Source organism: Streptomyces sp. NPDC058576 (genome assembly GCF_042718715.1).
Lineage (GTDB): Bacteria > Actinomycetota > Actinomycetes > Streptomycetales > Streptomycetaceae > Streptomyces.
This window is the reverse complement of the sequence record NZ_JBHXPF010000001.1, coordinates 111991-342676: the sequence shown is the minus strand read 5'-3', so window position 1 is coordinate 342676 and position 230686 is coordinate 111991. Positions and strand designations below refer to the sequence as shown.

The window sequence follows — 230686 nt, the reverse complement described above, 5'->3', positions numbered from 1 at the left end:
CGCCGCCCGGCAGCCGCCAGGCAGGTACGATTTCGCAGCAACGCCACAATCCCCTGTAGCTCAATTGGCAGAGCAGCCGGCTGTTAACCGGCAGGTTACTGGTTCGAGTCCAGTCGGGGGAGCGCGATCCCCTGTAGCTCAATTGGCAGAGCATTCGGCTGTTAACCGGAGGGTTACTGGTTCGAGTCCAGTCGGGGGAGCCAAACGAAAGAGGACCCCTCGGGGTCCTCTTTCGCGTACCCGACCGATCCCTTTCCGGGACCTCGGGCGGGCCTCCGGAGCGACTCTTTCGGGTCTCCTCGATCTTCCCTGCAACCGGGCAGCACGCAGCGACGTCCTCAAGATCAGGTGAAGTCGGCCAACCGAAGCGAGAGATCGTATGACCGGCTATGCTGCGGCAGACGGTGCGCACACTTGTACGCGCCACGCCGAAACGGGGCGGTAGCTCAGCCGGTTAGAGCAGCGGACTCATAATCCGTCGGCCGTGGGTTCGAGTCCCACCCGCCCCACCGAGCGTCCCCAGGCAGAATCGTTCTGACCTGGGGAGACGTACTGCTCGTGAGCTTCGGGTGCCGGTCTCGACGGCGAAGCGTCGACCGAAGGGACCCGCCGATTCGGGGTGTCAGTCCCCCTCGGCCTCGAAGCCGCGCAGGAGATCGGCGGCGACACTCACAGCAATCGTCGCGGGGTCCTTGCCGGTGATGTCGGCCAGCCCGATCGGGGTCTTGATCCGGTCGACGGCGGCCTCGTCGTGACCGCCTTCCGAGAGGAGGCGTTTGCGGAACCGGCTCCACTTGGCCGCCGACCCGATCAGCCCGATGGAACCGAGGTGGGCGGCACGCAGGGCGGCGTCGCACAGAGCGGCGTCCTCGGCGTGATCATGCGTCATGATCAGGACATGCGTGCCGCGCGGCAGCTTGTCGAGGACCTCCTCGGGCAGCAGCGGAGTGTGGTGGACCCGCACCCCCGCCACCGCGTCCGCGAGGACGGCGAGCCGCTCGTCGGCGAGGAGGTCCGACCGGCTGTCGATCAGATGGAGCTCGAGGTCCTGGCGTGCCAGGACGCGCGCCAGTTCCCATCCGACGTGTCCGACGCCGAAGATCGCCACCGCCCGTACCACCGGAAGCGGTTCGAGCAGCACCGAGACCGTGCCGCCGCAGCACTGGACTCCGTGCCGGTTGGTCACCTTGTCGTTCAGGGCGAAATCCATCAGCTCCGGTCCGGCCGCGGACGCGGCGATCAGCTCCCGGGCCCGGTCGATCGTGACCGCCTCGACGTTGCCGCCACCGATCGAGCCCCAGGTCTCGCTCCGCCCCACGACGAGTTTCGCACCGGCGTTACGAGGGGCGTGGCCGCGCACGGTCGCGACGGTCACCAGCACGCCGGCCTCCCGTCGTGCTCGCAGCCGTGCGACCGCGGCGAACCAGGTCATGTCAGGCACCGCTCAGCGCTTCCGCCTCGGTTCGCGCCCCGGCCTCGGCGGCCGGCCCGTCGCCGTGGTGACCGTTCGGGGAGGAGGCGGCCCGACGGGTCGCCTCGATCGCCCAGTACACCGCTTCCGGTGTGGCGGGCGAGGCGAGTTCCACGCTCACTCCGGCGGGCCCGAACGCCGCGGCGGCCTGCCGCAGCGCCTCTCGTACCGAGAAGGCCAGCATCAGCGGAGGCTCACCCACGGCCTTGGACCCGTAGACGGCGCCCTCCTCGGTGGCGTTCTCCAGCAGCCGGACGTGGAACTCCTGCGGCATCTCCGAGAAGCTGGGCAACTTGTACGTGCTCGCTGCCTGGGTCAGCAGCCGGCCGCGGCCCGGCCCGTCACCGGTGTCCCAGCGCATGTCCTCCAGCGTCAGCCAGCCCGCCCCCTGCACGAAACCGCCCTCGACCTGACCGATGTCGATCATCGGGGAGAGGCTGTCGCCGACGTCGTGCACGATGTCCACCCGCCGGATGCGGTATGCGCCGGTGAAGCCGTCCACCTCTACCTCGGCCGCGGCGGCGCCGTAGGAGAAGTACTTGAACGGAGAGCCCTGGAACGCCTTCGCGTCCCAGTGCAGACCCTCGGTCCGGTAGAAGCCCGACGCCGACAACTGGACGCGCTGGAAGTACGCGGAGCGCACCAGGTCGTCCCAGGCCAGTTCCTCGTCGCTGCCGAGGGCACGCGCGACGCCCTCGACGATGCGCACGTCCGAGGCGTTCGTCCCCAGCCGGCCGCCGGCCACCTGGAGCAGCCGCTCGCGGATCTGCTCGCAGGCGTTCTTCACCGCCGCGCCGTTGAGGTCCGCCCCCGCGCTGGCCGCGGTGGCGGAGGTGTTGGGCACCTTGTCGGTACGCGTCGGGGCCAGCCGCACCTTGTGCAGCGGGATGCCCAGCGTCGTCGCGGCGACCTGCAGCATCTTGGTGTGCAGGCCCTGGCCCATCTCCGTGCCGCCGTGGTTGATGAGGACGGAGCCGTCCTTGTAGACCAGCACCAGCGCGCCGCCCTGGTTGAAGGCGGTGAGGTTGAACGAGATGCCGAACTTGACCCCGGTGATCGCCAGCCCGCGCTTGGTGTTCGGGTGTGCGGCGTTGAACGCCGCGATCTCGCGCCGCCGGTCGGCGAGGTGGCCGTCCGCGCGTACCTGCTGCCAGACGGCGGAGATGCGTTCGGGGTGCGTGACCGGCTGCCCGTACGGTGTCGTCTGGCCCTGCCCCCGCCGGTAGAAGTTGCGCTCCCGCAGTTCCATCGGGTCCAGGCCGAGCAGCGGCGCGCACCTGCCCATGATGTCCTCGATCACCAGCATGCCCTGCGGTCCGCCGAAGCCCCGGAAGGCGGTGTTGGAGACCTTGTTGGTCTTGGCGATACGGCCCGCGACGCGCGCGTTGGGGATCCAGTAGGTGTTGTCGATGTGGCACAGCGCACGGGCGACCACCGGCTCGGACAGGTCCAGGCTCCAGCCGCCGTCCGCGGTCAGGGTGGCCTCCAGGGCCTGGATGCGTCCTTCGGCGTCGAAGCCGATCCTCCACTCCGCGTGGAACCCGTGGCGCTTGCCGGACATGGTCAGGTCCTGGGTGCGGTTGAGCCGGACCCGGACCGGTCGGCCGGTCAGCCTGGCGCCGAGCGCGGCGACGGCCGCGAAGCCGTGCGGCTGCATCTCCTTGCCGCCGAAGCCGCCGCCCATCCGCAGACACTGCACGGTCACCTCGTGACTGTGCAGGCCGAGCACGTGCGCGACAATTTCCTGTGTCTCGGAGGGATGCTGGGTACTGCTCTGGACGAACATCTGCCCGTTCTCGTCGACCAGGGCCAGCGCGGCGTGCGTCTCCAGATAGAAGTGCTCCTGGTCGGAGAACTGGAACTCGCCCGAGAACACGTGCGCGGAGTCGGCGAAGCCGGCGTCGACGTCGCCGGTGAGCATCACGGGCCGGGCGCCGTGGAAGCTCCCGGCCGCGATGGCGTCCCGCAGGGCGATCAGGGAGGGCTGTTCGTCGAGGTCCACCTCGACGGCCGCCGCCCCGAGCCGGGCCGCCTCCAGCGTCTCACCGAGCACCCAGGCGACCGCGTGACCGTGGAACATGACTGTGTCGGGGAACAGCGGTTCGTCGTGCTTCATGCCGGCGTCGTTGACGCCGGGTACGTCGGCGCCGGTCAGCACGCGGACCACACCGGGCACCGCGAGCGCGGGCCCGGTGTGCAGCCGGGTGATCCTGCCGTGGGCCTTCATGACCTGGACGGGGTAGGCGTGCAGAACGTCCTTGGTGCGATGGACCAGGTCGTCGGTGTAGAGCGCGGCGCCGGTGACGTGCTGGACGGCACTCTCGTGCGGCATCGACACGCCGACGGCCGGCTTCTCGGGGCGCTGGGACAGATGGCTCATGAGGAAACCGCCTCGGTCGTCTGTGCGTACAGCTTCAGCAGGCTCTGGCCCAGCATCGCGGAGCGGTACGCGGCGCTGGCACGCTGATCGTTGAGCGGGGTGCCCTCCGCCCGCAGTACCCGCGCCGCGGCTTCGACGGTCTCCGCCGTCCACGGCCTGCCCTCCAGGGACGCCTCGGTGGAGAGGGCGCGGATCGGGGTGGCGGCGACACCGCCCAGACCGATGCGGGCCTTGCCGACGAGCCCGTCCTCGATCTCGATCGCGAAGGCGACCGCCACGCTGGAGATGTCGTCGAAGCGCCGCTTGGCGATCTTGTGGAAGCCCACGACCGGCGACAGCGGCAACGGGACGCGTACCGCGCGGATCAGCTCGCCGGGGCGGCGCACGCTCTGCCGGTAGCCGGTGAAGTACTCCGCGAGGGGAACCAGGCGTTCACCGTCGGCGTCGGCGAGCACCACCGACGCCTCCAGGGCGAGCAGGACCGGCGGGCTGTCGCCGATGGGGGAACGGGTGCCCAGATTGCCGCCGAGCGTCGCACCGTTGCGGATGAGCCGCGACGCGAACTGCGGGAACAGCTCTGCCAGCAGCGGGACCCGGCCGTCGAGGCGGCGCTCGATCTCGGTGAGCGTCAGCGCCGCCCCGATCTCGACGGAGTCGGATCCGACGCGCAGCTCCCGCAGTTCGGGCAGCCGGTCGACGGCGATCACGCAATCCGCCCGGCGGGCGCGGATGTTCACCTCCACGCCCCAGTCGGTGGAACCGGCCACCACCACCGCGTCGGGCCGCTCCCGCAGCAGCCGCAAGGTCTCGCCCAGGGTGTTCCTCCGCAGGAACGCGCTACCGCCCTGGACGTACTCGGTGGCGACCGGCACGGGCGGGGACTGCTCACGACGCTGTGCGAGGGGGTCCTCGTCGGTGGGCGCGCCGACGGCGAACGCGGCATCGCGAATCGGGCGGTACCCGGTGCAGCGGCACAGGTTTCCGCTCAGCGCGTGCAGATCGAAGCCGTTCGGTCCGTGCTCCGGGTCGGTGCCGTCGGCCGGGTCCGCGTGCGCGCAGCGGTCGGGCCGGTAGTACTCGGCGGCCATGCTGCAGACGAACCCCGGTGTGCAGTAACCGCATTGGGAGCCGCCTCGGACCGCCATCTCCTCCTGCACCGGGTGCAGCGTGCCCGGCCCGCCGGACGCACCGACGGTGGCGAGCCCCTCGGAGGTGACCACTTCCTGTCCGTCGAGCGCCGCGGCCGGCAGCAGACAGGCGTTCACCGCCACCCAGTCGGTGGGCTCGTCCGTCCCGGGACGGGCGACCAGGACCGCGCAGGCGCCGCACTCACCCTCGGCGCAGCCCTCCTTGGTCCCGGTGAGGCCGCGCTCGCGCAGAAAGTCCAGCACCGTGGTGTGGGGCGCGGCCGGCGAGATCGGTGCTTCGGTCCCGTTGACCGTGATGCGTGGCGCCGTCACGACAGGCCTGCGTTCCGGTGCGCGCTCGGTCGATTCATCATCTTCGTCACTTTCGGACAGCCCTCTTGATTCGTGCGCACCACAGGGGATGAGCGGGCGCGAGACGGCGCGCGACAGCGAGGCGCCGCGAAGAAGGGTGAGGGGAAAAGGGGAGAACAGGGAAGCCGGAATGTGCCGCGGAAGGGCACAGGAGAAGGCGCGCGCTCAGCAGCCGTGCGCGATGCGCCCCGGAACCCAGGCGGTGCACTCGGCGAGGCGACCGAGGTCGGAGTAGGTGAACATCAGCTGGTCGCCTCCTTTCGAGGCTGAGGGTCGGCGTTTACGGAAAATTAGTGGTTGCCACCATGGAGGTCAAGGGGCCGCCCGGCGCCGAAGCCCGTCCGAGCGCCTTCCACGACCGCCGCCGCACCGTCGCCTTCCGCGCGCCTGCCGTCCGGTCCGCGAGCGCCCCGCACCCCGGTTGCCGCACCCCGGAGCCCGCACTCAGAGGCCGTGTCCCGGAGGTCGCACCCCGGGCGTCACAGCTCTTGACGACGCTCGCGAGGCCTCCCCATACTGGCGGCCAAATCGATTTGGCCACATCGCTTTGGTCCTCCGTCCGGGGCCGGATCGCGGCTGATGTCCGAGCGTTCCCCACGCCCGAATGGGAGCACCGACGTGTCCATTCATCGCCAGCCCGCACCCGGAGCTGAACAACAACCAAGGACGCCGGAGGCGGTCACGCACGACTCCGCGCACAACGCCCCGAACGACACCGCGCATGACACCCCGGCCGTGCACCCCGTCGACGAGTCCCGCCCCCTCGGGCGGATCGTCCTCTTCGGGATCCAGCACGTCCTCGTCATGGCCGCCACCCCCATCTCGGCGATCTTCCTGATGAGCGCCACCCTCCGGCTCGACGCCGGCCTGACCGTCAACCTGCTCTCCGCAGCGTTCGTGCTCTCCGGAGTCGGGTCGCTGATCCAGTCGCTCGGGCCATGGAAGTTCGGCCCCCGGCTGCCGTTCGTGATGCTGCCCGGCGGCGCGCCGCTCATCCTGTTCATCGCCATCGCCGAGCAGCACGGTCTGCGCACCGCCACCGGCGCGGTCATTCTCACCGCGGCCTTCTACTTCGTCGTCCTGCCGGTCTTCTCGCGGTTGCTCAGGTTCTTCCCCGCCCTGGTCATCGGCACCATGATCGTCATCGTCGGGGTCAACCTGGTGAAGGTCGGCGCGGTCCTCGTCACCGGCAGGCCCGGCGAGCCGGGGTTCGCCGACCCGACGAACCTCGGGCTCGGTATGGCGACGATCGGCTTCACCGTCGTCTTCTACCTGCTGTTCACCGGCATCCTGCGGCAACTCGCCGTCATGCTCGGCCTGGTCGCCGGCACGGTACTGGCCGGGCTCCTCGGCAGCATCGACCTGGGCAGCGCCGCCGAAGGCGGTCTGGTCAGCGTGCCGGAGCTGATGCCGTTCGGATCGCCCCAGTTCAGCCTGATCGCCGCCCTGCCGCTGATGCTCTACAGCCTCGCCTCCATGGCGGAGGCCACCGGCCAGACGGTCATCAACGCCGAGGCCGTGGGCAAGAAGATCGACACCCGCACCGACGTGCCCAAGACGGTCCGCGGTGATGCGCTGACCTCCCTCTTCGGCGGGTTCTTCGGACTGCCCCTGATGGTGACCAGCGGCGAGAACATCGGGATCGTCCGTGTCACCGGCGTCCGCAGCCGCTACGTCACCGCCGCCGCCGGTGTGGTCCTCATCGTCATCGGGTTCCTCGCGCCGGTGACCCGCGCGATCAGTGTCGTCCCGTCCGCCGTGGTCGGAGGAACGGCCATGGTCGTCTTCGCGGTGATCACCGTGCTCGGCGTGCAGATGCTCGGCCGGTCCGACCTCGACCAGCACACCTCCACGTTCATCTGCGCCGTCGCCCTCGCGCTGGGACTGCTGCCGATCCTCATCCCCGGCGTGTACGCCGGCTTCCCGCCGAACGTCCGCATCCTCCTCGAAAGCGGCGTCGCCGTCGGCGCGTTCGTCGCCGCCGTGCTCAACATCCTGTTCCACCACGTCAGGCCGCGCGTCGCCGCCCGGCTGTCCGCCTCCCGCACGGAAAGCGACCGATGAACCAGCTCACCCGCGACCTCCTCGACTCCTCGGGCCCGCTCCTCCTGGTACCCGATGCCGTACTGCTGCCGGAAGGGCCCATCGACGGATACGCGGTCGTCGTCGCCGACGGCTGCTTCCGCGCCGTCGGACCCGCCGGGGAGCTGGCGCGCACGCATCCGGGGCTCGACGCCGTAACGCTGCCCGGCCATCTCCTGATGCCCGGCTTCGTCGACGCCCACCACCATCTGACCCAGAGCTTCGGCTCCGCGCTCGCCTTCGGGGAGCCGTCGGAGATCTTCCGCAGGGTCTGGGTTCCGCTGGAAGGGGCGCTGGACGAGGAATCGGCCTACGCCGCGGCCAAACTGGCGGCGTTGGAGGCCCTGCGCGGCGGCTTCACCACCGTCGCCGACGCCGGTACGCGTGCCGATGTGGACGTCGACGTCGTCGCGTCGGCCGCTCGTGACGCCGGAATCCGCTGCGTACTCGGCCTGGTGTGCAACGACGTCGCCGACGTCGCCGCGACCGCTGCCGAGGACTCCGCGAGCACCACCGCCGTCCTCGAAAGCGCCGAGAAGCACCTCGCCCGGTACGACGGTGATCCGCTGGTCCACGCCTCCCTCGCCGTGTCGATCCCCGAGGCGGCCACTTCGGCGACCCTGCACCGCACCGCACGTCTCGCCGAGGAAGCCGGTGCGATCGTGCAGATCCACGTCAACGAGCACCTGGCCGGTGTCGAACGCTCCCTCGTACGCCACGGACTGCGCCCCCTCGAACACCTGCACAGGATCGGCGCGCTCGGTCCCCAACTGCTCGCCGCCCATGCCACTTTGCTCACCCCCCGCGAACTGACCCTGCTCGCCGACACCGGGACCGCCGTCAGTTACAACCCGGTGGCCAGCGCCTGGAAGGGCAACGCCGTCGCCCCGGCCACCGCCATGGCCGAGCGCGGCATCCGCTTCGGGCTCGGCACGGACGGCACCCGCGGCGACGGGTTCCGGCTCGCGGACGCGGCCGAGTTCGCCCAGCGGATCGTCTACGGGCTGGCCACCGGGGACGCGTCGTGCGGCGCCGGCTGGACCTGGCTCGAACACGCCACCGCCGGCGGCGCCGACGCGGTCGGCCTCGGTGCGCGCACCGGCACCGTCGCCGAGGGGCTGGCCGCCGACTTCCTGCTCGTCGACATCACCAATCCCGAGCTCGCGCTCTCCTGGGACGTGCCGTGGGAGCTGGTACGCCGGGGCAACCGCGACCAGATCACCGCCGTGTTCGTCGCCGGACACCTGCGGCTGTGGCGCGGCGCGCCCACCGGCTGGGACGGTCCCGCCTTCGTGCGGCAGGCGGCCGAACTGGCCGGTGCCGCCGTCGAAAGGGCACCCATCAGCCGCGTGCACCCCACGTCCACGGCGGCACGGCAGGGGAGTGCCGCACGGTGAGTACGGAAGCACTCGCGGTCCTCGCCGCCACGGTGGCCGTCGCCGCCTTCGTCCAGGGCAGCAGCGGCCTGGGCTTCGCCCTGATCGTCGCGCCCGTGGCCGGGATGCTCGACCCCGGTCTGCTCCCGGTGTTCGTCCTGGCGGCCATGATCCCGCTCAACCTGTACGTCGCCTGGCGCGAACGCGCCTCGATCGACCTGCGCGGCGCGGGCTGGATCACCGGGGCACGGCTGGCCGCCACGCCCGCCGGACTCGCGCTGCTCTGGCTGATCCCGGACCGCAGCATCGGCCTGTTCGTCGGCATCGCGACCGTACTGGCGGCGGTCGTGAGCCTGGTCGCACCCGCCTTCACCCCCGGCCGGGCGGCCTACCTTGGAGCGGGCGTGGTGACCGGACTCACGGAGACCGCGACCGGCGTCGGCGGCCCCCCGCTCGCGCTCGTCTACCAGCACCGGCCGCCGGCCGAACTGCGCTCGACCGTCGCCGCCTGCTTCCTCGTCGGGGAAGTGGCCTCACTGGGCCTGCTGTTCGCGACCGGGGAGGGCGAGCCCGGACACCTGGTTCTCGCGGTGGCGCTGCTGCCGGTGATCGCCGCGGGGGCGTGGCTGAGCCGGCTGGTGCACCACCGGCTGGACGCGCGCAGCATGCGACTGTGCGTCCTCGTCTTCGCCCTGGTCTCCGGTCTTGTGCTCATGCTCGGGCTGTGACCCGTAGCGACGAGGCACGCGGAACGACCCGCGGCTCGGGCGCCGTCGCCACCCGGGCGGCGTCGTCGTCGCCGCGCAGCCGGCCGAGCAGCAGCTCCACCGCGGCGGCCGCCGCACGGTCCAGATGAAGGTCCACGGCGGTCAGCGGCGGCTCGCAGGTGCGCGCACGCAGCCCGTCGTACCGGGTGACGACCATGACATCGCCCGGTACGGACCGCCCGCTGTCCTGGACCGCCCGCACCGCGCCCACCGCGAACGCGTCCACCAGCGCGCAGACCGCGTCGGTCTCGGGGTGCTCGGCCAGCAGGGCGGCACAGCTGTCGTACCCGGCCTGCTCGCCGCCCGCCTCCGGGGCGCTCGCCACGACGGGCGTCCAGCCGTACCGCTCGGCGACCCGCTCGTACGCGGCGAGCGCGTCGACCGACGAGTGGCGCGATCCGGAGCCGACAATCAGCGCCGGCCGCCTGGCACCCTGCTCCCGCAGATGCGCGAACAGCAACTCGGCGACCGGCCCGCCCCGCAGATCGACGTACGGCGACGTGTCGTCCGGCGACACCGGCCGCCCGAGGGACACATAGGGCAGGCCCCGCTCCCTCAACTGCGCCGCGGCGGCGTCGTTCACGTCCGGCTCGACGACGATGGCGCCGTCGATGTCGACGGAGTACAGCGCGGACCCGGACTGCACCGGCGGTACGAGGACCAGCGCGTAGCCGTGCAGCAACGCGCTCTCCGCGGCGGCGGCGGCGATCTCCATGTAGAACCCGAGCCGCGACGGCCCCCCGGCCACCGCGAACGGCATCGAGGAGGCGAGCGCGATGGCCTTCGCCTCTCCCCGGCGCAGCCGCTGCGCCCGCAGATTGGGCCGGTATCCGAGCTCGGCGGCGACCTGCTTGATGCGTTCCCTGGTCCGCGGATCGACCTTGCCGATCCCGTTGAGGGCGTGGGAGACCGTCGTACGCGAAACCTCGGCGAGCCGTGCGACGTCGGCGATCGTCGGTGGACGCGAGCCGGAACCGGAGGTTCGCATCGACGGGCACTCCTTGCGGGCTGAGGACGGGGCACCCCATCTTCGCCCACCGGCCTCCCCGGGCGGCGTTCCCCCGTGACACCCACGGCGAGGAAGCCCGCGGGGCCGCCGTCCGCCGGGCCTCACGCACCACGCTCACCCGTGACGGCGACGAGGCAGGGGCAGGGGCAGCCAGGAGGTTCCGCGACGGGCGCGGCTACCATCCCCTGTGACCGAAACCGCCGAACCGCGTGCACGACGCACCCACATACTCGCCGACCTCACACCCCTGCGGACCTCGCCCGACTACCGGCGGCTCTGGGTCGGGAACACCGTCTCCTGGATCGGCCAGGGCATGACGGCGCTGGCGGTGTCGCTCCAGGTCTACGACATCACCGGCTCCGCGTTCTCCGTCGGGCTCATCGGGTTCTGCTCGCTCGTGCCGCTCGTCGTCTTCGGGCTCTACGGCGGGGCCGTCGCCGACACCGTCGACCGGCGCAAGCTCGGGCTCTTCAGCGCCGCCGGGTCGTTCGTGCTCTCCCTCGCCCTGGTGGCGGCGACCGTCGCCGGCATCGAGCAGGTCGGACTGCTGTACGCGGTCGTCGCCCTCCAGGCCGTCTGCTTCGCCCTCAACGCACCGGCCCGCTCCTCGATGATCGCCCGGCTCCTTCCGGCCGAACAGCTGCCCGCCGCAAACGCGTTGACGACCATGACCAGCACGACGGGCACGCTCGTCGGGCCGATGCTGGGCGGCCTGATCGTCGGCTGGTGGGGCTACCGGGCCGCGTACACCGTCGACGCCGTCTGCTTCACCGCCTCCCTGTACGCGATGTGGCGGCTGCCCTCGATGCTGCCCGACCGGAAGGCCGACGAGACGGGCAAGCGGGCCTCCGTCCTGGACGGGCTGCGGTTCCTCGGGACCCGGCCGAACCTGCGGATGACCTTCTTCACCGACCTGTGCGCGATGGTCCTCGCCCACCCCCGTGCCCTCTTCCCGGTCGTCGCCGTCCTCTGGTACGGGGGTGACGCGCGGACCACCGGCCTGCTCGTCGCCGCCCCGGCCCTCGGCGCACTGCTCGGCGGGGTGTTCTCCGGCTGGCTCGGCCGGATCCGGCGGCACGGACTCGCGATCCTGCTGGCCGTCGGCTCCTGGGGCACCGCCATCGCCGTCTTCGGACTCACCCGCAACCTCTGGCTCGGGCTGCTGTTCCTGGCCCTCGCCGGCTGCGCCGACACCGTCTCCATGGTCTTCCGCAACACGATGCTCCAGGCGGCCGTGCCCGACGAGATGCGCGGCCGGCTCCAAGGTGTCTTCATCGTCGTCGTGGCGGGCGGCCCCCGCCTCGGCGACTTCCTGGCCGGCTCCGTCGCCGACCTCGCCTCGCCCACCGTCGCCGTCACCGGCGGCGGCATCCTGTGCGTGACCGGCGTGGCCCTGCTCGCGCTGAAGTGGCGCGCCTTCGCCCGTTACGACGCCCGCGACCCGCAGCCGTGAGCGGACTCACCCCACGATCGAGCGGGCGATCCCCAGCTCCAGGAGGTCCTGCGGGCGCAGCCGCAACTGGTCGGCGGTGGCGCCGGTCTCCGCCGCCGGCCGCTTGAGGATCGCGGCGGCCAGTTCCGGGGCGATCACGGAGAAGTAGCTGTCCACCGTGACATGGGTGTTGTCCGGTGCGGCGAGCGCCAGCGCCCCGCCCGAGCCGCCCTCGCCGATCACCAGCGTCGTCACCGGCACCCGGGCCGCCGCGATCGCCGCGAAGGCGTCCGCGATGGCGGCGCCCGCGCCCGCCCGCTCCGCCTCGGCGTCGTTGGCCGCTCCCGGGGTGTCGACGAGGGTCAGGACCGGCACGCCGAGCCGGTCGGCGAGCCGGATGGTCCGGGCGGCCGTGCGGTATCCGGCCGGGCGGGTCGGCGTCCCGCACTGGGCGACGTACGCCACGGGCGAGCCGTCCGCCCGCAGCCCGAAGCCGCACAGCAGCCCCGGGTCCGCGCCGCCGGAGCGGTCCCCGTGGAGGGGGAGGCGTACGGCGAAGTAGTCGGCCAGGTACGCCTCGGCGCGCGGCCGCCGCGGGTCGCGGGCCCGCGCCACCGCCTCCCGCCCGGTCTCCGGAAGCCCGGCCGCCGAGAGGGGGCGGGGGAGCGGGGCGGCGGTGGGCCCGCAGGAGGGGAGCGGCGCGTGCGGGCCGGTGCCGGGCGCTGGCGGGGCGCCGGGTACGTCGTGCGGGCCGAGCGCGGTCAGCCAGTGCGTCACCGTGGCGGCCAGCTCGTCGGGCGGGACGACCGCGTCCACCTGGCCCGCCGCGAACTGGCCCTCGGCGCTGTACGCGGACGGGTCGGCGTCCGGCGGCCGAACCCGGGAACCGGCGAAGCCGATCTGCGCGCCGGGCAGCGCCAGCACCACATCCGCGCCCGCCCCCACCGTGGCCCAGCCGCCGCCGGTCGTCGGGTCGCGGACCACCGCGATCTGCGGGAGCCCGGCCGCGCGCAGCCGGACGGAGGCGGCGGCCACCCGCTGGAGCTGGGTGAGCGCGACCATGCCCTCCTGCATCCGGCTGCCCCCGGTGGCGACGAGCGCGAGCAGGGGCAGTCGCCGGGTCAGGGCCAACGCGTACGCGGCCGCCAGCCGGTCTCCCGTCTGACGTCCCAACGAGCCGCCCAGAAAGCCGAATTCGAAGGAGAGCAGCACGCACGCGCGGTCGCCGACGACCCCGGTGCCGTACACCACGGACTCTTCCTCGCCGGTCCGGGCCGAGGCACGTTCCCGGGCCGCGTCGTACCCCGCCCAGCCGAGCGGACCGTCCGGCGGCAGGAGGCGCGGCGGCGGGCGGTGCTCGGTGAAGCCCGTCGCACCGGTGAGCAGGGCGATCGCCTCCCGGGCCGTCGCGCGGGCGGGGTTCTCGTCAGGCACGGAGCGACCTCTTCATGATCTTGCCCAGGTCGTTGCGGGGCAGGGCGTCCAGATAGCGCACGGTGCGCGGGCGCTTGTGCGGGGCCAGTTCGGCCGCGACCCGGTCCGCCAACTCTTCGGGGGAGGGCGGAGAGCCGGGGTCCGCCGCGACCACCCAGGCCACGACCCGCTCACCGAGGTCCGGATCCTCCTCGCCCGTCACCGCTGCCTCCCGGACCCCGGGGTGCGCGAGCAGTACGTTCTCGATCTCGCCCGCGCCGATCTTGTAGCCGCCGCTCTTGATCAGGTCGGTGGCCTTGCGGCCGACGATCGTCACATACCCGTCCGCGCCGACCGTGCCGACGTCTCCCGTGCGGAACCAGCCGTCCGCCGTGTGCGCGGCGGCGGTGGCGTCGGGCCGGTTGAGGTAGCCGGTGAACAGGTTCGGGCCGCGCACCTGGATCTCGCCGATCGCCCCGGGCTCGTCGAGCACCGCGCCGTCGTCCTCCGCGAGGCGCAGCTCCACCCCGGCGAGCGGCGGGCCCACCGTGCCGGGGCGCGGCGCGCCGTCCGCCCGGATTCCCGTGTTCATCAGGGTCTCCGTCATGCCGTACCGCTCGATGACCCGCCGCCCGGTCGCCGCCGCGATGCGTTCGTGGTCGTGCACGGGCAGCGCCGCCGACCCGGAGACCAGCAGCCGCGCCCCGCTCAGCGAAGCTGCCAGCGAGTCCCGTTCGGCAACGCCCGCCGGGCCGTCCAGCACCCGCGCCAGCCGGTGGTACATCGTCGGCACGCCGAAGAGCATCGTGCCGCCGGAGCCCAGCTCACGGGCCACGCCATCGGGCGAGAACGTCCCCAGGTGGCGCACCGAGCCGCCCCGGCGCAGCGGGCCCAGGACGCCCAGGATCAGTCCGTGGACGTGGAACAGCGGCAGCGCGTGGACCAGGACGTCCTCGCCGGTCCACCCCCAGGCGTCCTCCAGCGCGTCCAGGGACGCGGCGAGGGCCCGGCGGGGCAGGACGGCCCCCTTGGGCGGCCCGGTGGTGCCGGAGGTGTAGACGATCAGGGCGGGGGCCTCGGGGTCCCGGGGGTCCGCCCCGCCTGCCGCGTACGCCTCCGGCTCCTCCGGGGCCGCCTTCTCCGTGGCGTACCCGCTCGGGGCCTTCGCCGCCTCCCGCGCGTCCACCGTCACGCGCCGCAGCTGCTCCAGCGCGGGCGGCAGCGTGTCGTCCGGCCCCGTCAGCACCACCGTCGGTTCGCTGTCGGCCAGGATGTGCGCCAACTCGCTCTCGCCGGTACGGGGGTTGAGCGGCACCGCCGAGACCCCGGCCCGCAGTGCCGCCACCACCGCGATCACCGTCTCCGGCGTCGGGGTGGACCAGACGGCGACCCGGCCCGCGTCCGCGATACGGGCCGCGAGCGTGGCGGAGGCCCCGGCGAGCCCGCCGTAGGTGAGGGAGAGGTCACCGAAGCGGACGGCCTCCCGGGAGGCCGCCGGGCCGGTGGGGGACTGGAGCGCGGGAAGAAGGTCGGTCACGCCGGGAAGCCTAGGGCTTCGGATCGGATCCCGGCGGGATGCGGATGCCGATGAGGGGAGCGTCACCCCGGGCCCGACTCCGCAGGGCTTGTCCCGCCCGTCACGTTGCTGCACGGGGCACTCAACCGCAATTTTGACACGACCTTGACAAATTAATTTCACGTTGCCAGCATGCAAAAAGCCTCCCTGGCCGATGCGTTGGAGCGCTCTCCGGGAGAAAGAAGCTGCCTGTGCCCGTGCACCGGCGCAGTCACCGCACGCCGCATGCCGCACGCCCGTACACCGCAGGTCTGCACGCCGCACGCCCGTACACCGCAGGTCTGCACACCGCACGTCCGCACACCGAACGCCGCACGCCGTACGCCCCGCCACCGGGGCCCGTACGTCGCAAAGCGCGACAGCGCCTTGCCTGAGGGACCCCACGTACCGTCAGGAAGGAACGACCATGTCACCCGCACCCCCACGGTGGTCCAGATACGCCACCGCGCTCGCCGCACTCCTCGCGGCCGCGCTCGCCGTCCCCACCGCCGGCCCGGCCCTCGCCGCCGACCCCGAGGCGCGTGCCTCACGCGTCGCGGCCGACATCCCCGCCGCCGACTACCAGCAGGTCCAACTCGCGCTCGGCGCGGCCGAACTGGGCGAGGCCATGTCGCTCGCCGTGCTGCCCGACCGGTCCGTGCTGCACACCGCCCGCGACGGCACGGTCCGGCTGACCGACGCCGCCGGGTCCACGAAGACAGCGGGGAAGCTCGACGTCTACACCCACGACGAGGAGGGCCTCCAAGGCATCGCGGCCGACCCGGACTTCGCGGCCAACCGCCATGTCTACCTCTACTACTCGCCGCTCCTGAACACCCCGCCCGGCGACGCCCCCACCACCGGCTCGGCCGCCGACTTCGAGCCGTGGAAGGGGCACCTCAACCTCTCCCGCTTCGTCCTCAAGACCGACGGCACGCTCGACCTCGGCAGCGAGAAGGTCGTCCTCGAAGTCGAGAGCGACCGGGGACAGTGCTGCCACGTCGGCGGGGACATCGACTTCGACGCCGCCGGGAACCTCTACCTCACCACCGGGGACGACACCAACCCCTTCGAGTCGAGCGGCTACGCGCCCATCGACGAACGCGCTGACCGCAACCCGCAGTTCGACGCCCAGCGGTCCTCCGGCAACACCGACGACCTGCGCGGCAAGCTGCTGCGGATCAAGCCCACGGCCGACGGCGGTTACACCGTCCCGGCGGGCAACCTCTTCGCCCCCGGCACCGCGAACACCCGCCCCGAGATCTACGCGATGGGCTTCCGCAACCCGTTCCGGATGTCCGTCGACCAGAAGTCCGGAGCCGTCTACATCGGCGACTACGGCCCCGACGCCGGAACCACCGACCCGGGCCGGGGCCCCAGCGGCCAGGTCGAGTTCAACCGCGTCACCGAGCCCGGCAACTTCGGCTGGCCTTACTGCACGGGCGCCAACACGCCCACCGAGACGTACGGCGAGTACGCCTTCCCCTCCGGCCCGTCCGGAGCGAAGTACGACTGCGCGGGCGGCCCGGCCAACAACTCCTTCCGCAACACCGGACTCGCCACCCTGCCGCCCGCCCAGCCCGCCTGGATCCGGTACGCCGGTGACGCGGGCTCCCCGCCGGAGTTCGGCGGCGGCTCCGAGTCCCCGATGGCCGGACCCGTATACAACTTCGACGCCGGTCTCGACTCGGCCGTGAAGTTCCCCGCCTCCCTGGACGGCCGCTTCTTCGCCACCGAGTACGGCCGCAAGTGGATCAAGCCGGTCGAGGTCGAGGCCGACGGATCGCCCGGGACCATCGAGACCTTCCCGTGGACCGGCACCCAGGTGATGGACTCCGCGTTCGGACCCGACGGCGCGCTCTACGTCCTCGACTACGGCACCGGCGCGAACAACCAGGCCCTGTACCGCGTCGAATACCTCGCCGGCAGCAACCGCTCCCCGGTCGCCAGGGCCGCCGCCGACACGACCTCCGGGCCCACTCCGCTCGCGGTCTCCTTCTCCTCGGCCGGCAGCGCCGACCCCGAGGGCGGAAACCTCAGCTACGCCTGGGACTTCGGCGACGGAACCACCTCCACCGACGCCGACCCCAGCCACACCTACACCACGGCCGGGACCTTCAACCCGACCCTGACCGTCACCGACCCCGAAGGGCTCACCGGATCCGCCAGCCTGGTCGTGACGGCGGGCAACACCGCGCCCACGGTCACCCTCACCACCCCGGCGGACGGCAGCCTCTTCTCCTTCGGCGACTCCGTTCCCTTCACCGTGAGCGTCAGCGACCCCGAGGACGGCACGATCGACTGCTCCAAGGTCAAGGTCACCTACCTCCTCGGCCACGACAGCCACCGCCACCAGATCACCTCGAAGAACGGCTGCTCCGGCACCATCGACGTACCCGTCGACGGGGAGCACGACAGCGCCGCCAACATCTACGGGGTCTTCGACGCCGAGTACACCGACGCGGGCGGGCTCACCACGCACAGCGACTCCATCCTCCAGCCCCGCCACCGCCAGGGCGAGCACTTCGCCGCCCAGAACGGCGTCGAGGTCGCCCCGCACGGCCCGGCCGAGGGCGGCGCGACGGTCGGCTACGCGGACGACGGCGACTGGGTCTCCTTCAAGCCGTACGTGCTCTCCAACGCCACCTCCATCACGGCCCGGGTCGCCTCGGGCGGCGCGGGCGGCACCCTGGAGGTACGGGCCGGCTCCCCGACGGGCACGCTGCTCTCCTCCCTGCCCGTCGCCCCGACCGGCGGCTGGGAGAACTTCGTGGACGTCACGGCGGAGGTGAACAACGCCCCCGCCGGATCGACCGAGTTGTTCTTCGTCTTCACCGGCCCGACGGGGCAGGGCAGCCTGTTCGACCTGGACGCCTTCACCTTCAGCACCCAGGGAGCGCAGGTGAACGACCGATGAGACGATCCCGTACCCGCCGACTCGCCTGCGCGGTCACCCTCGCCCTCGGGGCCGCCTTCCTGAGCCCCGGCGTCCAGAGCGCGGCAGCCGCCGACCCGTACCAGGTCCTGGTCTTCTCCAAGACCGCCGGATTCCGCCACGACTCGATCCCGGCGGGCATCGCCGCCCTCCAACAACTGGGAGAGACGAACGACTTCACCGTCACCGCCACCGAGGACGCGACCGCCTTCACCCCGGCGAACCTCGCCGACTACGAGGCCGTCGTCTTCCTCTCCACCACCGGCGACGTCCTGAACGACACCCAACAGAGCGCCCTCAAGGGGTACGTGGACGGCGGCGGCGGGTTCGTCGGCGTGCACGCGGCCGCCGACACCGAGTACGACTGGCCGGAGTACGAGGACCTCGTCGGGGCGTGGTTCCAGAGCCACCCGGCGATCCAGGAGGCCCGCCTCACCACCGAGGACCACGCCCACCCGGCGACCGCGCACCTGGACGACACCTGGACGCGGACCGACGAGTGGTACAACTACCGGTCCAATCCCCGCGACAGCGTCCACGTCCTCCAGTCCCTGGACGAATCCAGTTACAGCGGCGGCGAGATGGGCGGCGACCACCCCATCACCTGGTGTCACGAGCAGCAGGAAGGGCGCTCCTTCTACACCGGGCTCGGCCACACCATCGAGTCCTTCGCCGACCCGGATTTCCGTCAACTCCTGCTCGGCGGCGTCCAGTACGCGGCCGGGGCCGTCGAGGCGGACTGCTCCGCCGGCGACCCGGGACCGGACCCGGGCGGCGACAGCGCGGAGGCGGAGGCGTACACCTCCTCCTCCGGCGTCCAGAGCGCCGCCCACGGACCGGCGAGCGGCGGAGCCACCCTCGGCTACATCGACGCCGGCGACTGGGCGGGCTTCTCCTCGCTCGACACCGCCGGGGCAACCGCCTTCACCGCCACCGTCTCCTCGGCCGGCGCGGGCGGCACGATCGAGGTCCGCTCGGGCTCCGCCACCGGTCCGCTCCTCGGCTCCGTGGACGTCGCCCCGACCGGCGGCTGGGAGACCTTCACCGAGGTCACCACCACCCTGACGGCCGCCGGAACGGGCCCGCTGTTCCTGCGGTTCACCGGGGGAGCGGGCGCGCTCTTCGACGTCGACCGCTTCACCCTGACCCGCGCCCCGGTCACCGAGGACGAGGGCTCGTCCAACGTGCACCTCTTCTATTACCCGTGGTACGGCACCCCGGACGGTCCGGCGGGCACCTGGCGGCACTGGCAGCAGGGCGGCCACACCCCGCCCGAATCCGTCGGGGCCGACCTCTACCCGAAGCTCGGCCCGTACGACTCCGGGGACATCGCCGGAGCCGTCGACCAGCACATGGAGTGGGTGAAGCGGTCCGGCGCGGGCGTCATCGTCTCCAGCTGGTGGGGGCAGGGCAGTTACGAGGACGGCCTAGCCGCCGGCCTCCTGGACGCCGCCGCCCGCCACGGCATCGAGGTCGCCTGGCACATCGAGCCGTACGGCGGCCGCACCGCCGAGTCCGTCGTGGACGACATCGCCTATCTGGAGGGGAAGTTCGGCGACCACCCGGCGTTCTACCGGGACGCGGCGAACGGCGACCGCAACGCCTACTACGTCTTCGAGAGCCTGAGGACCCAGGACTGGTCGGCGCTGGAGGCCGTCAAGGACACCGCCATCGTCCTCGCCCAGACCACCGACACCAGCAAGGTCGACCACTTCGGCGGGATCTACACCTACGACGGCATCGCCGGGGCGACCGCCCCGGGCTGGAAGAACGCGGGGGACTACGCCAAGGCCAACGGCCTGGTCTGGGCCCCCTCGGTCGCCCCCGGCTACCTCGACGACCGGGCCGTCCCCGGCAACACCACCCCCACCCTGGACCGCGAGGACGGGGCCTCCTACGACCTGGAGTGGAACAACGCCCTCGACCCGGCCATCGGCGGCGACCCCACCTGGGTCTCCGTCACCTCGTTCAACGAGTGGCACGAGGGCAGCTCCATCGAACCCGCCGCCTCCCATCCGCCCCCGGGCCACGGCTACGAGACCTTCGAGGGGGCCTACGGCACGACCGGGGAGGCCGCCGAGACGGCCTACCTGGACCGGACCGCGTACTGGGCGGACCGGTTCGAACAGCAACTGAGGCAGCGGCTCCGGCAGCGCGGATAGCCCCGCCGGGCCCACGGACGAACGGCCGCGTTCCGGCGGGAACGCGGCCGTTCTCACTTCCCTCCCCGCCGGATCACTCGTCGCGTCGGACGGTCCGCATCCGGCCGTACGCGTACACACACCCCGCCAGCGCCAGATCGGACAGCAGCATGAAGCCGATCGCGTAACTGTCCTTGGCGCTGTAGATCGCGCCCATCACCAGCGGCGGCACGAACCCGCCTAGCCCGCCCATCGCCCCGACGATGCCCGTCACACTCCCCACCTTCGGCTGCGGGGTCACCTGCGAGACCAGGGCGAACACACTGCCGCTCGCGGTGCCGAGCCCGGCCGCCATGGCCAGCAGCGCGATCGTGCCGATCGGATTCAGCGGCGGCTCGAAGGCCTGGACGATCGCCATCAGCGCGGCCAGCAGCAGCGCCACCGAGGTCACCACCGCCGGGTGGATCCGGTCCGAGAGCCAGCCGCCGACCGGCCGGAAGACGACCGTGACCAGGGCGAACCCGGCCGCCTTGGTGCCCGCCTCGGTCGGCGACATCTCGTACCAGGTCTTCAGATACGTCGGCAGATAGACCCCGAACGCCACGATGCCGCCGAAGCCGATCGCGTACAGCGCCGACAGCTCCCAGGTCACCCGCAGCCTCCCGGCCTCGCCGAGCCGGTGGACCAGGGTGTCGGTCGGGACCTTCCGGTCGGGATGGTCGCTGATCAGGACGGCGGCGAGCAGGGCGAACGCCACCAGCGCCCCCGCGACCACGAGGAACGGCAGGTTGTCGCCGTGCTTCGCGATGCGCGGGGTGAAGAAGCCCGACAGGGCCACCCCGCCCATGCCCATCCCGAACACGCCCAGCGCGAAGCCCCGTTTGTGCGGCGGGAACCACGAGTTGACCAGCGGAACGCCGATCGCGAACGTCGTCCCGCCGAGCCCCAGCAGGAAGCCGACCGCGAGCATCGCCCCGTACGAGTTCTTCGCCGGGATCAGCAGCAGCACCGGCACGATCGTCAGCGCCGAGACCAGCGGGAACATCAGCTTCGCGCCGTACTTGTCCGTCAGCGCCCCCACCGGGATCCGGCCGAGCGACCCGACCAGCACCGGCACCGCCACCAGGAACGACTGCTGGAACGAGCTGAGCCCCAGCCGGTCCTTGTAGTCCCCGGACATCGGCGCGATCAGGTTCCACGCCCAGAAGGTCAGAGCGAAGCCGACCGTCGCCAGGACGAGATTGCGGTACGCGGCCGGGGGCGGCGCGGCTGCCGCTTGGGCGGGAGGCTCGGGGGACTGCTTGACGGAGGTGTCCACGGAGACAAGTCAAGGGCGCGGGGCACCGCACGGCCCGCCGGACTCCGCCGACCGGGGGACAGTGGGTCCCCTCGGGTTCCCTCAGCCGATATCGCCGCAAGCTGGGACAATCTCCCTATGGATCGGCTGGACAGGGAAATCCTCGGCATTCTCCAGGAGGACGCCCGGATCTCGTACCGGGATCTGGGCGTACGCGTGGGCCTCAGCGCCAACGCGGCGGGCGACCGGGTCCGCCGGATGCGCCGTGACGGGGTCATCCGCGGCTTCACCGTCATCGTCGACCCGGCCGCCGACACCCGTTCGGGCCTGGTCGTCTTCATCGACGTGACGCTGCGCCTCGACACGACGAACGAGGAGTTCGAGCGCTCGGTGCTGATGCTGCCCGGGATCACGGAGGTGGTGCACGTGACCGGCGGCCACGACTACCTCCTGCGGGCCACCGCCGCCGACCCGGGGGCGCTGGACACCCTGCTGCGCCGGCTGAAACGGGAGGCGGGCATCGCCCACTCCAACACCCGGATCGCACTGCGGGCGGCCCCGAAACACTGAGGGCCGCATGTCGGGATCTCCCGGGCCGGAACGCCGGCGCCCCGCGAGGTCGCCCCTGGCCTCAGACCGGGGCCTGCCAGGTCACCGTCGTCGGCCGGCCGTCCTCGCCGCGCCCGTCGTCGGCGACCACCAGCCGCACCCCGCTTTGCCCGTCGGGCAGCCGGACCGTGGCGTCCACCTCCACCTCGATGGCCGACACCCCGGGCCTGCGGTGCGCCGCGGCCAGCGCCCCGCGCAGGGCGGCCAGCAGCTCCCGGCCCGTCTCCTCGCCCACCAGCGCGTCCACCGCCCCGGTGAACTGCACCGACGGCGGAAAGCCCAGCAGCGCCGCCGCGCCCCCGGTCTCCCGCAGCACCCGGCCCCGGAAGGTGCTCGGGGCGTCGGCGGGCGGCTGCTGGAGGGCGAAGATCGCGGTGCGGACCTCCTGGATGGTCGAGTCCAGCTCGTCCACGGCCCGCCCCAGCAGCACCCCGGCCTTCGCCTCCCCGCCGTCCCCGGTGCCTTCTCGGGGTTCCTCCGACGCGGCACGGCGGCGGGTCGACTCCAGCATCATCTCGGTGGCGAAGAGCCGCTGGACCACCAGATCGTGCAGGTCACGGGCGATCCGGTCGCGGTCCTCGTACACCGCGAGCTGCTCCCGGTCGGCCTGCGCGTCCGCCAGCACCAGGGCCAGGGCCGCCTGCGAGGCGAACTGGGTCGCCAGCAGCCGGTCCACATCCGTGTAGGGGCGCTCGCCGCGCCGCCGGGGCAGCGCGAGGGTGCCGATGAGCCGCCCGCCGCTCTGCAGCGGCAGCATCATGCTCGGCCCGAAGCGGGAGCGTACGCCGGTGGTCATCCGGGGATCGGTGGCCGAGTCGTCGATGAAGACCGGTTCGCCGCCGAGCAGCTGCACCAGCACGGCGGAGCCGGGCTCGATCAGTGTGCCGACGATGCCCGCCGGATCGTCCCGCGTGGAGGCGGTGACGATCTCCATGCCCCCCGCCTCCGTCGGCTGGAGGATCACCCCGGCCGACGCGCCCGCCAGCACCCGGGCCTGCTCGGCCACCGTCATCAGCGCGTCGGCCGCGTCGGTTCCGGTCAGCAGGACCGTGGTGACGGCCGCCGCTCCGGCGATCCAGCGCTCGCGCTGCCGGGCCGTCCCGTACAGCCGGGCGTTGCCGATGGCGATGCCCGCCTGGGCGGCCAGCACCCGCAGCAGGCCCAGGTCCGTGTCGGTGAACGGCTCAGGCCGCTTCCCGCCGAGGTAGAGGTGGCCGAACACCTCGGTGTGCACCACGATCGGCGCCCGGAGGAAGCTGCGCACCGGCGGGCCGCCCGCCGGTGCGTCCGCCGGGCCGCCCGGCCGGGTCAGCGCGGTCGGCTCTCCGGACGCGTCGTCAGGGAAGAGGTCGAGGCGCTGCCGCTCCGCCTCCGTCATCCCGGCGGTGTACAGCGTCTCGATCCGGTCCCGGTCCGGGTCCAGCACCCCGAGCGCACCGTGGCGGGCCCCGGTGAGGGCGGCGGCGGTCTCCACGATCTGCTGGAGGGTGGAGCCCAGCTCCAGGTCGCTGCCGACGTTGAGGACCGCCTCCAGGAGCATCGGCAGCCGCCCGAGAGCCGACCCGGACTCGGCGGGACCGGACTCCGCCGGCCGGCCGGACTCCACGCGACCGGGCGTCCGCGCCGACGGGCTCACCCCGCCAGCGGGTTGAGGACCATCGGCTGGATCTTGCCGTCCAGCATCGCGCCCAGGCCGAGCACCGAGCAGACGTCGGGGCGCTCCGCGATGTGCACCGGCATCCCGGTCGCGTCACGCAGCATCTGGTCGAGGCCCGGGAGCAGCGCGGTGCCGCCCACCATCATGATCCCGCGGTCCGCGAGGTCGGCCACCAGGTCCGGCGGGCAGTCGCGGAGCACCTTGCCGACCCCGTCCAGCACCGCGGTGAGCGGGGTGTTGATGGCCTGCCGTACGGCGGCGGTGTCGACCTGCACCGTACGGGCCAGGCCGGTCGCCACGTCGCGGCCGTGGATGTCGGTGAGGGCGGGGCCGGTGAGCTGGAGCCCGTTGCCGTGCAGCGCCAGCTGGAGCGGGCGCACGGACTGGCTCGGCAGCAGCAGCTCGTGGCGCTGGCGCAGGTACTGGATGATCGCCTCGTCGATCGCGTTGCCGCCGACCGGGATGCGTACGGCGGTCACGATCGAGCCGAGCGAGAGCACCGCGATCTGGGTGGTGGCGGCCCCGCACGCCATGATCATGGTGGCGGTCGGCTGCTCGACCGGCAGCCCGCAGCCCACCGCCGCCGCGATCAGCGTGTCCACCAGCTCGACCCGGCGGGCGCCGAGCCCGACCAGGGTCTCCACCGTCGCGCGCTGGGCCAGCGGATCGGCCTCGTGCGGAGTGCAGGCGGCGGCCCGCAGCCGGGGCTTGCGGCGCAACTGGCGGCGGAGCTTGTCACCCAGCAGGTGGCGCAGCATCCGCTGGGCCATCTCGATGTCGACGACGGTGCCGCCGGAGACCGGGCGGGCCACCCGGATGTACTCGGGGGTGCGGCCGGTCATCTGCTCGGCGAGTGCGCCGACGGCGATGAGGGAGCCGGTACGGGTGTTGACGGCGGCGACGCTCGGTTCGTCGACGACGAGCCCGAGCCCCTTCACGTACACCCGGGTCCTCGCGGCCCCGAGGTCGACGGCGACATGGCAACGCTGCAACTGCTCAAGGCTGACGGTCACGGCGAGTTCTCCCGAGAGCGCGGATGGGGGGCACCGGCGGCAGCCGGTCTCTCCTTGCATGGTCGCGCTGTCCGGCCCGTCGCGCGCGTTGAGCTGCGCCGTAAGGGGGCAGGAGCTGACGGATCCTCAGCTCACCCGGCGGGCAGCAGCCGCTGGAACAGACCCCAGGTGAACTCGGCGACCCGCTCCCGGCCGGAGGCGGGGTCGGTGACGGCCAGCGACCACCGGGTCGGGGCGCTGCCTTCCATCGGCCGGGCCGGAGGAAAGGCGCGGGCCGCCTCGTCCACGGTGCACGACCAGGGGAGCAGGTCCGTCACGGAGGTGAGGTCCGGGCCCGCCGCGCCCGGGGCCCGGACCAGCCACTCGTTCCAGACGGCCCCGCCGGGCCCGGCCATCACCTCGAACCGCAGGTCGGGCCAGAGCGGCACCGGCCACAGCAGCGCCTCGCACTCCAGGTCCCCGATACGGCGCGGCAGGGTCAGCTCCGGTTCGCCGAGCACCGAGCGATAGCGCCGCAGGGATCCCCGTCCCCGGGGCGCGCGCACCATGGCCTGCCAGCGGCGGTTGGCCTCCCGGAGGTCGGCGAGGGAGGCGCTCAGCTCCTGCCGGGCCTCCTCCACCAGGCCGGGCTGGAAATCGGCCATCCGGCGCAGCAGGACGAGTTGGAACTGGAGGGGGCCGAAGGGGGCGGGAGTGCTCATGCCGCCCATCCTCCCGCGTGTCAGGCGTATCGGACCGGCTGTCACCGGAATCCGGGCTTCCTCACAAGATCCTCACCTGTGCGGCTTCCCTGGTTGTTCTGTGCACGCCTAACCTGCGGGCGCCATGGATTACTGCCACCCGTGCCGACGGCATCTCAACGGAGCCCTGGCCTGCGCCGGGTGCGGTACGCCCGCCGAGGCGCTGGGCCCCTACCCCGTGCCCGCGCCCGCCGGCTTCGCACCGGACGGAGCGGCCGCGCCCGACGGGAGAGCCGCCCCGGCCGACGAGCCCGACGCCCGCCGTCGCACCCGGCGCGACGCCCGGCGGGCGGCCCCGCGCACCACCCGCCCCGGTGCGCGGCGCCGGGCCCGCGGCAGTCACCGCCGCCGCGGCCGGACCGTCCTGCTCGGGGCCCTCGGGCTGCTCCTCGCGGCGGGCGCCCTGAGCCTGGCGGAACTGGCCCTGGAGCCCGGGCGGGACGACACCGCCGCCGACTTCGTCCGTGAGGAGCCGGGCGGTCCGACCGAGGCCGCGCCGCAGGAGTCGTCCGCCGACGCGCCCCGCGATCCCGGCCCGGTCGACTCCCCCGCTGGGGCGACCACGGACCCCGGGACGGACGCCTCACCGGCGGACGCCCGCAGCGGTGCCCCGGCGGATCCGACCGGGTCTCCGAGCCCCGGCCCCTCCGCCCCGGAGGAACCCACCACCTCCCCGGACCCCGACGACGCGGACCCCTCCGACGCCCCCGACAGCCCGCCCGCCGACCCGCAGGGACCGGGCGATCCCCAGGAGCCGACGACCGCGCCCGCGCCCCCGCCGCCCCCGGCCGAGCCGACGCCCACCCCGACCCCGTCCCCGACCTGCACCCGCTTCCTGTGGTGGTGCACGTGAGCACCGACCGGGGCACGTCCTAGGCGGGCGTCTCGCCCAGCATCCGGCGCAGCAGGTCCCGCAGGACCGTGCGCTCGGCGTCGGAGAGTCCGGCCAGCGGCTCCCGGGCGAAGTCCAGCGCGTCCCGCAGCTCGCGGGCCGTGCGCCTGCCCTTCTCCGTCGCGGCGGCCAGCTTCACCCGCCGGTCGGCCGGATCGGGCCTGCGCTCGACCAGTTCCCGGGTCTCCAGGCGGTCGACGATCCCGGTGATGTTCGACGGCTCGCACTTCAGCCTGAGGGCGATCTTCCGCATCGGCAGGGGCTCCAGGGAGAGCAGCCCGAGCACCCGTGCCTGCGCGCCCGTGAGGGAGTGCTCGGCGGCGGCCCGGTCGTACTCCTCGTGGTAGCGCGCCACGACGGTGCCGATGAGCTCGACGACCTCAAGGGTCAGGGGGTCTGTGCGAGTGGCCATGGACGACAGCGTACCGATTTACTTGACATCATGAAATATTCAGGAGCATGGTTGTTTCATGTAATGAAGCTTTTCGCGCCATCGGGCGCGGAGGCTCACCCCCCGTAGGACATTGAGGAGAACCCGAGCCCATGTCTGCAGCACTTCCCACGTCCAGCCGCGAATGGCACCTGGTCGCCCGCCCCCACGGCTGGCCCAAGGCCGAGGACTTCGCGCTGCGTGAGGCCGCGGTGGCCGCTCCGGCCGAAGGCCGCATCCTCGTCCGCAACACGCACTTCTCGGTCGACCCGTACATGCGCGGCCGGATGAACGACGTGAAGTCGTACACCCCGCCCTTCAAGCTCGACCACCCCATGGACGGCGGCGCGGTCGGCGAGGTCATCGCCTCGAACGCCGAGGGGATCGCTGTCGGCGACCACGTCCTGCACGGCCTCGGCTGGCGCGAGATCGCCGACCTGCCCGCCAAGCACGCGGTCAAGGTCGACCCCGACCTCGCCCCGCTCTCCGCCTACCTCGGCGTGCTCGGCATGACCGGACTCACCGCCTACGCGGGCCTGTTCGACGTGGCCTCCTTCAAGGAGGGCGACGCGGTCTTCGTCTCCGGCGCGGCCGGGGCCGTCGGCAGCCAGGTCGGCCAGATGGCGAAGCTCAAGGGCGCCTCGCGGGTCATCGGCTCCGCCGGCTCCGACGAGAAGGTCAAGCTCCTCACCGAGGAGTACGGATTCGACGCCGCGTTCAACTACAAGAACGGGCCGGTCCGCGACCAGCTCAAGGAAGCCGCCCCCGACGGCATCGACGTCTACTTCGACAACGTCGGCGGCGAGCACCTCGAAGCCGCGATCTCCTCGCTCAACCTGCACGGCCGCGCCACCATCTGCGGCATGATCGCCCAGTACAACTCCACCGAGCCGACCCCCGGCCCGAAGAACATGGCGATGATCATCGGCAAGCGGCTGCGCCTCCAGGGCATGCTCGTCGGCGACCACGCCGACCTTCAGCAGCAGTTCGTCCAGGAGGTCGCCGGCTGGCTGGCCTCGGGCGAGCTGAAGTACCGGGAGACGACGGTCGAGGGCATCGAGCACGGCTACGACGCGTTCGTCGGCCTGCTGCGCGGCGAGAACACCGGCAAGATGATCGTTTCCCTGGTCTGACCCCGGTCCCGTCGCGGCCACCCGTTAGGCTCATCCCAGGCCGTCGCGATCGTGGGCGCGAGTCGCGGCGCACCAACAGGAGGAATCCTCACACCATGACCATTCAGAAGATCGACGTCGCCTACACCGCCGTCGCCACCGCCGAGAACGGCCGCGACGGCCGGGTCTCCTCCGACGACGGTCAGCTCGACGTCGTCGTGAACCCGCCGAAGGCCATGGGCGGCAGCGGCGCGGGCACCAACCCCGAGCAGCTCTTCGCGGCCGGCTACAGCGCCTGCTTCCAGGGTGCGCTGGGCGTCGTGGCCCGCCAGGAGAAGGCCGACATCTCCGGCTCCACCGTGACCGCCTCGGTCTCCATCGGCAAGACCGAGGCCGGCGGCTTCGGCCTGGAGGTCGCGATCAGCGCCTCCATCCCGAACGTCGACGCCGCCACCGCGCAGGCGCTCATCGAGAAGGCCCACCAGGTCTGCCCGTACTCGAACGCCACCCGCGGCAACATCAACGTCGCGCTCTCGGTCGCCTGACCCGTCCAGGCCCCGCGCGAGGACCGCACCCCACCCCGGGGTGCGGTCCTCGCTGTTCGCGTACGCCAGTACGCTGACGCCCATGAGTGATCTCGGGGCGGGTTTCGGTTACTTGATGAAGGGGCAGCGCTGGGTTGCCCAACACGGGCGATGGTTCGGATTCGGGCTGCTGCCCGGACTGGTCACCCTCGTCGTCTACGCCGGGGCGCTGATCGGACTCGGCTACGGAGCCGACGACTTCGTCGGCTGGGCGACCCCGTTCGCCGACGACTGGTCCTCACCCTGGCAGGGCCTGCTGCGCACCGGGCTGACCGCGCTCGTCTTCGTCTTCGGCCTGTTCCTCGCGGTCATCACCTTCACCGCCGTCACCCTGCTGGTCGGCCAGCCCTTCTACGAGTCGCTCTCCGAGGAGGTCGACCGCAGCGAGGGCGGCGAGGTCCCCGAGTCCGGACTGCCGCTCTGGCGGGAACTGTGGATCTCCGCCCGCGACTCCCTGCGCATCCTGCTGCGCGTCGCCCTGTACGGGATCGTCCTCTTCGCCTGCGGTTTCATCCCCGTCGTCGGGCAGACCGTGGTCCCCGCGATCGGCTTCTGCGTCTCCGGCTACTTCCTGGCCGAGGAGCTGACCGCCGTCGCCCTCCAGCGCCGGGGCATGGTCCTCAAGGACCGCCTCGTCCTGCTGCGCGGCCGCCGGCTGCTGGTGCTCGGCTTCGGCGTCCCGCTGACCCTGGCGTTCCTGATCCCGTTCGTCGCCGTGTTCCTGATGCCGGGAGCCGTCGCCGGGGCCACCCTGCTCGCCCGCGACCTGGTGGACCCGGACCAGGCCCGGGCCCCGGAACCCGGTCCCGGCACCGCCGACAGCGGTGACGCACCGGCCCCCCGGGCGTGGTCCGCGTGACCGAGCTGCTGGCGGTCGCCGCCATCACCGTCCTCGCGGTCATCTCCCCGGGCGCCGACTTCGCCATGGTCGTCCGCAACAGCTATCTGTACGGGCGCACCACCGGCGTCCTCGCGGCCACCGGGGTCGCCGCGGGCGTCCTGGTCCACGTCACGTACACGATGCTCGGCGTCGGGCTGCTCATCGCCTCCTCGACCGCCCTGTTCACCGCGGTCAAACTGGCCGGCGCCGCCTACCTGATCTACATCGGGGTGCGCACCTTCCTGGCCCGCGCCGACCTCGACGTCGACCTGGCGGACCGGCCGGGGCTCTCCCCGTTCGGGGCGCTGCGCAGCGGCTTCCTGACCAACGCCCTCAACCCGAAGACGACCCTGTTCGTCGTCGCGACCTTCACGCAGGTCGTCGGCCCCGAGACCGCCCTGTGGGCACAGGCGGGGTACGGCCTGTTCATGTCGGCCGCCCACCTCGGCTGGTTCGCCCTGGTCGCGCTGTTCTTCTCGCACTCCCGGCTGCGCGGCGCGATGCTGCGCCGCCAGAAGGCGCTGAACCGCTCGATCGGCTCGGTCCTGGTCGGCCTCGGCGTCACCCTGGGCCTGGCCCGCTGAGCGGAGAGCGGCGGGAGGAGGGCCTCAGCGCACCGAGAAGGCGTACGCGGTGCGCGAGGTGAACTCCTCGCCCGGCCGGAGGACCGTCGAGGGGAACTCCGGCCGGTTCGGCGAGTCCGGGAAGTGCTGGGTCTCCAGCGCGATCCCGCCGCACGGCCCGAACGGCCGCCCGTCGAAGTGGTCGGCCGTGTACAGCTGGAGCCCCGGCTCGGTGGTCCGTACGGTCAGCACCCGCCCGGACCAGGCGTCGTACAGTTCGGCGGCGACGGCGTCCACGCCCCGGGCCGCCGCCTCCAGCACGAAGTTCTGGTCGTACCCCGCACCCACCGCCCGCGTCCGACGGAAGTCGAACCGGGTCCCGGCCACCGGCGACAGCTCACCGGTCGGCACCGACGCCGCGTCCACCGGCGTGAAGTGACCCGCCGCGATCCGCAACTGCTGCCCCAGCGCGCTCCCGCTCTCCGCGCCCGCCAGATTCCAGTACAGGTGGCTGGTCGGGTTCAGCACGGTCGGGGCGTCGGTCACCGCCCGGTGGTCGAGCAGCAGCGCCCCGCCCGGCCCCAGGGTGTACGTCACCGAGAAGTCGAGCCGCCCCGGATACCCCTCGTCCCCGTCCGCCGAGACCAGGGACATCCGCACCCCGCCCGGCACCGCCACCGCGTCCCACACGCGCTTGTCGAAGCCCCTGGCGCCGCCGTGCAGATGGTTGCCGCCCTCGTTGGGCGTGAGCCGGTGCCTGCGCCCGTCCAGGACGAACGACGCGCCCCCGATCCGGTTCGCGTACCGCCCGACCACCGCGCCGAAGTAGGGGGCGGGGAACCGCTCGTAGTCCGCGACCTCCGGCAGCCCGAGCGCCACCGGGGCGGACGAGCCGTCCCGGCCGGGCGCCTCCACCGACTGCACGATCGCCCCGTAGGTCAGGACCCGCACCCGGACCCCGTCCCGCTCCAGCGTCCACCGGCGGACGGGCGACCCGTCCGCGAGGGCGCCGAAGTCCTCCGCGCGTACCGCCGTGTCCGTGGCCGTGCCCGTCTCCGTACCCGAGGTCATGGTCACCGACCCTACGCGGGCGGCTCCGCGGCCGTGACGTTGCGGTAGGCGATCTCCGCCAGCCGGGCCTGGCCGTCCCGGCTCGGGTGGAACCAGTCCCACGGGCTGAGCTGCGTCCCGGTGAAGCGGAAGTCGTACACCGCCCCGCCGTCGTACCGGCAGTGACGGTCCTTCGCACACACGTCCCGCAGCACCTCGTTGTACGCCACCACCCGGTCCTGCACCGCGTCCCGCCGGGCCACGGCCGCGGGCCCCAGGTCGTCCGCGTCGGCCAGCATCGACTGACAGATCCCGAGCTGCCAGATCTTCTTGCCCAGCTCGTTCACCCGCCCCGTCGACCAGAGTCGCTTCAGGTCCGGCACGCTGGAGACGTACACCTGCGCCTTCGGCGCCCCGGCCCGCAGCTGCCGCATCGACGCCTCGAACGAGGCCCGGAAGTCCGCCACCGGCGTCATCAGCCGCACCGAGTCCCGGCACGCGTCGTTCGCGCCCGTCATCACCGTCACCAGCTCCGGCCGCTCCTTCGCCGCCAGCGCCATCTGCTCGGGCAACTGCACCATCCGGGACCCCGACACCGCGTGGTTCCAGCTGCGGTCCGCCGCCTTCGCCGGGCCGAGCAGCCGGACCGCGAGGCTGCGCACCGCGTCGTCCGTCCCGGTCGCCCACGACGCCTCGGGGCAGTCGGCCAGCACCGAACACGCGTCGAACCCCCGGGTGATCGAGTCCCCGACCGCGGCGATCGACCCGGGCCGGGGGTTCCAGTCCGGGGTGCGGGAGGGGGACGGCGACGCGCTGCGCGAGGAGTCCGGCGCGCTCCGCGACACGCCGCCCTCCGAGCCGCCGCCACCGCATCCGGCCAGCGCGGCGACGCCGAGAGCCGAGAGCGCGCTCAGCGCGGCGGTGGCGGTACGCATTCGTGGGCGTGTCACACGCTCCGGCATCAGTCGGATCCCCTCCGGTCAACCCTTGGCGTATGCCTCTGGACATGCCCCCGGCACGCACACGATCCCCAGGTCGGGGCTCTGCGCGCCCTGCCGGGTGAAAGCCGGCGAATCAGAGGCCTGAGACCGACGGTACGTCACACGGACGGCCCCGGCGCACGGTAGCTTTTCCCCGTCGAACCAGTGGCGTCCCGCCCGCCCGCGCACACACGGACGGCTCCGGTACATTACGTCACGTCACATACTGTCCCTTTTCTGGAGATTAACTCCCGATGCTGTTTACTGATGACAACCTCGGGCTCTGGCCGGAAAAAGGCGGTACGGGCGCGAGGCCGCTGGGGAAGGCGTACCTCGTCCCACACGGGAGGTTCCGGTGACGACACGTGGAGTCCTGTACGTTCACTCCGCACCGCGCGCGCTGTGCCCACATGTCGAGTGGGCCGTGGCGGGCGTCCTCGGTGTGCGGGTCCAGCTGGACTGGATCAGACAGCCGGCCGCCCCCGGCACCTGGCGGTCCGAATTCTCCTGGAAGGGCCGCGCCGGCACCGCCTCGCAGCTCGCCTCCGCCCTGCGCGGCTGGGACCTGCTGCGCTTCGAGGTGACCGCCGAGCCGTGCCCCACCGCCGAGGGCGAGCGCTACAGCTCCACCCCCGGCCTCGGCATCTTCCACGCCGTCACCGGCATGCACGGCGACATCCTGATCCCCGAGGACCGGCTGCGGGCCGCGCTGGCGCGCTCGGTGCGCGGCGAGAGCGATCTGGAGGCCGAGATCGCCTCCCTGCTCGGCAAGCCCTGGGACGACGAGCTGGAGTCCTTCCGCCACGCGGGCGAGGGCGCGCCTGTTCGCTGGCTGCACCAGGTGGTCTAGCTGCCGGGGCGCAACATCGAGCCCCGCCGGGCCATTCAAGCCCCTTGGGCCCCGTTCACCCAGCGGGGATCGGCGAGCAATTCAAGCCCCTCCGGCGATTGCGGAGCGGGGTCCGGGCGGAGCCCCGAAGAACGACGAAGCCCGCCTCCCAGGACCCGGGAAGCGGGCTTCACACGTACAGGCGCCCGGAGGGCCTGGCGTCACACGGACCGGAACGCCAGCACCACGTTGTGCCCGCCGAACCCGAACGAGTTGTTGATCGCAGCGATCGGCCCCTCGGGCAGCACCCGGGGCTCACCGCGCACGATGTCCGCGTCGATCGCCTCGTCGAGCTCGTCGACGTTGATGGTGGGCGGAGCGATGCGGTGGTGCAGCGCGAGAACGGTGGCCACCGTCTCGATACCGCCCGCGCCGCCCAGCAGGTGACCCGTCATCGACTTCGTCGCGGAGATCGCGACATGGTCCAGGTCGTCGCCCAGCACCTTGCGCAGCGCCTTGATCTCCGCGAGGTCGCCCTGCGGCGTCGACGTGGCGTGCGCGTTGAGGTGGACCACCTCGGACGGCTTGAGGTCGCTGGAGTCCAGCAGGTTCTGCATCGCGGCGGCGATGCCCCGCCCGGTGGGCTCGGGCTGCGCGATGTGGTGGGCGTCGGCCGACAGGCCCTGGCCCAGTGCCTCGCAGTAGACCTTCGCGCCACGCTTCGCGGCGTGCTCGGCGGACTCCAGGATGACGACGCCCGCACCCTCGCCGAGGACGAAGCCGTCCCGGCCGGTGTCGTACGGGCGCGAGGCCTTCTCGGGCTCGTCGTTGCTCTTGGACATCGCCATCATGTTGGCGAAGGCCGCGATCGGCAGCGGGTGGATCGCCGCCTCGGTGCCACCGGCGACGACCACGTCGGCACGTCCGGTACGGATCATCTCGACGGCGTACCCGATCGCCTCCGCGCCGGACGCGCAGGCGGAGACGGGCGTGTGGACACCGGCCTGGGCGTTGACCTCCAGGCCGACGTTGGCCGCCGGGCCGTTGGGCATGAGCATGGGAACGGTGTGCGGGGAGACGCGGCGTACGCCCTTCTCCTTCAGCACGTCGTACTGGTCGAGCAGGGTGATCACGCCGCCGATGCCGGAGGCGATGACCGAACCCAGACGCTCGGGAACGATGGTCTCGTCCTCACCGGCCTTGGCGGTGAAGCCCGCGTCCGCCCAGGCCTCGCGGGCCGCGATCAGCGCGAACTGCGCGGAGCGGTCCAGCTTGCGGGCCAGCGGGCGAGGAAGGACGTCGCCCGGGTCGACGGCCGCGAGGGCGGCGATCCGGACGGGCAGTTCGGCGAAGCGCTCGCCTTCGAGAGGCTTGACGCCGGACCGGCCGGCCATCAGACCTTCCCAGGTCGATGCGGAGTCGCCACCCAGCGGAGTGGTTGCGCCGATACCGGTGACGACCACGGTGCGATTGGTCGAGTTCACTGGAAAATCTTCTCCACGTGTAGAGGGTCGTGAATCAGCGGCGCCACCGCCGGGTGGCGACACAGCCGGGCTGGGATCAGCCCTGGTGCTTCAGGATGTAGTCGGCGGCGTCGCCGACCGTCTTGAGGTTCTTGACGTCCTCGTCGGGGATCTTGACGTCGAAGCGCTCCTCGGCGGCGACGACGACCTCGACCATGGACAGCGAGTCGACGTCCAGGTCGTCGGTGAAGGACTTGTCCAGCTGGACGTCCTCGACCGGGATACCGGCGATCTCGTTGACGATCTCGGCGAGACCGGTGACGATCTCTTCCTGCGTGGCGGCCATCTTGGCGCTCCTTCGGTGGGTTTCTTCAGTGTTCGTAGCTACGGACCAAAAGGTCCGGTGTGCCTAGGGGAGGGTAACGACCGTCGCGGCGTAGACGAGACCCGCCCCGAAGCCGATGACGAGCGCGGTGTCGCCGCTCTTCGCCTGACCGGTCGCCAGAAGCCGCTCCATCGCGAGCGGGATCGAGGCGGCGGACGTGTTGCCGGTGGACTCGATGTCACGGGCGACCGTGACGTGCTCCGGCAGCTTCAGGGTCTTCACCATCGAATCGATGATCCGCATGTTGGCCTGGTGCGGGATGAAGACGTCCAGGTCTTCCGGGGCGATCCCGGCCGCGTCCAGCGCCTGCTGGGCGACCTTCGCCATCTCGAAGACGGCCCAGCGGAACACCGCCTGGCCCTCCTGCGTGATGGCCGGGAACTTGACCTCGCCCTTGGAGTCGAGGGGCAGTTGGGAGACGTCGCCGAGGCGGAACTCGTTCCAGCCGACCGTCTGCTTGATGGTCTCGGACTTGTCGCCCTCGGAGCCCCACACGGTCGGGCCGATGGCCGGTTCCGGGGAGGGGCCCACGACGACCGCGCCCGCACCGTCACCGAACAGGAAGGCCGTCGCGCGGTCCTCCAGGTCGGTCAGGTCGCTGAGCCGCTCCACGCCGATCACCAGGACGTACTCCGCCGAGCCCTCGACCACCATGCCCTTGGCGAGGGTGAGGCCGTAGCCGAAGCCCGCGCAGCCGGCCGAGATGTCGAAGGCGGCGGGCTTGCCCGAGCCGATCTTGTGGGCGATCTCGGTGGCGACGGCCGGGGTCTGCTTGAAGTGCGAGACGGTCGAGACGACGACCGCGCCGATCTGCTCGGGGTCGATCCCGGCGTCGGCGATGGCCTTGCCGGACGCCTCGATCGACATCGCGGCCACGGTCTCCTCCTCGGAGGCCCAGTGGCGGGTCACGATGCCGGAGCGGGAGCGGATCCACTCGTCGGACGAGTCGATCGTCTCGAGGATCACCTCGTTCGGCACGACCCGGGTCGGGCGGTAGCCGCCGACCCCGAGGATCCGTGCGTACGGGGCGCCCTTGCTGGGCTTGATCTTCGACATGCTCGCTCCTTAGACGCCTGCGTGCTCGGACATGAGCGCGCGGGCCGCGTCGAGGTCGTCGGGGGTCTTGAGGGCGAGCGTCCGGACGCCGGGCAGCGCGCGCTTGGCGAGCCCGGTCAGCGTGCCGCCGGGGCTCAGCTCGACGAGTGCGGTGACGCCCAGGGACTGGAAGGTCTCCATGCACAGGTCCCAGCGGACCGGGTTGGCGACCTGCCCGACCAGCCGGGCGACGACCTCGGTGCCGGTGGCCACGGTGTGGCCGTCGGCGTTGGAAACGTAGCGCACGGTCGGGTCGGAGACCGTGAGGTCGCCGACCGCCGCGCGCAGCTTCTCCACGGCCGGGGCCATGTGGTGCGTGTGGAACGCGCCGGCCACCTTCAGCGGGACGACCCGGCGCACGCCTTCGGGCTTGTCGGCCTCCAGGGCGGCGATCTGTGCCGCCGTTCCGGCGGCGACGATCTGCCCGCCGCCGTTGACGTTGGCCGGGGTCAGCCCGAGCTTCTCCAGGTGCGGCACCGTGACGGCGGGGTCGCCGCCGAGGAGGGCCGCCATCCCGGTCTCGGTGACCGCGGCGGCCGCGGCCATGCCGAGGCCCCGGGTACGGACGAAGCGCAGCGCGGCCTCGTCCTCGATGACGCCGGCCAGCGTGGCGGCGGTGATCTCACCGACGCTGTGGCCCGCGACGACATCGGGGGACGCGGCGTCCAGGGCGGTGGCCGAGAGCAGTCCGGCGGCCACCAGGAGCGGCTGGGCCACGGCCGTGTCGCGGATCTCGTCCGCGTCGGCCTTCGTGCCGTAGTGGGCAAGGTCGAGCCCGATGGCGTCGGACCAGCCCGCGATGCGGTCGGCGGCACCGGGGAGGTCGAGCCAGGGAGTCAGGAAGCCGGGCGTCTGAGCGCCTTGGCCGGGAGCGACGAGTACGAGCACCCTCACACTCTCTCTTGTGGACGGCTCCGCACGCCCGTGGGGACAGGGACGAAGAACCGTCGGGGGAATTGTTGGAGTCCAACAAAAGTCTAGGACTGGGGATCCGCTGCGGCCAAGCGCCCCAGGATCAGGGCGATCCGCAGCGTGAACGCGGAGCGCACATCAGAGGGTGACCATCCGGTGACGTCGGTCACACGTCGCAGCCGGTAGCGCACGGTGTTGGGGTGCACAAACAGCATCCGTGCGGCGCCTTCCAGACTGCTCGCCTGCTCCAGATAGACACTCAGCGTTTCCAGGAGAGCCGAACCGGCCTCCTCCAGCGGTCTGTAGATCTCCTCCACCAACTGGTCCCGCGCGGCCGGGTCTCCGGCCATCGCGCGCTCCGGGAGGAGATCGTCCGCCAGGACCGGCCGCGGCGCGTCCTGCCACGCCAGGCACGCCTTCAGTCCGGCGGCCGCCGCCTGCGCGGACCGGGTGGCCGCCAGCAGGTCCGGCACCACGGGACCGGCGACGACCGGCCCGGCCGCGTACGGCCCGATCAGGCCTTTCGCGACCTGGAGCGGGTTGTCGCTGCCGCCCGCGATGACGACGAGCCGGTTGCCGAGGACCCCCGTGAGGACCTGGAGCTTGGCGTGCCGGGCAGCGCGCCGGATCGCCTCCACGGTCAGCTCGCTGTCCCCGTCGGGCGCGGTGCCGAGGATGACGCAGACGTGCTCGGGGGAGTTCCAGCCGAGCGCGGCGGCCCGGGACACCGCCCCCTCGTCGGCCTCGCCGGAGAGCACCGCGTTCACCACCAGCGACTCCAGCCGGGCGTCCCAGGCGCCCCGGGCCTCGGCGGCCTGGGCGTAGACCTGGGCGGTGGCGAAGGCGATCTCGCGCGCGTAGACGAGCAGCGCCTCCCGCAGCACCGACTCGTCACCCGGGGCGGCGACCTCGTCGATCGCGGCCTCCATGACCTCGATCGTGGTACGCACCATCTCCACGGTCTGCCGCAGGGTGATGGCCCGGGTCAGTTCGCGCGGCGCGGTGCCGAACACATCGGTCGAGATGGCCTGCGGGGTCTCGGGATGCCGGAACCACTCGGTGAACGCGGCGATACCGGCCTGGGCGACCAGGCCGATCCAGGACCGGTTCTCCGGCGGCATCGCCCGGTACCACGGCAGCGATTCGTCCATGCGGGCAATCGCGTTCGCGGCCAGCCGGCCGGAGGACTGCTCCAGCCGTTTCAGGGTCGCGGCGTGCAGGTGGGCGTCGTGGGCGGGGGGCTGCTCAGGATCGGGTCGGGGCACGAGGACAAGACTGCCTTATCGGGCCGGTGGATCGGTGGGGCGGGGCGACGGTGCTCCGTACCGGCGGGTAGCGGAACACCTCGCGGAGCACCCGGTTACCGTGGCCGGGTGATATCCGTGCACCGGTCCGAGAACCGCTACCGGGGCGGGGACGAGGCCGCCGGGATCGACACCCGGCACGCCCTGTCCTTCGGCCCCTTCTACGACCCGGACAACCTCCGCTTCGGCCCGGTCCTGGCCTGCAACGAGGAGCGCCTCGAACGGGGCTCGGGCTTCGATGAGCATCCGCACAGCCATACGGAGATCGTCACCTGGGTCGTCGAGGGCGAGCTGACCCACCGCGATTCGGCCGGCCACTCCACCGTCGTCCGCCCCGGGGACGTCGCCCACCTCAGCGCGGCCTCCGGGGTCCGCCACGTCGAACGCAACGACGGCTCCGCCCCGTTGACCTTCCTCCAGATGTGGCTGGCCCCCCTGGAGCCCGGCGGCGAGCCCTCGTACACGGTCGTGCCCGGCATCGCCGACTCCACCCCGTACGCCCTGCCCGACGCGGGCGCGATGCTCCACGTCCGCCGCCTGGCCGAGAACGAACGCACAGCGGTTCCGGACGCGGTGCGCCTGTACGTGCATGTGGTGCGGGGGACGGTCGCCCTGGACGGCGAGGAGCTGGGCCCCGGCGACGCCGCCCGGATCACCGATGCGGAGGGCCTGTCGGCGGTCGCGGTGGCGGGGCCGGCGGAGCTGCTGGTGTGGGAGCTGGCGGGCTGAGGGCGCCCGCCTGTCCTATCCGGCCCGGCGAGCCCGCCACAGGTCGCGGAGCAGGGCGATCTCGGCCATGTGGTGGATGAGTTCGAGATTGGCGTTGGCCAGGACGCTGATGTACGCGTCGTCGGGGTCGGAGCCGTACGGATACCGCGAGAGGCCCACGGTGTCGAGCTGCTCCTCGGTGAGGGTGTCCAGGCTCGTCCGGTGGCGGTCGAGCGCCGCCCGGAAGCGGTCCTGCGCGAGCGAGGCGGACGGCGTGAAGTCGACCAGCAGATGCGGGTCCTGCCGCCGCTCGCCGAAGGTCCACTCCCACCGGCCCGCGAAGTCGGAGTGCAGATGCCCCAGCCGCCACGCGATGGTGGTGATCGGTACGACGTCGGGCTCCGGCTCACCGGTGAACGCCAGGACCTCCTCGACCCGTTCGACGCTCACGCTCCAGTCCTCGGCGATCTTCGCCACGGACATCCCGTCCGCCGCCTGCCGCGCGACCTCCGCGTACTCGCTCGCCGGAATCTCCGGCGCCCCCTTGTCGAGCACCCAGGCGCCGGGACCGTACGCCCGAGGCGTCACCGCCTCCTCCCGCCGCCGGATCGACCAGCTGCCGGGGGCGGGCTCCCACAGATACTCCTCGTCCCCGAGTCCGTGCAGGCGGACCTCGGCCATCTCCCGTGCCTGATCGAACTGTTCGAGCAGAATGCCCAGTCGGTCGGTCCGCTGACCCTGGCCGCTCATACGCAGCTCCCTCGTCGTAGAGCCCCGGGCGAACCCCGGCGTCCGGAGGGAAGCTAACGGCTCACCCGGCCGGGCGCGACCGAATTCCCGGAGGGCTGCCGGAGCCTCGGATCACCCCGGGGACCGCTCGGACGCCTGGCGGACGAATCCAGCAGCGCACCCCGTGGCGAACGCGAGGACGACGCCCTCGTCCCCGGCCGCGGCGTACGGCCGAAAGAAGGCTCCGCCCGGCGCGCGAGCGATGACGGAAGCGGGCGGCCAGGTCAGTGCTGCACCGCCGCCACCTCCGGTGGCAGATCGTCCGGGAGCAGCAGGCGCAGATCGTCCAGGCTCGGTGCGGACATCGCACCGAGGCGCCCCGCCTGGCGCGTCATCATCGCCTCCAGGATCTGGCGGGCCGCCCGCGCGTTGCCGAAGGCGTGGTCGCGCGGCAGGGAATCCACGTAGGCGTACAGCGCGGCGATCGTCTCCGTGGAGCAGTCGTACCCGTAGCCGGTGGCCTGCTGGGTGAGGATCTCCAGCAGGTCGTCCGTGGAGTAGCTCTCGAACTCCACCGTGCGCGAGAAGCGCGAGGCCAGACCCGGGTTGGAATCGAGGAAGCGGCGCATCTCGCGGGTGTACCCGGCGGCGATGACCACGACCTCGTCGCGGTGGTCCTCCATCAGCTTCAGCAGCGTGTCGACCGCCTCCCGGCCGAAGTCGGAGGTCGCGCCCTCCGGCGTGAGCGTGTACGCCTCGTCGACGAACAGCACGCCACCCAGGGCGCGTTCGAAGGCGTCCTTGGTCAACTGCGCGGTGTGGCCCACGTACCGGCCGACCAGGTCGGCGCGCGCCACCTCGACCAACTGCCCCTTGGGCAGCACTCCGAGGGAGCGCAGCAGGTCCGCGTACAGCCGCGCGATGGTGGTCTTACCCGTACCGGGCGGCCCGGAGAAGATGAGGTGGTTGCTGATCTTCGGGGTGGGGAGTCCGGCGGCCTTGCGCTGCTTCGTCGCGGTGAGGAGGTTGACCAGCGCGGTCACCTCGTTCTTCACCGCCGTGAGGCCGATCATGGAGTGCAGCTGGGCGAGGAGTTCCTCGGAGCCCGGGCCGTCGTCCGCCGGTGTGCCCGTGTCGGGTGCGACGTCCTCGGGCAGGAGGAGGGCCAGGTCGCTCTCGGCGGGATTCTTCATCGAGGCGAACCGGGACGCCTGGCGGTCCACCATCTCCTCGAACACCCGGCGTGCCGCGCGGCCGTTGCCGAACGTGGCGTCGCGCGGCATGCGTTCGTAGTGCCGGGCGAGGGCCTCCCGGGTCTCTGCGGCCAGCTCGTAGCGGTGGCCCAGGCACATGTTCTCGGTGATGGTCACCAGCTCGTCCACCGAGTAGTTGGCGAAGTCGATGGTCCGGGTGAACCGGGAAGCCAGACCCGGGTTGGAGGAGAGGAAGCTCTCCATCTCGCCGGTGTAGCCGGCGGCGATCACGGCGACGTCGTCGCGGTGGTCCTCCATCAGCTTCAGCAGCGTGTCGACCGCCTCGCGGCCGAAGTCGGCGCCGGAGCCCTTGCTGTCGGAGAGCAGGGTGTACGCCTCGTCGATGAACAGCACCCCGCCCAAGGCCTCGTTGAACGCCTCGGTGGTCTTGATGGCCGTGCCGCCGATCACCTGCGCGACCAGGTCGGCGCGGGAGACCTCCACGAGGTGCCCCGACCTGAGGACGCCGAGATCGGCCAGGATGCCGCCGTACAGCCTGGCGACCGTCGTCTTGCCGGTGCCGGGCGGGCCGGAGAAGACCAGGTGGCGGCTGACCTGGGCGACGGGCATGCCGAGCTGGGCACGGCGCTGGTTGAGCTGGTTCAGGTTGACCAGGTTGCGCACCTGGCTCTTGACCTCGGCGAGGCCGACGAGGGACTCCAGCTCCTCCAGCGGACCCTCGGGCCCCTTCTTCGCGGCGTCGGGGCCGCCGCCCGCGACGTCCGGAGGAAGGGTGTCGCCCCAGGCGTCCGGGACCGCGTTTCCGGCGCTGTTGAGGCCCTCGATCGTGAGGCGTTCGTTGACCCGGGTCTGCCGCAGGCCCGCACCGCGGTTGTCGCGGACGGTGCAGTCGGCGACGGTGATGGGTTCCCCGCTGTCGATCCGGATGCCGTCGCCGACGCTGCCGATGACCTGCGAGGAGGTGAGCGTGGCGCGGGAGCCGTTGGCGAGGAGGATGCCGTGGGCGCCGGAGTCGGTGATGTGGACCCGCAGGACGGAGAGTTCACCGCCGTTGTCCACCGTGATGCCGCCCGCCGCCGCGAACTCGACGGCGCAGTCCCGGACGGTGCCCCGCCCCTCCGTGCCGACGGAGATCGTGGTGTCCTCGGCCGCTCTCATGACCGTGTCGCGGATGTCGGGGTTGCCGCCCGAGGCGATGCGCACCGCCGATCCGCCCGCGCGGTCGATCTCGCAGTGCTCCAGCCGGCCGCGCCCGTCCTCTGCCACCTCGACACCGTTGCCACCCGGCGAGGTGATCCGAACGCGGCGCAGCAGCGGGTCGGCCCCGGTGCGGATACGGACGGCGACCCCGGCCGCGTCGCTGACGAGCAGTTCGTCGAACTCGGCGGTCGAGTCCTCCTCCAGCAGGACGGCACCGTTCGCGTCCGCGCAGTCGCGCACCGCGCAGCCGATCAGGGTGGGCGAGCTGGAGTCGATCACCCGGACGGCCGGGGCGGCGGCGGTGTCGAACTCGCAGTGCTGGAAGGTGCCCCGGGAGCGCTCGCTGACCACCAGGCCGCTGCCCTTGGTGCGGGAGGTCCGGCAGTCGAGGAACTCCGGGTCGGCGCTCACGGCCAGCATGATGCCGGGGCCGGAGGTGTCGCTGACGGAGACGCTCTCCAGCGACGGGCGGGCGGAGCTGGTGATGTAGACGCCGACGGAGGTGTCGTGCACGGTGGTGCGCAGGACCCGGGTGCCGCTGCGGCCCTCCAGGGCGATGGACGGCTTGTCCGTGCCGGAGATGTCGCAGTCCTCCACCAGGCCCTGTGCCTCGTCCGAGGTCAGCACGCCGTTGGCCCGCGCGTCGAGGATGCGGCAGTCCCGTACCGTCGTCCGGGCCTCCGCGCCGATGACGACGCCGGAGGTTCCGAGGTTCGATATGCGGCAGCCGGCTATGACGCTGCCCGTGGGGGCGGAGTCCACGATCCCGGCGCCCTTGGGGTTGCTGACCCGGCAGTCGCGCATGGCGACCGAGCCCGACTCCCGGGCCAGCACGGCCGTCCAGCCGGAGCCGACGATCGTGCAACCGTCCATCGCTACCTGGCCGCGCGGGGCGTCGACCACCGGCAGGTCCTCGCTCCCGCCGCGCAGGGTGAGGTCGGTGAGCATGACGGCGTCGGCGACCAGGATGACGGCGGTGCCCCGGCGCGGGCAGATCTCGGCGCTGCCCGGCTCCCCGTCCGCGACGATGGTGACCCGCGTCCGCACCGTCAGGTTCTCCGGGTAGCGGCCGGGGCTCACCCGGATCACCGCACCCGTGCGTGCCTTGTCCAGGGCTTCACCGATCGTCCGGAAGCTGTCCGGTTGGTCCGACCCGACCCTGAGCAATTGCCGTGACACGCCCGATCCTCCTCCTAGTGGTGCCGCTGCCCGCCTCTCCCGCCGGGGACCGGAAGGAAAAGGAGGTGACTGCTTCTCCCGCCGGACCGGAAGGAAACCGGATCGCGTCGGGTCCGTGCAGCTGTGCGCACGCGAGGAAGGCTACGGGACCGGCACCGCGATGTTCCAGGTGGGACAGGACAGTTCAGGCCGGAACCGAGAAGCGCCTGCCGCATCCCGTGCGACGTGCCGTCATCCGTTCGGCCTATCATGCGCGCCATGCCCCCTGCCCGATTTCGCCGCCGCCCACGGGCCACGGCCGTCGCCGCCGCTCTGTCGCTCATCGTGCTCCCGACCGGGCTGGCCGCCGCGGGCACCACGCCCGCCGCGGCCGACTCCGTGGGACTCCCCGTCGTACGTTCCGTACTGGCGGAGGACGACACCTGCGTCGAGGCCTCTGAGGTGAAGGCCCGGTCCGAGCCCTGGACCATGGGCGCGCTCGGGGCGGCCCGCGCCCGGCCGCTCTCCCAGGGCGCCGGGCAGACCGTCGCCGTCGTGGACACCGGGGTCGGGGAGTCGGCCCCGGCGCTCTCCGGCCGGGTGACCGCGATCGGGGACGCGGGCAAGGACTGCGTCGGGCACGGCACCTTCGCGGCCGGTCTGATAGCGGCGACCCCGGGCGCCTCCGGAGGGCCGGCCGGACTGGCCCCCGAGGCCCGCATCCTGGCCGTACGGGGCGCGGACGAGCGCGGCGGGTCCACGGTCGCCCAGGTCGCCGCCGGCATCCGCGAGGCGGCCGACGAGGGCGCCTCCGTCATCTACGTCGCCGCCGCCCTGGCCGGCGGCAAGGCGGAGCTGACCAACGCCGTCGCCTACGCGAGCGACAAGGACGCGCTGGTCGTGGCCCCCCTCGCCCCGGACGCGCTGCCGAGGGACGCGAAGCCCGCCGCCTGGTACTGGCCCGCCGCCGCCCCGGGGGCGATCGGTGTGACGGACTACGGCCCGGACGGACAGCGCCCCGCCAACGCGCCCGTGGTGGGCGGGGCGGACCTGGCCGCGCCCGGGGACGCGGTGGTGAGCATCGGCCCCGAGGGCGCGGGCCACTTCATCGGCTACGGGGCCTCGTTCGCCGCCGCGCACGTCGCGGGGGCGGCGGCGCAGGTACGAGCGCGCCACCCGAAGCTGTCGGCGGCCGACACGGCACGCCGCCTCACCGAGGCGGCCTACCCGGCGAGCCCGCCGCGCCTGGACCCGTACGCCGCCCTGACCGCCGTCCTGACGGACGAGAAGGGGGCGGTGCCCCGGACCGAGCGGGCCGAGGTCCCGCCGCCGCCCGCGGCGGAGCCCCGTACCCGCGCGCTGATCGCGGCGGGCGTGGGCGGCGGCGTGGTGCTGCTGGTCGCCGCGGGCGCGGTGGTGATCCCGCGCGGGCGGGCCCGCAACTGGCGTCCTGCGGGGAGCTGAGGGCGCCCGGGGGGTGGCTGACCGTGCCGCGTGGGCGGAGCGGTTCCGGCACCCCCCCAGGGCGCCGCTGAGGCCGGGGCCCTGGTCTCCCCGTCCTGCCCTCGGACCGGGGAGACTCGTGCGGCCCGCGGCTCAGGACTGCTCGTCCTCCAGCACCGCCGTCTGCACCTGGATCTGCTTGCGGCGCGTCACCCGCGTGCCTCGGCCCGGCGGCAGGTTGCGGCCCTTGACGTTGCCCAGGATGAAGCCCTCCGACGGCGGGCACGACAGCAGCAGCGTCGGGGTGTTGACCTCCTGCATCCGCCGCAGCATGGGCTCGCCCAGGCCCCGGCCCGCACCGGCGGCGGAGCGGGCGACGACCAGGTGCAGGCCGACCTCGTAGCCGAGCGCGAGGTGGTTCAGCAGCGGGTCGAACGGCGCGTTCATCGCACTGGTGCCGAGCATGTCGTAGTCGTCCACGAGGATGAACAGCCGCGGCCCGTCCCACCAGTCGCAGGTGCGCATCCGGGCCGGGGTGATCTCCGGACCCGGTACGCGCGCCGCCACCGCCCGCGCCGCGCCGCCGATCAGCTCCTTGAGGGCGTCCATCGCCACCGCGTGGCCGAGCCGGTACGCGTCCGGGATGGCCTCCACCAGGGCGCGGCGGTAGTCCACGACCATGATCCGCGCCTCGGCCGGGGTGTACCGGTCCATGATGGCCTTGGCCGTCATCCGCAGCATGTTGGTCTTGCCGCTCTCCGTGTCCCCGACCACGATCATGTGGGGGGTCTCGGAGAAGTCGTGCCAGACCGTCGACAGGCGCTCCTCCTCCAGGCCGATGGGCATCTTGAAATCGCCCTTGGGAGCCGGGAGTTCCGACAGCTTGAGCCGGGTCGGCAGCATCCGTACCTGCGGCGCGGGCGGGCCCTGCCAGCTCTCGCGGACCGCCGCCACCAGACCGGCCACCCCGTCGGAGAGGTCGTCGGCGGACTCGACGCCGTCGATGCGCGGCAGCGCCGTGAGGTAGTGCAGCTTGGCGTCCCGGGTCAGGCCGCGCCCCGGGAGCCGGGGCACGGTCGCGGCACGTCGGTTGTCGATCTCGGAGTCCATCGGGTCACCCATCCGCAGCTCCAGGTGGGTCGCGGCCTGGTCCCGGATCGCGGACGTCACCTCCACCCAGCGCGCGGTGGTGACGATCAGGTGGATGCCGTAGTTCAGACCGCGCGCGGCGATCGCGCCGAACGTCTGGATGTACCGGTCGAAGTCCTGGCGCACCGTCGACCAGCCGTCGATCACCAGGAACACGTCGCCGTGGTGGTGCTCCGGGAACTCCCCGGCGGCCAGCCGGCGGCGGAACGTCGCCATCGAGTCGATGCCGTTGTCCAGGAAGAACCGCTCGCGCTCCGCCAGCAGGGTCGTGACCTCGGAGATCGTACGGCCCACCCGCTCGGCGTCCAGCCGTGCCGCGACCCCGCTGACGTGCGGCAGCCCGGACAGCCCGGCGAGCGCGCCGCCGCCGAAGTCGAGGCAGTAGAACTGGACCTCGCGCGGGGTGTGGGTGAGCGCCAGCGCGGTGATGATCGTCCGGACCATCGTGCTCTTGCCGCTCTGCGGGCCGCCCGCGATGGCGATGTGCCCGCCCGCGCCCGAGAGATCGACGGTCAGCAGGTCGCGCAGCTGGTCGAAGGGGCGGTCGATGATGCCGAGCGGGATGGTGAGCCGCCCGCGATGCGACGCGTCGGTCGTCAGTCCGTACTCGGGGTGCGGGGTGAGCGGCGGCAGCACCTGGTCGAGCGTGGCGGGGAGGTCCAGCGGCGGCAGCCACACCTGGTGGGCCGGCGGCCCCGCGGTCAGCAGCCGGTCCACGGCGACGGAGAGCAGAGTTTCGCCGGTCTCCTCCTGCTGCTCGGGCTCGGGCTCCGGGGTGTCGGGGAGCTGGCGCGGTACGACGTAACTGCTGGTCCACGGCACGGTCTGACTGGCCACCCGCGCCTGGTTCGCGCTGCCCCGGCGCTGCTGGTAGGGGCCGGAGACGTAGGCGGCGCGGAACCGGGTCAGCGCCTCCACGCCCGACTTGAGGAAGCCGCTCCCGGGGGCCGACGGCAACTGGTAGGCGTCGGGCACGCCGAGCACGCCGCGGCTCTCCATCGCGGAGAACGTCCGCAGACCGACCCGGTAGGAGAGGTGGCTCTCCAGCTGGTGCATGCGGCCCTCGTCCAGGCGCTGCGAGGCGAGCAGCAGGTGCACGCCGAGGGACCGGCCCAGACGGCCGATCATCACGAACAGCTCCATGAACTCGCGGTGCGCCGCCAGCAGTTCGCTGAACTCGTCGACGACGACGAACAGGCTGGGCAGCGGCTCCAGCGGGACGCCGGACGCGCGGGCCTTCTCGTAGTCCAGCGCGGAGGTGTAGTTGCCCGCCGACCGCAGCAGCTCCTGCCGGCGCATCAGCTCGCCGTGCAGGGCGTCCTGCATACGGCCGACCAGCGCCGCCTCGCCCGCCAGGTTGGTGATGACGGCGGAGGTGTGCGGGAGGTCCTCGAGACCCAGGAAGGTGGCACCGCCCTTGAAGTCGACCAGGACGAAGTTGAGCGTCTCCGAGGAGTTCGTCAGGGCGAGCGAGAGGACCAGGGTGCGCAGCAGCTCGCTCTTGCCGGAGCCGGTGGCGCCGATCAGCATGCCGTGCGGCCCGGTGCCGCCCTGGGCGGACTCCTTGATGTCCAGCTCGACCGGCTCGCCGTCCGCGCCGACCGCGATCGGCACCTTGAGCCGGTTGGGGCCGGTGTGCTGCTGCCACAGGGTGTTCGGGTCGTGGCGGTGCAGGTCGGGTATGCCCAGCAGCGTGGTCAGTTCCACGTTGGCGGAGAGCGGCTCGGAGGAGTCCGACGCCGAGCCCAGGCCCATGCGGTACGGGGCGAGCCGCCGCGCGAGCGACACCGCGCCCGTGAGCCCGAAGGTGTCGGGCCGGCCGAGCCGGGTGATCTGCTCCTTGCGCTCGCGGTCGGTGCGCACCAGACCGAGTTCGTCATCGTCGACCGTGAAGCGCAGAGTGATGCGGCCGGGGCGCCAGGAGAGCGCGCCGCTGAGGTCCAGGACGACCGTGTTGCGGAAGCCGGGACCGTCGAGCCGGTGGCCCGCCGGAATGACCCCGCCGTCCACGACGATCACGGTGAACGGCTCCTCGCGCCCGGGCACCGCGTCCGGGTCGAACTGCGGCCGCTCCATGAACTCGGCGCCGAGCAGATTCTCCAGCTCGCCCCAGGCGGAGACGGTCATCCGGGTCGGACCCGCGCCGTCGGTGTCGTGCGGGTGCAGGCTGTGGGGGAGCCACTTCGTCCACTCCCAGTCCGCTCGCCGCTCGTCGGAGACGCAGAACGCGATCCACACGTCGTCCGGCGAGTGGAAGGTGGCCAACTGGCCGAGCAGTGCCCGCGCCAGGGAACGTATCCGCTCCTCGTCGCCCTGGAACAGCACGCGGGCCCAGGCGCGCAGGTAGATCGCGATGGGCTGGTCCGGAACCGTCGAGTAGGCGCGGATGAAGCTGCGCAACGCGTGGGCGCTGAGCGGCTCCAGGTCCTCCACGGGGTTGGTCGAGCTCGACGCCAGCTTCAGGCCCAGCTTCTGTTCGCCGACGGCCATCCGGATCTCGCCGAAGTCCTCGTCCCGGGGGCGCCGCTCCCACAGCCGGGTGGTGCCGGTCATCGACCACAGGGCTGCGGGCTCCGGGTGCCGCCATGCCAGGGCCAGTTGCTGGTCCACGACCGCGCCGCGCACCTTGCGCCGGATCTGGGTGAGATAGCGCAGATAGTCCCGGCGCTCGCCCTTGAGCTTCTGCTTGCGCTCCGCCGCCCGGCGCATGAACTGGCCGATGAACATGGCGGCGGCACCGAGCACCATCAGCCCCAGGGCGATGTAGATGAAGCCGCCGGAGCCCCGCGTCATACCGGGCCGCATGAACATGAACATCATCGAGACCGACATCAGCGCCATCGGCAGGTACGTCCACACGGCGGAGGTGTCGGGCACCGTCTCGGGGAGGACCGGCGGCTCCTGGAGATTCAGCTCCCCGTCGGGCATCTCCGGGCCACGGCGTCGGGCCGGGCGGCGGAACAGGATCACACTCAAGGAACCGTCTCCTTCGGGGACATGGGGGAGAGCGGGCGGAACGGCGTCGCAGGGCACGCCGCCCGCCGTCGACCGGGGGCCGGGACGCGGACAGGCCTTCGCCGTGCACGCACCCTACGCCGCGCCCCGGCCGAAGCCGAAAGCCCGCCCGGGGGCTCCCGCGGTGGGCGGGAGGGGGCCGAACCGCGGTGTCACAGTTCTGCTACATCACGGCTTCGGGGCAGGCCCCGCGCGGTCGTCGGCCCCGCCGGAAGAGCGCAAACGGAAGCACTTCCCGGCCGAACGGGCGCCTGCGGAGCCTTTTCCCTGCCCGGACGGGCAGACGCGGAACGGCTTTTTTGGCCGGACGGGCACACGCGGAGCTATTTCCCGGCCGAAACCGCGCATGCCGAACCGCCCTTCGTGCCCGTACGGCCGACCGTGCCGCAATTCGCCGGACGCGGAAGGCCGTTTCGTATTCCGTGGCGCGGGCCACGTGGCCCAGACTAGGCCGCTGATATTACGATCGCCGTATCGGTCGTCAACAACCGTCGCCGTCACACGGTTTGGAACCGCCCACCGAAGCAGGGTGTTCACCGGTCCGCCGGCCCCTGTTCCCCCGCCCGTTCTCAGCCGTAACCGGAGAAGCGTGAGCCATCCCGATGACTGACACTCAGGTGGCCGAGCTGTGCCGTCTGACGGTACGAGCTCCTGCCAAGAGCATCGATCTCGCCGTGCCCGCCGACGTCCCCGTGGCGGACCTGCTGCCCGCCGTGCTCGGCTACGCGGGCGACAACCTCGAAGAAGCCGGTATCGACCACGGCGGCTGGGTCCTCCAGCGGCTCGGCGGCGAGCCCCTGGACGAGGAACTCACCCTCGATTCCTACGGGCTGCGGGACGGCGACACCCTCTACCTCCGGCCGCGCGCCGAGGCTCTGCCCGAGGTGCACCTCGACGACCTGGTCGACGGCATCGCCACCACGATGCGCGACCACCCCTTCGGCTGGACCCCCAAGGTGAGCCGCTGGGTGCTCCTCGGCATCGTTGTCGCGGTCCTCGCCGGCGGCGTTCTGGTGATCGCCTGGCCCGGCGGCTCCTCGCTGTCCCGGTCCGTCTTCGCCACCGCGGCCGGCCTCCTCCTGCTCGCGGGTGCGGGCGCGGCGAGCAGGGCGGTCGGGGACGCGGGCGCCGGAGCCGCGCTCGGCTTCATGGTCGGGCCCTACCTGGCGCTGGCCGGCTGGCTGCTGCCCGGCGGGGAACTCGCTGGGCCGCACGCCTACGAGACCCTGGGGGCCCGGCTGCTCGCGGCCAGTGCGGCGATGGCCGGCGGGGCGGTCCTCGCGCTTGCCGTCGTGGCCGCGTTCGCCGCCCTCTTCCTGAGCGTCGCCGTCGTCTCGCTGTTCGCCGCCATCGCCGCCGTCCTGCTCCTCACCACGGACCTGGCGCCGGTGCACGCCGCCGGGATCCTCGCCGTCCTCGCGGTGATCCTGGGGGCCTTCGTCCCCTCGCTCGCCTTCCGGATGTCCGGGATGCGGATGCCTCCGCTGCCGACCAACGCCCAGCAGTTGCAGGAGGGCATCGAGCCGCACGCCGCCTCCGCGGTCTCGGCCCGCGCCATCCTCGCCGACGGCTGGATGACGTCGCTCTACGGAGCGGTGGGCCTGGTCGGCGCCGCGTGCGTGGCCATCCTGGCCCGGGAGCGTGAGCTGGCCGAGATCATCATGACGGTGGCGCTGTGCCTGCTGCTCGTCCTGCACGCCCGAGGCCTCGGCAACATCTGGCAGCGCATGTCCCTGGTGGTCCCGGGCGTTTTCGGGCTGCTCATGCTGGTGCTGGTCGCCGCCCCCGCCGCGTCCCCGGGCAGCCGTCTGGTCACGGCCGCGGGGCTGCTCGCGGCTGCCGCCGCGGTCGCCATCGCCGCCTGGACCGTGCCCGGCCGCCGGCTCGTCCCGTACTGGGGCCGCGCGGGCGAAGTGCTCCACTCGGCCCTCGCGATCGCCGTGCTCCCGCTCGCCCTGTGGGTGCTCGGCGTGTACGGCGCCCTGCGGGCCATCAACGCCTGACCTGAAGGGAGAACCGCTGCCGTGCAGTCGAAACGCGACCAGGTCCAGGCCCACATGTTCGTCATGGGCCGGCTGACCTCCGGCATGCTTCGCGCCGACCCCGACGCCCCGGAGAGCCCGCAGGGGCGCACCAACCGGGGGGTGGTGATCGGCATCGTGATCGCCGTCCTGCTGTCGGCCGGCTCCTTCGTCCTCGGCCTCCTCAAGCCCGGTACCAAGGACTCCTGGCGGGCCGCCGGAACCCTCGTCGTCAACAAGGACACCGGGTCCCGCTACCTCTACCTGGACGGGCGGCTGCGTCCGGTGCGCAACTACGCGTCGGCGCGGCTGCTCGCGGGCGCCGACATGAAGGCGGTCGCGGTCGGCTCGAAGTCCCTGAGCGGTACGCCGCACGGGGCGCCCATCGGCATCAGCGGCGCCCCGGACGCCCTGCCCGGGAGCGCGGACCTGGACACAGGCCCCTGGCAGGTCTGTTCGGGCAGCGGAACCGGAAGGACCGGCACCGCCGTCGCGGTGGGCCTGCCGGCGGACGCCACCGGGCTGCCCACCGACCAGGCCATGCTCGTCACCGGGCCGGACAAGGCCGACTACCTGGTCTGGCGCGGCAGCAAGCTGCTGATCGACGAGGACACCCGCGCCCGCGAGGCCCTCGGCTACGCCTCCACCTCCCGGCTGCCCGTCTCCGCCGCCTTCCTGAACGCCCTGCCCTCGGGACCCGACCTGCGCCCGCCGAACGTACCGGGCAAGGGCGAGAAGCGCCCCGCGCTCGGCGGCGGGGAGTCCCGGATCGGCCAGGTCTTCCGGGTCACCGTCCCGGGCTCCGCCGACCGCTACTACCTGCTGCGCCAGGAGGGCCTGACCCCGCTCACCGCGACCGGGGCCGCGCTGGTGCTCGGCGACCCGGAGACCCGCGAGAAGGTGTACGGGGGAGGCGCGGCGAAGGTCGTGACGCTGGGCGCGGACGCGTTGAGCGGCCGGCTGGCCCCCGGCGCGGGGACCGGTGCGGAGGAGGCGAACCTGCCCCCGGAGCCGCCGGAGGCGGTGGCCCTCGGCGAGGACCGCACGGTATGCATCCGGGTCCAGCCGAGTGAGCGCGGACCGCGCATCAGCGTGGCGCTGACCGGGACGGGCACCCTGGGTCCCGCCGCCCAGGCGCCGCCCGAGGGCCTCACCCCGGCCTGCATGCCGGTCGGCTCGATCAGCGTGCGGCCGGGCGGCGGATCCCTGGTGCGGGCGCTCGGGGCGAGCGGGAGCACGGTCGGCACCACCGTCTACCTGGTGACCGACACCGGGATGAAGTACCGGGTCGGCACCGCCGACGGCCTCGCCGCCCTCGGCTACAGCGAGGGCCAGGCGCGAGGGCTCCCGGCACCGCTGCTGGCCATGCTGCCGACGGGGCCGGACCTCACCAAGGACGCTGCCGCCCTGGGCCGGAACACGAACACGACCCCACGCTGCAACCGGACGTGAGGGCACGGCGGATGGTTGTACCGGAGGAGGTGAAATTCTTGTGACCCGGCTGATAAACGCTCGTGTCGTGACAACCGGAGGAGGTGATCCACCGTCCTCCTCCCCGAAGGGATCCGCCAATACCGTTTCCGACGGCGGGCATTGCCCGTTCGGGCGCGGGGAAACAGATCCATTCGGAAGGTGATTCCGCAAGGGGCTCACCTCAGATCCAGATCAAATCTCCTTCGCGAATCACCCCAAAAGCGGGGCCGGGGTCGAGAAGATGACGCAAGGCATTGAATCCTCAACACCCCTTTCCTTAGGCTCCGTTCGTCCAGACCATTCGGGCGCCGGTCTTCCGGCCGCGTCCGGCCAGGCACCGCGCCACGCGGGAACCGGAACCCGGCGGCGCGACACATCAGGAGGCGCAGCAACATGGCAGGTACGGGCGCACAGCAGTCACTGGCGTCATCCACCCAGAACGGTGTCACCGCACTGGAGATGGCTTTCACCGGCGTGCAGAGCAGCCGCCAGGACGTCGAGAACATGAAGCACAACCTCGCCTCCGGCTACGCCGGCAGCGACGGTGGCGCGTTCCAGAAGCTGCTGGACCGCTGGGACCAGCAGGCGGAGATCATCTCCAGCAACCTCCGCGACATGATCACGACGCTGGAGGAGACCATGCGCGCGCAGGGCATCCAGCAGAACAACTCGAACGACTCGATCCAGCAGGCGTTCAACCGCTCCGAGGAGATCTTCAACGCGCTCGCCGGATCCACCGCGGGCCGCTGACCGCTCCTTGAGCACCCGGAGCCCTGATGGGTGAACGGGCCCCGCACGCCACTGTCCCTGACGCACCTGCCGCGAGACGAGGAAGACCATGACCCCCCCGCTTGACTTCACCGACGGCCAGATCTACGTCGACTACTCCCACATGGAGAACGCCGCCGACGACATGGTCCAGCAGACCAAGGCGATCGACAGCATCCTCACCAACCTGGAAGCCGAACTCCAGGAGCTCCAGCGCAGCTGGGAGGGTGAGGACAAGGCTGTGTACGCCGAGAAGCAGGCCTCCTGGAACAACGCGGTCGAGGAGATGAAGCGCATTCTCACCGAGCACTCGGCGCTGCTGACCGACGTCTCGGGCAGCTACAAGTACAGCGAGAACTCCCTGAAGTCGCTCTGGGAGAGCGTGCGCATCGGCAGCTGACCCGGGGCGGCACGCCCCGGGTCCCTCCCGGGCGGCCGTTCGCGTGTGTCCCTCGCGCGCCCGGCCGCCCGCCGCAGTCGGGGCGGTGCGCCCTCCGCAGCGGCCCCAGCGGGCCGCGGGCGGACGGCGCACCGGCCCCGTGAGCCCCTGGACATCCCGGAAGACTGGAGAAGTGCGACATGGCGGAAGCACCCGCACTCAATCTCAACAAGGCGTGGTTGCAGAGCTTCCTCGACAACGACCTCGTCCCGTTCCTCGCCGAGGTCAAGAAGATGCGGGAGGACGGCACGACGACCGACGGGAAGACCGTGCCCGGGATCCCCATGCTGCAGGGCGGTGAGGACGGGTCCGCGACCGCGGCCGGATTCCACGACGGGCAGGCGAAGCCGCTCGCGATCGGGAGCATGGCGAGGGACGAAGCGGGCCGCACCAACGGCGGCTACCTGGTCAAGAGCCTGAACGGGCTGATCGATCAGCTCGACGACATCCTCAAGCTCCAGGTCGAACTCTTCGAGCAGATCGAGGAGGACCTGGAGGCCACCATCGAGGAGCTCTTCAAGACCCAGGACGGCAACCTGGACAAGATCGACGGCAAGGACATGATCGACTTCTTCGAAGGCGTGGACGAGGTGCTCTCCGAATCCGCCGGCGGCTCGAACAACGACGAGGACGAGGACGAATGACCTTCGTCGCGGCCGGCCGGTAGCCCCGGCCGGCGCTCCTCCGCACGCCCGCGGTCCGGCGGACCGTACCCCCGCCCGTCCTCCTGTCTCCCCTGACGAAAAGGCATCCCGGCATGGCCCTCGACTCCAGCAAGGTCCCCGAAGATCTCGGCGGTTCCAACGACCAGTGGGCCGAGGCGGTCGGCTTCTTCACGGGCTACAAGGCGCCGGACCGTAACACCGTGTTCGACACGCTCGTCGGCAACGAGGGCATCCCCCTGATGAAGGTGGAGATCTCCGACGTGGGCTATGTCGACTACGTCGACACCGAGGACATGAACTGGCTGCACGAGAACGCCGGTTCGGACATCACGAACACCGACTTCGTCATCCCCTTCTACCACTCCCAGGGTGGCGTGGGCTCCGACGTGTCGATGTACAAGGCGCGCATCACCCTGCTCGGCAGCAAGGGCGACGGCCGGATACCGAGTCAGGGGTACCAGGAGGGCGGTCAGTTCTCCAGCTCCATGGACGGTCACCTGGGCATGGAAGGCAAGCCGACCTGGGACACCACGTTCACCTCGCGCTACGCCTACGGCACGGGGCTCGCGCTGGAGCAGCTGCTCAACAACGCGTCGCAGGGTACCTACGGGTTCAGCTGGAACACCCTTCCCGTGAAGGACCCCGACTCCGTGACCCTCGACAACTTCGACACGGTGGCCGGGGCGTTCGACCGGGTCGCCGCGTTCTTCTCGTCCCAGCAGAAGGTCGTGGAGGAGTGGCAGAGCAGGCTCGGCACGGAGAAGGACAAGGCGTGGCGGGGCAAGGCCGCCGGTGTCTTCTGGGACCTCATCAACAAGATCAACGAGCAGTACTCGGACTACGCCGACGACATGAAGCCCGGCGGGGGCGGCACCGTCGGCTCCAAGCAGGGCGACGAGATCCGACAGGCGAAGGAGGACTTCCGGGAAGCGGTCTCGGATCTCCACAGCGTGTGGGCGAAGTGGCAGTGGCAGTACGGCAACCCGCTCGTGGTGCTGCACACCCTGCTCTCCGCGATCATGGATCACACCTGGCGCAACAACATCGCGAAGATCACGTACGAGATCGAGACCTACGGGACGTACGGCGGCGGCTACGGCACCACCACGAACTACATCTCGGAAGATGGCTTCAGCAACGAGGCCGCGATCGACGAGATCACCGGCACGGGCGACATGGCGCTGACCGTCAAACCCGAGGAATTCGGTGAGCTCAAGGAGCTCGACACCTGGGTGAAGATCGGCAACAAGGCCCTTCTCATGTGGAAGCAGACCGTCGAGGACAACCTCGACGCTGCGGCGGTCGCGGCCATGACGAAGGTGCGCGACAGCTGGAGCAACAACCAGTTCGAGCTGGGAACGGTGAAGTCGCGGGGGACCAGCGGCACGCTGGAGTCCGACTACAAGGAGGAGAAGACCGAACTCGACGAGGAGAAGGCCGCGGCCGACGCCGCCGCGGCCAAGGCCGCCGCCGAGGAAGCCGCGCGGAAGCAGGAAGAGTTCATCCAGTGGCAGAAGGACCAGGCCGCCAAGGCCGCGGAGGAGCGGAAGAAGGAGAAGGAGGAGGCGGAGCGTAAGGAGAGGGAAGCCAAGGAGGAGGCGGAGCGCAAGGAGAGGGAAGCCAAGGAGGAAGCCGAGCGCAAGGAGAGGGAAGCCAAGGCAGAGGCCGAGGCCAAGGAGAAGGAGGCTGAGGCCAAGGCAGCCGCCAAGGAGGCCGAGCAGGAGGCGAAGCAGGAGGCCAAGGAGAAGGAGGCCGAGGCCAAGGCGGCGGAGCAGGAGGCCAAGGCGGAGGCGAAGGAGGCCGAGGCCAAGGCCGAGCAGGAGGCCAAGGAGAAGGAGGCCGAGCAGAAGCAGGCCGAGCAGGAGGCCAAGCAGGAACAGCTCCGGGCCGAGCAGGAGGCCAAGCAGGAGCAGATCCGCAAGGAGCAGGAGGCCAAGCAGGCCGAAGCCCAGAACATGCAGATGATGCAGATGAACCAGGCGAAGAAGGAGCAGGAGGAGGCGAAGAAGGAGCAGGAGGCCAAGGAGGCCCAGGCCAGGGCCGAGCAGGAGGCGAAGGAGGCCGAGGCCAAGGCCGAGCAGGAGGCCAAGGAGAAGGAGGCCGAACAGAAGCAGGCCGAGCAGGAGGCCAAGCAGGAGGCGAAGGAGGCCGAGGCCAAGGCCGAGCAGGAGGCCAAGGAGAAGGAGGCGGAGCAGAAGCAGGCCGAGGCCGAGCAGAAGCAGGACCGCATCCGCACCGAGCAGGAAGAGCGCCAGGAGCAGCAGCAGGCCGAGCAGGAGCAGAAGCAGGCCGAGGCCGAGGCGAAGGCGGAGCAGAAGCAGGCGGAGCAGGAGGCCAAGCAGGAGGCGAAGGAGGCCGAGGCCAAGGCCGAGCAGGAGGCCATGCGGAAGGAGGCGGAGCAGAAGCAGGCCGAGGCCGAGCAGAAGCAGGACCGCATCCGCGAGGAGCAGGAAGCCAAGCAGGACCGGCTCCGCGAGGAGCAGGAAGCCAAGCAGAACGAGGTCCGGTCCGAGCAGGAGGCCAGGCAGAAGGAAGCCGAGGCCAAGCAGGACGAAGTCCGGCAGGAGCAGGAGCGCAGGCAGGCCGAGGCGGAGTCCAGGCTCGACAGCTCCCAGCGGGACCTCTTCGGCAACGGAGACATCCCCGACCTGTCGTCCACCACCATCAGCGGCCCCGTCAACGACGGTCCGCTCGAACTCCCCGGCGGCGGCGAGTCGCGGATCGACACGGACGGCCGCGTGATCACCGAATACCCCGACGGCTCCAAGGTCACGATCGACCCGGACACCCACTCCTCGACCATCACCCGGCCCGACGGCTCCGTCATCTCCGGTCCGCTCAACACCGGGGACCTCCTGTCCAACCCCGGCGGCAGCGTCACGCACCTGGACCCCGGCGGCAACGTGGTCACGGAGTTCCCGGACGGCTCCACCCAGACGATCAACCCGGACACCGGCACCACCACCGTCACCCGGCCCGACGGCTCGACCGTCTCCGGCTACCTGGACGAGTCCGGCCCGTCCCGCTTCGAATCCGGTCAGCTCAACAACGGCTCCCTCAACCACGGTTCCTTCGGCGACGGACTCTCCGGCCACACGCCCCCCTCGTACGACCCCGCCTCCTACGAGGAAGAACTGTTCGACGACAAGCCCTACGAGTCGCCCCTGGCGGGCACCGGGGCGTCCGACGGACCGAGCACCCCGAGCCACAACCGTCCGCTCCTGAACAGCGGGCCGTTCCCCGGACCCAGCAGCTACGGCGGGGGCGAAGGCGGCGGCAGCGGCGCACCGATGGGCGGCTCCCCGATGGGCGGCGGCATGGGCGGCGGTATGGGTGGCGGTATGGGCGGAGGCGGCGGAGGCCAGAACGACTCCGGTGAGCGCGTCCGCAACGTCATCGACGGATCGGTCTCCCGGAACCGCCGCGCCCGGCCCGGCGCCGCCGCTCCCGGCTCCGGCGGGCGGTACGCCGACGACGAGGTGCGGGTGGCCGCCGGCGGCCCCACCGCGGGCAGTTCGCCCTTCCTCCCGCCGATGGCCGGCGGCGCCCCGGGCGGGGGCGGCGCGCCCGGCCAGACCGCGACCCAGAGCGGCGAGCGCACCCGCGACTCCTGGGTGCCGGAGGACGAAGACGTCTGGGGCACCGACGAAGGCGGCGCACCGGCGGTGATCGGACGCTAGGGAGCGTCCCGCCGGCACGGCCGGGACCCGTGCGGGGCGGTGGGAGACGGTTTCGGCCGCCTCGGAAGCCGCCCCGGCGCAGGGGGAGTTCATGACACGCACACGCGTACGACAGAATGGTGTACGCGCAGGTGGAAGGGCGACTGTTGAGCGACTCGATGGAGAAGAAGCTGGCCGAGGCCATGGCCGAACTCACGGCTGTGCAGGAAGCCGTGGCGCGTGCCGAGGGTGAACTCGGCCAGTCCACGGCGACGGCCCGGTCACGGGACCGCTCGGTGGAGGTGACGGTCGGCCCGCAGGGCGAGCTGACGGGGCTGAAGTTCCCGGACAACCGGCACCGGTCCATGACGGGCCCTCAGCTCGCCGCCTCGATCATGGAGGCGGTGCAGGAGGGCCGCTCGGAGATGGCCCGCAAGGTGATGGACGTCTTCGAGCCGTTGACCCGGACCACCGGCCGGGCCACGGGTATCAGAGGCATCGACATCGACTGGGACCGGGCCTTCGGCTCGGCCCTGGAGGACTCGCACGGCGGCGGGAGGCGTTCGTCGGCCCGCCTGCACGACGAGATCCACGAGGACTGACGTAGGGACCACCGGACGAGAGGGAGGCATTCATGGCGGTAGGAAAGTTCATCGCGAACCCCGGCGAACTGCGCCGGGCCGGCGACATGATGGAGCAGCTGCCCGCGCAAGCGGCCAAGATCGGTGACAACTTCATCTCCGACATCCAGAACTACCGTGGCTGGGCCGGTTACAACGACGACTTCGCCCTCGAAGTGCTGCCCAAGTACGATGCGAACAACCAGGCGTGCCTGGACCTGATCAGGGCCGTCGGCAGCGCGTTCACGGCACTGGGCCAGGCGGTCTGGGCCAACGGCCAGCACATCGAGGGTGTTTCGACCTACGCGCGAGACGAGATCGACCGGCAGATGTCCAGCCTGGACGGGCCGGACGACTCCTCCCAGGGTGGCCGGCACTAAGTGGAAGAGATCGACTTTCCGCCGGACGTCCGGACGATGCTCTGGATCCTGCTGGGCGAAATGCCCCTGCAGGCCAGGGAGAATCTGGCGTGGGAAAGTCGTGAGCTCTACCTGGCCCTCCAGAAGGGCCTGATCGATCTCCGCGCGGCCTCGCGCGAGACGATCGAGATGGTGGAGGCGGCGTTGCCGCCGGAGGTGGCGCGTCCGTACATCGACAGTGTGCGGATGCTCACCGACGCACCCAACGGCACCGACCCCATCCAGGCGTTGCTGCTCCAGCTCGACGAACTGGCCAACGGCCAGGTGGATTACTCGCAGAAGATCCAGGCGTCGAAGTGGGAGATCATCGCCGAGATCATCATGCTGATCGCCGAACTGGCGATCCTGGCGGCGCTGATCGCGTTCACCGGCGGCGCTTCGGTCTCGCAGATGTTCCTGGCGCGGGCCCGGAGCAAGCTCGCGATCCTCATCATCATCGACCGCCTGCTGCGGATGTCGCACATCGCGCCGACCCTGGGCGAGGCCATCCAGGAGGCCATCCAGACGCTGGCGGTCCGGCTGGCGCAGATCGCGCTGAACCCGGGGGGCCGAAAGCCCGGGGGAGTGGACTGGAAGGACGTCGGCGTCGCCGCCGCCTTCGGTGCGCTCACCGCCGGCTTCATGGAGATCTTCGACAAGTTCCTGAAGCCCATCAAGAACTTCTTCAAGGACCTCCTCGGGGACATCTTCAGCAAGTTCAAGATCGACCCGAACAGTCTGCTGTTCAAGGGGCTGGTGAACGGCCCTCCCACCGTGGTCACCGTCTTCGTCGTCGGAGCCACCGCCGAGAGCACCGCCGAAGTCATCATCAACGGGGCCTTCTACGACAAGTGGGAGTTCAAGTGGGAGACGTTCGTCGGCTCCGGCACCAGCACCGTGTTCGACATGGGCGCGGGGCTGGCCATCGGCGCGGGCGCCTTCTCCATCTACAACAACTACTTCAACAACGACCGGTTCACCGACATCAACGACCTGCCGGGCCCCGACAGCATCCTGGGCGGCGGCGACGGGGGCCCGTCGGGGTCGGAGAAGCCCGGCGGCCCGGCGAGCGGCCCGGACGTCAAGGGCCCCTCGGTGGTGAAGACCAATCCGTTCACCCCCGGCCCGGCGGCCCCCTACCCCAACACCGTCTCGGCCGACCTGCCGAACGGACCGGGCAGCGGGATCGGCACCCTGCCGCCTCCCACGTACACGCCGCCGCCGGCCGTGTCGCCCCCGGCCGGTGTGAACACTCTGCCGAAGGCGGGATCCGACGCGCTGACCCGCCCCACCGACTTCTCCCCGCGCAACACCGGCGGCCCGACCGGCGTCACCGGCCCGACCAGCGTCTTCGACCCCGGCAACGTCGTCGGCCCGAACAGTGTGGCCGGTCCGACCGGCGTCACCGGCTCGAACGGCGTCACCGGCACGAGTGGGTCGCCCCTGCCCCAGCTGCCGCCGCCCACGTCGTCGCTGCCCTCGCCCTCGACGTCCACCACACCCTCCACGCTGCCGTCCTCGTCCCTGCCCGACACTTCGCCGCTGACGCCGCCGCCGACGTCGGGGCGCACCTCCGGGCCGGGGACGAACACCGACCTCACCTCGTACGACCTGACCCCGGACACCACACCCGACCTGACGCCGGACCTGGCGCCCGACCTCCTGCCGGGTACGTCTCCGGACACGTCGGGGGCGACGAACGACCTCCCCGACAACCTCACCGGGCCGAAGGGTTCGTCCACCGCGCCGGGCCCGAGCGCGATCGGCGGTTCGAACGGCCAGGACAGCGCGAACCTTCCCGACGACGTCCCGGCGGACGCGGACGGCGCACGGGACCAGCGGCAGGGCGAGACCGGTCAGGAGACACCCGGACGCGGCACGGGCGGCCGGAGCACCGGCGGACAGCCGGGGCTCGACGACACCGCGCACCAGCGGACCGACGGCGTCCCGAACCCGGCCGACGCGGACGCCGACGCCGTGGCCCCTCCCACCCCCGTCGCCACCTCGGCGGGACCGAACACCCCGGCGCCCGCGGCCGGGAACCAGGGCACCCAGCAGGGCTCCTCCGGTACGGGGAACTCCTCGCAGCAGCCGTCCCAGCAGCCCTCCCAGAACGGCCCGGGCGAGCAGGAGACCGACCAGGCGGACGCGGAGGGCCGGCAGGAAGCGGCCGACGGCACGCAGAGCCCGGCTCCTCCGCAGCCCCGGGGCACCGGCACCGACGACACCGCCCGCGCTCCCGGCGGCGGACGGAGCACGACCGGGCCCGAGAACGCCCCGGCCGCGCCGGAGGCCGTACGCACCTCCTCGGACCTGCCCACCGGCGAGGTCACCAACGAGGTCACCAACGAGGTCACCGGGGACCTGGGAGCCGGGACCGGGGCGGACCTCTCCGCCGGTTCCACGCCCGAGCCCGCCGTGCCGGTGGCCGATCCCGTGCGGCCCGAGCAGTGGCGTTCGGGGCGGACCGACGCCCCCGCCACCGCCGTACGGACCGACCCGCCGTCCGATGTCGGCCGCTCCCCCGCGGACACGACGCCGCTCGACGGCCCGGAGACCCCCGTACGGGCCTGGGTCCAGCGCATCCAGGCCGACGACGGCCGCTGGCTGAGCAACGTCTCCCTCCACCTGCCGGTCCGGACGGGGGAGGGGTTCTCCCCGGCCGAACTGGACGCCCTCCAGGAGCGGATGCGCACGCTCCTCGACACCCACCTGAACCACGGTCTCCAGCTCCCGGGCTCGGGCGACCAGCTCCACATCGACGTCACGCTCACGGCCGCGCCCGACCACGCCGAGGCCGTCGAGCTGAGCCGTACCGCGCGGCCGGAGGGCTCCGACCACCTCAACTGGCGGCTGCACCGTACCGATCCGGCCATCTCTCCGGAGGATGCGGCGGAGCGGCGGACCCGCGACGACGCGGCGGTGCTCCGACAACTGCTGGGCTACGCGGGCCTACCGGACCGGGGCCCGGCGGCCGAGGCCCTCCTGCGCCGACTGGTGCGCCAGGGCGACACGGACACCGGTACGCCCGGCCCGGCCGTTCCGCAACACTTCCTCCGGGCGGTCGAATCCGTCGTCACCAGCGGCGCCGTGGCCGACCACCCGCTCACCGCGCGGGGCACCCGGCCCCCGAGCGGCATCGACGACCCGGCGCTGGCCCTGCGGACGCCCGCCCCCGGCAGCGCTGACCCCGCGGCCCAGGTCGCGGCCGCCGTCCCCTTCCGCACCACGTCCTCCGCGCCGACGGAGACCGGAACGCCGCAGACCCCGGCGCCGGCGTCCGCCACGGACTCCGACGCGGACGTTCGGGCGGCCACCGGGCAGGAGCCCATCGCACAGAACGCGGAGGAGACCCCTCCCGCCGCCGTTCCCCTCGCCACCGAGGGCCGGGGCGACGGCCGGGGGCCCACCCCGGGAGCGGGCAAGGGCAAGGGCCGGAGCACGGACCAGGAGACCGCGCCGGCCGACGAGCCGGTCCTGTTGGACTTCCCCGGCAGCGCGGCAGTCGACGATGCCGTGGACGCGGCCCGCCGGGAGTACGAGGACGCCGCCGCCGTCTTCGGCCGGGCGGCCCGCACCGTCTCGACGCTCGACGCGCGGGTGACCAGCGGCCGGGGCGGCACCGACGACACCGCGCGGCTGTACGACGCCTGGCAGGACCTGAGCGCGGCGCAGCGGCGGCTCGACGCCGCCCTGGACCGGCTCCGCGGACTCGGCGCCGACGCCGCCCACGACGCCGCGGTCGCGTCGATCGTGCCGCGGGTGCCCCGTACGGACGCCGAACGCCGGCTCACGGCCGGCCTGGTCACCGCCGACGACCTGCCCGGCGATCCGCCGCGCCCGGCGCCCGACGACCTCTTCACTCCGCAGGAGCTGGCCGCCGCCGGGGTCACTCCGGACCAGGGCCCCGCGCTGGAGGCCGCTCTCAACGGCTCCGTGCGCTTCGAGGACAGCGGGATCACCGACCCGGTCCAGCGGGTGCGCCTGCTGATGAACCGGCCAGGCCCCTGGTCCGAGGCGCTCGACGGTATCGCGGCGCGCGCCTCCCGCCGCACCTGGAGCGCCGCCTACGAGAACTTCGCGCTCGACGCGCTCCGGGGGGCCGGAGTGCCGGCCGGCACCGATCCCGCCGAGGCGTGGCGGCGGGCGACATCGCTGGTGCTGCCGCTGGAGCTGCACCCCGTGCTCGCCGACTCCCGCCACGCGCGCGGCGACTACCTCGACGCCGTACGACAGGTGGCCCAGCACCTCGCCGCGCACGGTGCGGACGCGGTGTCGGGCAGGGAACTGGCCGCCCGGGTGCGCCGTGAACTCGGCCTGCCTCCACGGCTGCTGGGCGGCGCCCCCGCTTCGGATGAGTCGTACGCCGCCGCCGAACTGGAGCGGCTGGCCCTGCTGGAGGAGCCCGGCGCCGTACCGGACATCGACGGCCTGGCCCGGCGCGTGCTGCACCTGCCCGCGGGCTCCGAGGTCTCGGCCGGGCAGCGGGCCCAGCTCCTCGTCACGGTGGAGAACGCGATGGCCGCCGGATGGTCGTCGAGCGTCGACGCGCTCGGCGCCTACCACCTGGCGACCGGCGGGGCGCTGGACCACGGGCGCCACATCATGGCGGCGAACGGCGCCTACCAGGGGCTGAACCTCACCGGGCGGCCCGTCGGGCCGGTGGACACCACCCAGGTGTGGCAGCGCCGCAACGGCCAGTTCCAGGGGCCGCTCGATCCCCTGTGGGACGCCGGTACCGGCGCGTACGTGGTGGTGGCCGACGGTGGACACGATCACGTCGTGCTGCCGTGGGGTCAAGGACAACTCTTCGTGCCCTGGCGGGAGTTCGTGGAGCTGCTGGTCCATGACCCCGGCGTCGTCGGACTCCCGGCGGACACGCCCGTCGTCCTCGTGCTCGCCCGGGGCGGCGACCAGGGCCTGGCCCTGCCCCGCACTCTGGCGTTCCGGACGGGCCGCGACGGCGTCTGGGCGCACAGTGGCCAGGTCGGTCTGGTCACCGACCCCGCCACCGGCGTCGAGCGGATCGTCGTGGAGAACCGGCGGGCCGAAGGCCTGCCCCTGGGCGGATGGTTCGGCAGCGACGCCGACGACCTGGGCCCCGACGGAGTCGCCGAGGAAGGCTTCGTGACCGCGCTGAACGGCACGATCCTCCCCGACCCCGCCCTGAAGACGCGGACCATCGGCGACGACGGCCGGTCCATCGGCCGCGTCTCCATGTCCGACCCCGACCTGGTCACGAACGAGCCCATGCTCGAATCCATGGCGGAGATCACCGAGTTCGTCCAGTTCGACCCGGTGTCGGAGGGGGCGATCGGCGAACCGGCCGCGCTGCTGGAGAACGGGCGGCCGGTCTACCGCTTCGCGCAGCACGGCCAGCCGCTGCGCGGGGTGATGGAGGTGGCCGACGGCAGTCCGCCAATCCAGGTGGGCGGGGAGGAGACCGGCCGGTTCATCCGCCGCCGGCCCAGCATGCGGAAGCTCGGCCCGAACGCCGTCATCGACCTCGGCTCGTGCTGGGCCGACGCCCTGGCGGAGGACCTGCCCTATCTGTCGGACGCGGGGGAGCCCCCGTACGTGTTCGACGTCCTCGGCACCACCTCGTACGCGCAGGGCGTGGCCAACGGCAGCGGTGCCGGGGTCATGGCGGTGGACCGTGTCCACGTGCTGATGCGCGGGGCGACCCCGAAGGCGGGTGCGCTGGCGAGCCCCTCGGGCGAGCGGGGTGTGCGCAGCCTGCTGCTCCCCGAACCGGGCCCGGCCGGCCTGGCCGCCCTGGCGCGTACGGCGCGACTGCACACCGGGGACGGGCCGGTACCCGCCGACGTCCTCGACACCACACTGCGCCTCGTGAAGGCCCTGCGGCGGTCGTTCGGCGCCGACGTGGCATCGGACGGACAGTTCGAGGCGCTGCTGAGAGGTATCGGTGCCCTGGAGAACATGCGCCGGGCCGATCCGCATCTGCGCGTCCTGGGACCGTTCACCCTCCACCACCTGCACCTGGTCACGCACGCCCGCCACCAGCGCACCAGCAACGACCCGCCGTCCCGGGACGACGTCCGGCGAGTCCTGCTCGACGCCGCCGGGAAGAGGGACGAGGCCGCCGCCGGGCGGCTGACGCTGCACCAGTACACGCCCATGCCGTCGCTGGACTGGGCGCTGAAGCGGCTGGCCGGCCGGGATCTGGCCGCGCTCGCCGCCGACGTGCTGCGGCTGCCGGACGCGGGCGCGGTCTCCCGTGCGGACGTGAGCCGGCTGGTGTGGGGCGCGGTCAAGGGCGCCGAGGCCCTGCGGTCGGTGACCGACCCCGTCGCCCTGGCGAAGAAGGCGCTGCACCTGCCCGGCTCCGCCGCCCCGACGCCGGACGAGGCGGGCGACCGGCTGCTGTGGCTGATGGCCGGCGCGGCGGTCACCGGGTTCGACCCCGCCGACCCGACGGAACTCGCCGCGTGGGACCTCGTACGGCACGGCGCTCTCGACGACAGCACCCGGCTGCTGGCCGACGGCGTGCCGACCGGCCGCAACTGGACCCGCGGGACCGTCACCGGGGACATCGCGACCGAGGGGTACCTCGTCTCGCCCGACGGCGGCCTGGACGGCGCCACCCCGCACCCGGCGTCGTGGCCCGACGCCCCCAGCGGATCGGCCGCCAAGGCGTACGTGCTCAACGCGGACAGCACGAACGGCCATGTCGCCATGCCGTGGACCGACGGCTCCAGCCGCTGGGTGCCGGGCAGCGAGATCGCCGCCCTGCTCCGCCACGACCGGGTCCACCAGCAGATCGCCCTGCGCGCCCCGCTCCTGGTGATCGGTACCCACACCCGTCCCGGCGGCCTCGCGCAGCACCTCGCCGGGCGGGCGGGGACGGCCCGCACGACCCTGCTGTCCGAGCTGCCCAGCGCCCCCGTCCCGCATCCGGTGAACGGCCGGAACGCGATCGTCCTGACCGAGGGGACGGCCGCCCGGACCGACCACTGGCAGACCCGGCGGCCCGCCGCCCTGCCCGGTGTCTCCGCCCAGCAGGGCCCCCTCCACACGTTCACCGGACGGGCCCCCGGGACCGAGTCGTCCACGGCGGTGGCGACCAGCTCCACCGCCGTCGCGCCCGCCCCGCTCTCGCAGTACATCCGCGACCACGGCCGGCGCCACGACGGGCACGTCGGCCTCGTCCTCCACGAGCCGACCCCCGAAACCGTCCTGGACGGACTGCACCGGAGCATCGTCGAGGCCCTCGGCGCCGACCCGGAGACCACCGACGGACAGCGGCTGCTGACCCGGCTCCAGGACGTGCTGAGCGCCGAGGAGATCGAGCTGAACCGGCCGTACCTGCGCAGCCGCCAGGGACACCGGATCACGCTCCGGCACGGCGGCCGCGACCGGACGGTGGACGTACGCCTCTCCTACGCCGACCCCGTACGGTCCACCAAGTACGGCGGCGACAGCGGCGGGCGCCCGCCGACTCTCCCGGACATGGGCGTCGAGGCCAGGGCCGGCGGCGGGCAGTCCACCGCGCACGTCGAGGGCTCGGGCAACATCCGCACCGGTTCGGTGCCGTGGAGCGGGATCTTCCCGGACGACCGCGCCGGGGCGCTGCGCTGGTGGGACAGCACCGTCAACGTGTCCGCGACGCACAACCAGCTCACCCAGTCCGTCACCGTCGGCGAGACCTTCCTGGTCACGAGCAAGCAGCAGGCCGAGGAGCCCGCGCACCCGATGGACGTGGACGGGCGGTGGCAGATCCAGGTCGACACGCCTCGCGAGAGTGAGACCGACAACTGGCAGGCCGAGCAGTCGCACGGCGCCCTCACGATCTGGTTCCACGAGCACCTCGCCTTCGACGGCGACGACACCACCGCGCTGCCGGAGCCCGGCGGTGTGGACGACCTGCCGCTGTGGGGCGGCGACAGCGTCGCCGAACCCCGCCGCCTGCTGACCGAACTGCTCCAGGACAACACGTTCGTAGCGCTGCGGAACCTCGACGAGGACTCGGAACGGGCGCTGGAGAACTTCCTCTCGCAGCGGATGCTCCAAGGCACCCCGCACCTCCAGCGCGACGGCGGGGTGTTCTCGCCGACCCTCCTGGACGACGACGGCAACGCGGTCGGCGTCCTGGAACTGACCGCGGTGATCGAACCGGGGCCGCCGATGCGCAAGAGCGCCGACGGCAGGTCCACGCTGGAGACCTGGTTCTCGCACGCGTCCAGCGTGGACAAGTCGGCGAAGCTGACCAGCGGCATGGGCGTCGAGGCGTCCGGCGGGCCGGCGTTCACCACCGACCACACCCCCGGCCACCCGGCCGCCGGCACGTCCTTCGGCGGCAACCTCATGGGCAAGGCCGCCGTCAACTGGCAGCTGACCGACCAGCTCAGCAACGTCAGCAGCGCCACGCTCATGCACGGGCTCCGCACCAAGAGCAGCCACCTGCTGACCAGCGGCCGGGTCGCCTACACCGTGACGCTGCACCGGGCCGGCGGCGGCCGGGTCAGCTCCACTTTCGGGCCGTGGACGGACGGCCTGCGGCTGCGGATCGCCCAGCGCGCCACGATGGCGGGCCACCGCCCGACCCCGGCGGAACTGCGCGAACTCCCCGAGCACCTGGAGAACCTGGAGAGCATCGGGTACACCGAGACGCCGCTGAAGGTGGACGGGGCGGACCCGCTGTTCACCGCCGCGGAGGCCTGGCTGCGCAGGGAGGGGTTCCTGCCGCCCGCCCGGCCCCGGAACAGGTCGGCGGTCTTCCGGCTGGACGAGCCGCTCGTGGTGGCCCAGTTGGAGAACCTGCGGCGGCTGCGGCAGATGCGCTCGACCTTCGGCCTCGCCTCGTCGGCGCCCGACGCCGTGGACGGCGGGGAGTCGGTCTGGCTGGAGCGGCCGAACGCGGTCTCGGGCACCCGTCGTGTGCAACTGGTCTTCTCCGCCGCCCGGGACACCGCTCGGCCCGCCGTCCACACCCGCCGTCTGCCCGACGTGCTGCACGTCGGCTCCAGCTCGTACGAGTCCGGCGGCGGTGGCCAGCGTGGCACCGCGCTGAGCGGCGCCCTCGGCGGCGGAGGCGGCCTCAACGCCCCCATCGACCGGGGCTCCTGGGGCCTGAACACGGCCCCGGACTACCTCGGCACCCGGCAGCTCAGCGACGCCTCCTCCACCGCCGGCCAGGTCGGCTACGACCAGTTCACGATGACCACCCGCAACGGCAGCGAACTCTTCGAGGTGCCCGCCCGGCTCGGCCTCGACCTGTACGAGGGCACCGGCGAGGACCCGCTCGTCCGGTTCGCCGAGACCGACGCCGACGGGAACCCGGCGCGGCCCGCGGCGGAGCCGGAGGCGGCGGACGACCTGGAGATGCAGCTCGGGGCCGCCGCCACGCCCACCGTGCCGGGAAGCGTCCGGCTGCTGGTGCCGCACTACCGCACCCGCGTCCCCGCCCCGGCACCCCTGCCCGCCCCGGCCCCCGCACCCCGTCCGGGACATGTGATCCGGCAGCCCGTCACCGACGGCGGCCCGACGGACGACCAGCGGCGCCTCGCCCTGGTCGACGACCGCGGCCGTCCGCTGCCCGGCCTGACCAGGCTCCCCGAAGGCGCCATCGTCGACACCTTCCGGGGCACCACCGCGCTGATGGCGGCCCTGCGGAGCATCGTCGCGGGCACCTACCCGGGCAGCCCGGGCCGGGGCCGGGTCGGGCGGGCCGTCCAGCGCGCCTCCGCGACGCTGACCGGGCTGGCCACGGAGACCGCCCGGCGGGGCTCCGCGATGAAGGAAGCGCTCCCGGCGAGCCTGTCCGGTGCCGTCAACCGGGCCGGCTCGGCCGTCAACTGGGCCGCCACACCGGTGGTCTGGGCCGCCAGGACGTCCACGGACGGTGCGGCGGTAACCTACAAGTGGACCTCCGTCGCCGTGGCGGGCGCCTCCCTGAACGACCGGGGCACCCTGGCGGCCGAGGCCCGGCAGGACGCGATCAGGCCCGGCCAGCTCATCTCCAGGGCCCCCCAGATCCTGGGCGGCGCCTACGTGGTGGAGGGGCTGACGCTGCCCGGCATGGCGGCCGACCAGGTCATGATGCTGGAGGTCACCGGCTACCTCTCCAACCCCCGCAACCTGGGCTCCGAATCGCTCTACTCGGAGCAGGACGTCCTGAGCGGGGACACCTCCGGCCGGCAGCGCGGCGTCGGCGTCACCCACCAGGGCAACCTGCAGGTCACGGCGTTGCAGGCGGCCCCGACCCCGCCCGAGCTGCTGGTCCACCAGGCCAACCCGGGCGGCCGCTACTCCCAGTCCCGCCGCACCGACGGCACCGCCACCGTGGGCTCCGGCACGAAGATCACCCACGCCACGGAGCACAGCGGCGACACCCTCTGGATCGGCAACGACCTGACGCTGTTGCTGACCGTCCGCTGGGGCGTGCGCAACATCGCGGGGAACACCGTCGGCCTCGGCCCCTACACCCCGGTCACGGTCGCCATCGATCTGCCGCGCGCCGTCACGTACCTCGCCCCCGCCCAGGCCGTGGCCCAACTGGCGGCCTGGTTCCAGGGCATGCCCGGCATCCCCGCCCTCACCCTGAACCCGCTCGACGTCCCGCTGCCCGACCGGTACGTCCGGACCCGGCAGTTGGGCAAGGCGACCGTCCTGACGGTCACCCAGCTCGACGACACGGCCAACCGCCGCGAGCGCCGCGACCGGATGCGCCAGGAGCTGACGGCCCTGGTGGAGAGCGAGGCGCCCGGCGCCCTCCGGCCCGGCCACGCCTCCTACCTGCCGGGCGTGGCCACCGAGATCGCCCGGGTCACCGAACCCGCCGCGCTGCGCGCCCTGCCCGGACGGGGCCCCGGCGGACAGGCGCGCTTCCACTTCCTCCACGTCGCCTACGGCGGGGCGCGCCTGGTCGAGGTCGCTCTGACCGCCGAACCGATGCTCCAGACGCCCGCCCTGCGCGGCCTGCGCGCGCGCAGGGCGGGCGCGGGCACCGGCCTGGAACACGTCGACACCCACACCCCGCAGTCCAGGGTGACCACCTCCGGGACCACCACCACCCGGCAGGGCACGGTCAACCCGGTCTCCCGCTACCCGCGCCCCGGCGCGACCGGGTGGACGGACCGCGCGGGACCGTCCCTGGCGGTGGCCGAGACCCGGGCCCGTACGGCCCGTTCCGAAGTGGCCACGGAGGACCGCTTCTGGACCCGTTCGGGCAGCGTCGCCGACTTCGCCGTCGACTACCGCTACACCGCCACCGTCCGCTCCCAGGCCGTGTGGCAGTGGCCCGCCAACCTTCCCGGCGCCCTCTTCCAGTCCGGCCTGCTCAACCTCTCCGGCCTGGACGGGGACGTGGCGCAGCGGGTCCGCAGCTGGGCCGGGCGCCTGCTGCGCGGCCGCCCGGTCAGCCGCGTCTCCGTACCGGCCGCGACGGCCCTGCGGTTCGTCGCCTCCGAGGCCGACCGGCCCAAGCGGCACGAGGGGCCCCGGGCGCCCGCGCTGCTCGGCGGCGACCCGCTGCTGCTCACGGCCGCCGACGCCGCGGCCCAGGGGACCACCCCCTTCCCGCAGGGCGTCCGGCTGGAGACCACCGGCCCGACACCGGTGTACGACTACAACGCCGCCCCGCAGCTGATGCGGGCGCTGCACGACGTCGACCCGCGCATGGCCGCCGCGTGGGGGCTGCCCGCCAGCGCCTCCGCGGAGGCCGTCGCCGCCCGCCTCGCCGAGCTGGTCCAGGCCGGCGAGATCACCCTCGACCCCTCCCGCACGGCGGCGGGGCTGACCGACATGATGCCCGGCAGCTGGCCGGTCGAGAGCCCCGGCACCGCGCCGGCCCTGCGCATATCCCTGCACAACCCGCGGCCGGTCACCGAGGCCGGCGACGTCGCCATCGACCGGGTCCGGCGGCAGAACCGCACCGCGGCCGTGGCCTCGTCCGCCGCCGGCTCCTTCGTCCTCAACCAGCAGGGCTCCTACAGCCTGGCCGACGGCAACCGCCAGGTGCTCGGGGTGACCTTCCCCCTGGCGGCACAGCAGCCCCACGCGCTCTCCGCGGGCGGCAACGCCTCCGCCTTCTCCTTCAGCCGGCTGCGGACCGGCGCGACCAGCGACCCGGCCGACCGGCGCATCCCCCGCACCTACGAGACCCTCGTCGACACCGTCATCGAGGTCGACGGCCCGGGCGGCGTCCGGTACGTCACCGGCAGCTCCACCACCCGCCTGTGGGAACGCGACGTCCTCGGCTTCGGCGTCACCCCGGCGCGACCGGGTCCCCGGATCTACGACCTGCCCGCGATCCTGGCCGACCAGGACGCGGACGACCTGCGCGACTGGGCCCAGCACCCGGTCACCGACCTGCCGGACGTGCTGGCGGACGCCATCGACGAGCAGGACGCGTCGGCCGAGCTGTGGCTCGCGCTCGGCCCCGACCCGGACGGCACCCGGCTGGCCCGCGCCCTGTTCGTCGGCTCCCTCACGGCCGCCCGGGCCGGGAAGCCGGTCGAACTGGTCATCCGCACCGGCCAGGGGCTCCGGATCTGGCCCTTCGCCGCCGACGGCTCGCTCACCGACACCACGGCCGCCACCGACGATGCCTGGCAGAACGTGGCGGACACCATCGGCGTCCACCTCGGCGCCGTGCGGGCCGAGGCGGCGGCCCGGTACCGCGAGGGGCGGCTCACCCGGCGGCAGCCCGGCGCGCTCGCCGCGCTGGACACCGCCGACCGGGCCGTGGACACCGCCGCCACCGCACACCGGGACGCCGACCGCGCGCACACGGCCGCCCGCCGAGACGCCGCGACGGTACGGACGGAACTCACCACGCTGCGGGGCCGGATCACCGAGGCCCGGGCGGAGATCACCCGGCTCGACACCGAGGCCCGGGAGGCACAGGCCCGCTACGACGACACCGCCGACGAGGAGCGCGGGCTCCACGCCCGGTGGCAGCGGGCACGGGCCGAGGTGGCCCGGCTGGAAGAGCTCGTCGCCGCCGCCCCGGACGCCGACCCGGCGTCCCCGGACGGGCAGGACGCCCTGGACGCGGCGATCGAGCAGGCCGACGCGCTCCGGGACCGGGGCCGGGCCCTGCACCAGCGGCGCGAGGAGGACCTGGACACGGCGGAGACCGCCCGCGAGGAGGCGGACGGGCTGCGGACCCGCCTGGAGCGGGCCGTCGCCCGGGAGACCACACTCGCCGGGAACCTCCGCCGCGCCGAGACGGCGGTCGCCGCGGCCGCCCACGCCCTGCGGCAGGCGGAGGCCGGGCTGCGCCGGGCGACCGGGGTACGCGACACGATCCAGGACCAGGTCGACGGCATCGAGGCCGAACTGATCGACGTGCGGAACGAGTTGGGCGAGCAGGCGCGCCGCCACACCCAGGCGTGGGAGGACCTGCCCGCCCTCACCGGCGCGCTGGAGACCGGCCGCCGCGCCGAGGGGCTCGGCGCCGGGCCGTCCCTGCGCGGTTCCGTCTCCTCCGCGCCCGCCCGTCCGACCCGCGCCGGGCGGCTGCGCGGACAGCCCCTGCCCGCCCCGCCGCCCGAGACGTCGGCGACGGCCACCGCCACGGCCCCGCCGCCCACCGCGACGCCGACGCCCGCGCCGCGCCCCGGCCTGCCCGTCGCCGAACGCACCGAACTGGCCGCCGGGCTGGCCGCGATGACCGAGGACGAGCGCGCCTCCCGGCTGCTGTCCCTGTCGTCCGCCGACCGGGAGGCCCTGGCCGCCGACCGGGCGCTCACCGCCGGGCTGCGCCGGACCCTGCCCGCCGAGGAATTCGCCCGGACCGCCGCCCTCCTGATGGTCGACGTACCGCCCGGCGTGGACCTCCCCGTCTCCTCCGGCATCGAGGCGCGGGCGCAGGTGGCCCGGATGCTGCGCTCGCCCGCCGTGGCCGAACGCATGCTGAACGAGGGCGCGCGGCTGATCGTGGTCCCCAAGGACGCCGCGACGACCTCGCTCGACGCGTTCGGCCTCCTGCGCGGCGAGACGGACGAAAACGCGCGCCCCTACGACATCCTGCGCGGTGTCGAGGCCGGCGGACTGGCCGCCGTCGGCGAGGAGAACCTGCTGGGCGACACCACCGCCGTACCCGGGTCCGGGCTGTACGCCGACGGCTACTCCGCCGCGACCCACGAGTTCGCGCACGCCCTCCACCGCCACGGCCTCACCGACGAGCAGCGCCGGCTCATCACCGAGGCGTACCACGACAAGGTGCTGGCGGGCAGCTTCGGCGCCTGGCCCGACGGACCGCTGTACGACAGCTCCGGCACCCACCGCAACTACTCGGCCCGGAACGAGTTCGAGTACTTCGCCCAGCTCACCAACGCCTACCTCGGCACGAACACCGGCACCGACCCCTACACCGGCCACCCCCGCAACAACGGCGCGAAGTGGGTCCGGCGCAACGAGCCGACGCTGCTGCCGCTCCTCCAGGAGCTGTACGGACCCGACCCGAAGGCCGTACACCACTGGGGCGCCAACCCCCGGGCCGAGCAGGACACCTGGGCGGCCTTCCGCGCCCTGTGGGACGGACACGACGGGGCGTACGAGCCGCAGCCCCACGCGCCCGTCCCCGCGCCGCCCGCCCCACCGCGCTCCGCCCCGCTCAGCCGCCCCCGGCTGACGGCGACGGCCCGGCGGATCGCGGGCCCCGCACCACGCCGGGGCCTCACCGAGCGGCGGTGCCTGGTCCTGCTGGGCGCGCTCCGCGACGCCCTGTACCCGGGCGGCGTACGGCCGGCGGCCACGGTCGACGACGCGGCGCTCGGCACCGCGACACCGGCCTCCACCCTGATCCCGGGGCCGGGCTGGAGCCCCGTGGGCTCGTGGGAGGCGGTGGCCCGGACCGTCGCCGCCCACGGGCCGGGCGCGGCGGCGTTCGTCCTGGCACGCCGTCAGGGCGAGGCGCTGGGCCACGCGTGGGCCGCCTACCACCTCGGCGGTTTCGACGGCGTGCTGTGGCTGGACCTCTCGGCCCGGGACGGCCGGCAGCTCTCCTCCGCGCCGCCCCCGGTCGCGGCGTCCGAGGCGCGGGCCCTGGTCGTCGGCCCGGCGGGCCGGGCCGTCGAGGGCGCCCTGCCCGCCTTCGCCGCGTCGTCCTCCACCCCGCACTCCCTGCTGGACGCGGCGACCGGCCGCGCCCACGGAGCCATCGGCCTGGAGATCGAACGGCGGCTGGTCTTCGTGATCAGCGGCCTCGGCAATGTTCCGGCCAAGCAGATCCTGGCCACCGCCCCCGGATTCAGCATCGTCACGGACCACGCGAGTGTCACGCGGACGGCCGACGGCCGCCTGCACCTGACCTATCCGCCCATCGCGCCGGGCGACCCGAAGCCCCAGCAGTTCGGCTACCTCATCGGTGAGATCGTCGTCGAGCCGATGGCGGTGCTCCCGGGAGAACGGCGGCAGAACCCCGAGGAGACACTGGAGCGGCTCGCCCGGGTGGAACGGGCCCTGGACGGCCGCGACGAGCCGGGCGCGGCCCCGCAGACCGCCCTCGCCGACCTGCTGCCCTCCGAGGACGGCTGGACGGTCACCGAACTGGGCGGCAGGACTCTGGTCGGCCAGACCCCGGTCCGGACGAACCGCGCCTACGTGCAGCCCACCCCCGGCTTCCCCGCGCTGGGTCTGAGCCTGCTCCAGGACCGGGTGGTGGACCGGCTGCCCAGGGGCGCGATCGGGGCGGTGGAGGCGTCGGGCCGGGAGTTCGCGATGAAGGCCACCGCGGAGTTCGTCCGCGCCGTCACCGGACGGACCGACGTGCCGGACGTGGTCGTCCCCTTCCTCGCCCCGGTCCCGGAGGTCGACGACCTGTGGGGCTACCTCCGCTTCGCCTACGCCCACGCCGTCGCCCGGCCGACCGGCGTCATCCTCAACCAGGGCCCCGCAGCGTTCATGGTGAAGAACGGCCTGGCGGTGGCGTCGCGCCCGGCCTTCGACCGGGTACTGCGGGCGCTGCGGCCCTGGCCCAGGGGCTTCCTCGACCTGCATCACGACACCGTCAGCGCGGGACTCGCCGCCACCCTCGGACGGCTGCTGGAGCTCTACCGGCGCACCATCACCCCGGACAAGCCCCTTTTCCCGGGCTACTTCGACGCCACGATCGGCGACGTTCCCTCCGCGCGCGAGCACACGACCTCCCTGCTGACCGGCCGCACCTCCGACGGCAGAACCGTCACGCAGAAGCAGACGGTCGACATGGACGACCAGCGGTTTCCGACCCTGGACACCGACGACGGCCGCCTCGACATCCCGCTGGTCCTCACGGAGCTGCGCCACTTCGCCTACGACGGCGAGCAGTTGATGACGCCGGAGCAGATCCGGCAGGCCGTGGCCGAGCTGGCGGAGCTGAGCCGGGAGGCCTATCGCCGGGCCCTCGCGCAGCGGGCCCCGCTGCCCGACGACGTCCTGGCCGAGTCCCTGAACCGCATCCTGGACAACGAGGCCGTCCGGGGCCTCGCCCACTTCGTACAGATGGTCCTCATGGCCGGCCTGCCCCAGCCGTCGGGGTCCCCCCGCCGCCTGATGCCGGTGGGCGAGAGCCAGCGGATCTCCCGTGCCCTCGGCCAGTACGCGCTCGGCACCCCGCTGCCCGCCGACCACCCCCTGCACCGGGCTCTGCGCGCCGCGGTCCAGGAGGCGGCCGACGCCGTCGACACGCTTCCCCCGGGCCACCGGCCCCGGCTCCAGGCCATGGTCACCGCCGCACAGGGCGCCTTGGCGGTCCTGGCCGACCCGGAGCGGACACCGCCGCTGCTGGAGTGGAGGTCCGAACTGATCGCGGCGGACGGCTCCCGCGTCCTCCTCGACCGGATCCTCGCGGTCAGGCACCGTGCCGCGGACGGCACTCCGCTGGGCACCTCCTCCCGCCCCGACCAGGACTGGCAGGACGCCCGTCGGCAGACGTACGGCCTGCTGCCCGAGGTGGTCGGCTTCACCTACGTGCGTCCCGGCCCGGTGACCCTGGAGAGCCCGGTCCAGAACCTGCCGTTCCACGACGCGTACCTGGTCGGGCTGCGCGGCGGACCCGAGACCGCCGCGCTGGCCCTGTCCGACGGCTCCGACGCCGTCGTCGACTACGCGAGGATCGTGGACTTCCTGTTCGCGTTCGACGGCGATCTGACCGCGCTGGCCCCCGACCGGCCCGTCGTGGTGACGGGAGCCGACCTGGCGGGCCCGCCGTCCGCCGACCCGCTGGAGACGCCCCTGGCCGGCCAGCGGCTCGCCAACGGCCTGAACCGCTGGATCTGGATCACCGGCAGCGGCATCGAACCCGTCCTCGCCCCGGGCGACGGGCCGACCGGACCGCGCTGGCAACTGGCCGAGGGCGACTGGTGGGCCGGCTTCCGCCCCGAGCCCACCACCCCCGAACTGGCCCGCTGGGCCGAGCGGATCACCGGCGACCGCGGCCGGGCCCCCGACGTCCTGCGGTGGGTCCGGGCGGTCCGGCTGGTCTACGGCCCCACCGTCGACGACCAGGGCAACGCCCTCGCCACGCTGCTCCACGGCTTCTGGGCGCTGGAGCGGACCCGCGCCGCCAACGGCTTCACGGCCCCGCTCATTTGGAGCGACCTGCGGACGGCGGTCAGCGCGTACTTCACCGCGAACGGGCAGGCCGAACCGCCGCTGCCGGTGGCGCTGCAGTTCCTGCTGCTCTCCGCCGCCGGATCGGCCGGAGTGGACCTGGAGCTGTCGGGGATGACGGTCGCTCCGCTCCACCACAGCGTGCGCGCCTGGGACACACCCGCCACGGGCGGCGTCGTCGAGGACGTCACCGACGGGGACGAGGAGATGTCCCTCTTCGCCCCGCCGCCGACCACACCGGCCGCGTCCACCCCCGCCGCGCCGGCCGCGTCCGCTCCCGCCACGACGTCGGACGCCTTCGCCGGACCGGGCGACCCCGTGCTCGCCCCGGAGACCAGGATCAAGGGGCCGTCCGGAACCACTCAGGGCCGCAACTGGACCCGGGCGAAGATCGACCGCGTCCTCCCGGGCACGCTGCGGACCCTGGAGAAGCGGCCGGACACCGCGGCGAAGGTCGTCTCGACCGGCCCGGCGCCGTGGCCGGACACCGCGTACGTCGTGATCGCCGACGACGAGGACGGCCGGGTGCTGCTGCCGGACGGCCGGGAACTGGGCCCGGAGGCGCTCGCCGACGCGCTCGCCGCCGACCCGGAGCTGGCGAAGCTCCCCAAGGACGTGCCCGTCGTCCTCGCCGTCCCGTACACCGGCGACCGCTACCAGCAGACTCTGCAGGCCGTGGCCGACCGGCTGGGCCGCACCGTGTGGGGGCCGAGCGGAAGGGGCCGCGCCGTCCCGGACGGATCGGGCGCCCACGTTCTCGCGCTGCTGGACCGCGACGCCGACGCCCCGGTCGGCGACTGGGTGTCGGTCGAGCCCTCGACCGCGATCGGGTCCTACCTCGACCGGACCTGGACGGCGCTGGACGGGACCGTGTTCCGCGACAGCGACGTCCTCACCGTGCCGCTGACCGACGAGGACCACCGGCACTTCGGGCGGCTGGCCGTCGAGCAGAAGGACGGCCTGCGGCGGCGGGCGCAGCGGCTCCGCAGGTTCCGGACACTGCGGGAGCTGTCGCACCGGCTCCCCGAGGGCACCGACGCGGGCACCGAGAACGAGCCGGTCGGCTCGGAGCAGGTCTCGATGGACTCCGCGGTCTACGTCTACGCCGGCCACGGCGAACCGGGCCGGATGCACCTTCCGCTGCGCGACGGCCGGACGGTGTGGCTGGAGAAGGAGGACGCGGCGGCGTACATCGCCGGGCTGCCCGAGGTACGCAAGCTGCCGCCCGGCCACCGCATGCACCTGGAGGTGTGCTGGAGCTCCTCGGACGGCGACCCGCGCCGCCAGTACCCCTACCTGGGCGACACGCCCCATGTGGACGACCCCCTCGACGACGTGCCGCTCGACCAGCTGGTGGCCAACATCACCCGCCGGGAGACGGACGGCTCCCTGCGCCAGACCGGCTTCAACGACACCCAGCGCATCGCCCTGGCCTCCGCGACCGGCCAGCGGGGCGGCAGGGTCCTGCGCCGCCCCGAACCGCTGGGACCCGCGCTGGACGCCCTGGCCCGGGACTTCGGACTCCACCGCGGCCCGGACCCGGTCCCGCCGGAGACGCGGCAGACGATGCTGCGGCTGCTCCGGGCGGTGCGCACCGTCTTCGGCACCACCTTCGAGGACCATCGCGGCGGGCCGGACGGCCGGTTCGAGCGCGTCATGAAGGGCATCGTCGCGCTGGAGCGGATGCGGGCGAACGACGGGACGATCTCCCACCTCACCCCGTTCCGGCTGGACATGCTGGACTTCTTCGTCCAGGAGCACTCCGGCCGTACCCCCGACAAGCGGGGGTACGTGGAGCTGCTCGACTTCGCCGCGGAGCAGATCGCCGACGACGCGAACGCCAAGCTCACCGACGCGGTGCCCGCGCCGTCGCTGGAGATCGCCCTCAAGCAACTGGCGGACAAGGGCGAGCAGATGATCCGCCACGTGCAGTCACTGCCGGCCACGGCGCCGTTCACTCCCCGGCTGGTCGCCTCGACCCTGTGGGCCACCACCCGCGCGGCCCGGCTGATGCGCCCGATGACGCCGACCGCCCGGGAGGCCATGGGCCGCAGGATCCTCCACCTCGACGCCGCCACTGCCTGGGACCGGTCGCGGCAGGAGTCGCTGTGGGCGCTGCTCACCAAGGCGATCGCCGAGGGCGTGGACGCCGGCGACCAGGACGTCATGGCGGCCTACCACCTCGCGGAGAGCGGCGCGTTCACCCTGCCCGCGGTGCTCCGGCAGGGAACGAACGACCAGGGGATCAACTGGTCCGGCACCCCCATGCCCGCCGGGGTCGACTGGGGCAGCGTGCGCCGGATGGCGTTCGGGCCCAACGGCAGCGGCATGACCTCGGTGCAGCCCGCCTGGACCGGCCCGCACAAGCCGATGCCGGTGCTGAACGTCGTGGAGGTCGACGGGGCCGGGCGGATCGTGCTGCACCTGCCGGGCCGCGCGCCCCTGCCCGTTTCCGACAACGAGTTCCTGGCCCTGCTGGAGCGGGACCCCGGCCTGCGCACCCTCCCGCTGAAGCACCCGGTGCTGTTCCTGACCACCGGCCCGGGAACCCTGAGCCCCCAGCTGGTGCAGAGGTTCTCCGAGCGCACCGGACGCCCCGCGTACCGGTACAGCGCGCCCATGATGCTCTCCTCCGGCGACCCCGCCACCCCGCTCGGCATCCTCGCGCTGACCGACCCGGCCACGAAGACGCCGGGCACCTGGACCCGCGCCGCCCGGCAGACCAACGCCCCCGCGGCCGCCTCCGGCACGGGCGACCTGATCGTCTTCAGCCCGTCGGACCGGAAGGCCGGCGCACTGCCGGACATCGGCTCCCTGAGCGTCGGCGACCAGGGGCAGCCCCCGGCCGGGTCGCTCCTTTCGCCCGCGACGCTCATGACGAACGCCTCGGGCGCCCCGCGCGGCCGCAATCTCACGGACGAGAAGGTGCGCCAGCTGCGCATCGGACGCGTCCGGGTGTACGAGGAGGAACCGGGCACCCCGGCCAAGGAGAAGGCCGGCGAGGACCGGGCCGCGCCGTGGGGCGACTCGGCGTACGTCGTCTGGGGCGGAAGCGCCCCGGACGGGGTGCGGTTCCCCGACGGGCGCACGCTGGACGCGGAGCAGCTGGCGGCCGAACTCGCGGCCGACCCCGAGCTGGCGAAACTGCCCGAGGACGTCCCCGTCGTCCTCGTCGTCCCGCACCTGGCCAACGAGCGGTACCTGGCCTACCTGCGGGCGGTCGCCAACCTGCTGGAGCGTCCCGTGTGGGCCCCCAGCGGCGACGGCCGACTGGTGCGCAACAAGAAGCGCGAGCACGTCCCGGCGCTCATCGACCACGGCCCGGACCAACCCCTCGGCTCCTGGGTGCCGTTCCGGCCCACGAAGAAGTCCGCACCGCTCCCGGACCGCGTCTGGACGGCGCTCGACGGCACCGTCTTCCGCGACAGCGACGTCCTCACCCGGCCCCTGGTCTCCGACCGGGACGAGCGGTTCGGCCGGATGTCGCACGGCGACGACGCCCGGGGCCGCGAGACCCTGATGCGTACCTACCAGCGCGCCAAGAAGCTGGTCCACCTGATGGCGTCCGGCAGTCGGACCGCGCTGATCAGCGAGGAGTCCCGGACCCCGGACCCGGCGTCGTACGTGTACGTCGCCCACGGGCTGCCGGGCGGCCTGCAACTCGCCCTGCGCGACGGCCGGACGGTGTGGCTGAGCGCGGAGGACGGCGGCCGGTACATCGGCGGACTGCCCGAGGTCACCGAACTGCCCGAAGGCCACCGGATGAAGCTGGAGGTCTGCTGGAGCGACACGCCGGGGAACCCGGCCCTGCCGCAGCTGGACAACCGCCCCGCGCCCGCCGTCCAGGACCCGCTGGACGACATCTCGCTCGCCCAGCACACGGCGAACGTGAGCCGCCGCGTCACCGAGGGGTCGCTGATGAGCAGCGGCTTCCACACCGACGCGCACATCCTGCACGACGCCCCCGGCCCGGTCGCCGGGCGCCGCAGGTGGGTCAGCCCCGAGCCGCTGCCGCACGAGCTGGACGAGATGGCCCGCACCGCGGGCCTGCACACCGGGGACGGGGAGGCGTCGCCGGAGGTGCGCGCGACCACCCTCCGGCTGGTGCGGGCCCTGCGCATCGTCTTCGGCCCCGAGGCCGAACAGGACAAGGCCCTGCACGCGCGGCTGCTCCGGGGCATCGGCGCCATGGAGACCCTGCGCGCCAACGACCAGGCGCTGAACCGGTTCACCCCCTTCCGCATGGAGCTGTGGACCTTCATCGCCCAGCGGGTGGGGGGAAAGACCCCGGGCCCCGACGACTACCGCAAGGTCCTGGACCTGGCCGCCGGCCTGCTGGCGCAGAAGCCGGATGCCCCCCTCGGCGAAGCCATCGGGGACCCGGCGATCCAGCACGCGATACGGCAGGTCACCCAGTTCGGCGCTCCGCTCGTACGGAACGTGCTGCGGCAGCCCGAGAACGTACCGGTGACCAAACGCGCCGTGACACAGGCCTTCTGGGCGATGGCGGGCGCCGCCCAGCAGATGGCCGGCCGGGACGACGCGTTCACGGAGAAGCTGGGCCGCCGGGTCCTGCACGTGTTCCCCGACGAGGAGTGGGCCCCGGCGCGGAAGCAGCACCTGTACATGCTGACGGCCCAGGCCATCGCGGCCGGACTCGACCCGGCGGACTTCTTCACACTGGCCGCCTTCCACCTCGCCTCCAAGGGGGCCTTCGGCCCCGCCCACCAACTGCGTTCCGGGGAGGGCTTCCAGGGCTTCAACTGGAGTGGCAGCCCGGCGCCCGGCGGGATCGACCTGCGGGCCGTCGGCCGGCAGGACACCCGGGGCGACGGCACCTCGCTCCAGCACTTCCGTGCGCCGTGGGCCGCCGACGGCGAACCCGCGGACGCCATGGTGGCGTGGACCGACACCGACGCCGACGGCTTCGTGGTCCTCCACCTGCCGGGCACGCGGCCCCTCCGCGTCGCCGACCGCGAGTTCCTGGCCCTCCTCGACCTGGCCCCGCCGCTGCGCACCGTCGCCCTCGGGGTCCCCGTCCTGTTCGTGCTCTCCGGCGCGGGCAGCGGCACGGGACGCGCCGCCGCACTCTCCGAGGCGTTCTCCAACCGCACCGCCCGCAACGGCTGGTCGTACAGCGGCGCGTTGACGGTGGCCCCGACCACCCCGCCCGGTGCCACGGCCACCCCGCAGCCCGGTGCCCCGACCACCCCGCAGCCCGGTGCCACGACCACCCCGGATCCCGGTGCCACGGCCACCCCGCAGCCCGGTGCCACGGCCGCCCCGCTGCGGCTGATCGGACGGCCCGAGACCGCGAGCGGCCGGCCGGGTGCCTGGCGCAAGGCCTGGCTCCAGGGCCTGAACTCCAGCGTCCTGGTGACCGCCCCGTACGGCGACGCCCTGTTCTCCTCCCCGAAGCCGGCCGCGCGGCTCACCCCCGTAACGGTCACGGAACCGGCCACCACCGCGCTCACCACGCCGCGCAGCCTGACCGGGGCCCAGATCACCGTGGGACCGCCGCTCGACCGAGCCGGACTCACCGCGCTGGTCCGCCGGGTGACGGGCCGGGAACCGGTGCGCGGGCTGACGGTCGAACGCTGCCTGGTGCTCCTGGCGACGCTCCGCGCCGAGCTGTTCCCGCAGGGCGTGCGCCCGGCGCGGACGGTGGACGACACGGCGGTCGGCTTCCCTGCCACGGAGTCGTCCCTGGTGATGGGCCCCGGGTGGGGCCGGGTCCGCTCGTGGGACGCGGTGGCCGGAGCGGTCACCGCCCAGGGGCCGGGCACCGTGGCCCTCGTCCTGGCCCACCGCCAGGGAGCGGCCCTTGGGCACGCCTGGGCGGTCTACCGCCTCAGCGGCAGCGGCGGTGTGGTGTGGGTGGACCTCTCGGCCGGCCACGGCCGGCAGGTGTCCTTGCTCCCGCCCACGGTCGCGGCCTCCGACGCCCGTGCCGTCGTCGTCGGACCCGGCGGGCAGGCCCTGGAACACGCCCTCCCCGAGTTCGCCCCGTCCTCCTCCACGGTCCACGCCGGTCTCGACGCGCCGGCCGAGCCCGGCTACGGCGCCCTCGGACTGGAGGTCGAGGAGCGCCGCGACCTCTTCCTCGACCTGCCCGGCCGCCTCACCTCGACGCTCGTCCTCGCCCACGGCCCCGGCATCACGCTCGTCACCGACAGCCGGGGCTTCTGGATGACGGCCGACGGCCTCCTCCACGTCAACGAGCCGCAGGTGCCTCCGGGACAGCCGCGCCCGGTCCGCAGGAACTTCGCCATCGGCGAGTTCGTCCTCGACCCCATGGCCGTTCTCCCCGGCGAGCGCCGGCAGACCCAGGAGGAGGGCATGGCCCAGCTCCAGCGGGCGCGCGCCGCCGGACGGCTGCCGGACGAGCGCCAGGCCGCCGTCCCGCTCACCGAGATGCTGGGCCCGCTCGGCGGCTGGACGTTCACCGAGACCGGGCTGAAGGCCAAGGTCAACCCCGCCCCCGAGGGATTCGACTGGACCGCCTACGGGCAGCTGACCCTCGGCCAGCCCACGGTCAGCCTCCGGGAGCTCCAGGACATCGCCCACCAGCGGCTCACCGTCCCCAAGTTCGAGACCGCCGTCGCCGGCGCCCGCAACTTCGGCCAGTCGCTCACCGCGACGTACGCGAACCAGCTCCTCGGCACGCTGGCCGTGGAGAGCCACATCGCACCCTTCCTCGCGGCGATCCCCGAGGTCGACGAGGTCTGGGGCTACGGATGGCTGGGCTTCCAGAACGTCGTGGCCGCGCCGATCGGCGACGTCTTCGACAACGCCCGGCCGCCGGGCACCGATCCGGAGCTGATCAAGAACCTCCTGCCCGCCGCCTCACGCAACGCACTGGACCGGATCCTGCGGGCGCTGCGCCCCCGCAACCGGGCGTTCCTCAACGAGCACCACGACCAGCTCTCCGCCGACGCCGCCGAGCAACTGGGACGACTGCTGGGCTTCTTCCGGCAGCGGCTGACGCCCCATCTGCCCGCCGATCCCGCCTTCTTCGACACCGCCGGCTCGGAGGTGCCGACGCCCCGCGAGCACTGGACCGCCGTCCTCACCGGCCGCACGTCCCAGGGTGAGCCCGTCAGCCAGCGCTACGCCGTCGGCATGGACGACGGCGACTACCCGGTCCTGGACACCGACGACGGCCGGCTGGCCGTCCCCCTGGTCCTCGTCGAGCTGCGGCACTTCGGCTACACCGGCCAGTTCATGACGCCCGAGGAGATCCAGCGCGCCGTCACCGAACTGTCCGCCCTCGGCCGCGCCGCCTATGAGCGCGCCCTGCGCTCCCGGGCGCCGCTTCCCGAGGACGTGCTGCGCGAGTCCGTCCGGCGGATCGTGGACAACCCCGTGGTGCAGGGCGTCGCGGGCTTCCTGATGGTGGCGGCGCGAGCCGGCATCCCGCAGGCGGGCGGCGCCACCCGCAGGCCGCTGACCGAGTGGGACAGCCGGAACATCTCCCTGGCGCTGGGCGAGTACGCGCTGGGCCGCCCCCTGCACGACGGCCATCCCGCGTACCAGGCCCTGCGGGCCGCGCTGACGGAGGCGTACGCGCTGCTGCCGAACATCCCCCCGGGCGGACAGGCGAAGGCCCGGGGCTTCTTCGACGCGGCACGCGGCGCCCTGGCCGTCCTCGCCGACCCGGCGCAGACCCCGCCGGTCATGCGGTGGTACGCGGAGGTGGTCGCGATGGACGGCGCCCGCGTCCTCCTGGACCGCGTGATGGTGATCCGGCACCGCGACGCGCAGAACATTCCGGTGGGCACGTCCTCCCTGCCGCTGGCCGCTTGGCAGGACGGACTGCGGCAGCACTACGGCCTGCTGCCCCAGGTGACCGGCTTCACCTACCTGCGGCCGGGCCCGGTGCCGCTCGAAAGCCCCGTCCAGGCCCTGCCCTTCGAGGACGCGTACCTGGTCGGGCTGCGCGGCGGCCCCGGCGGCGCGCTCCTCGCGCTGGCCGACGGCACGGACGCGGCGTTCGCCTACCCCCGCATCGTGGACTTCCTGTACGCCGTGGACGGGGACCTCACCGCGCTGGCCCCGGAACGGCCGGTCCTGGTGACGGGGGCCGATCTCGCGGGCCCGCCGCCCGCCGACCCGCTGGACACCCCGGTGGCCGGCCAGCAACTGGCCAACGGCCTGGACCGCTGGGTCTGGACCCCCGGCAGCGGCGCGGAGGCGTTCCTCGTCCCCGCCGACCAGACGGCCGGGCCGCGCTGGCAGCTGGCCGAGGGCGACTGGTGGGCCGGGTTCCGCCCCGAGCCGTCGACCGCCGAACTCGGCCGGTGGGCCGAGCGGATCACGGGCGACCGGGGCCGGGCACCGGACGTACGCCGCTGGGTCCGGGCGATCCGGCTGGTCTACGGCCCCCTGCTGGAGAACGACGCGACCGCGTTCGAGGCGCTGCTGCGCGGCTTCTGGGCGCTGGAGCGGACCCGCGCTGCCAACGGCTTCACCGCCCCGCTCAGCTGGAGCGACCTGCGCACGGCGGTCAGCGGGTACTTCACCGCGAACGGGCAGGCGGAACCGCCGCTGCCGGTGGCGCTGCAGTTCCTGCTGCTCTCCGCCGCCGGATCGGTCGGGGTCGACCTGGAGCTGTCGGGGATGGCGATCACCCCGCAGCACCACAGCGTGCGCGCCTGGGACACGGCCATCGCCGGCCCGGACTTCTTCGCCCCCGTCGGTACCGCGCCCGCCGCCGCGGTGACCACCGCCGCGCCGCCACCGGCGACCGGCGCGTTCACCGGGCCGAACGATCCGCTGCTCGCGCCGGACACCCTGCTGACCGGACCGTCCGGCGCCGCGCAGGGCCGCAACTGGACCGCGAAGAACGTCAGCCGCATCCTCCCGGGGAAGGTGCGGACCATCGAGCGCCGGCCCGGCGCCGCGCCGAAGGTCGTCGCGACCGACGCCGCCCCCTGGCCGGACACCGCGTACGTCGTCACCGCCGACGGCGAGGACGGCCGGGTGCGGGCGAAGGACGGCCGGGTCCTGGACGCGGAGGCGGTCGCCGACGCGCTGGCGGCCGACCCGGAGCTGGCGAAGCTCCCGAAGGACGTGCCCGTCGTCCTCGCCGTCCCGTACACCGGGGACCGCTACCTGGAGACGCTCCGGACGGTGGCCGAGCGGCTGGGCCGCACCGTGTGGGGGCCGAGCGGTGTGGGCCGGACCGCCCCCGACGGCACCGGGGACGCGCACGTCCTGGTGACGATGGACTCCGACCCCGACGCACCGGTCGGGGCCTGGGTGTCCGTCGCCCCGTCGCCGACGGCCGGACCGCACGAGGACCGGACGTGGACGGCGCTGGACGGCACGGTGTTCCGCGACAGCGACGTCATCACCCGTCCGCTGGCCGACGGGAACCACCAGCGGTTCGGCCGGATCGCCGTCCACCGGGGGGACGCGCTGCGGCGGCGCGAGCGCAACTTCCGCGCCCTGCGCAGGATGCGACGGCTCGTCCACTGGACGCCCGCCGGCACCCGGGCCCAGGAGACGGCCTCCGAACCGGTCGCCATGGACGCGGCCGTCTACGTCTACGCCGGCCACGGCGAACCCGGCCGGATGCAGCTCCCGCTCCGCGACGGCCGGACCGTCTGGCTGGGCAAGCACGAGGCGGCCGCGTACATCGCGGGGCTGCGCGAGGTCCGCGAGCTGCCGCCCGGCCACCGCATGCACCTGGAGGTCTGCTGGAGCTCCTCCGACGGCGACCCCGCCCACCAGCAGCCGTCGTTCGCCCCCGTCCCGCACGTCGACGACCCGCTGGGCGACGTCCCGCTCGACCAGCTCGTCGCCAACCTGACCCGCCGCGACACCGACGGCTCCACCCGGATGACCGGCATGGACGACACCCGCCGCTTCATCATGGGCGCCGCCGACGGCGGACACGGCCGCCGCGTGCTGCGCCGCCCCGAACCGCTCGCCGACGAGCTGGACCGGCTGGCGGGCGTCGCCGGACTGCACCGGACCCCGGGCGACGTGCCGCCCGAGACCCGGGAGGCGACGCTCCGGCTGGTACGCGCCCTGCGGGCGGTGTTCGGCGACGCCATCGAGGACGACCGGGCCACCCCCGGTGGGCGCTACGAGCGGGCGCTCCGCGGCATCGGCGCGCTGGAACGCCTCCGCGCCAACGACCCCGCCCTCAACACCTTCACCCCGTTCCGCAGGGACCTGTTCGACTTCTTCGTCCGCGAACACACCGGCCGGGCCCCGGACCTGGCCGGCTACCGGGCTCTCCTCGACCACGCGGCCGCCCGCGTCGCGGCCGACCCCGACGCACGGCTCACCGACGCCGTGCCCTCACCCGCGCTCCAGGTCACCCTGAAGCAACTGGCGGACGCCGGCGAGCAGATGATCCGCCACGTGCAGTCGCTGCCACCCCAGGCGGCCTTCACCCCGCGCCACGTCGCGTCCACCCTGTGGGCCACGGCCCGGGCCGCCCAGCTCTTCCGCCCGATGACCCCCGCCGCCCGCGAATCCATGGGCCGCAAGGTCCTCCATCTCGACCCCGCCGCCACCTGGGGCCGGAACCAGCAGCAAGCCGTCTGGGCGGTGTCGGCCAAGGCGATCGCCCAGGGCATGGACGCCACCGACCACGACCTGCTCGCCGCCTTCCACCTGGCGGAGAGCGGCGCCTTCGGCCCGGCGTCCCTGCTCCGGCAGGGACCCAACATCCAGGGCGTCAACTGGTCCGGCGCCACCGCCCCCGCCGGGATCGACTGGGGCACCCTGCGCCGGCCCGACGGGACGGCCTCCCACCAGCTCACACCCGCATGGGCCGGCCCCGGCAAGCCCATGCCCCTGCTCAACGTCATCGAGGTCGACCCGACCGGCACCCCCGTCCTCCACCTCCCCGGCCGCGCCCCCGTCCCCGTACCGGAGAACGAGTTCCTGGCCCTGCTGGACCTGGCGCCCGCGCTGCGCACGGTCTCTCTCGGCATCCCGGTGCTGTTCCTCACCACCGGACCGGGGGCGCTGAGCCCGGAGCTCGTGCAGCGGTTCTCGCAGCGCACCGGCCGCCCCGCCTACGGCTACAGCGCCCCGATGGCGCTCACCGCCCCGGGCCCCCAGACCCCGCTCGGCATCGTCGCCCTGCCGGACCCGGCGACCAACGCCCCGGGCCGATGGACCGCCGCCGCCCGCCGGTTCACCGCCGCCGCCACAGCCACCGGCCAGGACCAGCCGACCTTCTTCGGGCCGCCGTCCCCGGCCGACCTGGGGACGGACCCCTTCCAGGACCCGGCCACCGTGCTGCGGGACGACGCGGGGAAGGTGCTCGGACGCGATCTGACGGGCGCCTGGACCGACCGGGTGCGCACCGACCGGGTACGGGAGGTTGTGGACGGACAGGCCGCACAGGAGCCGGACGAGCCCGCACCCTGGGGGAGCGAGGCCTATCTGGTCGGCGACCGTGCCCTCGACGCCCAGGGCCTGACCCCGGAGGCGTTCGCGGAGAAGCTGGCCGCCGATCCGGAACTGGCCGCACTGCCGCCCCACGTGCCGGTGGTCCTGGCGATCCCGTACGCCGGCGCCCAGTACCTGGACCTGGTGCGCGCGGTCGCCGGCCGGCTCGGCCGACGGGTATGGGCCCCCAGTGGCGACGGGCGGCTCCGCCACGACTCCGCCCTCCAGGCCCGCATCCCGACGATGACGGTCCACGACACCACCGGCTGGCACGGCGACTGGGTGCCCTTCGACCCGCCCGCGGTACCGGCGCCCTACGAGGACCGGCAGTGGACCTCGGTCGAGGGCAGGACCTTCCGCGACAGCGACGTGGCGACCCGGCCCCTGGTCTTCGACCGCCGCGTGCGGCACGGCAGGGTGTCGGTCGGCGACGACCTGGACCAGCGCGAGAGGATGCTGCGGGGGCTCTTCCACCGGCGGCAGCGGATCCACTACGCGGCCACCACCCTGGGCGACCAGCTCGTCAGCACCGAGCCGTTCACCCCGGACCGCGCGGTCTACACGTACTACGGGCACGGCTTCCCCGGCGCGCTGGCCATCGTCCTGCGCGACGGCTCGACGGTACTGCTGGCCGCGCCCGACGGCGGACGGTACATCGGCGGACTGCGCGAGGTCCGCGAGCTGCCGCCCGGCCACCGGATCGGCCTCCAGGTCTGCTACGCGGCATCGGCGGGCAACCACCGCGACCCGCAGCCGGAGGGCCGCCCGGTGAGGCCGGTGGAGGACCCGCTGGACGAGCTCTCCCTCATCCAGCACACGGCCAACGTCGGCCGACGGGAGGTCGAAGGCCCGACCCTGGTCGCGGCGCTGGACGACGACTCCTACGTACTGGAGGACACCCCAGGCGGCGTGGTCGGCCGCGTGGTGCGCGTCCGCCCCGAGCCGACCGACGCCGAACTGGACCGCCTGGCCGTGATCGCGGACCTGCACGGCGACCCGGACACCGTGCCGCCGGAGGTCCGGGCGACCGTCCTGCGGCTGGTGCGCGCGCTGCGCCTGGTCTTCGACCACGCCGTGGAGGACGACCGCTGGGTGCCGGGCGGCCGGTACGAGCGGGCGCTGAAGGGCATCGCCGCGCTGGAGACCCTGCGCGCCAACGACCCCGGCCTGCGGCGGTTCACCCCGTTCCGGATGGAGCTGTGGACGTTCCTCGCCCGGCGCGTCGGCGGTGACACCCCGGGCCGCGACGCCTACCGGGACGTCCTGGACGCCGCCCGGCAGCTGATCGGCCGGCAGCCGGACAGCACGCTCTCCGGGATGCTTCCGGACACCCCCCTGACGTACACCGTCGACGAACTCTCCGGCAGCCAGGGCGAGGACCTCGTGCGCGACGCGGTGGGCCTCCCCGAACCCGTCACGCTGCGGCCCAAGGACATCACCCGCGCCTTCTGGGCGATGGTGGCCGGCGTCGACCTGGTCCTGTTCCGCCTGGACCCGGCGCAGCAGGAGAGCCTGGGCCGCCGCGCCCTCCACCTCGCGGACACGGAGGCGTGGAGCGACGCGACGACGGCGGACCTGACGTTCCTGGCGGTACGGGCCCACGCCCGCCGGATCGACATCACCGACCCGCACCAGCTCGCCGCCCACCACCTCCGCGAACTGGGCGCACTCCGGCAGATCCTCACCGACGGGACGGAGCCCACCGGCTACAACTGGAGCGGACGGCCTGCCCCGAACGGCGTGGAGAGCGACCAGTGGTACGCGCGGGTCAAGGCCGGCAACGACGTCCTCACCCTTCCCCACCCGGCCCGGTGGAGGTCAACGGAGCCGGGTGGAAAGTCCCTGGTGATCTGGACCGGGACCCGGGCGGCCGACGGCGGCATCGTCATCCACCTGCCCGGACACGCCCCGCTGCCCGTCCCCGACGAGGAGCTGTGGGCGCTGCTCGACCTGGCCCCGCTGGTGACCGACGCGGGCGTCGACGTCCCCGTCGTCTTCCCGATGGCCGGCTTCACGGCCGGCACCGCGCGGCGGACCCAGTCGTTCACCGACCGCACGGGCCGCAGCGCTTTCGGCTACTCCGGACCCCTGGACCTCATCGAGGACGACCCGTTCGATCCGCTGCGCATCACCGCCCTGCGGGAGAAGAAGCTGGGGCAGTGGACCAGGACCATCTGGAGGCCCCGGCCGGTCCAGGGGGCCGCGACCGGGACGCCCGCCGGGGCGGTCAAGACCGGCCCCTCCGCCTGGCCGGTCCACTCGGCCCGGCACGATTCCGGCACCGGCACGTTCCACTTCACGGCCGGCACGCCCCGCCGTGCCCAGGAACCCGACGGGGAGAGCGTTCGGCCGGAGATCGCCTATCCGTCCGCCGTCCGCATCAACGCCACCCCGGTGTCCGCGGCGGACCAGGACAGCACCCCGGGGCCCGACCCCGCCGAGGCGGCGCCCGCAGCCACCGGACCGGCGCCCGCAGCCGCCACCGGCCCGGCCTGGGCCCTACGGTCCTGGCGTCCTGCCGGATCGCCCGGCACGGCCCGGTTCGCCGCCCTGTACCGCGACCGGGAGTGGCAGCGTCGCAGCACGGCCTTCGAGCTCGCGTTCGCCGCGCACACGGGCCGCGCCGCGGGGCTCACCGAGGCAGCGCGCGACGCGGTGACCCGCATGGCCGGCGAACTCACCGCGCGCCACGGCGAGCAGGCTGCCCTGCGCGCCTTCTTGGCCCCGGACGCGCCCCCGGGCGACCCGGCCGCGGCGCTGGAGCGGCTGCTGACCGCCCCGCCCGGGCCGCTCACCCTCGCCGCGCTCATGACCGCCTTCACCTACGCGGCCCACGCGGGCCACGGCCTGCCCCGCGAGACGGCCGAGACCCTGGCCCGCCCGCCCGGCCGGCAGGGGCGCTACACGCCGGGCAGCTCCTACCGCGAGGTGCACGACAGCCGCGGCATGCGCCGCGTGGGCGGCGAGGACGGCACCGCGCTACGGCTTCTGCGCACCTACGCCGCGCTCGGTGCGGCACCGGACAGCCTGACCGCCCTGCGCGACGCACTCATCGCCTGGGCGATCCCGGCCGACCTCCAGTCGCTCCACGAGATCCTGCGCGCCTCCCACCGGGTCGGCCGGGGAACCGCCGCGGAGCGCGACATCGCGCTGCGCGACGGCGCCGGACTCCACACCTGGGCGGCCGGCTCGCTCATCACGAGCTCCCCGGACGGCGAAGGACGGACGGACCGGCCCGCGGCGCGGCTGGTCCCGCCGCACCTCGCCCTGTACGCCGAGCGGATGACGTTCGGCTCTGACATCACGCGCAGCGGGCTGAACCTCCCCGATGACCTCGTGCACCTGGCCGACGCCGCGCTCGCCGGCACTCTGCGCCCGGACACCCCCCGGGACCGGGCGCTCCTCGCCTGGCTCGACCGCTACGGCGACGCGGGCCGGGACGCGCTGCGGCGGCTGTCGCCCGCCCATCTGACGGCGATCCACCTGTACAGCGGCGCCGACTACCGTCTGATGAAGGCGTTCCTCAACGGCGAGCGGTTCGGCGCGGGTATGGGGCGTCGACTCGTACGTCTCAACGCCTGGACGATGACCAGCAAGATGGCGGAGGTCGGAGCCGCCGACCTGCTCCCGATGACGCTGCGCCGGCAGCGGGGTTTCACCGCTCTGTTCGATGCCCTGTGGGACGTGGACGACCTCCAGGAGCGGACCGCCGAGGTGGCCGCCCTGAGGCGCCGTCTGGACGCGATGGCCGACGCGGTGTTCGCGGAGCTTCCCTCGCACGTCGACATGGTGGTCGAGGCGCTGGAGATCCTGCCCCCGCTGCTCGGAGACGTCTGGTGGGGCGACCGAGGAATGCCCGGCCCGCTGGGCGCGCCACCGTCCGACGGACCGGTGTACGGGCAGAACCGCATCACCGTGCCCTTCTTCCGCAGCACGGCGCTGAAGCGGGACGAAGCGCTCGGCTTCATGCACCGGAGCAAGGGAGCCCCCGGCGACACGCACCTCGGACTGGTCCATGTGTCGGACTCGACCGCGCGCGAGGTCAGCCCGTTCGTGGTGCTGCCGCTGGAGACCGAGGTCCTGTACCCGCCGGGCGCCTCTTTCGACGTCACCACCCGCACGGTCGTCCCCGGCGACCCGCGTACGCGGCCGTACGAGAGCATCGACGTCACCGAGGCGACCACGACCGGCACGGCGTCCGGCACTCCCGACGAACTCTTCGGCGTCGCGCCCCCGACCGAAGCCCGGGAGACGCCGTCCCGTCGCGCACCGGTGCTGCGGACCGTACGCCGACAGGACGGCAGCACGATCGGCATCGCGTCGTTCGACGACGCGGACTGGGCGGAACGGCAGGAGGAGTACGGCCGACTGGCCGCCGCCACGGGCTTCGTGTCGTGGGAACGCGACGGCGACGGCAGGCCCGTCCCCACCCACCGGGCGCTGCCCGGAGGCGGAACGACAGGGGGGACGTTCTTCTTCGCCTCGCACGGAGGCGGTGACGGGCTCGCGCTCGTCACCGAGGACGGCGGCCGCCGGACGGATGACGGTTCCTACGCCGGGCGGCTGCTGCGGTCGGCCGGCACGCGCGGTTTCGGCAGTGTGACGGTGCTCGCCTGCGGCCCCGGCGACGTGCCCCGAAGCCGGGCGGAGGCCCGGGCGCGGGCCGAACGCATCGCCGACGCGGCGGGACTGCCGGTCCACCTCCCCACCGGCCGGGTGGCGGTGTCCGACGGGCTGCCGCACCTGCTGGAGGACGCCGACGGGCAGCCCACGGAGTGGGTCACGGCCTATCCGGCGGGCTGGACGGGCCCCCGCGTCCCGACGCCGGGTGCGTCCGCCGCCGGACGCACCGCGTACCGCTACCCCGCACCCGGACAGTTCAACGTCCAGGGCCGGGTGCTGGACGCCGCCCCCGAAGAGCTCGACGACCTCGACGCCGACCGGGGCACGTCGTGGTCGGTGTCGTCCTGGAGCCCGGCCGGCGCGCCGGGCACAGCACGGTTCACCGGGTTCTACCAGGAGCGCGCCTGGCGACAGGCGAGCGTCGACTGGGAGGACTCGCTCGCCGAGGCGCTGAGCGAGGTCCCCCGGCTCGCCGAGGCCGCCGGGCTCGCGGTGCGCGGGCTGCATGGCCAACTCGCCCTCCGTAACGGACAAGAGCGTGCGGCACGCGCGTTCTTCGCCCCGGACGAGACCCCCGACGACCCGGCAGCCGAGCTGGAGCGGCTGCTCGCTGAACCGCCCGGCCCGGAGGCGCTGGACGGGCTGATGCGGGCGTTCGTGTACGCGGCCTACGCCGGACGGGGGCTGCCGACCCCTGTCCACGAGGCGCTCGCCGAGGGCGGCGGGCGGTTCGGTGGAGACAGCGCCTACCGCGCCGTGCACGACAGCCGCGGCTTCCGCCGGGTCGGCGGCGAGCGGGGGCCCGCGCTGCACCTGCTGAGGGTGGTCGCGGCACTCGGCCTGCCGTCCGAGCTGCTCTCCCCGTTCCGCGCCGCCGTGGCCGCCTGGACGATTCCCTACGACCTCCAGTCGCTGCACGAGGTGCTGCGCGCCTCCCATCTGATCGGCATGGGCGCCGCCGACGAGCGGGGAGCCGCCGCGCGTGACGGGGCCGCGCTGCACATCTGGACCGTGGGCGCCTTCACGGAGAGCGGCCTGCTGCCGCGCGAGGACGACGGAAAGGCGCCCGCAGCCCTGGTTCCGCCGCACCAGGCGCTCTACCAGGACCGCATGTCCTTCCCGTTCGAGCTCACCGGAACGATGGACGTGCCCGACGCCCTCGTCACGATGGCCGACGCCGCGCTCGCCGGAGCGCTGCCGTCCCGACCCACGCCCAGACTCCAGATCATGGCCGCATGGCTGGAGCGGTACGGCGACCGGGGCGCCGCCGCGCTCAGGCAGCTCACGCCCGCCCACATCACTGCCCTGTACCTCTACAGCTCCTACGACTACCGGCTGATGAAGGCGCTGCTCAACGGGGAGCGGCTGGGCCGGGGCGTCAGCCGTCACCTGGTGCGTTTCCACAGCTGGCAGTACCTGCGGGAATCGGCGCGCGAGGAGGAGCTGGACATGCCGCCGCTCACCCTGGTCAGCCGTCCGGAGTTCGCGGATCTGTACGCCGAACTCACCGAGCTGCCCGACCTCGACACCCCCCATCCCGACCTGGCCGCGCTGCGCCGCCGCGCGGACCTGATGGCCGACCGGCTCCACGACGAGCTGAGGCTCCACATCGACATGGTCGTCGAGGCCCTGGAGATCCTGCCGCCCGTCGACCGGACCATCTGGTGGGGCGAGCGGGGTGCGCCCGGGCCCATCGAGCGGCCCGCCCTGAACGGCCCCCTGTACGGCGACGGCGCCATCGAGGTGGCGTTCTTCCGCAGTACCTCGCTGAGGAGCGAGGAGGCCGTCGAGTTCGCGCTGAGCGACAAGCCCGTGCCCGCCCGGTCGCACCGCAGACTGATCGAGGTCGCGAACTCCACGGCCCGCGACGCCGCCCCCTTCCTCAAGCACCTGTCGGAAGGGGAGGCGCTGTACCCGCCGGGCATGCGCTTCGACGTCGTCAGCCGGCGACTCGTCGAGTCCTACCGGCGGCCCCCGATGCTGCACGAGGTGGCCGAGGAGACGACCCCGCTGCCCGACAGCCTCTCCGAGGTGCCGCGGACCGGCCCGGTGCCGTACACACCGGCCGTGTTCGAGGACGCGGTGGACGACGTGTTCGACCTCGGCCGCTCCGGCTCCGACCCGTCGGACGTCGAACTGTCGGATGCCGACGGGTACGCCGAAACGGACTCCGACGCGGACTCCGGCCTGGTCGACGCGGGCCCCTCGGAAACGGCCACCCGCGCCTACCCCCGGCACGACTACTGGAATGCCCCGTGGGAGGGGCAGGGGACCGCGCCGGCCACCCAGCAGATCGTCGTCCAGGAGATCACCGCGGACGGCAGGACCGTCGGCAAGGCATCCTTCACGCGGCGCGACTGGGCGCTGCGCGAGCCCTTCTACAGCCGCTTGCCCCAGGCGACCCACTACACGGAATGGAGCCGCGGACCCGCCCAGGAACGCGTCGCCCACCGGCGTCCCCTCCCCGCCACGGGAGCGTCCGGCACCTTCTTCTGGACGTCTCACGGCGGGCCGGAAGGCTACGCCGTCGCCGGGGCGAACGACCTGCCCGCCGGCGCCGACAGCGCGGCGGTGGGACGTCTGCTCGGACAGGACCTGGCCGCCGCGGGCTTCACCAGCATCACCGTCCTCGCGTGTGACGTGGTCACCGCCGCCGGCACCGCACCCGGGGGCGAGAGCCTGGAGCGCGCCGTCCGCCGGGCCGCGGACATCGCCGACCTCACCGGCCTGGACGTGTACCTCAACACCGGTCGCACGGCGATCACCCCGGGCCGGGACGAGGACGGGGGACCGACGGCCGAGATCCACCTCCTGGAGGCGGCGGACGGGAGCCCCACCACCGTCCTGCGGGTCCCGCCGAGGTCCCGGGCGGGCGCGAACGCCGTGCTCCCCGCCGTCCCGGCCCCCGCCACGGGCGCCGCCGTCACCCAGCCCTGGTCGGTGCCCGGGTGGCGGGTCGCCGGAGCACCCGAGACCGTGCGGTTCGCCCGGCTCTACCGGGACCGGAACTGGCGCAACCTCAGTTTCCGGTTCGAGGCGGGGCTGGCACAGCGGCTGGCCGCCGAACCCGAGACCGTCCAGGCCGCCGCGCACGCCCTCTCCCGGCTCCGTCAGGCCCTCGCGCAGCGACACGGTCCGCTCGCGGCGGACGGCGCCTTCTTCCAGGGCCCCGAGGCCCAGCAGTGGACCGGACAGCCGGACGCGGTGTCGCGCTTCCTGGAGAGCCGGCCGTCGGTTCCCCAGCTGGTCCGGGCGTTCGGCCTGGCGGCGTACGGCAACGGAGGACCCGTCACCCTGCAGCAGACCCTGCCCGGCTGGCTCGCGATGCCCTGGCCGCCCCGGCCGAACGGGAACCGGCAGGGCGCGTACCGGGTCGCGCACGACCCGCGCGGCTTCCGCCACGTCGGCGGCATGGTCGGCCCGGCCCTGTGGATGCTCCAGGCGTACCGGGCGCTCGGGGCGAGCGGGCCCGAGCTGCTGGCCTTCCGCAAGGCGGTGCTGTCCTGGTCGATCCTGACCGACACCCAGTCCCTGCACGAGGTGCTGCGCGCCTCGCACCTGGCGGGTGTGGGCCTGGAGGCGGAGCGCGCCGCGCTCGCCCACGACGGCGCCCGGTTGCACCGGATGACCGCGGGTGTCTTCGGCATGGGCCCGGTCCTGCCGCACCATCAGGCCTACGACCTGAGAACGCGCTTCATCTCCCGCTTCGACACGGACGTCCCCGGAGACCTCGTCGGGGCGATGAACGCGGCGATGACCGGAGCCGTGGGCGAGGGGCCGGCGAGGCGGACCGAGGTGGCCGCCCAGTGGCTGGAACGCTTCGGCGACCGCGCACGGGCCTCCCTGCGCGCCCTGACCCCGGGCCATCTGACCGCCCTGTTCCTCTACACCAGCCAGGACCACGAGCTCTTCAAGACCTACGTCACCGCCGGGCGCGTCGGCGAGGCGGTCGGCCGCTGGATGTTCAGGCAACGGGTATGGCGGTACGTCCGGGAGGACGCTGTGGAGAGCGGGCAGGGCCTGCCCGAACTGCTGAACCGTGACGAGGACCTGAGCGATGCCCTGTCCGATCTGCGGGACCTGGGCCCGGACGCGACCGGGCCGGACGTCCAGGAGATCCGCCACCGGGTGAACCGCGTCGCCGACCGGCTGTACGACGACATGAGCATGCACGTCGACATGGCGGTCGAGGCGCTGGAGATCCTGCCGCCGCTCAACGGCCCGGTCTACTGGGGCGGCTGGCTCCCGGGGCCCCTGGGCGCGATCCCGCAGGACTCGCCGCTGCTGACCGCGACCACGCTGTTCGTGCCGCGGTTCCGCAGCACCACCGAGAGCTGGGAGAGGGCCGCGAATTACACCCGGGGCGATCTGGAGGAGATGGGCGACGCCCAGGACAGACACGCGATGCGCGGATATGTGGAGCACTCCACCGCCCGCCCGGTGGCGCCGTTCTCGGCGTGGCTCGACGAGGAGGAGGCCCTCTATCCGCCGGGCGCGGGGCTGAGCATCGTCAACCGTGAGGTCGCGACGGAGCCCAGGACCGGACGTGACTACCTCGACTACGAGTTCCGGGAGATGCCCGGCTATCCCCACCCGGTCTACTACAACGCGCAGGACGGCACCTCGCCCCGGATCGTCGAACTCACCGACGACACCGCCGACACCAGCGGGACCGCCGACCACAGCGGGACCGACGCGTCGGAGACGCGGCAGCCGGACGCGACCGCGCCCCGCGACGGCTACCGCCGCACGGGACCGTACGCCGCCGGACTCGACGGCACCCTCTTCGCGCTGCACGAATCCCCGGGCGAGGGGGACCGGACCGCGGACGTCCTGCTCTTCGCGGTCCGTCACGTGGCCGCGGACGGACTACGGGACGCGGGCGTCGACACGGCGGAGGACTTCCGCGCCTGGCTGGGCGGAGCCGTCACCGACGACGACGTGTCCGAGCTGGACATCCCGCCGCTGGACGGCGGCCGCGACCTTCCGCTGGCCCTCCTCGACCGGGCCGGCGCCTCCCTCGGCGTAGCCCTGCGCACGGAGGCCATGCTCCTCGGCGACCGCCTCCCCGCCTCGCGGGTGGCGCTCAGCCCGGTGCAGCGCCTGCGGGTGCTGCTCGCCGACCCCTCCTACCGACAGGGCGGCACCACCCTGCCGATGAGGCCCCTCGCAGCGGCGACGGCACGCCGCCTCGGTGTGACGGTGGCCGTGGCGGGCCCCGAGGACGAGGTGACGTTCCACGGTGAGCGCACCGACGGCGGACCGCTCGCCCTGCTGGTCGCGGACGGGGACCGCCATCTGGCCGGGCTTCCGGAAGGACCCGGCGCTACGGCCGTCGACGAGGAGGAGCGGCTGAACCGGCTGGTGCACGCCCTGTCCTTCGCCCCGGCGTCCGTGCTGCGCCGGGCGGCGGACCGGCCGGCGCCGGAGTGGGTCATGGCCCGCATCCGCTACACGACCGAGGCCGTGCGTTTCGAGCAGCGCCTCGGCCGGTATCTCGGCGGCCACGAAGCGGTCGACGCCCAGCTCGCGGTGATGACCCGCGAGCTGTGGAACCGGGCTGTCGCGGCGGGCCGTTGGACAGAACTGGGCTCGGACGACCCCACCGTCGACGGCGCGGTCGGCACCGGCCGGGACCAGCTCCTCGCCGTCGTGCAGTCGGGCAATACGCGAGAACGCATGGGCATGCTCTGGATCGGCTCCCAGGCGCCTGACGGCCGGGGCGGAGTCATCTCCGAACTGCTCGGCAGCCCCGACCCCAACCCCGACGTGATCACCGAGGAGTACCGGGCCGCCAGGCCTCCGTCCCGGACGATCACCGCCTACCAGGAGCTGTCGGGACAACCGGATCGAACTCCCGAGGAACAGCGGCGGATGGAGCGGGCCGCGCGAGAGCTGCGGACCCGGGCGCGCGCCGAGGACCTCTCGCCGCCTCTGAGCGAGGCCGAGCGGGCTCTGATGCCGGACGACGGCATCCCGTGGATTCCGGGCATGCACCGGTACGACATCGCCATGGACAGCGTCCCGCAGGCGGAAGCGGAGGACAGGGGCGCCCTCGTCCGGGCCGCCACCTCCGGTTCGGCCCACCGGCTGATGTCCCAGGCGGTGAAGATGCGCCAGGAATGGGGCCTCGACATCGACCTCGGGCTGGTCCGGCTCGCTCTCATGGCAGAGATGCTGCAGGCGGAGCACCACGGTCTGGACGAGATCATGCGCGGCAGCCAACTGGTCCTCGACCGGCTGCGGGACGCCGGTGCCCCGGAGCCGGCCGACCTCGACTACGTCGACAACTGGGGCCGTTACTGGAGGATCGCCCCCTTGACCGAGGCGGAACTGAGGCAGCACGTGGCTGTCGACGGACTGTTCCCCGACGAACACGCTCTGCACCCGTACGGGGGCGAGGAGTTGCCCGGACCGGCTGATCCCGCCGACCCCGTGGTCGCCGCATGGGCCCAGGAGCACCACATCGTCCTGGAGGACGCCCTGCGCCTCCTGTCGGCGCTCGGTCCCGACACCGCGTCAGAGTCCGCCCCACTGACGCCCGAGCGGCTGGAGCACCTGGTCGACGACTGGTTCCGCGCTCGGAACCAGGTGCCCCCCAGCAGCCTGGCCGACCGGATCCGCCGCATACTGAACGACGTCCGTGCCTGATCCCAGCGAGGAATCCATGAACGACAGCACTGCCGCAGCACCGGCCGCGACCGGCGACGACGCCGCGCCGCCGGTCCCCGAGGAGATCAGGGAGGCCGCCCGGCTCGCTCCCGATCACTGGCTCGGCATGGTCGACCCGGCCTGGGCGGGCGAGGGTGATCCGCCGGAATGGGCCGTGGTGGGCCGGTGGCGGTCCGGTCTGGACGGCGACATCGAGGAGTGGCAGCCGAACGAGGCGTACCAGCCGTCGCCCCAGGCGCTCGGCTGGCCCGCCCCCACCGACCCGGTGGACGAGGCGGTGCAGCTCTCGGCCACGGGGTACGGTCCGGGGGAGGCGGTCCCCAGGGCGCTGGCCACGGCGGAGGTCGCCGTCCTGCTCGCGCCCGGCGGCGTACCGCTGTCGGCGGTCTCACCCGACGGGACCGCGGTGGTACCGGTCTTCTCCTCGCCCGTTCATCTGCACGCGGCCGGCCGCTTCGGCTACGAACTCGCGCCGGTCACCGAGGTGATGGAACGTCTGCCGGAGGGCCACCTGCTCTACGTCAACCCCTCCGGGCCGGTCGGTATGACCGTCGAGACCGACGCCCTGCGCCGGGCGGTCGACGAGGCCGCCGGGGCGACGCCGGAAGAACCGCGGCGCTCCACCGAGGCCGAGGCCGACGGCCCGGAGTCCTCCCCCGCCGCCCCCCTCCCGGACCCCGCCGGGGAGACCGACCGCGAAGCCTCCGCGCGCTCCGAAAGCTGACCGCCCCCGTACCTCGCACGAAGCGAACCGATGGAGTTGCCCCGATGACGAGCCCTTCCGGTGCACCGGACCGCGAGCCCGACGGCCCCGCCGACGCGGAGACGGCCGGCGGGCCCGCGGCTTCTGGACCGCGCCCTTCCGGTGTCCAGGGCGGCCCGTCCGCCGTGCTGCGGGGTCAACCGGGGTTCCGCGAGCCGCCCGAGGACTACGTGGAGGCCGCGAAGGCGGCCCCCGACCACTGGCTGTCCGTGATCGACCGGCACTGGACCGGCGACGAGGACGAGCCCACGCCTCCGTGGGCGATCCTGGGGCGCTGGCGCAGCGACACCGAGGGCGACATCGTGGAGTGGGAGGAGAACGCCGAGTACCGCCCGTCGCCCGACGCACACGGCTGGGCCCCGCCGGTCAGCCCCGTGGACGCCGCCGTGCAGCTGGTCGCCACCGGGTACGCCTCGGAGGATCTGTTCGCCCTGATGGTCGCCGACGCCGAAGTCGCCGTGTGCCTCGACGAGGTGGGCGGCCTGGCGGTCACCGACGCGCAGGACGGCACCCAGGCCGTTCCCGTCTTCCCGCCCTCCCCGGATCTGGACCGGAACAGGCTGCCGCCGCACGAGACGATGCTGGTTCCCGACCTCCTGGACCGGCTGCCCGAGGGGAAGGAAGTACTGGTCCTCAGCTCGTCCGCACCCGTGGGGCAACTCGTCACGGCGAACGCCCTGTTGGCGGCCCAGGCCGAACTGGAGGAGTTCGCCCGCCTGGAGGAGGCCGACGCCTGGCCCCCCGGACCGGCGGCGGGCAACGGCTCCGGGGCCACCCCCTGGCCCCCCGGATCCGCCGATGAGCGGCCCGAGTTCTTCCGGGGAGAGAGCTGAGCCCGCGGGCCCCCGGCCGGCCGCGTCGGGGGTGGCAGGGCAGGGCAGGGCCGGGCGGCGGGGAGGGCAGGGCCGGGCGGCGGGGAGGGCAGGACGGTACAGATCCGACTCCTCTAACTCCGCTTTGTACAGGTACGGTTCATCCGTGAGCGGAATCCTCGCGTGGCCGGTGATTCCGCTTGACGCCCGCTCGCCGGCCCGCTGCTCCACGGCCGAGGGGTCCGGCCCGGCGGTCCGCACCGTCGGACTGTCAACTGATGAGGGTGAGTTCGCAGCAATGGCTCGTGTCTTCTGTTCTTGGAGTGCCCGCCGGTGAGTGAGTACGTCGACAGCTCCGTCCCGGAGATCTCTCCCGCGCCGGGACCCGAGCCCCTCCCCGCAGCCGAGGACGATCCGGCGATACCGGTGCCGGGACCCGCGGCGGCCGAAGCGGTTCCGACCGCCGGTGGGCCGGCGGACCCGGCCCCCGCCCCGGACGGGCCGGTGGCCCCGGCCGGTCCGCAGCCCGAGCCGCCCCCGGAGGTGGTCGAGGCGGCCCGGGAGCTGCCCGAACGATGGCTGAGCGTCCCCGACGCCGCGTGGTCGGGGCAGGGCGCGCCGCCGGACTGGGCGGTTCCCGGCCGGTGGCGTACCGACGCCGGGGGGACGATCGTGGCGTGGGAGGACAACGCGGACTACCGCCCCTCCCCGGCGGCGCTCGGCTGGCCCAGGGCCACCGACCCGGTGGAGTCCGCCGTTCAGCGTGCCGTGACCGGTTACGGGCCGGCCGGCGAGGTCCTGCGTGCCCTGGCCGCGTCGAAGGTCGCGGTGCTCATTGGCTCCGACGGTGAGCCGACGGCCCTCCGGTCGGCCCAGGGCGACCCCGTGGTGCCCGTCTTCACCAGCCCGGCCCACCTCCGCGCCCTCGGGTCGCTCGCCGCCCGGCTGGTCCCGGTGGCCGACGTGGTCGCGGGGCTGCCCGAGGGGCACTCCCTCTACGTCAATCCGACCGGACCGGCCGGCATGATCATGGAGACCGAGGCGTTGGCCGAGGAGATCGCCGCCCAGCAGGCGGGCGAGGCCCGGCCGGTGGACACGGACGGCCCGGAGGGGCCGAGCGCGCCGCGCATCCTGGCGGTCCACGTGACCGACGCCGACCGGCTCCACGCCGACGCGCCCCGCCGGACCGAAACGGCCGCGTCCCCGGCCGGAACGGAGGCTCGGGCATGAAGGGCAGAGGAGTCTTCGCACGCCGACGCGGCAACGGATCCGCCACCGGTGCCGGGCGCGACCGCGCCGCTGCCGCGCCGACCACCTCCACCGGACCGGCCGGTGGAGCCGAGGAGGGGTTCCTGGTCGAGGACCACGACGGCATGCTGCTGCTGCGGACCTTCTCCGACGACACCCTCACCCCGGCCGACGTCGCCGACCTGGCCCGCACCATGCGTGCGGACGAGGACACCGTGACCGTCATCGCGGGCGCCGACGGTGCGGGCTCCGCCGCCTTCTGGCCGAAGCTGAGCGAACTGCTCGACACGCTGGGCGAGTCGGGGGTCGACAGCGTACGGCTGGTCATGCCCGGAGCGGGGCATGACGCCGAGGGCCGGCCCGCCACCGCGCGCCGCATCGCCGACGCCTGGCGGATGGAGGTCGAGGCGCCGGACGGGCCGCCGCTCGTCGTGCCGGGCGGCACCCTCTTCATCCCGTCCGTCGAAGGCGCCGGACGGCGGCCCTCGGCGGGCGTCTGGTGGCGGTTCGCGCCGGGGAAACGGCCCGAACCCCTGGGCCCGCGCAGCCCACAGCCGTCCTGGCAGTCCGCGCTCGACAGCCTGCCGTCCGCCCTGGCGGGCGGCTGCGTCGTCGAGCAGATACCTGCCGGGGTGCTGGTCCGTCCGTCCGGGGCGGCACCGACCCGGCCCGGCGACCTCTACCACGCCGTACCGGTTGACCCCCGGCGCCTGACCGTGGTGGTCGGCGTGCCCTACGGCGAGGACATCTCCGCCGAGGAGGTCGCCGAGGTGCTCGAAGCCCTGCCGGACGACGTCCAGGTCGACGTGCGGCTCGTGCCCGGCGGGCGGCGCGATCTGCTGCCGCTGGCCCAGTCGGTCTCCGACCGGCTGGACATCGAGGTGGAGGTCATGACCGGGCTGCCGCTCGTCGCGGCCGCCGGCCTGTTGGGCACCTACTCCGTGCGGTCGGTCCTGGCGACGCCGGACGGCACCCCGGCGTGGATCCCGTTCGTGGACGCGGTCCGGTGCTCCCCGCCGGACGCGGAGGGCCGCGCCCGGCAGCCCCGGCTGCTGCGCTGGAGCCCTCCGCTGCCGGGGCCCGCGCGTCCGGAGGAGGGCGTGGTCGGGCTGACCGATGACTGGCAGCTCACGGTGACTCGGGCCGGCATGTGGGTGGGGCCGCGCGGCGGCCCGGCGCTGTCTCCCACCGCCCGCCGGGTGGACCCGGCCGGTCCGATGATCGAGCTGGGCATGCCGGGTGAACTCCTCGACGCCTCGCTGTGGCCGGTCCTGTCGAACGTGCTGGAATCCCTGGCGCCGGACCTGCGCGGCCGCACGGTCCTCCATGTGCACGGTGTGGCCCGTGACGGCGGACGCGAACTGCGGCGGCTGGCGGCCCAGTACGGACTGCGTACCCTGCGCCACGCCGCCCCGGCCCCGGTCCGGGCCGGCCAGACGGCCCCGGGCCGTCCCGCCGCGGCCGGTGCGGTCGCTCCGTCCGGAGCCACCGCACCGGCATCGTCGTCACCGCCGCCTCGTGTACGGGGCACCGAGCGCCCGGCGTCGTCCGGACCGGCGGAGCGCCTAGGCCAGGGCCCGCGAACCCAGTTCGGACAACCCGCGGTGCCGCACCAGCCGGGACAGACCTCCGGGTCCACCCAGGCCCCGCCCGCGAAGATCGGGGGCAGAGCGGCGCGCACGGACCGTGCACGGCAGCTCAGGGAGGCGATGGCCGCCGGCACGGAGACGGGCGCGAGCGCCGCGACGGGGGCGGGCACATCCGGTACGCCGGCCGCCTCCACCCCTTCGGGCACGCCGGGCAGACCCGGTGCGTCCGGTGCGCGCTCGGCACCTGGTACGCCCACGACGCCGAGCAGCACGGGTACTTCGGGAACCTCGGGCGCGCCGGGCGGCTCGGGTACCTCGGCAACCACGGGCGGCTCGGGTAACCCGGCCACCCCTGGCACCCCGGCAACCTCGGGCGCGCCGGGAACCTCGGGCGGCTCGGGCACCCCAGCAACCACGGGCGGCTCGGGTAACCCGGCCACCCCGGGCACCTCGGCAACCACGGGCGGCTCGGGTACCCCGGGAATTCCGGGCACCTCGGGCGCCCCGAGTACCTCGGCCACCCCGCCAACCTCGGGCGGCTCGGCCACCCCGCCAACCTCGGGCGGCTCGGCCACCCCGGCCACCCGTGGCACCCCGGCCACCCCGGCCACCCCGCCAACCTCGGGCGGCTCGGCCACCCCGGGCACCCCGGGCACCCCGGCCACCCCGGGCATGTCCGGCGCGTCCGGCAGGAGCGCGGCGCGCGAGGAGCGGGAGCGACGGGCGGACACGTTCGACTGGTCGGACGACCCCGTTCCGACGGGGTTCGCCGGACGGGCCCGCACGTCGGGTACGACCGCCGGCCCCGCGCTCGGCGCCCATGCCGCTCCGACCCCCCAGGCCCCGGAGCGGAGCACCGGCCCGGCCGGGCGCCCGGAAGCGCGGGAGCCGGAGGCGAACGCCCCGGAGGCCGAGGCCCCCGCCGCCGGTCGGGACGAGGACCCCGTACGGCCCCCGGGCCCCGAAGAAGCCGGCCGCGCGGGAGCGGCGGCCGAGACCGGAAGCGACGACAACGGGGGAGCAGCTGAGACCTCTGGCCCGGACGAACGCGCCGAGGCGGGCGTGGCCACCGACGGGACGACCGGGAACGCCGCCACGACCGAAGGCGCCGCGGCGGCCGACGGCTCCGAACCGGGAGGCGGGCAGGGCCGGTCCGGTGCTGAGCGGAAGAACCCCGCACCTGGGGTGCCCGAAGACCCCGACAGCGACGAGAGCCCCGACGCGGACGCCGGATCCGCGCCCCCCGAGGGGCCGGGGGAGCCGGAGGCGGGCGGCGCGTCGATCCTCGCGCCCGACCCCGCGGAAGCGGACAACGAGAAGACCCCGGCGGAGGCCGGAGCCCCGGGAATCTCCGCGGCTCCGGACGGTCCGGCAGCCGCCCCCACCCCGAAACCGTCCACCGGACCGGACTCCACCGAGGTCGCCCCGGCCGCTCTCCGCCCCGAAGGCCCGGACGTTCGCGATCCGGAGCCCGCGCCCGCCCCGCCGGGACCGGCGCACCGGGTAGGGGCCGAATCCTCCGACCCCGTGCCCGCGACGGCGCCGCTCACCTCGACCGCCTCGTCGGATTCCGGTGCCGCCCGGCTTCCGGACGTACCGCCCGTACCGCCTGTACCGGATGCACCGGATTCCCGAGGCGTTCCCGATCCCGAGGCCCCCGACACGGCCGACACCGGCCACGTGACCGAGGCCGAGGACGAGGACGGAGAGGGGAACGGGGACGAGGGCGCGGAGTTCGTCCAGGCTCCGCTTCCCCCGATCCTGCTGGACCCCGGTCACCGCAGCTCCGAGGCCGAGCGGACCGCCTTCCGCGCGCTCGCGGGCGACCTGTGGGACCGGCACGGCGCGGCCGTCGCACGGGCGCTCGCCCGGATGCCCGCGCTGCGCGGAAAGGAACAGGAGGCGGCCCGCGCCGATCTCATCGCGCTGCGGATGTACCTGCTCCTTCCGGAAGGACCGTTCAGCCACGGCGCGTTGACCTGGAGTCTGCGCGACCGCGAGCTGGACCTGCTGCCCTACGGCGCCTGCGTGGCCTCGGCGCTGAACCGGATGCCGTCCTACCGGGGCGCGGTGCTGCGCGGCACCACCGCCTCCGGAGGCGGTGGCCGTCCCGGACCGCCGCGTCCCGGGACACTGCTGCGCGACGCGGCTCTGCTGAGCACCGTGCGGCTGGACGCCGGCACCGTACCGCCGCCGGGTGACAGCTATGTCATCTGGTCGGTCGCCGGCCGCCGCGTGCGGCAGTTCTCCGAGCAGCGCGGGCCGGAGGAGGTCGTGTTCGCCCCCGGGACGCTCTTCCGGGTGCTGGCCGTCCGCCGCGCGCAGCCCGGCGTGCAGATCCATCTGCGTGAACTGACCGGACCTGCCGGGGCGCTCGCGCCCGATCCCGAGGGGGATCGGGCCGTGCTCGCCCGGCTGGAAGCCGTCGCGTCCGGACCCGAAGCGACGCCCAAGGGCACCGGCCAGTGGCCGGAGCGCTGCGCGGGCGCTGTGGGGGCCGGACCGTGACGCGCCAACGAACCCCGACGAGAGCGAGGACTTTACGTGGCACGAGAGCATGATCCAACCCCCCGCATATCCACGCGGTCGGGCACGTCCACCGGCGAGAGCGGCACGGGGAAGAGCGGCACGGGGAACGGCCGGAACTCCGGCGGCTCATCGGTATCGGTCCGCCGAGCGGTGACCATGCCCGGAACCCCCGGGGACCCCGGCGGCGCACTGGCGCCGGGCGGCGGCGAGCGGCCCGGCGGTACGGCCGCGCCCGCCTCCGGAGCCGCTCCGGAGGCCGTCACCCGGGCGGAGAGCCCGGCGTCCGGAACCCCCGCGAACACGAACGCCGCCACGGGCCCGGACGCCGCGAAGACCGGCGAGGCGACCGGGGCGCGCGCCAACGCGCCCCGGGGGGAAGCGGAGAGCACCGCCGAACCCGCCGCCGCCCCGGCCGCGGCACTGTCCGGCGCCGCTTCCGCGTCGGCGTCGTCGGCTTCCGTTCCGACCGCGGAGCTGGCGACCGTCAGCACCGACGGCCCGGCTTCGGGCACCGTGGCGACCGCCACCGGAACCGGTGGCGGCGGTGGCGCGAGCTCGCAGGAGGGCGACGAACCGCCCGGCAGCCGGCCCAAGAAGCCGATGCTCGCGGCGGCCGGCATCGTCGGCGCGCTCCTGATCGCGGTGCCCTTCCTCCTGGCAGGGCAGGACGACCGCGAGCCCGAGCGCACCCGGACCGAGAACGCGGCCGGCACGGTGCTGGACAGTGAACGCCCTCCGGTTCCGGAGACCTACACCAGCCAGTCGCCGGCCCCCTCCACCACGCCGAGCAAGAAGAAGGAGGAGAAGAAGGAGAAGAAGCCGGCCGAGCCCGTGATCCACCAGCAGCCGGTCACGCCCTCGCCGACGCCCTCTCCGGAGAAGTCCGAGGCCGCGAAGAAGCCCAAGGTCAAGGCCAAGGTGCTGACGCCGGCCGAAAAGCTCCGCCAGTGGGCCAACGGACGCTCCGGGGTACAGAACACCGTGCTCAAGAACGCGGCGACCGGCCAGTGCGTCGACATCGGCGGTTACGGCAAGGGCAAGATCAACAACGCCGTCAACCAGTACCCGTGCAACGGCACCACGGGCGACAACCAGCTGTGGAACCTCAACATCGTGGACAAGGACGGCGGGCCCCAGAACGCGCCCCTCTTCCTGATCCGCAACAGCAAGGACGGGCTCTGCCTGGACCTGGGCTACTACAACGCCCGTTCGGCGGGGACGAAGATCGGCCAGTTCCACTGCAACGCGTCGGGCGACAACCAGCTCTGGTGGCTCGACCCCCGCGGTGACGGGACGAACTGGATCCGCAACGCCGTCAGCAAGGACCTGTGCCTGCGTCCGACCGGCGGTTCCTCCGCCGGAAACGACGCCCGGCTCGAAATCGCCAACTGCGGCTTCGGCGATCGCTGGATCGTCTGAGGATCCGCCCCGGCGGAGCGACGCCCCCGTTCCTGCGGTGCGGCCTGACGCACCAGGGGAACGGGGGCGTCGCTCCTTCCGTCCGGAAAGTGATCGTGCGCCGCCGCAGCGGGCGGGTCAGGACAGCTCGGCCAGAACCGCGTCCGTGAACGGCGTCCACGCCTCCGCAGCCCACGGGCCGAAGGCGCGGTCGGTCAGCGCGACGCAGGCCGCGCCCGCCACCGGGTCGATCCACAGGAACGTGCCCGACTGCCCGAAGTGCCCGAAGGTGGCGGGGGAGGACGTGTTCCCCGTCCAGTGCGGGGACTTGGAGTCGCGGATCTCGAAGCCGAGGCCCCAGTCGTTCGGACTCTGGTGGCCGTAGCCCGGCAGGACGCCCTTGAGGCCCGGGTGCACGACGCTCTGGGCCTCCAGGACCGTACGCGGGTCGAGCAGGCGGGGGGCCTGGACCTCGGCGGCGAAGCGGACCAGGTCGGCGACGGTGGAGACGCCGTCGCGGGCGGGGGAGCCGTCCAGGGTCGTGGACGTCATGGCCAGCGGTTCCAGGACCGCCTGGCGCAGGTACTCCACGAACGGGATGCCGGACGCCTTCGCGATGTGGTCGCCCAGCACCTCGAAGCCCGCGTTGGAGTACAGGCGGCGGTTGCCGGGCGGGGCCGTCACCCGGTGCTCGTCGAAGGCGAGGCCGCTGGTGTGGGCGAGGAGGTGGCGGACCGTGGAGCCCTCGGGCCCGGCCGGCTCGTCCAGCTCGACGGCCCCCTCCTCGTACGCCACCAGCGCCGCGTAGGCCGCGAGCGGCTTGGTGACCGAGGCGAGGGGGAAGCGGTGGTCGGTCGGCCCGTGCGTGCCGAGGACCGTGCCGTCGGACCGGACGACGGCGGCCGCCGCCGTCGTGACCGGCCAGGTGTCGATGATGCGCAGGCTCTCCATGCCCCGAGCCTAACGGCCGTGCCCGGCGGTCCGCCCCGGGCCCCGGGAAGCCCGAGGCCGCCCCCGGCCCGGGCCCCGAAACGCCCGGGGCACGCCGGGGCTCCTCACGCGGCCAGCGGGGTCAGCGGCGCCAGCCGGGTCCCGAGCGCCATGATCCGCATCGCGCGCTCCGTCGCGTCGGCCAGGAACTCGCCGCTCCGGCCGATCGCCTCCACCAGCGTCATCGGCGCGGGAAGGATCGCGCTGTACGCGTCCACGCCCACCGCCCGGACGTCCTGCGCGCCCGGCCCGATCGTCCCGGCCAGCACCAGGACCGGCACCCCGGAGGCGTGGGCCCGCCGCGCCACCTCGGCCGGGATCTTCCCGCGTACGGTCTGGTGGTCGAGGGCCCCCTCCGCCGTGATCACGAAGTCGGCGCGGGCCAGGCGGGCGTCCAGGTCGAGGCCGTCGAGGAGGACGTCGTAGCGGGGGAGGAGCCGTGCGCCCACGGCCGCCAGCCCGGCCCCGAGGCCGCCCGACGCACCCGTGCCGGGGGCCGTCCGCAGGTCGATGGGCGGCGTGCCGGTCGGCGGGGCGAAGGCCGGGGCCAGGTCCCGGGTGAGGACGGCGGCCAGCCGCTCCAGGCCCGCCGAGAGCAGCTCCACCTCCGCCGGGGTCGCCCCCTTCTGCGGGCCGAACACCCGGGCCACCCCGCGCTTCCCGCACAGCACGTTGTACGGGTTGCAGGCCACGAGCAGGTCGGCGGCGGCCAGTCGGGGGTCGAGGCCGGCCGGGTCGATGTGCTCCAGCTCGTGCAACGACCCGCCGCCCGGGCGGAGTTCGCGGCCGTGCCGGTCGGTGAGCCGGGCCCCGAGGGCCTGGAGCGCGCCCGCGCCCCCGTCCGACGTACCGGAGTCGCCGCAGCCCACGAGGATGCGCCGGGCCCCCGCGTCCAGGGCCGCCCTGATCAGCTCGCCGACACCGTACGTCGTGGTCGCGCCCGGGTGGCGGCGGTCCGGCGGGACCAGGGAGAGGCCCGCGACGGCCGCCATCTCGACGACGGCGGTGAGCGGGCCGGGCCCGCCCAGCAACGCGAAGTGCGAGGAGACCGGGTCGCCCACCGGGCCCGTCGCCGTGCACGGGACCAGCCGGCCGCCGCCCGCCAGGGCCAGCGCCTCCGCCGTGCCCTCGCCGCCGTCGACCAGCGGAATGAGGTCGAGTTCGGCGTCGGGGATCACCCGTCGTACGCCGACGGCGATGGCCTCGGCGACCCGGGCGGCCGACAGGGACTCCTTGAACCCGCTGGGGGCGATGGCGATGCGGTGGGTCATGGCTGGGTCTCCAGGAGGACGGGCACGCCGAGCAGCGGCCAGAGAACGAGGGCGAAGGTGAGGACGAGGGCCGCCGTGAGCGGCGCGAGGAAGGCGGACAACCGCAGCAGGTCGCGCGGGGTGTAGGTCGGGGTGCCGGGCACGTCCGCGAAGAGCGCGACCGGCTTGGCCGAGGACGGCAGGGTGTGGCAGAAACCGGCGGCGGCCGTGGACGCCAGCGCCGCCGTGACCGGGTTGACCCCGGCCCCGATCGCCGCCGCGACCACCAGCGGGACGAGGACGGAGGACCGGGCGGAGCGCGACTGGAGCGCGAGATGGGCGGCCGTGCTGACGACGACCACGCCGGTCAGGAACATCCAGGGGGGCGTGGACGCCCCCAGGGGTATCCACCCCACCAGCCAGTCGGCCGCACCCGAGTCGGAGAGGGCGACGCCCATCGCCATCGTGGCGGCCATGAACAGCAGCAGCGGCCAGGGGACCGTCCGCAGACCGTCCTTGAAGCGGACCGTCCCCAGCGCGGGCGAGGTCGCCACCAGCGCGCCGATGAGCGCGACCACGGCGGGCGACACCCCGTGCAGCGGTTCGCTGCACCACAGCAGGACGACCGTCGCCAGCAGCAGCAGGCACCGGGACTCCGCCGGGGTGAACGGGCCCTCGACGGCCGTCTCGGAGTGCTCCTGGATCTGCGCCGCCGTGATCGTGACAGGACCTTTTCGGTCGGCGCGACGGGTCGTCGTCAACAGCACCAGCTCGGCGGCCAGATGGGAGGAGACGACGGCCAGCGGCAGTCCGAGGACCAGCCATTGGACGAAGCTCAGCTGCTCCCCGGTCTGCTCCCACAGCACCCCGACCGTGATCAGGTGCGCGCCCGCCCCGATGAGCGTCGCGACGGCGGAGAGCAGGATGACGGTCGGGAAGAGGAGCGCCAGCATGACGACCAGGCGGGTCCGTTCACGGAGCGCGGCCGCCAGCGCCAGGAACACCGGGAGGGCGAGCGCGGCCCGCCCCGACGTGGCCGGCACGGCGAACGCGGTGACGACGAGGCCGGCCGTGGTCAGGTGCACCAACTGGCGTACGGTCCTGGCCCCGCCGACCAGGAAGACGGCGGCCCGGCCCGCCAGACCGGTCCGGGTCACGGCGGCCGCCAGGACGAAGGCGCAGATCAGCAGCCACACCGTCTCGTCGCCCAAGGTGGCGAACAGGGTCTCGCTGCTGATCACCCCCGTCACCGTCAGCGCCAGTCCCGCGCCGAGCGCGATGTAGGCGTCATCCACCGGGGTGGCGATCCAGGCGGCGGTGGCCAGGGCGAAGACGGCCAGGGAGAGCCGCCCGTCGGCGCTGAGGCCGGGGGCGGCGCCGGGGACGGCGAGCAGGGCGCAGAGTCCGAGGACGGCGCAGAGGCCGACGATCTGCCGGAGAGGGAGAGGCACGCTGTATAGCCTCTGAAGGCGCGGTGAGCGCCTGATGAGCGGCCCGTGAAGGATCTTTCATGCGGCCGTGGCCGCGCGGGATCTCATGGCCCGGCGGGATCTCGTGGCCCGGCCGGGGGCCCGTGGCCCGGCGGGACCTCATGCCCCCGCGGGATCTAGGGCAGCCGGTAGCCCATGCCCCGTACCGTCTCCAGCCGCTCAGCCCCCAACTTCCGGCGCAGCGCGCGGACATACACGTCCACGATGTTGGAGCCGGGGTCGAAGTCGTACCCCCAGACATGCGACAGGATCTGCTCGCGCGACAGCACCTGGCCCGGGTGGCGCAGGAACATCTCCAGCAGCACGAACTCGCGTGCCGTCAGGTCCACCGTCCGGTCCTCGGCGCGGGCCCGGCGCGTCCGCAGGTCCAGGGCGAGGCTGCCGCTGCGCAACATGGTGACCTCGGGCGCGCGGGCGGCGGTACGCCGGCGCAGCCGCACCCGGGCGAGCAGCTCCTCGAAGCGGAACGGCTTCGTCATCCAGTCGTCGGCCCCGCCCTCCAGACCGGCCACGGTGTCCCGGACGGAGTCGCGGGCGGTGAGCACGATCACCGGCAGGGTGACCCGGGCCTCGCGCAGCTCCCGCAGCACGGTGAAGCCGTCCCGTCCCGGCAGCCCGATGTCGAGGACCATCAGGTCGAAGCCGCCGGTCAGCGCGTGGCCGAGCGCCAGGTCACCGTCCTCGGCGACGACGGTGGTGAAGCCGTTGGCGCGCAGCCCCTTCTGGACGAACGAGGCGATGCGCTCCTCGTCCTCGGCGATCAGGATGCGATTCATGATGCGGTCTCCAGCGTGAGTACGAAGGTGGCTCCGCCGCCCTCGGTCCGGCGGAGTTCGACGCGGCCGTGGTGGCCCTCCGCGATGGCCCTGACGATGGCGAGGCCGAGTCCGGCCCCGCTGGTGCGGGTCCCGCGCCGGGACGTGCCCCGGCGGAACCGTTCGAAGATCACCTCGGCGTCCTCCTGCGGAATCCCGGGCCCGTGGTCGGCGACGTACAGCTCGACGCGGTCTGCCCCGTCCCGGCCGGCCTCGGCGCGGGGGCCGACGGACCGGGAGTCGACGTGGGAGTCGACGGACCGGGAGCCGATCCGGATGCGCTGGCCGGGCACGGTGTGCTGGACGGCGTTCTGCGCGAGCTGGACCATCGCCTGCGTCATCCGCTGCGGATCCAGGCGCACTTCGAGGTCCGCGACGCTGTCGAGCACCCACTCCCGCTCGCCGAGGGTCCGCACCTTCACGAACACGTCGGCGGTCAGCTCCGCCAGCTGGACGGGTTCGGGGGTGACGAAGTCGGGGCGCTCGGCCCCCGCGAGCAGCAGCAGATCCTCCACGATCCGGCTCATCCGGTCCAGCTCGTCCGTGACCAGCCGCACCGTCTCCTCCCGGTCCGCCGGGTCGTCGCCCATCAGCTCCAGATGGCCCCGGACGATGGTGATGGGGGTGCGCAGCTCGTGCCCGGCGTCGTCCACGAAGACCCGCTGCGCGGCGAACGCCCGCTCCAGACGGTCGAGCATCGCGTTGAAGGTCTCGGCGAGGGCGGCGATGTCGTCCCGGCCCTCCACGGGGATGCGCCGGGTGAGGTCCTGCTCGGTCAGCTCCGCCGCCGTCGTCCGCACCAGCCGGACCGGCGCGAGGATGCGTCCGGCGACCGCCCAGCCGATCCCGGTCGTCATCAGCAGCGCCACCCCGGACAGGGCGAGCAGCATCCAGAACGTCTTGTCGGCGACGGCCCGTTCGCGCTCCGGGTGGAAGGCGACGACGAACGCCCCGGGCTGCCCGCCCGGGGACGCCCCGATCTCGACCTTGGCCCAGCGCAGCTCGCCCTGCGGGCGCTCCAGCGTGCCGAAGGAGTCCTCGGAGGCGCGGATCCGGGTGAGCGACGCGGTGTCCCGCCACAGGGCGGTGTCCCGGGGCAGGTCGCGGCGCTGGCGGATGACGTCGGGCCGGTCGCCGGGCCGGCCGGTCAGCCCCAGCAGCTCCTCGTCGGGGTCCGCGTACTGCCGTTGCAGATAGATGCGGAGCAGCCGGTCGGCGGTGTCGAACCGGCCGCTGGTGTCCGGGTCCACCCCCTGCGGCACGAAGTTCGCGAACTCGCCGGTCTCCTGGGTGAGCAGCTGGCTGATGCGGTGGTCCACGTCCCGCTGGAGGATCGAGCGCACGGTGACGGCGACCGCGCCCAGCGCGACGGCCATCACGACCAGCAACCACAGCAGGATCCGTACCCGGGCGGAGATCCTCGGAAGGCTAACCGTCATCACCGAAGTCGTCGTCATCGTCGTCGTCGGCCGCCGAGGGGCCCGGAACGACGGAGCTGTCCGGTGTACGGGTCGGAGTGGGGGAACCGCTCGGCGTCGGGAAGCCGCTCGGCGACGTGACACCGCCCGGCGTCGGTGTGCCGCGCGGACTCTCCTCCAGCTGAACGGTGGGGGGCACCTTCGGCGCCTCCGAGGTGTCGGTCATGGCATAGCTGGTGGCCGCTATGCCCAGCGGCACGGCGACGACGGCTGCCAGGGCCGCCAGACGAGGTGAGAAAGCCATGCGTTCACCCTGACGGTCCCGGACGGTACGAACATGAAGCGAGGATGAACATTCCTTCATCTCGGGCCAATCGGGCAGTCTGGTGCGAATGCGACAGGTTCGATCGGGGGTCCGCCCCGGGAAGCGCCGCCGGTTCCGCTTGCTTCGAGTGCACTCCAAGGATTTAGCGTGGAGAACATGACGGTGATCGACGGAACCACCCGGAGCACTCCCGCGACAACCGCACGGCCACAGCCCACCTCGGGGGTGGACGTCTGCGCGGCCGCCCCGAAGGAGCACCCCCGCCCCGCGGGCCAGGACAGCTACACGATCAGCGAGGTCGTCACCTTCACCGGCCTCACCGCGCACACCCTGCGCTGGTACGAGCGCATCGGGCTCATGCCCCACGTCGACCGCTCGCACACCGGCCAGCGCCGCTTCAGCAACCGCGACCTCGACTGGCTGGCCTTCGTCGGCAAGCTGCGGCTGACCGGGATGCCGGTCGCCGACATGGTGCGGTACGCGGAGCTGCTGCGCGCGGGGGAGTCCACCTTCGAGGAACGGCAGGAACTGCTGGCGGCGACCCGCCGCGACGTGATCACGCGGATCGCGGAGCTCCACGACACCCTCGCCGTCCTCGACCACAAGATCGAGTTCTACGCGGGCGCCCGCCGGGCGCCGGAGAGGCACAGTGCCTGATGACTGTTGACAAGATCGCCACCGTGGAGCTGGGCGCGGGCGGACCGCGGACCGGCGTCCAGGGCCTCGGCTGCATGGGCATGAGCGAGTTCTACGGCGACACCGACGTCGCCGCCGCCCGCGACACCCTCGACGCGGCCCTGGAGGCGGGCGTCACGCTCTTCGACACCGCCGACGCCTACGGGCGCGGTGCCAACGAGGAGTTCCTCGCGCCGTTCGTCGGGGCCCACCGGGACGAGATCACCCTCGCCACCAAGTTCGCCCTCGTCCGCACCGACGACCCCCGCTACCGGGGCATCAGCAACGACCCCGCGTACATCCGTACCGCCGTCGAGGCGAGCCTGCGCCGGCTGAACACCGACGTCATCGACCTCTACTACATGCACCGCCGCGACCCCGCCGTCCCGCTCGCCGAATCGATCGGCGCGCTGGCGGAGCTGGTCCACCAGGGCAAGGTCAAGCAGCTCGGCCTGAGCGAGGTGACCGGCCCGGAGCTGCGCGAGGCGTACGCCGTGCACCCGATCGCGGCCCTCCAGTCGGAATGGTCCCTCTTCAGCCGGGACGTGGAGAAGAGCGCCGTCGGCGCGGCGGCCGAACTGGGCGTCACGCTCGTTCCGTACTCCCCGCTCGGCCGGGGCTTCCTCACCGGGGCCTTCACCGACGCGGGCAAGGACCTCACGGCGAACGACTTCCGGGCCCACCAGCCCCGGTTCACCGGCGACAACGCCCGCACGAACGCGGCCCTGCTGGAGCCCGTCCACAAGATCGCCGCCGCACACGGGGCGACGGCCGCGCAGGTGGCCCTCGCCTGGGTCCAGCAGCGCGCCGGGGTGCACGGCCTGAACGTGGTCCCGATCCCCGGGACCCGCAAGCGCTCCCGCCTCCTGGAGAACGTCGCGGCGAGCCGTCTGACGCTGGCGGCGGACGAGCTGGCCGCGCTGGAGCCGATCGCGGGCCGGGTGGCGGGGGACCGCTACCCGGACATGAGCAGTACGTCGGCGGCGCGGGAGGAGTAGTCGGGAGCCGTACGCGGTGATCGCCTGGTTCATGAAGTCCATGGCGGCCGAGCGACGCCCCCGGACCCCCCGGGAACGCCCCCGGGGGCCTATGCCAGCCCCAGCGCGAACACCGCGAACCCCGCCGCGAGCAGCCCCGCCAGCGCGCGGCGGGCGTTCGCGGCGCGGGTGCCCGCCCGCCACGGAGCCTCGAAGCGGCGCGCGTACCGGGCGATCAGCACCAGCAGCCCGGCGAACACCGGCAGCCAGGCGATCCGGGCGAGGATCCAGCCCACCGTGTCGGGCGCGGTCGTCAGCCCCGCCACCGCCGTGCCCGCCGCCCCCGTGAGCGAGGCCGGTACGGCGGCGGCCAGCATCGCGGTCTGGTGCCAGCACAGGATCGTCATCGCGGACAGGTTGACCACCACGACCGGCGCCCAGAGCAGCGGCCGGCGCAGCAGCCGCCCGAGCCGGTCGCGCAGCAGGATCGCCGCCCCGCTCTGTGCCGCCGCCAGCGCCACCACCAGCAGCGACGGCGGATGCGAGTTCGTGCGGGCCTCGCCCGGCACGCCGACCATCGACGCCGGGTAGTGGAAGACCAGCAGCAGCGCGGCGAACAGCACCCCGCCGCCGATCAGCAGCAGCCGGGCCCCGCGCTTCCCGATCCGGCCCTCGCCCCAGGACACGCCGAGCTGATACGCGAAGAGCCAACCGGGCAGGATGGTGAGCACGCTCAGCCAGGACGGCATCGCCTCAGCGAAGGGCCCGTAGCGCAGGAAGTCCACGACGGCGACGGAGACCAGCAGCGGGAGCGCCGCCCATCCGCCCAGTCGCCGGGCCAGCCGCACGCAGACCGGGGTGAGGGCCGTCACCACGGTGTACACCCCGACGAACCAGAGCGGCTGGATCACCAGCGTCGACGCCGTACGCAGCGTGTCGCCGGGCACGCCCAGCGCGGAGAGCACCGCGAGCAGCACCGCCCACACGGCGCTCACCCCGAGCACCGGCCGGCCGAGGCGCGCCAGCCTTCCGCCCAGCCAGGCGGCCGTCGTCGAGGCCCGGCGGCGGTAGGAGAGGACCGAGGCGTACCCGCCGACCAGGAAGAAGATCCCCAGCATCTGGAGCACCCAGCTCGCGGGCGCGAGCGCGCCGAACGTGGCGAGCGGGCTCGCGTTGTGCAGGCCGTCGGCGTCCAGCCGGAACCCGCCGAGCATCCAGTGGCCGAGCGGCACGGCGAGCAGTGCCAGGGCGCGCAGGCCGTCGATGGCCCGGTCGCGGTGGGCGGGGGTGGAGGCGTCGATACGGGCGGCGAGCCGCCGCGCGTTCTCGCGTACGGCGTTCATCGGACGATCCCTTCCGGCGTGGCCGTGCCCCGCGCGATGGCGGCGAAGGTCCGCAGCGAATCCGTCCCCGGCGCGAAGTAACCGGCGTGCCCCCGGGCCTCGTCGGCCGGTACGCGGCGGGCGCCGAACGCCGGGTCGGTCGGGTCCGTCCCGTGGCCGAGGCCCGCGAAGCGCACGTTCGGCACGTCGTCGATCCAGTCGGTCGGGTCCTTCGCCGCCCACACGCGGGCCTTCGTCCGCAGCCCCGCGACATCGTCCGCCCGCATGCCGGGGGAGCCGAGGACCACCAGGTCGGTGGCGGGCAGGCGGTGCGCGGCGATCCCGCAGACGACGGAGCCGTAGCTGTGGCAGAACACGGCGGGCTCGGGCAGCCCGTCCGCCGTCAGGCCCTCCGTGAACCGGGTCAGCCGCCCGGCGCCCGCCTCCGCGAGGCCGCCGGTGGCCGCGTCGATGCCGACGCCCACCGGGGTGGTGTACCCGACCCAGGCGACGACGGCCGTCCCCGGACCGGCCTCCGTGTGCAGGGTCCTGGCCATTCCGGCGGGAGCACCGTGGGGGGCGACCTTCCGGTCGAAGGTCCCGGCGTCGTTGTCCGACCCGGGCACCACCACCGAGACGCGGTGGGCGGCGCGCAGATCCCCGAACACCTCGGCGACCTGACCGCGTCCACGCGGGTCGAACGCGAGGATCTGGCGGCCCGGGGCGGCGAGCGTGCGGTAGCGGGGATCGTCCTCGGCGGCCAGCGCCAGGGAGTTGGCGCGGTAGCGCAGCTCCAGCGGCGTTCCGTCGAGATTCCCGACGACGGACGGATGCCGCACCACCAGCAGGTGCCGCTCCTGCTTGCTCAACCCCGCGAAGAAGGCCGCGACTTCGGCAGGCGTGGAGCGCTCCGGATCGGGCAGCTCCGCGCCGAGCGCCCCGTCCGCCCGCCACTGCGCACTGCCCGGCGGCGGACCGGTCAGCGCCTCCTGCGCATCCCCCGAAACCCAGCCGGCGGTTCCCGTCACCACGCTGGTGGCCAGTGCGAACGCGGCCAGCGTCCTCGCGTATCGGCGCATCGTGCCCTCCCTCTCCGGATCCGCACCGACCGGTGCGACCGGCAGGAAGGTAGGAAGAGGACGGGTGACGCGGCGTCACACCGGGGAGCCAATCACGGGGTGATACCGGGGTAGGGGGTGGACCAGGCCCTGCGGGTGTCTACGCCCCCGCGTCCCCCGGAGTCACCAGCCCGGACTCGTACGCGAAGATGACCGCCTGCGCCCGGTCCCGCAGATCCAGCTTGGCCAGCACCCGCCCGATGTGCGTCTTGACGGTCTGCTCGGCCAGCACCAGCCGCCCCGCGATCTCCTGGTTCGACAGCCCCCGGGCGATCAGCTCCAGCACCTCGCTCTCGCGCGGGGTCAGCCCGTTGAGCCGCAGCGCCTGCCCGCCGCGCGTGGCCCCGGAGGGCCGCTGCGCCGCGAAGTCCGCGATCAGCCGCCGGGTCACCGAGGGCGCGAGCAGCGCGTCCCCGGCCGCCACCACCCGTACCGCCGCGATCAGATCGGCGGGCGGGGCGTCCTTGAGGAGGAACCCGGACGCCCCGGCGCGCAGCGCCTCGTACACGTAGTCGTCCACGTCGAACGTCGTCAGCATCAGGACCTTCGGCCGGTGCACGACCCCCACCGGCGGGTTCAACAGCTCGCGCGCGGCGGCCAGTCCGTCCATCTCCGGCATCCGCACGTCCATCAGGACCACGTCGGGATGCTGGTTGCGGCTGACGTCCACACCCTGGCGGCCGTCCGCCGCCTCGCCCACCACGTCGATGTCGCTCTGCGCCGCCAGCAGCGCCGCGAACCCGGCCCGCACCATGGCCTGGTCGTCGACGATGATCACGCGGATGGTCACAGATCCTCCGAAGGGGGTTGCGTGGAAGGGTGCTCGGCAGCGTGCCCGGAAGGGGACACAGCAGGGGACGTGGCGGGCGGCAGCGGCATGCGGGCGGCCACCCGGAACCCGCCGTCGGGCAGCGGCCCGGTGTCCAGCGTGCCGCCGGTCAACCGTACGCGCTCCCGCATCCCCACCAGTCCGTGCCCGGTTCCCGCGCTCTCCAGCGGCGAAGAGGGCTTCGGCGCGGGCCCGTTGACCACCAGCACGTGCAGATGGCCCCCGGACGCCCGCACCGAGATCCGGGTGTGCGCCCCGGGTGCGTGCCGCACCACGTTGGCCAGCGCCTCCTGCACGATCCGGTACGCCGACAGATCCACCGCCGGCGGCACCTCGCCCAGATCCGCGGCGAGCGACAGCTCCGCCGGCAGCCCGGCCCGTACCGTCGCCTCCACCAGCTGCTGGAGCCGGTCGAGACCCGGCTGCGGCGCCCGGTCGCCCTCCGTGCCGTCGCTGCGCAGCACCGACAGCAGCCGCCGCATCTCGCCCAGCGACTCCCGCGCCGCCGCCGCGATGGCGGCGAACTCCTCCCGCGCCGGCTCCGGGAGCCCGGTGATCCGGTACGGCGCGGAGTCGGCCTGCACGGTGATCACCGACATGTGGTGCGCGACCACGTCGTGCAGCTCACGGGCGATGCGCGTCCGCTCCTCCAGCAGCGTGCGCTGCGCCCGCTCCGCCTCGCTGATCGTCTCCTGCTCGGCCAGCCGCCGGGTCGCCTCGCCGCGCTCCCGTACCGCCCCGCCGATCACCAGGACCACCGCGCCGAGGATCGGCAGCAGCAGGGCGCTGCCGGTGCTGCGGTCCGAGGGGGCAATGAGATGCAGCACCGCCCCGGTCGCCGCCGTCACCGCCCACACGGCGACGACGGTCCGCCGGGTCTCGCGCAGGCCGAGGGCCAGCAGCAGGAAGAGACAGGCGACCAGGACCGGCGGGGGCCACGGCCAGGTGTCGTGCTGCCCGGGGTCGTGGGCCAGCAGCACCAGCGCGCCGATGACGTCGGCCGGGAAGATGATCCACCACGCCTGGAGGGGCCGGTGGGCCAGCATCAGCAACGGGGCCGCCTGCGCCACCCCGAGCGTCCCGGCCAGCGCGCCCGGCACGCCGTACTGCGAGGTCAGGACGTTGATGGTGACCGGGATGAAGGTCGCGGTCAGGGCGAGGACCACGACGTACGGCAGCAGCCGCTGCCACTGCTTCGGCGCGTCCGCCAGCAACGGAGTGGACGGATGGGACGCGTGGGACAGCCCGTGGGCGAGCTCGCGCAGATTGCGGCGAGCGGCGCTCAGCAGGCCGTCGGCGGGCGGCGGGGGCCCGGCGGGGGAAGAGGAAGTGGACATCGCCCGGTCAGCCTAGGCAGGCCGAGGCCTTTCGGGCGTCATACCGGGGTTCCGACCCGGCCGGATCGCCTCATACCCCGGTACGGGGTCGGGGCGCGGCGGGGGCGCGGCGTACGGGGTCGCGTCTCGGCGGGAGCGCGGCGTACGCGGGCGGAGCCGGCACCGGCATCACAGCTCCGCGAGCAGCTGGGCCTTCTTCGCGGTGTACTCGGCGTCCGTCACCAGTCCGGCCTGATGCAGCTCGCCGAGATGATGTATCCGCTCGGCGATGTCCGCCGGATCGCGCCGCCCGGCGTTCACCAGGGCCGGGGCGGAGGCGGCGGGCGCGGGCTGGGTCCGGCGGACGGATTCCAGGACGGCGGCGGCGAAGGGCAGCGACTCGTGCACCGGCCCGTAGCCCAGGCCGAACAGCACGGCGGCCGGATCCTGGTCCGCGGCCCGGGTGACCGGAGGCGCCACGGGCCCGCCGTCCGCCGTCCGGCCGTCCGCGCTCTCGCTGCCGCCGGGACCGTGCAGATCGCCCAGGCTGCCGCCCGTGCGGTGGTCGACCGGGGCCGCCGCGCGGGGCACCAGACGCAGATAGCCGTCGAGCGCCTCGGGCGAGCGCCATACGATTCCGGCCAACTCGCTCACGCGGAAGGTCTGGTCACCGGCCTTCCACTTGGCGCTGGAGGCCCCGGTCCAGGACCACCGGAAGGAGATCCGCTCGCCGTCGAAGCTGGCCCGGCCGTCGTACGCCTTGAAGTTCATCGGGGCCTCGGGGGCCGCCACCAGGAAGCGGTCGACGCCCTCGGCGGAGGCCGGGTCCAGCAGGGCCCGCAGCTCGTCCGCGTAGTACTCGGCCAGCACCTCCCGCTCCGCCGGAAGCACCAGGCGATAGGGGTCGCACCCCTCCTTGAGCTGCCCGGAGGCAGCCTCCACCAGAGGATCGGCACCCGCTCTCGGCACGGCACGCAGAACCACCGTGCCCCGCTTGCCGGGGGTCAGCGTCACCGACGACAGCGCCGCATACGGGATGCGGCGCTCCCGCAGACTCTGGAAGAGCTTCGGTGTGCGGATGCCCCGTTCGAAGCGGATGAGCACGGAGTCGGTGTCGAACTCCCAGGTGGCATGAATTCCGGCCAGCACATCACCCATGTGCCTCATCGTATGCGGCACAGTCGCCCGCGTCCCCCCTCGGAGTAAGTCCCAGTTAATCCGCCCGACACGCTCCTCCACGCGCGTCAGCTCTCCCGCTCGCCGGAAATACCGCTGTGGCATGTGCTGTCGGCGCTCGCGCAGCTGACCGACCCGTAGGCTCCGACACCGATCGCGGCGAAGTTGTCGAGGCTCTCGGTGCCCGGTTCGAAGTAGCCGCTGTGCCCGGCGGCGCCGGCCGCCGAGACGATCCGCGCGCCGAACGCCGGATCGACCGGGTCGGCCCCGTGACCGATCCCGCCGAACTCCAGGTGCGGTACGTCCCCGATCCAGTCGTTCCCGTCCCGCGTCGCCCAGATCCGGGCGTCGGTCTCCAGCTGCCCGGCGTTGGCGGCCCGCATGCCGGGGCTGCCCGCGACCGCGATGTCGGCCACCCGGTCGGGGGCCCGGTGCGCGGCCACCCCGCAGACCACGGAGCCGTAGCTGTGGCAGAACAGCGAGACCTCCGAGGCACCGGGCAGCGCGCCGACCATCGCGTTCAGCCGGAGCGCCCCGTCCGCCGCGAGCCCGCCCAGCGCCGCGTCCATGCCGAGACCGGCCGGTGCGGTGTAGTCGGCCCACGCGATGACCGCCGTACGGGTGCCCGGGGAGGCCGCGCGTTCCGCCCCGTACAGCGACTTGGCCATGCCGACCGGGGCCGCGAACACCCGCTTGTTGCGCTCCAGGGTCAGCAGATGGGTGTCGACGCCCGGGACGACGACGGAGACCCGGGCGGCCCGGTCGAGGTTGCCGAACACCTCGGCCGCACGGCCCTTCCCGGACGGATCGAAGGCCAGGATCTGGCGCTTGCCCCCGAGCATCGACCGGAACCGTTCGAGGCGGGCCTTCGCCTCACCGCGGCCGTCCGGCGACAGCTTCTCGTCGTGCGCCCGCGTTCTCTCCACGGCCACGGCCTGCGCGAGGGCCACCCGGTTGGCGTGGTAGCGCAGCGTCACCGGCGCGCCGTTCAGATTCCCCACCACCGATGGGTACTTGCCCGCGAGCGCGATCTGCTGCCCCGAGGTGAGGGTGGCGAAGAAGTGGGCCATGCGATAGGCGGGAGCATCGGCCTCCGGCAGCGAATGGCCCGCTATCCGGTCCCGCGCCCAGGAGGCCAGAGCCAGCTCGCGCGGCCCGTCGGCGTGCTGATCACGGATGGCGCTCCAGCCCGTCGTCGCCAGCATCACGAACACGACCGCCACGGCGAGCAGCGCGCGCCATGCGGTCAACGTGGGGGAGGTGTCGAAAGAAGTCACTGCGCCACACCCTAGGAGACGCGCGCCGACGACCGTGATTCGGGTGAGGTACATCACCCGTCCGCGAAGGATTCACCCAGGATTCTTCACGCAGGGTCACGTCCTCCCGTGGCTGCGCTACCGCTTCTGTCGTTCCGTGTCCGCGCTGCTACCGCTCACGCCAGTCCCGGGCGAGGGCCGGGACGAGCTGGTCGAGATACTCCTCGGTGAGATCGCGCAGCGCCTCCACGCTCGGATCGACCCCCTGGCCCCACAGCTGGCCGGTCACCCGCATCACCCCGGAGAACGCGGCGACGGCCACCCGCGGCCGCGGATCCCGCTCCACGTCCAGCCCCTCGCGCTCCGCGATCAGCAGGGCGATCTGGTTCTCCAGGGCGATTCCGCGCCGCATGTGGGCGGCGAGCAGGGAGGGGGTCGACTCGATCATCTGGTAGGTCCGCATATGGAGATCGACGGTGATGACCTCCTCGATCGCCTCGCCGATGCTGTTCCACGCGCACAGCACCGCCCGGCGCATGGCCTCGAAGGGCGCTTCGTGCGCGGGCCGCCGGCGCAGCTCCTCGATGAAGCGGGACTCGACCATCTCCTGCACGGCGAAGGTGACGTCCTCCTTGCTCGCGAAGTAGCGGAAGAAGGTGCGCTGGGAGACCTCCACGGCGTCGACGATCTCGTCGACGGTGGTGCGTTCGTACCCCTGGGTGGTGAACAGTTCGAGGGCGGCGCGCAACAAGGCGTCCCGGGTGCGCTGCTTCTTGCGTTCACGCAGTCCGGCGCGGGGCGCGACTGTCTGCCCGTCGGTCACGTACCGGTCCCTCTTTTCCTGTGTTTGTCCAGCTCAGCATATCTGTGAGCGGCGTGTGAGCAACGTGACAGTTACTGACTTGTGAATTGGTTTGTCAACTGTCAGAGGCTGTCACTAGTCTCCCCGTATGACTAGTCAGACCACCGTCGAGAAGGCGCCGCGGGAGCCCGAAGACAGCGCAGGACCCGCCCCGGTCAAGGGGCTTCGCGGCCACCCCTGGCTGACCCTCTTCGCCGTCGCCATCGGCGTGATGATGGTCGCCCTCGACGGCACCATCGTCGCCATCGCGAACCCCGCGATCCAGAAGGACCTCGGCGCCTCGCTCGCCGACGTCCAGTGGATCACCAACGGCTATCTGCTCGCCCTCGCCGTCGCCCTGATCACCGCGGGCAAGCTGGGCGACCGCTTCGGCCACCGTCAGACCTTCCTCATCGGCATCGCGGGCTTCGCCCTCGCCTCCGGAGCGATCGGTCTCTCCAGCGAGATCTCGCTGGTCATCCTCTTCCGTGTGCTCCAGGGCCTCTTCGGCGCCCTGCTCATGCCGGCCGCGCTCGGTCTGCTGCGCGCCACCTTCCCCGCCGAGAAGCTGAACATGGCGATCGGCATCTGGGGCATGGTCATCGGGGCGTCCACCGCGGGCGGTCCGATCGTCGGCGGCCTGCTCGTCGAGCACGTCAGCTGGCAGTCGGTCTTCTTCATCAACGTGCCGGTCGGCATCGTGGCGCTCGTCTTCGGCCTGGTGATCCTCAAGGACCACCGCGCCGCCAACGCGCCGCGCTCCTTCGACGTTCCCGGCATCGTGCTGCTCTCGGGCGCGATGTTCGCCCTCATCTGGGGCATCATCAAGGCCGGTGAGTCCTGGGGCTGGGGCGACGGCCGGACGTGGGCCTGGCTGGCCTCCGCCGTCGCGCTCTTCGTCATGTTCGGCCTCTGGGAGACCAAGGTCAAGGAACCCCTCGTTCCGCTGGGGATGTTCCGTTCCGTCCCGTTGACGGCCGGTGTCGTCCTCATGATGCTGATGGCCTTCGCCTTCATGGGCGGCCTCTTCTTCGTGACGTTCTTCCTCCAGGGCGTCCACGGACTCAGCCCGGTCGACAGCGGTCTGCACCTCCTGCCGCTGACCGCCATGATGATCGTCTCCTCGCCGGTCGCGGGCCTGCTGATCACCAAGTTCGGCCCCCGCGTCCCGCTGGTCGGCGGCATGGTCTGCACGGCCACCGCGATGTTCGGCATGACCACGCTCAGCGAGTCCACCGGCACCTTCGCGATGTCCCTCTGGTTCGCCCTGCTCGGCTGCGGGCTCGCCCCGGTCATGGTCGGCGCCACGGAGGTCATCGTCGGCAACGCGCCCATGGAGCTGTCCGGTGTGGCCGGCGGCCTTCAGCAGGCCGCCATGCAGGTCGGTGGTGCGCTCGGCACCGCCGTCCTCGGCGCGGTCATGTCCTCCAAGGTCAGCGCCGAGTTCGCGGACAACTGGGCGGGCGCGGGCCTGCCCGGCGCCCCCGACCCGAAGCTGGAGGAGGCCGCCGAGTTCGGCATGGTCCCGGTCGACGCGCTCTCCAAGGCCCCCGGCATGACGCCGGACGTCGTCGAGCGGATCGGCGGGGTCATCCACGACACCTTCATGTCCGGCATGGGCCTGGCCTTCACCGTCGCCGGCGTCGTCGCGGTCATCGCCGCCTTCGTCGCCACCCTCACCAAGCGCGGCGAGAACGCCGAGGCGGGTGCCGGAGTCGGTCACATCTGACGCCCCGCGCGACGCGGGTCCTCGACGACGCGGGTCGTCGGCCCGGCCCAGATCGTCAACCCGGCGCAGATCGTCAACACAGCGCAGTTCACAGCCCCGCCGAATCCTTTCGGCGGGGCTGTCGCCTATCAGGGTGGAGCGCCCCCGGACGGTCTTCCGTATCCCTCGCCCGGTGACTCAGAGTGAGCGGCGGAAGCACATCACCGACCAACCACGGGGGTTGATCCACCATGCGCACGAACCTCACGCGTACGACCGTTCTCGCCGCTGCCGCCCTGACCGTCACCGCACTCGTTCCCCAGGCCCTGGCCCACGACCGGGCGGCGGCGGCCCCCGAACGGTCTCCGGGCGTCGCTCTCGGCGCCTGTGAGGCGGGCCGGCTCTGCCTCTGGAAGAAGCCCGACTTCACCGGTGCCCGCCAGACCTTCGAGCTCTCCGGTGTCGACATCGAGAGCTGCACCCCGCTGCCGAAGGGCGGCGACGCCCAGTCCCTCGCCAACCGCACCGGCCGGCCCGTCACGACCTACCAGTCCGCCGAGTGCGCGGAGACGGGCGAGTTCGAGACGTACCCGGGCGGGGGCACCTGGACGCCCCGGTCGCCGTACCAGGTACGCGCCTTCAAGATCTGGGAGAACTGAGCCCACCGGGCCGGCCGGGCCCACCGGCCCCGGACACGCCGGAGGGGCGGCGACGCTGGTGCGCCACCGCCCCTCCTGACCGCTCCCTGCCTACGCGTCGCCGCCCGCGGCGCCCGGATCGGCCGCGGCCACGTCCAGGAGCTCGTAGCGGTCGACAGCCGTCTTCAGGGCCGACCGGTCGATCTTGCCCTCCTTGGCGAGCTCGGTGAGCACCGCCAGCACGATCGACTGCGCGTCGATGTGGAAGAACCGGCGGGCCGCACCCCGGGTGTCCGCGAAGCCGAAGCCGTCCGCGCCCAGCGACTGGTAGGCGCCCGGCACCCAGCGCGCGATCTGGTCCGGCACCGAACGCATCCAGTCCGAGACCGCCACGAACGGGCCCCGGGCCCCTTCGAGCTTCTTGGTCACGTACGGGACGCGCTGCTCCTCCTCCGGGTGCAGGAGGTTGTACCGCTCGACGTCCACCGCCTCGCGGCGCAGCTCGTTCCAGGAGGTCGCCGACCAGACGTCCGCCTTGACGTTCCACTCGTCCGCGAGGATCTTCTGCGCCTCCAGGGCCCAGGGGACCGCCACACCGGACGCCATGATCTGGGCCGGGATCTCGCCCTTCTCGGCGGGGCCGAAGCGGTGGATGCCCTTGAGGATGCCCTCGACGTCCACGTTCTCGGGCTCGGCCGGGTGCTGGATCGGCTCGTTGTAGACGGTGAGGTAGTAGAAGACGTCCTCGTTGGCCTCGCCGTACATCCGGCGGAGCCCGTCCTTCATGATGTGCGCGATCTCGAACCCGTACGCCGGGTCGTACGCGACGCAGCCCGGGTTCGTCGAGGCGAGCAGCTGCGAGTGGCCGTCCGCGTGCTGGAGGCCCTCGCCGGTCAGCGTGGTGCGGCCGGCGGTCGCGCCCAGCACGAAGCCGCGCGAGAGCTGGTCGGCCATCTGCCAGAACTGGTCACCGGTGCGCTGGAACCCGAACATCGAGTAGAAGACGTACACCGGGATCAGCGGCTCGCCGTGCGTCGCGTACGCCGAGCCGGCCGCGATCAGCGAGGCCGTGCAGCCCGCCTCGGAGATGCCGTCGTGCAGCATCTGGCCCGTCGGGGACTCCTTGTACGCGAGCAGCAGGTCCCGGTCGACCGCCTCGTACTGCTGGCCGAGCGGGTTGTAGATCTTCGCACTCGGGAAGAACGCGTCCATGCCGAAGGTGCGGTACTCATCGGGTGCGATCAGCACGAAACGCTTGCCGATCTCCTTGTCCCGCATGAGGTCCTTCAGGATGCGGACGAACGCCATGGTCGTGGCGATCGACTGCGAACCCGAACCCTTCTTCGCAGCCGCGTACGTCTTCTCCTCGGGCTGCGGCAGCGGCTTCGCCCGCACCACCCGGGTCGGGACGTAACCGCCCAGACCCTGGCGGCGGTCGTGCATGTACTGGATCTCCTCCGAGTCACGGCCCGGGTGGTAGTAGGGCGGGTAGCCCTCGTCCAGCTGCTTGTCCGTGATCGGGATGTGCAGACGGTCCCGGAAGCGCTTGAGGTCCTCGACCGTGAGCTTCTTCATCTGGTGGGTCGCGTTGCGGCCCTCGAAGTTCGGCCCCAGCGTCCAGCCCTTGACCGTCTGCGCCAGGATCACCGTCGGCTGGCCCTTGTGCGCCTTGGCCGCCGCGTAGGCCGCGTAGACCTTGCGGTGGTCGTGACCACCGCGGCCCAGGTGCAGGATCTGCTGGTCGGTCATGTCCTTGACCATGTCCCGCAGCCGCGGGTCGTCGCCGAAGAAGTGCTCGCGGATGTACTCACCGGTCTCGGTGGCGTACGTCTGGAACTGGCCGTCCGGCGTGGTGTTCAGCTTGTTGACCAGGATGCCCGTGCGGTCCTGCGCCAGCAGCGGGTCCCAGGAGCGGTCCCAGACCAGCTTGATGACATTCCAGCCGGCGCCCCGGAACTGCGACTCCAGCTCCTGGATGATCTTGCCGTTGCCGCGCACCGGGCCGTCGAGGCGCTGCAGGTTGCAGTTGACCACGAACGTCAGGTTGTCCAGGCCCTCACGGGCCGCGATGGACAGCTGCCCCAGCGACTCCGGCTCGTCCATCTCGCCGTCGCCCAGGTAGGCCCAGACGTGTGACTTGGAGGTGTCGGCGATGCCGCGCGCCTCCATGTAGCGGTTCATCCGCGCCTGGTAGATCGCGCCGAGCGGGCCGAGGCCCATCGAGACGGTCGGGAACTCCCAGAAGTCCGGCATCAGCCGCGGGTGCGGGTAGCTGGACAGCCCGTTCGGGGCCTTCGACTTCTCCTGGCGGAACGCGTCGAGCTGCGCCTCGCTCAGCCGGTCCAGCAGGAACGCGCGGGCGTAGATCCCTGGGGACGCGTGCCCCTGGAAGAAGATCTGGTCGCCGCCGTCGCCCTGGTCCTTGCCCCGGAAGAAGTGGTTGAAGCCCACGTCGTAGAGCGAGGCGGAGGAGGCGAAGGTGGCGATGTGGCCGCCGACGCCGATCCCGGGACGCTGGGCCCGCGAGACCATCACGGCGGCGTTCCACCGGGTCGCGTTGAGGACCTTGCGCTCGATCTCCTCGTCGCCGGGGAAGAACGGCTCGTCCTTCGTGGCGATCGTGTTCACGTAGTCCGTGCTGCGCATCTCCGGCACCGCCACGCGCTTCTCCCGCGCGCGCTCGATGAGCCGGAGCATCAGATAGCGGGCCCGCTCACGGCCGCGCTCGTCGACGGCGGCGTCGAGGGAGTCGAGCCATTCCCGGGTTTCCTCAGGATCAAAATCCGGGACCTGGCTCGGAAGGCCGCCAATGATGATCGGGTTGCGATCGGATCCGGAAGCCACACTGTTCCTTCGCTGTTCGGTGGTGCTCTACGGGGCCTGTTCCGGGGGATGCAAACCCCCGACGACTCTGTCAAATCTGTGTGCCGACTCTGCGTGCACCGCCTCCATCGTGCTACCGCGAAGGCCCGAACGTCATCTCTACCGAGGGGTAACCCGGAGGTTCGGAAAACTCGTCCGCAGGGCACGAGTGTGGGCAGTACGCGGCTGGGTACGGGCAAACCGCAACCTTACGCCCAAGGCGTCCAAGCGTTCCCAAAGCCTGTTCGACTCCTATTGGCGGATCGAAACCGCATAAGCTGAGGAAGGACGTAAACGGATGGAGCGACCTCGGGGCAACCCCTGGAAGCCGCCGGAGAGACATGCCGGAACTTGCGGCGACGTGGCAGGGAACGTCACCGTATAGGCGGTCTCGCACGCTGGGTACTTGCGCGATTCGCCGAGCCCGTGTGGACTACGGCCAACGCCCCGCGCACGCGCGTGGCTGCAGCATTTTCCGAAGACATGATCAGGAGGCAACCCGTGAGCGCGACCGCGGACCACGCGGAGGAGCGGACCAACCCGGCAGCACGCCTGGGGTTCGAGCCCGGACAAGTGGTCCAGGAGATCGGCTACGACGAAGACGTCGAGCTGGAGCTCCGTGAGGGCATTGAGGCCACTACCGGCCAGGAACTCGTCGACGAGGAGTACGACGACGTCGCAGACGTCGTCCTGCTCTGGTTCCGCGACGAGGACGGCGACCTTACGGACGCGCTGGTGGATGCCATTGGTCTGATCGAGGACGGCGGCACGGTCTGGCTGATGACGCCGAAGACCGGCCGTGACGGATACGTCGAACCGAGCGACATCAATGAGGCTGCCCAGACAGCCGGTCTCGCCCAGACCAAGAGCATCAGCGCGGGCAAGGACTGGACGGGCAGCCGTCTGGTCACCCCCAAGGGGGCCAAGGCCAAGCGCTGAACCGCGTTTCGCACCACCCGAGGCCCTCACGGGCGCCCCACCGCGCCCGTGAGGGCCTTCGTACGCCCGCGGCCCCTGCGGGACCGGCCCGCGGCCCCTGCGTAGGGTGGGAGTCACCCGGACGTACCCGGCCCGGGAAGCGGAGAAGCGGCGAAGGGATACGAGTTCCATGACGATCGAGGTCGGCAGCCAGGCCCCGGACTTCCAGCTCAAGGACAACCACGGCCGGACCGTGCGGCTGTCGGAGTTCCGCGGTGAGAAGAACGTGGTGCTGGTGTTCTACCCGTTCGCCTTCACCGGCGTCTGCACCGGCGAGCTGTGCGCGCTCCGCGACGAGCTGCCCCGCTTCGAGAACGAGGGCACCCAGCTGCTCGCCGTCTCCAACGACTCCATCCACACCCTGCGCGTCTTCGCCGAGCAGGAGGGCCTGGAGTACCCGCTGCTGTCCGACTTCTGGCCGCACGGGGAGACCTCGCGGGCCTACGGCGTCTTCGACGAGGACAAGGGCTGCGCGGTGCGCGGCACCTTCGTCATCGACAAGGCGGGCGTCGTCCGCTGGAGCGTCGTCAACGGCCTCCCGGACGCCCGCGACCTGAACGACTACGTCAAGGCGCTCGAAGCGCTCTGAGGCGATCTCCTGGCGACGCCCGGTCAAAAGCCTGTTTTGGCCGGGAACCGGTCACTAGGATCCAATCGTTGATCCGATGGCAACGAACGACGGGGACGCCGGCGTCTGCCGGCCCCTGAGAAAACTACTGGAGGACTCGTGGGAGTCAGCCTCAGCAAGGGCGGCAACGTCTCGCTGACCAAGGCCGCGCCCAACCTGACCGCGGTCATCGTCGGTCTCGGCTGGGACGCCCGCACCACCACCGGGGGTGACTTCGACCTCGACGCCAGCGCGTTGCTGACGAACCCCGAGGGCAAGGTCGGCGCCGACGGCAATTTCGTCTTCTTCAACAACCTGAAGAGCCCCGACGGCTCCGTCGAGCACACCGGTGACAACACCACCGGTGAGGGCGAGGGCGACGACGAGGTCATCAAGGTGAACCTCGCCGGTGTCCCCGCCGACGTCGACAAGATCGTCTTCCCGGTCTCGATCTACGAGGCCGAGAGCCGTCAGCAGAGCTTCGGCCAGGTCCGCAACGCGTACATCCGCGTGGTCAACCAGGCCGACAACACCGAGCTCGCCCGCTACGACCTGAGCGAGGACGCCTCGACGGAGACCGCGATGGTCTTCGGCGAGCTGTACCGCAACGGCGCCGAGTGGAAGTTCCGCGCCATCGGCCAGGGGTACGCCTCCGGCCTGCGCGGCATCGCCCAGGACTTCGGCGTCAACGTCTGACGTTCCGGCGCCAAGGGGCGTCCGGCCGGTCTCGACCCGCCGGGCGCCCCTCACCGGGCGCGTTCGACGCCCGACCCGGGCGCCGAAAGCGCCCGGCAGCGTTTTTTCATGACTCGGGGAGGACACACATGGGCGTCACGCTCGCCAAGGGAGGCAATGTCTCCCTCTCCAAGGTCGCACCCAACCTCACCCAGGTGCTGGTCGGGCTCGGCTGGGACGCGCGCTCCACCACGGGCGCCGCTTTCGACCTCGACGCCAGCGCACTGCTGTGCCAGTCGGGCCGGGTGCTCGGCGACGAGTGGTTCGTCTTCTACAACAACCTCACGAGCCCGGACGGCTCCGTCGAGCACACCGGTGACAACACCACCGGTGAGGGCGACGGGGACGACGAGTCCGTCATCGTCCGTCTCGACCAGGTGCCCGCCCACTGCGACAAGATCGTCTTCCCGGTCTCGATCCATGACGCGGACAACCGAGGCCAGGCGTTCGGCCAGGTCAGCAACGCTTTCATCCGCGTGGTCAACCAGGCCGACGGCCAGGAACTGGCCCGCTACGACCTGAGCGAGGACGCCTCGACGGAGACCGCGATGATCTTCGGCGAGCTCTACCGCTACAACGGCGAGTGGAAATTCCGTGCAGTCGGTCAGGGGTACGCGTCCGGCCTGCGGGGCATCGCTCTAGACTTCGGCGTCAACGTTTCGTAACGCCGCGCACGCCGCGGGGGGCCCCGACACACCGGGGGAGACGCTTTTACCAACACGATGGGGTAGCCAGTGGTTCTGAAAACCTTCGGCTGGTCGTTCGCGGTCACCGCGCTCGGCCTGGTCGCAGCGATTTTCTACGGGGGGTGGCAGGCCTTCGGTATCGTCGCGATCCTGTCCGTCCTGGAGATCTCGCTGTCCTTCGACAACGCGGTGATCAACGCCGGAATCCTGAAGAAGATGAACGCCTTCTGGCAGAAGATCTTCCTCACCATCGGCATTCTCATCGCCGTCTTCGGTATGCGACTGGTGTTCCCCGTCGTGATCGTGGCCGTGAGCGCCCAGCTCGGACCGATCGAGGCCATCGACCTGTCCTTCAACGACCCTGACAGGTACAAGGAACTGGTGACGGACGCGCATCCGTCGATCGCCGCCTTCGGTGGCATGTTCCTGTTGATGATCTTCCTCGACTTCATCTTCGACGAGGACCGGGACATCCACTGGCTCCGCTGGATCGAGCGGCCGCTCGCCAAGCTCGGCAAGGTCGACATGCTGTCGGTCTGCGTCGCGCTGATCATCCTGCTCATCACCGCCATGACCTTCGCGACCCAGGCCCACCAGCACGGTGGCGGGCATGTGGACAAGTCGGCGACGGTCATGCTCTCCGGCATCGCCGGTCTCATCACCTACCTCGTCGTCGGCGGGCTCTCCGGATTCTTCGAGGGCAAGCTCGAAGAGGAGGAGGAGCGCGAGCACGAGGCCGAGGAAGAGGCCAAGAAGAAGGGCAAGCCCGTCACCGGGGTCGCCCTCGCCGGCAAGGCCGCGTTCTTCCTCTTCCTCTACCTGGAAGTCCTGGACGCCTCGTTCTCCTTCGACGGTGTCATCGGCGCCTTCGCCATCACCAACGAGATCGTGCTGATGGCCCTCGGCCTCGGCATCGGCGCCATGTACGTCCGTTCGCTCACCGTCTACCTGGTGCGCGAGGGCACGCTCGACGACTACGTCTACCTGGAGCACGGCGCGCACTACGCGATCGGCGCGCTCTCCATCATCCTGCTGATCACCATCCAGCACGAGATCAACGAGCTCATCACCGGCTCGGTCGGCGTGATCCTGATCGCCCTCTCCTTCTGGTCCTCGGTCAAGCGCAACCGCGCGCTCGCCGCGGAATCCGGCGGGGGCGGCGGCTCGCCGAGCAAGTCCGAAGTGTCCTCCGGGGTGTGACCCGGTAGGGATTGAGGAACGCTCTCTGCGGGGCGGCCCACACGGCGACGGCTCTCCGGGAACTCCCGGACCCGGCCCGGTGGCCGCCCCGCAGTGATGTCCGGGGCGCGGAACAGGCGGCGCGAACAGCGTCAACAGGTGGGGGTAGGGATGGGATTCTTCGACGGCCTGTGGCCGGGGCGCGCGGCGCAGTTCGACTCGGGCAACTCGACGTCGAGCGCCATCGTGCTGTCCAAACGGAACGCCACGATCTCGCTCAGCAAGCAGGGCGCGCTCTCGGGCAACCTCCGGGTCAACCTCTCCTGGCGGATGCGGACCTCGGACATCGAGGGCCGGTCGCGCCAGAGCGGCATGCTGCGGCGTCCCCTCCAGCTCTTCAAGCCCGAGGTCGTCCAGGCGCACACGCAGGGCGTCGTCAACGTCGACCTGGACCTCGGCTGCATGTACGAGCTGATGGACGGCACCAAGGGCGTCGTGCAGCCACTGGGCAGCCTGATCGGCGACCTCAACGGCCCGCCCTACGTCCGCCTCAGCGGCGACGACCGGTTCGGCGCGCCCTCGGGCGAGACCGTCTACGTCAACCTCGACCAGCGCGACAAGATCAAGCGGCTGCTGTTCTTCGTCTACATCTACGACCGGACGCCGGCGTTTGACCGTACCCACGCCAAGATCACGCTCTACCCGGGCAACGGCCCGCGCATCGAGATCGAGCTGGACGAACGCGCGGCGGAGGCCCGCTCCTGCGCGGTGTTCACCGTGGAGAACATCAAGGACGAGCTGATCGTGCGCCGCGAGGTGAAGTTCGTGTACGGCTTCCAGTCGGAGCTGGACCGGCTGTACGGCTACGGCATGCAGTGGGGCCGCGGCTACAAGACCCGCACCTGAGCCGGGGGCCGTACCTCGGTGCTCGGCTCAGGACCGGACGAACTGCGGACCTTGGGGAGGCAGCGCGAAATGAGGGTCGGGCGCGTGCGCGGCGGCTGCCGCCGGCTGGGGATAGCCGTACGCGGGCGGCTCGGCGGGCTGTGGATAGCCGTACGCCGGCCGGTGGGCCGCGGCGGGGGCGGCGGGGTGCGCCACCGGAGGCGGATAGCCGTAGGAGGGCTGCTGGTGCTGGACCGTGGCCTGGGAGTCGGGCCCGGTTCCGGTGGCCGCGGCCGGGACGGGTCCCGGCGGCACGCTCGGCTGCGGCGGCACGGCGGCCGGGAGGGGCCCGGGACCTGCCGGGTCCTGCGCCCCGCCGGCCGCCCGGTCCTCGTCCGCGGCTTCCGACTCGTCCACCGAGATGCCGAAGGCGGTGGCCAGGCCGATCAGCCCGGTGGGATAGCCCTGGCCGACCGCACGGAACTTCCATCCCTCGCCGCGGCGGTACAGCTCGCCGCAGATGATCGCCGTCTCTTCCCCGGTCTCCGGCCGGACATCGAACACCGCCAGCGGCTCGCCCTCGGCGTACGCGGCGTCGAACAGGAGTATCCGCAGGTCCGGGACCTGTTCGAAGGCGGCCCCGTCGGAGGAGGCCGCGATGACCACCTGGTCCACCGACGCGTCGAGCGCCCCGAGGTCCGCCTCGACGGTGTCCGTCAACCCCTCCGGGACACTGCGCTTCGGCAGCCGCCGGACCAGGCCGGAGGGGTGCCGGGGCTGGTTGTAGAAGACGAAGTCCTCGTCGGACCTCACCCGCCCGGACGCACCGAGGAGCAGGGCGGAGGCGTCCACGTCGGGAACCCCGGGGCCCGGGGTCCAGCGCAGCACGGCCCGGACGGCCGCGGCATCGACGGGGACGTTCGAGCCCTTCAGCATCGTGTGCGTCATGACGGTCATCCTGCCTGCTGGGGGCCCGTGCGGACAACGCGGGGGGCGGCACGGCCGTGTCCGGCGGCGGCGCGGGCGCAGCGGGCCCGTACCGCGAGAGGGGAGCGGACAAGGCGCGGGTAACCGGAAATTCATGTACATGGGGAACTGTTGACACCCGTCCGTACGTACTATTACCGGCCACGCGTTGTTCGGCCGGTCAGGCAGTTCGGGGGAAAATCATGCGTCACTTCGGGCACATTTCGCCCACTGCCCGCGAGGGCCTGTTCCACCGGGAGCCCTCCGCCTTCACCGCGGACTCCCCGGCACGCATGCTCTCGGTCGCGCTGGGTGCCACGCTCTACTCCCCGGCCACCCGCCCGTCGCTCGCCGACGACGTGCTGAAGCAGGCCGCGCGCGGTGTCGTCTCCATGGTGCTGTGCCTGGAGGACTCGATCGACGACGCCGAGGTCACCGACGCCGAAGCCAACCTGATCAGGCAGTTCGCCGCACTGGCCGCCCGGGACACGGCCCCAGGGCCCGCCGTGCGCAGCCCGGGCGAAGCCACGGGCGCGGCGGAAGCGACCGGCGCGGACGTCCCGCTCCTCTTCATCCGCGTACGGGAACCGGCCCAGATCACCGACCTCGTGCGACGCCTCGGCGACTCGGTCCGGATGTTGTCCGGTTTTGTACTTCCTAAATTCACCGAGGAGCGGGGAAGGCACTTCCTGGAGGCGCTCGCCGAGGCCGAGACGGCGTGCGGCCGACGGCTCTTCGCCATGCCGGTCCTCGAATCCCCCGAGCTGCTCCATCTGGAGACGCGCGGCGAAATTCTCCAGGGCATCGCCCGCAGCGTCGACAAGTACCGGGACCGGGTGCTCGCCCTGCGGCTCGGCGTCACCGACTTCTGCTCGGCCTACGGACTGCGCCGCGCGCCCGACATGACGGCGTACGACGTCCATATCGTCGCCTCCGTGATCGCCGACGTGGTCAACGTGCTCGGCCGGGCCGACGGCACCGGCTTCACCATCACCGGTCCGGTCTGGGAGTACTTCCGCCGCCAGGAGCGCATGTTCAAGCCCCAGCTGCGCCGCAGCCCCTTCATGGAGGGCCGGGCCGAGGAACTGCGCACGGCCCTCATCGAGCACGACATGGACGGCCTGCTGCGGGAGATCGAGCTCGACCGGGCCAACGGCCTGCTCGGCAAGACCTGCATCCACCCCTCGCACGTGGCGCCCGTCCACGCACTGTCCGTGGTCAGCCACGAGGAGTTCACCGACGCCCAGGACATCCTGAGCCCCGAGCGAGGGGGCGGCGGGGTGCTGCGCTCGGCGTACACGAACAAGATGAATGAAGTGAAGCCCCACCGGGCCTGGGCCGAGCGCACGCTCCAGCGGGCTGAGGTCTTCGGGGTGGCGCGGGAAGAGGTCGGCTTCGTGGACCTGCTGGCCGCCGGCCTGACGAACTGAGCGCGCATCGATGAGCGAGCGTGCGACGAGAGAAGAGATCGTGGACGTGGTGTGGTCGGGCGAGTGGGTGGCCGAGCGGCTCGGAGTCGCCCTCGAAGGCGACGGAGAGCTCCAGGAGCTGCTGGGCCTGGCCCTGCGCCGCAATCCCAAGCGGGCGCATCTGCTGGTGTCCAACGTGCTGGGCAAGCATGTGCCCCAGCGGCCCTCCGTCGTGCACGGGGCCGGGTTCGAGCTCGGTGAGCGGGTACGGGCGCTGCTCGGCGCGCAGGGAGCCCGCCGCGCGGTGGTCCTCGGGTACGCGGAGACGGCCACCGGCCTCGGCCACGCTGTCGCGGACGGCCTGCGGGACGCCCCGTACCTGCACTCCACCCGGCGTCCCGTGCCGGGCGTGAAGCAGGCGGGCGGCTTCGAGGAGGCCCACTCGCACGCCACCTCGCACCTGCTGCTGCCGGAGGACCCCGCGCTGCTGGCGGGGGGCGCGGACGCCTCCACGCTGGTCCTGGTCGACGACGAGTTCTCCACCGGCAACACGGTCCTCAACACCATCCGCGCGCTGCACGCCCTGCACCCGCGCGAGCGGTACGTCATCGTCGCCCTGGTCGACATGCGCTCGGCCGCCGACCGGGACCGGCTGTCCGTCGTCGCCGCCGAGATCGGCGCCCGCGTCGACCTGGTGACGCGCAGCACCGGGACGGTCGCCCTGCCGGACGGCGTGCTGGAGCGCGGCCAGGCTCTGGTGGCGCAGCAGGAGGCGGAACAGGCGAGGCAGGCCGAACAGGCGGAGCGCGCGGAAGCGGCCGCCGAAGGCGCTGCCCCTGCCCCGGCTCCCGCCCCCGTCACCCGCGTCGACCTCCCCTGGCCGGCCGGCGTCCCCGACGGCGGCCGGCACGGCTTCACCCCCGCCCACCGGGCGGCCCTGGAAGCGGCCCTCCCGCTCATGGCGCGCCGGATCGCGGCCGCGCTGGGCGACGAGGCGGCGGAGCCCCGAGGCCACGGCCCCCGCCGGATCCTCGTCCTCGGCTTCGAAGAGCTGATGTACGCCCCACTGCGCCTCGGCACCGCGCTCGAAGCCGCGCTGGGAGCCGACGCCGAGGTCCGCTACTCCACCACCACCCGCTCGCCCGTCCTGGCCGTCGACGACCCCGGCTACGCGATACGCACCCGCCTCGTCTTCCCGGCCCACGACGACCCGGCGGACGGCCCCGGCGACCGGTTCGCGTACAACGTGGCGGGCGCCGGCTTCGACGCCGTGCTCGCCGTCGTCGACTCCACCGCCGACACCCCCGAACTGCACGCCCCCGACGGACTGCTGGCCCGCCTCGCCGAGCACACGCGCCACGTCCTCCTCGCGGTCGTCCCCGCGTATACCCCCACACCTGTCCAGGAGTCCACCGTGCTGCCCGAGCCCCTCCGAGGCCCCGACTTCTCCAGTTACGCGGCGGAGGACGTCGGCTGGCTGCTCCAGGACCTCTCGGACACCGAGCTGGAAGCGCCCACCGAGGAGCGCGAGGAGGCGATCCAGAGCGGTGGCGCGCACTACGCCGAGTCGCTGCCCGTGGAGTACCAGCCGAGCGCCGAGTACCAGGCGCTGTTCACCGCCGCCCTGGAGACCTCCGCCGCGCGCATCGCCCGCGCGGTCGGCACCGTCACCGAGACGGTCCTCGCCGAGCGCGGTCCGCGCCCGGTGCTCGTCTCGCTCGCCCGGGCCGGAACCCCGGTCGGGGTGCTGATGCGCCGCTGGGCCCAGCACCGGCACGGCCTGGACCTGCCGCACTACGCCATTTCCATCGTGCGGGGCCGGGGCATCGACGCCACCGCCCTGCGCTGGCTGGCCGCCCATCACGACCCGGCCGACGTGGTGTTCGTCGACGGCTGGACGGGGAAGGGCGCGATCACCCGCGAACTGGCCGCGGCGATAGTCGAGTTCGAGGCCTCGGGCGGACCCGCCGGCTTCGATCCGGAGATCGCGGTGCTCGCGGACCCGGGCGGCTGTGTGCGGACGTACGGCACCCGCGAGGACTTCCTCATCCCCTCCGCCTGCCTCAACTCCACGGTCTCCGGCCTGATTTCCCGTACGGTGCTCCGCGCCGACCTGGTCGGACCCGACGACTTCCACGGCGGGAAGTTCTACCGGGAGCTGGCCGAGTCCGACGTCTCGGGCCACTTCCTCGACACGATCGCCGCCCGCTTCGACGAGGTGGCGGGTTTGGTCGAGGCCGAGGCCAAGGAACTGCTCGCCGCCGACCGGGCCCCGACCTGGGAGGGCTGGGCGGCCGTCGAGCGGATCAGCGAGGAGTACGGCATCCACGACGTCAACCTGGTCAAGCCGGGCGTCGGCGAGACCACCCGGGTCCTGCTCCGCCGGGTCCCCTGGAAGATCCTCGCCCAGCGCGGAGCGGGCGCGGACCTGGAGCACATCCGGCTGCTGGCCCAGCAGCGCGGCGTCCCGGTCGAGGAGGTCGACGACCTCCCGTACAGCTGTGTCGGCCTGATCCACCCCCGGTTCACGCGGGGCGCGACGGGCGCGGACGGCAAGGCGGTGCAGGGCGCATGAGCGTGACCTCGTCCTCCCCGGCCACGCTGGTGGCGAGCGACCTCGACCGTACGCTGATCTACTCGGCGGCCTCGCTCGACCTGTCCATGCCGGACGCGGAGGCCCCCCGGCTCCTCTGCGTCGAGGTGTACGGCCACAAGCCCCTCTCGTACCTGACGGAGACGGCCGCCGCGCTGCTCACCGAGGTGGCGGCCGCCACCGTCTTCGTGCCGACCACCACCCGCACCCGCGAGCAGTACCACCGCATCCATCTCCCCGGCCCCGCCCCCCGGTACGCGATCTGCGCCAACGGCGGCCACATCCTCGTCGACGGCGTCTCCGACCGTGACTGGCAGCAGCAGGTGGAGACCCGCATCGCCGACGCGTGCGCACCGCTCACCGAGATCCGCGCCCACCTCGCCACCACCGCCGACCCGGCCTGGCTCCTCAAGGAACGGGTCGCCGAGGACCTCTTCGCCTACCTCGTCGTCGAACGTGCTCTCCTGCCCGAGGAGTGGGTGAAGGAGCTGGCCGCCTGGGCGCGGCCGCGCGGCTGGACGGTCTCCCTCCAGGGCCGCAAGATCTACGTCGTCCCGGCGCCGCTCACCAAGAGCGCCGCGATGTACGAGGTCGCCCGCCGCACCGGAGCCACGCGGACGCTCGCCGCCGGGGACTCCCTCCTCGACGCCGACCTGCTGCTCGCCGCCGACCTCGGCTGGCGCCCCGGCCACGGCGAACTGGCCGACGAGGGCTGGCTGGCCCCGCACGTGGTCGCCCTGGAGGAGCGGGGCGGGGCGGCGGGGGAGGAGATCCTGCGGCGTTTCCTGGCGGCTTCGGCCGCGTGATTTCCCCTGCGGGAGGGCGTGGATTGCGCGAGGCTGGGGGCATGACCAAGGGCAACGACACAACGATCACGGACGAGCTGTATGCGTACATGCTGGCCCACAACCCGCCGCTGGACCCGGTCCAGCGGGAGCTGGTGGACACCACGTACGCACGGTTCCCCGACCACGCGGGCATGCAGTCGGCCGAGGAGCAGGCCCCGCTGCTCGCCTTCCTCGTCCGGCTGGTCAGCGCCCGGCACGTGGTGGAGGTCGGCACGTTCACCGGGTTCAGCGCCCTGGCGATGGCCCAGGCGCTGCCCGCCGACGGCACGCTGATCGCCTGCGACATCTCGGAGGAGTGGACGGCGTACGGCCGGGAGGCCTGGGAGAAGGCGGGCGTCGCGGACCGGATCGACCTGCGCATCGCCCCCGCCCTGGACACGCTGCGCGCGATGCCCGCCGAGCCGCACATCGACTTCGCCTACCTGGACGCGGACAAGGGCGGCTACATCGCGTACTGGGAGGAGCTGGTGCCCAGGATGCGGCAGGGCGGGGTCATCGCCACGGACAACGTGCTCTTCCACGGCGGGGTCACGGACCCGGAGGCGACGGGCCCCACGGCGGCGATCAAGGAGTTCAACGACCACGTGAGCGCCGACGCCCGGATGGACAGCGTCCTGCTGACGGTCTCGGACGGCCTGACGCTGTCCCGCAAGAGGTAGCCGGGCGGGCGGCCGCGGCGCCCCGGGCGGCGGGGCCGGCGGGGCTCAGCCGCAGCGGCCGGGGCGGCGGGGCTCAGCCGCAGCACCCGCCCCCGCAGCAGCCGCCGCCACCCCCACCGCCGCCGGACGGCGCGGGAGCGGAACCGGCAGCACCGCCCACGGCCACGGCGGACAGCAGCTTGACGGTGTCGTCGTGGCCCGCGGGGCAGGAGGCGGGGTCCGAGGACCGCGCCATGGGACGGCTGATTTCGAACGTGTCTCCGCAGGTGCGGCAGCGGAATTCGTAACGAGGCATGGGCTCAGGCTAGAGCCATCACGGGCGGGAGACCACGCCCCCTGGAGCGCGCCCTAGCCTTGGGCGCCGCCACGCTCCTCGCGGATGTCGGAGACGACCCGGGCGGCGGTCTGCCGCACGGCCTCGGTCTCGGTCAGGAAATGCCAGTAATCGGGGTGGCGCCCTTCGAGCCCGGCGATGGCCCGCTCCAGCCGGGCGACCGAGTCGTCGAGCGGCCGTGCGTGCCGGGGGTCGGGCGTGTGCCGGCCGGCCATGGCGAGGCGCTGGGCGTCCCGCACCGCGAACCGGGTCCGCTCGATCTCCTGCTGCGGGTCCTTCGCCACGGCGTTCAACTGCTGCAACCGGTCCCCGGCGGCGGAGACCGCCTCGTCCGTGGCGTTGAGCAGGGCGCGGACCGTGGACAGCCGGGACGTGGCGTCCGCCCAGCGCTGCTCGTCGCGCGCCTTCGCCGCCTCGGCGAGCTTGTCCTCGGCCTGCCGCACGTTCACCGCGGCCTGCTCCGGGACGGGCTGGAGGTCCTGCCAGCAGGCGGCCGAGAAACGCCGCCGCAACTCGCTGAGCACCGGCTCCACCGAGCCCGCACGCGTCGTCAGCGCCTGGGCGCGGGTCCGCAGGGACACCAGCCGCCGGTCGATCTCGGCGGCCCGCTCGGGCAGCCGCTCCGCCTCGGTGCGTACGGCCTCGGCATCGCGGAGCACCACGTCGGCGCGCTGGAGGGTCTCCGGGACGCCGTGCTTTCCCGCGCCCTGGTTCAGCTTGGTCAGCTCCGGGGCGAGCGCGGCGAGCCGGGCGGCGAGCTCGTCGGCCCGGAGCCCCGAGGCCCGGACGGTGTCGAGGGCGTTGCTCGCCGCCAGGAGCGCCTGCCGGGCCCGCTCGACGGCGGGGGCGAGCCGGGCGAGCTGTGTCTCCGCGCTGCCCAGCAGGGGCCCGAGCCCCTGGGCGAAGCGGTCCAGCTCGCCCTTGACCCGTACGAGGTCGTCCTTGGCCCGGGTCAGTTCGGTGCGGGCCCGGGAGGCGACGGCGGGCTCCAGGTCGTCCCGGTCCAGGTCATGGCTGTCGACGGCGGTGATGTAGCCGTGGCTGACCTCGTCGATGCGCCGGCCGAGCGCGGCGAAGTCCTCGGCGGCCTTGCGGCCGCGCGAGGAGCTGTCCACGGCGTTGATGGTCTCGATGGAGATCCTGAGATCGCGCTGGGCGCTGTCCAGCTCGTAGAAGGCCTCGGCCGCGGCATCCTTCGCGGCCTGCGCCTCGGCCCGCTCGTTCTCCCCGCCGCGCCCGCCGAACCACCGGCGCGTACCGCCACCGGCGAAGGCGGCGGGCAGCACGGCGAGCACGAGGGGCACGGGCAGCAACACCAGCGCGAGGAGGTCCCGAGCGCCGGAGCCATCCCGAACCCCACGACCGCCCGGCCTGCCGGAACCGCCCCGGCCGTCACCACTGTGGACGGCGGAACTCCCACCCGCTCCTGCCTCCGGCCGCGCGTGTGTCGCCGTCACATCCCTCTCCCGTGCCGATTCGCCCTGCCCGGTACATTCTCCCACCAGGTAAGGACGAACACACGGGTCGGTTAGTTCGCACTTCGCACGGTGACTTGCCCGTTGTCGCTGCGCGCCTTCACCACATGGGCGCTGTCGTCGCCGCGCGGCACCCCGACGGAGACGTCCCCGTTGTCTGCGGAGGCGTTCACCGCGTACTTCTGCCCGCCCGGCGGCAGATCGATGGTGATGCCCCCGTTGTCGCTCACGGTGTCCACGAGGTCGGGCACGGAGCTGAAGCCCAGCCGGATCTCCCCGTTGTCGGCGCGGGCCGTCACGGAGGAGGCGGTGATCCGGTCGGCCCGCACCTCCCCGTTGTCGCTCTTCAGCTTCAGCGCGCCGCTCACGTCCCGGACATCGATCTCTCCGTTGTCGGACGACAGATCCAGCGCGCGGTCGAAGCCGGTGGCGCTGATCGCCCCGTTGTCCGACACGGCCGTCACATCGACCCCGCGGGGCACCTTCACCCGGTGCAGGGAGTCGCAGTTGTTGGCCATCCCCTCGCACGTCACCCGGAGCGTGAGGGTGTCGCCCTCCATCTTCCAGACGGGGTCCGGCCCGCTGCCGAACACCACCCACCCGTCTACCTGCCGCTCCACCTCGACCTGCGCGACGTCGGCCGGCACGAGGTCGACGACGCCGTTCTCCGCGCTGATGGTCAGCGTCTTCCCCTCCAGGGCGAACGATGTGCGCTCGATGGGTGCGCCGTCGACGTCCGTGCTCCCGCACCCGGTGAGAGCGAGCGCCAGCAACGCCACCCCGCCCCCGAGAGCGAGGGCCCGTCCCGGGGCCCCGGGACGAGCCCCGGGGCGGGTGCGGGGCGGTGCGCTCGTAACGATGTCCACGGTGATCGTTCCCCCAGATACGTGCTGCCGGACGGTGCCACCGGACGTCGCTGCCGGTGCACTGGAACGGTATGCGCCGACAGCCCCCGGCGGGATCCGGACGGCTACCGTCTCCGGGTGGGGTTAACCCCCGTAACCGTCCCCGCCGAGGGGCTTCGGCGGACGCCCGGGCCCGCCGGGGAACGGTTTATGAGCAGGGGCCCGGTCCATGTACGCTGTTGCCTCATCCACGGGTGCGTAGCTCAGGGGTAGAGCGCTGCTCTTACAAAGCAGATGTCGGCGGTTCGAAACCGTCCGCGCCCACCAGTACGAAGGCCCCCGACCGGTCACGGTCGGGGGCCTTCGGCGTACCTACCGCGTCCGCGATCAGTGGGTGCGGTCACTCACTGCCTGGGCGATCGACAGGCTGTTCTCGTAGAGGTGGTGCCGGGTGATCCGGCCGTCCTCGACCGTGAGGCGCAGCGCGAACGGGCCCTCGAAGGGCCTGCCCGTCGCGCGCACGGTTCCCGACACGTGACCTGTCAGGACGGCGTCAGCGCCGTCCACGAGGAAGGCGTCGACGGAGGCGCGTGCGTCCTCGGGGACGGTGTGCTCCATCAACTCCGTGAACTGGGCGGCACATTCGGCGGCAGTGGACCGGGGACGGATCCACGGTACGGCCGGGTTCTCGGCGAGCAGCCAGTCGACCTTGTCGGCGAAGAGTGCCGTGAGCCGCGCGGTGTCCCCGGCCAGCCGGGCGGCCAGGAAATCCTCGACGACGGCCCGGGTCGCCTCGGCGAGGGGAGGCGCGGTGGCGGTCGGGTGTGCCTCGGGGGTGGGGGACGTGCCGGACATGGCGCTCTCCTCGCTGCTGGGGGCGGGGCCCCTGAGGGCTTCCCGTCGATGGGACCGATCCTGCCAGGGCGCGCGGACGCGGTCGATTACACCGCAGGTAATGATCGGTCGGCCGCATCGAGAGAGTCTCCTGCGGGCGCGTGTGCCGGGGGCGGTGCCGGCCTCGCGGGGGACCGGCTTACCCTGGGCCGGTGCGCCGCGGGAGACGTCCGAAGCCGCCCGCGCGCCTACGCGTACAGACGGCTGAACGCTTCGTCGGCGCTCACCCGTGCGGTGACATGGCGAGACGGCCGCCGGATCGAACGACGAGGAACACGGGGGCAGTTCATGGGGCAGACGCTGGCGGAGATCCTGGACGGGGCGGCGTGCGGGCGCTTTCCGGAGACTGATGGGCGAACGACCGTGGTCGCCGCGCCCAGTGGCCGCGACACGGGAGTGATCGCCTTTACCGCGCACTCGGTCGTGTTCACCGATGAGGACCCCGAGTGGGTCCGTGCGAGGCTCGCCGCCCTGGACTGCGATGCGTTGGCCGCGACGATGCATCCGCGCTTCCTGACGGCCTTCCTGGAACGCACCGGGCGGACCACCGACACGATCGACCTCCTGACCGTGGCGTCCTCGCTGCCCGGTGAACCCGGCCTGGAGCTGCGGGAGGTCACCGATCCCGTGCACCCGCGGGTGGTGAGTGCCCGCCGGCGGCGGGACGGGGTGCGGATGTGGGAGGTCGACGGGGGAGTGCTGGTGCTCGGGCGTGGCGTGGCCGGTCGTTGGGAGGTGGCCGTCGAACTGGACGAGGACGCCCGGCACCGGGGGCTCGGCCGGGCCCTCGCCACCGCGGCGCGGCACCTGGTGCCCCCGGGCGAATCGCTCTGGTCGCAGCAGGCCGCAGGCAACGCGCGCAGCATCCGGGCGTTCCAGGCGGCCGGATTCCGGCCGGTCGGCTCGGAGGCGCTGCTGCTCGGCGGCCCGGCGGGGCGTGACGCCTGGGGAGCCTGACGGGACGCCCCGCCGGGCCCGTACGGGGGAAGTCCCCTCCCGCTACTCTGCTTGTCATGATCGACTCACCCGAAAGCCCGACGGACACCGAGGTGGCGGCAGCCGCGGCGCTGGCCGGGGCGGAGGTCGTGAGGGCCCGGTACGGGCGGCTCCATTCCCGTATCGACAAGGGCTCCGGCGACTTCGCCACCGACGCCGACCTGGCCGCCGAGGAGGCGATCCTCGACGTCCTTCGTGCCGCCCGGCCCGGGGACACGGTGCACGGTGAGGAGGGCGGCCGGCGAGGAGCGGTCGGTGCCGTGCGGGAGTGGTTGGTGGACCCCTTGTGCGGGACGCTCAACTACGCCGTCGGCTCCCAACTCGTCGCCGTCAACGTGGCTTTGCGCAACGGCCCGGCCGCCGTGGCCGATCCGTTCAGCGGCGAGGTCTTCCTCACCGACGGGGTGAGCGCCCGCGTCCGGTCCGGTGCGGAGGGCGACGAGCGGCCGTTGGCGCCGACGGCGGACACCCGGCTGGTGGACGTGAACCTCGATCCGCCCTTCCCGGGCGCGCCCGGATTCCGGGCCCTCGACCTGCTCGCCCACCCCGGGTTCGTCGAGAACTTCCGCCCGCGCGTCGTCTCCACCTCGCTGGCACTGGCCTGGGTCGCGGCGGGCAGGCGGGCCGCCTATGTCACCGACGGCGGCGACCTGAGCGGGAGCGTGCACTTCGCGGCGGGCATCGCCCTGTGCCGGGCCGCCGGCTGTGTCCTCACCGGGGTCGACGGCGCCCCGGTCGGAGGTGGCGGCCGCGGGCTCGTCGTGGCCGCGGACACCCGGACGCACGAGTCGCTCCTGTCGATGATCGGCGGTCACGGGCGGAGCGACTGAACCCCACAAGCGGCTCAACCCCCTCAGACGTGCAGCTCGGGCGGGAGGCCGGTCCAGCGCAGTCCGACGGGCAGATGGCCGGTGTCGTTGTACAGGAGGAGGGCCGGCGGACGCCCCGGTGCGTAACGGATGACGGTGAGCCCGGCGTTGGTGTGGTTGAGGCCCAGCCAGCGGTGGGCCGGGGCGTCCAGCGCGGCGCGGACGAGCCAGCCGACGAGGAAGTTGTGGGTCACGAGGAGCTCATGGCGGGGCTCGTCACCCACGACCGTTCCCGTGAACCGTTCCAGCGCCTCCCGGGCCAGCCCGGGGCCCTGCTCACGCTCCGCCGCCGGGAAGCCGGCCAGCCGGGCGAGTGTCTCGTCGGCCGTCTCCGCCGGCAGTTCCTCCCGGCGCGGTAGGTACGGGATGTAGTCGCCGGCCGGTTCGGACCGCAGCAGCGGAACTCCCGCCAGCTGCTCGCCGACCAGCCGCGCCGTCTGCTCGGCGCGGGCGAGCGGGCCGTGGTGGATCGCCGTGATCCGGGCCCCGCGGAGCCGCTCCCCGAGCAGGGTGGCCTGGCGGCGGCCGTCGTCCGTCAGCGCGCTCTCGTCGGCGGAGGCCTGACCGTGACGCGTCAGGTAGAGGTAGCGGGCAGCCGTTGCCGTCATGGGCGGGTCCTCCGTCGCGGTTCATGATCGTGGAGACGTCTGCGGGGACGCCCGGGCGCGCTCGGGCGGTTCCGCCGAGGGGGAGTGTCCGGGGGCTCGCCTCCGGGATGCGCGGGGGCAGCGCTCGGGGCACCGTGGAGGCATGGCCGAGCACCCGCCCGTGATCGTCTACCCGCCGTCCGCGACCGGAGGACGGCGGGTCACCGTGCACGGGCAGATCGTGGGTCTGGCCCACGGGCGGGGCGAAGTGGCCGCGCTGCTGCGGGCCGCGGGGTTCGCCGCGGGGCCCGACAAGATCGTCGAGCTGGACCGGCCCGGGCTGATCGAATGGCGCGGCGGCGACCTCGACACCTGGGGGTGATCCCGTGAAGCGTCGTCGAACGGTACGGGAGAGCGCCTCGATCGAGCCGCCTCCCGGCTGCTACGTGGCCGGGGTCGCCGGCCACGGGCCTCCCGACGCCTTCTCGTGCCCGGCACGGGGGACGGTGTGGGCCGGCCCGGCCCTGGTCGACCGCGCCGAGAGCGTGGCGCTCACCGTCGACGCCCCAGGGCGCGTCGGCACGGTCAGAGCGCCCTGACACGTCACCCGAACGGGTGCGTCCGGGTGGCTGTCCCCGGAGGCCGCGAGGAACGTCGGAGCTGATCTGCACGCACCACCAGGGCAGGTCAGCAGTGACAACAGGCGCCAGGCGCCTCTTCCGGCCGAGGAGTCCTCATGTCGCAGCCCAGCACGCCCGCACCCGGCGCCTCGTGCCCCGCTGACCCCCGTCCGGGCAGCGACCCCGGCAGCCCGTGGGCGGCCGGGGGAGCGGTGTTCGCCGGTGTCCTGCTCTTCGTGGACGGTGTCCTCGGAGTGCTGAAGGGCATCGCGGGGATCGCCTCCAACGACGTGTACACACGGATCAACGACTACGTCTTCAAGTTCAGCGTGACCTCGTGGGGATGGATCCACCTCATCCTCGGAGTGATCCTCATCCTGGTCGGCTGGGGCATCCTCTCGGGCGCCGCCTGGGCCCGCGGCGCGGGCATCGCCCTCGCCGCGCTGAACCTGATCGTCAACTTCATGTGGCTCCCGTACACGCCGGTCTGGGCCATCGTCACCATCGCCATCGACGTCTTCGTCATCTGGGCGCTGTGCACGGACCGGTCCAACCCCGGCGATCGGGCGCGGAGCGCCTGAATCCGTCCGGGCACGGGTAGGGCGGGGCGGAAGCGGGCGACGGGTGTCCGTTGTCAGTGGGGCGGTCCACACTGGAGACATGTGCCGCAGCATCAAGACGCTCCGTCCGCCCGCTCTCCCCGAAGAGGCCACCGAGGAGGACATGCGGGCCGCCGCCCTTCAGTACGTCCGCAAGGTCTCCGGGTTCCGCGCGCCCGCCGCGCACAACCGGGAGGTGTTCGACCAGGCCGTCGACGAGATCACCGCAGCCACGATGAAGCTGCTCGACGGCCTGGAGATACGGGGCGCGGCCCGGAGCTGAGGCCGGCCGCCGAGGACGCGGCCGGTTGCCGACCGGATCGTCGGGCAGCCGGTCCGGCCGTCGTTCGTCGTGGGCGACGGCCGTGGTCGTTCAGGGGATGACAGGCGCTGCCGTGGTCTCCGGCGTCTTCAGCGCCTGCGACGTCTTCAGCGGCTGCGACGTTTTCAGCTCCTGCTTGGCCTTCGGCGGCTGTGGGGACCCCGGTTCTTCCGTCGCCTCCAGCACTGCCGCCGCCGACGCCCGCGCCGCCCCCGGGCGCTTCACCACGAACGCGGCCAGCGCGCCCGCCACGAACAGGGCCAGGACCGAAACGGCCGTGCCGAACCACGTCGAGCCCAGCCACCGGCCGCCGAAGTAGCCGAGCCCCACGCTGTAGCCGGCCCAGGCCAGGCCCGCCAGCGCGGACCAGGGAAGGAAGTCCCGCTTCCTGCGGTGGGCGGCGCCCGCGCCGAGGGAGACCACGGAGCGGCCCGCCGGAGCGAACCGGGCGATGATCACCAGCGCACCGCCGCCCCGGTTCAGCGCCGCGCCGAGACGTTCCTGCGCCGTGGACAGGCGCCGGGACCGGGCGATGGCCCGGTCCAGCCGGTCGCCCCCGCGCCAGGCGAGCCGGTACGCGACGAGGTCGCCCAGCACCGAGGCGGTCGCCGCGCACAGGATCAGCACGACGAGTGACGGGACCTGCCCGCCGCTGCCCTCACCGGCGCCGCTGACGGTGGTGGAGCCCGCTGCCGCCGCCGTGGCGGCCGTGATGACGAGAACGCCGCTGGGCAGCAGGGGCAGGAAGACATCCAGGAGAACGGAGAGGGCGACCACCACGTAGATCCATGGGCTGCTGGTCAGCGCGCCCACACTCTCCAACACCGTCGACTACTCCCCGATCGTGTCAACGCCGCGACGTCGCAGGGGAGCGGCAGGGGCGGCAGGTTCAGCTGTACAGCGTACGCGTGGGGCTTCGCCGGAGATCGCCCAGGGCGGGTGATGTTGTGCAGGTCACGTACACCTGGAGGCCTTGTGTCCGTTAGGCGGGGAGAACGACCGGCACGAGCGAGGAGAGCAGCGCATGACGGCATGGATGGTACGGACGGGACAGGGTCCGGCGCACCCGAATTCTGGGCTGCGGGGCACGGCGGGACATGAGACGCCGGGGCATGAGGGCGGTACGAGGTCACGGGGCAGCGGGATCTCACGCGTTCCGGGCGTGCTGGCGGGCGCGGCGGCCCTGCTGACGCTGGCCTGCGGCGTCGGCGTCGCCCAGGAAACGGCAACGGGACCGGTGACGGGCATGGGCGCCGGCACGGCTGCGGGCGGCGGTGTGTCCGACGCCCCCGGTGGCCACGGCGCGCACGGCGCCCCGGCCGGCCACGGGGCTCCCGCGGCGGGGCCCCCGGCGCAGGGGCCGGGCGGTGGCGGAGACCTGATCCGCACCGATGACGTCGCCGCCGTGGGAGGCAGCTCGTGGATGCGGGCCCCGGGGGTGTTCTCCCCGCCCGGTTCGTTCGTCGCGTCCGACGCGCTGACGTACGACACCCGGCTGGTACCGGCCGGCGCGCGGATCGAGATCACGCAGTTCACGGGCCCGTCCGGCACCCGGGTCGGGACCCGGCTGCGGGGGCTCGTGCCCGACCGCGCGTACGGGATGCACGTGCACACCTCGCCCTGTGGCGCCGATCCCGCCGCCGCGGGGCCCCACTACCAGCACCGCCCGGCGGCGACGGCGGACCCGGTCAACGAGGTGTGGCTGGACTTCCGGACGGACGCGGACGGCCGCGGGCGGGCGGAGGCGGTGCACGACTGGAACTTCCGGGAGGGTGGAGCGCGGTCGGTGATCATCCACGACCGGCAGGGTGGTGCGGGGGAGCGGGCGGCCTGCTTCACGGTGCCGTTCGGGCCCCACGGGCGGGAGTGACAGGGCTTCACACCCCGGCCGGATCGCGGAGTACGGCGGTGTCCCGGTCCCTCCGCCCATCAGGGGGACCGGGACGCCGCCCCGTACGCTCCGCGCTCTCCACCGGCGTCTCACGGCACGCGGGACGGCGCCGGGACGCGGGGGGCCCGGGGTCGGGCCCCTGCGTCCCGGGGCAGCCGGGCGCCGGTCAGACCGAGACGGCCGGGGCCTTCTCGTGCCGCGTCGTGCTCTCGGCGGTGTCCGCCGCGCTCCGCGAACCGAAGAAGCGGTCCAGGGCGACGGCCCCCGGGCCGGCGAAGACCAGCAGCAGGAACGCCCAGCAGAACATCGCCGATGCCTCGCCGCCGTTCTGGAGCGGCAGAAGCGCGTCCGGCTGGTGCGCCGTGAAGTACGCGTAGGCCATCGAGCCCGACGCGAGGAAGGCCGCGGCACGGGTGCCGAGGCCGAGGGCGACCAGAGATCCGCAGACCAGCTGGATGAGAGCCGCGTACCAGCCGGGCCAGGCTCCGCTCTCCGCCTGGTTGCCGCCGAACACCCCGAAGAGGGTGGCGGCGCCGTGGCAGGCGAAGAGCAGGCCGACGACGAAGCGGAAGAGGCTGAGGACGTAGGGCTGTGCCTGGTTCAAGCGGATGAGCATGGGGGGTGCTCCTTCGGTCGTGGTGGGGACGAGAACCGACTGAGCGCATCAGGTTAGGGAAACCTCACCAGTGCTTGCAACTTCAACATTCTGTCGCGTGGCTGAAAATCGCCTAATCCTCAGGGGCGAGTGAACGCTCAAGAACCGCTTCGAGCTGGTCCCCTTCCTTGCTCGCTCTGGCCTGGACCAATGTCAGCGCAGACTTCCGGCCAAGCAACGTGAGCGTCATGAGCTGGTTACCGAACCAGGGGCCGCCCGACCTGCCCCAGGTCACCGGTGATGCTCCGGTGCGGCCGTGGCGCGTCAGCATCCGGCCGATCCGCCGGCCCGCCCGGCTCCAGCCGAAACGGAATCCCGTCCGGATCGCTCGGGGGATCGAGTTGTGCACGGGTGAGCAGGTCAGCTGGAGGATGCGGGACGCGGGGGCGCCCCCGGGATCGGTCCCGGGCCGGGCGTCCGGCCACCGGGGCTCGGTGATGTAGGCATGGTGCACATCGCCCGAGAGGACGCATACCGTCGCCGGGGCGTCCGGACCGCTTCCGGCCTCCCGCAGCAGCTCCGTGAACCGGTCGAAGGATTCCGGGAAGGCGGCCCAGTGCTCCAGGTCGGCGGCGCGGCGCAGCTTCTCGCCGAAGCGTGCCCAGCGGTCCCCGCGTGCGCCCGCGCACAGGGCCGCGTTCCAGTGCTCCACGTCGTGGACGAGCGGGGGCAGCAGCCAGGGCAGGGAGCTGCCGATGAGCAGATGATCATACGAAGCGGGGTCGTCGAGGACCGCTTCGCGCAGCCACTCGGCCTCCTCGGGGTCGAGCATCGCCCGCTGGTCCTCGGCCAGGACGCGGGCCGCGCGGGTGTCGACCATCACCAGCCGCACTCGGCCGAAAACACGTCGGTAGCTCCACCGGGTGCGAGCGGGGTCCGCGTCGGTCTCGGCCGCGAAGCGGCGCAGCGCCTCGGTGCCGTCGGCCGAGGCCCGGACCGCCGTGTACACGGGGTCGGCGGCCAGTTCGGCGGGGGAGAGGTTGCCCAGATGCTGGTGGACCCAGTACGACATCAGCCCGCTGACGATCCGTTCGTGCCACCAGGGCGTGGCGCGCATCTCCCGCTGCCAGGCGGCGCTGGTGTTCCAGTCGTCGATGACGTCGTGATCGTCGAAGATCATGCAGCTGGGAACCGTGGAGAGCAGCCAGCGGACCTCCGGGTCGCGCCACGATTCGTCGTAGAGGTAGGTGTACTCCTCGTAGTCCGCGATCTCCGCGCCCGGCGGCTCGCCCAGATCCCGGCGGGCGGCGAGCCTGCGCCGGGTCGCCGCGGAGGTCTCGTCCGCGTACACCTGGTCGCCGAGGAGCAGCAGGACGTCGGGCCGCTCGGCCGCCGGGTCCGCGGCGAGGTGGGCGGCCAGGGTGACCAGGGCGTCCGGCCCCACGGGGTCGTGCCCGCCGCCGGGGGCGGCCGCCCAGCGGCACGACCCGAACGAGATCCGCACGCCGTCCGACGTGGCCCCGGCGCCTTCCGGCGTGCCGTCCGCCGTGCCCTCGGCGGTGGGCGAGGGCCTCGCCGCCGAGGGCGTGGTGATGGTGCTCGGCGGCAGACGGGTGTCGTCGGGCGGCCAGACGCGCCGGGAGCCGAGCAGCACCTCGTACGCCGTGGTGGAGCCGGGGGTCAGCCCCTCCACCACGACCAGGGCGTAGTGATGCCCGGCCACCGCGAAGGTGGGCGACGCGCCCGACGCGCCGTCCGCGCACCTGACCTCCACGGTGCACGGACGGCTCGCCTCGACCCAGACGGTCGCGGTGGACCCGGACTCCCAGTCGACGTACCGCAGCAGTGGTCCCAGGCGCAGCCCGGCCATGTGTTGTCTCCTCGCGACGGCGTCACGGATGGGCTCCGTAACGTACAGAACGCGCGGGGAGGGTGCACGGGTTCCTGCGGGCGCTCGGCGTTGCTCGGGCGGGGCCGGCTTTCCCGGGGTCCCGGCGGGTCGGCGGCCCCGCGAGGGGGTCAGCAGCCGTTCAGGGCCGACTGCAGGGCGCTCTTCTCGGCGGAGTCCACGCTCAGGTTGTAGTGCTTCTTCACGTGGACCCAGGCGCGGACGTAGGTGCACGTGTACGAGGAGCTCGGCGGCATCCACTCGGCCGGGTCCTGGTCGCCCTTGGACTGGTTCACGTTGTCGGTGACCGCGATGAGCTGGGGGCGGGTCAGGTCGTTGGCGAACGACTGGCGCTGGGCGGTGGTCCAGCTGCTGGCGCCGGAGCGCCAGGCCTCGGCGAGCGGGACCATGTGGTCGATGTCCACGTCGGACGCGGCGCTCCAGGTGGCGCCGTCGTAGGTCGAGTACCAACTGCCGCTGACCGCGGCGCAGGAGGCGTCCTGCTGGACGTTCGTGCCGTCGCGCTTGAGGACGACCTCGCGGGTGTTGCAGGCCCCCGACTGGGTGGTCCAGTGCGGGAACTTGTCGCGGCTGTAGCCGCTGGACGAGCCCTCGGCGCCGACGGTGAGCTGGCCGAGGTAGGTCCGTGCGGTCGCCGCGCTGACCGGGGTGGGCATGGCGGCCTGCGCGCTCGGCGCGGTGAACAGGGCGGACGTGGCGGCGAGTGCGGCGGTTGCGGCGACGACGGAGAGGCGACGCGCGTAGACACCGGACATGCGAACTCCCTTGATGTGGGGGGCGGCTTGGGCGGGCGGTGAGCGGGCTTCGAGTGGCGCCCGGCCATCGTGGCGACGCCAGGTTTCTGTGGGGTGGGCGTCAGGTAACAGAGTGGCGACATGTGCACGTCACATCAAGGGGTGTGCAAGGGGAGTGACGGATCGCGGGAGCGCGTTGGACCGCCACGGACGGTTTGTCCGGGCGGTGTTGGGCGCCCCGTCGCAGGGCCGGGGGCGCTCGGGCTCCGGGGGCACGCCCCCTCGGGCCGGCGTGCGGGAGCCGGGCTGCCGCGTGAGTCGGATGCCGGGGGTGGTGCGGGGGAGCCGGGCGGCCCGCGTGCGGTGTACGGGAGTTGGGCGCCCGGAGTCGGTGTGGGGGAGCCGGTGATGGGTGGGGTTCTACCGTTGCCGCGTGCTGCTCCCTGTCTCCGTCACCCTCGGTGTCGTCCTCGCTGTCCTGTTGGTCCTCGCCGCCGCCGTCGCCGCGTGGGCTTCAGTGGGCCGGTCGCGCGAGATCCTCGTCGCCGGGGTGCGGGCGGCGGCCCAACTCGCCGCCGTCTCCCTGCTCATCGGCTGGGTGGTCCGTTCCCTGGCGCCGTTTCTCGGGTTCGTGGCGCTGATGTTCGCCGTGGCGGTATGGACCGCCGGCCGCCGGATCACCGGCAATCGCACCTGGCGCTGGGCGGCCGTGCCGATCGGGGCGGGCGTGCTGCCCGTGGTGGGGGCGTTGCTGATCACGGGGCTCGTGCCGGTACGGGGCCTGGCGGCCCTCATTCCGGTGGCGGGCATCCTCATCGGCGGGGCGCTCACCGCGACCGTGCTCGGCGGGCGGCGCGCCCTGGACGAACTCACCGCCCGGCGCGGGGAGGTGGAGGCGGGCATGGCCCTCGGGCTGCTCGACCGGGACGCCCGGCTGGAGATCGTACGGCCCGCCGCCTCGGACGCGTTGCTGCCCGGGCTCGACCAGACCCGGACCGTCGGGCTCGTCACCCTGCCGGGGGCGTTCGTGGGCATGCTGCTGGGCGGCGCCTCACCCGTGGAGGCGGGCGCCGTGCAGCTGTTCGTCCTGGTGGCGCTGATGGCGGTGCAGGTGGTGGCCGTCGCGACGGTCCTGGAGCTGATCGCGCGCGGGCTGCTGTACCGGGACTGAGCCGGGGGTCCGGGGGCGGGGCGGGAGGCTGCCCGAGGTCGCGATGGGGCGGGCCCGGGGCCGCCATGGGGCGGTCCCGAAGCCCCGGGGGTGCCTCAGGCCCGGGGGTGCCTCAGGCTTCGGGCCCCCTCAGGCCTCGTCGATGTGCAGGCGGATCGAGCCGTCCTCGGCCGCCTCCACGCGCACCTGCGTCAGGTCCGTGACATGGGCGTCCGGCGCGAGGGCCGCGGCACGCGGGCCGACGCCCACGACGCGCATGCCCGCCGCACGCCCCGCCGCGATGCCCGCCTCGGAGTCCTCGAACACGATGCAGTCCGCCGCGTCGAAGCCCAGCTCCGCCGCGCCCTTGAGGAAGCCCTCGGGGTCCGGCTTGCTGGCGCCGACCTGCTCCGCGGTGACGCGGACGACGGGCATCGGCAGTTCGGCCGCGCCCATCCGGGCCGTCGCGAGCGCGGTGTCGGCGGAGGTCACCAGCGCGTGCGGCAGCTCGGCGATCGCGGCCATGAACGCGGGCGCGCCGCCGATCGGCACGACGCCCTCGACGTCGGCGGTCTCCTCGGCGAGCATCACCCGGTTGTCCGCGTAGTTCTCCTCCACCGGGCGGTCCGGGAGCAGGACGGCCATCGTGGCGTACCCCTGACGGCCGTGCACCACCTTGAGTGCGGCCTCGGGGTCCAGTCCGTGCTCGATCGCCCAGCGCCGCCAGCAGCGCTCCACCACCGCGTCGGAGTTCACGAGAGTGCCGTCCATGTCGAGCAGGAGGGCGTGTGCGGTGAGGACGGTGGCCGGCATCGGCTGCTCCAGAAACGCGGGGAGGTAGGCGAACCGCCCGGGCGCGCGTGCCGCGGGGCGGTAACCAGAGCAACCCCCGCCCGCCGGTCAGGGAGTGCGGGCGGGAGCTACTTTGTTCCATCACGATACAAAAACCGGGACCGGAACGCCAATCCCCCGCCCTCGGCCCCTTGTCCTGTCCTCTCCGCCCCTCGTCTTCCGCAGGGCGTCCGGGGCTCAGTGGCGCCCGTCTCCGCTCGTCTCCGCCTCCAGCGCGCGCCGGGTGTTCGGCCCGTACACGCCCATCGGGTCGCCCTGGATCGCCTTGTACGACTGGTAGATCGCCACCGCGTTCTCCACCCGGTCGTCGTAGTTCCCGTCGGAGGGCCCCGAGTAGAGCCAGACCTCCCGGAGCCGGTTCTGCAGTACGCCGACCTCGGGGCCGCGGTCGCCCGGCCGCAGCGACGGCCCGGCGAACTCCGCGGGCGGGGCGGCGGACGGCGAGGACGTGGGTGCGCCGCCGTCCGGGGCGGGCGACGCGCTCGCCGTCGGCGAGGCCGACGCGGTGGCGGTCGGCGTGGGCTCCCGGCTCTTCGACGGCGAGGCGGACGCGGACGGCGAGGCCGGCGGTGCGGCCGAGCGGGAGGGCGTACGGGACGGAGCAGCCGACGCGGAGGGGGACGGGGCCACCGACGCGGCCGGTTCGTCCTCGGCGTCCGGGACGCTCGTCGTGGCCTCCGGCAGCGCCTCGTCCCTGCTGTCGTCGCCGCCGAACAGCCCGCCGGCGAAAGCCGCCGTACCGACCACCGCGGCCACGGCCGCCCCCACGGCGAGGGCCCCGAAGGGACGCCTGCGGCGCGGCTGCACGGGGTCGGGGCCGAAGGCGGGGCCGCCCGCGCCGGCGGTACGCCTGCGGTCCCGGTTCCCGTCCGGCCCGGGGTGCGGCGCGCCGGCCGGGCTGCCCGCGCCCGCGCGCGCCCCCGCGCCCACGCCCGCTTCTGTCCCCGTACCTCTACCTGCCTCCGTGCTGTCGCCGTCGCCGTCGCCGACGAACAGCGGCATCGTGGTGGCCGCCGCCCCCGGAACGCCGAGCCCCGGAAGCTCGTCCCCCCGCACGCCGGGCCCCGGAAGCTCGTCTCCCGGAACGCCGGACCCCGCCGCACCGGTTCGGGAACCCGCGCCCTCCCACGTACCGGTACCGGACGGGGCGTCCACCCGCCTACCGGGCTCCGGGCTCCCGGCTCCGTCCCCGTAACCGCCCCTGTCCCCGGGCGTCACGACATGGTCCGCCAGCGTCACGTACGGCCGGATGCGCAGCGGGTCGAAGTCCTCGGCCGCGGCGATCTCCGCCGTACGGGCGGCGCGCTGTTCGTCCTCCGTCAGCGGCGCCGAACGCGCGCTCGCGCCGCACCGGCACGGCACCCGGTGCTCCGTGCCGGCCTCCCCGGCCGTCCGTCTTCCGCACTCCCGGCATGCGTGTCCGGTCATCGTGGGTCCCCTCCCCTTGAACTGCCTGCGATTATGCAGCCCGCTCCGGGGAAGCCCAACGACCCGCCGCGGCTCGGCCGGCCGTCGGCAGGCCATAAAGGGGCAGAACGGCCAGGATGGGGGTGTAGTGGATCAGCGGACCGAGGAGACGCCCATGGCCCGGCAATCGAGGAGACGCCCATGGCCCAGCAGCTGAGCCCGCCGCCCCCGGCCCCCGGTGAGGGCCACTCCCACCGGAGCGTCCTGGTGGCGATCGGAGCGCTGCTCCTCGGCATGCTGCTCGCGGCACTCGACCAGACCATCGTCTCCACGGCGCTTCCGACGATCGTCAGCGAGCTCGGCGGTCTCGACCATCTGTCCTGGGTGGTCACCGCCTACCTGCTGGCTGCCACCGCGGCGACCCCGTTGTGGGGCAAGCTCGGCGACCAGTACGGCCGCAAGAAGCTCTTCCAGACCGCGATCGTCATCTTCCTGATCGGCTCCGCGCTCTGCGGAGTCGCCCAGAACATGCCCCAGCTGATCGGATTCCGGGCCCTCCAGGGGCTCGGCGGCGGCGGGCTCATGGTGCTGTCGATGGCGATCGTCGGCGACCTCGTCACCCCGCGCGAACGGGGCAAGTACCAAGGCCTCTTCGGCGCGGTCTTCGGGGTGACGAGCGTCCTCGGACCGCTCCTCGGCGGCTTCTTCACCGAACACCTCAGCTGGCGCTGGGTCTTCTACATCAACCTGCCGATCGGCGTCGTCGCGCTGGGCGTCATCGCGGCCGTCCTGCACATCCCGGTCCGCCGCGAGAAGCACACCATCGACTACCTCGGCACCTTCCTCATCGCGGCCGTCGCGACCAGCCTGGTGCTCATCGCCTCCCTCGGCGGTACGACCTGGGCCTGGACCTCCCCGCAGATCATCGCGCTCGCGGTGCTCGCCGTCGTCCTGCTCGTGGCCTTCATCGCCGCCGAACGGCGTGCGGTCGAACCCGTGCTGCCGCTGAAACTGTTCAAGATCCGCACCTTCACGCTCGTCGCCGTGATCAGTTTCGTCATCGGCTTCGCGATGTTCGGCGCGATGACCTACCTGCCGACGTTCCTCCAGGTGGTCCACGGCATCACCCCGACGATGTCCGGTGTGCACATGCTGCCGATGGTGTTCGGTCTGCTGATCACCTCGACCGCCTCCGGCCAGATCGTCAGCCGCACCGGCCGCTGGAGGGTCTTCCCGGTCCTCGGCACGGCCCTCACCACCGCCGGTCTCCTGCTGCTCCACCGCCTCGACGAGTCCAGCTCCACCTGGCTGATGAGCGTCTACTTCTTCGTGTTCGGCGCCGGCCTCGGCCTGGTGATGCAGGTCCTGGTCCTGGTCGCCCAGAACTCCGTCTCGTACCAGGACCTCGGGGTCGCCACCTCCGGCGCGACGTTCTTCCGGTCCATCGGCGCGGCGTTCGGCGTGGCCGTCTTCGGGACCGTCTTCACCAACCGGCTGACCGGCCAGCTGACGGACGCGCTGGCCGGAGCGCCGCTGCCGCCGGGCATCGACGCGGGGAGCCTGTCCGCCGACCCCCGGGCCATCGGGCAGCTCCCCGCCGACCTGCGGCCCGGCGTCCTCAGCGCGTACTCCACCTCCATCACGGACGTGTTCCTGTACGCGGCCCCGGTGGTCCTCCTGGCCTTCGTCCTCGCCTGGTTCCTCCGCGAGGACAGGCTCCGGGGCTCGGTGACCGCCCCGGACACCAGCCAGACCCTCGCCTCCAACCCCGTCGAGCGCTCCTCGTACGACGAGTGCGCCCGCGCCCTGTCGGTGCTCGCCACCCGGGAGGGACGCCGCGAGATCTACGAGAAGATCACCGCGCGGGCGGGGTACGACCTGCTGCCCGCTGCCAGCTGGCTGCTCCTGCGGATCAGACGCCACGGCACCGTCGAACCCGCCCGGCTCGCCGAGACCGCTCCCGTACCGCTGCACGTGATCACCGACGCGGCCCGGCAGGTCGAGGAGCGCGGACTGGCCCGCCGGGAGGGCCTGCAGATGATCCTCACCGACAGCGGGGCCGAAGCAGTCGTCCGGCTCTCGCAGGCCCGCGAGGACTCCCTCGCCGAACTCCTCGGCGACTGGTGGGGCCCCGAGCGCCCCACCGACCTGGTCAGACTCGTCAGCGAACTGACCGCCGAGGTCAGTGGCTCGACCAAGGAGCGCCCCCACTCCCCGGCGCCTCCCCGCGACCACGAGGCCCACCTGCGCCACGACGAGCGCGAGGCCCGCAGCCGGATCCGGGACGGCCACGACGACCACGGCCACGACCACCGCCACCCCTCCGCCTGACCCACCGGAACGCCCGGCCCGCCGCGGATCGCCCGAAGCGTCGCCCGCCAGGTCACAGCTCCTTGGCGAACCAGCGCTCCGCGTACGGATTACGGCGGTGGAACGCCGGCACCTCCCGGTACCCGTGCTTCGCGTACAGCGACCGTGCCTCGACCAGGTCGTCGCGGGTGTCCAGCCGCAGCAGCCGTACGCCGTACGCCCGCGCCGCCTCCTCCACCGCGGCCAGCAGCACCCCGCCGCCGCCCGTCCCCCGGAACGCCGGCCGCACGTAGACCCGGGTCAGCTCCGCCGTACCCGGTCCCGCGGCCTCCGTCAGCACCAGCCCGGCGCAGCTCGCCGCCTTGCTCCCGTACCGGCCCACGACGAACTGGCCGGTCGGCGGTACGAGCAGGTCGGCCCCGTCGTCGTCGAGTCCGGCGGCGATCTCCTCGGCGGTCGCGGGCCGCTGCCAGTAGCGGCTCGCGACCTCGTCGTAGTAGTCACGGCGCAGTGCGCTCGCGTCGGGGGAGTCGAATCGTTCGGCGGCCACGGTCCAGGTCATGTGGGGCATTCTTGCTGCCGCACGGCCTGACGACGACGCAGTTTTCCTGTGGAGGGGGCAGTAGTGACTGAAGTGTCCGCGAGCGTGTCCGAGACCGACGCCACGACCACGACCGTGACGACGACCCGAACGATCCAACACCTCGCCGAACGCTGGATACGGGACGGTATGACCACCGCCGCCGCCGCACCAGCAGCGGGCCGGGGCGGGGGCGGTACGGAGGCGGGCCCGGGTTTCGTCTGCTCGCCCGCCGGACTGTGGCTCGCCCTCGCCGCCGTCGCCGCGGGCGCACGCGGCGCGACCGCCGCCGAGTTGCGGACCCTCCTCGGCGCCGCGGACCGGGAGGCCGCCCCGGCCGTCACGGCGGTGGCCCGCGAGCTGGCGGCGACCGGGGCGCTCGGCGTGGCCACCCGGGTCTGGAGCCGGGTGCCCGTGCTGCGGGCGTACCGCGAAGCGCTGCCGGACGTCCGCTTCGGCCCGATGGACCCGGCGGCCGTCGACGCCTGGGTGCGCGAGACGACCGGCGGGCTGATCGAGCGGCTGCCGCTGGAGATCACCGACGAGACCCTGCTCGCCCTGGTCAACGTGTTGGCGCTGAAGGCCCGCTGGGAGGATCCGTTCGAGGGCGCGCGGACGCAGAACCTGCTGTTCACCGACGCGGCCGGAGCGGTCGGCCCGGTGCCGACCATGATCAAGGACGTGCCGTCGGCCGACGCCTGGACGGTCGGCGGCACGTCCGTCGTCGAGCTGCGCTGCGAGCGGGAACCCGGCGGCGGGCCCGGGGCCCGGGTCCGCTTCGTCCTGGGGGAGCCGGGGGCCGGGCCGGAGCGGGTGCTGCCCGTGGGCTGGGCGTCCCGGACCACGGGCGCCCCGCTGGACGCCGACCGGGTCACCATCGGGCTGCCGCGGCTCGCCCTGCGGACGCGGGTGCCGGTCACCGAGCAACTGCCCGCTCTGGGCGTACGGCTGGCCACCTCCGACGACGCGGACTTCTCCGGCCTCTCACCCGAACGCCTCGCCCTCTCCGACGTGGTCCAGGAAGCCGTCCTGAAGATCGCCGAGGAGGGCGTGGAGGCCGCGGCCGTGACGGTGGTCGCGATGCGGGCGGGCTCCGCCCCCGGGCCGCGGCGGGTGCACCACATCGCCTTCGACCGCCCCTTCGGCATCGTCGTGCTGGCCGGAGCCGACGACGTACCCCTGTTCACCGCCTGGCAGGCGGACGCCCCCGCCGGCCCGGACGCCTGAGGCCCGCCGGGAGGGGGAGTGAGGGGCCCAACGGAGGCTCTCCGCCATCCGCCGCCGGCCGTTGTCATCCGCACGGACGACCTCTTCCGGCCCCAAGCAGGATGACAGTCAGGCAAAGAGGGGGTTGATTGTGTCTACCTCGTAGGGCAATGCGAGGCTTCATCCTGCATGGCCCCCACTCGAAGGGGCGGTGCATGGAACGGTGGGAGGGTCGGCGCAGCGTGGTGAATGCGGATCACAGTGTGCGCGGTGACGCGGCGGCGGACACGGGAGCGGGGGCCGGGCTGACCAGAGTCCTGCTCTGGCTGGTCGTGGCCGTGCTGGCGGTACGGCAGGTGGCGGTGGTGCTCCGGCAGCCACCGGGGGAACGGCTCCTCGATCTGGAGACCTGGATCGGGGAGAACGGCGTCCTGCACATGACGGGCTCGCTGTACGACAGCGGCCGGTTCACCGGGACGCCCTTCGCCGGCCTCGTCCTGAAACCGCTCACCGCAACGGCCCAGCAGACCCTGGGCGTCGCGTGGACGTTCGGGTCCCTGCTGCTCGTCGTGGCTCTCGGCCTCGTCGCGGCCCGGGCCCTGCCCTCGCCGATGGGCCGCCGGACGGCCCTGCTCGCGGCCCCCGTGGCGATCAGCCTGTTCATGCTGTCGCTGCCGGTCCGCAACGCCCTGCACCTCGGCCAGACCAGCATCCTGCCCGTCCTGCTGGTGCTCCTGGCCTGGTTCGTCGTCCGGGAGCACCGGGCGGCGGGCGTCCTCGTCGGCGTCGCCGCCGCCTTCCAGCCGGTGCTGCTGCTCTTCGCCGCCCTGCTCTGGCTGACCGGCAGGCGGCAGGCGTCGGTGAGCGCGGGCGTGACCTTCGCCCTCGCCACGGCCGCCGCCTGGGCCGCCGCGCCGAAGGACTCGTGGACGTACTGGGTGCACCACCTCGCGGGCGCCGGGCTGGGGGAGCGGCCGGACAGCCTGGCCAACCAGTCCCTGCACGGGGCGCTGCTCCGGCTCGGCCTCGAAGGGCCGCTGGAGATCGCCCTGTTCCTGGTGCTCTCCGCCGCCGTCGTGTTCTTCGGGCTGCGGCGCGCGGTGCGGTACGCCCAGGACGGGCAGCTGCTCCTCGCGGTGGCCGTGACCGGCTGCGTCGTGGTCGCCGTCTCGCCGACCGCCTGGCAGCACCAGCTCCTCTGGGTGCTCCTCGCGGTCGTCGGGAGGGTCGGCAAGCGGGCCTCCGACCGGCTGGTCTGGCCGTCCGTGGTGGTGCTGGTCGTCACCCTGCCGGGCACGATGCTGCTGCCGAACATCGAGGCGCTCTTCCCCGTACGCGACAACGTGCTGCTCCTCGTGGCGCTCGGCGCCGCCTGCCTCGCCCCGTTCCTGCCCCGCACCTCGCCGTACTGGCAGCACCCGGTCCCCACCGACTACGCGAAACCGGTCGCGGCGCGCTGGAGACGCGTGCCGCTCCTGCCGTTCTGGCGCCGGGTCCTCACCCGCCCCAACCTGCTGCTGGAACTCCTGCTCATCCGGGTCGTCTACGACGCCTACGCCCAGGTCCGCCTCGCCGCCCGGGCGGGCCGCCCGCTCGCCGAGGAGCACGGCCGGCAGATCCACGCCATCGAGCAGTGGCTGCACATCGACATCGAGCACTGGGTCAACCACACGGTCGTCCAGATCACCTGGCTGCGTGAGTTCTTCGACTACTACTACTCCACGTTCCACTTCATCGTCCCGCTGACGATCCTCGGCGTGCTGTACGCGCGCCGCCCCGCCGACTACCGCTGGGTCCGCTCCTCCATCGGATTCGCCACGCTGCTCGCGCTCGTCGGCTTCTGGCTCTACCCGCTCGCACCGCCCCGGCTCATGCCCGGGCTCGGCTTCATCGACACCGTCCACGGGGTGCAGGACTTCGCGAAGCCCGACTACGGGACGCTGACCACCGTCACCAACCAGTACGCGGCGATGCCGTCGCTGCACTTCGGCTGGTCGCTGTGGTGCGGTGTGGTGATCGTGATGCTGGCCCCGAAGCTGTGGATGAAGGCGCTCGGCCTGCTGCACCCGCTCTTCACGATCGCCGCGATCGTGGCCACCGCCAACCACTGGGTGCTCGACGCGGCCGGCGGCGCCCTGGTCGTGGCGATGGGCTTCGGGCTGACGTATGTGCTGTCGGGGCCGCGGAAGCTGGTGACCGACGAGGAGCGGGCGACCGACGCGCCACCGGTGGTCGCGGAACCCGCCGAGCCCGCGGCGACGGAACCGAAGCAGTCTCCCGAACCCGCCCTCGTACCGGAACGCCAACCGGCCGAGAAGGTCTCGGGCACCTAGGGCACGCCCCGGCGAACACCGGAGCAGGCCGAAGGGGTGCCGGGACGACGTTCACCGTCCCGGCACCCCTTCGGCATGGATCGCCGCAGCTCCATCGTCCGCCCGCGCGGCCGCGGCCGCCACTCGGGACCGTGTCAGGATTCCGCCGCCGTGGTCACCTGGAGCTGCTTGATCCCGTTGAGCCAGGCCGAACGCAGCCGGCGCGGGTCCTGAAGCAGCCGCAGATCCGGCAGCACGTCCGCGACGGCGTTGAAGATCAGGTCGATCTCCATCACGGCCAGCGACTTGCCCAGGCAGAAGTGCGGCCCGCCGCCCCCGAAGCCGAGGTGCGGGTTGGGGTCGCGGGTGATGTCGAAGGCCTCCGGGGCGTCGAAGACCTCGGGGTCGTTGTTGGCCGAGGAGTAGAACAGCCCGACCCGCTCGCCCTTCCTGATCCGCTGACCGCCCAGCTCCAGATCCTGGGTGGCGGTCCGCTGGAAGGAGACCACGGGGGTCGCCCAGCGCACGATCTCCTCGGCCGTGGTCTTCGGCCGGTCCCGCTTGTACAGCTCCCACTGCTCGGGGTGGGTGAGGAAGGCGTGCATGCCGTGGCTGATCGCGTTACGCGTCGTCTCGTTCCCGGCCACCGCGAGCAGGATCACGAAGAACCCGAACTCGTCGGAGGACAGGTTCCCCTCGCCCTCCGCCGCGACGAGCTGACTCACGATGTCCTCGGCCGGGCACTCCTTGCGGGCCGCCGCCAGGTTCATCGAGTACGCCACGATCTCCATCGCCGCCTCGGCGCCGACCTCCTCGGTGATCGCGTACTCCGGATCGTCGTACGCGGCCATCTTGTTGGACCAGTCGAAGATCTTGGACCTGTCCTCCTGCGGTACGCCGATGAGTTCGGCGATGGCCTGGAGCGGGAGCTCGACCGCGATGTTCGTCACGAAGTCGAAGGAACCGTCGGCGTCCGCCGAGGCGAGGGCCGTCTCGACGATGGAGCGGGCCCTGCTGCGCAGCGCCGCCTCCAGCGAGCGCACCGCGCGCGGGGTGAAGCCGCGCTGGACGATCTGGCGGACCCGGGTGTGCTCCGGCGGGTCCATGTTCAGCATGATCAGCTTCTGGACGTCGATCTGGTCGCGGCTGATCGTCTCGTTGAAGCGGATGACGGCGGTGTTGGTGTTCGAGGAGAACAACTCCGGATGCGTGGAAACGTACTTGACGTCCGCATGCCGGGTGACGACCCAGTAGCCCTTGTCGCCGAACCCGGAGATGTTGGTCGGCTGGGTGCACCACCAGACCGGTGCGGTCTCCCGCATGAGGGCGAACTCCGGTTGCGGGACACGGTCTTGGAGGAGGTCGGGATCGGTGAAGTCGAACCCGTCGGGCAGATGGGGGCAGCGCATGGGCACCTCTTCCACTTCCACTCCGGCATCGGGCGGCGAACCGTCGTCGTCCGATGGGCTGTTCGATTACCTGACGACCCATCAGGAGTTGCCCGCAAGGTAGTAACGAGTTCTACAAGTGGCAAGGGCCACGGGCCGATCCGTTGCCCCGCGCGGGCGTGCGGGAGTGCGCGGGAGTACTTTCGCGCCGGAGTCGTGCGGGTGCGGCGCGTGCACGCCTCTTGCGCAGCCGGGCCGCCGTCACGAGACTGCTTGCAGAACTAGAACGCGTACTAGTTCCTTCCGCGGGCGCCGGGACGCCCCCTGCGGAAGCGCGAGGAGAGGACGAGCTCATGGCCGCGGAACCCGTCATCGTCGAAGCCGTACGCACCCCCATCGGCAAGCGTGGAGGCGCACTCGCCAATCTGCACCCCGCCTATCTGCTGGGCGAGACCTACCGAGAACTTCTCGGCCGCACCGGCATCCAGGCCGACTGCGTCGAGCAGATCGTCGGCGGCACCGTCACCCACGCCGGCGAGCAGTCCATGAACCCGGCCCGCACCGCCTGGCTGACCGTCGGCCTGCCCTACGAGACCGCCGCCACCACCGTGGACTGTCAGTGCGGCTCCTCGCAGCAGGCCTCCCACATGGTCGCCAACATGGTCGCCGCCGGGGTCATCGACGTCGGGATCAGCTGCGGCGTCGAGGCGATGTCCCGGGTGCCGCTGGGCAGCGGCTCCAAGCACGGCCCGGGGAAGCCCTGGCCCGACGAGTGGAACGTCGACCTGCCCAATCAGTTCGAGGCCGCCGAGCGCATCGCCCGCAAGCGCGGCCTGACCCGGGAGAGGGTCGACGCGCTCGGCCTGCTCTCCCAGGAGCGGGCCGCCGCCGCCTGGGCCGAGGAGCGGTTCAAGCGCGAGACGTACGCCGTCCAGGTCCCGACCACCGAGGAGGAGCAGGCGGCGGGCCAGGGCATGTGGCGGCTCGTCGACCGGGACGAGGGGCTGCGCGACACCTCGATGGAGGCGCTCGCCGGGCTGAAGGCCGTCATGCCGAGCGCGATCCACACCGCCGGGAACTCCTCGCAGATATCGGACGGGGCCTGCGCGATCATGTGGTCCTCCAAGCGCATGGCCCGGGCCCTGAAGCTCAAGCCCCGGGCCCGGATCGTGGCCCAGGCCCTCGTCGGCTCCGACCCGCACTTCCACCTCGACGGCCCGATCGACGCGACCCGGGCGGTGCTCGGCAAGGCGGGCATGTCGCTGCGGGACATCGATCTCGTCGAGATCAACGAGGCGTTCGCCTCGGTGGTGCTGAGCTGGGCGCAGGAGTTCGAGGCGGACCTCGACGGACTGGAGAAGGTCAACGTCAACGGCGGCGCGATCGCGCTGGGTCACCCGGTCGGCGCGACGGGCGCCCGGCTGATCACCACGGCCCTGCACGAACTGGAACGCCGTGACAAGGAGTTCGCGCTGATCACGATGTGCGCGGGAGGAGCCCTGGCGACGGGCACGATCATCCAGCGGCTCTGACCCCGGCGCCCCCGTTCGGGGAAGCCGGGGCACTCAGGCCTTGGGCTCCCCGGACGCCTCCGGCTCCCCGAACGCGGCCCGCGCGTCGAAGGCGGCGCGGCGGGTGGCCCGGCGCAGCGCCTTCAGCAGCGTCGGGCCGAGCGTGAGGGTCAGCACCACCGTCAGCACGGCCCGCCCCAGGTCCCAGCCCAGCGAGGTCGCCGCGCAGTAGGCGAGGAACCGCACCAGGTTCTCGTGCAACGGGTCGTTCCCGTCGAACGAGATCCCCGAACCGGCCCCGGTGAGGAGCGGCCAGCCCTGCAGATTCATCACCGTGCCGTACGCGAACGCCGCCACGCACCCGTACACCGCCAGCATCGCCAGCTCGGCCCGCCCGCGCAGCCGGTCCGCCCCCGGCAGCAGCCCCGCGCCCATCGTGAACCAGCCCATCGACAGCATCTGGAACGGCATCCACGGCCCGACCCCGCCCGTCAGCAGCGCCGAGGCGAACATGGTCACCGAGCCGAGCACGAAACCGAAACCGGGGCCGAGCACCCGGCCGCTCAGCACCATCAGGAAGAACATCGGCTCCAGGCCCGCTGTCCCCGCCCCGAGCGGGCGCAACGCCGCCCCGACCGCCGCCAGCACGCCGAGCATCGCGACGGCCTTCGCGTCCATCCCGGACTCGGAGATCGTCGCCACGACCACCGCGACGAGCAGCGGCAGCAGCGCCGCGAACAGCCAGGGCGCGTCCCGCGCGTGGGCGAGCCCGGACTCGGCGTCCGCCAGCAACGGCCACCCGAAGGCGACCACGCCGACGGCCCCGGTCAGCAGCAGAACGGCGACCGACTTCGGCCCGAGGCGCACCGGCCGGGGCGCCCGTTCCCGTACGTCCGTCATTCCCTTCACGCTCCCGCCTCCAGCGCGCCGCGCACCTGGGACACGGTCAGCCACTCCTGCGGAGCCAGGATCTTCGCCGTCTGCGGGGCGAACGCGGGGGAGGAGACGACCACCCGCCCGGTCGGGCCGTCCGCGACGACCTCCCCGTCGGCGAGGATCACCACCCGGTGCGCCAGCTCCGCCGCCAGCTCCACGTCGTGCGTCGCCAGGACGATGGCATGCCCCTCGGCAGCCAGCCCGCGCAGGACGCCGACGAGCCGGGCCTTCGCCGCGTAGTCCAGGCCCCGCGTCGGCTCGTCCAGCAGCAACAGCGGCGGCCGGCCCGTCAGCACGAGCGCCAGGGCCAGGGCGAGCCGCTGACCCTCGGAGAGGTCCCGGGGGTGGGTGTCGTCCCCGACCCCCGGCAGCAGCTCCGACACCAGCGCCCGGCAGGCGCCCTCCGCCGCGCCCGCGTCCCGGTCGGCGGCCGCGCACTCGGCGGCCACCGTGTCCGCGTACAGCAGATCGCGCGGCTCCTGCGGTACGAGGCCGACCCGGCGCACCATCGCCCGGGGGTCCGTCCGGGCGGGGGCCAGGCCGCCGACGCGCACGGTGCCCGCGGTGGGCTCGATCATGCCGACGAGCGCCCCGAGCAGGGTGGACTTGCCGGCCCCGTTGCGGCCCATCAGCGCCACCGTCTCGCCCGGGGCCACGGTGAGCGTCACCCGTCGCAGCGCCTCGACCCGGCCGCGCCGCACCCCGAGCCCGTCGACCCGGGTGACCGGATCGGCGGCGGCCGGGGCGGCGGACGCGCCGGAGCTCTCCGCGCGGCCCCGGCCCAGCAGCCGGGCGAGGCGTCCGGGGCGGGAGCCCTCCGCCGCGACCGGTACCGGCACCGACGCCGGGGGGACGTCCGTACGCACGGGTGCCGCGGCCCCCGCCAGTCGCTCCCGCAGCGCTCCCGCCCCGCGCCGGGCGTCCCGTACCGACAGGGGCAGCGGGTCCCAGCCCGCCAGCAGGCCCAGCTCCGCCACCGGCGGCCGGACCGGCGACACCTTCATGACCTCGGCGGGCGGCCCCATCACGGGGGCGGCACCCGGGGCGGGCAGCAGGACGACCTGGTCCGCGTACTGCACCACCCGCTCCAGCCGGTGCTCGGCCATCAGCACGGTCGTCCCCAGGTCGTGCACCAGCCGCTGGAGCACCGCCAGGACCTCCTCGGCCGCCGCCGGGTCCAGCGCGGAGGTCGGCTCGTCCAGCACCAGCACCTTCGGGTGCGGGGTGAGCACCGAACCGATCGCCACGCGCTGCTGCTGGCCGCCCGACAGGGTCGCGATCGGCCGGTCGCGCAGCTCGGCCAGGCCCAGCAGATCAAGGGTCTCCTCGACCCGGCGGCGCATCACGTCCGGGGCCAGGCCGAGCGACTCCATGCCGTACGCGAGCTCGTCCTCGACCGTGTCCGTGACGAAGTGCGCGAGCGGATCCTGGCCCACCGTGCCGACCAGGTCGGCCAGTTCCCGGGGCTTGTGCGTACGGGTGTCGCGACCGCCCACCGTGACCCGGCCCGACAGCAGCCCGCCCGTGAAATGCGGGACGAGCCCGGAGACCGTACCCAGCAAAGTCGACTTACCCACACCGGAGGGGCCGACGAGCAGGACGAGTTCGCCCTCGGGGACCGTGAGGTCGACCCCGGACAGCGTGGGATGCTCCGTGCCCTCGTACCGCACGGAGACCCGCTCGAACCTGATCACGCCTGCTCCTTGCTGCGATGCGCCGGTTTCTCGGTGACCCGGGTCGACGGCGGTACGGGGGCGACCAGCGCGGGCAGCAGTCCGATCAGCACCGCCGCCGCGGGCCACAGCGGCAGCACCGGCGCGGTCAGCGGTACGACACCGGGGCGCAGCGCGTCCGGATCCACCGTGCCCGCCCAGATCATCGCCGCCGCGACGGCCGCACCCGAGCACGCCACCAGCCAGGCCCGCACGCCCCAGCGGTCCGGGCGATAGCGGGTGCGCACCGAGCGCCGCCCGCCGAGCCGCAGCCCGGCCATCGCGGTGACCAGTCCGGCCACCAGCAGCGGCAGCCCGTACACCGCCCCCTGAGCGGCCAGCAGCCCGTACGTACCGGCGCACACCCCGAGCAGCCCGCCCAGGGTGAGGACGTTCGTGGTGTGCCGGACGGCCTCCGGGACCTGGGCGGTACGCCCGTATCCCCGCGCGTCCATCGACGCGGCCACCGCCACGGACCGCTCCAGCGCGCCTTCCAGCACCGGCAGCCCGATCTGCGCCACCGCCCGGACGCCACCGGTCGGCCGGCCCCGCAGCCGGCGCGCGGTGCGCAGCCGGACCACGTCGGCCACCATGTTCGGCGCGAACGTCATCGCGACGACGACGGCGACCCCCGCCTCGTACAGGGCGCCGGGCAGCGACTTCAGCAGCCGCGCCGGGTTGGCCAGCGAGTTCGCCGCGCCGACGCAGATCAGCAGGGCGGCCAGCTTCATCCCGTCGTACAGCGAGAAGACCAGCTGCTCGGCGGTGACGCGGCCGCCGATCCGCACCCCCTGCGCCCAGTCGGGCAGCGGGAGTTCGGGAAGGACGACGACCGTGTGCGAACCGGGGATCGACGAGCCGAGGAAGACGGAGAACAGCAGCCGCAGCCCCACGACGAACAGCCCGAGCTTGACGAACGCGCCGTAGGAGCGGGCCCACGGCGCGTCCGTGCGCCGCGCCGCCACCACATAGCCCGCCACCCCGATCAGCAGCCCGAGCAGCAGCGGGTTCGTCGTCCGGGACGCGGCGGTGGCAAGACCGAGCGCCCACAGCCACCACGCCCCGGCGGGCAGCGCGTTGCCGCGGTCCGCCTCCGGGGCGTGCAGGGCGCGGCGCAGCAGCCGGGCCGGGGCCGGGGAGAGGGTCACCGGCGGCGGCGGGCCTGGACCACGGCGGCGATGCCCAGCAGCAGGACGGCACCGACACCGACGAGCAGCCCGACGGACGGACCGCCGCCGTCACCTCCGTCGTCCGCCTCCTCCTGGCCGTCGGCCGTCTTCGCCGGGTCGGACGGCTTCGCGCCGCTGTCCTCACCGGACACCTGCTCGCCGCAGCCCGACGTCGGATAGCCGGAGATCGCGCAGAGCATGGCGCTGCTGTCGTACCGCAGCGGCTTGGCCACCGCGGCGAGCGCCTCCGCGCTGCTGGCGTCCGGCGCGACCTGCGCGCAGGCGGTGCGCGGGGCGGGCGGCTTCTCCCCGTCCGGGGCGTCCGCCGCCGTACCCGCGTCGATCACCAGCGCCACCCGCTTCCGCCCGTCCTTCGCCGGGGTGTCCGCGCAGATCGCCCCGAAGTCGGGGGCGCGGCGCGGCTGGGCGGCGTCGCCCGAGTTCTCGCTCACGGCGAACCGGAAGCCCTGGACCGTACCGTCGTCCGGGCGCAGGAGGGACGGCCCCTGGGTGGCGTACTCCCAGTTCTTGCCGTTGCCCTCCCAGAAGGACCAGTAGCGGTACCCGGCGGCCTGGGCGCTGCCCGCGCCGAGCAGGACGGCCGAGGCGGCGACCAGGGCGGCCAGCAGCGCGACGAGGGGAACGCGAAGCCGGGCCGAGGCCGGCGTACCGCTCACGGCTGCCGCTGTGGGCGTACCGGTCCGGGCTGTCGGCGCTGCTTCGGGCGTACCGGTCACGGCTGCTGCTTCTTCCGGCGCATGCTGAGCAGGAAGCCGATGCCCGTGCCGGCGAGGAGCCCGATGCCGATCAGCCATCCCAGGCTCAGCCCGCTGTCGTCGCTGTCGGTGCCGCTGGAGGGCTGCGGGCCGGTCGGCGTCGGCGAGGGGAGGGCGGTGGCGGCCGGGGAGGGCCCCATCGTGTTGAGCTGCTTGACGAGGTCGACGCCGCCGAAGCTGCGCGCGTCGGCACCGGTGGCGTGCGCGGCGAGGATCAGCTGCGCGGTGGCTGCCGGGCCGCCCTGCTTCGCCCAGCCCGTGGCGTTCTTCTGCAGCCAGGTGACCGACGCGCCGGCCTTGTCCGCGTGCCCGGAGGCGGCGAGCGCGACGACGGCGTCCGCGGTGTTGCCGTAGTCGGGCTGCGGGGCGGTGTCCTCGGCGCCCGGCATCGGGGCCTGCTCCAGATACGGCGACTTCTTCAGCGTGTCCGTGAGGAAGGAGGCGCCGTTCTGGGCGCTCTGCTCGGGGCTGAGATCGTCGCCCTTCGTGCAGGAGGGGGCCTTGACCGCGTTGGACGTGCCGGAGGCGATGCCCTTGCCCATCAGACCGAGCACGGAGGCCGCGGTGGCGTCCATGTTGGCGGTCAGCTCGTCCTTCTTGCCCGGCTGGTAGGCGAACGCGCCGCCGTCCTTCTCCCCGCAGGCGATCGCCAGGGACTGGAGCGCGGTGTACGGGGTGCTGCCGTCGGGGGTGGTGAGCTCGTTGACCGGGACGCCGGTGCGGGCCAGCGCGCCGATCACGATGGACGTGGAGTTCGCGTCGCTCGGGCTGCCCGGGTTGTAGCCCCAGCCGCCGTCCTTGTTCTGTACGGACTTGAGCCAGTCGGCCCCGTTGTTGGCGTCCTCACGGCGCTGGTCGATCTCGACGAGGGCCTGGACGGCGATGGCGGTGGCGTTGGTGTCCATCACCGTCGACGCGTCGCACGGCTTGGAGGCGTCCCGGTACGAGGTGAACGCCCCGCTGTCGCACTGCTGGCCCACCAGCCAGTCCACCGCCTGCGTCGACGGTGTCACGTACTCGATCTTCTGCGCGAGGAAGGCCAGCGACTGCCGCCACACCCCGTCGTAGGTGGGGTCCGTGGTGCCGTAGAGCCCGGCCGGAAGATCCGCCGACGGTGAAGGGCTCGGCGCGGCGACCGCCACGGGGGCGGCGGCGCCCAGGAGCACGGCGGTGGTCGCGAGCGCGGCTGCGCTGCGGCGTACGGTCATGGCTGGCTGGGCCTCTCCTGCGAGGGCCGGACTCCCCGGGCGCACGAGGGCACCGGGCTCCGGCCCCGTATGCCTCGACGGTGCCGGCCACCGGGGTTCCGGTGGCCCGAGGGCCCCTCGTCGACGTGCCGACGGACCCGAGCCGTTCACGCTCCGCGGACAGGGCGGTCCGGCTGCCGTCGGGCGGACGGGTCACGGCTGGGGCGCTGCGCCGGATTCGCTCCGGCGTCCCCCTGTACGGGCATGATGACGACCTGCCCACTCTACCGGTCCGTAGGGGAGAGGCTCGGGGCTCAGGCCGCGATGTACGTCACCGGGGGCTGCGGGTCGGGCGGGCTCGGACGGCGATGTACGTCACCGGGGGTTCTGGGCCGGGCGGGCTCGGACGGCGATGTAGGTCACCGGGGGCTGCGGGTCGGGCGGGCTCAGGTCGCGATGTACGTCACCGGGGCTGTGCGCCGGGCAAGCTCAGACGGCGCGATGTGCGTCACCGGGGCTGCGGGCCGGACAGGCTCAGGTCGCGATGTACGTCACCGGGGGGCCGCCCGGGACCGCCTCCGCGCGGCCGAGCTTCACCAGCCGCCGCAGATGGGACTCGGCCTCCGACACGGCGATGGACCGCGAACCGTGCGGTATCTGTTCCCAGGGCCGGTTCCACTCCATCCGCTCGGCCAGCTGCCACGGGGTGAGGGGCGTGGCGAGCAGGGCGAGGAGCCCGGTCAGCCGCTCCTCGTGGTGGTCCAGCAGCTCCCGCACCCGCCCGCCCGCATCGGTGAACGCGTGCTGGTGCGCGGGCAGCACCTCGGCCACCCCGAGCCGGCCGATCCGCTCCAGCGAGGCGAGATAGTCGCCGAGGGGATCGGTGACGGCGGTGTCGTCCGGATCCTCGTACAGCCCGATGTGCGGACTGATGCCCGGCAGCAGATGGTCGCCGGAGAACAACCGCCCGTGCCCCGGCAGGTTCGCCGGATGCCGCTCCTCCAGATGAAGGCAGACATGGCCCGGGGTGTGCCCGGGGGTCCAGACAGCACGCAGCTTCCGCCCGGCGAGATCGAGCAGCTCGCCGGGCACGATCTCCCGGTCGGGCAGGGCGGCGCGCAGCCCCGGCAGGGTCCGCAACCGCCCCCCGCCGCGGGCGGCGCGCAGCGGGGCGAGGTGCTCCTCGGGCGCGCCGACGGCCGCGAGCTTGCGGGTGAGGTAGTCGAGCCAGGTGCCGGGCTCGGCGTCCCGGGTGCGGCGGACGATCGCGGTGTCGGCCTCGTGCATCGCGATCCAGGCCCCGGACGCCTCACGGACCTGGCCGGAGAGACCGTGGTGGTCGGGGTGGTGGTGGGTGATCACGACGCCGTGGACGTCGGTGACGGCGGTGCCGAGGGCGTCGAGACCGGCGGCGAGGGTGTCCCAGGAGGCGGGGTCGTCCCAGCCGGTGTCGATGAGGACGGGGCCCCGGTCGGTGTCGACGAGATGGACCAGGGTGTGCCCCAGCGGGTTGTCCGGGATGGGGACCTTGATGCTGTGGACGCCCCCGCCGTGGTCGGTCACCTGCGGTACCTGCGTCATGGGCTCCCCCTCTGCGGTTCGGCCTCCACTGTAACGAGAACTCGTTCCAGTGGTAGCCCAGGTCCACCACTTATTCGCTTCCCGGGTGCGGTCCGCGCCGTGGACTCCTGGAACAGGAACTGGTATCAGTTCTGACGAGCAGTCAGTTGCGGTGCACGGGTTCGCTTCGCGGGAGGCAACGGCCATGACGGAACGTACGGAGCTGGTGGAACACGGACAGCTGTTCATCGGCGGGGAGTTCACCGATCCGCTCTCCACCGAGGTCATCGAGGTGATCTCCCCGCACACCGAACAGGTCATCGGCCGCGTGCCGCACGCCTCCGAGGGCGACGTGGACCGGGCGGTCGCCGCCGCCCGCCACGCTTTCGACGAGGGCCCCTGGCCTCGCATGACGCTGGACGAGCGGATCGCGGTGATCACCCGGATCAAGGACGCCTTCGCCTTACGCCACGAGGAGTTCGCCCGCCTCATCAGCGCGCAGAACGGCACGCCGTACAGCGCGAGCGTCATGGTGCAGGCGCTGGCCGCGATGATGGTCTGGGACTCGGCGATCACGGTGGCGCGGACGTTCCCGTACGAGGAGCACCGGGACGGAGTCCTGGGCCCCCTCCTGGTCCGCCGCGAACCGGTGGGCGTGGTCGCGGCGGTCGTCCCGTGGAACGTCCCGCAGTTCACGGCCGCCGCGAAACTGGCCCCGGCGCTGCTGGCCGGCTGCACGGCGGTCCTGAAGGTCTCCCCGGAAACGCCGCTGGACGCCTACCTCCTGGCGGAGATAGCGGCGGAGGCGGGCCTGCCGCCCGGTGTCCTCTCCATCCTCCCGGCCGACCGTGAGGTCAGCGAGTACCTGGTGGGCCACCGCGACGTGGACAAGGTCTCCTTCACCGGCTCGGTGGCGGCCGGCCGCCGGGTGATGGAGGTGGCCTCCCGCAACCTGACCCGCGTCACCCTCGAACTGGGCGGCAAATCGGCCGCGGTGATCCTCCCGGACGCGGACCTGGAGGCGGCGGTGGCGGGCATCGTCCCGTTCGCCTGGATGATCAACGGCCAGGCGTGCGTGGCCCAGACCCGCATTCTGGCCCCCCGCTCCCGCTACGACGAGATAGCGGAGGCCTTCGCGGCAGCGGCGGGAGCCCTGCGCGTGGGCGACCCCCTGGACCCGACGACGGAACTGGGCCCGCTGGTGGCCCAACGCCAGCAGCAACGCTCGCTGGACTACATCACATTGGGCCAGGAGGAGGGTGCCAAGATCCTGACGGGCGGCAGTCGCCCGGCCTCCCAGGAGCGAGGCTGGTACGTCGAACCGACGCTCTTCGGCTCGGTCGACAACTCCATGCGCATCGCCCGTGAGGAGATCTTCGGCCCGGTGATCTGCCTGATCCCGTACGGAGACGAGGCCGAGGCGGTCCGCATCGCCGACGACTCCCCGTACGGCCTCAGCGGCAGCGTCTGGACGGCGGACACGGAACGCGGCATCGACGTGGCCCGCAGGGTCCGCACGGGCACGTACAGCGTGAACACCTTCAGCCTCGACATGCTCGGCCCGTTCGGCGGCTACAAGAACTCGGGCCTGGGCCGCGAGTTCGGCCCCGAGGGCTACGGCGAGTTCTTCGAGCACAAGATGATCCACCTGCCCGCCGGCTACCGGGAGGCGTGATGGGCGACCGCTGGCACGTGGAGGTCGACCGCTCGGTCTGCATCGGCTCCGGCATGTGCGTCAACCACGCGGCCGACGCCTTCCACCTGGACTCGGCCCGCCAGTCCCACCCGACGACCGAGGACCGCGACGCGTGCGAACACGTCCTGGCGGCGGCGGAGGGCTGCCCGGTGGAGGCGATCACGTTGACGCTGGTGGGGTCGGGGGAGGTGGTGTTTCCGCCGGAGGAGTGAGGGGGGAGCGGCGAAGGACGCGATGCCGCCTGGACGCTGTCTCCCGGCGGCGTCCAGGTGTTCCTACATCCAGTTGAAGTACCGATCGACCCACGCGACGGGCAACGTTCGTTCCGCGTCCTGCGGGGAGTCCTCTGTCGCGAAGGCTGACAGGACCTCATCGGCATAGGCCTCCTCCAGAACAGACGGCCCGTCGTACGGTTGCAGCAGCAGCCCCAACGGGACGAATACGCAGTCTGCGGCCCCGCACGTCGCATCGAGCCACGAAACGAACTGATCCGTCATGCCTTCGGTTGGGCCGGGCTCAGTCCAGGGCCCCGCCCCCGCGGTGACGAAGCCGCCGAAGTTACTCATCTGGACCCACAGGGGCCGGGCTGTCCCGGCAGCCTCCGCCGGAACCTCTACCTCACCGTAGATATGGCGTCCTGGTAAAGACCCCTGTCGCAGGCCGGGCCGAACCGCTTCTCCAGAGCGCCAACAAGTTCCGCGAATCGGTGTTAAGACTTCTGCAGGTCGAAATCGCGGGGTCGTTCGAGGTGGAGCGGGTCGTCGCCACTTTGCAGGAGAGAGCGAAGAGCTTTGTCGGACAGTATGAGATGGCCTCCGTATCCATAGGGCGCGGAAATGCCGCCGGCTCAGCCGAACGAACGCACAAAGATCCAGTACGCATCCTCTTCCTCCGTTACCGCACACAGGTGCGTCCCATCCGCGGACAACGCCACGAATTCGGGAGGCCCGGTCACCGCAGCAATGCGCGACGGCAGACCAGATTTTCCGAGAGGGTCTTCCCGGTTGAGCGGCTGGACTCCGCACGCCAATCTCATCCGACGGCCGCGGACTGCGACGCGGGCGAATATGTCCTCGCGGGTGGTGGAGGGTTGTCTTGGAAGCGACCACGCTGGTGCCTGCCGGTGGGCGAGGAGTGAAGGTGAGCGGCGAGGAGAGCGATAGGCGAGCGGGGGGGGGTCAGACTGAGCCTTGAATGATGGACCCCCGGGTCAATCTAGACACATATCTTCCGGAGAGTTCCACTCTGGCTGTATGGGGAGGGTCGAAAAATTCGACTTCTCTGCTGTAGCGTTCGATTCTGGTCAAAATTAGACTGAAGTCTTCTGGCGTATTCTGGTCGGTTTCCTGAAGTCTGAAGACCTGTCCAACTCGGATGATTCCGCTGATGCATCTGACTACGCAAGTTCCCCCATTTTCACTTACCTCCTCGACTTCATAAATCTGCATCTGGCTACATTCGGCCATACTTGTACGCCTCCGCGACGAAAGTTGATATTTGCTCTGGTGAGAGTTTGGGGACTTGCCATTCTAGCGCATCGGATATTCCGCCGATGCTGTGTATCCTGGGTACTTGTATATCCATTTTTGCAAGAATATCTGTTGCGACGCTGATGGGCAGCTCTACGCTTGCGAATTTTGAAAGTTGAGCCGCCGGCAGCCCGACGGCAACCTCGGCTTCTGCCCGTATGACACCCCGATCTGTGGGTATGCCGTCCAGTGAGCTGCGAGGGAACAGTTGAACGATTCCCTCGCCAAATTGAGCAGAGTGCCTACCGAACAGGGTGGCCACGCCCGGGTCGGTCGTGGTTGGAGTGAAGCCGGATGCCTGGGTTCCTGTGCTGGCATCGTAGCCACGGGTTGTTCCGCGGAACAGGTGCTCCTCGTCAGGGCAACCGAAAAGCCCGAAGGGATCTATCCCCGCATGCGGATTGGGGACGTAGGTTGCTGCGTTGGGTGCTGGGGCGATCCCTAGGGGATCGGGCGATAGGTATCGGGCTGTTTCGGGATCGTAGTAGCGCTGGAAGTTGTAATGAAGATTGGTCTCTGGGTCGAAGTACTGGCCTGGGAAGCGCAGGGGGGTGAATGTGCGACTATTGGCTGCCCATGTGGTAGAGCCCCAGAGTGTGGTGCGCGTGTGCCAGGCCCTGGTGCCGTTATCGTCTACGAGCTCACTCGGGCATCCTACGAGATCGGTGACGATGGCGAAGAATCGCTCATTGATCGTTTCTTTTGGTTCTTCTCTCGAAATGAGGAACTCTTGTTGTGCGGCCGGTCGCAAGCCGTAATGGTGCCATGTAAGTGAGATGGGATTGGGGAATTCTTCATTCTCTGTGTTTTGCTCGCAAAGCGTCACCCCATCCCAGGAGAATGTAATCCTCTCTTGCGTATCCTCTCTGTCGCCTCTCAGGAGCTCCTTGGATATCCGTCGACCGAGAGGGTCATATGAATATATCCACACCATCCCTTCGGGGGTAATCGCCGAGCGCATACGGCTCTCGGCATCCCACGTGTACCGCCAGGTGTCCGGCTTCCGGGAAAGGCGGGTCCTCTGGCGGAGAGTGACGCGGCCGAGGGCGTCGTGTTCGTAGCGGACATTGCCGGCGCGGGTGATGGTTGTGCCCGTGTAGGAGCGGGTTCCGACGGCGTCCTGGCCGGGATGGTAATCAGGCCAGGAAGCGTCCGTCTGGTTGCCCGCCGAGTCGTACGCGTACCGCTCCTTCCAGCTCGCGGCGTGCACAGCTGTGACGCGGCCCGCTGTGTCGACATCGAAGGTCTTCGTTCCGGAGAGTTGGTCGGTGAGGCCGACGAGATGGCCGTCGGCACGGTAGGTGTAGTCGCGGCGCTGGATGCTTCGGCCGGTGCCCGTGACCTGCTGAGTGGTGAGGCGTCCCATCGTGTCGAACTGCGAGGCAATGGTGACATGTTCGCCCAGGCGGCGGGTGACTTCCTGGCCTGCCGCGTCGTGCTCAAACGTCAACGTGCGGCCAGAAGCGGTAAGAGAGGTATGGCGGCCAGTGGCGCCGTAGGTCCACGTGCTGACGACCCCGTTGGGTGTTGTGCGCCCGGTGCGGCGGCCCAGTTCGTCGTAGGTGTACGAAATTTTTCGACCGTTGACGGTCTCCGACTTGAGACGTCCGTACTCGTCGCGGAGCCAGGTGACGGTCGCGTCCGCATTTACCGCTTCGGCTAGTTGGCCGGTGAGGTCGTACGCGAAGGTGGTGACGGCGCCTGCCGCGTCTTTGCGGATGATGCGGTCCAACTCGTCGCGCTCGTAGCGAGTGGTCTGACCGAGAGCATCCGTGCGCGTGGTGAGCCGACCGGCCTCGTCGCGTGTGTAGCTGAGCGTGCGGTTGTCGAAGTCGGTTTCGGATATCAGGCGGCCGGCGGGGTCGTAGGCGTAGTTCCACGTCAGGCCCTGAGGGTTGAGGACCTGAGTGAGGCGGAGTTCGTGATCGTGGGTGAATTCGTAGCGCACTCCGTCGGGACCGATGCGGGTCGCCAACAGGTCGAAGTGTGTGTACTCGAATCGGGACACCGAACCCATGGCGTCGGTATGGGTAAGGCAGTTGCCTTCGCCGTCGTACGTCCAGGATTGGGTGCTTCCATCGGCGTCCGTACGTCGGGCGAGTTTGCCCTCCGGTGTCCAGACAAGGCGGGTGATCGCGCCGAGCGGGTCCGTGACAGCTACCGGACGGCCGAAGGCGTCTCGTTCAAAGCGCGTGGTTGCGCCGAGCGGGTCTGTGATCTCGACAGGCAGCCCGGCCGCGTCGCTACGTATGAGGGTCGCGTTGCCCAGCGCGTCCGTGACGGAGGTCGGGTGTCCTGCCGCGTTGTACGTCGTGCGGGTCACGGCCCCCGAAGGATCGGTCACTGCGATCCGGTTGCCACGGTCGTCGAACTCCTGCCGGACCACCGTCCGGTCCGGGTTGGTGATGCGCGTCGGCAGACCGAGGCTGTTGTACTCGGCGGATATCTCACCGCCGTCCGCGCGGACCGCTGCTGTCAGCTGCCCGGATGCGTCGTACGTGAAGCGGGTGGCCCGGCCCAGCGGGTCTGTACGGGACAGTAGCCGGTTGCGACGGTCTCGTTCGAAGTAGGTCGTCGCGCCGAGTGGGTTCGTCTCCGCGACGATCTGATGGGCTTCGTTGATCAGGTATCGATGGATCGCGCCGCCAGGCGTCGTCGCGGTCGTGACGCGGTGGCCTGTGGCCGGGTCCGGGTCGGTGTACTCCAGGCTCAGTGCCATGTGGCCTGCCGCGCCGCCCTCGGACACACACCGGTCCCGTTCGTCGTACGCGTACTGGTAGGTGCTGTCGTTGCTGTCGGTCCAGGACGTGATGCGGCCGCGTTCGTCGTAGGTGAAGCGAAGGGGCAAGCCGGAGGAGTTGGTGACCTCGGTCAGGTTGCCATCGGTGTAGCCGTAGCCGAGGATCTGCTGGTCGTTGCCGTCAGGGCTGCCTCCCAGCAGATGCAGTGCGGTGATTCGTCCGCTCTCGGCTGTGAGCTTCAGGTGATAGCCGCCGTGGTGCACGATCGAGGTCGGAGCCCCGTAGGCGTCGTACTCGAAAGCGATCCAGTTGCCGTTGCGGTCGTCCAGCTGGGCGAGCAGGGCCTCGGTGCCGTCGTCGAGCGTTGTGAAGTGTCTGACCCGGCCCGATTCCGGATCGCTGATCGTGTAGTCGCCGCTGGTCTCCCTGTCGAGCGGCCACCGCGGGCCGTGGCTGGGCAGGACCGGAACGCCAGGGGCCGGGTGCGGGTAGGACAGCAGCAAGCCGTCCTCGGATATGAAGATGACGCCCTCGGAGTCGATCTCCAGGCGCTGGTCCGCGGTGGAGGACCATGATGGGCCGAACCAGCGCCCCGACCGGTAGTCGGAGGCGACACGGCGGCGGAACACGAGGGGCAGCGTGCCGGGCAGCACGACGTCTGTCTGGGGCAGGTACATCGCCCCGGTCGCCATGTCCACGGGGTCGGACGGGTCCTGCTCCGGTGCGCGTTCCGTACGGGAGGGCTCGGCCGGGTCATGCGCACCCTCGCGCGCCGGCCCCGGCGGCTTCGGCGGGCCCTCGGGCCCGCCACCCTTGCGCAGCCCCGCCCGCAGGCCGCCCTTCAGTGCTCCGGCCCCCTTCGTCCCGGCTGCCTCCGGGAGCAGTCGGCCGACGAATTCGGACGGGTCGCCCTTGAGCGAGTCCCAGGCGCCCTCCAGGGCTCGGTCAGGATTGGCGACCGTCCTGGTCAGGCCGGACAGCGTCATGTTGACGCCCTTGTACATCTCCGCCGGGTGAGTCAGGTTGTACGGATCGATCGGGTTCACCTGGCGGAGGAAGCCCAGTAGAGCGCCGGTGCCCTTGAGTGCTCCGCCGCCGAAGTGGGCCAGCTCAACGCCCTGCGAGAGGCCGTAGTCGTACAGCTCGTTCTTGAGCCGGGCTGCTCCCTCCGGCTCCTTCGGTGCGTGAGCCATTGCCGCTGCGACCGCGCTCTTCGCCTGCTCGGCCGCTTCGTTCCGCGCCCGGCGCGCGTCCTCCAGAACCTCCTGGGCCCGCTTCTGCTTGGCCACCCCCGGGTCGGAGAACGTACCGGGGTGGGGGAGCGGCCGGTCGGTGTTGCGAGCCGTGTTGTACGCGTCGACCTTCTTGTTGAACGCCGAGACGGCCTTCTCGGAGTCCTGCCTGCCCTCCTTGTAGAGGGCGATGGCCTCCCGGGCCTTGCCCTGGGCACTCGTGACCGTGGAGGAGTACGTCTCCAGGGCCTTGGCCGCGTCCTCGAAGGCGTCCGCCGCGCGCAGCCAGTCCGTGGGAAGTGTCTGGAACTTCCCCCGGAACGTGTCGGCGGCCTCCCCGCGCCAGTGCGCCGAGTCCAGCTTCTTCATCCCGCCGCCGACGAGGTCGAACGCTCTCTGGAAGTCGCGCAGGTCCTTGATCGTCGCGGTGATCTTCTCGGGGCGCCCGTGGATCAGCTCGTCGGCCTCCTCACTCTGGCCGAGCTGCTGTTCGCCGACCTCGGCGCCCAGCGTGGACGCGGTCTCGTCCCCCCAGTCCTCGACCTTGTCGGCCCAGTCGTGCGCACCGACCTTGTCCAGTCCCGCGCCGACCTTGTCCGTCGCCGCGTCGACTCCCTTGCCCAGGAGTTCCTTGCCCTTGTCGAGGCCCCGAACGGTCCCGTCGACGACGTTGTCGAGCCCCCCTCGCCAGTCCACCATCAGCGGTTCTGCCCCCAGCGCGGTTCCTCGGTCTGCGCCACGGTCTCTTCTGACGGATCGAGGTGCTCCTCAGCCCACGCGTCGATTCCATCGCGCTGTTCCGCGTCGACCCCCGAAGCGTCCAGCAGCGCGTCGCCGACGTCGTACCCGGTGTCCTTCCACTGCTGCTTCACCTCGCCGTGGGCCTCGGTGAACGAGTCCGCGCTCCAGTCCGGGTTGTCCCAGGCGTGCTGTTTGCTGATCGTGTCCCAGCTCATGCCCTTGACTTCGTCCTCGGACAGATAGGGGTTGCCGTTGGTCGAGTTCATGGCGATCTTGAACGAGTCCTTGATGTACCGCTCCTGTTCCGCGAACGAGCCGGCGGACAACCCGACCCCCCGCGCGAAGGTGTTGCCGCGCTGCGTGAGTGCCCGCACTCCCCACTGCCACCGGTTGCAGAACGTCTCGAACTGCGATGCCAGCCCGGCGTGCCCCAGCTCCAAGCCGGACAGGGCGAGATCGGAGAAGCCCCGGCCGGCCGTTGCCTGCCCGATCATGCCGAGTTCCTTCAACTCGGCGTGCGCCAGGTCGATGCCCTTCGCGATCTGTGCCAACGCCGCCGGCGGCACGTTCAGATCCGCGTTCTCCCCGCTCATCCCGTCTCCCCCAGATCGACAGCCACGTGGTCGGGCACGATGCCCGCGACCGGCGGAAACAGCACGCCGTCCGTACTCCCCGCGTCCAGCGCGACTCCCGCCGGGCCCGGCAGCATCGGCACCATCACGTCCAGGTTCCCGCCAGCAACGACGAAAGCAGCCAGCAAGAACCGCCGGTGAGTGAACAAGCCGCTGCACCGTGAGAGCTTGGCCGGATTGCGCCGGATCGCCGACGAGGCCCGCGAGAAGTGCGCCTTCCGGTCCAGCCGCCCGGAGGTGGACGGATGGTCCGCCGGCACCGCGGGTGTTCAGCTGTCGCCGGATGCGTCGACGAAGGTGGCGCCGATCTCCGCCAACCGCCCTGCCGCATAGGCCGGGTCGAGCACGGTTTCAGGCGTGTGGATGCCCGGTGGGACGGCTTCGCCGCGCAGGCCGAGCTGCCGCTCGACGCCGAGGGCGATGCCGAGTGCGGTCAGGGGACGCTGTCCCGCCGGGTGGACGAGGTAACGGCTCGTGCTGAGCGGTGCACCTGTCGTGCCTGCTCCTTCGAGGTCGATCCGGATCTCGATGGAAGCGGGGTCGCCACGGCGCCGGGCCGCGGATTCGCCGACGGCCATGTCGAAGCGGACGTTCGGCGCGCCTGTCGCGAGGGCGAGGCTCGGTACGTCGAGGATGGCGATGCTCTGGCCGGGCAGGGCGACGCCGTCGGAACGGGACACATCCGCCTGAGCGTCGGGGCCGTTGACCCAGGTGAAGACGCCGTCACGGCGCACCGTCCCCGCCGTGGTGGCGGTGGCCCACCGCTCCAGATCCGCAGTCCCCGCCGGCCCACCGGTGTCCGACTCGTCCAGTACGGCGCCGATCCGGATGGTGTCGACCCGGCGGAACTCCCGGGCCAGTTCCAACGTAGCGAGGACGACGACACCGGCGCAGAAGTGGCTGGCCAACAGGATCGACGAGGCGCTTGCCCGCCGTGCGCCCGCGACGACTTCCGGTGCGATCTCCACCAGGCCGCTGGAGATGCTGAGGTAGGGCAACCCGTGGTCCTGCGCGTAGTGCAGTCCGTTCAGGTGGTCGTCCCACAGTGCGGCGACCACCGCCGCGTAGCTGTGTTCGGCCGGGAGGCCGAGATCGCCGCGTCGCAGGTCGATGGTCACGGCTGTCGCGGCGCCGAGTCCGTCGGCCACCCCCTGCGCGCGGTCGAGGTCGCGACCCGCGATCGTCAGGGGCAGTTCCGGGTGCCACTGCCGCAGGAGAGCGGCGGTCCCCGAGCCCGCTTGTCCCGAACCACCCAGGATCAGTACTGGTTTTGACCGGTTCACTTGGGTCCTCGCCTCCATGAAGCTACATTTTGTAGCCTACGTTTTGTAACATAGTCTGGAGTGCGACACAACGGAGGACCATGGCCACCACTTCGACCCGCCTGTCCAAGCAGGCCAGGCGGGAGCAACTGCTCGACACCGCCGTGGCGATCGTGCGACGCGAGGGCACCGACGGCCTGACTCTGGTCACCCTCGCGGAGGCGGCCGGGGTGAGCAGGCCGATCGCGTACGACCACTTCGGCACGCGCCCCGGCCTGCTGCTAGCGCTCTACCGGCGCCTCGACGAGCGTCACCGAGCCGGAATCGCGCAGGCGGTGCAGGAGGCCGCGACGACCGCCGACGAGGTCGCCCGTGTCATCAGCCGCGCCTATTTCGCGTGCGCCACGGACATGCCGGAACTCAGCGCCGTTTCCGCCGCGCTGAAAGGAAATCCGGAGATGGAGGCGGTCCAGCGCGAGATGCTCGACCGCTACACGGACCTGACGGCCGCCGCGCTGCTGCCGCAGTGCGGCCTCGCGCACGAGGCCCTTCGGCTTCGGTGCGTCGGCGTGCTGGGCGCGGCCGAGACCATCGCCGCCGAGCTGAACCAAGGACGGGCATCCGCCGACGACGCGGTCGCCGCACTGACCGACCTGATCATCGGCGGCCTCAACACCCGGACCGGCCGCTAGCGAGGTGTCCGGGCGGATCAGGGCCGGACCGGCCGTGCCAGGCGTCGCGGACCCGGTCAAGATCCGCCGGACGCGCCCCAGCCTCGCCGTGATGCTCGCCGAAGGGGTCAGGCCATCGTGGACCTGGCCGTGCCGCGTGACCAGCCGACGTGCTCGGCGCCACCAGCGGGCCGTCCCCGGGACGGTCAGGTCGCCGGTTCGGCCTCCACCTTCCGGAGCACGCCCTCCGGCGCCCGCCGCAGCGCCCGGATCGCCGGCACACTGAGCATCACGGCCAGCAGGGCGAACGACATCACCGACGAGAAGACCAGCACCTCGTTCGCGCCGAACGCGTCCGCCGCCGGGCCCGCCAGGGCGCGGCCGAGCGGGATGACCATGATGGAACCCGCGACGTCGTACGCCGAGACGCGGCTCAGGACCGTCAGCGGGATGTGCGACTGGACGCTCGTCGCCCACATCACCCCCCAGAACGCGAAGCCGTAACCCGCGATGACATGGGCGATCGCCGTGGCCGCGAAGGACCATTCCAGCGCCGGGGCCAGGGGGTTGAGCGCGAAACAGAGCATGGCCAGAGCGCCCGCGACGAGGGGGCGGCGGGGGCGGACCCGCATGCCGATCAGGCCGCCGATGATCGTGCCCGCGCCGTCCGCCGAGGCGATCCAGCCGTACCCGCTCGCCCCGTGCTGCTCGATCATCAGCGCCGCGCCCAGCGGCAGCGCGGGGCCGAACACGAACAGGCCGTACACGGACCAGACCGCGATGACGCCCCACAGCCACTGGCGGGACCGGAACTCCTGCCAGCCCGTCGCCAGCCTGCGCCACATCGCGGCGTCGCCCTCGTCGCGTTCCGTGTGCAGCTTCCGCAGGGGGAGCAGGACCAGCGCGCTCAGCGCGTACGCCGCCGCGATGACCACGTACGAGCCCGACACCTGCCAGTACGCGACGAGGATGCCCGCCAGGCCGGGGCCCAGCAGGGTGCTCAGCGCCTCGGAGATCCGCAGCAGCGCGTTGGCCTTCTGGATGTCCTCCGCGACCCGGGGGACCATGCTCGCCATCCCGGGCTGGAACATCGCCGTCGCGGCCCCGCTGAGCGCCATCAGCCCCATGATCTGCCACAGCGGGACGCTGTTGGAGGAGAAGAGAAGCGTGGCCAGCGTGAGCATGGCCAGCATGCGGGCCACGTCCGCGCAGATCATCATCAGTTGGGGGGTGAAGCGGTCGGCCAGCACCCCGCCGAACAGCACCAGCAGCACGATCGGGGTCATCCACGCGGCCAGCGCGTACCCGACGCCGCTCGCCCCGTGGCCCGCCCCCAGCACCGCCGTGGTCAGGGAGACCATCAGCATGCCGTCGGCCAGCAGCGACGCGCTGCGGGCTGTGAAGAACAGCCGGAACCGGGTCGACCGCCAAGGGCTCGGCAGCGTGTCCGACTGCTGCGGGAGGGTCGTGTCGTCAACGCTCATGTCACACCTGCCGGCTTCTGCCGGTCCCTTCCTCGATGATCTCCAGTCGACGCCACGCGTCGCTCCGGTCCGACTCGGTGGGCGGGTCCTCGACGAGTACGTAGCGGTGGGGCGCCAGGACCCCCGAACCGGCGGCCGGGATGAGCGGGGTCAGCGCCCGGTGGGCCTCCTCGGGCGTCAACGAGGTGTCGCCGCGGGCGATGTACGCCGTGAGGTGCGGGGCCGCGCCGGGCGCACCCGCTACTGAGCCGTCCGCCCCGGCCGCACCCGCCCCGGCCGCACCCGCTGCTGAGCCGTCCGCCCCGGCCGCACCCGTCCCGGCCGCACCCGCCCCGGCCGCACCCGTCCCGGTCCCGTCCGCCGTCCCGCCCCGTCCCGGCTCCGCGGCCACCCGCACCGGCAGTCCGCCCACCGCCTGGCCGAGGGTCTCGCGCACGGCGTCGGGCGAGACCCAGCAGCCGTCCACCCGGAGCCAGTCGGGCCCGCGCTCGGCGGGACGTACTCCCGTCACCTCGGCCAGTGCCTCCATCGGCACAACCCCGGCGGCGGCCGCCTCCAGAAGCAGGACCAGCCCGGAGAGGAACCCCTCAGCCTCCTCGGGGGTGAAGACCGAGGGGGCTGCCCACAGGGAGATGTGGAGCTGGGGCGCCGTCCGGTACGTGAAGGCGAGCAGCCGGGTCGGCAGTGCCTGGGGCGGCCCCCAGGTCAGCTCCTGCTCGGCGTCGTCGCGGTCCTCCGTGTCCGTGCCCAGGAGCGGGGCGGGCAGGGCGCTCACGTCGTTGAACACCACGTCCCGGCCGAAGTGGCTGCCGCGTTCGGCGGTGACCCGGTCGATCATCTCCCACAGCCGTACGGAGTCGAACTGGCTGTGCCGGTAGGCGTCGAGCACCGCCCCCCAGGTCCGCGCGACCAGCGCGTCGAATGTCTCCACCCGGACATCCAGGTGGAGCAGCGCGTCCTGGGACGTGGTCGTCACCGAACGGGCGACCCGGGCGTGGAACCGGTTGGCGCTCGGGACGGCTGTGACACAGCTGTCCTGGCCCGCCCGGTGGGCCACCAGAGCGCACCAGGCGGCCATCAGCACGGTGGCCTCGGGGTGCCCGGTGCGGCGGGCCGCCCCGGCGAGCGCCCGGCCGCCTTGGCGGGAACGGAGCGTCAGCTGCCGGGCCTCCTCGTCGGTCCCCGGCCTCCTGCCGCGCGGCTCCGCGAACATCTCCTGCGGCCCGGTGCGGAGGATCCGCTCCCAGTACCGCAGGGACGCCTCCGACTTCCGCAGCCCGGCCGGGGATGCCTCCACGGCGGCCAGGTCGACCGGGGGCAGGGACGTGAGCCCCGGCAGCTCCTTGCCCGCCAGCAGTTCGGCGAACTCCTCGCGCAGGATGGCCATCGCGCTGCCGTCCGCCACCGCGTGGCTGAACGCAAGGGCCACGTAAGCCGGTTGTCCGGCCACGGTGAGCAGGGTGATCCGCACCGGGAACTCCCGCTCCAGGGCGAAGCGCCCGGCCCGGGCCGCCCGCGACACCGACTCCGCGTACTCCGCCGGATCGCCGGGGAGTTCGGTGTGGTCGAGCACGGTCACCGTGAAAGTGCCGTCCGACGCGACGACTTGGCCGACCGGTGCGGCCCCCGGCGGATGCGGGAAGGTGGTGCGCAGCCCCTCGTGCCGTACGGCCAGGGCGCGCAGGGCGTCGATGACGGTCGCCGAGGTGGTGCCCTCGGGGACGGGCCACACATCGTGGATGTTGATGTGGGTCGGGTCGTCCCGCAGGATGCAGCGGATCATGTTGGCCTGGCCCATGGTGAGGGGGCCCCGGCGCTCTTCGCCGCCCGCATAGGCGACGGTGACCGTGGTGGTGTGCGCGGAGTTCTGGTGCATGGTGTCCTTGCCGACAGCGGAGTTCATCGGTTCACGGCCCGGACCTGCCCCAGGCCCGAATCGGCGCTCGCACCTGCCAGCGCCTCCCAGTGGTCCATCAGGAGCGCGAAGTCGGCCATGTCGTCCCGGGCCTCGTCGAGGAGCCGGGAGCGGTGGTCGGTGAGCGCGTCCGCGACCGTCGAGTAGCGGCCGCCGAGCCGCCGGTAGGCCCGGTCGATGACGTCGAGGCGGCGGGCGGCGTCCACGCGGTCGAGGCCGACGCTGTCCCGGACGAAACCGGCGACCACGGACGCCTGGATGTGGCCCTCGGCGTCGAGCAGCGCGTCACCGGCCGCCGCCGTCCTCGCGAACACGGCGTTCAGGTACGTCTTCGCCAGCAGGAACTTCACGAAGCGGACCTGGTACGCGAGGAACCCGGCGTCCGTACGCCGCTCCTGCGTATGGAAGTTGACGATGTGCCGGTTGTGCTGGACGCCGGGCAGCTTGGCGTCGTGGACGAGATGGAGCAGGAAGTAGTCGCTGCCGATGGTGTCGGTGGCGGGCGGCAGCGGGACCCTGCGGTAGACCTCGTGGTCGAGTCCGATGTTGCACATGTCCACCCGCATCGGGCTGATGGGGGCGAGGGTGGTGCGGTCGCCGTCGAACGACGTGGTTCCGGCGCCCCGGAACGACTCGTCGATCAGATGGCCGCGCCAGATCTCCGGGTAGCCCTCGGGCAGCGACAGACCGACCAGTTCGCGGTACGTGTCCGGGTCGAGGTCGCGGATCTCCGCGACGTCCACCGACATCTCGCCCACGAAGGAGCCGCCGGTCATCGCCACCCGCCGGTCCCCGGAGCCCGGCGCGAGCTTGCTTCGGGTCGTTGACTGCCTTACGTCGTGGGCCCGTTGACCCAGGTAGCTCAGCTCCTGGTGGAGAGGGTAGACCGGCTCGCCGTCAAGGTGCTGGTAGCGGCTGTCGGAGTCCCGGCGGTGGACGGAGGTGCAGCCGAGGGCCTGGGCGATGAGGAACGCCCGGTTGGTGCAGGCGCCGTAGGAGACCCGGGACGGCAGCATCAGTTCCAGCAGCCGGTCCGCCGCTGCTCCGGCCGACCGGTCGGCCACCTCGCGCAGGAAAGCGCGCTGCTCGTCCTCGTCGAGGTGGTGGACGGCCACGCCGGGCGAGGCGGGCAGTGCTGCCACCGCCTTCCGGTGCTCCGCGAGGACCGGCGCGGGGGAGGAGTCCAGGATCAGCAGGTGTACCTCGACACCGAACTGCCGCGCCCCGTAAGCCGCTTCCTCGCCGATGGCGGCGATGGTGCCGGGGCAGGCCCGGTGGGTGGGCAGGGTCAGGCAGACGCGGCGCACGAAGGCTCCCCGCTCCGGGCGGCGGGTGCCGTGTTCTCGGAGTCCTCGACCGGGTCCTGCCAGGAGGCGAGCCCGAGGAGCCGGCTGCCCAGGGGGTTCAGCTCGGCCGTCGGGTAGCGCTTCGACTCGGGGCGCACCGGGTCGCCGACCAGGGTGCGGTTCCAGCGCGGGGTACGCAGATGGCGCCAGGACTCCACCCGGGACCTGCGCAGCCGCTCGTGCTCCTCCAGCGCGGGCATCATCGACAGGTACTGCACGGCCCGCACCCCGTTCTCGGAGAGGTTGCGCGCCACACCGTGGGCCAGCAGGCCGTTCCAGATGAGCAGGTCGCCGGGGCGCAGATCCGGTCGTACGACGGGGAGTTCGTCCCGGTCGATGTCGGGCCGCAGAGGATCGCGGTCCCCGGGCTGACCGACCTTCCAGGTGTCGAACCGCCGGAACAGTTCCGGGCAGCACTGGAAGCCGCCCGTCTCCGGCCGGGTGTCGTTGAGCGCGATGATGCCCTGCACCCGCTGCGGCGGCACGGCGAGCGTGGTGTCGATGTCCCAGTGCAGCTCGATGTCGAAGCCCCGGTCCGTCGGCTCGATCAGCGCGCGGTCGCGGTTGCCCCGGTTCGGCGGGTTGAGGTTGAGCCGGTCCAGGGTGACCCACAGCTCCTCGCAGTCCCATACGTCGACGAAGGCGTCGTACACGCGCTGCGACTGCCGGTTGTCCCAGAGGAGTTGGTGGTGGTAGGCCTCGACGAAGCCGTAGATGTGCAGCTGCTGGTCCAGCTCAGAGCGCAGCGGCCGGTCCTCGTACCAGCTCTCCGGCCGCTCGGGGTCCAGCCCCTGGAAGTCCCAGGTGAAGTCCAGCAGTTGACCTGCCACCGAGGCCGGGACCGCTTCCCGGACGATCACGTAGCCGTACCTCTGCCAGTGGGCGAAGTCCTCCTCGGACAGCACCCGCAGCGGACGGGACTTGTCGAGCTCCCGCAGGGCGGTCTGCGCGAGGTACGCCTCGCCGTCCGCGCTGAAGTACGGGATGTCCGAGGCCGCGCGGTGCAGGCGGGGCCGACGGCGAGGGGCGGGTGTCGTCATGAGGTTCATGGCAGGTCCTTCTCCTCGGCCGGCCGCGCGGCGACCCCGGGGGAGCGGGGTCGCCGCGGACGGCGGGACGGATGGCAGCGCCGTGGTGGGAGGAGCCGTGACCACGTCGATCAGCAGGATTGGTCCAGACCGCATGGACTGTCAAGTGCCCGGCACATATGGGGATATGGGATGCGGTCCTGTGCCTGGCGGCCACGGAAGCGATACCTGGCGTTCGGTATTTTTGGTCTAGACAACAAGCGAGCTACGGGCCTAATGTCCAAGGGCGCGGTCGGGTTCGTGGCGGGCTGTCAACCCGTTTTCCCGGCTGTGCTCCGGCCGGTGACGGCCCTGTCGACGGCCCTGTTCGGGACCGCCGCCGTCACGGCGATGCGGCCCGTACATCCGGTGGGTTCTCCGATGGCCGGCCCAACCGAGAAAGACGCGATTCGATGAACACATCCAGCATCACGGCCCTGCCGGGTATCGAGCTGAGGAGTCCCGGTGCCGGGCTGATCACGCTGGACCCGGTCCGCACCGCTCTGCTGCGGGGCCTGGACGACCTGCTGACCGGCCTGGCCGCACGGCTCTCCGCTCCCGAGGTCGTGGGGCCGCCCCTGCTGTCCGTCGACGGGCTGGCGCGGCTGGACTTCTTCCGCAACTTCCCCCATCTCGGCGTTTCCGCAGGGCGGTTCGGCCCGGAGGTGCTCGACGGCCTGGCCTCCGGCGGCTCGCCCCAGGACCTCCCGCTCCACCCGACCGGTCATGTCCTGCCGTCCGCGACCTGCTACGGCCTGCTGCTCTCCCTGGAGGGCGAGGACGTCGGCGAGGGCGGGCTGCGGCTCTCGGCGGTCGGCCGCTGCTTCCGCAACGAGACCCACTACGACGGCCTGCGCCGCCTGTGGGGCTTTCATATGCGCGAGGTGATCTACCTCGGCACCAAGGACGGGGCCACCGAACACCAGGCGCGTGGAGGGGAGTTCGTCCAGGAGGTGGCCGGGCGGCTCGGCCTGGCCCTGACCCGGGCGGCGGCCGACGACCCGTTCTACGACAACGGTGGCTCACGGGCCCGTCTGATGGCGCTGGACCCGGTCAAGTACGAGTACAGCGCCCCCGACGGCACGGCCATCGCCTCCGTCAACCGGCACCGCAACTTCTTCGGCGAGCGACTCGGCATCCGCGCCGGATCGCACGGGCCCGCCTACAGCTCCTGCGTCGCCTTCGGCGTCGAGCGCTGGGTGCACGCGATGATCCTCGCCCACGGTACGGCCGAGCAGGCCCTGGAGCGCCTCCGGGCCGCCGGCTCCTGACCATCACCCCGTACGGCAGTCGCCGGGACAGCTGCGCCCGGCAGTCGCCGGATCAGCTACGCCTCGCAGTCACCGGAACAGCAAGAGGAGCGATCTCCCCCATGGAACAAGTCGTCGCGTGGCTCCACGAGAAGAATCCCGGCCTCGACAGCCCGATCGGCGTCGACGAGGACCTCATCGAGGCCCGTCTCATCGACTCGATGGACTTCCTGGAGTTCATCGATCTCCTGGAGGAGATCTCGGGCAGCAGCATCGATCTGCAGGAGGTCACCATCGATGACTTCCGCACCCTCGCGCGCGTCCAGGAGCGTTTCCTCGACTCCGCCGGCCGCGCGGAGGTCACGGCCGGGTGAGCGCGCGCCGAACGTGACCCGTCACTCGCCCGCGCACGGGAAGGGCGCGGCCGCCGTCGCACTGGTGGCCACCACCGCCGAGGTGCTGGCCCACCCGGAGCTGGACGAGGGCCTGCTCGCCCCGTGGGAGCGGCTCCGGCTCACGGGCATCCGGGTGCCGGGGCGGCGGGACGACGTGGTGGCGGCCCGGCTGCTGCTGCGGCTGTGCGTCTCCCGGATCACCGGGCTGGAGCCGAGGGGCGTGGAGCCGGCCCAGCGCTGCCCCGGCTGCGGGCGGGACGGGCACGGACGGCCGTACCTTCCGGACCGCCCCGGGCTGGGCGTCAGCTTCAGTCACGCCGACGGCCTGGCCGCCGCGGCGGTCGGACCGGGCCCGGTCGGCATCGATGTGGAGCCCCTGGCGCGCCGGCCTGGGCCCGTCTCCGTACTGCGGCGGCTGCTGCCGGAGGACGAGGTCGACGCCGCCTGCGCCGAGCCGGACCCCGGTCCGGCGCTGCTGCGGTTGTGGGTCCGGCGGGAGGCGCTGTTCAAGGCCGGGAGGGAAGATCTCCCGCTGACCGAGTGGACGGACCAGGGCCGTGCGGCGGTGGTGGCGCTCGCCGGAGCCGCCGGGGCCGACGGAGCCGCCGGAGCCGCCGGGGCCGACGGAGCCGACGGAGCCGCCGGAGTCGACGGGGCCTTCGCGCCGCCCCTCAGCCCCGCCCCGGCTCCGCGGTCAGGTCGATGAGGCGGCAGACCGTCTCGATGTCGATCTTCACCTGGGCGATCGAGGCCCGGCCCGACAGCCAGGTGATCAGCGCCGAGTGCCAGGTGTGCTCGATGACCCGGACCGCCGACAGCTGCTCCGGGGTCGGGTTCTCCAGGCCCATCGCGTCCAGGATGATCGTCGTGGTGAGCCGCGAGACGGTGTCCACCTCGGGGCTCACGCTGCGGTCCGCGAAGGTGAGCGCGCGGACCATGGCGTCCGCGAGGTGCGGTTCGCGTTGCAGGGCGCGGAAGGCGCGCATCAGCGTCTCGGCCACCCGCTGGGCCGCGTCGTCGCCGGCCGGGGGGCGCTTGCGGAGCGTCGTGTGCAGATGCTGGAGCTGGTCCTGCATGGTCGCGACCAGCAGATGGATCTTGGACGGGAAATAGCGGTAGAGGGTGCCCAGCGCGACCCCGGCGGCCTCGGCCACCTCCCGCATCTGCACCGCCTCGAACCCGCCCCGGCTCGCCAGTTGGGCGCTGGCGTGCAGGATGCGGCGGCGGCGGGCCTCCTGGCGTTCGGTCAGCGGAGGCGCTGCCGGTCTGGCGTCCGCGGTCATGCTGTCCCCGTTCCACGATCCATGATCCATGGCTTGATCCACCCGGACGGTCGAAGCGGGCCGTCCCGGGCGCGCACAGCATGCCAGTGCGTCCGTCGTGGCGCGAATCACCTGATCCGGCCGTTCCGGCGACGCTACCTGCCGGTAGATTCGATGCACGTCGAGCGATCAAGTATGAAACTTGTTCTAGCAAGTCTGAAACTTGTTCTAGATTAGCGCGACCGGTTACGCTCCGGCGAACACGCAGTCAGAAGGGGGCCGAGTGTGACCGCTGAGGCCATAGAGACAGGCCCCCGCACGGGCGACGGCAGCACCGCCGGGACCGGCGGCCGGCCGTTGCGCATCGCACTCCTCACCTACAAGGGCAATCCTTTCTGCGGCGGCCAGGGCGTGTACGTCCGCCACCTCGGCCGGGAGCTCGCCCGCCTCGGCCACAGCGTCGAGGTGATCGGCGCGCAGCCCTACCCGGTGCTCGACGAGGGCGTCCCGCTGACCGAGCTGCCCAGCCTCGACCTCTACCGGCATCCCGACCCCTTCCGCACGCCGAAGCCCGGCGAGTACCGCGACTGGATCGACTTCGCCGAGGTCGCCACCATGTGGACCGGCGGCTTTCCCGAGCCGCTCACCTTCAGCCTGCGCGCCCGCCGCCATCTCCTGGCCCGGCGCGGCGAGTTCGACGTCGTCCACGACAACCAGACCCTCGGTTACGGGCTCCTCGGCGACCTCGGCGCCCCGCTCGTGACGACGATCCACCACCCCATCACCGTGGACCGCAGGCTCGACCTGGCGGCCGCGGCCACCCGCCGCCGACGTGCCTCCGTACGCCGCTGGTACGCCTTCACCCGGATGCAGAAGCGGGTCGCCCGCAAGCTGGACACCGTCCTCACCGTCTCCGGCTCCTCCCGCGACGAGATCGTCGAGGACCTCGGCGTACGCGCGGACCGGATCAGCGTCGTCCACATCGGCGCCGACACCGACCTGTGGTCGCCCGACCCCGCCGTCCCCGAGGTGCCCGGCCGCATCGTCACCACCTCCAGCGCCGACGTCCCGCTCAAGGGCCTAGTCCACCTCGTCGACGCGCTCGCCAAGCTCCGTACCGAGAACCCCGCCGCCCACCTCGTCGTCGTCGGCAAGCGCGCCGAGGACGGGCCGGTCGCCCGCGCGATCGAGCGGCACGGGCTCGCGGACGCCGTCGAGTTCGTCAAGGGCATCAGCGACGCCGAGCTGGTCGACCTCGTCCGCAGTGCCCAGGTCTCCTGCGTGCCGTCGCTGTACGAGGGGTTCTCGCTGCCCGCCGCCGAGGCCATGGCCACCGGCACACCGCTCGTCGCCACCACCGGCGGCGCGATCCCCGAGGTCTCCGGCCGCGACGGGGAGACCTGCCTCGCCGTGGCGCCCGGCGACGCGGACGCGCTGGCCGGGGCGCTGGCCCGGCTGCTGGCCGACCCGGAGCTGCGCGCCCGGCTCGGCGCGGCGGGCCGCGCGCGGGTGCTGGCCAACTTCACCTGGGCCAGGGCGGCCGCCGGAACGGCCGAGCTGTACCGTCAGGCGATCACCGCCCGCGGGGTCCGCAGGTGACCGCGGACTCCCGGGCGGCCGCGCGCCCCCGGGCGACCGCGGATCCGATCGTCACCACCCGTACCTCCGACCTCGAAGGCAGGCCCTCGTGCTGACCGTCGACTTCACCCGCTTCCCGCTCGCCGCCGGCGACCGAGTGCTCGACCTGGGCTGCGGTGCCGGCCGGCATGCCTTCGAGTGCTACCGGCGCGGAGCGCAGGTCGTCGCCCTCGACCAGAACGCCGAGGAGATCCGCGAGGTCGCCAAGTGGTTCGCCGCGATGAAGGAGGCCGGTGAGGCCCCCGAGGGCGCCACCGCCACCGCGATGGAGGGCGACGCCCTCAACCTGCCCTTCCCCGACGACTCCTTCGACGTCGTGATCATCTCCGAGGTCATGGAGCACATCCCGGACGACAAGGGCGTCCTCGCCGAGATGGTCCGGGTCCTCAAGCCGGGCGGCCGGATAGCCGTCACCGTCCCGCGCTACGGCCCCGAGAAGATCTGCTGGACCCTCTCCGACGCCTACCACGAGGTCGAGGGCGGCCACATCCGCATCTACAAGGCCGACCAGCTCCTCGCCCGGATCCGGGAGGCCGGACTCAAGCCGTACGGCACCCACCACGCCCATGCCCTGCACTCGCCGTACTGGTGGCTGAAGTGCGCCTTCGGCGTGGACAACGACAAGGCCCTGCCGGTGCGGGCGTACCACAAGCTGCTGGTCTGGGACATCATGAAGAAGCCGCTCGCGACCCGGGTCGCCGAGCAGCTCCTCAACCCGGTCGTCGGCAAGAGCTTCGTCGCGTACGCCACCAAGCCGCACCTTCCGAAGGCCGAGGCGTGAGCACTCCCGAACAGACCGAACACCTCGTTCTGCCGGGCGTCCTGACGGCGGCTCAGGCCGCCGACACGGTCGCCGCGATCGCCGCCGTACAGCGGGAGGACGGTGCGCTGCCCTGGTTCCGGGGGCATCACCTCGACCCGTGGGACCACACCGAGGCCGCGATGGCCCTGGACGCGGCCGGCGAGCACGAGGCCGCCGCCCGCGCCTACGAGTGGCTCGCCCGCAACCAGAACGCCGACGGGTCCTGGTACGCCGCCTACCACGACGGCGACCCGCTCCGGCCGACGGACCGGGGCCTGGAGAGCAACTTCGTCGCGTACGTGGCCGTCGGCGTCTGGCACCACTACCTCGCCACCGGCGACGACGCGTTCGTCGACCGGATGTGGCCCACGGTCTTCGCGGCGGTCGAGTTCGTGCTCCGGCTCCAGCAGCCCGGAGGCCAGATCGGCTGGAAGCGGGAGCCCGACGGCACCCCGGTGAACGACGCGCTGCTGACCGGTTCGTCCTCGATCCACCAGGCGCTGCGCTGCGCGCTGGCCATCGCGGAGCGGCGCGAGGAGCCGCAGCCCGACTGGGAGTTGGCCACCGGGGCGCTGGCCCACGCGATCCGCAGCCACCCCGAGCGCTTCCTCGACAAGAACCGCTACTCGATGGACTGGTACTACCCGGTTCTCGGCGGCGCGGTCACCGGGGCCGAGGCCACCGCCCGCATCCAGGAGGGCTGGGACCGCTTCGTCGTGCCCGGCCTCGGGGTGCGCTGCGTGCTGCCCAACCCCTGGGTGACCGGCGGCGAGAGCTGCGAACTCGCCCTGGCCCTCTGGGTGACGGGGGAGTCGGACCGGGCGCTGGAGATCCTCCAGTCGATCCAGCACCTGCGCGCCGAGGGCGGACTGTACTGGACGGGGTACGTCTTCGAGGGCGAACGGGCCGTCTGGCCCGAGGAGTTGACCACCTGGACGGCGGGCTCGCTGCTCCTGGCGGTGGCCGCACTCGGGGGGGACGAGGCGACCACCGCGGTCTTCGCGGGCGAGCGGCTGCCGGTCGGACTGGAGCCGGACTGCTGCCGCTGAACACCGCCCGGGGCGGAGCCGGTCAGCGACGGATGCGGCCCGCCACGGCGTGCCCGATGAAGAGATAGACCACGGCCGCGAGACCGTAACCGGCGACGACGTTCGCCCACGTCCTGTCGAACGTGAACAGGTCGTACGACCAGCCGGCGAGCCAGCGGGCCGCGTCGTGCAGCCACTGCACGAAGTCGTTGCCACGGTTGGCGTCCAGCAGGTACATCAGGATCCAGAGGATGATGATGAAGGCCAGGATGTCGGCCACGACGGCAATCACGCGTGCCGCTGAACTGCTGCCTGAACGGGTTCTGGGAGACATGGAACTCTGGTTGCCGCTTTACGCAGGGTGAAACCCGGACGGCCCGCATTGAGTGGCGACCGGCGTGGGAACGGGCGAGGCTGAGCCGGAGTGCCGAGGTCCGTCACTCGCTGTGACATGCCCGGATTGGCCCGTTCGTCCTGGGTCCGGTCCGGTCAGGAGGCCCGCCGTGTCCCGTTCCGTACCGCTGTGCCGCACCCTGGCGGCGCTGCTGCTGTCCTGCTCCCTGCTGGCGGGCGCCACCGCGTGCGGCGACTCCGGGGACTCCGCCGGCGGCAACGCGGCGAGCGCCTCGGCGTCCGCCACCCCCTCCGGGGCCAGCCCCTCGGCGTCCGCCGAGAAGCAGCGGCTCGCCAAGACCCGGTTTGTCGCCAACGCGGGGCTCGCGGCGGGGGCGACGTACCAGTGGATCGTGAAGCCGTACCGCGCCGGGACGTTCAAGAAGGGGGCGGAGGGGCGGCGCTTCGCCCTCGTCAAGGCGGGCCTGGCGGGCGGGTTCGCCTACAACCGGCTCAAGGCCGCGGCGGAGAACGCCAAGGGCGACCCGCTGCTGTCGAAGGCCGTCGCCCCGCTCACCGCCGGGATCGAATCCCTCAAGGACCTGGGGACGAAGCTCCGCAAGGGCGACGCGGGGGAGGGCGACGTGGGCGCGTTCGAGAGCGTCATCGACAGCATCAAGAACGCGGGCAAGGACGCGGGCGCCGAGGTGCAGGACAAGGTTCCCTCCACGTCCCAGCTGACCGGATAGCTTCCACGTCCCCGGTCGGCCGGGGAGCCTCCTCCGGTCCCGGCCGGCCGGAGAGCACCGGCGGTAATCCGGATGATCAGCCCCGTTCCGCCGGTTAGGGTGCGCCGCATGACGTCTCTCTCCCACGACCGGTACTGCGACGAGATCCTGGCCCAGACCGATGCCCTGCGCGCGGTACTGACCGGCGCCGACCTCACCGCGACCGTCCCCACCTGCCCCGACTGGACCCTCCGCGAGCTCGCCGTGCATGTCGGCGGCGCGCACCGCTGGGTCGGCGAGACCGTCCGCACCCGGGCCGCCGACGAGTTCCCGGAGGACGAGGTGCCCGGCTTCGCGGGACCCGAGAGCGAGGATCCGGCCGCGTTGGACGCCTGGCTCGCCGAAGGCGCGGCCGCGACCGTCGAGGCGCTGCGGGAAGCCGGGCCGGACACCGCGGTGTGGACGTGGGTGACCGAGCAGCGTTCGGCCTTCTGGGCGCGGCGCATGACGCACGAGACGGCCGTGCACCGGGCGGACGCGGCGCTCGCCGCCCGCGCCCCGTACGAGGTCGACGCCGAGGTGGCCGCCGACACCATCGAGGAGTGGCTGGGCATCGTCTCCCTGGCCCAGGAGGAAGGCGACCCGGAGGCGGCGGAACTGCGGGGCGGCGGGCGCTCGTTGCATCTGCACGCCACCGATGTGCCCGGCGCGGAATGGTTGATCGAGTTCGGCGACGACCGCTTCACCTGGCGGCACGCGCACGAGAAGGCGACCGTCGCGCTGCGCGGCTCGCTCACCGATCTGATGCTCGTCTTCAACCGCCGCCTGGCGCCCACCGGTCCGCGCGTGGAGGTGCTCGGCGACGCGGCCCTGCTGGACTTCTGGCTGGACCGGTCCTCCTTCGGCTGAGCGCCCTGTCTAGGAGCTGAGCTCCGCGAGGACCCGCAGTGTGTGCGGGTCCGGGGCGGTGACCAGCAGATCCGTCACCGGACCCGTGCGCCACAGCTCCAGCCGCTCCGCGATCCGGGCGCGCGGCCCGATCAGCGAGATCTCGTCCGCGAACGCGTCGGGCACCGCCCGCACCGCCTCCTCCTTGCGGCCCTGGAGGAACAGCTCCTGGACCCGCCGGGCCTCTTCCTCGAAGCCCATGCGGGCCATCAGGTCGGCGTGGAAGTTGCGGGCCGCGTGTCCCATCCCGCCGATGTAGAAGCCGAGCATCGCCTTCACCGGCCACAGCCCCTCGGCCACGTCGTCGCAGACGTGCGCACGGGCCATCGGCGCGACCATGAAACCGTCCCGGAGCCCGGCGAGCGAGGCCTCGTACACGTCCGTGCGCAGCGGCGACCAGTACAGCGGCAGCCAGCCGTCCGCGATCCGAACCGTCTGCGCGATGTTCTTCGGGCCCTCCGCCCCCAGCAGGACCGGCAGCGAGGCGCGCAGCGGATGCGTGATCGGCTTCAGCGGCTTCCCGAGACCGGTGGCGTCCGGGCCGTCGTACGGGTGGGGGTGGAAGCGGCCCGCCAGCTCCACCGGTCCCTCCCGTGCGAGCACCTGCCGGATCACCTCGACGTACTCGCGGGTCGCGGTCAGCGGGCTCTTCGGGAACGGCCGCCCGTACCACCCCTCCACCACCTGCGGCCCCGACAGGCCGAGGCCGAGCAGCATCCGGCCGCCGGAGAGATGGTCCAGGGTCAGCGCGTGCATGGCCGTCGCGGTGGGCGTACGGGCCGCCATCTGGACGATGCCGGTGCCCAGCCGGATCCGCGAGGTGTGGGCGGCGATCCAGGTCAGCGGCGTGAAGGCGTCCGAGCCCCAGGCCTCCGCCGTCCACACCGAGTCGTAGCCGAGCCGCTCGGCCTCCTGGACCAGGGCGAGCTGGTCGGGGTCCGGGCCGCGGCCCCAGTATCCGAGCGCGAGTCCGAGCCGCATGCCGTTCCCTCCAGCCTTAGCTGACGAAGTGTCAGAAGCGTGGTCGGCTTGGACTGTACGACAACGGCCCCCCGCCCGGAAGGGCGAGGGGCCGCGGTGTGCGTCGGGGATCAGCCGCGCTGGATGCCCGTGGTGTCCTGGAGGACGCCGCGACGGCCGTCCTGCGTCTGGGCGATCAGGCTCTGGCCGCGCTGCTCCACCGCGAGGTACCAGGTGCCCGGCGCCAGTTCGGCGATCGGGTTCGGCGAACCGTCCTCGCCGTACAACGGGCGCGCCACCGGAACGGCGAACCAGAACGGGGTGAAGTCGTCCGCCGGTGCCGCGCCGCCCTGTGCGGGCTGCTGGGCCTGGGCCTGCTGGGCCTGCGCCTGCGCGTGAGCCGGGTCGGCCTGCGCGGGCTGGCCCTGCTGGGCGCCCGGGTAGCCGTAACCCTGGTTCGGCTGGGCGCCGTACGGCTGCTGCTGCTGCTGGCCGCCCGGGAAGCCGTAGCCCTGGCCGGGCTGCACGCCGTACGGGGCCTGGCCGCCCTGCACGCCCTGCGCCGGGGAGGGCGGGCTGAGGAGCGGGGCCTTGAGGAAGGGCACCAGCGGTCCGGCGATCGCGGCGCCGGCGAGCACGATGGTGGCGAGCAGACCGAGGATCAGGCCGGCCCCGGCGTTGCTGATGTCGAGGATCGTCCAGAAGGCGGTCCACACGGCGAAGACGGTGAGCGCCACGCCGAACTGGCCGAGGTCGAGCCCGACGACCTTACGGCCCGGCATCGCACGGCTGACGATCACCAGCGCCGCGGCGATGACGCCGGCGAGGAAGACGCTCATCAGGAGCCCGAGTGCGTCCCACGCGTTCGGGTTGTCGACCCGGGAGCAGTCGATGCCCTGCGGGCAGAAGCTGGTGTAGTCGAGGAAAGAGGCGATGAACAGCACGACCGCTGCTCCGATCACCACGCCGTCGCCTCGAGTGAGGGATCGGATATTCACGTGAAGGTCCTTAGTCGGTCGTCTCGTCGGGGCGGTCGTCGCTGCCGCCGGTGCGGCTCGAAGCTGGGAGCGGCTCCCCATCGTACGGATGAATCTATCGTCTGCCCGGGCGGGTTGCGCCCGAGCCCGGATCATGAGCGGTTATCCCCCCAATTTCACCGCAGAACTACCCCTTCAGGTAGCTACTGATGCCGTCGGCCAGGCCCTGGGCCGCCTTCTGCCGCCAACTCGCGCTGGTGAGCAGGGCGGCGTCCTTCGGGTCACGCATATTGCCGCATTCGACGAACACCTTGGGCACGGTCGACAGATTCAGTCCGCCGAGATCATTACGCGTGTCCAGACCGGTATTTCCGCCGATGTAATTGGAAGGTGCGCTTCCGGTCGTGCGGACGAAGTGTCCCGCGATCCTCGCGCCGAGATCGGCCGAACTCTTCACGATCTTCGAGGTGTCGGCCCCGCCGCCCTTCACCGCGGCGGGCAGGATCACATGGAAGCCCCGGTTGCCCACCGTCGATCCGTCCGCGTGTACCGAGACCACGGCATCGGCTTTCGCCTCGTTCCCGATCCGGGCCCGCTCGTCGATGCATGGTCCGAACGGCCGGTCCGCGTCGTGCGTCAGCCGGACCCGGGCGCCCTCGGCCTCCAGCAGGGTGCGCAGCCGGTGGGACACGTCGAGGGTGAACCGGGCCTCCGCGTAACCGTCGTTCGTGGAGGTACCGGTCGTATCGCATTCCTTGCGGCCGGTGCCGATGTCGACCTGCTCGTTGATCTCCCGGGTGTGGTCGCGGTTACCCGGATTGTGTCCCGGGTCGATCACCACGGTCCGGCCGGTCAGCGGACCCTTCGGCAGCGGCTTCGCGGAAGCGGAACCGGAAGGAGAAGCGGAGGGAGCGGCGGAACCGGCCGGCTCGGAGGGGGCGGGGGAGGCAGCGCCCGCGTCGGGCCGGGGCGGGGCTCCGTCGGCCCGGCCCGCTTCCGGACCGCCGCCGCATCCGGCGGCGGTCAGGCATACGGCGGCCAGGGCGGCGGCCACGGACAGGGGCCGGGCGCGGCGGGTGGGGGGAGGGCTGTCGTCGTACGGCACGCGGCGATGCTACCCACCCGGCTGTCCGGACGGCCCGGACCGCGTCCCGTGCGGCCCGGACGCGGTCCCGTACGGCTCAGATCCCGCCCCCCGTGCGGCGCAGCACGCGCAGCGAGTCCGTCACCGAGACCTCGGTGAACGCCCCCGAGGCCAGCGCCCGCTGGTGGATCCGGTACGGGGCCTGCCCGCCGTCGGCCGGGTCGGGGAACACGTCGTGGATCACCAGCAGGCCGCCCTCGGCGACGTGCGGGGCCCAGCCCTCGTAGTCGGCACTCGCGTGCTCGTCGGTGTGCCCGCCGTCGATGAAGACCAGCCCGAGCGGCCCGTTCCATACGGCGGCCACCCGCGGGGAACGCCCGACGAGCGCCACCACGTGGTCCTCCAGGCCGCCCCGGCGCAGGGTGCGGCGGAACGTCGGCAGGGTGTCCATCAGCCCGACCTCCGGGTCCACCACGCTCGGGTCGTGGTACTCCCAGCCGGGCTGCTGCTCCTCGCTGCCCCGGTGGTGGTCGACGGTGAGCGCGCTCACCCCGGCCGCCCGTGCCGCGTCCGCGAGCAGGATGGCGGAGCGCCCGCAGTACGTGCCCACCTCCAGCAGCGGCAGCCCGAGCGCGCCGGCCTCGGTGGCGGCGGCGTACAGGGCGAGGCCCTCGTGGACCGGCATGAAGCCCTTGGCGGCCTCGAACGCGGCGAGGATCTCCGGCTCGGGTCCGGGGGGTCCGGCGGCGGAAGCGGAAGCCGCGGACGCGGCGGCGGACTCGGCGGTCACGGGGTTCCTCCAGGTGGGGCGGGGTGCCGACGACGGGCGGCTCGGCTGGGACGGCGACCCATCGTGCCGTACGCCCCCGCCGGAAGGATCGGCGGGGGCGTACGTGGGGTGAGCCCGGGTCCGGGCGGTCCCCGGCAGAACGGCGCGCTCGGGTCAGCAGCTCTGCCAGAGTCGGGTCATGACGCGGACGCCGAAGCGCAGGCCCTCCAGCGGGACGCGCTCGTCCACGCCGTGGAAGAGGCGGCCGTAGTCCAGGTCGTGCGGGAGCTTCAGGCCCTTGAAGCCGAAGCAGCGGATGCCCAGGTGGGTGAAGGCCTTGGCGTCGGTGCCGCCCGGGTTGCAGTACGGGACGGGGTGGCCGTCCGGGTCCTCGGCGCGGACGGCGTCGCACATCGCGTCGACCAGCGGGCCGTCGAACGTCGTCTCCATCGCGATGTCGTGGTTGACCCACTCGCGGCTGACGGAGGGGAGCAGGAGCCGGTCGATCGTGTCGATCAGTTCCTGTTCGTGACCGGGGAGGAACCGGCCGTCCACGCGGGCGGTGGCCTTCCCGGGGATGACGTTGGTCTGGTAGCCGGCGGTGAACATGGTGGGGTTCGCCGAGTTGCGGAGCACCACCTGCATGAAGTCCGCGACCGGGCCCAGGCGGGCGAGGCTCGACTCGATGTCGTTCTCGTCGAACTCGACGCCGTAGAGCCGGGCGGCCTCCTCCAGCAGGGCGCGGACCGGTTCGATCAGCCGGATGGGGAAGGTCTCGCGGCCGATCCGGGTGAGGGACTCGGCGAGGTCGGTGACCGCGTTCTCGTCGTTGGGCGACGAGCCGTGCCCGGCCCGGCCGTTCGCGGTGAGCTCCATCCAGGCCATACCGCGCTGGGCGTTCTCGATCGGGTACAGCCGGCGCGTGTCGTCGAGGGCGAAGGAGAAGCCGCCGCCCTCACCGATCGCCTCGGTGACCCCGGAGAAGAGGTCCGGGCGGTGCTCGACCAGCCAGTGCGCGCCGAACTTTCCGCCCGCCTCCTCGTCCGCGAGGAAGGCGAGCACCACGTCGCGGGCCGGCCGCGTGCCGGTGCGGGCGAAGTGCCGGGCGGTGGCGAGCATGACCGCCACCGTGTCCTTCATGTCGATCGCGCCCCGGCCCCAGAGGTAGCCGTCGCGGATCTCGCCCGAGAACGGCGGGACCTGCCATTCGGAGGCGTCGGCGGGCACGACATCCAGGTGGCCGTGGACCAGCAGGGCGCCGCGGGTGGGGTCGCTCCCGGCGATCCGGGCGATGACGCTGGCCCGGCCCGGGGCGGACTCGACCAGTTCGGACGCGATGCCCACGTCGGCGAGGCGGTCCACCACCCAGTCGGCCGCGGCGCGTTCGTCGCTGGTCGGGTTGGAGGTGTCGAACCGGATCAGTGCGGCGCAGAGGTCCACGACCTCGGTCTGGGCCTGCTCGGAGGCGGGGGTGAGGGTCATGCTGCTCCTGCCGGAGTGGTCGCGCGGGCGGCGGGGGCGGGGCTGCTGCCGTCCTCGTCGTCCAGGGTGGAGGTGCCGTACGGCCTGACCCAGCCCAGCAGGCCGAGGACGCAGTACAGCAGGAAGGCGGTGGCCAGCGAGTTGAGGGCCGGGATGCCGCCGTCGTAGAACTTGCCGACACAGAAGGCCACGACCCAGATGACCAGGGACATCGGCACCCAGGTGGGCGAGGTCGACGGCAGGGTCTCCGCCGCACGGGTGTCGTCCAGCGGCTTGCGCATCCGCTTCACGACCCAGTACTCGGCCACGATGATCCCGCCGATCGGCGGGATCATCACTCCCAGCAGGGAGAGGAACTCCGTGAAGTGGGTCATGATGCCGACCGCGGACAGGAGCGTGCCGGCGATGCCGAGGACGACGGTGACCACGCCGCGGTGCAGCCGCTTGCGGAAGACGACCTGGAAGAAGTTGACGACGCCGAGCGAGGAGCCGTACAGGTTCCAGTCGTTGATCTTCGCGGTGGACATCAGGACCACCATCACACCGAAGGCGCCCGAGGTGGAGAGCACGATGTGGGACACATCGCTCGACTTCACCAGGTGACCGAGCAGCACACCGACCATGCCGACGATGTACTCGGACAGGATCATCGAGGAGGCGCTCTGCACGAAGACGTGCGAGCCCTTCCTGTTGTAGCGGGTCATCTCCGGGGAGACGATCGCGCCGGTCATGTAACCGCCCGCGATGGCGGTGGCGGCGACGGCCAGCGGGATCGCCTCGCCGGGCGGCGGCGAGCTGATCAGCTCACTGATCGAGTGGTCGTTCAGCGTCGTGATGATCGACCAGGCGACCATGCCGAAGAACAGCGGGGTGACGATCTTGGCGAACAGGGCCATGTACCGGAAGCCGAAGATCACCAGGGCGGTGATGGCGATGCCCGCGATCACGCACCACATCCAGGACGGTCCGCCGACCAGCGCCGAGACGCTGTCGCCGAAGATCGTGTTCTGGACGCCGAACCAGCCGACCAGGCTGACCGCGATGACGAAGCTGACCAGCGCCGAACCGTTGCGGCCGAAGCCCGTCCAGCGGGTGAGCATCGGGGTCGCCAGACCCTCGCGCATACCGGCCAGGCCGATCGCGAAGATCACGATCTCCAGGATCACCGCGCCGAGCGTGAAGGCGAGGAAGGCGTCCCCGAAGGTCATGCCGACGCCGATGGTGGCGCCCAGCGTGAACTGGGAGATCGAGCCGGACTGGGCCAGCCACTGCAGGAGCATGGACCAGAAGCCGAAGCGCTTGTCGCGCGGGACCCGCGAGAGCGAGTAGTCGTCGCTGCCGATGCTCTTGGCTTCGGGGGCCGTGGCGTCGGCCTGGGGGGCGGATGCCATCAGGACTCCTGGGTGGTGCGGCCGAGGGTCTGCAGGTGAGCCAGCGACCCGTAGCGGTTGACGAGGTTGTCGAACTCCACCGCGTCGTGGAAGTCCAGATTCCCGGCGCCGAAGCCCTTGGCGACCTCCACGGCGTAGCGGGCGGCGGACGCGATGTCGCTCTCATGACTCGCGCCCGTCTGGCAGCCCGGCACCGCGGCGGCCGAGGTGACCGCGAGACCGACGACCGGAGCCGCGGTCGCGGTGGCGGGCTGGAGAATCGAATTGATGTGGTGTGCACCGTTACCGTACGGCGTGATGTCCTGGGTGGTCACCGGGTATGTGACCAACGGCTCACCGGTCACCACGGCCAGCAGCTCGCCGAGCTGCTCGCTGACCCGGAGCACCCAGCCCTCCTTGACGGTGGGCGACAGGGCCAGGCCCTTGTGGTTGATGATCCGGTTGCCCTTGGTGGTGTCGATGGAGAGCACGGCCTCCATGTCGGCGGTCACCTCGTGCCGGTTCATGGTGGCGATGTCCACGGGCGAGCCCATGAACGGCACCGGGTCGTGCGGCTCGGTCGGCGCGTCCGGGCAGATGTGGGTGGCGACGATCACGTCACCGGGCAGCACATCGCCGCGACGGCGCATGTCGAGCAGCTTGGCCGCCGTGGCGATGGCACAGGCCGCGCCGTCGGCGTCGGAGACCAGACCGGTCACCTCGGGCCGGGCGCCGAGACCGCCGAGCCGGCCCACCACACCGAGGGTGCGGGCGCTGCCGCCCGCCGTCCGGCCGCGGGAGCCGGGGATGCGGACGAGCACGAAGTCCGTCGAGCCCTGGTCACCCGTGACCGTGGTGACCTGTGCGGACGAGCCCTCGGCCCCCGCCGCGGCGTCGAGGTACTCGACGACCGTCTTGCCAGTGACCTGGGGATCGTCCAGCAGCTCGACGATGTCCAGTACGTACTTCAACATGGGGGCTTTTCTCCTGATCCTGACACCCGCCCGGCGCTCGTCGGGGGAGAGCGCGGGGCGGGGTGCTGAGGCAACATTCGGGATCGGATAGCGTTGAGCGCAACTGTTTCCCGTTATCTGCAATCGCGGTCTGAATGGTGAGATGACGATGGCCGAATTCGATCTGGACCGGCGCACGCCCGCCGGGGCGCTGCAAACCGTCGACCGGGCACTCCTGGTGCTGCTCGCCTTCGAGCGCACCCGGCCCGACTGGGGCGTCACGGAGGTGGCCGAGGAGTTCGGCTGGGACACCTCCGTCGCCCAGCGGCTGCTCGCCACCCTGGCCGGCCGGGGCTTCCTGGTCTCCGACCCCGCCACCCGCCGCTACCGCATCGGCCCCGCCGTGCTGCGGCTCGGCCGGCTCTGGGAGCGCTCGGGCTCTCTGGAGCTGCTGGCCGGTCCGGTCCTGGAGGAGCTGCGCCGGACCACCGGCGACACGGCCCTGTTCTGCCTGCCGGACAACTTCCACATGCGCTGCGTGGCCGCCGAGGAGGGCGAGACCGGACCGCTGCGCTACTACCCGCTGGTCGGCGAGCTCTACCCGGCGCACGCGGGGGCGACCAGTAAGTCGTACTACGCCTGTCTGCCCGACGAGCAGCGCCACCGGCTCTTCCGGGGCCGCCCCATGGCGCGCTTCACGGACCGCACCGTCACCGATCCGGACCTCCTGGAGCGGGAGTTCCTGAAGATCCGGGCCCAGGGCTACGCCTGGACGGTCGGCGAGTACGACACCGGGATCGCCACCGTCGCCGTACCGGTCTTCCTGGGGCGCGAGCCGTACGGAAGTCTCAGCCTCGGGGGCGGAGAGGACCGGTTCCAGGGGGCTCCCGAGGACCGGCTCGACGCGCTGCGCCACGCGGCCCAGCTGCTGGAGCAGCGCCTCACCCACCCGCCGCAGCGGCCGAAGTCCCGCGCCCGGCGGCCCCGCACCACCTGACCGACCCGATCCGCCCGACGTACCCGAGGAACCCCGTGAATCTCCTTCTGCTCTCCAACTCCACCCAGTACGGCTGCGGTTACCTGGAACACGCCCTGGACACCGTCACCGCGTTCCTCCCCGCGAACGCGCGACTCGCCTTCGTCCCGTACGCGCTCGCCGACCACACCGCGTACACCGCCCGGGTCCGCGAGGCCCTGGAGCCGGCCGGCATCACCGTGCGCGGCGTGCACGAGAACCCCGACCCGGTCGCCGAACTCGCCGCTTCCGACGCCGTGTTCATCGGCGGCGGCAACTCCTTCCGGCTGCTCGGCGCCCTCTACCGCACCGGGCTGCGCGAGGCCGTGCGGGACGCGGTACGGGACGGGCTGCCCTACATGGGCGCGAGCGCGGGGACCAACATGGCCGCCCCGACCCTGCGCACGTCCAACGACATGCCCATCGTGCAGCCGCCGTCCTTCGAGACGCTGGGCCTGGTCCCGTTCCAGATCAACCCGCACTATCTCGACCCCGACCCGGACAGCACCCACAAGGGCGAGACCCGCGAGGAGCGGCTCACCGAGTTCCTGGAGGAGAACGACGTACCCGTGCTCGGGCTGCGCGAGGGCTCCTGGCTCCGCGTCGACGGTGACCGGGCTAACGTCCAGGGCGCCCGCCCCGCCCGGCTGTTCTCCCGCGCGGCCGAGCCTCAGGAGCTCCTGCCGGGATCCGACGTGTCCCGGCTGCTCAGGACAGCGCCGCGGTTCGACGCTCCGGTGCGCTGACCGCGCCGGCGTCGTCCGCGCTGACCGGGCTCGCGTCGTCCGCGCTGCTCGCCAGGAGCACGGGGTGCGCGGACGGGCGCTGCGAGGGCAGGAAGGCCGCCAGCACCAGGCCGATCAGCACCGCCCCCGTGGCGATCAGGAACGAGATCCGGAAGCCCTCCATGGACGGCACCTGGACCGAGCCCATCGTCACGGAGGTGTTGGCCAGCACCATGCCGATGACCGCGCTCGACACCGACGTGCCGATGGAGCGCATCAGGGTGTTGAGGCCGTTGGCCGCGCCGGTCTCCGACGGGTCGACGGCCCCGATGATCAGGGCCGGCAGCGAGGAGTAGGCGAGGCCGATCCCGGCGCCGAGCACTACCGCGATCAGCACGGTCTGCCAGGCGGCGGAGAGCAGGCCGAGACCGGCCCCGTAACCGACGGCGATGACCAGCATGCCGAGCATCAGCGTGGCCTTGGGGCCGCGGCGGGCCGAGATCCGGGCGTACAGCGGGGCGACGAACATCATCGTCACGCCCAGCGGGGCCACGCAGAGCCCGGCGACCACCATGGACCGGCCGAGGCCGTAACCGGTCGACGTGGGCAGCTGGAGCAGTTGGGGCAGGACCAGGGAGACCGCGTAGAAGGCGACCCCGACCATGATCGAGGCGAGGTTGGTGAGCAGCACCTCACGGCGGGCCGTGGTGCGCAGATCGACCAGCGGGGCCGGGGTGCGCAGCTCGAACAGGCCCCACAGCACCAGGGTGGCCACGGACGCGCCGAGCAGCCCGAGGGTCGGCGCCGAGGTCCAGCCCCAGTCGCTGCCCTTGGTGACCGGCAGCAGCAGGAGGACCAGACCGAGCGAGAGCCCGAGGGCGCCGATCACGTCGAAGGTGCCGGGCGCGCGCAGCGGCGGCTCGGGGACGAGGGCGTACGTGAGCGCCATCGCGAGCAGGCCGAGCCCGGCCGACCCGAGGAACAGCGCGTGCCAGTCGGCGTGCTGGGCGACCAGCGCGGCGGCGGGCAGCGCGAGCCCGCCGCCCACGCCTATGGAGGAGCTCATCAGGGCCATCGCCGAGCCGAGCTTCTCGCGCGGCAGCTCGTCGCGCATGATCCCGATGCCGAGCGGGATGGCGCCCATGGCGAAGCCCTGGAGCGCGCGGCCGGTGATCATCACGACCAGGTCGTCGGTGGAGGCGCAGATCAGCGAGCCGATCACCATGACGGCGAGGGAGGCGAGCAGCATCCGCCGCTTGCCGTAGAGGTCGCCGAGCCGGCCCATGATCGGGGTCGAGACGGCGCCCGCGAGCAGGGTGGCGGTCATCACCCAGGTGGCGTTGGCCGGGTCGGTGCCGAGCAGGACCGGCAGGTCCTTGATGACCGGGACGAGCAGGGTCTGCATGACCGCGACGGTGATGCCCGCGAAGGCGAGGACGGGCACGATGCGGCTGGAGCGCGCTTTCGGCGGCCCGGGAAGGTGCCCTGCGTGCCGTATCTGTCGCGTTCGTCGCATGCGTGGGGCCTCCCGGGCAGCCGTCGGTCACCCGGGCTCCCCCCAAGTGTGTGCAGGGTGAACGCTTCTGGGCTGCGCCCTTATTCCGGTTCGGACCGACCCGTCTTCCGGCCTTCCGTCAGATTGAAACGTGTTCTACTCTTTCGCCGTTCCAGTGGCTGCGACCGGCGGAGACGCGCATGGGCATCGGCACGGCTATCGGCACCGGCATCGGGATCACCGACGAGCACCGCGCGCTGGCGCACTCCGTACGGGGGTGGCTGGCCCGCGCCGCACCCCCCGGCGAGGTGCGCGAACTCCTCGACGCGGCGACCCCGGCCGCCTGTGGTGTGCGCCCCGCGCACGGGAAGGCGCTCGCCGCGCAGGGGCTCACCGGCATCCATCTGCCCGAGGCGTACGGAGGCGGCGGCGGGGGTCTCCTCGACCTCGCCGTGGTCCTGGAGGAGGCCGCGTACGCCTCGCTGCCCGGCCCGTACCTCGCGACGGTGCTGACCGGCGCGGTGCTGGGGCGGGCGGGCGGTCCGGGGACCGGCGACCTGCTCCGGTCCATCGCCGCCGGGACCCTCACCGCCGCCCTCGCCCTCACTCCCGGCACCCTCACCGCCACCCCCGCCGAGGGCGGCCACCGGCTCGACGGCACCGCCCCGCCCGTCCTGAGCGCCGACGCGGCCGACCTGCTCCTGCTGCCCGCCGCCACGCCCGACGGCGAACTCTGGTTCCTCGTGGACGCCGGGGCCGAGGGCATCGCCGTGCGCCCGCACCGCAGCGTCGACCCGACCCGGCCCACCGCCGAGGTGCGCGCCGACGCGGTCCACGTACCGGCGCACCGGACCGTGCGCACGGGTGACCCCGCGCTCGTCCGCGACCTCGCCGCCGTCCTCCTCGCCGCCGACGCCTGCGGCACCGCCGCCCGGAGCCTGGACACCGCCGTCGAACACGCCGCGACACGCGAACAGTTCGGGCGGCCCATCGGAGCGTTCCAGGCGGTCAAGCACCTCTGCGCCGACATGCTCGTCCGCCTCGAACAGGCCCGCGCCCTGGCCTGGGACGCGGCCCGCGCCGCCGACGAGGGGTTCGACGGGGCGGGCTCCGGCGGCACGGGGTCCGACGGGGCAGGGCCCGCCGACGAGGGCCCCGACGGGGCAGGCTCCGTCGACGAGGGGTCCGGCCGGGCGGGCGCCGAGGCGCGCGGGCTCGCCGCGGCCCTCGCCGCCGCCACCGCACCCGAGGCCGCCTACACCTGTGCCAAGGACGCCATCCAGATCCTCGGCGGCATCGGCTTCACCTGGGAGCACGACGCCCACCTCCGACTGCGCCGGGCCGTCCTCGCCCGGCAGCTCCTCGGCCCCGCCGACGCCCACCGGCTGCGCGCCGCCCGCCTCGCCGAGGCCGGGGTCCGCCGCGAACTCGCCCTGGAGCTTCCCCCCGAGGCCGCCCGCCACCGAGCCGAGGCCCGGCCCCACCTCGCCGCCGCCCGGGGCCTCACGCCCCACGGGGCCCGCCGCGCCCTCGCCGCCACCGGCCATGGGGCCCCGCACCTCCCCGCCCCGTACGGCCTGGACGCCGGACCCGTACAACAGCTGGCGATCCAGCAGGAGTTACGGGAACAGGGCATCCGTCTCAGCGATCTGTCCATCGCCACCTGGGTGGTGCCGTCCCTGATCGCGTACGGGACGAAGGAGCAGCGCGAGCGGTATCTGCCGGCCACCCTGCGCGGCGACCTCCAGTGGTGCCAGCTCTTCTCCGAACCCGACGCCGGATCGGACCTCGCGGCGCTGCGCACCCGTGCCGTACGCACCGACGAGGGGTGGCGGATCACCGGGCAGAAGGTCTGGACGAGCGCCGCCCGCACCGCCGACCACGGCATCCTGCTGGCCCGCACCGACCCGGACGCGCCCAAGCACCGCGGGCTCACCTACTTCCTGGTCGACATGAAGGAGGCCCGGGGCATCGAGATCCGGCCGCTGAAGGAGATCACCGGCGAATCCCTCTTCAACGAGGTGTACTTCGACGACGTCCTGCTGCCCGCCGACGCCGTCGTCGGCGAGGCCGGCGGCGGCTGGCGGGTCGCCCGCCACACGCTCGGCAACGAACGCGTCCACATGGCCGACCAGATGACCTTCGACAGCGGCCTCGAAGCGCTGATCGCCCGCTCGGCCGGGCTCGACGACCCCACCCGGGCCCGCATCGGCGCGCTCGCCGCCGAAGCGCACGCGCTCGCCTGCATCGGGCTGCGCACCACCCTCCAGCAGGTCTCCGGCCTCGAACCGGGCGCCGGAGCCTCCGTACGCAAACTCGTCCAGACCGTCCACCAGCAGAAGGTCGCCGAGCTCACCCTCGAACTCCTCGGCCCGGACGGCGCGGTGGACGAACCGGCGGCGGGGGAGCGGGCCCTGCACGGCTTCCTGATGTCCCGCTGCCTGACCATCGCCGGCGGCACCACCCAGATCCAGCTCAACATCGTCGCCGAACGGATCCTCGGCCTGCCCCGGGACTGACCAACAGACAGGACGGAAGATGAAGGCCTACATCGTCGGCGTCGGCATGACGCGATTCGAGAAGCCCGAGACCCGCGACTGGCAGTACTGGGACATGGTCCGCGAGGCGGGCGCCGCCGCCCTTGACGACGCCGGGATCCGCTACGACCAGGTCCAGCAGGTCCCCGTCGGCTACTGCTTCCAGGCCTCCACGGCCGGACAACGCGCCGTCTACGAGCTGGGACTGACCGGCATACCCGTCTACAACGTCAACAACAACTGCGCCACCGGCTCCACCGCCCTGATGCTGGCCCGGCAGTTCGTCCAGGGCGGCGGCAGCGACTGCGTCCTCGCCGTCGGCTTCGAGAAGATGGCCCGGGGCGCGCTGGGCGGCGGCTCCGACGGCGGCGACTTCGCGACCTCGCCCGTCACCCGGCACTACGGGATCATGGCGGCCGGTCACGGCTTCGCGATGTCCCCGCCCACCGCCCAGATCTTCGGCAACGCGGCCCGTGAGCACATGGAGCGGTACGGGACAACGCCCGCGCAGCTCGCGGCGGTCGGGGCCAAGAACCACCGGCACTCGGTGAACAACCCGTACGCCCAGTTCCAGGACCCGTACACGGTCGAGGAGATCCTCGCCGCCCGTACCGTCCACGACCCCCTCACCAAACTCCAGTGCTCACCCACCTCCGACGGCGCGGCCGCCGCCGTCGTCGTCTCCGAGCGGTTCGTCGACCTCCACGGCCTGGGGGAGCGGGCCGTGGAGATCGCCGCCCAGGCCATGACCACCGACACCGAGGCCTCGTTCGCCTCCGGCCGGTGCATCGACGCCGTCGGCGCCCCGATGTCCCGGGCCGCCGCCCAGCAGGTGTACGCGGCCACCGGCCTCGGCCCGGGCGACCTCGACGTCATCGAGCTGCACGACTGCTTCTCGATCAACGAACTCCTCACCTACGAGGCGCTGGGCCTGTGCGAAGAGGGGGAGTCCGGCAAGCTCGTCGAGTCCGGGGCGACCACCTACGGCGGACGGTGGGTGGTGAACCCGTCCGGCGGGCTGATCTCCAAGGGCCATCCGCTCGGCGCCACCGGCATCGCCCAGGCCGCCGAGCTGACCTGGCAGCTGCGCGGCGAGGCCGGCGCCCGCCAGGTCCCCGGCGCACGGACCGCCCTCGCACACAACATCGGCCTCGGCGGAGCGGCGGTGGTCACGCTGCTGCGGCGCGGCTGAGCCGCCTGCGGCGCGCGGCCCGGGTGTGTAGGACCTCGGTCCCGGTGACCGGGACCCCGGACCTGGATCCGATACCCGATGTACGGGCCACGCGCCGCCTGCGACCATGACCGTCATGCCCGACGTCTCCGCGCCCGCCACCGCCCCGTCCGCCACCGCCCGCATACGGCCCAGCACCTGGGCCGTCGTGCTCGCCGCCTGCACCGGCCAGTTCCTCGTCGTCCTCGATGTCTCCGTCGTCAATGTGGCGCTGCCCTCCATGCGGGCCGACCTGGGGCTGAGCGCGGGGGGCCTCCAGTGGGTCGTCAACGCCTACTCGATCGCGTTCGCCGGGTTCATGCTCCTGGGCGGGCGGGCCGCCGACATCTACGGGCGCAAGCTGATGTTCCTCGTCGGTCTCGGCGTCTTCACCGCCGCCTCCCTCGCGGGCGGCCTCGCCCAGGAGGGCTGGCAGCTCCTCGCCGCCCGCGCCGCACAGGGCCTCGGGGCCGCCGTCCTCGCCCCCGCCACCCTCACCATCCTCACCGCCGCCGTGCCCGAGGGCCCGGCCCGCACCAAGGCGATCGGCACCTGGATGGCGGTCGGGGCGGGCGGCGGCGCGGCCGGCGGGCTGATCGGCGGAGTCCTGACCGACGCCCTCTCCTGGCGCTGGGTCCTCCTGATCAACGTGCCCATCGGCGCGCTCGTCCTGATCGCCGCCGCCCTGCGGATCACCGAGGGCAGCGCGGGCGACCGCCGCCGCGTCGACCTGCTGGGCGCGGTCCTGGTCACCGCGGGCCTCGCCGCCGCCGCGTACGGCATCGTCCAGACCGAGGCCGAGGGCTGGACGGCCGCCGAAACCCTTGTGCCGCTGCTCTCCGGAGTCGCGCTGCTGGCCGCCTTCGTGCTGGTCGAGGCGCGGACCGCCGTCCCGCTGGTCCCGCTGCGCGTCTTCTCCGTGCGGGCCGTTTCCTCGGCCAATGTGTCGATGCTGCTCATGGGGTCGGCGACCTTCTCCATGTGGTACTTCATGACCGTGTACGCCCAGAACGTCCTGGGCTACACACCGTTGGAGGCCGGTCTCGCGCTGATGCCGACCTCGGCCGCCGTCATCATCGGCTCGAAGCTGGCTCCCCGCCTCATGGTCCGCACCGGGGCGAAGAGCCTCGCCGTCGCCGGGGTCCTGATCACCGCGGCGGGCTTCGGCTGGCAGTCCACGATGGGCGTCGAGGGCTCCTACCTCACCGCGATCTGCCTGCCCGGCGTCCTGATGATGGCCGGCGCCGGTCTCGCCTCCACCCCGCTCGCCACCCTCGCCACCTCGGGCGCGGAGCCGGGCGACGCCGGACTCGTCTCGGGCCTGGTCAACACCTCCCGCACCATGGGCGGCGCGCTGGGCCTCGCGGTGCTCTCCACGGTCGCCGCCGCGCGCACCGCGGGCTCCGGCGACCTGGTGGAGGTCACCGCCGGATACGCGACGGCCTTCCGGACGGCGAGCGGGGTGCTGCTGGCCGGGGTGATCGTGATGCTGATCTGGCTGCCGAACCACCGCGGGCCCCGGCGCCGCCCCGCACGCCCACTGATCTGACGGGACGTCAGCAGTCTTCCCAACTTCCGGGGCCTGCGTTATACATGGGCCATCGGCTAGAACGCGTTCTAGAAGGAGCGTGCCCGTTCCGAAAGGGGCGTGCCCTGCCGGTCACCGCACGACCTCGGTGCGGCCGACGGTGCGGACGGCCGTGCCGAGGTCTTGACACCATCAAGGAGCAGCTCCGTCATGCCCATTGATGCCTCAGCGGCTCTCGCCGCCGAACCCCGCCGAGCCGAGATCGGCTGGGACCACAAGGACGTCCAGCTCTACCACCTCGGGCTCGGCGCGGGCATCCCCGCCACCGACCCCGACGAACTGCGCTACACCCTGGAGTCCCGGCTCCAGGTGCTGCCGAGCTTCGCCACCGTCGCGGGCGCGGGCACCGCCGCCTTCGGGGGGATGGGCGCGCCGGGGATCGACGTGGACCTCGCCGCGGTCCTGCACGGCGGCCAGACCGTGCGCGTCCACCGCCCGATCCCGGTGACCGGCAGTGCCGTGCAGACCTCGAAGGTCGCGGCGGTGCACGACAAGGGCAAGGCCGCCGTCATCGTGCTCCGTACCGAGGCGAGCGACGGCGACGGACCGCTGTGGACCAACGACGCCCAGATCTTCGTGCGCGGTGAGGGCGGCTTCGGCGGCGAGCGCGGCCCCTCCGACCGGCTCGCCCCGCCGGAGCGGGCCCCCGACCGCACGGTGGCGCGTCCGATCCGCGAGGACCAGGCGCTGCTCTACCGCCTCTCCGGCGACTGGAACCCGCTCCACGCCGACCCCGCTTTCGCCCAGACGGCCGGCTTCGACCGGCCGATCCTGCACGGCCTGTGCACGTACGGCATGACCCTGAAGGCCGTCACCGACACCCTGCTGGACGGTGACGTCTCCCGGATCACCGCCTACCGCACCCGTTTCGCCGGAGTGGTCTTCCCCGGCGAGACCCTCCGGATCCGGATGTGGACCGGGGACGGCCGGATCCAGGTGACCGTCGCCGCCGCCGAGCGGGACGACGCACCGGTCCTCGCCGACACGCTCGTCGAACACTCCTGAGCACACCAGAGCCCTGCTGTTGATCACGATCTGAGGGGAGCCGCAGCCATGCGCGCAGCCGTACTGCACGAGACAGGCCAGGAGAAGCTCGAAGTCCTCGACGACGTCGAGGCGGTGGGCTTCGGCCCTGGAAAGGTCAAGCTCCGCATCCGCGCCACCGGCCTCTGTCACTCCGACGTCTCCGCGATGAGCGGCGTCCTCCCGCAGCCCGCCCCCTTCATCCCCGGCCACGAGGGCGCGGGCGAGGTCGTCGACGTCGGCGACGGGGTGACCGGTCTGAGCGCCGGCGACCGGGTCCTGGTCTGCTGGCTGCCCGCCTGCGGGGACTGTCCGTCCTGCAAGCGCGGCCAGACCCAGCTGTGCCTGGCGGGCTTCATGAACGCGGGCACCCCCAACTTCAAGCGCCCCGGCGGGGACGTCTTCGGCTTCGCGGGCACCGGTACCTTCGCCGAGGAGGTCGTCGTCGGCGCGGGCTGCGCGGTGCCGATCCCCGACGACGTACCGTTCGAGGTCGCCGCCCTGATCGGCTGCGGGGTCACCACCGGCCTCGGCGCCGCCATCAACACGGCGAAGGTGGAGGCCGGTTCGTCGGTCGCCGTGATCGGCTGCGGCGGCGTGGGCATCTCCACGATCCAGGGCGCCCGGGTCCAGGGGGCTGCCCAGATCATCGCCGTCGATCCGGTCGCCTCCCGCCGCGAGGCCGCCCTCCGCTTCGGCGCCACCGAGGCCGTCGCCCCCGACGAACTGGCCGACGCCAAGGCGCGGATCACCGGCGGCGAGGGCTTCGACTACGTCTTCGAGGTCGTCGGCAAGTCCGCCACCGCCCGCACCGCCTACGAGAACACCCGCCGCGGCGGCACCCTGTGCGTCGTCGGGGCCGGGGCCATGGACGACACCTTCCAGGTCAACATGTTCGAGCTGTTCTTCGACGAGAAGCGCATCCTGCCCTCCATGTTCGGGGGAGGGGACGTCCTGCGCTCGTACGAGAGGGCCATCGCGCTCTGGCGGGCGGGCCGCATCGACCTGGAGTCGATGATCACCCACCGGGTCCGGCTGGACGGGGTCAACGACGCCCTGGACCAGATGCGCACGGGCGAGTCGCTGCGTACCTGCATCGAGCTCTGAACCGCGCCCGCATCCAAGGAAGCCGAGGACCGTGATGTCACTTCCCCTCCCGCTGGACGGACTGTCCGCGATCGTCACCGGCGCGGGCCGCGGCCTCGGCCGGGCCGAAGCCCTCGAACTGGCCCGCCTCGGCGCGGCCGTCGTCGTCAACGACTACGGGCAGCCCGGCCGGGACGGCTCCGGCGAGGCGTCCGCCGCCCCCGCCGAGGAGGTCGCCGCCGAGATCCGCGCGGCCGGCGGCCGGGCCGTCGCGCACCTCGGCGACGTGTCCGACCACGAACAGGCCCGTGAACTGGTCGAGTCGGCCGTATCGACGTACGGCCGGCTCGACATCCTGGTCAACAACGCGGGCATCCTGCGCGACCGGATGGTCTTCTCGATGACCGAGGAGGAATGGGACTCGGTGGTCCGCGTCCACCTCAAGGGCCACTTCAACACCACGCACTTCGCCGCCGTCCACTGGCGCACCCGCGCCAAGGAGACCGGCGGGCCGGTCTACGGGCGGATCGTCAACACCTCCTCGGAGGCGTTCCTCGCGGGCTCGGCGGGCCAGCCCAACTACGCGGCGGCCAAGGGCGGCATCGTCGGCCTCACCACCTCCACCGCACTCGCCCTCGCCAAGTACGGCGTCACCGTCAACGCCATCTGCCCGCGCGCCCGGACCCGGATGACCGAGGACGTGTTCGCGGGCTTCCAGGAACCGGCGGACGGGGCGCTCGACCCGCTGGCGCCCGAGCATGTCTCCCCGCTCGTCGGCTACCTCGCCTCACCGGCGGCGGCCGGGGTCAACGGGCAGCTGCTCGTCGTCCACGGAGGCCTGGTCGCCGTCGTCGAACGGCCCCGGGTGGCAGCACAGTTCGACGCCGGGAAGGAGACCTTCACCTTCGCCGAGCTGGACGAGATGCTCACCCCGTACTACGCGGACCGGCCCCCGAACGAGACCTTCGCCGCCGCCGAAGTGCTGGGGCTGAAGCGGCGGTAACCGGACGCCCGTGAGGGCCCGGACGTGGGGGGGGGGGGGCCGGGCGGCCGGGCGCGGGGCGGGGCCCCCCCGGGGCGGCGCGGGGTGGCGTCGGGGGGGGGGGGGGGGGGGGGGGGGGGGGGCGGGGGGGGGGGGGGCGGGGGGGGGGGGCCCGGGCCGGGGCCGCCGGGGGCCCCGCCCCTCCGCGTGGCACTGCTCGGCGGTTCAGGCCGCCCTGGATTCCTCTTCGGCGGGCCGCCGGTGGCGGCCGTGCGGCTGCACCGACGTGTTCTCCGCCGACGCACCCCCTCGGTGCTTTCCGGAACCGCCGGTTCCGGCTCCCTCGTCCGCCCCCGTCGGGCGCTGCTGGGTCGTGTCGGTCCGTGCTTCGGACATGTGGGAAGTCACCCCGTTGTGATCGCTTACCTGTGTCGCACCTACGTGTGTCGCAAGCCCCGCCACCGCCATCCGACCCGGTCACCGTCGGTACCCGCCCGGTACGGCCGCGTAGCCCAGGCCCCGAATTCAATCAGGTCGAGCGGCTCTGTGCAGAGGCGCCTGCCCCAACGGAACGGGCTTACACACAGCAGGAGCGGCGACGGGCGCGGACGGTTCCGTTCCGTCCTCCATTCCGCCCGCCCCCTCTCCCGTACCGCCGGTCCCGGCGGAGGGTTCCCCGTCCCCGGGGGCGGCCAGCAGCGCCACGCCGCAGGGCGTCGCCCCGTTCGCGTACGGGAGACGCAGCACCCCGTCCCGGCTCCAGTACCCGGCCCCCGGGGCCCAGCCCAGCGGAGCCGCGAACTGGTGCAGCCGTCGGCCCGCCGGGCGCCAGACGCCCACCCAGCTCCCCGGGGCCCCGTCGATCCGCAGCGCCACCGCGCAGCTCTCCGGCATCAGCATCTGGCCCGGCTGCACCGCGAACGGCGTCACCGCCACATCGGCGAGGCGCAGGCACTCCGGGAACCTCACCGGCAGGCAGCTCCCCAGCACCCCCCAGCCGATCCGGTCGTGGCCCGGGGCGTCGGAGCGGAGCAGCAGCAGCCCGCTGTCGGCGTCCGCGAGCAGCAGCCGGTCGTCGCTCCCCGGTGCGATCTGGAGCAGCGGTGTCACCTCGCCCCGCCGGCCCAGGTCGACGGCGACCGCCTTGACCGGTCCACCGCCCGGCTCCTGCCGGTCCAGCGCCAGTATCCGGCCCGCCCGGTCCAGCCATACCCCGCCCGAGCAGTGCCCGGGGATCCGTGCGACCTCCTCGGGCCCGAACGCTCCGCCCGCCACCAGCCACAGCGCCGAGTGGTGCTCGCCGGCCGCCAGTGCGTACACGGACCGGCCGTCCGGGGACGGCGGCAGCAGGGTCATCCCCGCGCACTCGACCGCGCCCAGCAGGAGTTCGCCTGTCCCGGGCCCGGTCGGGTAGAGCAGCGAGAACATCTGCCGGTCCGCCACCTGCCGCCGGATCAGCACCCGCCCGTCGGCCAGCGGGGCCACCTCGGAGTCCGGCTCCTCCGGCTGGTCGAGGGGGAGGGGTACCGCGTACGGCTCGGGCCCGTCCAGCGTCCACCGCTCCGGGTACCAGGCGCGTTCCCCCGGCGGCCCGGGAGCCGCGGTGAGCCGGGCGGCATAGGCCCCGTCGGCGGTGAGCGTGAAGCCGCCGGGGAGCGGCGCGGCACCGGCCGGCGCCTCCGGCCCGCCCCTGGCGGCGGCCGACGCCGCCTCTTCCGGCCCCCCGGCCGCGGTGGGGCCGGGCGGGCTGTGTTCTTCCGTCCGGGCGGGCTTCCCGGGGTCGCCGGACCTCTCCGGGGCAGGCTCCGCTACGGCCCTTGCCGGGGCCTCCGCTTCCGAGCGGTCCCGATCGGACCTCTCTGGATCGGGCTCCGTTTCCGGATCCGATCCCGGTCGCGTTCCCGGTCGCTTTCCTGGTTCCGTTTCGTGGTCCGCCGTCGCGGCGGTCCCGGCGGATCCACCCTCGATGGCACAGGCAGTCATGGACTCGTCACCTCCGGCTACGAAAGCTAGTTTTCGCACTTCCAGCCGAACAACACGAGCCACCTCACTTCACACATAAGGGTGGCGATGCCCGGATTCTCCTGAAGTGGAGGGGGTCAGTGTGCTGTTGGATGCGGCCGCGTCTATGGTGAGGCGGCCCTGACCAAGAACCCGTGCCCCCATGCACGTGCGCGGACAACTGGAGCAAGCGATGTCCCTTCGGCCCCGCGGTACCGCCGCAGTAGCCCTGGCCGTGGCGGCCGCTCTCTCCCTGTCGGCCTGCGGTGGCGGCGCGGACACGGGCGCGGCCGGGTCCGACGCGGGCGGCGGCGACAAGGCCGCCGTCGCCACGGGCGGCAAGGACTTCGCGGACGCGGCGAAGAAGACCGCGTCGTACGGCACGGACGCCGCGGCCGGTGAGTTCCCCCGTACGGTCACCCACGCCATGGGGAAGACCGAGATCAAGGCCGCGCCGCAGCGCGTGGTCGTGCTGGACGTCGGCGAGTTCGACAACGTCGTGTCGCTGGGCCTGAAGCCGGTCGGCTACGCCCCCAGCGAGGGCGACGCGGCCATCCCCTCGTACCTGGAGAAGGACGCGGGCGAACCGAAGAGCGTCGGCACGATCAACAGCCTCAACCTCGAGGCCATCGCGGGCCTGCGGCCGGACCTGATCCTCGGCAGCCGGCTCCGCGCGGCGGACACGTACGACGAGCTGTCCAAGATCGCCCCCACCGTGTTCTCCATCCGCCCGGGCTTCACCTGGAAGGAGAACTACCTCCTCAACGCCCAGGCACTGGACCGGACGAAGCAGGCCGAGTCGGCGCTCGCCGCGTACCGGGAGAAGGCCCGGAAGCTCGGCGAGGACCTCGGCCCCGACAAGCCGACCGTCTCGATGGTCCGCTACCTGCCCGACCGCCTCCGGCTCTACGCCAAGGCCTCGTTCATCGGCACGATCCTCGAAGACGTCGGCCTGCCGCGTCCGAAGAACCAGCAGATCGACGACCTCGCCGCCGAGATCAGCCCGGAGAGGATCGACGAGGCGGACGCCGACTGGATCTTCACCGGCGTCTACGGCGACGCGAAGGCCACCCAGCGCGACACCGCCCGGTCCAACCCGCTGTGGAAGAACCTGAAGGCCGTCAAGGAGGGCCGGGCCAAAGACGTCTCCGACGAGACCTGGTACCTGGGCCTCGGCGTCACCTCGGCCGGCCTGGTCCTCGACGACCTCCGCGCGGACCTGGTGAAGTAACGATTCGTGCCCGGCCGCCGGTCCTGGCGCACAGGTCCGGCGGCCAGGGGCGACGGACCACGCCGGACAGGTAGCCTTTGACCCGTGCCCCGTCTGTCTGAAGTCATCGCCGCCCTCGACGCCCTGTGGCCACCCGAGCGGGCCGAGGGGTGGGACGCGGTCGGGACGGTCTGCGGCGATCCGGACGCGGAGATCAGCCGGGTGCTGTTCGCCGTCGACCCGGTCCGCGAGATCGCCGACGAGGCCCGGGAGCTGGGCGCCCAGCTGATCGTCACCCACCACCCGCTCTACCTGCGCGGGACGACGACGGTCGCCGCCGACACCTTCAAGGGCCGGGTCGTCCACACCCTGATCAAGCACGACATCGCGCTCCACGTCGCGCACACCAACGCCGACACCGCCGACCCCGGCGTCTCCGACGCCCTCGCCGGCGCCCTCGACCTGCGGGTCACGGGACCTCTCGTCCCCGATCCCACCGACCCCGAGGGCCGGCGCGGACTCGGCCGGATCTGCGAACTGGACCACCCCGAGACCCTCGCCGCCCTCGCCGCCCGGGCCGCCGCCCGGCTCCCCGCCACCGCGCAGGGCATCCGGCTGGCCGGCGACCCGGAGGCGCTCGTACGCACCGTCGCCGTCAGCGGCGGCTCCGGCGACAGCCTCTTCGACGCCGTGCGCGCCGCCGGCGTCGACGCCTTCCTCACCGCGGACCTGCGCCACCACCCGGCGTCCGAGGCCGTGCAGCACTCGCCGCTCGGCCTCGTCGACGCCGCGCACTGGGCCACCGAGTGGCCCTGGTGCGAGCAGGCCGCCGCCCAGCTCGACGCTCTTTCCGACCGCCACGGATGGGACCTGCGGGTCCATGTCTCGAAGCGGGTCACCGACCCCTGGACCACCCACCATTCCTCTGGAGCCCCCAACTGAACGCCGCGCCCGCCGACCAGATCCGACTTCTCGACGTCCAGGCCCTCGACACCCGTCTCGCCCAGCTCTCCCACAAGCGCACCTCGCTGCCGGAGCACGCCGAGATCGAGCAGCTCAGCAGCGACCTCGCCCAGCTGCGTGACCTGCTGGTCGCCTCCACCACCGAGGAGAGCGACACCACCCGCGAGCAGACCAAGGCCGAGCAGGACGTCGACCAGGTGCGCCAGCGCGCCGTCCGCGACCAGCAGCGCCTGGACTCCGGCGCGGTCTCCTCGCCCAAGGACCTGGAGAGCCTCCAGCGCGAGATCACCTCGCTCGCCAAGCGCCAGGGCGACCTGGAGGACGTCGTCCTGGAGATCATGGAGCGCCGCGAGGGCGCCCAGGAGCGGGTCGCCGAACTGACCGAGCGGGTCGCCGCCGTCCAGGCCAAGGTCGACGCCGCCACCGCCCGTCGCGACGCCGCCACCACAGAGCTGGACGCCGAGGCCGCCACGGTCACCAAGGACCGCCAGGTCGTCGCCGAGGTCATCCCCGCCGACCTGCTGAAGCTGTACGACAAGCTCCGCGCCCAGCAGGGCGGGGTCGGCGCCGCCCGCCTCTACCAGCGCCGCTGCGAGGGCTGCCGCCTGGAGCTGAACATGGCCGAGGTGGGCGACGTGAAGGCCGCCTCGCCCGAGACGGTCCTGCGCTGCGAGAACTGCCACCGCATCCTGGTCCGCACCTCGGAGTCGGGTCTGTAATGAGCGTCGCCCGCCAGGTGGTGGTCGAGGCCGACGGCGGCTCCCGGGGCAACCCGGGGCCCGCCGGTTACGGTGCGGTCGTCATCGACCCGGCCACCGGCGAGCCCCTCGCCGAGGCCGCCGAGTACATCGGCGTCGCGACGAACAACGTCGCCGAGTACCGGGGCCTGATCGCCGGTCTGACGGCCGCGAAGGCGTTGTTCCCGGACGCGGGGGACGCGCTGTGGGTCCACGTCCGGATGGACTCCAAGCTGGTGGTCGAGCAGATGTCGGGCCGCTGGAAGATCAAGCACCCCGACATGAAGCCGCTGGCGGCGCGCGCCGCCGCGATCCTGCCGCCGTCCTCGGTGACGTACGAATGGATCCCGCGCGCGCAGAACAAGCACGCGGACCGGCTCGCCAACGAGGCGATGGACGCCGGCCGCGACGGCCGGCAGTGGGAGGCCTCCGCCTCGACGGCCGCCCTGGACACCCCGGCCGCCCGCCCGGTGACCACTCCGCCGCCCGTCCAGGGCCCGCCCGGCGACCAGGTCGCGGGTGCCGCCAGGGCCCGTGCGGCGCTGGCGGCCGCACGCGGCGCGACGGCCCCCGAGGCGGACGCGCTCTTCCCTGTACCGGAGGCCGGGGCGCCGGACCCGACGGTCCCCGCCGCGCCGACGCCCGCCCCGGCCCCGGCGCGGACGGCCGGAGCGACCCCGCAGACCGGCTGGGGATCGGCCCCCGACCTGGGCGCTCCCGCCACGCTCGTCCTGCTCCGGCACGGCGAGACCGCCCTCACGCCCGAGAAGCGGTTCTCCGGCAGCGGCGGCACCGACCCCGAGCTCTCCGCCACGGGTCGGGACCAGGCCGAGCGGGCCGCCGGGCACTTCACCGCGCTCGGCACCGTCCAGGAGATCGTCAGCTCCCCGCTGCGCCGCTGCCGCGAGACCGCCGCCGCCGTCGCCGCCCGCCTCGGCCTGGACGTCCGGATCGACGAGGGCCTGCGCGAGACGGACTTCGGCGCGTGGGAGGGCCTGACCTTCGGGGAGGTACGGGAGCGGTACGGCGACGACCTCACCGCCTGGCTTGCCTCCCCGGACACCGCCCCGACCGGCGGCGGCGAGAGCTTCGCGGAGGTGGCCGAGCGGGTCGCGGCCGCCCGGGACCGGATCGTCGCCCGGTACGCGGGGCGCACGGTCCTGCTCGTCACCCATGTGACGCCGATCAAGACGCTGGTCCGGCTCGCTCTGGGAGCCCCGCCGGAGGCGCTGTTCAGGATGGAGCTGTCGGCGGCCTCGATCTCCACGGTCGCCTACTACAGCGACGGCAACCCCTCCGTACGCCTGCTCAACGACACCTCGCACCTGCGCTGACAGCGGCGCGCATGAGCTGGTCGACGGGGCTGCTCGGGTTCGCCGCCGGGCTGCTGATCTCCGTGGCCACCGCGCCGGTGGGCGTCTCGGGCGCGGTGTTCCTGCTGCCGGTCCAGGTCAGCGTGCTCGGGGTGCCCAGCCCGGCGGTCACCCCGACCAACCTGCTCTACAACGTGGTGGCGGGCCCCGGGGCCCTGCTGCGGCACCACCGGGCCGGGACCCTGCGGGGACCGCTGACCCGGCTGCTCGTCCTGGGCACCGTTCCCGGGGTCGTCGTCGGTGCGGTGATCCGGGTGTTCGCGGTGCCGGGCCCGTCGGTGTTCCGGCTGCTCATCGCCGTCCTGCTGCTGCCGTTGGGCGGCTGGCTCTGCCTGCGCACCCTGCGCCGTGCCGCCCGCCCGTCCCCGGCGCGGGAGCCCTCGTCCCGTGCCGTCACCCGGCTGGCCGTGGCGGTCGGCGTCGCCGGAGGGATCTACGGGATCGGCGGCGGCTCACTCCTCGGCCCGATCCTGGTCGGGCGCGGCATGCCGGTGGCGAAGGTCGCCCCGGCCGCGCTCGCCGCCACCTTCGTGACCTCCGTGGTGGGGGCGGGGACCTACGCGCTGCTGTCCCTGACCACCACCGGCGACATCGCGCCCTTCTGGTCGCTCGGCCTGGCCTGCGGACTCGGCGGACTCTGCGGGGGCTACCTCGGCGCCCGGCTCCAGCCGCGCCTGCCGGAAACGGCGCTGCGGCTGCTGCTGGGGGTGCTGGCCCTGGGCGTCGGAGGGCTCTATGCCGTACAGCTCCTGCGCTGATGCTGCGCTGCTGGATGGTTACGGGGCGAGCGCCGCCGCCTCGGCCGCCAGGCGGGCCACCCGGTCCCAGTCCTTCGCCGCCACCGCGTCGCCCGGGACCATCCAGCTGCCGCCCACGCAGCCGACGTTGGGCAGCGCGAGGTACGACGGCGCCGAGGCGAGCGAGATGCCGCCGGTCGGGCAGAACCGGACCTGGGGGAGCGGTGCGGACAGGGCCTTGAGATAGGCCGTGCCGCCCGCCGCCTCGGCCGGGAAGAACTTCATCTCGGTCACCCCGCGCTCCAGCAGGGCCACCACCTCGGAGGTGGTCGAGACGCCCGGCAGGAACGGCAGCCCGGACGCCTTCATCGCCTCCAGCAGCGTGTCCGTCCACCCCGGGCTGACCAGGAACCGGGCCCCGGCGGCCACCGTCTCCCGGACGTGCTCCGGCGAGATCACCGTGCCCGCGCCGACCACCGCGCCCGGGACCTCGGCGGCGATGGCCCGGATCGACTCCAGCGCGGCGGGGGTCCGCAGCGTCACCTCGATCGCGGGGAGCCCGCCCGCCACCAGCGCCCGCCCCAGCGGCACCGCGTCGGCCGCGTCGTGCAGGACGACGACGGGGACGACGGGCGCGAGATCGAGGACGGAGGCGTCGGACGGGGCGGCGGGCGTGGCGGACGGCACGGAGGAGGTCATGGGGCCATCCTGCCGCGCGCATGGCGTTATGTGCAACGATCGTTGCGTCCTGCGCAACGGTTGCATGCGTCCGCTCAGTGGATCTCCGTCACCACCACGTCCAGCGACCACGGCCGCCCGGCCCGCGCGGGGGCCTCGGCCTCCACCACGTATCCGAGGTCCCGCAGCGCCTCCACCAGGCCGGCCGGGTCCTGGGGACGCGCACCCGCCACCAGCAGGTCGCGCACCATCCGCCCCTTGGTCGCCTTGTTGAAGTGGCTCACCACGGACCGCTTCTCCACCCCGCCGACCAGCTGGGAGTGCAGCACCCGCACGCTCGCCGTGCGCGCGGCCACCTCGCCCTTCGGCTTCCACGCCGCCGTGTACGCGGAGGACCGCAGATCCAGGACGAGCCCGTCCCCGGCGGCCTCGGGCAGCACGGTCTCCATCGGGGCACGCCAGTACGCGCCGAGCGCGCCGAGAGCGGGGAGCTTCACGCCCATCGAGCAGCGGTACGGCGGAATCCGGTCGCCGATCCGGACCGCGCCCCACAGCCCGGAGAAGACCAGCAGCGACTTCGCCGCCCGCCGCCGCGCGTCCGCCTCCAGCGAGGCCAGGTCGAGGGCGTCGTACAGCACACCGGTGTACAGCTCGCCGGCCGGACGGGTTCCGGCGGTGCGCAGCTCGGCGTTCTTGCCGACCTCGCCGCGCAGCCCCACGCTCAGGCCCAGCACCTCACGGGCCTTCTCCTCGTCCGCCTGGCACAGCTCGACCAGCTCGTCCAGCACCGCCGCACGGGCCGGGGCGAGCCCCGGCAGCGACAGCGACTCCGGCTTGAGGGAAGCCCCGCGCCCCGAGGCGGCCTTTCCTTCGGAGGGCGGCAACAGCACGAGCACGGCGGTTCTCCTTCGTACGTACGGCGAGCGCGGATCCGGTGGGCGTGCGGGCTCGCCGGGTCCCCGGCAAGGGTACGGGGACGGGCCGGTGGGTCCCGTACGGCGGCGGGGCCGTTGAAGGGCAGTGGGGGCCCTGGTACGGCGATGGGGCCTCGCGCGGCGGCGGGCCACTGGTACGGCGGCGGGCTCCCCGTTCAGCGTCGGCCGAACCGGGAACGGGGCGCGGGAGTCGCCCCGGATGCCGCCCGCCCCCGCCCGGCCTACGCTCGGTCCATGCCCCGCCGCCACCTGCGTATGACCGGCGCAGCCGACTGCTCGCTCGGGGCCGCCCTGCGGGCGCTGCGCACCGAGCTCGACCTGCCCGCCGCCTTCCCGCCCGAGGTGCTCGCGGAGGCGGAGCAGGCGGCGAGGGATCCGGACCTGTCGGCCCACGAGGACGCCACCGACCTCCCCTTCCTCACCATCGACCCGCCCGCCTCCACCGACCTCGACCAGGCGATGCACCTGGAGCGCCGCGGGCACGGCTACCGGGTCCACTACGCCATCGCGGACGTCGCCGCGTATCTCCGTCCCGGCGGGGCGCTCGACGCGGAGGCCCACCGGCGGGTCACCACCCTCTACTTCCCCGACGACCGGATCCCCCTCCACCCCGCCGTCCTGTCCGAAGGCGCGGCCAGCCTGCTCCCCGGCGAGACCCGCCCGGCCGCGCTGTGGCGGATCGACCTGGACAGCGACGGGCGGGCCGTCGCCACCGACGTACGCCGGGCCCTGGTCCGCAGCCGCGCGAAGCTCGACTACGCGGGCGTCCAGCGGCAGATCGACGCGGGCACGGCCGAGGAACCCCTCGCCCTGCTCCGGGACATCGGACGGCTGCGCGCGGAACAGGAGCTGGCCCGGGGCGGCATCTCGCTCGACGTCCCCGAGCAGGAGATCGTCGAGCACGACGGCTCCTACGGCCTCGCCTACCGGGCCACGCTCCCCGCCGAGGCCTGGAACGCGCAGATCTCGCTCCTCACCGGCATGGCCGCCGCCCGCCTCATGGCCGACACGGGCACCGGCATCCTGCGCACCCTGCCGATCGCCCCGGACGGGGCCGTCGCCCGGCTGCGGCGCTCCGCCCACGCCCTGCGCATCGACTGGCCGCACCACGTCCCGTACGCCGAGGTCGTCCGCTCCCTCGACCCGAGGAAGGGCAACCACGCGGCGTTCCTCCAGGAGTGCACCACCCTGCTGCGCGGCGCGGGCTACACCGCCTTCGAGAACGGCGCACTCCCCGACCCCGCCGCGCACGCCGCGGTCGCCGACCTCTACACGCACTGCACCGCACCGCTGCGCCGCCTGGTCGACCGGTACGCCTCCGAGCTCTGCCTCGCCGCGACCGGCGGGACGGAACCGCCCGAGTGGGTACGGGAAGCCCTCCCCGCCCTCCCGAAGGAGATGGCCGAGGGCACGCGCCGCGCGGGCACCGTGGAGCGGGCCTGCGTCGACCTGGTCGAGGCGGCCCTGCTGGAGGGCCGGGTGGGCGAGCTCTTCGACGCGTACGTCATCGACGTCCAGGAGCGGGACCCCCTCGTCGGCACGGTCCACCTCCGGGACCCCGCGGTCGTCGGCCGGATCGAGGGCGGCACGGCCCCGCTCCCGCTGGGGGAGCCGCTACGGGTCCGGCTCACCCGGGCGGGTCCGGCGGCGAGGACGGTGCTGTTCGCTCCGGCGTGACCGGCTTCCGCCCGAGCGCGGCGACGGCCGCCGGCGCGTCGTCCGCGTGGAACCGGAGCGTCCGCGCGCTCCCTCGCCGCCCGAGCGGCCGGACGAATTCCACCGGCTCGGCCAGCTCCACGGTCACCGTCGTCCCGCTCCCCACGGCCAGGTCGAGGACCCCGTCCTCATCGACCCGCACGAGCCCGCCGCCGTCGTAGCGCCGCTCCACCCGGGCGGAGGCGATGACGGCGGCGGGCACCCGGAGGTCGAACAGGGCGCCGTAGCGCAGCCGCAGCGATCCGTCGGCCGCCACGAGATGCGGCCGCGTCACACAGGCGGCGTGCAGGGCGAGGATGATCACGATCCCGTACACGTCCACCACGAGCAGGATCGCGTGGACCAGCGGCCAGGGGATCACCAGGGCCAGCACCACGGTCTCGACCACGGAGACGAAGAGAAACGTCCACATGATCCCGGTCTGCGGTTCGGTGTACGAGAAGGGCCGGGCCCCTTCCGGAATCCGGTGGCGGCGGCGTACGGCCCACAGCCCGAGGCTGTGCAGTGCCCGGAACTCGTGCACGATCAGCCGCCGCACGGCCACCGGCACCACCGCGCGCACCGCCGCGAGCCCGGCCTCCCGCCGCCCGTCGCCGGCCCGCCGCCGGGCGGCGTACAGCGGCCACATCACGTACGCCTCCAGCGCGAGCATCCCCACGACCAGCGCCTCGGCCCCCAGCAGAACGGCGCCGGGTATCCGCACCCCGGCCACCAGGCAGACCAGCAGCGCCACTTCCCCGGGCAGCACCGCCCACACCGCGACCCGAGCCGCCCGCAGCCCCATCGTTCTTCCCGCGCTCATGACGTCCCCCTCCTCCGCACCCGCTCGGCCAGCCCCTCCATCACCCGGCGCACCACCGCACGCTGCGCGGGCGGGTAGTCGTCGAGCAGCACCCGCCCGAGCCCTGTCGCCGACGGCTCCCCGTCGGGGATCACCGCCAGGACCTCGTCCGGTACGGCGGCGACCAGTTCGGCGGCCAGCGGGGTGATGCGCGGGTCGTCCTCCGCGGCGCCGGCCAGCTCGTCGAGCCGCTCGTACAGCGCGAGTACGCCCGGATCCTCGGCCAGCGGCCGCAGCGCCGCGAACACCTCGGCCCCGGCCCCGTCGCCCGCCGTGTCCAGCAACGCCAGATGCTCGCGGTCCTTCGCGGCGGCCGGGGACGCGGTGGCGGGCGCGTGCTCCAGGAGCGCGGCGAGTGCGGGGGAGAGCGGCCCGTCCGAGGTCAGCGGCGCCTCCAGGAGTGCGGCCAGCACCTGCCGCCGCTCATGGATCTCCCGCTCCTGCCGCGCCAGATCGGCGTCCAGCTCCCCGAGCACCTCGGCCAGCTCCCGCCCCGCGTCGTCGGCGAGCACGTCCCGCACCTCGTCCAGCGAGAGCCCGATCTCCGTCAGCCGCCGGATCCGGGCCAGCAGCACGGCATCGCGGACGGTGTACGCCCGGTAGCCGTTGGCCTGTCTCGCGGGCTCGGGCAGGAGCCCGATGTGGTGGTAGTGCCGGACGGCCCGGGAGGTGATTCCCACGAGCGCGGCGATCTCTCCGATACGCATGCGGCCAGTAGAAACGTTGACGCTGCGGCAAGGTCAAGCGACGTTCCGGGCGCCGCGACCCGGTGTTTCCTCCCGGTAGTATGTGCGGCACGGCAGACGAGCCGCGCGGACGGCCGCGTGAGGATCCTTCGGGGTTCTCCCGAGGAACGTCCGGGCTCCACAGGGCAGGGTGGTGGCTAACGGCCACCCGGGGTGACCCGCGGGACAGTGCCACAGAAAACAGACCGCCCGGGACCTCGGTCCCGGGTAAGGGTGAAACGGTGGTGTAAGAGACCACCAGCGCCTGAGGTGACTCAGGCGGCTAGGTAAACCCCACCCGGAGCAAGGTCAAGAGGGGCCGCCCCGGAAGCGGGACGGCCCTGCGTGAACGTTCGAGGGCTGCTCGCCCGAGTTCACGGGTAGACCGCACGAGGCCGGCAGCAATGCCGGCCCTAGATGGATGGCCGTCTCCCCGGCCGCCGCGAGGCGACCGGGAGACAGAACCCGGCGTACAGCGCGACTCGTCCTGCCGAAGGGGCCTCTGCTCAGCAGACATGCTGAGCAGAGGCCCCTTCTTGCTGCTCCCTCCTCGGAGCGGCAACGCGCAGTTCAGGAGCGCCCTTTGGAGCAAGGTCCAAGATTTACGCCGATGTGACACCGGGGTCTTCTACGAAGGCGGCGACTCCGCCATAGTGCCGAACGCGGAAGTCCACTTCCGTATCCCAGAAGTCACGTTGGAGGGAGTGCCTGTGTCGTCGTCCGTACCGTCCCTGCCGCGACGCGCTGCACGCATGCTGCGTACCTCACTGTTCGCCCAGGTCGGCGTCGCCCTGCTGGCCGGTGTCCTCGTCGGGAGGCTGTGGCCCGATGTGGGCACGGCCGCCCAGCCGCTCGGCGACGGGTTCGTCCGGTTGATCAAGGCGATGATCGCGCCGCTGGTGTTCTGTGTCGTCGTCGCCGGGATCACCAAGGCCGGTGACCTCAAGTCGTTCGGACGCATGGGGCTCAAAGCGCTCATCTGGTTCGAGATCGCGACCACGGTGGCGCTCGTCGTCGGGCTGCTCGCCGGGAATCTGGCGGGACCCGGGAAGGGCATGAACGTCGACCCGGCCTCGTTGGACGCGTCCGCCGTCGACGAGAAGACCGGGGGCGGCGAACTGCCGTCCACCAGCGAGTTCATCCTGCACTCACTGCCCGACAGCGCGGTCGGCGCGTTCGCCGAGAACTCACTGCTCCAGGTGCTCGTTCTCGCCTGCCTCGCCGGAGCGGCGCTGCTGCATCTCGGCCACACCAAGGTGCCCGCCATCCTGCCCGCCATCGAACAGGCGCAGGAGGTCGTGTTCGCGATCGTCGGCTTCATCATGAAGCTGGCCCCGCTCGCCGTCTTCGGCGCCACGGCCCATCTGGTGGGTGAGTACGGTCTCGGCGCGCTGTCCACGTACGGCAAGCTCATCGCCGTGTGTTACGGCGTCGCGCTGGTCTTCCTCGTCCTGCTGGGGCTGGCCCTGAAGGCGCTCACCGGGCTCAGCCTGTGGCAGTTCATCCGCTACACGCGTGAGGAGATGCTGCTCGCGCTCGGCACCGCGTCCAGCGAGACCGTGATGCCGCGCATGATGCAGAAGCTCCGGCAGGCGGGGTGCCGCGACGACGCCGTGGGCCTCGTCCTGCCCACCGGCTACTCCTTCAACCTCGACGGCGCGTCCATCTATCTCTCCATCGGCACCCTGTTCATCGCTCAGGCCGTCGGCGTCGACCTCACCCTCGGCCAGCAGGTCACGGTGGTCCTGGTGCTCATGCTGACCAGCAAGGGCATGGCGGGCGTGCCCGGTTCGGCCTTCCTCGCGCTGTCCGCCACCGCCTCCGCCCTCGGTGTCATACCGGCGGGCGCGGTGGCTCTGCTGCTCGGCGTCGACCGGATCATGGACGCCATGCGGGTCGCCACCAACCTGCTCGGGAACTGCGTCGCCGTCTTCGTGGTCTCCCGCTGGGAAGGAGCGCTGGACCTGACCCGGGCCCGCAAGGTCCTCTCCGGGGAGATCGCCTTCGTGCCGGAGCAGGCGGAGCAGGCGGAGCGGGCCGAGCAGCCGGAGCGGGCCGAGCAGCCGGAGCGGGCCGAGCCGGGTGAGCGGGCCGAGCCGGGTGAACAGGGTGCGCAGAGCGCGTTGGTGAAGTCTCAGGCGCGGCCCGGGCCGGAAGCGGCGGATCGCACCGGGTGAGGACTGACCCCATGTCACTCGGGGCCTCCGCGCCGGTATTCCACCTGCGCGGAGGTCCTGCGGCATGTTCTGATCAGCCGTGATCGAGCATCGGCGTGAGGGAGTGACAGGGATGGCGTCCGAGCATCAGGAGATTCGGCTGCGCCCGGCGACGGCCCGGGACGCGCAGGCGGTCACCGGTGTCTTCCTGGCGTCCCGGGCCGCCGCCATGCCGTATCTGCCCCGGATCCACAGCGAC

General features: G+C 72.8%; 160 protein-coding genes, 4 tRNA genes, 1 other RNA gene and 1 pseudogene (1 of these 166 cut by a window edge). 87 read left to right on the top strand and 79 right to left on the bottom strand.

Going from position 1 to position 230686, the window contains the following annotated elements:
- Positions 1 to 49: 49 nt before the first annotated feature.
- The 3 genes from ACFWRV_RS01315 to ACFWRV_RS01305 all read left to right on the top strand — a co-directional run bounded on the left by ACFWRV_RS01315 (position 50) and on the right by ACFWRV_RS01305 (position 509).
- A tRNA-Asn gene (locus ACFWRV_RS01315) sits at positions 50 to 122 on the top strand.
- Between the two features lie 5 nt (positions 123 to 127).
- Positions 128 to 203: transfer RNA gene (locus ACFWRV_RS01310), tRNA-Asn, on the top strand.
- A 232-nt stretch (positions 204 to 435) separates the two neighbouring features.
- Positions 436 to 509 (top strand) — tRNA-Ile (locus ACFWRV_RS01305).
- A 113-nt stretch (positions 510 to 622) separates the two neighbouring features.
- Here the strand turns inward: ACFWRV_RS01305 and xdhC are convergent.
- From xdhC to ACFWRV_RS01290, 3 genes are read right to left on the bottom strand one after another with little or no spacing between them, the layout of a single operon-like run.
- On the bottom strand, positions 623 to 1432 hold the full coding sequence (gene xdhC, locus ACFWRV_RS01300; protein WP_384326629.1) for a xanthine dehydrogenase accessory protein XdhC: 810 nt from the start codon (positions 1430 to 1432) through the stop codon (positions 623 to 625).
- Between the two features lies 1 nt (position 1433).
- Entirely contained in the window at positions 1434 to 3851 is a 2418-nt protein-coding gene (xdhB, locus tag ACFWRV_RS01295) for a xanthine dehydrogenase molybdopterin binding subunit (RefSeq protein WP_384326627.1), read from the bottom strand.
- Entirely contained in the window at positions 3848 to 5311 is a 1464-nt protein-coding gene (locus ACFWRV_RS01290) for a xanthine dehydrogenase small subunit (RefSeq protein ID WP_384326625.1), read from the bottom strand. Before ACFWRV_RS01290 ends, xdhB begins: the two co-directional genes overlap by 4 nt.
- A 774-nt stretch (positions 5312 to 6085) precedes the next feature.
- Here ACFWRV_RS01290 and ACFWRV_RS01285 point away from each other — a divergent pair.
- From ACFWRV_RS01285 to ACFWRV_RS01275, 3 genes are read left to right on the top strand one after another with little or no spacing between them, the layout of a single operon-like run.
- Positions 6086 to 7414 carry a uracil-xanthine permease family protein gene (locus ACFWRV_RS01285; RefSeq protein WP_384326707.1) on the top strand — a complete coding sequence of 443 codons (1329 nt, stop codon included), beginning with the start codon at positions 6086 to 6088 and terminating at the stop codon, positions 7412 to 7414.
- Positions 7411 to 8829, top strand: coding sequence for an amidohydrolase family protein (locus ACFWRV_RS01280; protein WP_384326623.1), 1419 nt, complete (start codon positions 7411 to 7413; stop codon positions 8827 to 8829). The genes ACFWRV_RS01285 and ACFWRV_RS01280 overlap by 4 nt, the downstream gene beginning before the upstream one ends.
- The gene (locus ACFWRV_RS01275; protein WP_384326621.1) at positions 8826 to 9536 is read left to right on the top strand and encodes a sulfite exporter TauE/SafE family protein; all 711 of its coding nucleotides are present in this window, start codon (positions 8826 to 8828) and stop codon (positions 9534 to 9536) included. The genes ACFWRV_RS01280 and ACFWRV_RS01275 overlap by 4 nt, the downstream gene beginning before the upstream one ends.
- Here the strand turns inward: ACFWRV_RS01275 and ACFWRV_RS01270 are convergent.
- Positions 9520 to 10563 carry a substrate-binding domain-containing protein gene (locus ACFWRV_RS01270; protein ID WP_384326619.1) on the bottom strand — a complete coding sequence of 348 codons (1044 nt, stop codon included), beginning with the start codon at positions 10561 to 10563 and terminating at the stop codon, positions 9520 to 9522. The genes ACFWRV_RS01275 and ACFWRV_RS01270 overlap by 17 nt on opposite strands.
- 208 nt (positions 10564 to 10771) lie before the next feature.
- On the opposite strand from ACFWRV_RS01270, the gene ACFWRV_RS01265 reads away from it, so the two are divergent.
- Positions 10772 to 12037 carry an MFS transporter gene (locus tag ACFWRV_RS01265; protein ID WP_384326617.1) on the top strand — a complete coding sequence of 422 codons (1266 nt, stop codon included), beginning with the start codon at positions 10772 to 10774 and terminating at the stop codon, positions 12035 to 12037.
- 6 nt (positions 12038 to 12043) lie between these two features.
- Here the strand turns inward: ACFWRV_RS01265 and ACFWRV_RS01260 are convergent, their stop codons facing one another.
- Together ACFWRV_RS01260 and ACFWRV_RS01255 are read right to left on the bottom strand one after the other, a co-directional pair.
- Positions 12044 to 13450, bottom strand: a complete 1407-nt coding sequence (locus ACFWRV_RS01260; RefSeq protein ID WP_384326615.1) for a carboxyl transferase domain-containing protein — start codon at positions 13448 to 13450, stop codon at positions 12044 to 12046.
- The gene (locus tag ACFWRV_RS01255; RefSeq protein WP_384326613.1) at positions 13443 to 14966 is read right to left on the bottom strand and encodes an acyl-CoA synthetase; all 1524 of its coding nucleotides are present in this window, start codon (positions 14964 to 14966) and stop codon (positions 13443 to 13445) included. Before ACFWRV_RS01255 ends, ACFWRV_RS01260 begins: the two co-directional genes overlap by 8 nt.
- Before the next feature lie 445 nt (positions 14967 to 15411).
- Between ACFWRV_RS01255 and ACFWRV_RS01250 the strand changes: the two genes are divergently transcribed.
- Both ACFWRV_RS01250 and ACFWRV_RS01245 read left to right on the top strand, forming a co-directional pair.
- The gene (locus ACFWRV_RS01250; RefSeq protein WP_384326611.1) at positions 15412 to 17901 is read left to right on the top strand and encodes a PQQ-dependent sugar dehydrogenase; all 2490 of its coding nucleotides are present in this window, start codon (positions 15412 to 15414) and stop codon (positions 17899 to 17901) included.
- Complete coding sequence (locus tag ACFWRV_RS01245; protein WP_384326609.1) at positions 17898 to 20081, top strand: ThuA domain-containing protein; 2184 nt, start codon at positions 17898 to 17900, stop codon at positions 20079 to 20081. The genes ACFWRV_RS01250 and ACFWRV_RS01245 overlap by 4 nt, the downstream gene beginning before the upstream one ends.
- 73 nt (positions 20082 to 20154) lie before the next feature.
- Here ACFWRV_RS01245 and ACFWRV_RS01240 read toward each other — a convergent pair whose 3' ends face one another.
- Positions 20155 to 21378, bottom strand: a complete 1224-nt coding sequence (locus ACFWRV_RS01240) for a nitrate/nitrite transporter (protein WP_384326607.1) — start codon at positions 21376 to 21378, stop codon at positions 20155 to 20157.
- 117 nt (positions 21379 to 21495) lie between these two features.
- On the opposite strand from ACFWRV_RS01240, the gene ACFWRV_RS01235 reads away from it, so the two are divergent.
- Entirely contained in the window at positions 21496 to 21927 is a 432-nt protein-coding gene (locus ACFWRV_RS01235; RefSeq protein WP_383266969.1) for an Lrp/AsnC family transcriptional regulator, read from the top strand.
- A 61-nt stretch (positions 21928 to 21988) separates the two neighbouring features.
- Here the strand turns inward: ACFWRV_RS01235 and ACFWRV_RS01230 are convergent, their stop codons facing one another.
- From ACFWRV_RS01230 to ACFWRV_RS01220, 3 genes are all read right to left on the bottom strand, one after another.
- Complete coding sequence (locus tag ACFWRV_RS01230; protein WP_384326705.1) at positions 21989 to 23506, bottom strand: GAF domain-containing protein; 1518 nt, start codon at positions 23504 to 23506, stop codon at positions 21989 to 21991.
- 92 nt (positions 23507 to 23598) lie between these two features.
- Entirely contained in the window at positions 23599 to 24636 is a 1038-nt protein-coding gene (locus tag ACFWRV_RS01225; RefSeq protein ID WP_384326605.1) for a rod shape-determining protein, read from the bottom strand.
- Positions 24637 to 24767: 131 nt separating this feature from the next.
- Entirely contained in the window at positions 24768 to 25337 is a 570-nt protein-coding gene (locus ACFWRV_RS01220) for a hypothetical protein (RefSeq protein WP_384326603.1), read from the bottom strand.
- 124 nt (positions 25338 to 25461) lie between these two features.
- Between ACFWRV_RS01220 and ACFWRV_RS01215 the strand changes: the two genes are divergently transcribed.
- Entirely contained in the window at positions 25462 to 26229 is a 768-nt protein-coding gene (locus ACFWRV_RS01215; protein ID WP_384326601.1) for a hypothetical protein, read from the top strand.
- Between the two features lie 19 nt (positions 26230 to 26248).
- Here ACFWRV_RS01215 and ACFWRV_RS01210 read toward each other — a convergent pair whose 3' ends face one another.
- On the bottom strand, positions 26249 to 26680 hold the full coding sequence (locus ACFWRV_RS01210) for a MarR family winged helix-turn-helix transcriptional regulator (protein WP_384326599.1): 432 nt from the start codon (positions 26678 to 26680) through the stop codon (positions 26249 to 26251).
- 131 nt (positions 26681 to 26811) lie between these two features.
- On the opposite strand from ACFWRV_RS01210, the gene ACFWRV_RS01205 reads away from it, so the two are divergent.
- The 4 genes from ACFWRV_RS01205 to ACFWRV_RS01190 all read left to right on the top strand — a co-directional run bounded on the left by ACFWRV_RS01205 (position 26812) and on the right by ACFWRV_RS01190 (position 29858).
- Positions 26812 to 27831, top strand: coding sequence for an NADP-dependent oxidoreductase (locus tag ACFWRV_RS01205; RefSeq protein ID WP_384326597.1), 1020 nt, complete (start codon positions 26812 to 26814; stop codon positions 27829 to 27831).
- A gap of 95 nt (positions 27832 to 27926) precedes the next feature.
- Positions 27927 to 28355 (top strand): organic hydroperoxide resistance protein, encoded by a 429-nt coding sequence (locus ACFWRV_RS01200; protein ID WP_069754619.1) that lies wholly within the window; start codon positions 27927 to 27929, stop codon positions 28353 to 28355.
- 82 nt (positions 28356 to 28437) lie between these two features.
- Positions 28438 to 29253 carry an EI24 domain-containing protein gene (locus ACFWRV_RS01195; protein WP_384326595.1) on the top strand — a complete coding sequence of 272 codons (816 nt, stop codon included), beginning with the start codon at positions 28438 to 28440 and terminating at the stop codon, positions 29251 to 29253.
- Complete coding sequence (locus tag ACFWRV_RS01190) at positions 29250 to 29858, top strand: LysE family transporter (protein WP_384326593.1); 609 nt, start codon at positions 29250 to 29252, stop codon at positions 29856 to 29858. Before ACFWRV_RS01195 ends, ACFWRV_RS01190 begins: the two co-directional genes overlap by 4 nt.
- Before the next feature lie 24 nt (positions 29859 to 29882).
- On the opposite strand, the gene ACFWRV_RS01185 is transcribed toward ACFWRV_RS01190, so the two are convergent.
- Together ACFWRV_RS01185 and ACFWRV_RS01180 are read right to left on the bottom strand one after the other, a co-directional pair.
- The gene (locus ACFWRV_RS01185) at positions 29883 to 30908 is read right to left on the bottom strand and encodes an aldose epimerase family protein (RefSeq protein WP_384326591.1); all 1026 of its coding nucleotides are present in this window, start codon (positions 30906 to 30908) and stop codon (positions 29883 to 29885) included.
- Between the two features lie 11 nt (positions 30909 to 30919).
- Positions 30920 to 31822, bottom strand: coding sequence for an SGNH/GDSL hydrolase family protein (locus ACFWRV_RS01180; protein WP_384326589.1), 903 nt, complete (start codon positions 31820 to 31822; stop codon positions 30920 to 30922).
- Positions 31823 to 32222: 400 nt separating this feature from the next.
- Here ACFWRV_RS01180 and ACFWRV_RS01175 point away from each other — a divergent pair, with 400 nt between their 5' ends.
- Positions 32223 to 32717: a DUF3145 domain-containing protein gene (locus ACFWRV_RS01175; RefSeq protein ID WP_003969374.1), complete on the top strand. Its 495-nt coding sequence runs from the start codon at positions 32223 to 32225 to the stop codon at positions 32715 to 32717.
- 200 nt (positions 32718 to 32917) lie between these two features.
- On the opposite strand, the gene fabF is transcribed toward ACFWRV_RS01175, so the two are convergent.
- The 5 genes from fabF to ACFWRV_RS01150 form a co-directional block, all read right to left on the bottom strand.
- On the bottom strand, positions 32918 to 34180 hold the full coding sequence (gene fabF, locus ACFWRV_RS01170) for a beta-ketoacyl-ACP synthase II (RefSeq protein WP_384326587.1): 1263 nt from the start codon (positions 34178 to 34180) through the stop codon (positions 32918 to 32920).
- 76 nt (positions 34181 to 34256) lie between these two features.
- Positions 34257 to 34505 (bottom strand): acyl carrier protein, encoded by a 249-nt coding sequence (locus tag ACFWRV_RS01165; protein WP_014045780.1) that lies wholly within the window; start codon positions 34503 to 34505, stop codon positions 34257 to 34259.
- Between the two features lie 63 nt (positions 34506 to 34568).
- On the bottom strand, positions 34569 to 35600 hold the full coding sequence (locus ACFWRV_RS01160) for a ketoacyl-ACP synthase III (protein ID WP_384326585.1): 1032 nt from the start codon (positions 35598 to 35600) through the stop codon (positions 34569 to 34571).
- Between the two features lie 9 nt (positions 35601 to 35609).
- Entirely contained in the window at positions 35610 to 36527 is a 918-nt protein-coding gene (locus tag ACFWRV_RS01155) for an ACP S-malonyltransferase (RefSeq protein WP_384326583.1), read from the bottom strand.
- A gap of 89 nt (positions 36528 to 36616) precedes the next feature.
- The gene (locus ACFWRV_RS01150; RefSeq protein WP_384326582.1) at positions 36617 to 37816 is read right to left on the bottom strand and encodes a PucR family transcriptional regulator; all 1200 of its coding nucleotides are present in this window, start codon (positions 37814 to 37816) and stop codon (positions 36617 to 36619) included.
- Positions 37817 to 37924: 108 nt separating this feature from the next.
- On the opposite strand from ACFWRV_RS01150, the gene ACFWRV_RS01145 reads away from it, so the two are divergent.
- Entirely contained in the window at positions 37925 to 38584 is a 660-nt protein-coding gene (locus ACFWRV_RS01145) for a pirin family protein (RefSeq protein WP_384326580.1), read from the top strand.
- Between the two features lie 15 nt (positions 38585 to 38599).
- Here the strand turns inward: ACFWRV_RS01145 and ACFWRV_RS01140 are convergent, their stop codons facing one another.
- Both ACFWRV_RS01140 and ACFWRV_RS01135 read right to left on the bottom strand, forming a co-directional pair.
- Positions 38600 to 39313: a DinB family protein gene (locus tag ACFWRV_RS01140; protein WP_384326578.1), complete on the bottom strand. Its 714-nt coding sequence runs from the start codon at positions 39311 to 39313 to the stop codon at positions 38600 to 38602.
- A 263-nt stretch (positions 39314 to 39576) separates the two neighbouring features.
- Positions 39577 to 42885 (bottom strand): right-handed parallel beta-helix repeat-containing protein, encoded by a 3309-nt coding sequence (locus tag ACFWRV_RS01135; RefSeq protein WP_384326577.1) that lies wholly within the window; start codon positions 42883 to 42885, stop codon positions 39577 to 39579.
- A gap of 258 nt (positions 42886 to 43143) precedes the next feature.
- Here ACFWRV_RS01135 and ACFWRV_RS01130 point away from each other — a divergent pair, with 258 nt between their 5' ends.
- Positions 43144 to 44328: a S8 family serine peptidase gene (locus ACFWRV_RS01130; RefSeq protein ID WP_384326575.1), complete on the top strand. Its 1185-nt coding sequence runs from the start codon at positions 43144 to 43146 to the stop codon at positions 44326 to 44328.
- 132 nt (positions 44329 to 44460) lie between these two features.
- On the opposite strand, the gene eccCa is transcribed toward ACFWRV_RS01130, so the two are convergent.
- Complete coding sequence (eccCa, locus tag ACFWRV_RS01125; protein ID WP_384326703.1) at positions 44461 to 48426, bottom strand: type VII secretion protein EccCa; 3966 nt, start codon at positions 48424 to 48426, stop codon at positions 44461 to 44463.
- A gap of 647 nt (positions 48427 to 49073) precedes the next feature.
- On the opposite strand from eccCa, the gene eccD reads away from it, so the two are divergent.
- The 14 genes from eccD to ACFWRV_RS01055 all read left to right on the top strand — a co-directional run bounded on the left by eccD (position 49074) and on the right by ACFWRV_RS01055 (position 107143).
- On the top strand, positions 49074 to 50474 hold the full coding sequence (eccD, locus tag ACFWRV_RS01120) for a type VII secretion integral membrane protein EccD (RefSeq protein ID WP_384326574.1): 1401 nt from the start codon (positions 49074 to 49076) through the stop codon (positions 50472 to 50474).
- Between the two features lie 21 nt (positions 50475 to 50495).
- Positions 50496 to 51944 carry a type VII secretion protein EccB gene (gene eccB, locus ACFWRV_RS01115; protein WP_384326572.1) on the top strand — a complete coding sequence of 483 codons (1449 nt, stop codon included), beginning with the start codon at positions 50496 to 50498 and terminating at the stop codon, positions 51942 to 51944.
- A gap of 414 nt (positions 51945 to 52358) precedes the next feature.
- The gene (locus tag ACFWRV_RS01110) at positions 52359 to 52715 is read left to right on the top strand and encodes a hypothetical protein (RefSeq protein WP_215108014.1); all 357 of its coding nucleotides are present in this window, start codon (positions 52359 to 52361) and stop codon (positions 52713 to 52715) included.
- Positions 52716 to 52803: 88 nt separating this feature from the next.
- On the top strand, positions 52804 to 53133 hold the full coding sequence (locus tag ACFWRV_RS01105; protein WP_384326570.1) for a WXG100 family type VII secretion target: 330 nt from the start codon (positions 52804 to 52806) through the stop codon (positions 53131 to 53133).
- Between the two features lie 179 nt (positions 53134 to 53312).
- Positions 53313 to 53816: a type VII secretion system-associated protein gene (locus tag ACFWRV_RS01100; RefSeq protein WP_384326569.1), complete on the top strand. Its 504-nt coding sequence runs from the start codon at positions 53313 to 53315 to the stop codon at positions 53814 to 53816.
- A gap of 113 nt (positions 53817 to 53929) precedes the next feature.
- Positions 53930 to 57517: an AAWKG family protein gene (locus tag ACFWRV_RS01095; protein WP_384326567.1), complete on the top strand. Its 3588-nt coding sequence runs from the start codon at positions 53930 to 53932 to the stop codon at positions 57515 to 57517.
- Between the two features lie 146 nt (positions 57518 to 57663).
- Positions 57664 to 58098, top strand: a complete 435-nt coding sequence (locus tag ACFWRV_RS01090) for a YbaB/EbfC family nucleoid-associated protein (protein ID WP_384326565.1) — start codon at positions 57664 to 57666, stop codon at positions 58096 to 58098.
- A 32-nt stretch (positions 58099 to 58130) separates the two neighbouring features.
- A complete protein-coding gene (locus ACFWRV_RS01085) occupies positions 58131 to 58496 on the top strand; it encodes a hypothetical protein (RefSeq protein WP_384326563.1) in 366 nt (121 codons plus the stop codon).
- Positions 58497 to 98762 (top strand): lonely Cys domain-containing protein, encoded by a 40266-nt coding sequence (locus tag ACFWRV_RS01080; RefSeq protein ID WP_384326561.1) that lies wholly within the window; start codon positions 58497 to 58499, stop codon positions 98760 to 98762.
- A gap of 16 nt (positions 98763 to 98778) precedes the next feature.
- Positions 98779 to 99507: a type VII secretion system-associated protein gene (locus ACFWRV_RS01075; RefSeq protein ID WP_384326559.1), complete on the top strand. Its 729-nt coding sequence runs from the start codon at positions 98779 to 98781 to the stop codon at positions 99505 to 99507.
- A gap of 44 nt (positions 99508 to 99551) precedes the next feature.
- The gene (locus ACFWRV_RS01070) at positions 99552 to 100379 is read left to right on the top strand and encodes a type VII secretion system-associated protein (protein ID WP_384326557.1); all 828 of its coding nucleotides are present in this window, start codon (positions 99552 to 99554) and stop codon (positions 100377 to 100379) included.
- A 312-nt stretch (positions 100380 to 100691) separates the two neighbouring features.
- The gene (locus ACFWRV_RS01065) at positions 100692 to 101588 is read left to right on the top strand and encodes a type VII secretion system-associated protein (RefSeq protein WP_384326555.1); all 897 of its coding nucleotides are present in this window, start codon (positions 100692 to 100694) and stop codon (positions 101586 to 101588) included.
- Complete coding sequence (locus ACFWRV_RS01060; protein WP_384326553.1) at positions 101585 to 105703, top strand: hypothetical protein; 4119 nt, start codon at positions 101585 to 101587, stop codon at positions 105701 to 105703. Before ACFWRV_RS01065 ends, ACFWRV_RS01060 begins: the two co-directional genes overlap by 4 nt.
- Before the next feature lie 177 nt (positions 105704 to 105880).
- Entirely contained in the window at positions 105881 to 107143 is a 1263-nt protein-coding gene (locus ACFWRV_RS01055; RefSeq protein WP_384326551.1) for an RICIN domain-containing protein, read from the top strand.
- A 117-nt stretch (positions 107144 to 107260) separates the two neighbouring features.
- Here ACFWRV_RS01055 and ACFWRV_RS01050 read toward each other — a convergent pair whose 3' ends face one another.
- The 6 genes from ACFWRV_RS01050 to ACFWRV_RS01025 form a co-directional block, all read right to left on the bottom strand.
- The gene (locus ACFWRV_RS01050) at positions 107261 to 108073 is read right to left on the bottom strand and encodes a serine hydrolase domain-containing protein (RefSeq protein ID WP_384326549.1); all 813 of its coding nucleotides are present in this window, start codon (positions 108071 to 108073) and stop codon (positions 107261 to 107263) included.
- A 104-nt stretch (positions 108074 to 108177) separates the two neighbouring features.
- Positions 108178 to 109383: a glycerate kinase gene (locus ACFWRV_RS01045; protein ID WP_384326548.1), complete on the bottom strand. Its 1206-nt coding sequence runs from the start codon at positions 109381 to 109383 to the stop codon at positions 108178 to 108180.
- On the bottom strand, positions 109380 to 110813 hold the full coding sequence (locus ACFWRV_RS01040; protein WP_384326546.1) for an SLC13 family permease: 1434 nt from the start codon (positions 110811 to 110813) through the stop codon (positions 109380 to 109382). Before ACFWRV_RS01040 ends, ACFWRV_RS01045 begins: the two co-directional genes overlap by 4 nt.
- Positions 110814 to 110968: 155 nt before the next feature.
- Positions 110969 to 111628: a response regulator transcription factor gene (locus ACFWRV_RS01035; RefSeq protein ID WP_384326544.1), complete on the bottom strand. Its 660-nt coding sequence runs from the start codon at positions 111626 to 111628 to the stop codon at positions 110969 to 110971.
- Positions 111625 to 113106, bottom strand: a complete 1482-nt coding sequence (locus ACFWRV_RS01030; protein ID WP_384326542.1) for a sensor histidine kinase — start codon at positions 113104 to 113106, stop codon at positions 111625 to 111627. The genes ACFWRV_RS01035 and ACFWRV_RS01030 overlap by 4 nt, the downstream gene beginning before the upstream one ends.
- Positions 113096 to 113389, bottom strand: a complete 294-nt coding sequence (locus ACFWRV_RS01025) for a small hydrophilic protein (RefSeq protein WP_384326541.1) — start codon at positions 113387 to 113389, stop codon at positions 113096 to 113098. The genes ACFWRV_RS01030 and ACFWRV_RS01025 overlap by 11 nt, the downstream gene beginning before the upstream one ends.
- A 177-nt stretch (positions 113390 to 113566) precedes the next feature.
- Here ACFWRV_RS01025 and ACFWRV_RS01020 point away from each other — a divergent pair, with 177 nt between their 5' ends.
- Together ACFWRV_RS01020 and ACFWRV_RS01015 are read left to right on the top strand one after the other, a co-directional pair.
- Entirely contained in the window at positions 113567 to 114067 is a 501-nt protein-coding gene (locus ACFWRV_RS01020) for a MerR family transcriptional regulator (protein WP_384326701.1), read from the top strand.
- Positions 114067 to 115083: an aldo/keto reductase gene (locus ACFWRV_RS01015; RefSeq protein WP_384326539.1), complete on the top strand. Its 1017-nt coding sequence runs from the start codon at positions 114067 to 114069 to the stop codon at positions 115081 to 115083. Before ACFWRV_RS01020 ends, ACFWRV_RS01015 begins: the two co-directional genes overlap by 1 nt.
- Positions 115084 to 115172: 89 nt before the next feature.
- Here the strand turns inward: ACFWRV_RS01015 and ACFWRV_RS01010 are convergent, their stop codons facing one another.
- From ACFWRV_RS01010 to ACFWRV_RS00980, 7 genes are all read right to left on the bottom strand, one after another.
- A complete protein-coding gene (locus tag ACFWRV_RS01010; RefSeq protein ID WP_384326537.1) occupies positions 115173 to 116405 on the bottom strand; it encodes an acyltransferase in 1233 nt (410 codons plus the stop codon).
- Entirely contained in the window at positions 116402 to 117463 is a 1062-nt protein-coding gene (locus tag ACFWRV_RS01005; RefSeq protein ID WP_384326535.1) for an alpha/beta hydrolase, read from the bottom strand. The genes ACFWRV_RS01010 and ACFWRV_RS01005 overlap by 4 nt, the downstream gene beginning before the upstream one ends.
- A gap of 139 nt (positions 117464 to 117602) precedes the next feature.
- Positions 117603 to 118292, bottom strand: a complete 690-nt coding sequence (locus tag ACFWRV_RS01000; RefSeq protein ID WP_050361318.1) for a response regulator transcription factor — start codon at positions 118290 to 118292, stop codon at positions 117603 to 117605.
- A complete protein-coding gene (locus ACFWRV_RS00995) occupies positions 118289 to 119668 on the bottom strand; it encodes a sensor histidine kinase (protein WP_384326533.1) in 1380 nt (459 codons plus the stop codon). Before ACFWRV_RS00995 ends, ACFWRV_RS01000 begins: the two co-directional genes overlap by 4 nt.
- A gap of 168 nt (positions 119669 to 119836) precedes the next feature.
- Positions 119837 to 120805: a DUF4429 domain-containing protein gene (locus tag ACFWRV_RS00990; protein ID WP_384326531.1), complete on the bottom strand. Its 969-nt coding sequence runs from the start codon at positions 120803 to 120805 to the stop codon at positions 119837 to 119839.
- A gap of 86 nt (positions 120806 to 120891) precedes the next feature.
- A complete protein-coding gene (locus ACFWRV_RS00985) occupies positions 120892 to 122100 on the bottom strand; it encodes an alpha/beta hydrolase (protein WP_384326529.1) in 1209 nt (402 codons plus the stop codon).
- A 148-nt stretch (positions 122101 to 122248) separates the two neighbouring features.
- Entirely contained in the window at positions 122249 to 122902 is a 654-nt protein-coding gene (locus tag ACFWRV_RS00980) for a TetR family transcriptional regulator (protein ID WP_384326527.1), read from the bottom strand.
- 250 nt (positions 122903 to 123152) lie between these two features.
- Between ACFWRV_RS00980 and ACFWRV_RS00975 the strand changes: the two genes are divergently transcribed.
- The gene (locus ACFWRV_RS00975; protein ID WP_384326699.1) at positions 123153 to 124649 is read left to right on the top strand and encodes an MFS transporter; all 1497 of its coding nucleotides are present in this window, start codon (positions 123153 to 123155) and stop codon (positions 124647 to 124649) included.
- A 230-nt stretch (positions 124650 to 124879) separates the two neighbouring features.
- A complete protein-coding gene (locus ACFWRV_RS00970) occupies positions 124880 to 125287 on the top strand; it encodes a peptidase inhibitor family I36 protein (protein ID WP_384326525.1) in 408 nt (135 codons plus the stop codon).
- 90 nt (positions 125288 to 125377) lie between these two features.
- On the opposite strand, the gene aceE is transcribed toward ACFWRV_RS00970, so the two are convergent.
- Positions 125378 to 128110: a pyruvate dehydrogenase (acetyl-transferring), homodimeric type gene (gene aceE / locus ACFWRV_RS00965; RefSeq protein ID WP_384326523.1), complete on the bottom strand. Its 2733-nt coding sequence runs from the start codon at positions 128108 to 128110 to the stop codon at positions 125378 to 125380.
- A gap of 519 nt (positions 128111 to 128629) precedes the next feature.
- On the opposite strand from aceE, the gene ACFWRV_RS00960 reads away from it, so the two are divergent.
- The 6 genes from ACFWRV_RS00960 (at position 128630) to ACFWRV_RS00935 (ending at position 133219) form a co-directional block, all read left to right on the top strand.
- Positions 128630 to 129067: a DUF3052 domain-containing protein gene (locus ACFWRV_RS00960; protein ID WP_030585952.1), complete on the top strand. Its 438-nt coding sequence runs from the start codon at positions 128630 to 128632 to the stop codon at positions 129065 to 129067.
- Between the two features lie 169 nt (positions 129068 to 129236).
- Positions 129237 to 129695, top strand: a complete 459-nt coding sequence (locus ACFWRV_RS00955; protein WP_003969401.1) for a peroxiredoxin — start codon at positions 129237 to 129239, stop codon at positions 129693 to 129695.
- 138 nt (positions 129696 to 129833) lie between these two features.
- Positions 129834 to 130409 (top strand): TerD family protein, encoded by a 576-nt coding sequence (locus ACFWRV_RS00950; RefSeq protein ID WP_007452409.1) that lies wholly within the window; start codon positions 129834 to 129836, stop codon positions 130407 to 130409.
- Positions 130410 to 130537: 128 nt separating this feature from the next.
- Positions 130538 to 131113, top strand: a complete 576-nt coding sequence (locus ACFWRV_RS00945; protein ID WP_384326520.1) for a TerD family protein — start codon at positions 130538 to 130540, stop codon at positions 131111 to 131113.
- A gap of 69 nt (positions 131114 to 131182) precedes the next feature.
- Positions 131183 to 132334 carry a DUF475 domain-containing protein gene (locus ACFWRV_RS00940; RefSeq protein ID WP_384326519.1) on the top strand — a complete coding sequence of 384 codons (1152 nt, stop codon included), beginning with the start codon at positions 131183 to 131185 and terminating at the stop codon, positions 132332 to 132334.
- A gap of 150 nt (positions 132335 to 132484) precedes the next feature.
- On the top strand, positions 132485 to 133219 hold the full coding sequence (locus ACFWRV_RS00935; protein ID WP_384326517.1) for a Tellurium resistance: 735 nt from the start codon (positions 132485 to 132487) through the stop codon (positions 133217 to 133219).
- 27 nt (positions 133220 to 133246) lie between these two features.
- On the opposite strand, the gene ACFWRV_RS00930 is transcribed toward ACFWRV_RS00935, so the two are convergent.
- Positions 133247 to 134155 carry a TerD family protein gene (locus tag ACFWRV_RS00930; RefSeq protein ID WP_384326516.1) on the bottom strand — a complete coding sequence of 303 codons (909 nt, stop codon included), beginning with the start codon at positions 134153 to 134155 and terminating at the stop codon, positions 133247 to 133249.
- Positions 134156 to 134367: 212 nt separating this feature from the next.
- On the opposite strand from ACFWRV_RS00930, the gene ACFWRV_RS00925 reads away from it, so the two are divergent.
- Genes ACFWRV_RS00925 through ACFWRV_RS00910 form a run of 4 tightly spaced genes read left to right on the top strand, consistent with a single transcriptional unit; the run spans position 134368 to position 139673 of the window.
- Positions 134368 to 135594, top strand: a complete 1227-nt coding sequence (locus tag ACFWRV_RS00925) for an HpcH/HpaI aldolase/citrate lyase family protein (RefSeq protein WP_384326514.1) — start codon at positions 134368 to 134370, stop codon at positions 135592 to 135594.
- A gap of 10 nt (positions 135595 to 135604) precedes the next feature.
- On the top strand, positions 135605 to 138148 hold the full coding sequence (locus ACFWRV_RS00920) for a phosphoribosyltransferase (protein WP_384326512.1): 2544 nt from the start codon (positions 135605 to 135607) through the stop codon (positions 138146 to 138148).
- Positions 138145 to 138972: an HAD family hydrolase gene (locus ACFWRV_RS00915; protein WP_384326510.1), complete on the top strand. Its 828-nt coding sequence runs from the start codon at positions 138145 to 138147 to the stop codon at positions 138970 to 138972. The genes ACFWRV_RS00920 and ACFWRV_RS00915 overlap by 4 nt, the downstream gene beginning before the upstream one ends.
- Positions 138973 to 139013: 41 nt before the next feature.
- Positions 139014 to 139673 carry an O-methyltransferase gene (locus ACFWRV_RS00910; RefSeq protein WP_384326508.1) on the top strand — a complete coding sequence of 220 codons (660 nt, stop codon included), beginning with the start codon at positions 139014 to 139016 and terminating at the stop codon, positions 139671 to 139673.
- Positions 139674 to 139746: 73 nt separating this feature from the next.
- Here ACFWRV_RS00910 and ACFWRV_RS00905 read toward each other — a convergent pair whose 3' ends face one another.
- The 3 genes from ACFWRV_RS00905 to ACFWRV_RS00895 all read right to left on the bottom strand — a co-directional run bounded on the left by ACFWRV_RS00905 (position 139747) and on the right by ACFWRV_RS00895 (position 142348).
- A complete protein-coding gene (locus ACFWRV_RS00905) occupies positions 139747 to 139968 on the bottom strand; it encodes a zinc ribbon domain-containing protein (RefSeq protein WP_384326506.1) in 222 nt (73 codons plus the stop codon).
- Between the two features lie 53 nt (positions 139969 to 140021).
- On the bottom strand, positions 140022 to 141464 hold the full coding sequence (locus ACFWRV_RS00900) for a hypothetical protein (protein ID WP_384326504.1): 1443 nt from the start codon (positions 141462 to 141464) through the stop codon (positions 140022 to 140024).
- A 71-nt stretch (positions 141465 to 141535) separates the two neighbouring features.
- Entirely contained in the window at positions 141536 to 142348 is an 813-nt protein-coding gene (locus tag ACFWRV_RS00895) for a DUF4097 family beta strand repeat-containing protein (RefSeq protein WP_384326502.1), read from the bottom strand.
- Between the two features lie 231 nt (positions 142349 to 142579).
- On the opposite strand from ACFWRV_RS00895, the gene ACFWRV_RS00890 reads away from it, so the two are divergent.
- Positions 142580 to 142654 (top strand) — tRNA-Val (locus ACFWRV_RS00890).
- Positions 142655 to 142714: 60 nt separating this feature from the next.
- Here the strand turns inward: ACFWRV_RS00890 and ACFWRV_RS00885 are convergent.
- Complete coding sequence (locus ACFWRV_RS00885) at positions 142715 to 143182, bottom strand: nuclear transport factor 2 family protein (RefSeq protein WP_384326500.1); 468 nt, start codon at positions 143180 to 143182, stop codon at positions 142715 to 142717.
- A gap of 327 nt (positions 143183 to 143509) precedes the next feature.
- Between ACFWRV_RS00885 and ACFWRV_RS00880 the strand changes: the two genes are divergently transcribed.
- The gene (locus tag ACFWRV_RS00880) at positions 143510 to 144178 is read left to right on the top strand and encodes a GNAT family N-acetyltransferase (protein ID WP_384326498.1); all 669 of its coding nucleotides are present in this window, start codon (positions 143510 to 143512) and stop codon (positions 144176 to 144178) included.
- Between the two features lie 56 nt (positions 144179 to 144234).
- Complete coding sequence (locus ACFWRV_RS00875; protein ID WP_384326496.1) at positions 144235 to 145047, top strand: inositol monophosphatase family protein; 813 nt, start codon at positions 144235 to 144237, stop codon at positions 145045 to 145047.
- A gap of 23 nt (positions 145048 to 145070) precedes the next feature.
- On the opposite strand, the gene ACFWRV_RS00870 is transcribed toward ACFWRV_RS00875, so the two are convergent.
- On the bottom strand, positions 145071 to 145694 hold the full coding sequence (locus tag ACFWRV_RS00870; protein ID WP_384326494.1) for a histidine phosphatase family protein: 624 nt from the start codon (positions 145692 to 145694) through the stop codon (positions 145071 to 145073).
- 142 nt (positions 145695 to 145836) lie between these two features.
- Between ACFWRV_RS00870 and ACFWRV_RS00865 the strand changes: the two genes are divergently transcribed.
- From ACFWRV_RS00865 to ACFWRV_RS00850, 4 genes are all read left to right on the top strand, one after another.
- Positions 145837 to 146055, top strand: coding sequence for a hypothetical protein (locus ACFWRV_RS00865; RefSeq protein ID WP_010057521.1), 219 nt, complete (start codon positions 145837 to 145839; stop codon positions 146053 to 146055).
- Between the two features lie 4 nt (positions 146056 to 146059).
- Positions 146060 to 146272, top strand: a complete 213-nt coding sequence (locus tag ACFWRV_RS00860) for a hypothetical protein (RefSeq protein ID WP_384326492.1) — start codon at positions 146060 to 146062, stop codon at positions 146270 to 146272.
- Between the two features lie 137 nt (positions 146273 to 146409).
- Positions 146410 to 146874 (top strand): hypothetical protein, encoded by a 465-nt coding sequence (locus ACFWRV_RS00855; RefSeq protein WP_384326490.1) that lies wholly within the window; start codon positions 146410 to 146412, stop codon positions 146872 to 146874.
- Positions 146875 to 146953: 79 nt separating this feature from the next.
- Positions 146954 to 147175: a DUF2277 domain-containing protein gene (locus ACFWRV_RS00850; RefSeq protein ID WP_205081455.1), complete on the top strand. Its 222-nt coding sequence runs from the start codon at positions 146954 to 146956 to the stop codon at positions 147173 to 147175.
- 90 nt (positions 147176 to 147265) lie between these two features.
- On the opposite strand, the gene ACFWRV_RS00845 is transcribed toward ACFWRV_RS00850, so the two are convergent.
- Positions 147266 to 148039, bottom strand: coding sequence for a DedA family protein (locus tag ACFWRV_RS00845; RefSeq protein ID WP_384326488.1), 774 nt, complete (start codon positions 148037 to 148039; stop codon positions 147266 to 147268).
- Positions 148040 to 148238: 199 nt separating this feature from the next.
- Between ACFWRV_RS00845 and ACFWRV_RS00840 the strand changes: the two genes are divergently transcribed.
- On the top strand, positions 148239 to 149084 hold the full coding sequence (locus ACFWRV_RS00840; RefSeq protein WP_384326486.1) for a superoxide dismutase family protein: 846 nt from the start codon (positions 148239 to 148241) through the stop codon (positions 149082 to 149084).
- A 187-nt stretch (positions 149085 to 149271) separates the two neighbouring features.
- On the opposite strand, the gene ACFWRV_RS00835 is transcribed toward ACFWRV_RS00840, so the two are convergent.
- The 3 genes from ACFWRV_RS00835 to ACFWRV_RS00825 form a co-directional block, all read right to left on the bottom strand.
- Positions 149272 to 149721 (bottom strand): DoxX family protein, encoded by a 450-nt coding sequence (locus ACFWRV_RS00835; RefSeq protein WP_384326484.1) that lies wholly within the window; start codon positions 149719 to 149721, stop codon positions 149272 to 149274.
- A gap of 112 nt (positions 149722 to 149833) precedes the next feature.
- On the bottom strand, positions 149834 to 151570 hold the full coding sequence (locus tag ACFWRV_RS00830) for an alkaline phosphatase D family protein (RefSeq protein WP_384326482.1): 1737 nt from the start codon (positions 151568 to 151570) through the stop codon (positions 149834 to 149836).
- Between the two features lie 149 nt (positions 151571 to 151719).
- Complete coding sequence (locus ACFWRV_RS00825) at positions 151720 to 152364, bottom strand: HNH endonuclease family protein (RefSeq protein ID WP_384326480.1); 645 nt, start codon at positions 152362 to 152364, stop codon at positions 151720 to 151722.
- A gap of 412 nt (positions 152365 to 152776) precedes the next feature.
- Between ACFWRV_RS00825 and ACFWRV_RS00820 the strand changes: the two genes are divergently transcribed.
- Positions 152777 to 153514, top strand: coding sequence for an ABC transporter permease (locus tag ACFWRV_RS00820; protein WP_384326478.1), 738 nt, complete (start codon positions 152777 to 152779; stop codon positions 153512 to 153514).
- A 129-nt stretch (positions 153515 to 153643) separates the two neighbouring features.
- Here ACFWRV_RS00820 and ACFWRV_RS00815 read toward each other — a convergent pair whose 3' ends face one another.
- Positions 153644 to 154306 (bottom strand): HAD-IA family hydrolase, encoded by a 663-nt coding sequence (locus tag ACFWRV_RS00815; RefSeq protein ID WP_384326477.1) that lies wholly within the window; start codon positions 154304 to 154306, stop codon positions 153644 to 153646.
- Between the two features lie 216 nt (positions 154307 to 154522).
- A complete protein-coding gene (locus tag ACFWRV_RS00810; RefSeq protein WP_384326475.1) occupies positions 154523 to 155773 on the bottom strand; it encodes a peptidoglycan-binding protein in 1251 nt (416 codons plus the stop codon).
- Positions 155774 to 155953: 180 nt separating this feature from the next.
- On the opposite strand from ACFWRV_RS00810, the gene ACFWRV_RS00805 reads away from it, so the two are divergent.
- Positions 155954 to 158083, top strand: a complete 2130-nt coding sequence (locus ACFWRV_RS00805) for a DHA2 family efflux MFS transporter permease subunit (protein ID WP_384326473.1) — start codon at positions 155954 to 155956, stop codon at positions 158081 to 158083.
- Positions 158084 to 158135: 52 nt separating this feature from the next.
- On the opposite strand, the gene ACFWRV_RS00800 is transcribed toward ACFWRV_RS00805, so the two are convergent.
- Positions 158136 to 158624 (bottom strand): GNAT family N-acetyltransferase, encoded by a 489-nt coding sequence (locus ACFWRV_RS00800; RefSeq protein ID WP_384326471.1) that lies wholly within the window; start codon positions 158622 to 158624, stop codon positions 158136 to 158138.
- 63 nt (positions 158625 to 158687) lie between these two features.
- On the opposite strand from ACFWRV_RS00800, the gene ACFWRV_RS00795 reads away from it, so the two are divergent.
- Entirely contained in the window at positions 158688 to 159869 is a 1182-nt protein-coding gene (locus ACFWRV_RS00795; protein ID WP_384326469.1) for a serpin family protein, read from the top strand.
- A gap of 194 nt (positions 159870 to 160063) precedes the next feature.
- Positions 160064 to 162181, top strand: coding sequence for a bifunctional glycosyltransferase 87/phosphatase PAP2 family protein (locus tag ACFWRV_RS00790; RefSeq protein WP_384326467.1), 2118 nt, complete (start codon positions 160064 to 160066; stop codon positions 162179 to 162181).
- A gap of 134 nt (positions 162182 to 162315) precedes the next feature.
- Here the strand turns inward: ACFWRV_RS00790 and ACFWRV_RS00785 are convergent, their stop codons facing one another.
- A complete protein-coding gene (locus tag ACFWRV_RS00785) occupies positions 162316 to 163569 on the bottom strand; it encodes a cytochrome P450 (protein ID WP_384326465.1) in 1254 nt (417 codons plus the stop codon).
- Between the two features lie 332 nt (positions 163570 to 163901).
- On the opposite strand from ACFWRV_RS00785, the gene ACFWRV_RS00780 reads away from it, so the two are divergent.
- The gene (locus ACFWRV_RS00780) at positions 163902 to 165080 is read left to right on the top strand and encodes a steroid 3-ketoacyl-CoA thiolase (RefSeq protein WP_384326463.1); all 1179 of its coding nucleotides are present in this window, start codon (positions 163902 to 163904) and stop codon (positions 165078 to 165080) included.
- Between the two features lie 33 nt (positions 165081 to 165113).
- Here the strand turns inward: ACFWRV_RS00780 and ACFWRV_RS00775 are convergent, their stop codons facing one another.
- The 6 genes from ACFWRV_RS00775 to ACFWRV_RS00750 all read right to left on the bottom strand — a co-directional run bounded on the left by ACFWRV_RS00775 (position 165114) and on the right by ACFWRV_RS00750 (position 172420).
- Positions 165114 to 165959 carry an ECF transporter S component gene (locus ACFWRV_RS00775; RefSeq protein ID WP_384326698.1) on the bottom strand — a complete coding sequence of 282 codons (846 nt, stop codon included), beginning with the start codon at positions 165957 to 165959 and terminating at the stop codon, positions 165114 to 165116.
- Between the two features lie 5 nt (positions 165960 to 165964).
- The gene (locus ACFWRV_RS00770) at positions 165965 to 167689 is read right to left on the bottom strand and encodes an ABC transporter ATP-binding protein (RefSeq protein ID WP_384326461.1); all 1725 of its coding nucleotides are present in this window, start codon (positions 167687 to 167689) and stop codon (positions 165965 to 165967) included.
- Positions 167686 to 168855, bottom strand: coding sequence for an energy-coupling factor transporter transmembrane component T (locus ACFWRV_RS00765; RefSeq protein WP_384326460.1), 1170 nt, complete (start codon positions 168853 to 168855; stop codon positions 167686 to 167688). The genes ACFWRV_RS00770 and ACFWRV_RS00765 overlap by 4 nt, the downstream gene beginning before the upstream one ends.
- Positions 168852 to 169553 (bottom strand): SCO2322 family protein, encoded by a 702-nt coding sequence (locus ACFWRV_RS00760; protein WP_384326458.1) that lies wholly within the window; start codon positions 169551 to 169553, stop codon positions 168852 to 168854. The genes ACFWRV_RS00765 and ACFWRV_RS00760 overlap by 4 nt, the downstream gene beginning before the upstream one ends.
- Before the next feature lie 56 nt (positions 169554 to 169609).
- Positions 169610 to 170860 carry a prenyltransferase/squalene oxidase repeat-containing protein gene (locus ACFWRV_RS00755; RefSeq protein WP_384326456.1) on the bottom strand — a complete coding sequence of 417 codons (1251 nt, stop codon included), beginning with the start codon at positions 170858 to 170860 and terminating at the stop codon, positions 169610 to 169612.
- Positions 170861 to 171373: 513 nt separating this feature from the next.
- Positions 171374 to 172420, bottom strand: coding sequence for an MBL fold metallo-hydrolase (locus tag ACFWRV_RS00750; RefSeq protein ID WP_384326454.1), 1047 nt, complete (start codon positions 172418 to 172420; stop codon positions 171374 to 171376).
- A gap of 184 nt (positions 172421 to 172604) precedes the next feature.
- Between ACFWRV_RS00750 and ACFWRV_RS00745 the strand changes: the two genes are divergently transcribed.
- The gene (locus tag ACFWRV_RS00745) at positions 172605 to 174074 is read left to right on the top strand and encodes an aldehyde dehydrogenase (RefSeq protein ID WP_384326452.1); all 1470 of its coding nucleotides are present in this window, start codon (positions 172605 to 172607) and stop codon (positions 174072 to 174074) included.
- Positions 174074 to 174307 carry a ferredoxin gene (locus ACFWRV_RS00740; RefSeq protein ID WP_384326450.1) on the top strand — a complete coding sequence of 78 codons (234 nt, stop codon included), beginning with the start codon at positions 174074 to 174076 and terminating at the stop codon, positions 174305 to 174307. The genes ACFWRV_RS00745 and ACFWRV_RS00740 overlap by 1 nt, the downstream gene beginning before the upstream one ends.
- Positions 174308 to 174370: 63 nt before the next feature.
- Here the strand turns inward: ACFWRV_RS00740 and ACFWRV_RS00735 are convergent, their stop codons facing one another.
- From ACFWRV_RS00735 to ACFWRV_RS00715, 5 genes and pseudogenes are all read right to left on the bottom strand, one after another.
- The gene (locus ACFWRV_RS00735) at positions 174371 to 174661 is read right to left on the bottom strand and encodes a hypothetical protein (protein ID WP_384326448.1); all 291 of its coding nucleotides are present in this window, start codon (positions 174659 to 174661) and stop codon (positions 174371 to 174373) included.
- An 886-nt stretch (positions 174662 to 175547) separates the two neighbouring features.
- Positions 175548 to 180296, bottom strand: a complete 4749-nt coding sequence (locus ACFWRV_RS00730) for a putative T7SS-secreted protein (protein WP_384326446.1) — start codon at positions 180294 to 180296, stop codon at positions 175548 to 175550.
- A complete protein-coding gene (locus ACFWRV_RS00725) occupies positions 180296 to 180931 on the bottom strand; it encodes a hypothetical protein (protein WP_384326444.1) in 636 nt (211 codons plus the stop codon). The genes ACFWRV_RS00730 and ACFWRV_RS00725 overlap by 1 nt, the downstream gene beginning before the upstream one ends.
- Positions 180928 to 181065, bottom strand: a pseudogene (locus ACFWRV_RS00720) (SseB family protein); the annotation flags it as partial. The pseudogene ACFWRV_RS00720 and the gene ACFWRV_RS00725, both read right to left, overlap by 4 nt.
- Before the next feature lie 174 nt (positions 181066 to 181239).
- Positions 181240 to 182253 carry a saccharopine dehydrogenase gene (locus ACFWRV_RS00715; RefSeq protein WP_384326442.1) on the bottom strand — a complete coding sequence of 338 codons (1014 nt, stop codon included), beginning with the start codon at positions 182251 to 182253 and terminating at the stop codon, positions 181240 to 181242.
- An 80-nt stretch (positions 182254 to 182333) separates the two neighbouring features.
- On the opposite strand from ACFWRV_RS00715, the gene ACFWRV_RS00710 reads away from it, so the two are divergent.
- A complete protein-coding gene (locus ACFWRV_RS00710) occupies positions 182334 to 182924 on the top strand; it encodes a TetR/AcrR family transcriptional regulator (RefSeq protein WP_384326440.1) in 591 nt (196 codons plus the stop codon).
- A 185-nt stretch (positions 182925 to 183109) separates the two neighbouring features.
- Here ACFWRV_RS00710 and ACFWRV_RS00705 read toward each other — a convergent pair whose 3' ends face one another.
- Genes ACFWRV_RS00705 through ACFWRV_RS00690 form a run of 4 tightly spaced genes read right to left on the bottom strand, consistent with a single transcriptional unit; the run spans position 183110 to position 188688 of the window.
- Complete coding sequence (locus ACFWRV_RS00705; protein ID WP_384326438.1) at positions 183110 to 184387, bottom strand: MFS transporter; 1278 nt, start codon at positions 184385 to 184387, stop codon at positions 183110 to 183112.
- Between the two features lies 1 nt (position 184388).
- On the bottom strand, positions 184389 to 186290 hold the full coding sequence (locus ACFWRV_RS00700; RefSeq protein WP_384326436.1) for a condensation domain-containing protein: 1902 nt from the start codon (positions 186288 to 186290) through the stop codon (positions 184389 to 184391).
- Positions 186287 to 187609, bottom strand: a complete 1323-nt coding sequence (locus tag ACFWRV_RS00695; protein ID WP_384326434.1) for a DUF6271 family protein — start codon at positions 187607 to 187609, stop codon at positions 186287 to 186289. Before ACFWRV_RS00695 ends, ACFWRV_RS00700 begins: the two co-directional genes overlap by 4 nt.
- Positions 187591 to 188688: a phytanoyl-CoA dioxygenase family protein gene (locus ACFWRV_RS00690; protein WP_384326696.1), complete on the bottom strand. Its 1098-nt coding sequence runs from the start codon at positions 188686 to 188688 to the stop codon at positions 187591 to 187593. The genes ACFWRV_RS00695 and ACFWRV_RS00690 overlap by 19 nt, the downstream gene beginning before the upstream one ends.
- Before the next feature lie 440 nt (positions 188689 to 189128).
- On the opposite strand from ACFWRV_RS00690, the gene ACFWRV_RS00685 reads away from it, so the two are divergent.
- The 3 genes from ACFWRV_RS00685 to ACFWRV_RS00675 all read left to right on the top strand — a co-directional run bounded on the left by ACFWRV_RS00685 (position 189129) and on the right by ACFWRV_RS00675 (position 191066).
- Positions 189129 to 189986 (top strand): hypothetical protein, encoded by an 858-nt coding sequence (locus ACFWRV_RS00685; RefSeq protein WP_384326432.1) that lies wholly within the window; start codon positions 189129 to 189131, stop codon positions 189984 to 189986.
- A gap of 101 nt (positions 189987 to 190087) precedes the next feature.
- Entirely contained in the window at positions 190088 to 190339 is a 252-nt protein-coding gene (locus tag ACFWRV_RS00680) for an acyl carrier protein (protein WP_384326430.1), read from the top strand.
- A gap of 13 nt (positions 190340 to 190352) precedes the next feature.
- Complete coding sequence (locus ACFWRV_RS00675; protein WP_384326428.1) at positions 190353 to 191066, top strand: 4'-phosphopantetheinyl transferase family protein; 714 nt, start codon at positions 190353 to 190355, stop codon at positions 191064 to 191066.
- Here the strand turns inward: ACFWRV_RS00675 and ACFWRV_RS00670 are convergent.
- Positions 191032 to 191643, bottom strand: a complete 612-nt coding sequence (locus ACFWRV_RS00670; RefSeq protein WP_384326694.1) for a TetR family transcriptional regulator — start codon at positions 191641 to 191643, stop codon at positions 191032 to 191034. The genes ACFWRV_RS00675 and ACFWRV_RS00670 overlap by 35 nt on opposite strands.
- Positions 191644 to 191907: 264 nt before the next feature.
- Here ACFWRV_RS00670 and ACFWRV_RS00665 point away from each other — a divergent pair, with 264 nt between their 5' ends.
- From ACFWRV_RS00665 to ACFWRV_RS00655, 3 genes are all read left to right on the top strand, one after another.
- A complete protein-coding gene (locus tag ACFWRV_RS00665) occupies positions 191908 to 193221 on the top strand; it encodes a glycosyltransferase family 4 protein (protein WP_384326427.1) in 1314 nt (437 codons plus the stop codon).
- Between the two features lie 88 nt (positions 193222 to 193309).
- Positions 193310 to 194041, top strand: coding sequence for a class I SAM-dependent methyltransferase (locus tag ACFWRV_RS00660; RefSeq protein WP_109165947.1), 732 nt, complete (start codon positions 193310 to 193312; stop codon positions 194039 to 194041).
- Positions 194038 to 195111 (top strand): prenyltransferase, encoded by a 1074-nt coding sequence (locus ACFWRV_RS00655; RefSeq protein WP_384326425.1) that lies wholly within the window; start codon positions 194038 to 194040, stop codon positions 195109 to 195111. Before ACFWRV_RS00660 ends, ACFWRV_RS00655 begins: the two co-directional genes overlap by 4 nt.
- Positions 195112 to 195133: 22 nt before the next feature.
- Here the strand turns inward: ACFWRV_RS00655 and ACFWRV_RS00650 are convergent, their stop codons facing one another.
- Positions 195134 to 195424 (bottom strand): hypothetical protein, encoded by a 291-nt coding sequence (locus ACFWRV_RS00650; protein ID WP_384326423.1) that lies wholly within the window; start codon positions 195422 to 195424, stop codon positions 195134 to 195136.
- 169 nt (positions 195425 to 195593) lie between these two features.
- Between ACFWRV_RS00650 and ACFWRV_RS00645 the strand changes: the two genes are divergently transcribed.
- Together ACFWRV_RS00645 and ACFWRV_RS00640 are read left to right on the top strand one after the other, a co-directional pair.
- Complete coding sequence (locus tag ACFWRV_RS00645) at positions 195594 to 196172, top strand: hypothetical protein (RefSeq protein ID WP_384326421.1); 579 nt, start codon at positions 195594 to 195596, stop codon at positions 196170 to 196172.
- A gap of 108 nt (positions 196173 to 196280) precedes the next feature.
- Complete coding sequence (locus ACFWRV_RS00640) at positions 196281 to 197060, top strand: maleylpyruvate isomerase family mycothiol-dependent enzyme (protein WP_384326419.1); 780 nt, start codon at positions 196281 to 196283, stop codon at positions 197058 to 197060.
- A 9-nt stretch (positions 197061 to 197069) separates the two neighbouring features.
- Here the strand turns inward: ACFWRV_RS00640 and ACFWRV_RS00635 are convergent, their stop codons facing one another.
- From ACFWRV_RS00635 to ACFWRV_RS00605, 7 genes are all read right to left on the bottom strand, one after another.
- Positions 197070 to 198080, bottom strand: coding sequence for an LLM class F420-dependent oxidoreductase (locus tag ACFWRV_RS00635; RefSeq protein ID WP_384326418.1), 1011 nt, complete (start codon positions 198078 to 198080; stop codon positions 197070 to 197072).
- Positions 198081 to 198190: 110 nt separating this feature from the next.
- Positions 198191 to 199057, bottom strand: coding sequence for a DUF5336 domain-containing protein (locus ACFWRV_RS00630; RefSeq protein WP_384326416.1), 867 nt, complete (start codon positions 199055 to 199057; stop codon positions 198191 to 198193).
- Between the two features lie 166 nt (positions 199058 to 199223).
- Entirely contained in the window at positions 199224 to 200141 is a 918-nt protein-coding gene (locus tag ACFWRV_RS00625; protein ID WP_384326414.1) for an N-acetylmuramoyl-L-alanine amidase, read from the bottom strand.
- Positions 200142 to 200217: 76 nt separating this feature from the next.
- Positions 200218 to 200805, bottom strand: a complete 588-nt coding sequence (locus tag ACFWRV_RS00620; protein WP_384326692.1) for a class I SAM-dependent methyltransferase — start codon at positions 200803 to 200805, stop codon at positions 200218 to 200220.
- Positions 200806 to 201063: 258 nt separating this feature from the next.
- Positions 201064 to 202371: a M20/M25/M40 family metallo-hydrolase gene (locus ACFWRV_RS00615; RefSeq protein WP_384326412.1), complete on the bottom strand. Its 1308-nt coding sequence runs from the start codon at positions 202369 to 202371 to the stop codon at positions 201064 to 201066.
- Positions 202368 to 203762 carry a cytosine permease gene (locus ACFWRV_RS00610; protein ID WP_384326410.1) on the bottom strand — a complete coding sequence of 465 codons (1395 nt, stop codon included), beginning with the start codon at positions 203760 to 203762 and terminating at the stop codon, positions 202368 to 202370. The genes ACFWRV_RS00615 and ACFWRV_RS00610 overlap by 4 nt, the downstream gene beginning before the upstream one ends.
- Complete coding sequence (locus ACFWRV_RS00605; protein WP_384326408.1) at positions 203762 to 204715, bottom strand: DUF1177 domain-containing protein; 954 nt, start codon at positions 204713 to 204715, stop codon at positions 203762 to 203764. The genes ACFWRV_RS00610 and ACFWRV_RS00605 overlap by 1 nt, the downstream gene beginning before the upstream one ends.
- Positions 204716 to 204863: 148 nt before the next feature.
- On the opposite strand from ACFWRV_RS00605, the gene ACFWRV_RS00600 reads away from it, so the two are divergent.
- The gene (locus ACFWRV_RS00600) at positions 204864 to 205691 is read left to right on the top strand and encodes an IclR family transcriptional regulator (RefSeq protein ID WP_384326406.1); all 828 of its coding nucleotides are present in this window, start codon (positions 204864 to 204866) and stop codon (positions 205689 to 205691) included.
- Between the two features lie 35 nt (positions 205692 to 205726).
- The gene (gene pepE / locus ACFWRV_RS00595) at positions 205727 to 206455 is read left to right on the top strand and encodes a dipeptidase PepE (RefSeq protein ID WP_384326404.1); all 729 of its coding nucleotides are present in this window, start codon (positions 205727 to 205729) and stop codon (positions 206453 to 206455) included.
- On the opposite strand, the gene ACFWRV_RS00590 is transcribed toward pepE, so the two are convergent.
- Positions 206418 to 207950, bottom strand: a complete 1533-nt coding sequence (locus ACFWRV_RS00590; protein ID WP_384326402.1) for an MFS transporter — start codon at positions 207948 to 207950, stop codon at positions 206418 to 206420. The two genes, pepE and ACFWRV_RS00590, sit on opposite strands and share 38 nt — an antisense overlap.
- Before the next feature lie 179 nt (positions 207951 to 208129).
- Between ACFWRV_RS00590 and ACFWRV_RS00585 the strand changes: the two genes are divergently transcribed.
- From ACFWRV_RS00585 to ACFWRV_RS00560, 6 genes are all read left to right on the top strand, one after another.
- Entirely contained in the window at positions 208130 to 210448 is a 2319-nt protein-coding gene (locus ACFWRV_RS00585; RefSeq protein ID WP_384326400.1) for an acyl-CoA dehydrogenase family protein, read from the top strand.
- A 19-nt stretch (positions 210449 to 210467) separates the two neighbouring features.
- Positions 210468 to 211658, top strand: a complete 1191-nt coding sequence (locus ACFWRV_RS00580; protein ID WP_384326398.1) for a lipid-transfer protein — start codon at positions 210468 to 210470, stop codon at positions 211656 to 211658.
- Between the two features lie 106 nt (positions 211659 to 211764).
- Complete coding sequence (locus ACFWRV_RS00575; protein ID WP_384326396.1) at positions 211765 to 213225, top strand: DHA2 family efflux MFS transporter permease subunit; 1461 nt, start codon at positions 211765 to 211767, stop codon at positions 213223 to 213225.
- A gap of 189 nt (positions 213226 to 213414) precedes the next feature.
- The gene (locus tag ACFWRV_RS00570) at positions 213415 to 214269 is read left to right on the top strand and encodes a MaoC/PaaZ C-terminal domain-containing protein (protein ID WP_384326394.1); all 855 of its coding nucleotides are present in this window, start codon (positions 213415 to 213417) and stop codon (positions 214267 to 214269) included.
- A 48-nt stretch (positions 214270 to 214317) separates the two neighbouring features.
- A complete protein-coding gene (locus tag ACFWRV_RS00565) occupies positions 214318 to 215394 on the top strand; it encodes a Zn-dependent alcohol dehydrogenase (RefSeq protein ID WP_384326392.1) in 1077 nt (358 codons plus the stop codon).
- 34 nt (positions 215395 to 215428) lie between these two features.
- Complete coding sequence (locus ACFWRV_RS00560; protein ID WP_384326390.1) at positions 215429 to 216376, top strand: 3-oxoacyl-ACP reductase; 948 nt, start codon at positions 215429 to 215431, stop codon at positions 216374 to 216376.
- A 504-nt stretch (positions 216377 to 216880) separates the two neighbouring features.
- On the opposite strand, the gene ACFWRV_RS00555 is transcribed toward ACFWRV_RS00560, so the two are convergent.
- Positions 216881 to 218338: a hypothetical protein gene (locus tag ACFWRV_RS00555; RefSeq protein ID WP_384326388.1), complete on the bottom strand. Its 1458-nt coding sequence runs from the start codon at positions 218336 to 218338 to the stop codon at positions 216881 to 216883.
- A 211-nt stretch (positions 218339 to 218549) separates the two neighbouring features.
- Between ACFWRV_RS00555 and ACFWRV_RS00550 the strand changes: the two genes are divergently transcribed.
- From ACFWRV_RS00550 to ACFWRV_RS00530, 5 genes are all read left to right on the top strand, one after another.
- Complete coding sequence (locus ACFWRV_RS00550) at positions 218550 to 219587, top strand: ABC transporter substrate-binding protein (protein WP_384326386.1); 1038 nt, start codon at positions 218550 to 218552, stop codon at positions 219585 to 219587.
- 84 nt (positions 219588 to 219671) lie between these two features.
- Positions 219672 to 220508 carry a Nif3-like dinuclear metal center hexameric protein gene (locus tag ACFWRV_RS00545; protein WP_384326384.1) on the top strand — a complete coding sequence of 279 codons (837 nt, stop codon included), beginning with the start codon at positions 219672 to 219674 and terminating at the stop codon, positions 220506 to 220508.
- Positions 220505 to 221248, top strand: coding sequence for a zinc ribbon domain-containing protein (locus ACFWRV_RS00540; protein WP_384326690.1), 744 nt, complete (start codon positions 220505 to 220507; stop codon positions 221246 to 221248). The genes ACFWRV_RS00545 and ACFWRV_RS00540 overlap by 4 nt, the downstream gene beginning before the upstream one ends.
- A complete protein-coding gene (locus tag ACFWRV_RS00535) occupies positions 221248 to 222600 on the top strand; it encodes a bifunctional RNase H/acid phosphatase (protein ID WP_384326382.1) in 1353 nt (450 codons plus the stop codon). The genes ACFWRV_RS00540 and ACFWRV_RS00535 overlap by 1 nt, the downstream gene beginning before the upstream one ends.
- 11 nt (positions 222601 to 222611) lie before the next feature.
- Complete coding sequence (locus ACFWRV_RS00530; RefSeq protein ID WP_384326380.1) at positions 222612 to 223397, top strand: sulfite exporter TauE/SafE family protein; 786 nt, start codon at positions 222612 to 222614, stop codon at positions 223395 to 223397.
- A gap of 18 nt (positions 223398 to 223415) precedes the next feature.
- Here ACFWRV_RS00530 and eda read toward each other — a convergent pair whose 3' ends face one another.
- Positions 223416 to 224075, bottom strand: coding sequence for a bifunctional 4-hydroxy-2-oxoglutarate aldolase/2-dehydro-3-deoxy-phosphogluconate aldolase (gene eda, locus ACFWRV_RS00525; RefSeq protein ID WP_384326378.1), 660 nt, complete (start codon positions 224073 to 224075; stop codon positions 223416 to 223418).
- 74 nt (positions 224076 to 224149) lie between these two features.
- The gene (yaaA, locus tag ACFWRV_RS00520) at positions 224150 to 224950 is read right to left on the bottom strand and encodes a peroxide stress protein YaaA (RefSeq protein ID WP_384326376.1); all 801 of its coding nucleotides are present in this window, start codon (positions 224948 to 224950) and stop codon (positions 224150 to 224152) included.
- 273 nt (positions 224951 to 225223) lie between these two features.
- Between yaaA and ACFWRV_RS00515 the strand changes: the two genes are divergently transcribed.
- Positions 225224 to 226666 (top strand): RNB domain-containing ribonuclease, encoded by a 1443-nt coding sequence (locus tag ACFWRV_RS00515; protein WP_384326374.1) that lies wholly within the window; start codon positions 225224 to 225226, stop codon positions 226664 to 226666.
- On the opposite strand, the gene ACFWRV_RS00510 is transcribed toward ACFWRV_RS00515, so the two are convergent.
- Together ACFWRV_RS00510 and ACFWRV_RS00505 are read right to left on the bottom strand one after the other, a co-directional pair.
- Positions 226617 to 227507 (bottom strand): hypothetical protein, encoded by an 891-nt coding sequence (locus tag ACFWRV_RS00510; RefSeq protein WP_384326372.1) that lies wholly within the window; start codon positions 227505 to 227507, stop codon positions 226617 to 226619. The genes ACFWRV_RS00515 and ACFWRV_RS00510 overlap by 50 nt on opposite strands.
- Positions 227504 to 228253: a MerR family transcriptional regulator gene (locus tag ACFWRV_RS00505; protein WP_384326370.1), complete on the bottom strand. Its 750-nt coding sequence runs from the start codon at positions 228251 to 228253 to the stop codon at positions 227504 to 227506. The genes ACFWRV_RS00510 and ACFWRV_RS00505 overlap by 4 nt, the downstream gene beginning before the upstream one ends.
- A 97-nt stretch (positions 228254 to 228350) precedes the next feature.
- Here ACFWRV_RS00505 and rnpB point away from each other — a divergent pair.
- The 3 genes from rnpB to ACFWRV_RS00490 form a co-directional block, all read left to right on the top strand.
- An RNA gene (gene rnpB / locus ACFWRV_RS00500) (RNase P RNA component class A) lies at positions 228351 to 228760 on the top strand.
- A 263-nt stretch (positions 228761 to 229023) separates the two neighbouring features.
- A complete protein-coding gene (locus ACFWRV_RS00495) occupies positions 229024 to 230448 on the top strand; it encodes a cation:dicarboxylate symporter family transporter (RefSeq protein WP_384326368.1) in 1425 nt (474 codons plus the stop codon).
- A 112-nt stretch (positions 230449 to 230560) separates the two neighbouring features.
- Positions 230561 to 230686 carry the 5' end (the start) of a GNAT family N-acetyltransferase gene (locus ACFWRV_RS00490; RefSeq protein ID WP_384326366.1) on the top strand. It continues 351 nt past the right edge of the window, so the window shows 126 of its 477 coding nt (coding positions 1-126); it begins with the start codon at positions 230561 to 230563; its stop codon lies beyond the right edge, outside the window.

Excerpts from the sequence above, each read along its gene's own strand:
- xdhC (WP_384326629.1), bottom strand. The coding sequence starts at position 1,432 with ATGACCTGGTTCGCCGCGGTCGCACGGCTGCGAGCACGACGGGAGGCC.
- xdhB (WP_384326627.1), bottom strand. The coding sequence starts at position 3,851 with ATGAGCCATCTGTCCCAGCGCCCCGAGAAGCCGGCCGTCGGCGTGTCG.
- ACFWRV_RS01280 (WP_384326623.1), top strand. The coding sequence starts at position 7,411 with ATGAACCAGCTCACCCGCGACCTCCTCGACTCCTCGGGCCCGCTCCTC.
- ACFWRV_RS01270 (WP_384326619.1), bottom strand. The coding sequence starts at position 10,563 with ATGCGAACCTCCGGTTCCGGCTCGCGTCCACCGACGATCGCCGACGTC.
- ACFWRV_RS01250 (WP_384326611.1), top strand. The coding sequence starts at position 15,412 with ATGTCACCCGCACCCCCACGGTGGTCCAGATACGCCACCGCGCTCGCC.
- ACFWRV_RS01245 (WP_384326609.1), top strand. The coding sequence starts at position 17,898 with ATGAGACGATCCCGTACCCGCCGACTCGCCTGCGCGGTCACCCTCGCC.
- ACFWRV_RS01235 (WP_383266969.1), top strand. The coding sequence starts at position 21,496 with ATGGATCGGCTGGACAGGGAAATCCTCGGCATTCTCCAGGAGGACGCC.
- ACFWRV_RS01230 (WP_384326705.1), bottom strand. The coding sequence starts at position 23,506 with ATGCTCCTGGAGGCGGTCCTCAACGTCGGCAGCGACCTGGAGCTGGGC.
- ACFWRV_RS01220 (WP_384326603.1), bottom strand. The coding sequence starts at position 25,337 with ATGAGCACTCCCGCCCCCTTCGGCCCCCTCCAGTTCCAACTCGTCCTG.
- ACFWRV_RS01215 (WP_384326601.1), top strand. The coding sequence starts at position 25,462 with ATGGATTACTGCCACCCGTGCCGACGGCATCTCAACGGAGCCCTGGCC.
- ACFWRV_RS01210 (WP_384326599.1), bottom strand. The coding sequence starts at position 26,680 with ATGGCCACTCGCACAGACCCCCTGACCCTTGAGGTCGTCGAGCTCATC.
- ACFWRV_RS01205 (WP_384326597.1), top strand. The coding sequence starts at position 26,812 with ATGTCTGCAGCACTTCCCACGTCCAGCCGCGAATGGCACCTGGTCGCC.
- ACFWRV_RS01200 (WP_069754619.1), top strand. The coding sequence starts at position 27,927 with ATGACCATTCAGAAGATCGACGTCGCCTACACCGCCGTCGCCACCGCC.
- ACFWRV_RS01195 (WP_384326595.1), top strand. The coding sequence starts at position 28,438 with ATGAGTGATCTCGGGGCGGGTTTCGGTTACTTGATGAAGGGGCAGCGC.
- ACFWRV_RS01185 (WP_384326591.1), bottom strand. The coding sequence starts at position 30,908 with ATGACCTCGGGTACGGAGACGGGCACGGCCACGGACACGGCGGTACGC.
- ACFWRV_RS01180 (WP_384326589.1), bottom strand. The coding sequence starts at position 31,822 with ATGCGTACCGCCACCGCCGCGCTGAGCGCGCTCTCGGCTCTCGGCGTC.
- ACFWRV_RS01165 (WP_014045780.1), bottom strand. The coding sequence starts at position 34,505 with ATGGCCGCCACGCAGGAAGAGATCGTCACCGGTCTCGCCGAGATCGTC.
- ACFWRV_RS01160 (WP_384326585.1), bottom strand. The coding sequence starts at position 35,600 with ATGTCGAAGATCAAGCCCAGCAAGGGCGCCCCGTACGCACGGATCCTC.
- ACFWRV_RS01140 (WP_384326578.1), bottom strand. The coding sequence starts at position 39,313 with ATGAGCGGCCAGGGTCAGCGGACCGACCGACTGGGCATTCTGCTCGAA.
- ACFWRV_RS01130 (WP_384326575.1), top strand. The coding sequence starts at position 43,144 with ATGCCCCCTGCCCGATTTCGCCGCCGCCCACGGGCCACGGCCGTCGCC.
- eccD (WP_384326574.1), top strand. The coding sequence starts at position 49,074 with ATGACTGACACTCAGGTGGCCGAGCTGTGCCGTCTGACGGTACGAGCT.
- ACFWRV_RS01110 (WP_215108014.1), top strand. The coding sequence starts at position 52,359 with ATGGCAGGTACGGGCGCACAGCAGTCACTGGCGTCATCCACCCAGAAC.
- ACFWRV_RS01105 (WP_384326570.1), top strand. The coding sequence starts at position 52,804 with ATGACCCCCCCGCTTGACTTCACCGACGGCCAGATCTACGTCGACTAC.
- ACFWRV_RS01100 (WP_384326569.1), top strand. The coding sequence starts at position 53,313 with ATGGCGGAAGCACCCGCACTCAATCTCAACAAGGCGTGGTTGCAGAGC.
- ACFWRV_RS01095 (WP_384326567.1), top strand. The coding sequence starts at position 53,930 with ATGGCCCTCGACTCCAGCAAGGTCCCCGAAGATCTCGGCGGTTCCAAC.
- ACFWRV_RS01085 (WP_384326563.1), top strand. The coding sequence starts at position 58,131 with ATGGCGGTAGGAAAGTTCATCGCGAACCCCGGCGAACTGCGCCGGGCC.
- ACFWRV_RS01075 (WP_384326559.1), top strand. The coding sequence starts at position 98,779 with ATGAACGACAGCACTGCCGCAGCACCGGCCGCGACCGGCGACGACGCC.
- ACFWRV_RS01070 (WP_384326557.1), top strand. The coding sequence starts at position 99,552 with ATGACGAGCCCTTCCGGTGCACCGGACCGCGAGCCCGACGGCCCCGCC.
- ACFWRV_RS01060 (WP_384326553.1), top strand. The coding sequence starts at position 101,585 with ATGAAGGGCAGAGGAGTCTTCGCACGCCGACGCGGCAACGGATCCGCC.
- ACFWRV_RS01055 (WP_384326551.1), top strand. The coding sequence starts at position 105,881 with ATGCCCGGAACCCCCGGGGACCCCGGCGGCGCACTGGCGCCGGGCGGC.
- ACFWRV_RS01050 (WP_384326549.1), bottom strand. The coding sequence starts at position 108,073 with ATGGAGAGCCTGCGCATCATCGACACCTGGCCGGTCACGACGGCGGCG.
- ACFWRV_RS01045 (WP_384326548.1), bottom strand. The coding sequence starts at position 109,383 with ATGACCCACCGCATCGCCATCGCCCCCAGCGGGTTCAAGGAGTCCCTG.
- ACFWRV_RS01035 (WP_384326544.1), bottom strand. The coding sequence starts at position 111,628 with ATGAATCGCATCCTGATCGCCGAGGACGAGGAGCGCATCGCCTCGTTC.
- ACFWRV_RS01030 (WP_384326542.1), bottom strand. The coding sequence starts at position 113,106 with ATGACGGTTAGCCTTCCGAGGATCTCCGCCCGGGTACGGATCCTGCTG.
- ACFWRV_RS01025 (WP_384326541.1), bottom strand. The coding sequence starts at position 113,389 with ATGGCTTTCTCACCTCGTCTGGCGGCCCTGGCAGCCGTCGTCGCCGTG.
- ACFWRV_RS01020 (WP_384326701.1), top strand. The coding sequence starts at position 113,567 with ATGACGGTGATCGACGGAACCACCCGGAGCACTCCCGCGACAACCGCA.
- ACFWRV_RS01015 (WP_384326539.1), top strand. The coding sequence starts at position 114,067 with ATGACTGTTGACAAGATCGCCACCGTGGAGCTGGGCGCGGGCGGACCG.
- ACFWRV_RS01010 (WP_384326537.1), bottom strand. The coding sequence starts at position 116,405 with ATGAACGCCGTACGCGAGAACGCGCGGCGGCTCGCCGCCCGTATCGAC.
- ACFWRV_RS01005 (WP_384326535.1), bottom strand. The coding sequence starts at position 117,463 with ATGCGCCGATACGCGAGGACGCTGGCCGCGTTCGCACTGGCCACCAGC.
- ACFWRV_RS00995 (WP_384326533.1), bottom strand. The coding sequence starts at position 119,668 with ATGTCCACTTCCTCTTCCCCCGCCGGGCCCCCGCCGCCCGCCGACGGC.
- ACFWRV_RS00990 (WP_384326531.1), bottom strand. The coding sequence starts at position 120,805 with ATGGGTGATGTGCTGGCCGGAATTCATGCCACCTGGGAGTTCGACACC.
- ACFWRV_RS00975 (WP_384326699.1), top strand. The coding sequence starts at position 123,153 with ATGATGGTCGCCCTCGACGGCACCATCGTCGCCATCGCGAACCCCGCG.
- ACFWRV_RS00970 (WP_384326525.1), top strand. The coding sequence starts at position 124,880 with ATGCGCACGAACCTCACGCGTACGACCGTTCTCGCCGCTGCCGCCCTG.
- ACFWRV_RS00955 (WP_003969401.1), top strand. The coding sequence starts at position 129,237 with ATGACGATCGAGGTCGGCAGCCAGGCCCCGGACTTCCAGCTCAAGGAC.
- ACFWRV_RS00945 (WP_384326520.1), top strand. The coding sequence starts at position 130,538 with ATGGGCGTCACGCTCGCCAAGGGAGGCAATGTCTCCCTCTCCAAGGTC.
- ACFWRV_RS00935 (WP_384326517.1), top strand. The coding sequence starts at position 132,485 with ATGGGATTCTTCGACGGCCTGTGGCCGGGGCGCGCGGCGCAGTTCGAC.
- ACFWRV_RS00930 (WP_384326516.1), bottom strand. The coding sequence starts at position 134,155 with ATGACCGTCATGACGCACACGATGCTGAAGGGCTCGAACGTCCCCGTC.
- ACFWRV_RS00925 (WP_384326514.1), top strand. The coding sequence starts at position 134,368 with ATGCGTCACTTCGGGCACATTTCGCCCACTGCCCGCGAGGGCCTGTTC.
- ACFWRV_RS00920 (WP_384326512.1), top strand. The coding sequence starts at position 135,605 with ATGAGCGAGCGTGCGACGAGAGAAGAGATCGTGGACGTGGTGTGGTCG.
- ACFWRV_RS00915 (WP_384326510.1), top strand. The coding sequence starts at position 138,145 with ATGAGCGTGACCTCGTCCTCCCCGGCCACGCTGGTGGCGAGCGACCTC.
- ACFWRV_RS00910 (WP_384326508.1), top strand. The coding sequence starts at position 139,014 with ATGACCAAGGGCAACGACACAACGATCACGGACGAGCTGTATGCGTAC.
- ACFWRV_RS00905 (WP_384326506.1), bottom strand. The coding sequence starts at position 139,968 with ATGCCTCGTTACGAATTCCGCTGCCGCACCTGCGGAGACACGTTCGAA.
- ACFWRV_RS00885 (WP_384326500.1), bottom strand. The coding sequence starts at position 143,182 with ATGTCCGGCACGTCCCCCACCCCCGAGGCACACCCGACCGCCACCGCG.
- ACFWRV_RS00880 (WP_384326498.1), top strand. The coding sequence starts at position 143,510 with ATGGGGCAGACGCTGGCGGAGATCCTGGACGGGGCGGCGTGCGGGCGC.
- ACFWRV_RS00875 (WP_384326496.1), top strand. The coding sequence starts at position 144,235 with ATGATCGACTCACCCGAAAGCCCGACGGACACCGAGGTGGCGGCAGCC.
- ACFWRV_RS00870 (WP_384326494.1), bottom strand. The coding sequence starts at position 145,694 with ATGACGGCAACGGCTGCCCGCTACCTCTACCTGACGCGTCACGGTCAG.
- ACFWRV_RS00865 (WP_010057521.1), top strand. The coding sequence starts at position 145,837 with ATGGCCGAGCACCCGCCCGTGATCGTCTACCCGCCGTCCGCGACCGGA.
- ACFWRV_RS00855 (WP_384326490.1), top strand. The coding sequence starts at position 146,410 with ATGTCGCAGCCCAGCACGCCCGCACCCGGCGCCTCGTGCCCCGCTGAC.
- ACFWRV_RS00850 (WP_205081455.1), top strand. The coding sequence starts at position 146,954 with ATGTGCCGCAGCATCAAGACGCTCCGTCCGCCCGCTCTCCCCGAAGAG.
- ACFWRV_RS00840 (WP_384326486.1), top strand. The coding sequence starts at position 148,239 with ATGACGGCATGGATGGTACGGACGGGACAGGGTCCGGCGCACCCGAAT.
- ACFWRV_RS00835 (WP_384326484.1), bottom strand. The coding sequence starts at position 149,721 with ATGCTCATCCGCTTGAACCAGGCACAGCCCTACGTCCTCAGCCTCTTC.
- ACFWRV_RS00830 (WP_384326482.1), bottom strand. The coding sequence starts at position 151,570 with ATGGCCGGGCTGCGCCTGGGACCACTGCTGCGGTACGTCGACTGGGAG.
- ACFWRV_RS00825 (WP_384326480.1), bottom strand. The coding sequence starts at position 152,364 with ATGTCCGGTGTCTACGCGCGTCGCCTCTCCGTCGTCGCCGCAACCGCC.
- ACFWRV_RS00815 (WP_384326477.1), bottom strand. The coding sequence starts at position 154,306 with ATGCCGGCCACCGTCCTCACCGCACACGCCCTCCTGCTCGACATGGAC.
- ACFWRV_RS00810 (WP_384326475.1), bottom strand. The coding sequence starts at position 155,773 with ATGACCGGACACGCATGCCGGGAGTGCGGAAGACGGACGGCCGGGGAG.
- ACFWRV_RS00805 (WP_384326473.1), top strand. The coding sequence starts at position 155,954 with ATGGCCCAGCAGCTGAGCCCGCCGCCCCCGGCCCCCGGTGAGGGCCAC.
- ACFWRV_RS00800 (WP_384326471.1), bottom strand. The coding sequence starts at position 158,624 with ATGACCTGGACCGTGGCCGCCGAACGATTCGACTCCCCCGACGCGAGC.
- ACFWRV_RS00790 (WP_384326467.1), top strand. The coding sequence starts at position 160,064 with ATGGAACGGTGGGAGGGTCGGCGCAGCGTGGTGAATGCGGATCACAGT.
- ACFWRV_RS00785 (WP_384326465.1), bottom strand. The coding sequence starts at position 163,569 with ATGCGCTGCCCCCATCTGCCCGACGGGTTCGACTTCACCGATCCCGAC.
- ACFWRV_RS00780 (WP_384326463.1), top strand. The coding sequence starts at position 163,902 with ATGGCCGCGGAACCCGTCATCGTCGAAGCCGTACGCACCCCCATCGGC.
- ACFWRV_RS00775 (WP_384326698.1), bottom strand. The coding sequence starts at position 165,959 with ATGACGGACGTACGGGAACGGGCGCCCCGGCCGGTGCGCCTCGGGCCG.
- ACFWRV_RS00755 (WP_384326456.1), bottom strand. The coding sequence starts at position 170,860 with ATGACCGTACGCCGCAGCGCAGCCGCGCTCGCGACCACCGCCGTGCTC.
- ACFWRV_RS00750 (WP_384326454.1), bottom strand. The coding sequence starts at position 172,420 with ATGACGCAGGTACCGCAGGTGACCGACCACGGCGGGGGCGTCCACAGC.
- ACFWRV_RS00745 (WP_384326452.1), top strand. The coding sequence starts at position 172,605 with ATGACGGAACGTACGGAGCTGGTGGAACACGGACAGCTGTTCATCGGC.
- ACFWRV_RS00740 (WP_384326450.1), top strand. The coding sequence starts at position 174,074 with ATGGGCGACCGCTGGCACGTGGAGGTCGACCGCTCGGTCTGCATCGGC.
- ACFWRV_RS00735 (WP_384326448.1), bottom strand. The coding sequence starts at position 174,661 with ATGAGTAACTTCGGCGGCTTCGTCACCGCGGGGGCGGGGCCCTGGACT.
- ACFWRV_RS00730 (WP_384326446.1), bottom strand. The coding sequence starts at position 180,296 with ATGGTGGACTGGCGAGGGGGGCTCGACAACGTCGTCGACGGGACCGTT.
- ACFWRV_RS00725 (WP_384326444.1), bottom strand. The coding sequence starts at position 180,931 with ATGAGCGGGGAGAACGCGGATCTGAACGTGCCGCCGGCGGCGTTGGCA.
- ACFWRV_RS00710 (WP_384326440.1), top strand. The coding sequence starts at position 182,334 with ATGGCCACCACTTCGACCCGCCTGTCCAAGCAGGCCAGGCGGGAGCAA.
- ACFWRV_RS00705 (WP_384326438.1), bottom strand. The coding sequence starts at position 184,387 with ATGAGCGTTGACGACACGACCCTCCCGCAGCAGTCGGACACGCTGCCG.
- ACFWRV_RS00700 (WP_384326436.1), bottom strand. The coding sequence starts at position 186,290 with ATGAACTCCGCTGTCGGCAAGGACACCATGCACCAGAACTCCGCGCAC.
- ACFWRV_RS00690 (WP_384326696.1), bottom strand. The coding sequence starts at position 188,688 with ATGACGACACCCGCCCCTCGCCGTCGGCCCCGCCTGCACCGCGCGGCC.
- ACFWRV_RS00685 (WP_384326432.1), top strand. The coding sequence starts at position 189,129 with ATGAACACATCCAGCATCACGGCCCTGCCGGGTATCGAGCTGAGGAGT.
- ACFWRV_RS00680 (WP_384326430.1), top strand. The coding sequence starts at position 190,088 with ATGGAACAAGTCGTCGCGTGGCTCCACGAGAAGAATCCCGGCCTCGAC.
- ACFWRV_RS00670 (WP_384326694.1), bottom strand. The coding sequence starts at position 191,643 with ATGACCGCGGACGCCAGACCGGCAGCGCCTCCGCTGACCGAACGCCAG.
- ACFWRV_RS00650 (WP_384326423.1), bottom strand. The coding sequence starts at position 195,424 with ATGTCTCCCAGAACCCGTTCAGGCAGCAGTTCAGCGGCACGCGTGATT.
- ACFWRV_RS00640 (WP_384326419.1), top strand. The coding sequence starts at position 196,281 with ATGACGTCTCTCTCCCACGACCGGTACTGCGACGAGATCCTGGCCCAG.
- ACFWRV_RS00635 (WP_384326418.1), bottom strand. The coding sequence starts at position 198,080 with ATGCGGCTCGGACTCGCGCTCGGATACTGGGGCCGCGGCCCGGACCCC.
- ACFWRV_RS00620 (WP_384326692.1), bottom strand. The coding sequence starts at position 200,805 with ATGCCGGTCCACGAGGGCCTCGCCCTGTACGCCGCCGCCACCGAGGCC.
- ACFWRV_RS00615 (WP_384326412.1), bottom strand. The coding sequence starts at position 202,371 with ATGACCCTCACCCCCGCCTCCGAGCAGGCCCAGACCGAGGTCGTGGAC.
- ACFWRV_RS00610 (WP_384326410.1), bottom strand. The coding sequence starts at position 203,762 with ATGGCATCCGCCCCCCAGGCCGACGCCACGGCCCCCGAAGCCAAGAGC.
- ACFWRV_RS00605 (WP_384326408.1), bottom strand. The coding sequence starts at position 204,715 with ATGTTGAAGTACGTACTGGACATCGTCGAGCTGCTGGACGATCCCCAG.
- ACFWRV_RS00600 (WP_384326406.1), top strand. The coding sequence starts at position 204,864 with ATGGCCGAATTCGATCTGGACCGGCGCACGCCCGCCGGGGCGCTGCAA.
- ACFWRV_RS00590 (WP_384326402.1), bottom strand. The coding sequence starts at position 207,950 with ATGCGACGAACGCGACAGATACGGCACGCAGGGCACCTTCCCGGGCCG.
- ACFWRV_RS00585 (WP_384326400.1), top strand. The coding sequence starts at position 208,130 with ATGGGCATCGGCACGGCTATCGGCACCGGCATCGGGATCACCGACGAG.
- ACFWRV_RS00580 (WP_384326398.1), top strand. The coding sequence starts at position 210,468 with ATGAAGGCCTACATCGTCGGCGTCGGCATGACGCGATTCGAGAAGCCC.
- ACFWRV_RS00575 (WP_384326396.1), top strand. The coding sequence starts at position 211,765 with ATGACCGTCATGCCCGACGTCTCCGCGCCCGCCACCGCCCCGTCCGCC.
- ACFWRV_RS00570 (WP_384326394.1), top strand. The coding sequence starts at position 213,415 with ATGCCCATTGATGCCTCAGCGGCTCTCGCCGCCGAACCCCGCCGAGCC.
- ACFWRV_RS00565 (WP_384326392.1), top strand. The coding sequence starts at position 214,318 with ATGCGCGCAGCCGTACTGCACGAGACAGGCCAGGAGAAGCTCGAAGTC.
- ACFWRV_RS00560 (WP_384326390.1), top strand. The coding sequence starts at position 215,429 with ATGTCACTTCCCCTCCCGCTGGACGGACTGTCCGCGATCGTCACCGGC.
- ACFWRV_RS00555 (WP_384326388.1), bottom strand. The coding sequence starts at position 218,338 with ATGACTGCCTGTGCCATCGAGGGTGGATCCGCCGGGACCGCCGCGACG.
- ACFWRV_RS00550 (WP_384326386.1), top strand. The coding sequence starts at position 218,550 with ATGTCCCTTCGGCCCCGCGGTACCGCCGCAGTAGCCCTGGCCGTGGCG.
- ACFWRV_RS00535 (WP_384326382.1), top strand. The coding sequence starts at position 221,248 with ATGAGCGTCGCCCGCCAGGTGGTGGTCGAGGCCGACGGCGGCTCCCGG.
- ACFWRV_RS00530 (WP_384326380.1), top strand. The coding sequence starts at position 222,612 with ATGAGCTGGTCGACGGGGCTGCTCGGGTTCGCCGCCGGGCTGCTGATC.
- eda (WP_384326378.1), bottom strand. The coding sequence starts at position 224,075 with ATGACCTCCTCCGTGCCGTCCGCCACGCCCGCCGCCCCGTCCGACGCC.
- ACFWRV_RS00515 (WP_384326374.1), top strand. The coding sequence starts at position 225,224 with ATGCCCCGCCGCCACCTGCGTATGACCGGCGCAGCCGACTGCTCGCTC.
- ACFWRV_RS00510 (WP_384326372.1), bottom strand. The coding sequence starts at position 227,507 with ATGAGCGCGGGAAGAACGATGGGGCTGCGGGCGGCTCGGGTCGCGGTG.
- ACFWRV_RS00505 (WP_384326370.1), bottom strand. The coding sequence starts at position 228,253 with ATGCGTATCGGAGAGATCGCCGCGCTCGTGGGAATCACCTCCCGGGCC.
- ACFWRV_RS00495 (WP_384326368.1), top strand. The coding sequence starts at position 229,024 with ATGCTGCGTACCTCACTGTTCGCCCAGGTCGGCGTCGCCCTGCTGGCC.